Here is a 165,170-nt window from a genome sequence, read left to right as displayed (position 1 = left end):
GGCCGGGGTCGCGCCGGCCCGCCGGGGCCTGGGCGAGCTGCCCGCCTCCTGGGGCGAGGCGGCCGGCGCCGCCCGGGCCGCGCTGGCCGAACCCGGGCTCGGCCCGGTCGCCCAGTGGGCGGCGATCGGCCCGTACCGGCTGCTGACCGCGCTCCCCGACAGCGCGCCCCACGACGTGGCGGTCCGCGCCCTGCTCGACCCCTCGCACACGGAACTGGCCCGCACCGCCGAGGTGTTCCTCGACTGCGCGGGCCAGGCGGGCCGTACGGCGGCGGCGCTCGGCATCCACCGCCAGACCCTCTACTACCGGCTCTCCCGGGTCGAGCAGCTCACCGGGCTCGACCTCGACGCGGGCGAGGACCGGCTGCTGCTGCACATGGCCCTGAAGGCGTCACGCCTGTGAGGGCTCGCCCGGGCCGCCCTTGGGCCCGGTGGCCGCGATGAGCCGCCGCAGCCCCTCGGTGAGCTCGGCGCCGCTCGGCGCGGTGCCCGGGTCGAAGGTCCACTGGGCGATGAGCCCCATCATCAGCGTCATATAGAGCTTGCCGAGGGTGTCGACCTCGTCGTCCCCGACCTCGGCCTCGACCCCGCCCATGAACATGGGGATGATGCCGCGCGCGCCCTCGCGCTGGGCCTGCGCCAGATGGTCGCGCACTCCCGGCAGCTGGTCGCCCATGACGATGATCTCCATGCTGAGGTGCCACATCGAGCCGGGCTGCTCCATGGTGGCGATGATGTTCGACCAGACCTCCTGGAAGCGCTCCAGCGAGCCGGGCTCGGTGGCCGCCGCCGTCCCCCCGGGCGCGTCGAAGGCGTCGGAGACCCCTTCGACCATGGCGATGTACGCCTGCGCGAGCAGGGCGTCCTTGGAGCCGTAGTGGTAGCCGATGGACGCGAGATTGGTCCCCGACTCCTTGACGATGTCCCGCGCGGTCGTCCGCGCGAAGCCCTTCTCCAGCAGGCAGCGCTTGGCGCCGTCGAGTAGATCCTCACGGTGTCCCATGCGGGGAGCTTACCGGGTTTTATACGTACGTGTAATACGCGCGTATGGCGGGGTTGGCGCGCTGCACCGGGTGGTTTTTCGGCTGCGGACCGTGGTGGGCCGGTCGCGCAGTTCCCCGCGCCCCTAAGTACCCAGGGGCGCGGGGAACCGCGCGAGAAGCGGCCACCGGCCCGCAGACGAAGGCCGGGGAAAGGGTCAGACCAGGTTCACCGAGCGCGCAGACGTCGCGCCGATCGCGTCCGCGACCTCCGTCAGCACCGGCTGCGGCACGCTGTCGTCCACGGTCAGGACGGCCAGCGCCTCGCCACCCTCCTCCGCGCGAGCGACCTGCATGCCCGCGATGTTCAGACCCGCCTCGCCGAGGATCTGGCCGACCGTGCCGACCACGCCGGGGCGGTCCTCGTAGCGCAGGACGACCATGTGGTCGGCGAGCGCCAGGTCCACGTCGTAGTCGCCGATCGCCACGATCTTCTGGAGGTGCTTGGGGCCGGCCAGCGTGCCGGAGATGGCGACCTCCTCGCCGCCCGAGAGCGTGCCGCGCACGGTGACGACGTTGCGGTGGTCCGGGGACTCCGAGCTGGTGGTCAGCCGCACCTCGACGCCGCGCTCCTGCGCGAACAGGGGGGCGTTGACGTACGACACGGTCTCGTCGACCACGTCCTCGAACACGCCCTTGAGCGCGCTGAGTTCGAGCACCTTCACGTCGTGCTGGGTGATCTCGCCGTACACCTCGACGTCGAGGCGGACCGCCACCTCGCCCGCGAGGGCGGTGAAGATCCGGCCCAGCCGCTCGGCGAGCGGCAGTCCGGGCTTGACGTCCTCGGCGATGACACCGCCCTGGACGTTGACCGCGTCCGGTACCAGCTCGCCGGCGAGCGCCAGGCGCACCGAGCGGGCGACCGCGATGCCCGCCTTCTCCTGGGCCTCGTCGGTGGAGGCGCCCAGGTGCGGGGTGCAGACGACCTGGTCGAGCTCGAAGAGCGGGGAGTCCGTGCAGGGCTCCTTGGCGTACACGTCCAGGCCCGCGCCCGCGACGCGGCCCTCCTTGAGCGCCGAGTACAGCGCGGCCTCGTCGACGATGCCGCCGCGGGCCGCGTTCACGATGCGGACGTGCGGCTGGACCTTGTGGAGCGCCTCGTCGCCGATGAGGCCCAGGGTCTCGGGGGTCTTGGGCAGGTGCACGGTGATGAAGTCCGCGACCTGGAGCAGCTCGTCGAGGGTGAGGAGCTTGACGCCCATCTGCGCGGCGCGCGCGGGCTGCACATAGGGGTCGTACGCGACGATCTTCATCCCGAAGGCCGACATGCGCTGGGCGACCAGCACGCCGATGCGGCCGAGGCCGACGACGCCGAGGGTCTTCTCGCTCAGCTCGACGCCGGTGTACTTGTTCCGCTTCCACTCGCCGTTCTTCAGCGCGGTGTTGGCCTGCGGGATGTTGCGCGCGGTGGCCACCAGCAGGCCGCAGGCGAGCTCGGCGGCGGTGACGATGTTGGAGGTCGGGGCGTTGACGACCATCACGCCGGCCTTGGTGGCGGCGGAGACGTCCACGTTGTCCAGGCCCACGCCCGCGCGGGCGACGACCCTCAGCTTCCTGGCCGCGGCGATGGCCTCGGCGTCGACCTTGGTCGCGGAGCGAATGAGGATCGCGTCCACGTCGGCGATGGCGGGCAGCAGTTCGGCGCGGTCGGCTCCGTTGCAGTGCCGGATCTCGAAGTCCGGACCGAGCGCGTCGACGGTGGCGGGCGACAGCTCTTCAGCGATGAGTACGACAGGTTTCGAGCTCACGTGAGTCCTCACAGTTCCAGTGCTGCGGACTGCCGTCCCGACGGCCGCAGGCGGTGGAAGGGGTGCTTGCCGCGTGGAAGCGCACGACGCTGTGGGCCTGACGCGATGTGTTGAGCAGCAGTGTAGTGGTGCTCAAGTCGGGGTTTTCCGCCGTGGCGGAATGTCACCCGTGTGGGTGTGGACGGGATGGACAAGGGGCCGCGGCGCAGTGCCGCGGCCCCTCGAAGGCTTACGCCTCCTCGTCGTTCACCCAGCTCATGAGCTTGCGCAGCTCCTTGCCGGTGGTCTCCAGGAGGTGGTTCTCGTCCTGGGTCTTGTACTCGTTGTACTTCTTCAGACCGCCGTGGTACTCGTCCATCCAGTTCTTGGCGAAGGTGCCGTCCTGGATCTCGGTGAGGACCTTCTTCATCTCGGCCTTGGTGTCGGCGGTGATCATGCGGGGGCCGGTCACGTAGTCGCCCCACTCGGCGGTCTCGGAGACCGACCAGCGCATCTTCTCCAGGCCGCCCTCGTACATCAGGTCGACGATGAGCTTCAGCTCGTGGAGGCACTCGAAGTAGGCGATCTCCGGCTGGTAGCCCGCCTCGACGAGGGTCTCGAAGCCCGCCTTGACCAGCGCGGAGGTGCCGCCGCAGAGCACGGCCTGCTCACCGAACAGGTCGGTCTCGGTCTCCTCGGTGAAGGTGGTCTTGATGACGCCGGCCCGGGTGCCGCCGATGCCCTTGGCGTACGAGAGCGCCAGCGCGAAGCCGTTGCCGGTGGCGTCCTGCTCGACGGCCGCGATACACGGGACGCCGCGGCCCTCCTCGTACTGGCGGCGGACCAGGTGGCCCGGGCCCTTGGGGGCGACCATGCAGACGTCGACGCCCTCGGGGGCCTTGATGAAGCCGAAGCGCACGTTGAGGCCGTGGCCGAAGAACAGCGCGTCGCCGTCCTTCAGGTTGTCCTTGATGGACTCCTCGTAGACCTGGGCCTGGATCGGGTCCGGGACCAGGATCATGATGACGTCGGCCTCGGCGGCGGCCTCGGCGGGCGTGACCACGCGCAGACCCTGCTCCTCGGCCTTGGCCTTGGACTTGGAGCCCTCGTGCAGGCCGACGCGGACGTCGACACCGGAGTCACGGAGCGACAGCGCGTGGGCGTGGCCCTGGCTGCCGTAACCGATCACCGCGACCTTGCGGCCCTGGATGATGGACAGGTCGGCGTCGTCGTCGTAGAACAGCTCGGCCACTGGGATATCTCCTTGGTGTGCTGGTGTTGCGTCCCACCGTACGGCGGGGATGCCAGGTGAAGTTTTGAGTCTCGCGATACGAACACGCGAGGGGGCGGGTTCAGGCCGTGCGGTCCAGGGCCCGCAGGCTGCGGTCGGTGATGGACCGCGAGCCGCGCCCTATGGCGATCGTCCCGGACTGGACGAGCTCCTTGATACCGAACTGCTCCAGCATCTTGAGCATCGCCTCCAGCTTGTCGGCTCCGCCGGTGGCCTCGATGGTCACGGCCTCGGGCGAGACGTCGACGGTCTTGGCGCGGAACAGCTGGACGATCTCGACGATCTGGGAGCGCGTCTCGTTGTCGGCACGCACCTTCACCAGAACGAGTTCGCGCTGGATCGCAGCGCTGGGCTCGAGTTCGACGATCTTCAGGACGTTGACCAGCTTGTTGAGCTGTTTCGTCACCTGCTCCAGGGGCAGGTCCTCGACATTGACCACAATGGTGATGCGGGAGATGTCGGGGTGTTCGGTGACACCGACGGCGAGCGAGTCGATGTTGAAACCGCGGCGGGAGAACAGCGCGGCGATCCGGGCGAGGATACCGGGGGTGTTCTCGACCAGGACGGAGAGCGTGTGCTTGGTGGACATGGTGGCGGTCTCTCTCTGCTCTCTCAGTCGTCTTCGTTGTCGCCGAAGTCGGGACGGACGCCGCGGGCGGCCATGACCTCGTCGTTGGAGGTGCCGGCGGCGACCATCGGCCACACCTGGGCGTCCTCGTGGACGATGAAGTCGACGACGACCGGGCGGTCGTTGATCGAGTTGGCCTCTTCGATGGCCTTGTCCAGGTCCTCCGGGCGCTCACAGCGGATCGCGTAGCAGCCCATCGCCTCGGACAGCTTCACGAAGTCCGGGACGCGGGTGCCGGCGCTGGGCTCCTTGCCGGTGGCCTCCGGGCCGCTGTGCAGCACGGTGTTGGAGTAGCGCTGGTTGTAGAAGAGGGTCTGCCACTGGCGGACCATCCCGAGGGCGCCGTTGTTGATGATGGCGACCTTGATCGGGATGTTGTTGAGCGCACACGTGGTGAGCTCCTGGTTGGTCATCTGGAAGCAGCCGTCGCCGTCGATCGCCCAGACCGGGCGCTCGGGCATACCGGCCTTGGCGCCCATGGCGGCCGGGACCGCGTACCCCATCGTCCCGGCGCCGCCGGAGTTCAGCCAGGTGGCGGGGCGCTCGTAGTTGATGAAGTGGGCGGCCCACATCTGGTGCTGGCCGACGCCGGCCGCGTAGATGGTGTCGGCCGGGGCGAGCTCGCCGATGCGCTGGATGACCTGCTGGGGCGAGAGGCTGCCGTCGTCCGGCTGGTCGTAGCCGAGCGGGTAGGTCTCGCGCCACCGGTTCAGGTCGTTCCACCAGGCGGTGTAGTCGCCCGTGTGGCCCTCGGTGTGCTCGGCCTGGACGGCCTGCACCAGATCGGCGATGACCTCGCGGGCGTCGCCCACGATCGGCACGTCGACCTCGCGGTTCTTGCCGATCTCGGCGGGGTCGATGTCCGCGTGGATGATCTTCGCGTACGGGGCGAAGCTGTCCAGCTTGCCGGTGACCCGGTCGTCGAAGCGGGTGCCGAGCGCGATCAGCAGGTCGGACTTCTGGAGCGCGGTGACGGCGGTGACCGCACCGTGCATACCGGGCATCCCCACGTGCAGCGGGTGGCTGTCGGGGAAGGCGCCGAGCGCCATCAGGGTGGTGGTGACGGGCGCTCCGGTGAGCTCCGCGAGGACCTTCAGCTCGGCCGTGGCACCGGCCTTCAGGACGCCGCCGCCGACGTACAGGACCGGGCGCTTGGCCTGGACGATCAGCTTGGCGGCCTCGCGGATCTGCTTGGCGTGCGGCTTGGTGACCGGGCGGTAGCCCGGCAGGTCCATGTGCGGCGGCCAGGAGAAGGTGGTGCGCGCCTGGAGGGCGTCCTTGGCGATGTCGACCAGGACCGGGCCCGGGCGGCCGGTGGAGGCGATGTGGAAGGCCTCCGCGATCGTCTTGGGGATGTCCTCGGCCTTGGTGACCAGGAAGTTGTGCTTGGTGATCGGCATCGTGATGCCGACGATGTCCGCCTCCTGGAAGGCGTCGGTGCCGATCGCCTTGGAGGAGACCTGCCCGGTGATGGCGACCAGCGGGACGGAGTCCATATGGGCGTCCGCGATCGGCGTGACCAGGTTGGTGGCGCCGGGGCCCGAGGTCGCCATACAGACGCCGACCTTGCCGGTGGCCTGCGCGTAGCCGGTGGCGGCGTGGCCCGCGCCCTGCTCGTGGCGGACCAGCACGTGGCGCACCCGGGTGGAGTCCATCATCGGGTCGTACGCCGGGAGGATGGCGCCGCCCGGAATGCCGAAGACGGTCTCGGCCCCCACTTCCTCGAGAGAGCGGATGAGGGACTGCGCGCCCGTGACGTGCTCAACGGTGGCGGACTGGGATCCGCCGTTACGGGCCCGCGGCTGCGGGTGGTGGGCCCCGGTGGCCTGCTCGGTCATCGGCATTCTCTTCTCGAAGCTGAGGGTTTATGCGGGGGTTTGGTCGAGATCGCTGTCGTGCTTCAGGTGTGCCAGTGCAACAAAAAACCCCTCGTGCCGTGAGGCAAGCGAGGGGAGCGCGTCGGGTGTGGTCCACTGGGCCCGCGTGGGGGCCCGGCTTCAGCCGACGCGCTTTCCAAGTACGAGAATTCGGGTGCGCATGGCATTGACCCTCCCCCCGGCGCCCCGGACGTGTCAAGTGGGTGGGACGGGTGTCTCACTATTTGAGTGATTGACCCGGACGGAGGGCAGCGCCCGGCCGCTGAGCACGGGCAGCGCGGCCCCGCCCGGAACCGGGAACGTGCCCCGCACCAGGGCCCGGCGCAGCCGGTACTCGTCCAGCGGCCCGGAGAAGGCCATGCCCTGCCCGTGGGTGCACCCCATGGCCCGCAGCGCCAGCACCTGCTCCGGCACGTCCACGCCGTCGGCCACCGACTGCATCCCGAGGTCGCAGGCGATCCTCAGCAGCCCGCTGGTGATCTTGTGCAGCCGGGCGGACTCGACCACGCCCTCGACCAGTCCCCTGTCCAGTTTCAGTACGTCGATGGGGAGCCGGCGCAGGGCGTTGATCGCCGCGTACCCGCTGCCGAAGCCGTCCAGGGCGATCCGTACGCCGAGTCGGCGCAGGCTCACCAGACGGCGCTCCAGCTCGTCGAAGGAGATCCTGGGGTCGCTGTCGGCCAGCTCGATCACCAGCGCTCCGGACGGCAGCCCGTGCCTGGTCAGCAGGGCTTCCACGGATCCCAGCGGCATCGACTTGTCGAGCAGGCGGCGGGCCGGCAGCCGCACCGCGACCGGGGTGTCGTGTCCGGCCCGGCAGCGCTCGGCAGCTTGCTCGACGGCCTCTTCCAGAAGCCAGCGGCCCAGCTCCGCCGTGCGCTCGCTGTCGTCGGCGACCCGCAGGAATTCGGCCGGGGTGAAGAGGATCCCCTGGGCCGATCTCCAGCGCGCCTGCGCGGCCACGGCGGCGACCCGCCCGGTGGTCAGATTGACCACCGGCTGGTGCAGCAGCGCGAACTCGCCCTCGTGCAGCGCGGTGCGCAGCCGGGCGGCCAGCTCGGTCTTGCGCACCACCTCGGCCTGCATCTGCGGCGCGTACATCTCCACCCGGTTCTTGCCGCCGGACTTGGCCCGGTACATCGCGAGGTCGGCGTTGCGCATCAGCTCGCGGGCGCTGACGTCGCGCTCGGCGAAGGCCACCCCGATGGAGGCGGCGACCCGTACCTCGTTGCCGTCGATCTGGTACGGCTGGGAGAGGGTCAGCCGCAGCCGGTCGGCGATCTCGTACACCTGGCGCTGGCGGGCGGCCCGGTCGCGGCCGCCGTCACCGAGGATCAGGGCCGCGAACTCGTCGCCGCCGAGGCGGGCGGCCGTGTCGCCGGCCCGGACCGAGTCCTGGAGGCGGCGGGCCGCCTGGATCAGCAGCTCGTCGCCGGCCTGGTGGCCGATGGTGTCGTTGACCTGCTTGAAGCCGTCGAGGTCGATGAAGAGCACCGCCGTGCCCGGGTCGGAGGCGCGGCGGCCGCTCAGCGCCTGGCGCACCCGCTCGGTGAACAGGGCGCGGTTGGGCAGGTCGGTGAGCGGGTCGTGCTCGGCGTTGTGCTGCAACTGGGCCTGGAGGCGCACCCGTTCGGTCACGTCCCGGCTGTTGAGGATCAGGCCGCCCTGGTGGCGGTTGATGGTCGACTCCACGTTCAGCCACTCGCCGGTGCCGGACCTGAAGCGGCACTCGATCCGGCCGGCCGGCTCCTCGGCCGGGGGCGCGGCCAGGAAGCGCCGCACCTCGTGCACCACCCGGCCCAGGTCCTCCGGGTGGATCAGGGAGGCCAGCTCGGAGCCGACCAGGTCCTCCGCGTCCCGTCCGTAGACGCCCGCGGCGGCGGGGCTGACGTACCGCAGTATCCCGCTCGGCGCGGCGATCATGATGACGTCGCTGGAGCCCTGCACCAGGGAGCGGAAGTGGTTCTCCTTCTGGGCCAGTTCGTGGGTGAGCGCGATGTTGTCCACCAGCATGATTCCCTGGCGCACCACCAGCGCGAGCACCACCGTGCACCCGGTGAAGACGACCACGCGGTCGACCCGGCGGCCCTCGATCACGTTGTAGAGGATCCCCAGGGTGCACACGGCCGCCGCGAGGTACGGCGTGAGCGCTCCCAGCGAGCCCGCGATCGGCCTGCTGGCGGGGAGCGCGCCGGGCCGCCTCGGCGGCGGTGGCGGCGCGCAGGCCCGGCCGGGGGCGAGCCTGCGGGCTCCCCACGGCGCGTAGGCGAGCAGCAGCGAGGCGGCGAACCAGCCCGCGTCCAGGAGCTGGCCGGAGCGGTAGTGCACCCGCAGCAGCGGTGAGGTGTACAGCGCGTCGCACAGCACGGTCAGGGCGAGCGCGGCGATGGCCGTGTTGACCGCCGACCGGTTGGCGGAGGAGCGCCGGAAGTGCAGGGCGAGCACCATGCTCACGAGCACGATGTCGAGCAGGGGATACGCGAGGGCCAGCGCGGCGCCGGCGACGCTCTCGCCCTCGAAGTGCGCGGTGTGCGCGAGGGCCAGGCTCCAGGAGAGGGTCAGCAGCGAGCCGCCGATCAGCCAGGAGTCCAGCGCCAGGCAGACCCAGCCGGCCCGGGTGACCGGGCGCTTGGCCAGCACAAGCAGCCCGACGATCGCGGGCGGCGCGAAGAGCAGGAAGAACAGGTCGGCCAGGGAGGGCGAGGGGATGGCAGCGTGGTCGAGCACCACCTCGTACCACCCCCAGACTCCGTTGCCGCTCGCCGCCATGGCGGAGGAGAACGAGAACAGGAGCCACGCGGGCCGAAAGCGGCTCTCCGCCTCCCCGGCGCCTCCGCGCGCGTAGAGGAAGCAGGAGACCGAGGCCGCCATCGCCGCGGCGCTGAGCCCGAAGTCCCCCATCACATCGGCGACTTCCGGGGATCCCCAGCCGAGCGCCGCGCCCGTCGCGTACCCGGCGCAGACCACCGCCAGGACCAGCTGGGGCACCAGGCCCGTCCCGCCGTCGGGCAGCGGCCGGTGGGGCAGCACCGCGCCGGGGGCGCTCACCGGGCCCCTCCGGGTCCGGCCGCCGTACGGACGCGGGCTCCGGGACCGCTGGTGCGGCCCGGCGGGTGGGCCCTCGCGGACGCCGGGCGGGCGGTCGGCGAGGGCGGGCGGGCCGCCCTGGCCGGCGGCCGGGTCCGGGCCGGCATCCGGGTGCGGGCCCGGGCGCGGACCTGGGGCCGGGTGCGGCCCCTCAGGAGCCCCGGCCGTGCGCCTCGGGGTAGCCGTCGGCGGCTCCGCCGCGTCGGATCGTTGGTCCATTGGCCGTGCATCGCCCGTCGCCCCCCTCGCTGTGACATTCGCTCCCCCGCGCCGTCAGACACGCGGCGCAGCCCCCGGTCGGGACGATACACCAGTCTCGTCACTCAGGGACATAGTTCCTCTACGCTCCGTGACCACCAAGGGAGTTGCCGCCACGGACCGCACCCGGCCCGGTGCGCAGAGTCGCCGAGCGGGGGCGGGGCGGCCCTACGCGATCGTCAGGACCACGTTGTCCAGCTCCTCCCCGGCCGCGTACTTGGTCAGCTGGCGGGCGAGCAGCGCCTTGGCGCGCGGCAGGAACGCCGATGTGGAGCCCCCGACATGAGGGCTGATCAGAACGTTCGGCGCATGCCACAGCGGGTGTCCGGCGGGCAGCGGCTCGGGATCGGTGACGTCCAGGGCGGCCCGCAGACGGCCGCTCTCCAGCTCCGCGAGGAGCGCCTTGGTGTCCACGACCGGGCCCCGCGCCACGTTCACCAGCAGCGCCCCGTCCTTCATGCGGCCCAGGAACTCTGCGCCCGCCAGGCCCTTCGTCTGCTCGGTGAGGGGGGTGGAGAGGACCACCACGTCGGCCTCCGGGAGGAGTGCGGGCAGTTCGGTGAGGGGATGCACTGGGCCGCGCGCAGTCGTGCGCCAGGAGCGCGCCACGCGCGCCACCCGGGCGCACTCGAACGGCGCGAGCCGGTCCTCGATGGCCGCGCCGATCGATCCGTACCCCACGATCAGCACCGACCTGCCGGCGAGGGCCGGATAGAACCCCGACCGCCACTCCTCCTTCTCCTGCCCCGCGACGAAGGAGGGAATCCCCCGCAGCGAGGCGAGGATCAGCGCGAGGGTGAGCTCGGCGGTGGACGCCTCGTGCACACCGCGCGCGTTGCAGAGCCGCACGCCCCGGGGCAGCGAGTCGAGGCCCTGCTGTACGTGGTCGATGCCCGCCGACAGGGTCTGCACGACCCGTACGCCCGTCATCGCGGCGAGCGGGCGTACGGCGGTGGCCGCGCCCTTCATGTACGGGACCACGTAGAAGGCGCAGTCGGCGGGGTCGGCGGGGTAGTCCGGGCCGCCGTCCCACAGGCGGTAGGAGAGGCCGTCGGGAAGGCCCGGGATCTCGTCGGCACGGAAGGGGAGCCACACGTCTGCAGTCATGCCCGGAGGCTATGTCAGGACCCCCGGCGACCAGAGGTTAGTTTGGGGGTCACACCCAGGGCGGTACGGAGGGGTACGGGGAGTTGGAGCGCAGGACTATCGGTGCGGCGACCCTGGAGGTGGGCGCGATCGGCCTCGGCTGTATGCCGATGAGCTGGGGATACACCACGTCGCAGCAGCGCGGGGACCGCTCGCTGCGGGCCGTGCACGCCGCGCTCGACGCCGGGTCCTCCCTGCTCGACACCGCGGACATGTACGGCCCGTTCAAGAACGAGCTGCTGGTGGGCCGCGCCCTGAAGGAGCGCCGGGCCGACGCCTTCGTCGCCACCAAGTGCGGGCTGCTGGTGGGCGGCGACGCGCATGTGGTGGCCAATGGACGCCCCGGCTATGTGAAGCGCGCCTGCGACGCCTCGCTGCGGCGGCTCCAGACGGACGTCATCGACCTCTACCAGCTGCACCGGGCGGACCCCGAGGTGCCGGTCGAGGAGACCTGGGGTGCGATGGCGGAGCTGGTGACGGCGGGCAAGGTGCGGGCGCTGGGGGTGTGCGCGACGGATAACCCGACGGGCCGGAGGTCGGGCGCCCCCTATGAAGTGACGATACGTCAACTGGAGCGGGTGCAGCAGGTGTTCCCGGTCAGCGCGGTCCAGGCCGAGCTGTCGGTGTGGGCGCGCGACGCGCTGGACGCGCTGCTGCCGTGGTGTGCGGCGCGGGGTGTGGGCTTCCTCGCCGCGATGCCGCTCGGCAGCGGCTTCCTCAGCGGCACGCTCACCCCGGGCCAGGGCTTCGAGCCGGACGACGTACGGGCCCGGCACCCCCGTTTCACCGCCGAGATGATGGCGGCCAACCAGCCCGTGGTGGCGGGGCTGCGCCGGGTCGCGGCGCGCCACGGGGACGGGGTGACCCCGGCCCAGGTCGCCCTGGCCTGGCTGCTGGGCCGGGGCCCGCACGTGGTCCCGGTGCCGGGCACCAAACGCGAGGAGTGGGCCCGCGAGAACGCGGCGGCGGCGGGGCTCGTCCTGACGCCCCGGGACGAGGCGGAGATCGAACGGCTGCCGGCGGCCCGGGGGTCGTGGGACTGAGGATCCGAGGGACTGAGGGGGCTGTCGAAGAGGCCGGGAAGGTGGTCGGGAACCTGAGGGGCTCGGGCGGTGTAAGTACCGTAGAGACCGCAGCCGCTCGAAAGGAAGCGAACCGTGCAACGTCCTGCTCTGACGGCCCTGTTGGCCGCCGCCGCGCTGGTGCTCGCGGCCGGGTGCTCGTCCGGGACCGCGCCGCGCCCGGCCGGCGGCGCCCACTCGACGCCCGCGCCGAGCTCCCCGAGCGCCTCCTCCACCGCGTCCGCCGCGAAGCTCCCACCGGCGAAGGGCACGGTGAAGGTCGTCAGAACCGTGGCCCAGGGCCTCAAGTCGCCCTGGGGCGTGGCCCCGCTGCCCGACGGCGGCCTGCTCGTCGCCTCGCGCGACGAGGGCACGGTCAGCCGGGTCGACACGGCGGGCAAGGCGACGGTGATCGGCAGTGTCCCGGGGGTGAAGCCGGGCGGCGAGGGCGGTCTGCTCGGCCTCGCCCTCTCCCCCGCCTTCGCCTCGGACCACCAGGTGTACGCGTACTTCACCACCGAGTCCGACAACCGCATCGCCCGCATGATCTACGACGACAAGCGCCCGGCGGGCGAGCAGCTGGGCGCGCCCGACACCATCCTGCGGGGCATTCCCAAGGGCACCATCCACAACGGCGGCCGGATCGCCTTCGGCCCGGACAAGATGCTGTACGCGGGCACGGGCGAGACGGGCGACCGGGGTCTGGCCCAGGACAAGAAGTCGCTGGGCGGCAAGATCCTGCGGATGACCCCGGACGGCCTGCCGGTGCACGGCAACCCGGAGGCGGACTCGGTGGTGTATTCGTACGGCCACCGCAACGTCCAGGGCCTCGCCTGGGACGACGCGAAGCGGCTGTGGGCCTCCGAGTTCGGCCAGGACACCTGGGACGAGCTCAATCTGATCGGGCCGGGGGAGAACGACGGCTGGCCGCTGGTCGAGGGCAAGGGCGGCAAGCCCGGGTTCGTGGACCCGGTGGAGCAGTGGAAGACCTCGGAGGCCTCACCGAGCGGGGTGGCCTATGCGGCGGGCAGCATCTGGATGGCGTCGCTGCGCGGCCAGCGGCTCTGGCGCATCCCGCTGGACGGCACCAAGCCGCTGGCGCCGCCGCAGGCGTTCCTCTCGTCCTCGTACGGACGGCTGCGCACGGTGATGGCGACGGGGCCGCACACCCTGCTCCTGGTCACCAGCCAGACCGACGGCCGGGGCACCCCGAAGCCGGGCGACGACCGGATCCTGGAGCTGGAGGTGACATGACGAACCGGCTGCCCGGACCCCGGCTGCCCGGACCCCGGCGGTCGGCGCCCGCGCTCAGGCCGCGCTCTCCGTGAAGAGGTTGAGCCGGTGGGCCAGCGCGGCGGCCTCGCCCCGGCCCGAGACGCCCAGCTTGGCCAGGATGTTGGAGACGTGCACGCTGGCCGTCTTCGGGGAGATGTACAGCTCCTCGGCGATCTGGCGGTTGCTGTGTCCGGCGGCGACCAGGCGCAGGACGTCCTGCTCCCGGCTGGTCAGCCCGAGTGCCCCGGCCGGGTCGGCGGCCTCGTCGGGGACGGCGGGTTCCGGCGCGGTCAGCGCCAGCCGGGCCCGGCGGGCCAGCAGCTCCAGCTCCTCCACCAGCGGCCGGGCCCCGATGCGTACGGCGGCGGAGTGCGACTGGCGCAGCAGCGTGGCGACGGTGTCGCGGCGGTTGCCCTCGGCGAGCAGCGCGGCGGCCCAGCGGTGGCAGACCCGGGCGAGCTCGTAGGGGCGCTCCAACTGCTGGAGGGCGGTGGCGGCGGCCTCCCAGCGGGCCGCGTCGTCGCGACCCTCGGCGCGGGCCAGATCCGCCTCGACGCACAGGGCGTACGCCTTGGCGAGCGGGCTGGGGGTGGGCATCGTCCGAGCGGTGGAGCGGATCAGGGCCAGCGTCTCGGCCCGGCCCGGCTCAGCGGCGGGCAGCCCGCGCAGATCGGCCTCCACGCCGGCGGCGGTGATCAGCAGGGGCCAGCCGTACCGCTGGGTGCCGGGCGGGAAGCCGCCCGCGGCCGCGCGGGCGAGCACGGCGCGCGCGTCGGCGAAGCGGCCCTGCCCGGCCGCGACGGCGAGCTCGATCCGGGCGACGGGCAGCGCGTTCTGGGGCAGCGGGTCGCGGGCGCCGAAGTAGCCGACGGCGTCGGCGAGACGGGCGGCGGCGAGGTCCAGCTCGCCGCGGAGCACGGCGAGCTGGGCGAGACGAAGGGCGGAGTAGCCCCGGGGCTTGCCGCTCACACCGGAGCGCTGGATCCACTCGACGCGCTCGGCGGCCTCGTCCCAGCGGCCGAGGCCGACCAGGGCGTCGGACTCGTTGCCCGCAGCCCAGGCCTCGCTGTCGAGCAGGCCGTACTTGCGCGAGAGGCGGACGCCCTCGGCCGCGGTCCGCGCGGCCTCCTGGGAGCGGCCGACCGATTCGAGACTGGAGGAGAGGTTCACATGGCCGCGGCCCGCTTCACCGACCAAGCCGAGCTCCAGGGAGCGCTCGACGACCTCGCGCATCATGGCGAGGCCGCCCTCGACGTCACCCGCGTCGACCATCAGGCCGCCGAGGGTGAGCCGGGCGTTGAGCTCGGTCTCCTCGGCGTCGACGAGCTTGGCGTACTCGACGGCCCGCTCGGCGGCGGCGAGCGACTCGGGGCCGGGGCGGTGCAGCATGCCCCAGCCCGCGGCGGTGGCCAGGATCGCCGCGTGCACGGCGGACGGCGGAAGTCCCCGGACGAGCTCCTGGGCGGTGGCGATCTCGTCCCAGCCGTCGCCGCGGCCGAGGCTCTGCACCAGCTTGGAGAGCTCGGTCCAGAACCAGGCGGCCCGCAGCGGGTCGCCGTGCGGGGTGCCGGGCGGGGCGTCCGCCTCCTCGGCCTCGATGATCCGCAGCGCGCGCTTGGCGATCTTCACGGCCCGTTCGCGCTCCCCGCAGAAGCGGGCCGCGACGGCCGCCTCGGCGAGCAGGTCGAGATAGCCGAGGGGGGTGGTGTGGGGGTCGCAGGTGTAGCAGGAGGGGTAGGCGCCGGCGTAGTCCAGGGGGCGCAGGTCGGCGCGGCCTTCGGCGGGGACGGAGTCCCACAGCTCCATACCGCGCTCCAGCAGCCGCAGTTGCTCGGAGTAGGCGTGCCGCTTGCGGGCCTCGACGGCGGCGCGCAGCACCACGGGCAGCGCCTTGGCGGCGTCGTGCGCGGAGTACCAGTAGCTGGCCAGCCGGGTGGCCTGCTCGTCGGCGCGGACCAGCGAGGGGTCGGCCTCCAGGGCCTCGGCGTACCGGCGGTTGAGGCGGGAGCGCTCGCCGGGCAGCAGGTCGTCGCTGACGGCCTCGCGGACCAGGGAGTGGCGGAAGCGGTAGCCGTCGCCGTCCTCCGTGGGCAGCAGGATGTTGGCGCCGACGGCCGCGCGCAGCGCCGCGTCGAGGTCGTCCTCGGGGAGCCGGCAGACCGCGGCGAGCAGCGGGTGCTCCACGGTGGAGCCGCCCTCGGCGAGGATGCGGACGACGAGCTGGGCGTCCTCGGAGAGCGTCTCGACCCGTACGAGCAGCAGGTCGCGCAGGGACTCACTGAGGCCGCCGGTGGAGCAGCCCGACTCGTGGCAGACGCTGAGCTCCTCCACGAAGAAGGCATTGCCGTCGGAGCGCGCGAAGATCTCGTCCACCAGGGCCTGTTCGGGCTCGGCGGCGAGGATCCCGGTGAGCTGGCGCCGGACCTCGCCCCGGCTGAAGCGGGACAGCTCGATGCGCCGGACCGTGCGCAGCCGGTCGAGTTCGGCGAGCAGCGGGCGCAGCGGGTGGCGGCGGTGGATGTCGTCGGCGCGGTAGGTGGCGACGACGACGAGCCGGCCGCGCCGCAGGGTGCGCAGCAGATAGGCGAGCAGATGGCGGGTGGAGGCGTCCGCCCAGTGCAGGTCCTCCAGGACCAGGACGACCGTGCGCTCAGCGGCGGTCCGCTCCAGGAGCCGTACGGTGAGTTCGAAGAGGCGGGCGGTGCCGTCCTCGCCGCTCTCCCGGCTGGCCTCGCCCAGCTCCGGCAGCAGCCGGGCCAGTTCCTCCTCCTGGCCGTCGGCGGCCGCGGCGAACTCCTCGGGCAGTCGGCGGCGCAGGGTGCGCAGCGCGGTGGAGAACGGGGCGAACGGCAGGCCGTCGGCGCCGATCTCGACACAGCCGCCGACGGCGACGACCGCCTCGGCGTCACAGGCGCCGTCGGTGAACTCCTCGATGAGCCGGGTCTTGCCCACCCCGGCCTCACCGCCCACCAGCAACGCCTGCGGCTCGCCCGCGGTGGCGCGGGCGAGCGCTTCGTTCAGGACGGTCAGTTCACCGGCGCGGCCGACGAACACGGGGCTGAAGGACCTGGTCTCCACGTCGCCGAGCATCGCACAGCTGTCCGGTCCTACGGCACCCATGGGGACGATCAAGGTCATCGGGGTTCCCGCGCCCGCTCAGGCGGCGTGCGCGAAGCGGTCGCGCAGGTCGCGCAGCTGGCTCACCCGCCCCTCGCCTTCCTGGTCGGCGTCGCGCCGGTTGCGGCGGGCGGCGCGGGCCTGGCGGACCAGCCGCTGGGCGGCGGCCTCGCGGAGCAGCTCGGCCTGGTTCACCTTGTGCATCTGGTACTCGAACATCTCGGTCTCCCTGTCGCCCCTGGTGAGGGGCTCTTCCCGGTGGTTCCTCGCTCCTTGCGATGCCTCTACTTTCGTCCCCCAGGGGGCCCTGGGGCATCGGGAGAGTGCCGCATCCTCACGGGCCCGGGGCCTTAGATACGAGGGGGTCGAGCGGGCGGGGAACTCAGGCGTAAGGCAGGGGGCTTAGCCCGCCGGTGGGTGCCTTACGGGAGGGCCGGTGGAAGAGTGGACCACACCCGGCGACCGCGCCGAACCGGCCCGCACCCAGCGACCCGCACCCAGCCACCGCACCCCAGCGACCCCCAACCAGCCCCCCAGGGAGCCGAGATGACCCAGCCGTCCCCGCACCTGCCCTACGGCACCCCCGACGCCCCCCGGATCGCGGTCCGGGGCGAGGCCGTGCTCGATGTCGACCCGGAGATCGCCCGGCTCGGGGTGACCGTCACGGCCCGCGGCACCGACCGGCGTACCGCGCTCGAGGACCTCACCCGCCGCAACGCCGCCGTCCTCGACCTCGTGAAGTCCTACGGGGAGGCGGTCGAGCAGGTGGAGACCGGCTCGTTCTCGGTCAGCCCCGAACTGGGCCGGCACGGCCGGGGCGAGCGGGTGCGGGCGTACCACGGGCAGGTGCGGGTGGGGGTGGAGCTCGGGGACTTCACGGCGCTCGGCGAGCTGGTCTCACGGCTGGCCTCGCTGGAACTGACCCGTGTGGACGGCCCGTGGTGGGCGCTGCGCCCGGCCTCGCCCGCGTACGGGAAGGCCCGCCGCCGGGCCGTCGAGCAGGCGGTGGAGCGCGCCCGCGAGTACGCGACGGCGCTCGGCAGCGAGCTGGTGGCGCTGCTCGAACTGGCCGACGAGGGCGCCGAGGACGCGCGGCCGTACCCGGTGGCGGCGCCCGCGAGGATGCGCGCGGCGGGGTACGGCGGCGCGCCCGAGAGCGTCCCCGAGCTCGATCTGGAGCCGCAGCGCCAGACCGTGAACGCCTCCGTCCTGGCCCGCTTCACGATGGCGCCCCCGGCGCTCTGACAGCGCGGGGGCGGCCTGGGGACCGGACGTTCGGGAGCGGGCGTCAGGAGCCGGTGGAGGGGAGGGTTGCGAACAGGTCGAAGTACATCCCGACCGAGAGCAGCAGCCCGAGCGCGCCGAGGACGACGCCGCCGAGCGCGACCGCCCGCAGCCAGACGGGCTGCGGCGGCTGGGCCTCGGGGGCGCCGAACGCCGGGCGGGCCAGCACGAACGCGCCGACCAGCAGGGCGAGCAGCGCGAAGCCGCCGTTCACGGCGGCGGTGGTGTGCCAGGAGTCGCCGTAGATCTCGTGGATCTGCGCGGAGGCCGTGCCGCCCTGGGCGGTCTTGATCTGGCCGAGCAGGGTCTCGCGCTCGGAGAGGACCTTGCCGGTCCAGGTGCCGGTGAGGGAGGCGAGGCCGAGCGCCGCCGAGACCACGGCGGCGGCGCCGGCCCCGATCCCGGTACGGACGGGCTCGGCGGGCGGAACATCGCCGTCGAGCTCGTCGTCGTCCTCGGCCACAGCGCCGTCGGCCCTGTCGGCCACGTCAGCCCCGTCGGCCTCATCGGCCCTGTCGGTCAGGGCTTCCTCGGTGACGGCTTCCCCGGCGGCGCTCTTCTCGGCGGGAGCGTCGTCGGCAACCGCCGTCACCTCGGCGTCGGCTTCACGGTCGGTCGGGTCGGTCCTGGTCGCGTCGGTCTTGGTCGTGGAGGGGGTGGCAGTCATGCCGGGGACGGTAGGCGGCCTTTCTGAGAGGCGCCTTAACACCCTTCCCCCACCGCTTCCCTAGGAGGCCGCGCGGGCCCGCCATTCCGGGGCCAGCACCGACCAGACCTCGGTGTCCTGGCGTACGCCCCGGTAGGGGTAGTTCTCCCGCAGCACCCCGTCCCGCGTCATCCCGAGCCGCTTGGCCACGTTGATGCTGGCGGTGTTGCCGGAGGCGGCGAGCCACTCCACGCGGTGGATCCCGCGCTCCTCGACGGCCCAGTCGATCAGCACCCGGACCGCGCGGGTGACCAGCCCGCGCCCGACCGCCGCCGGCTCCAGCCAGCAGCCCACCTCGGCGGTGCCGAGCCGGGCGTCGAAGGTGCGGAAGAGGACGCCGCCGACGAGCGTGCCGTCGGACCAGATGCCGTAGAGGCGCCCCGTGTCGGCGGCCGTCTTCTCCGCGTACCCCTGGAGGAAGGCGCGGGCCGACTCCAGGTCCCGGCTCACCTCGGCGAGCAGGATGAACTGCCCGATGAAGTCACGCCCCCGGTCGATGTGCGCGACGTACTCCTCGGCGTGGTGCGGCTCCAGCGGCCGCAGCTCCGCGCCGTCGTCCCCCAGCGATATCGCGAACATCCCGTTCCTCCGGTCCTCTGTCTCCCCGTATGCCTACGGCTGGGCCACGAGCTCGTCGACCGGCTCGGTCGCGGGCCCCGGCAGCGAGATCGTCGCACGGCCGCACTCGGGCGGCTCGATGCTGATCCGCGGAAGCCGCCGGTCCAGCCAGCCGGGCAGCCACCAGTTGGCGCCGCCGAGCAGATGCATCAGGGCCGGTACGAGCAGGGTGCGCAGCACGAACGCGTCCAGGGCGACGGCCGCCGCCAGCGCGATGCCGAACATCGCGATCACCCGCTCGCCGCTGAGCACGAAGGCCAGGAAGACCGAAATCATGATCACGGCGGCCGAGTTGATCACCCGGCTGGTCTCGGCGAGGCCGACCCGGACCGCGCGCCGGTTGTCGCCTGTCTCCAGCCACTCCTCGTACATCCGGCTGACCAGGAACACCTGGTAGTCCATGGAGAGCCCGAAGAGCACCGAGACCATGATCACAGGGAGGAACGGCTCGATCGGGCCGGACCGGCCGAGCCCCAGGAGCTCGCTCCCCCACCCCCACTGGAAGACGGCGACGACGATCCCGAACGCGGAGGCCACCGCCGCCACGTTCATCGCGGCCGCCTTGAGCGGTATGCCGACCGAGCGGAAGGCGAGGAGCAGCAGGACGCAGCCGAGGGCGATCACCACGCCCACGAACAGCGGCAGCTTCCCGACGATCACACGCGCGAAGTCGTCATAGCCGGCGGTCACCCCGCCCACATGGACGTCGAGCGAGGTGCCCTTCCCGGCGGCCGGCAGCACCTGGTCGCGCAGCCGGTCGACCAGGGCGCTGGTGTCCTGGGACTGCGGCGCCGAGTCGGGCACCACGGTGAGGACGGCCGTGTCACCTCCGGCGTTGTACGTCACCGGGCTCACCGAGGCGACGCCCTCGGTGGAGCGCAGCAGGCCGGGCAGCCGGTCCATGGCGAGCCGGTCGTCCGCGCCGTCGAGCTTGGCGGCCAGGGTGAGCGGCCCGTTGACGCCGGGCCCGAAGCCGTCGGCGAGCAGGTCGTAGGCGGTGCGGGTGGTGGACTTCGCCGGGTTGTTGCCCTGGTCGGAGGTGCCCAGATGGAGCGAGAGCGTGGGCAGCGCGAGCAGCAGCATCACCGCGGCGGCGAGCGCGCCGAGCAGCTTGGGGCGGCGCTCGACGAACGCGGACCAGCGGGCCGCGAAGCCGGTCGGCAGCTCCGGCTGGGGCCCGTGCTCGGCGAGCCGGCGCCGCTCGCGGCGGCTGAGCGCCCGGTCCCCGATGAGGGAGAGCAGCGCGGGCAGCAGCGTCACGGACGCGGCGACGGTGAGCACGACGGTCAGCGAGGCGGCGACCGCGACTCCGTTGAGGAAGCCGAGGCGCAGGGTGAGCATGCCGAGCAGCGCGATGCAGACGGTCGCACCCGCGAAGACCACGGCCCGCCCGGTCGTCGCCACGGCCCGGGTCGCGGCCTCGTCGGCGCCGAGCCCCTGGCGCAGGCCCCGGCGGTGCCGGGTGACGATGAACAGCGCGTAGTCGATGCCGACGCCGAGGCCGATGAGCAGGCCGAGCATGGGCGCGAAGTCGGCGACGGCCATGGCGTGGCCGAGCAGCCCGATGCCCGCGTACGCGGTGCCGACCGAGACCACCGCGGTGAGGATGGGCAGGACGCTCGCGGCGAGCGAGCCGAAGGCGAGGAAGAGCACGACGGCCGCGACGGCCACCCCGACGATCTCGCTGAGGTGCGCGGAGCTGGTCTCGGTGAGCGCGGCGGCGCTGCCGCCGACCGCCACCTGGAGGCCGTCGGCGGCGGCCGCCCTGGCGGTGTCGACGACGGCCCGCGCCTGTGCCTCGGGGATCTCGTCGGCGGTCCGGTCGAAGGTGACGGAGGCGTACGCGGTGCGCCCGTCCGCGCTGATCTGCGCGGAGCCGTCGCGGCCGTACGGGCCGGTCACCGAGGCCACGCCGGGGAGCTCGGCGAGCGCGCCGAGGGCCTTGGACATGCGCTGCTGTACGCCGGGGGCGCGCACGGGGCCGGAGTCGGTGTGCCAGACGACCGTGTCGGTGTCACCGCCGCGGCCGCCGTGGAACCCGGCGTCGAGCAGGGCGGTGGCGCGGCCGGACTCGGTGCCGGGGACCTCGTAGTCGTTGGAGTACGCGGAGCCCGCGACAGCCGTGGCCGCGGTGGTGCCGCCGAACGCCAGGAGCCAGAGCAGGACGGCGACTAGGCGGTGCCTGATGCACCACCGTGCGATGGCTGCCAACGCATGTGCTCCCTGGATGGTTCGTGGAGCAGCAACTCTGACAGCGAATAGTGATCGTTTGCCCGTTTCGTGGTGTTACTCACAGGGGGCTGAGGGTGTGGAGGGCCCCGCGGTCACTTGCGGCGGACGCAGGTGACGAGCAGGTCCTCGGAGCCGTCGCCCCGGAACGCCAGCGACAGCACACCCTTGCTGTACCCGGCCTCGACGGCGGTGCCGATGGTCGACCAGCCGCCGGAGAGCGTGAAGAGCTCGGAGAACGACCGGGAGACCCGCTCCGGCATGCTCGTGAGCGTGAAGGCCTCCTGCGCCTCGGACTCCGCGTCCCCGGTGGGCGCGTCCGTACTCACCGACAGGACGGTGCCGTCAAGCATCCACTGACCGGACATTCCACCCCATTGGGTGACAGACCAGTGTCCATCGGGATTGACCGTGAGGACGCCCTGGTGGTTCTGGTTGGAGCGGTAGGCCCACTCCCCCTTCACGAACGCCTTCAGCGCCTGTTTGCGGGGCCCTTCCGCCGCCCCCGCGCCCGTGCAGGCCGACAGCGCGCTGGCCGCCGTACCCAGCGCCAGATACCGCAGCGCCGTACGCCGCCCGAGCACTCTCACCGCTTCTCGCCCGTCCACGCTCGGCACCCTATAGACGTTCCGGGACGGGGTCACCCGGCAGGAGGGTTTGATTCCCCGCCGCCCGTGGCACAGAACGCGGCCCCCGCATCCCAGGGATACGGGGGCCGGTCATACACGTACTACGTACGCGGGAGAGCGCGCTCGGGGACCAGGGGCCTCAGCCCTCGACGCCCAGCTTCTCCAGGATGAGCTCCTTGACGCGGGCCGCGTCCGCCTGGCCGCGCGTGGTCTTCATGACCGCGCCGACCAGCGCGCCGACGGCCTGCACCTTGCCGCCGCGGATCTTGTCCGCGATGGCCGCGTTGCCCGCGATGGCCTCGTCCACGGCCGCGCCCAGCGCGCCCTCGTCCGAGACGACCTTGAGGCCGCGCTTCTCGACGACCGCGTCCGGGTCGCCCTCGCCCGCCAGGACGCCCTCGATGACCTGGCGCGCCAGCTTGTCGTTGAGGTCGCCGGCGGCCACCAGGGCCGCGACCCGGGCGACCTGCGCCGGGGTCACGGGCAGCTCGTCCAGGGCGACGCCCTGCTCGTTGGCGTTACGGGCCAGCTCGCCCATCCACCACTTGCGCGCGGCGGCCGAGTCGGCACCCGCCTCGATCGTGGCGACGATGGAGTCCACCGCGCCCGCGTTGAGGATCGACTGCATGTCGTGCTCGGAGACGCCCCACTCCTCGCGGAGCCGGTTGCGGCGCACCCGCGGCAGCTCCGGCAGCCCCTTGCGCAGCTCCTCGACCCACTCGCGGGCCGGGGCGACGGGCACCAGGTCGGGCTCCGGGAAGTACCGGTAGTCCTCGGCGTTGTCCTTGATGCGGCCCGAGGTGGTGGAGCCGTCCTCCTCGTGGAAGTGACGGGTCTCCTGCACGATCGTGCCGCCGGAGGACAGCACCGCGGCGTGGCGCTGGATCTCGAAGCGGGCCGCGCGCTCGACCGACCGCAGCGAGTTGACGTTCTTCGTCTCGCTGCGGGTGCCGAACTTCTCGGTCCCGTGGGGCCGCAGCGACAGGTTCACGTCGCAGCGCATCTGCCCCTTGTCCATCCGGGCCTCGGAGACACCGAGCGCCTTGATGAGTTCGCGCAGCTCGGCGACGTACGCCTTGGCGACCTCGGGGGCCCGCTCGCCCGCGCCCTCGATCGGCTTGGTGACGATCTCGATGAGCGGGATGCCGGCCCGGTTGTAGTCGAGCAGCGAGTGCGAGGCGCCGTGGATGCGGCCGGTGGCACCGCCGACGTGCGTCGACTTGCCGGTGTCCTCCTCCATGTGGGCGCGCTCGATCTCCACGCGGAAGATCTCGCCGTCCTCCAGCTGGACGTCCAGATAGCCGTTGAAGGCGATCGGCTCGTCGTACTGCGAGGTCTGGAAGTTCTTCGGCATGTCCGGATAGAAGTAGTTCTTCCGGGCGAAGCGGCACCACTCGGCGATCTCGCAGTGCAGCGCGAGGCCGATCTTGACGGCCGACTCGACGCCGATCGCGTTGACGACCGGGAGCGAGCCGGGCAGGCCGAGGCAGGTGGGGCAGGTCTGCGAGTTGGGCTCGGCGCCCAGCTCGGTAGAACAGCCGCAGAACATCTTGGTCTTCGTACCGAGCTCGACATGGACCTCCAGGCCCATGACGGGGTCGTACGACGCGAGGGCGTCCTCGTACGAGACCAGATCAGTGACGGTCACGGTGAAACAATCCCTCTCAGCCCAGCAGGACGTCGTCGTCACCCATGCGCTTGAGCTCGCGCAGCAGGATGGCGACGCCGGTGGCGATGGCGGCGGCGGAGACGACGGCGTCGAGCAGCTGGAGCTTGTCCTGCTCGGTGCGGGCCTTCCTGGCCTGCTTGAGCACGCTGATCGCGCCGAAGGCGGTGGTGCCGATGGACAGGTACGTACCGGCCTTGGACTTCTTGAAACCCTTGGCCTTGGTCAGTGCACTCACAGCGACGGAGCCTCCTCGAGCAGCGGGTGGCCCCACTTTTCCACGAAGGCGGCCTCGACGGCGGCACCCACCTTGTACAGGCGGTCGTCCTTCAGGGCGGGGGCGATGATCTGCAGCCCGACCGGCAGGCCGTCCTCCGGCGCGAGGCCGCAGGGCAGCGACATGGCGGCGTTGCCCGCCATGTTGGTCGGGATGGTGCACAGGTCGGCGAGGTACATCGCCATCGGGTCGTCGGCGCGCTCGCCGATCGGGAAGGCGGTGGTGGGCGTGGTCGGCGAGACGATCACGTCGACCTGCTCGAAGGCCTTCTCGAAGTCGCGCGTGATGAGCGTGCGGACCTTCTGGGCGCTGCCGTAGTACGCGTCGTAGTAGCCGGAGCTCAGCGCGTACGTACCGAGGATGACCCGGCGCTTGACCTCGTCGCCGAAGCCGGCCTCGCGGGTGAGCGCGGTGACCTCCTCGGCCGACTTGGTGCCGTCGTCGCCGACCCGCAGGCCGTAGCGCATGGCGTCGAAGCGGGCCAGGTTGGACGAGCACTCGCTCGGGGCGATCAGGTAGTACGCGGAGAGCGCCAGGTCGAAGGACGGGCAGTCCAGCTCGACGATCTCGGCGCCGAGCGACTTCAGCAGCTCGACCGACTCGTTGAAGCGCTGGACGACACCGGCCTGGTAGCCCTCGCCGGAGAACTGCTTGACGACGCCGACGCGCATCCCGGCCACCGAGCCGTTGCGGGCGGCCTCGACGACCGGCGGGACCGGGGCGTCGATGGAGGTCGAGTCGAGCGGGTCGTGCCCGGCGATGACCTCGTGCAGCAGCGCCGCGTCCAGGACCGTACGGGCACAGGGGCCGCCCTGGTCCAGGGAGGACGAGAAGGCGACCATGCCGAAGCGGGAGACCGCGCCGTAGGTCGGCTTGACGCCGACGGTGCCGGTGACGGCGGCGGGCTGGCGGATCGATCCGCCGGTGTCCGTGCCGATGGCGAGCGGGGCCTCGTAGGAGGCGAGCGCGGCGGAGGAGCCGCCTCCGGAGCCGCCGGGGATCCGGGTGAGGTCCCAGGGGTTGCCGGTCGGGCCGTAGGCGCTGTTCTCGGTGGAGGACCCCATGGCGAACTCGTCCATGTTGGTCTTGCCGAGGATGACGACGTCGGCCGCCTTGAGGCGCTTGGTGAGCGTCGCGTCGTACGGCGGGATCCAGCCCTCGAGGATCTTCGAGCCGACGGTGGTGGGGATCCCCTCCGTCGTGAAGATGTCCTTCAGGGCGAGCGGCACACCGGCCAGCGGGCCGAGCTTCTCGCCCCGCGCGCGCTTCTCGTCGACGGCGCGGGCCTGCGCGAGCGCGCCCTCGCGGTCGACGTGCAGGAAGGCGTGCACCTTCTCGTCGACGGCCTCGATACGGGCCAGATGGGCCTCGGTGACCTCGACGGCGGTGAGCTCGCCGGACGCGATCTTCGACGCGATCGCGGCGGCGGTGAGCTTGATGATGTCCGTCATGTGATTAGTCCTCCCCCAGGATCTGCGGCACCTTGAAACGCTGCTGCTCCTGGGCCGGGGCGCCGGAGAGCGCCTGCTCGGGGGTGAGCGACGGACGGACCTCGTCCGCGCGCATGACGTTGGTCAGCGGCAGCGGGTGGGAGGTCGGGGGCACGTCTTGGTCGGCGACCTCGGAGACGCGGGCGACCGCGCCGATGATGTCGTCGAGCTGACCGGCGAAGTGGTCCAGCTCTTCGCTCTTCAGCTCCAGACGCGCCAGCCGGGCGAGGTGGGCGACCTCCTCGCGCGTAATGCCAGGCATGCAGCGATCCTCAGGGGTGAGTGTGTGTGGTTTGGGGCCAATCCTATGGGGCCCGGTGGCCACTCGACTAAACGGTTTGTGCCGGGGGGCCTGATCACGGCCGGGACGCGGCCTCCGGGGCCGCTCCCCCGACGGGTGAACCGTGGTGCCCCGGGCCCGGCCCGGGGTAAGGCTCCGCCACCCGGTCCCCAGCGATCAAGGAGCACCGCCATGTCCCTCGACGACGGCTTCCCGTCGTACCGGTTCAGCGTCAGCCTCGGCCGGTACGCGGTCGAGTCCGTCAGAAGCGTCTCCGGTCTCGGCGCCGCCCGGTGCGGCGATGTGGTCGTCGTCCGGGGCACGGACCGGTCCCGGGAGTTCACCGACTGGGTCGCGAGCGGCAACGCGGCGGCGGACGGCGGCGCGCTCCGGCAGAACGTGCGCATCACCGAGTACGACGCGCGCAGAAGGCCGGTCCACACCTACCACCTGTCCAACGCCTGGGCCCGCCAGTGGGACGCCCCCGCTCCCGACGCCGACGGCACGGACACGGCCGAGGAGACCGTCACCATCCGCTACGAGGACATGACGGTCGAATAGGTCGCACAGCCGGTCCGTACGCCACGGCGGCCGACGGGCGCCCCTTCCGGCAGCCGGTACGCACGCCACACCCGCCACCGGGCGCCACTTCCGGAACTGCCGTGTCCTGCACGGCCGTTGCGGCGTTACGGTGACGTCGGCGCGGGCACGCCGGGTCGCAACGCAGCGGGAGGTCACCGCCGGGATGTCACTGCACCGGGGTGCCGGACGGCTCCTCGGCCGTGGCGGCGAGCTTCGCCGCCGCCGCCAGGTCGGCGGGGCGCTGCCAGCCGTTGGAGCCGCGGGCGAGCAGCCAGGCGGTGGCCTCGGCGGGCGGCATCGCGGCGGCCACCAGCCAGCCCTGGACGGCGTCGCACCCCAGGTCCCGCAGCCGCTCCCAGGTCTCGTCGTCCTCGACGCCCTCGGCGACGACGAGCAGACCCAGCGAGTGGGCGAGGTCGAGGGTGCAGCGCACGATCTCGGCGTCCTCGTTGTCGACGGCCAGCCGGGCCACGAAGGAACGGTCGATCTTGAGCTCGCTGACCGGCAGCCGGCGCAGATGCACCAGCGAGGAGTACCCGGTGCCGAAGTCGTCCAGGGACATCTTCACGCCGTGGCCGGTCAGCCCCGCCAGGGTGTCGGCGGCCCGCTGCGGGTCCTCCAGCAGGACGTGCTCGGTTATCTCCAGCTGAAGGGCGCCGGCCGGGACGCCGTGCCGGGCCAGCCGGGCCGCGACCGCGCCCGCGAAGCCGGGGGTGTGGACGTCGCGGGGCGACACGTTCACGGCGACCGGGACCGTGAGGCCCTGCGCCCGCCACCGGGCCACCTGGGCGAGCGCCGTCTCCAGCACGTACTCGGTCAGGTGCGGCATCAGCCCCGAGGACTCGGCGATGGCGATGAACTCGTCGGGAGGGACCCGGCCGCGCTCCGGGTGCACCCAGCGCACCAGCGCCTCCAGGCCCGCCACCTGGCCGTCGAAGCGGACCTTCGGCTGGTAGTGGAGCTCCACGTCGCCCGCGTCGAGCGCCCGCCGCAGATCGCCCAACAGGCCCAGGCGGTCAGGGGTGTTGGAGTCCCGCTTCGACTCGTACACCTCCACGCCCGTGCGGTCCCGCTTGGCCTGGTACATCGCCACGTCCGCCCGGCGCAGCAGCCCCTCCGCGTCCAGCGCGTGGTCGGGGTAGACCGCGACGCCGGCGCTGGCCTCCAGGACCAGCGTGAGGCCGTCGAGGTCGAGTGGCGAGGAGAGCTCGGCGACCAGGCCGCGGGCTATGCGCATGGTGCTGGTCGCGGAGTCGGCCACTGGCAGCAGCACGGCGAACTCGTCGCCGCCGAGCCGGGCCGCCTCGGCGCCGCGCGGCAGGGCGAGGCGCAGCCGCTCGGCTATCTGGAGGAGCAGCCGGTCGCCCGCGAGATGCCCGAGGGTGTCGTTGACCGAGCGGAACCGGTCCATGTCGATCAGGACGAGGGCGGCCCGGTTGCCGGGGCCCTCGGCCTCCTCCAGGGCCGCCCAGGTGCGCTCCAGGAGCCACTGGCGGTTGGGCAGCCCGGTGAGCGGGTCGCGCAGCTGCTCCTCGGCGCGGGCGCGGGCGATCCACAGGGTGGAGTCGAGGGCGATCAGCGGCACCGCGAACAGGGGCAGCAGGACCGGCAGGGCCATCGCGACCACGCAGATCAGCGGGGCGATGCCGAGCAGGGCGACGGCGACCAGGCCCTGCCGCAGCAGGGCGGTGCGGGCGACCGTGGGCAGCCCGCCGCCGCGCGGGGCCAGCGCGTACCAGAGCAGTATCCGGGTGACCGCCAGGTATGTCGTGGCGGCGAGGACCACCACGGGGGCCGAGGAGACCGTCCAGTCGGTGGGCCACCAGGGTGAGCGGACGCTGGGGTGGTGGCCGAAGACGGCGAGCACCAGCGCGGCCGCGCCGATGCCTAGGACGTCGACCGCGCCGTGCAGCACGCCCTGGCGCCAGCGGTGCCGGCGGGCCGCTCCCACCAGCACCACGACGGCCATGGAGACCAGCCCGGCCGGCACCCAGCCGTACAGGAGCAGCACGGCCAGGGTGAGGGCGGCGCCGGAACCCGTGCCGCCCCACCAGCGGTCGCGGCCGAGCGCCACCAGATGGCCCACGATGATCCCGGTGAGCACGGCCAGCGCCCAGCCCCTGGTGGCGCCGGGGAAGAGGGCGTCGCCCGTGTCGAGGGCCCGGTAGATCCCCAGGGCCAGGGCGAGGGCGGCGGTCCCGAGGACGCCGGCGGTCAGCCTGGAGGAGAATCCCGCGAACCCGCGCAGCCGTACGGCCGGGGCGGCGCTCTCGGTCGGTTTCATTCCCGTCCCTCTCACAGCCGGCGATGCCGATGCCACGCGATGGCCCCTTTGTCATGCCACCACGACCGGAAGCTCCCCCAAGCTCCCGTTTCAGCCGTGCACGACTGGCGCTCATCCCAACAGTAGGCCGCGGAAGGCTCTGACGGGCAGCGGTCTACATCTCTTGCCCGAATGCGAACTGACCACCAAGAGCCGTCTGGTATGCGCCGAACGGGTGATGGCGGGTGGTCCGGGAGGAGCCCTCCACTCCTCTTATTCCCCCTCACCCGCGCTCGGCACAGCCGCTTCGCGAGCAGCCTCGGGACCCTGTTCCAGCAGGACAGCGAACCCGTCCTCGTCGAGAACCGGAACCTTCAGCTGCATCGCCTTGTCGTACTTCGAACCAGGGCTGTCGCCGACGACGACGAACGACGTCTTCTTCGAAACGGAACCGGTGACCTTGGCTCCACGGCTCTGGAGCGCTTCTTTCGCGCCATCTCTGGTGTGGTTGACCAGCGTTCCGGTCACCACCACCGTGAGCCCCTCCAGCGGACGGGGCCCCTCGTCCTCACCGGAGCGCTCGTCCTCCATACGGACGCCCGCGGCCTTCCACTTGCGCAGGATCTCGCGGTGCCAGTCCTCCTCGAACCACTGCTTGAGCGAGGCCGCGATGGTCGGGCCGACGCCCTCGACCGCCGCCAGCTCCGCCTCGGTGGCCTGTTCGATGCGCTCGATGGAGCGGAACTCGCGCGCGAGCGCCTCGGCGGCGACCGGGCCGACATGGCGGATCGACAGACCCGTCAGGATCCGGGCGAGCGGGCGCTCCTTGGCGGCCGCGATGTTCTCCAGCATCGACACCGCGTTCTTGCGCGGCTCGCCGTTCATGTTGGCGAAGACCAGGGCGACCTTCTCCTCGCCGGTCTTGGGGTCGCGCTTGGGCAGCCCGCTGTCCTGGTCCAGGACGTACGCCTTGATGGGCAGCAGCCGCTCCATCGTCAGGTCGAAGAGGTCGCCCTCGTCGAGCAGCGGCGGCTCGGCCGGCTCCAGCGGCTTGGTGAGGGCGGCGGCGGCCACATAGCCGAAGTTCTCGATGTCCAGGCTCTTGCGGCCGGCCAGATAGAACAGCCGCTCGCGCAACTGGGCGGGGCACGACCGCGCGTTGGGGCAGCGCAGGTCGATGTCGCCCTCCTTCATGGGCCGCAGCGCGGTGCCGCACTCGGGGCACTCGGCGGGCATCACGAACTCCCGCTCGGTGCCGTCCCGCAGGTCGGTGACGGGGCCCAGGATCTCCGGGATGACGTCACCGGCCTTGCGCAGCACCACCGTGTCCCCGATGAGGACGCCCTTGGCCCTGACCACGTCCTGGTTGTGCAGGGTGGCGAACTCGACCTCGGAGCCCGCCACGGTCACCGGCTCCACCTGCGCGTACGGAGTGACGCGGCCGGTGCGGCCGACGCCCACGCGGATGTTGAGCAGCTTGGTGTTGACCTCCTCCGGCGCGTACTTCCAGGCGATCGCCCAGCGCGGGGCGCGCGCGGTGGAGCCGAGGCGGCCCTGGAGGGGGATCTCGTCGAGCTTGACGACGACGCCGTCGATCTCGTGCTCCACCGAGTGGCGGTGCTCTCCGAAGTACGCGATGAAGTCCCGTACTTCGTCCAGGGAGTCGACCACCTTGTTGTGCTGGGCGGTCGGCAGGCCCCACTCGCGCAGCAGCTCGTACGCGTGCGAGAGGCAGTCGATGGTGAAGCCGTCGCGCGCGCCGATGCCGTGCACCACCATGTGGAGCGGGCGGGTCGCGGTGACCTTGGGGTCCTTCTGGCGCAGCGAACCGGCCGCCGCGTTGCGCGGGTTGGCGAACGGCTTGTCGCCCGCCTCCACCAGGCGCGCGTTGAGCCCCTCGAACGCCTCCATCGGGAAGTAGACCTCGCCCCGGATCTCGACGAGGTCCGGGACGCGGTCGCCTTTGAGCCGGTCGGGGATGTCCGCGATGGTGCGGACGTTGGGCGTGATGTCCTCGCCGGTGCGTCCGTCGCCCCGGGTGGCGGCGCGGGTCAGCCGCCCGTGCTCGTACGTCAGGTTGACCGCGAGGCCGTCGACCTTCAGCTCGCACAGGTAGTGGTAGGCGCTGGTGCCGACGTCCTTGGCGACTCGCTCGGCCCAGGCGGCCAGCTCCTCCTCGTCGAAGGCGTTGTCCAGCGAGAGCATCCGCTCGCGGTGCTCCACCGAGGCGAAGTCCGTCTCGTACGCCCCGGCGACCTTCTGGGTCGGGGAGTCGGGGGTGCGCAGCTCCGCGTACTCCTCCTCCAGGGCCTCCAGGCCGCGCAGCAGCTTGTCGAACTCGCCGTCGCTGATGACCGGCTGGTCCTTCACGTAGTACCGGAAGCGGTGCTCCTCGACCTGCTCGGCGAGGAGCGCGTGCTTCTCCCGTGCTTCCGCGGGCACCACGTCGTTCTGTTCGCCAGCCACTGTCATGTCCTCCCGTTTCCCGTCTTCCCCGTCACTCAGGGTTGTCCGCGAGCGATCTCGCCGCCCGGACGCAGTGGGCGAGGGCCGCGCGGGCATACGCCGGCGAGGCGCCCGCGAGCCCGCACGCCGGGGTGAGCACCACGGACTCCGCGAGGGTCCCCGGATGCAGCCCCAACCTGCGCCACAACGTCCTGACACCCATGACGCTACCGGCAGGGTCTGACAATGGGCCGTCGGTGGCGCCGACCACTCCGGCGAACAGCCGGGTGCCGCTCTCCACCGCCTCGCCGATCACCTCGTCGTCACGCTCGGTGAGCAGCGAGAAGTCGAACGAGACGGCGGCCGCACCGGCCCGGCGCAGCAGGGCGAACGGCACGTCGGGCGCGCAGGAGTGGACGACGACCGGGCCGTCGTGCACGGCGACGACGTCCCGCAGCGCCGACTCGACGACCTGCCGGTCGACGGCCCGGTGGGTGCGGTAGCCGCTGGCCGTCCTGATCTGCCCGCGCAGCACGGCGGTGAGGGACGGCTCGTCGAGCTGGAGCAGGATCCTGGCCCCCGGCACCCGGCGGCGCACGTCCGCGAGGTGGCCGCGCAGCCCCTCCGCGAGCGAGCCCGCCAGGTCGCGGCAGGCGCCGGGGTCGCCGAGGGCGGCCTCGCCGCCGCGCAGCTCCAGGGCGGCGGCGAGCGTCCACGGCCCGACCGCCTGGACCTTGAGCGGGCCCTCGTACCCCTGGGTGAACTCCTCCAGGGCGTCCAGGTCCTCGCCCAGCCAGGAGTGGGCCCGTCGGGTGTCGCGGCCGGGCCGGTCGCCGATCCGCCAGCCGCTGGGCTCCACGCGCGCGTACATCTCGACGAGCAGCCCGGCGGTGCGGCCGATCATGTCGGCGCCGGGGCCCCGCCCGGGCAGCTCGGGCAGGAACGGGAAGTCGCCGGCCGAGCCGTCGGCACCGATGAGGGAGCCGGTGACGGTCTTGGCGGCCTCGCGCGCGTCACCGCCGGGCATGGAGCCGACGCCGGTGGCGGCGCCCCAGGAGAAGTCGCTGACGGCGTCGTTCATCGGCCCGGCCGCACCGTCAGGTCGTTGACCTCGGCGTCGCGCGGCAGGTCGATCGCCATGAGGATCGTGGTCGCCACCGACTCGGCGTCGATGAACTTCGACGGGTCGTACTCCTTGCCCTCCTGCGAGTGCACCTTGGCCTGCATGGGGCTGGCGGTGCGGCCCGGGTAGACGGAGGTGACGCGCACGCCGTTCGGGTGCTCCTCGTGGCGCAGCGAGTCCGCCAGCGCCTTCAGGCCGTGCTTGGAGGCGGCGTACGCGCCCCACTCGGCGTGGGCGGTGAGCCCGGCGCCGGAGTTGACGAACAGGACGTGGCCGCGGGAGGCGCGCAGCTGGGGCAGGAAGAGCCGGGTGAGCTCGGCGGGCGAGATCAGGTTGGCGTTGAGCTGCTGGTGCCAGGTCCTGGGGCGCAGCTCGGCCACGGGGCCGAGGTCGACGACGCCCGCGATGTGCAGGAGGGAGTCGAGGTGGTCCGGCATCGGCTGCATGCCGAGCGACTTGGAGACGCGGTCCGGGTCGGCGAGGTCGGCGACGAGGGTGCGGGCGCCGGGGAAGCGCCCCGCGAGCTCCTTGGCGCGGCCCGCGTCGCGTGCCAGCAGGACGAGCTCGTCGCCCCGTTCGTGCAGCCGCCGCGCCACCGCCGCGCCGATGCCGGAGCCTGCCCCAGTGATCAGGTGTGTAGCCATACCCGACATGCTCGCACTACTGGACCCCTGCGGACTCCTCCAGGTAGGCGAGGGCGGCGACACCGTCCTCCGCGAAGAAGACCAGGTCAGTGAGGGGCAGCGGCAGGAAGCCCTCGGCGTCCATGCGGCGGAACTGCTCCTTGAGGCCGTCGTAGAACCCTGCGGTGTTCAGCAGCACCACCGGCTTGGTGTGCTTGCCGTGCTTCTTCAGCTCCAGGATCTCGGTGGCCTCGTCGAGGGTGCCGGTGCCACCGACCATGATCACAACGGCGTCGGCCTTCTCCAGCAGCAGCGCCTTGCGCTCGGCGAGGTCCCTGGCGAAGACCATCTCGTCGGCGTCCTGTCGGGCGGAGACGGCGAGGAAGTCGACGGAGACGCCGACGAGCCGCCCGCCCGCCTCCTGCACGCCGTCGGCCACGACCTTCATCAGCCCCCGGTCCGAGCCGCCCCACACCAGCGTGTGGCCGCCCTTGCCGAGCAGCTCGGCGAACTCGCGGGCGGGGCGGGTGTAGCGGTCGTCGAGGTCGGCGGCGGAGAGGAAGACGCAGATGTTCATGGCTCAACCGTACGCCGGGAGACCTCCGCCACTCGAACGGGTGAACAATTCTCAGAACGGCGGTTCGGGGGAACAAGCGCCGGGCGACGGGCCGTTGAGCGGGCATGACGACGACCCAGATGACGTACACGATCCTCGCCGAGCCCACCGGCGCCGCGACGCCCCCGCCCGGCCCGCCGCCGCCCTACGATCCGGAGCACCGCGTCTCGGCCGAGGCCGCCGGGGAGGACGCGCTCCGCGTGCGCGTGCTGTGGGAGGGGCAGGTGCTCGCCGACAGCACCCGCCCGCTGCTGGTGCACGAGGACGGCCTGCCGGTCCGCTATTACCTGCCGCCGGAGGACGTCCGGCTGGACCTGCTGAGCCCGTCGGACACCCGGACGACGTGCCCCTACAAGGGAGTTGCCGCGTACTGGTCGCTGCCGGAGGCGCCGGACATAGCCTGGGCGTACCACGAGCCGCTGGCGGCCGTGGCGTTGATAAAGGACCACCTGTGCTTCATCGGCCCGGCGGCCGACCCGGCGTGACGCTGCCCGGGCCGGCGCCGTCCGCTCTGTACGGCCTGCTCTAGGCCAGCGCCTCGGTGCGGCGCGTGGTGGTGGCGATCGTCGCCGAGCCCACCACCCGCGTGCCGTCGTAGAGCACGATCGCCTGGCCCGGCGCGACGCCGCGCACCGCCTCGGCGAAGTTCACCACGAGCTCGCCGTCGACCAACTCCGCCGTCACCGTCGTCTCACCGCCGTGGGCGCGCAGCTGGGCGGTGTAGATGCCGGAGCCGACCGGGGCGTCGCCGCACCAGCGGGGCTTGATGGCGGTCAGGCCGGTGACGTCCAGGGCCTCGACGGGGCCGACGGTGACCGTGTTGTTCACCGGGGAGATGTCCAGGACGTAGCGGGGCTTGCCGTCGGCGGCCGGGTGGCCGATGCGCAGACCCTTGCGCTGCCCGATGGTGAAGCCGTACGCGCCCTCGTGGCTGCCGACCTTGGTGCCGGACTCGTCGACGATGTCGCCCTCGGCCTTGCCCAGCCGCTTGGCCAGGAACCCCTGGGTGTCGCCGTCGGCGATGAAGCAGATGTCGTGGCTGTCCGGCTTCTTGGCGACGGCCAGGCCCCGGCGCTCAGCCTCGGCGCGGATCTCGTCCTTGGTGGTGAGGGTGTCACCGAGCGGGAACATCGCGTGGGCGAGCTGCTTCTCGTCCAGGACGCCGAGGACGTAGGACTGGTCCTTGGCCATGTCGCTGGCGCGGTGCAGCTCACGGCTGCCGTCCTCGTTGAGGACGACCGTGGCGTAGTGGCCGGTGCAGACGGCGTCGAAGCCGAGGGCGAGGGCCTTGTCGAGCAGCGCGGCGAACTTGATCTTCTCGTTGCAGCGCAGACACGGATTGGGGGTGCGGCCCGCCTCGTACTCGGCGACGAAGTCCTCGACGACGTCCTCGCGGAAGCGCTCCGCCAGGTCCCAGACATAGAAGGGGATGCCGATGACATCGGCGGCGCGGCGGGCGTCGCGGGAGTCCTCGATGGTGCAGCAGCCGCGGGCTCCGGTGCGGAAGGACTGCGGGTTCGCGGACAGGGCGAGGTGGACGCCGGTGACGTCGTGGCCCGCCTCGGCGGCGCGGGCGGCGGCGACGGCCGAGTCGACGCCACCGGACATCGCGGCGAGCACACGGAGGGGGCGCGGGGGTGTCTTCGTCATAGCACCCACCAGGGTACGTGCCGTGCGGGGTGGGTGGCTCGCGAGTATCCCGGGCCGGGGTGCGGGCCGGGGCCGCACCCCGCCGGGGGTGTCAGCTGAGCCCCGCTGTTCGTGCCCGCTCCACCGCCGGGCCGATCGCCGTCGCCACGGCCTGGACGTCGGCCTCGGTGGAGGTGTGGCCCAGGGAGAAGCGGAGGGTGCCTCTGGCCAGGTCGGGAGGGGTGCCGGTGGCGAGCAGGACGTGGCTGGGCTGGGCCACGCCCGCCGTGCAGGCGGAGCCCGTGGAGCACTCGATGCCCTGCGCGTCCAGGAGCAGCAGCAGCGAGTCGCCCTCGCAGCCGGGGAAGGTGAAGTGCGCGTTCGCGGGCAGGCGCCCGCCGGGGGCCGGGTCGCCGCCCAGGATGGCCTCCGGGACCGCCTCGCGGACCGCTTCGACCAGCTGGTCGCGCAGAGCGCCGACCTCGCGGGCGAAGTCGGCCCGGCGCTCGGCGGCCAGCCGGCCCGCCACCGCGAACGCGGCGATCGCGGGCACGTCCAGGGTGCCGGAGCGCACATGGCGCTCCTGGCCACCGCCGTGCAGCACGGGAACGGGGGTGTACTCACGGCCGAGCAGCAGGGCCCCGATGCCGTACGGGCCGCCGATCTTGTGGCCCGAGACGGTCATCGCGGCCAGGCCCGAGGCGGCGAAGTCGACGTCCAGCTGGCCCACGGCCTGGACCGCGTCGGCGTGCAGCGGGATGTCGAACTCCCGCGCCACGGCGGCGAGTTCCGCCACCGGCAGCACAGTGCCGATCTCGTTGTTGGCCCACATGACGGTGGCCAGGGCCACGTCCGAGGGGTCGCGCGCGATCGCCTCGCGCAGGGCTTCGGGGTGCACCCGCCCGTACCGGTCGACGGGGAGGTACTCGACGGTCGCGCCCTCGTGCTCGGCGAGCCAGTGGACCGCGTCGAGCACCGCGTGGTGCTCGACGGGGCTGGCCAGCACCCGGACGCGGCGCGGGTCGGCGTCGTGGCGGGCCCAGTACAGGCCCTTGACGGCGAGGTTGTCGGCCTCGGTGCCGCCGGCCGTGAAGACGACCTCGCTGGGCCGGGCGCCGAGCGCCTCGGCGAGCTCCTCGCGGGCCTCCTCGGCGGTGCGGCGGGCCCGGCGTCCGGCGGCGTGCAGCGAGGACGCGTTGCCGGTGGCGGTGAGCTGGGCGGTCATCGCCTGGACCGCCTCCGGAAGCATCGGGGTGGTCGCGGCGTGGTCGAGGTAAGCCATGGTGGGCCCGATTCTACGAGCCACCGGGACCGGCCTCAGGCGCCGATCCCCCAGGAGACCGTTCCGTCGGCCATGACCAGGGCCGCGAGCACCGCCAGGTCGGCGACGCCGAGGGCGAGTCCGAGCCAGGCGCGGCCGCGCCGGGTGGTGCGGTAGCGCAGGGCGAGGCCGGCGAGCACGATGGCCATCGGGCCGAGGACGACGTTCATGACCAGCAGGCCGAGCAGGCCGAGGATGAAGGCGGCGACGGCCATGCCGTCGGCGTCCTTGTCACGGACACGGCGGCGGTTCAGGACGAGTTCCATGGTCAGGCCCTCCGGTGCGACGAGACGCGTTCACGTATGGCGAAGACGATCAGCCAGAGCCCGATGGCGCCGGCGACGGCGAGGGTGACCGGGAGCGGAAGGTGCGCCGCTGAGCCCAGCACGACCCCCAGCAGGAGGAGGGCTGCGACGAGGAAAAGCATGAGTGCCTCTCAGATCCGTTCGACTCGATTTCGGAGTACGACTGTTCACTGACTACCCAGTCTAGCCTTTCCAAAATCAGCGAACAGCTGTTTACTGAGTGGTATGAGCCACACTCTCGGGATCCGGCAGGCCCAGAAGCAGAAGACGCGCCAGGCGCTCCTGGACGCGGCGCTCGGGCTGCTGGAGCACCAGAGCCTCAGCAGCCTGGGGCTTCGCGAGGTCACCCGGGCCGTGGGGGTGGCCCCCGCCGCGTTCTACCGGCACTTCAAGGACACGGCCGACCTCGGGGTGGCGCTGGTGGAGGAGGCGCTGGGGAGTCTGCACGAGACGATCCGGGCGGCGATCGTGACGACCGGCGGGAGCGAGGAGCGCATCGACCGGGCGGTGTCGCTGATCGCCGCACATGTGCGGGCACATCCGGCGCATGTGCGGTTCATCGCGCGCGAGCGGCACGGAGGCGTGGCCCCGGTCCGGGAGGCCATCGGCGTCCAGCTGCGCCGCTTCGCCGAGGAGGTCGCGGCGGCGCTGGGGGCGGATCCGGAGTCGGTGGGGTGGAGTGCGGAGGATCTGCTGATGCTGGCGGGGGTGTACGTGGATCACATGGTGATGACGGCGTCGGCCATCTTGGAGGCGGGCGCCTCCGGGGCCTCCGGGGCCGAGGAGGCGGTTGTCGCCACCGCGCGGCGGCAGTTGCGGCTGGTCACGCTTGGCCGCCGCCACTGGCTGGATTAGGCCCGGTTTTCGTCTGCGGCTGCGTCGTGGCTGGTCGCGCAGTTCCCCGCGCCCCTAAAAGCCTCTGGCTGAGCTGAGTACGCCGGCTGAGGCCAACCCCCTAGGGGCGCGGGGAACTGCGCGAGCAACCGACCACTCAGCCGCAGTCGAAGGCCGGGCGCGAAGCTATCGCAAGGCGCGGGCCAGTTGGCGGGACTGGGCTACCAGGCGGTCCGCGCTGTCCCAGATCTCCGCGTCCTCCTCCAGGAACCCACCCGCCAGGTTGCGCGTGGTGATGGAGACCCGCAGCGGACCGGGCGCCGGACGGCAGCGGATGTGGGCGGTCAGCTCGACCGTGGGGGTCCAGCCCGTCAGGCCCATCTCGAACGCGGTGGGCGGCAGCGCGTCGACCGCGAGCAGGAGTGAGTACGGATCGGCGTCGCGCCCGTCGGCCAGGCCGAACCAGCCGCGCATCTCCCCCTTGCCGGAGGGCGCGCCCACCGCCCAGCCCAGCGTGGTCGGATCGAGCTTCAGCATCAGCCGGTCGGTGATGGCCGAGCTGCCCGGGATCGGCGCGGGCGCGTCGGCCGGGCCGAGGCAGTGCTCGATCGGCGGGATCGCGGGCGGCTTGGCCGTGGTGCGGACGTCGTCCGGCAGCGCGTCCAGGTCGCCGTAGGAGGCGAGCACCCGGATGCGCTCGACCTCGGCGCCGTTCTCGTCGTACTGGAAGAGCGAGGCCTGGCCGGTGGAGAGCGTACGGCCGGTGCGCACCCGCTGGGTGCGGACCACGGCCGGGCCGGGGACGGAGGGCGTGAGGTAGTGGGCCGTCACGCTGAACGGGTCCGCGTGCGGGAGCGCCTGACCGAGTGTGCGGCCGAGGAGGGCGAGGAGGTATCCGCCGTTCACGGCCTGGATGATCGTCCATCCGGCCGAGAGATGGGCGTCGTAGACGCCGTCTTCGTCTGCGCGCGGGGTGACGGCGGTGTCCCGGTCGAACTCGCTGTCCCCGATCGTTGCCTGTGCCATGCGGCCAAGGTACACCCGTACGTTACTGAGCGGTAGCTTTTTTTCCCGGGACGACTCACTCCGCCCCGGACTACTCCTCCGCCGCCGCGCTCCTGCGGTTCCACGCCCTCGGCGCGCGCCAGTGGTAGTGCATCGCCGCCAGGCGCAGCAGGAACGCGGCCACCACGGCGAATCCGCTGGTCGCGGCGTTCAGGATGTCGAAGCGGATGCACAGCGCCACGATCGTGGCGCCGACGATGGCCGGGACCGCGTACAGGTCGCGGTCCCAGCGCAGCAGCGACGGGACCTCGTTGGCCAGCACGTCGCGCAGGACTCCGCCGCCGACCGCCGTGGCCAGGCCCAGGGCGGCGGAGGAGGTGAGGCCGAGCCCGTAGTCGTACGCCTTCGTCGTGCCGGTGACGCAGAAGAGGCCGAGCCCCGCCGCGTCGAAGACGTTGACCGCCCGCTGGGTGCGCTCGACCTCGGGGTGGAGGAAGAAGACCAGCACGGCGGCGAGCAGCGGGGTGATGAAGTAGCCGAGATCGCTGAACGCGGCGGGCGGCACCGCGCCGATGATCAGATCCCGGAACAGCCCTCCGCCCAGCGCGGTGACCTCGGCCAGGACCGCGATGCCGAACACGTCGAAGTTCTTGCGTACGGCGAGCAGCGCGCCGGAGATCGCGAAGACGAAGATCCCGACGAGGTCCAGCGAATGCTGGACGGAGGGGGTGAACAGTTCGTGGAGCACCCGACATTTTTACCCCGACGCGTGTTCAGGCCTCGAACATGCCGGGCGCTCCCGCTCCCTGCCGGACCCGCTCCTACCAGGCCGGCTTGCCCGTGGTGAAGATCCACTTCTGGAAGAGGTCGTCGAGCCGCTGCCCCGAGATCCGCTCGGCGAGCCTGATGAAGTCGGCGGTGTCGGCGTTGCCGTACCGGTGGAGCCGGGTCCAGGTGGGGAGCAGCTTGAAGAACGCGCCGTCGCCGATGCGCTCGCGCAGCGCCTGGAGGGTCAGCGCCCCGCGCCGGTAGACGGCCCCGTCGAACATCGTGTCGCGCTGGGGGTCGGCGACCTCGCGCTGCCAGAACGCGTCCGTGGCGGGCACCCGGTTGTAGAAGGCGCGGGCCAGGTCGTGTGCGGTCCCCCGCCCCTTGTGCTCCTCCCACAGCCACTGCGCGTAGCTGGCGAAGCCCTCGTTGAGCCAGATGTCCTTCCACTGCGCCACCGAGACCGAGTCCCCGAACCACTGGTGGGCGAGCTCGTGGACGATGGTGGTCTCGTTGCGGACCGCCGAGTACGCGGGCTTGGACTGCACTTCGAGCGAGAAGCCCGCCTGCGGCATGTCGTCGACGATGGCGCCCGTCTCCTCGAACGGGTACGGGCCGAAGACCTGGGACCAGTAGTCGGTCGCCTCGGCGGTGACCGCGTAGACGTCGACCTGGTTCTGCCCCTTGAGCACCGGGTCGACGGCCACGTAGATCGGCGTCCCGGCCGGGGTCTTCCCGGTCCTCACATCGAACTTGCCGATGGTCGCGGTGGCCAGATAGGTCGCCATCGGCCGGTTCTCGCGCCAGTGGAAGTACGAGCGCTCCCCCCGGTCGTAGGAGGACAGGAGGCGGCCGTTGGAGACGCCGGTCAGGCCCTTGGGGGCGTCGATGCGGATGTCGTAGGTGGCCTTGTCCGCGGGGTGGTCGCTGGAGGGGAACCAGGTGGAGGCGGCGTTGGGCTCACAGGCCACGAAGACGCCGTCCTTGGTCTTCATCCAGCCGTAGTCGGAGCCGAAGACGATGGGGCCGTTGAGGGCCACGGGCACGCCGCCGTAGACGACGGACACTTCGAACTCCTGGCCCTTGCGCAACTTATGACGAGGCGTCACCACGATCTCGTCGCCGTCGCGGGTGAAGTCGGCCGGTCTGCCGTTCACCCGTATCGCGTCGACGGTGAGCTTCTGGAGGTCGAGGTCGAAGCGGGTGAGGGTCTGGGTGGCGCGGGCGGTGATGGTCGTACGCCCGTCGAGCCGCCCCGAGTCCGGGTGGTAGGAGACACCGAGGTCGTAGTGGAGGGCGTCGAAGCCGCCGTTGCCGAGGTCGGGGAAGTAGGGGTCGCCGATCCCGGCCGCGCCGGGCGAGCCGCCACCGGGTGCGGCGGCGATGGTGAAGGCCGAGGCCGCCGCGGTGGCGAGGGCGAGCAGCCGGGAGGTACGACGTGCCGAACGGGAGAGTGCCATGGGTCTGCCCTTCGAACGCGTTTCCGTGCGTACGGACAGGCAGACTCTGCACTCTCCCGTTTCGGCGTGAACATGACTTTGCCGAACCGTCATGCGTTACTTGTCGGTTGACTCCTGGACGGGGGAGTCCGGTCCGGCTGCCTCAGGAGTCCGCGCCGCCTCGGCCGCCTCGACCGCGGCCCCGGCGGTCTCGGCGCGGGCCGCGGCCCCGGTCGCCGCTTCGGCCTGAGCCGCGGCTTCGGCCTCCGCGCCGGTCCCCGCCTCCGCCGGCGCCCCGGCTACCGGTGCCTCGATGTCCGACGCGTCGGCGTCCGGAGCCTCGGTCTCCGCCGCCTCCGCGGCCGCCGGCTCGCCGGCCGAGACCAGCTCGACCGACTGGCGTGCCTGCGGCAGCACCGCCTCGCCCGGTGCCTGGTCCGGCGCGTTCTCCGGGTGGTGGCAGGCGACCTGGTGGCCGGTCTTCAGCGCGGCCAGCGGCGGCTCCTGCGTCTTGCAGATCTCCGTCGCCTTCCAGCACCGGGTGTGGAAGCGGCAGCCGCTCGGCGGCGAGATGGGCGACGGCACATCGCCCTTGAGCAGGATCCGCTCGCTCTTGACGCCCTTGCGCTTGGGGTCCGGCACCGGCACCGCGGAGAGCAGCGCCTTGGTGTACGGGTGCATGGGCGAGGAGTAGAGCGACTTGCGGTCGGCGATCTCCACGATCTTGCCGAGGTACATCACCGCGATCCGGTCCGAGACGTGCCGGATGACCGACAGGTCGTGGGCGATGATCACGTAGGTGAGGCCCAGCTCGCTCTGGAGGTCGTCGAGGAGGTTGACCACCTGGGCCTGGATCGACACGTCGAGCGCCGAGACCGGCTCGTCCGCCACGACCAGCTTCGGGTTGAGCGCGAGCGCCCGGGCGATGCCGATGCGCTGGCGCTGGCCGCCGGAGAACTCGTGCGGATAGCGGTTGTAGTGCTCGGGGTTGAGGCCCACCAGCTCCATCAGCCGCTGGACCTCCTTCTTCACCCCGCCCTCGGGCGTGACGCCCTGGAGCCGGAACGGGGTGGAGACGATCCCGCCGATGGTGTGGCGCGGGTTCAGCGAGCCGTACGGGTCCTGGAAGATCATCTGCATGTCGCGGCGCAGCGGACGCATCTTCCCGGCCGACATGTGCGTGATGTCGTGGCCCTCGAACTCGACCTTGCCGCCGGTCGGCTCCAGCAGCCGGGTGACCAGCCGGCCCATCGTCGACTTGCCGCAGCCGGACTCGCCCACCACGCCGAGGGTCTCACCCGCACGGACGTCGAAGGAGATGCCGTCGACGGCCTTGACCGCGCCGGTCTGCCGGCCGAAAAGACCCGACTTGATGGGGAAGTGCTTGGTGAGCCCCTCCACCTTGAGGATCGGCTCGGGCGAGGAGGCCGACTGCTCCGGGATCGCCCTCTCGGTGCCCTCGGTGCCCGGGGCGGGCTTCTTCTCGCTCTCGCTCACAGCTTCGGCGCAATCTCTTCGGTCCAGATACGGGTCCGCTCCTCCTGCGACATATGGCAGGCCGAGAAGTGCCCTTCGGCGTCGTCCCACTGCTTGAGCTCGGGACGCACGGTGCGCGTGACGTTGTCCTTGGGCAGGTCCGCGTACGGGCAGCGCGGGTTGAAGGCGCAGCCGGACGGCACGTTGATCAGCGACGGCGGCGAGCCCTTGACGGGGATCAGCCGGTCGGTCTCCTCGCGGTCGATGCGCGGCATCGACCCCAGCAGGCCCCAGGTGTAGGGGTGCTGCGGCTCGTAGAAGACCTTCTCGGCGGGGCCACGCTCGACGCAGCGGCCGCCGTACATCACCAGCAGGTCGTCCGCCATCTCGGCGACCACGCCCAGATCGTGCGTGATCATGATGACCGCGGAGCCGAACTCCTTCTGGAGGTCCCGGATGAGGTCCAGGATCTGCGCCTGGACGGTGACGTCCAGGGCGGTGGTCGGCTCGTCCGCGATGAGCAGCTCGGGGTTGTTGACCAGCGCCATCGCGATCATCGCGCGCTGGCGCATACCGCCGGAGAACTCATGCGGATAGGAGTCCACGCGCTTGCCGGGCTCGGGGATGCCGACCCGGTCGAGCATCTCGATCGCGCGGGTCCTGGCGGCCTTCTTGGAGACCTCGTTGTGGACCCGGTAGGCCTCCACGATCTGCGCGCCCACCGAGTAGTAGGGGTGCATCGCGGAGAGCGGGTCCTGGAAGATCATCGCCATCTTGCGGCCGCGCAGGCGCCGTACGTGGTCGGGGTCGGCGCCGATCAGCTCCTCGCCGTCCAGCCACACCTCGCCGGAGATCTTGGCGTTGGCGCTGCGGTGCAGCCCCATCAGCCCGAGCGAGGTCACCGACTTGCCGGAGCCGGACTCGCCCACGATGCCCAGCGTCCGGCCCGGCTTGATGTCGAAGCTGACCCCGTCGACGGACTTGACCAGGCCGTCGTCGGTGTTGAAGTGGATGCGCAGGTCCCGTACGGAGAGGAAGGCCTCCCCGGCGTCCGCGGGGCGCTCGGCCACCGGCTCGCCGACGGCCGCGCCGGTCTTGTTCAGGTCGCTCACGAGAGCCTCACCCTGGGGTCGATCGCGGCGTACACCAGGTCCACCAGCAGATTGCAGAGAACGATGAAGAAGGCGGCGACCAGGGTCACGCCCATGACGACCGGGAGGTCGTTGTTGCGGACGCCGTCCACCGCGTAGAAGCCGAGCCCCTGGAAGGAGAAGACCTGCTCGGTGATGACCGCGCCGCCGACGAGCAGACCGAAGTCCATGCCGAAGATGGTGACGATCGGGGTGAGCGCGGCGCGCAGGCCGTGCTTGCCGATGACGGTCCGCTCCCGCAGGCCCTTGGCGCGGGCGGTGCGGATGTAGTCCTCACCCATCGTCTCCAGCATTCCGGCCCGGGTGAGCCGGGCGTAGAGCGCGGAGTAGAGGAAGGCGAGGCTGCACCAGGGGATCAGCAGGTTCCAGGCCCAGTCGGCCGGGTTGTCCGTGAACGCCACGTAGTTGACGCCGGACCACACGGGCCACTGGACCGTGAACAGCCCGAGGAACAGCATGCCGGTGAAGAAGATCGGGAGGGAGACGCCGGCGAGGGCGACGCCCATGAAGAAGCGGTCCAGGAAGGAACCCCGCTTGAGGGCGGAGACCACACCCACCGCGACACCGGAGATCAGCCAGATGACGGCCGCGCCGATGGCGAGCGAGAAGGTGACCGGGATGCGGTCGGTCAGCTGCGGCCAGACCTCGACGTGGTTCTTGAACGAGTAGCCGAAGCAGGGGGCGTGGCAGACCGTGGCGTCGGGACCGAACTTGTAGGTCGCGCCGACGAAGATCTGCTTGAGGAAGTGCCAGTACTGCTCATAGAGCGGTTGATCGAACCCGAGGTTCTTCTTCACCGCGGCGATCGCACTGGCATTGGCGTCCTTGCCCACGTACTGGGCGGCCAGCTGGTCCATCGTCTGGCCGGCGAGCCGGGGCACCAGGAAGTAAATCGCGAAGGTGACCGCGCTGACGATCAGCAGCAGGAGCACCGCGCCGAAAACGCGTCGGATGATGTACGCAGCCACAGCTGTCCGGCAACCGGCGCCCGCCAGGCCGGGGGGCTCCCGACCCGGCGGGCACCGGTGCCTTCACCTGCCTTTCAAAAGAACTCGGGGGTTCAACCGCTACTTACTTGGAGGAACCCATCAGCAGGTAGTCGTACATACCGAGGTACGCCTGGGTGACGGTGACGTTGGTGGCCGACGCCGGGCGGAACAGCAGGTTCTTGCGGTAGATCAGCGGAACGGCGGAGGCGTTCTCGGCGACCATCTTGTCGATGTCGCCCCAGGCCTTCTCACGGGCGGTCTTGTCCGTGTTGGCGATGGCGTCGTTCAGCGCCTTGTTGATCGCCGGGTCGTTCAGCTCCTGGACGTTGTTGCCACCGGACGGCTTGATGGCCGAGCCGTTGATGATCTGGTCCAGGAAGCCGAAGCCGGTCGGCCAGTCGGCGCCCCACGCGGTCATGATCATGCCGAGCTTGTGGTCGTGCACGTACTGCGGGTTGCCCGCGAAGTTCTGGAAGTACTTGCCCGCCGGGAAGGACTTGATCTCGGCGTTGATGTTGAGCTTCTTCAGCGACGCCTGGACCGCGGTGGCCATGGCCATCTCGGACGGGCGGTCGGAGCGGGCCGTCAGGCTGGTGGAGAAGCCGTTCGGCTGGTTGCACTGCTTGAGCTCGTCCTTGGCCTTGGCCTCGTCGCCCTTGTCACCCGGGGTCTCGTACAGGTTGAACTTGGCGTAGCCGTTGACGGTCGGCGGCAGCAGCGTCGAGGCGACGTCACCCTTGGGCGCGCCACCCGCGGCGGCCTGGATCGACGCCTTGTCGATGCCCCACTGGACGGCCTTGCGGCAGTGGATGTTGTCGAACGGCGCGACGTTGACGTTCAGACCGATGTACGAGGTGGCACCGGCGTACGAACCGTCGGTCTGCGACTTGTACTTGGGGCTGGTCAGGACCTTCGGCTGGGTCTGCGGGGAGACACCGGTGCCGGCCGCGTCGGCCGTCAGGTTGTCCGCGAGCAGCTCGTTGTCGACGGTGACCGCGTTGACCTTGAACCGGATGCTGATCTTGTCCGGCAGGGCCGGGCGGTTCGGGTCGGTCTTCGGGTCCCACTGCGGGTTGCGGACGAGGGTCGCGCCCTTGCCCTCCTCGTACGACTGGAACTTGTACGGGCCCGAGGAGACGATGTGCTGGACGTACGTCGCCCCGCCGTCCTTGGCCTGCGGCACCGGGGCCGTCTGCGAGAAGGTCGCCAGGTAGTCGAAGTCCGCGAAGGCGTCCTTCAGCTTGAAGACGATGGTGGTGTCGTCCGGGGTCTCGATGGACGCGATGCCCTTGGGGTCCTTGTCCTTGTACGGACCCTGGTACTTGTCGCCACCCTCCAGGTGGGACTTGAAGTACGTCGGGCCGTTGGACAGCGCCTCGGGGGCGAAGTTCGAGCGCTCGACGGCGTACTTGATGTCCTTCGAGGTGATCGGCGTGCCGTCCTCGAACTTCAGCCCCTTCTTCAGGGTGTACGTCCAGGTCTTGGCGTCGGGGCTGGCCTTGCCCAGCGACTCCGCGAGGTCCGGGACCACCGTCAGGCCGTCCTTGCCGGCGGCCGGCTTGAACGTGGTGAGCGTACGGCCGTACAGGCGGGAGAAGTTCTGCACCCAGCCGTAGTACGTGTTGCCCGGGTCCAGCGAGTCCGGGACGTCCGACATCGCGTAGGTGGCGGTGCCACCCTTCTTGTCGGACTTGTTCACGATCTGGGTCAGGCCGGCGTCGGTGACGGACTTACCGCCGCCGCCCTTCTTGCCGTCGTCGTCCTTGGAGTCGTTGCACGCGGTGGCCCCCAGCGTCAGCGCCACGGCGGTAGCGATCAGAACGGTCGCTTTTCTCGTCTTCACCTGAGGAATGCCCCCTCTATGGATGGTTGCGGCAGATGTGTCGTTGTGTGGCAGGTGCCGCGTGCTTACTTGCCTCGCGGGTCGAGGGCGTCTCGCAGCCCGTCGCCCAGCAGGTTGAACGCCAGGACCGTGATGAAGATCGCCAGGCCCGGCACGATCATGTACTGCGGGTCCGCCTCGTAGAGGTCGGTCGCGGTGGTGAGCATTCCGCCCCACGACGCCTGCGGCGGCGAGATACCGACGCCGAGGAAGCTGAGTCCGGCCTCGAACAGGATGTTCGTGGGGATCAGGAGCGTCGAGTAGACCAGGATCGGCGCCACCAGGTTCGGCAGCAGCTCCCGGATCAGGATGAACGGACCGCGGGCGCCGAGGCTCTTGGCGGCCTCGACGAACTCGCGTTCGCGCAGGCTGAGCGTCTGAGCGCGGACGATACGGCCCATGTACGGCCAGCTGAAGAAGCCGATCACGAAGATCAGCACGCTGATCCTCAGTGGCAGCCCGGACATTCCGAACGCCCCGTCCTGGAGGGACGCGGAGATCGAGATGGCGAAGAGCAGCAGCGGGAACGCCAGGAAGACGTCCATCGCGCGGCTGATCAGGGTGTCCGCCCAGCCGCCGTAGAAGCCTGCGGTGACGCCCATGATCACGCCGATGACGACCGAGAGCAGCGTGGCGCCGCCCGCGACGAGCAGCGACACCCAGGAGCCCTCGATGATCCGGGACAGGATGTCGCGCCCGTACTGCGGGTCGACACCCAGCGGGTGCTCCCAACTCATCCCGCCCCAGGCGCCCTTGGGCGCCAGCAGGGCCGGGTCGATCAGGTCCTGGTGGAACTCGTTCGGGTCGAGCCCGAACGCCCACTGGATGGGCTTGGAGAGAACGGCCAGCAGGATGAGCAGGACGACGACGACGCCACCGGCGACCGCGAGTTTGTCGCGCTTGAAGCGCGTCCAGGCGATCTGTCCGAGTGAACGGCCCTCGATCTGGCTCTGCTTGGCCCCCGTGAGTACTGCCTCCGGCGGCACCTCGGCAGCCGATCCGGTGGTCTCGAGCGGTGCGGTCACAGTGCCTCTGACCCCTCCCGGCCGGCGGATGGCCGGCCCGTACCAGCCGCTGTGGCGGCTTGTTCCATCAGGTGGTGCGGTGATCTGCGACGGGCCAACCGGCCCTTGTTAGCCGGGAGTCTTCAACGCGTTCGCGATCACCCGCCAGACCTGACGGTGAATGGTTGCCTAAACGTGATGCGGTCAGACGGCTTCCGTTATGCGGACGTCGTGATCGTCTGAGCGGACCAGTCGTGCACTAACCGACCAGATCGGTCATGTCACCCAACTGCCTTTATGAGGCGTGGAATTGGGTGGACCAGTCGGGGCAACCAGGACAGCGGCGACGGGCGCGGGCCGGTGCGGCGCCCGTAATGGGTGGGAGGTATGCCTCTGCGTTGCTTGTGCGGATTGCTTGACGTCAGTAGGCGCGCGGGGCGGCCGGCGGATAGCCGTATCCGCCCGCCGGGGACGCCGGGGCGGCGTGCGCCTCGCGGTCGTAGAAGGGGCGCCCGTTGGCGCGCAGCCACATCCCGACCGGGTCGTACTCGTCGGAGAGCGCGACCGTGGAGACCGGCAGCCCGTCCGGGACGGCGGCGACCGACTGCTGCATCATCGCCCGCACCGCGTCGACCGACTGCGGCCCGGTGTCGTAGAGGTCGAGGCCGATGGCCAGATACGGCGTGCCGAGCGCGGGCTGCACCCAGGCGCGGCGCAGCGCCCGGACAGCCGGGGTGCGGTGCGCGTGCTGGGTGAGCAGGGCGTAGAACTGCGGGATCTCCACGGCCGGCTCGGTGATCCGCAGCGGCCCGGCGGGCATTCGGTCCAGGCCGGTGGCGATCCGTCGCAGATCCGGCCAGGGGATGCCGACCCCGCCGCCGGGGGCGTGCGGGTTGAGCCAGATCCCGTACCGGTCGGGGTAGAGGGCGCGGGCGATGTCACGGCCGGTGACCACCTCGTGCGCCCGGTTCCAGCCACTGGCGGCGAGCTCCTGGGCGGAGGTCACACAGGGTGCGTACGCCACCCCGTCGACCTCCATGTTCCCGTACTGCGCGTCGGGGGCGCCGGGGCCGCCGTGCCAGAGCAGCATCCACAGCCGTCCGGAGGAGGGGTCGGCGAGGGCGTGCAGCAGCGCCTCGTACGCGTCGTAGCGTCCGGGGGCCACCTGGCGCAGCATGTGCTCGACCTGCCCGGCCGCCGCGGTGCCTGACGCACTCACCCTGGGTCCCGCCCCTCTTCGGTCCCCCGCGCCGCCGGTGCACAGGCGTGCGGCCGTGGGGGGTCTACGGATTATGGAACCAGCTTATGCGGGAGTGCTGACGGACGGCCCGCGCGTGGGAGGACGGAGCGGCGCTAGAGGGTGGCGCGCGTGTAGAAGGGGCGCACGCGCTCGCGCATCCAGTCGCCCACCGGGTCCTGGGCCACGTCGAGCAGCACCAGGTTCACCGGCCAGCCGACCGGGACCCGGCCCAGCGCCCGGCCCAGCGCCTCCATGGGGGCGTTGCGCCCGGCCCCGTCCCAGGTGGAGAACTCCACCCCGATGAAGAGGGTCGGCTCGTCGCCCTCGATGGAGGCCAGCGCGCGGCGGGCGGTGAGCACCACGCCGATGGCCTCGAACTCGGCGGCCGCGGCGGCCAGGAAGTCCACCGGGTCCTCCTGCCAGTCGGGCTCGAAGAGCCGCACCCGGGCGCCGGAGGCCGGGCCGTCCAGGGCGGTGCGGCCGGTGCGGCACAGCTCGGCGACGGCGGGTGGCGGCAGCGGTACGCCGACCGCGCCCTCCGGGTTCAGCGCGATGCCCAGCTGCGGCGGCAGACCGCGGGCGAACTCCACGGCGGGCGCGATCGCGAAGGACATGTGCGCGCCGACGCACTGGAGGAATTGCTGCTCGGAGCTGTAGACGGGGACGTACGGCGCGCCGTCGATCTCCATGGTGGGCAGATCGAGGTCCCGGCTGTCCTGGCTGCCGCCGTTGGGGAGCGGGACCCAGACCGGGTTGCGTCCCAGGACCTCTATCAGACGGGGGCCCGCGCCCGGGACGCCGAGCGAGGCCGCCAGCGCCTCCTCCAGCTCGTTGCCCGGCCAGCCGCCACCGCCGTGTGGTTGGAGCAGGTCCATCTGCCGTCCTTCGTCTGCGGGCCGATTGTGGCTGGTCGCGCAGTTGCCCGCGCCCCTGGGAGGTACGGCCGGCCGTGCCCGAATGGCACAGCCCCGCGCCCCCGGAAAGCAGGGGTCGCGTCGTCCCCGTGCTCAAACTTTAGCCCCGCCCGGGGCTCTCCTCGAAAGCGATCCGGGCCACCGCCTGGGCCGCCTCCCTGTCCAGCAGGACCGCCGACGCCACCCCCCGGGGCAGGCGGCCCTGCGCCACCGCCGCTATCAGCCGCGGCACCGCCCGGCAGTGGCGGGCGAAGGCGTACGAGGAGACCTTGCGGCCGCGTGCCAGCTGGCCCTCCAGGGCCGTGCGGGGAGAGACGTCGAGCAGCACCAGATGCAGTGAGCGGCCGCCACGCGCCGCCCCCCGCGCCAGTGACCAGCGCACCCAGGCGTGGGTGCCGCAGTCGTGGACGGCCAGGCCGCCGCCCGAGCGCAGCGCCCGGTGCATCCGCAGGAAGTGGGCGACCCGGACGACCGGGCGGTACAGCGCGTACGGCACCGCGCCCATCCGGGCCTCCCAGGCCTTGCGGGTGTCCTGCGAGTCGATCCCGACGCCGGTGACGGCCCGCCGCAGCAGGGTCGTCTTGCCGCTGCCGGGCAGGCCGGAGACCACCACCACGTCCCCCTCGGCGAACCGGAGCGTGCGCGGTGAGCGGCCGCCCCGGCCGCGCAGGTCCCGGACCACCGGAACCGGCGCGTCCGGCTGTGCCTCGGCCGTTGTGTGAACCGTCATCGTGCTCCCCCTGCCGGGTCGTACGACCCTTTCCCCATGCGCGTAAAAGGATGGTAATGAGACTCGGGTGATGTGGTCCCCGTGGGCGGCGTGCAATGATGTGCGCGCCAAACTGCATACCGGCCGCTTGAATCCACGCGGGAGAGTCCCCGGCAGTTCCCCCAAGGCCCCAGCGGGCCGGGTGGATCCCGGGGCGCCGAAGGAGCAAGTCCCTCCCTTGAATCTCTCAGGCCCCGTACCGCGTGGATGAGGCAGATCTGAAAAGCGGGTCGCGCGTTCCCGGACGGCGCGGCCCCACCCAAGGTGCAAGCCGGGTCTCCCGGCGAACCTCTCAGGTTCCGATGACAGATGGGGAGGATCGTCCTCGCCGTCATGCCCTTGGGAGCCACACCCTCATGAGCAACCCCCGTCTCACCGCCCTCGACGCACTCCACCGTTCGCTGGGCGCGACCATGACCGACTTCGCCGGCTGGGACATGCCGCTGCGCTACGGCAGCGAGCGCGACGAGCACAACGCCGTGCGCACCCGGGCCGGCCTCTTCGACCTCTCCCACATGGGCGAGATCACCGTCACCGGCCCGGACGCCGTCAAGGCGCTCGACTACGCGCTGGTCGGCAACATGAGCACCATCGGCGTGGGCCGCGCCCGCTACACGATGATCTGCCAGGAGGACGGCGGCATCGTCGACGACCTGATCGTCTACCGCCTCGGCGAGAGCGAGTACATGGTCGTCGCCAACGCCGGGAACGCCCAAGTCGTCCTGGACGCGATCACCGAGCGTGCGGCCGCCTTCGACGCCGAGGTCCGCGACGACCGCGACGCGTACGCACTGCTCGCCGTCCAGGGCCCGGAGTCCCCCGGCATCCTCCAGTCGCTCACCGACGCCGACCTGGACGGCCTGAAGTACTACGCGGGCCTGCCCGGCACGGTGGCCGGCGTCCCGGCGCTGATCGCCCGTACGGGCTACACCGGCGAGGACGGCTTCGAGCTCTTCGTGGCCCCGGCCGACGCCGAGAAGCTGTGGCAGGCGCTCACCGAGGCGGGCCGGGACGCGGGCCTGGTGCCGTGCGGTCTGTCCTGCCGCGACACCCTGCGCCTGGAGGCGGGCATGCCGCTGTACGGGCACGAGCTGACCACCTCGCTGACCCCGTTCGACGCGGGGCTCGGCCGGGTCGTGAAGTTCGAGAAGGAGGGCGACTTCGTGGGGCGCGCGGCCCTGGAGGCCGCCGCCGAGCGGGCCGCCGCCAAGGCGCCGCGCAAGCTGGTCGGCCTGGTGGCCGAGGGCCGCCGGGTGCCGCGCGCCGGGTTCTCCGTGGTGGCGGACGGCCAGGTCGTCGGCGAGGTCACCTCGGGCGCCCCGTCCCCGACCCTGGGCAAGCCGATCGCGATGGCGTACGTGGACGCCGAGCACGCCGCACCGGGCACCTCCGGCGTCGGCGTGGACATTCGCGGTACGCATGAGCCGTACGAGGTCGTGGCGCTGCCGTTCTACAAGCGCCAGAAGTGACCCCTCGCACACGCACCGCATGACTTTTCCGTTCACCACCACTCCCCCTCGTACAGGAGAATTCAGCTCATGAGCAACCCCCAGCAGCTGCGTTACAGCAAGGAGCACGAGTGGCTGTCGGCCACCGAGGACGGTGTCGCGACGGTCGGCATCACGGAGTTCGCGGCCAACGCGCTCGGTGACGTCGTCTACGCCGACCTGCCCTCGGTCGGTGACACGGTCACCGCGGGTGAGACCTGCGGCGAGCTGGAGTCGACCAAGTCGGTCAGCGACCTGTACTCCCCGGTCTCCGGCGAGGTCGTCGAGGCCAACCAGGACGTCGTCGACGACCCGTCGCTGGTGAACTCCGCCCCGTTCGAGGGCGGCTGGCTGTTCAAGGTGCGCGTCGCCGAGGAGCCGGGCGACCTGCTCTCCGCCGACGAGTACACCGCGTTCGCAGGCAGCTGACCACGGCGTAAGGACTGATCTTCCGATGTCGCTTCTGAACACCTCCCTCCATGAGCTGGATCCGGACGTCGCCGCCGCCGTCGACGCCGAGCTCCACCGCCAGCAGTCCACCCTCGAGATGATCGCCTCGGAGAACTTCGCTCCGGTCGCGGTCATGGAGGCCCAGGGCACGGTCCTCACCAACAAGTACGCCGAGGGCTACCCGGGACGCCGCTACTACGGCGGCTGCGAGCACGTGGACGTGACCGAGCAGATCGCGATCGACCGGGTCAAGGACCTGTTCGGCGCGGAGTACGCCAACGTCCAGCCGCACTCCGGCGCCTCCGCCAACCAGGCCGCGCTGTTCGCGATCGCCCAGCCCGGCGACACGATCCTCGGCCTGGACCTGGCGCACGGCGGCCACCTCACCCACGGCATGCGCCTGAACTTCTCCGGCAAGCAGTTCAACGTGGTCCCGTACCACGTGGACGAGGCCGGTCTGGTCGACATGGCCGAGGTCGAGCGCCTCGCCAAGGAGCACCGCCCCAAGGTGATCATCGCGGGCTGGTCGGCGTACCCGCGCCAGCTGGACTTCGCCGAGTTCCGCCGGATCGCGGACGAGGTCGAGGCCCTGCTGTGGGTCGACATGGCGCACTTCGCCGGGCTCGTCGCGGCCGGGCTGCACCCGAACCCGGTGCCGTTCGCGGACGTGGTCACCTCCACCACGCACAAGACCCTCGGCGGCCCGCGCGGCGGCATCATCCTGGCCCGGAACAAGGACTTCGCGAAGAAGCTGAACTCCGCGGTCTTCCCGGGCTTCCAGGGCGGCCCGCTGGAGCACGTGATCGCGGCCAAGGCGGTCTCCTTCAAGGTCGCCGCCTCCGAGGAGTTCAAGGAGCGCCAGCAGCGCACCCTGGACGGCGCCCGCATCCTGGCCGAGCGCCTGGTCCAGGACGACGTCACCGCGCACGGTGTCTCGGTCCTGTCCGGCGGCACGGACGTGCACCTGGTCCTGGTGGACCTGCGCAACTCCGAGCTGGACGGCCAGCAGGCCGAGGACCGCCTCCACGAGGTCGGCATCACGGTCAACCGCAACGCGATCCCGAACGACCCGCGTCCCCCGATGGTCACCTCGGGCCTGCGGATCGGCACCCCGGCGCTGGCCACCCGCGGTTTCGGCGCGGACGACTTCCGTGAGGTCGCCGACATCATCGCCGAGACGCTGAAGCCGGACTTCGACAAGGAGGCGCTGGCCGCGCGGGTCTCCGCGCTGGCCGCCAAGCACCCCCTGTACCCCGGCCTGAAGTAGTTTCGTACCCTTTTGTTCGTACGAACCTTCGGGGCACCGCGCACACTGGACGCACACTGGACAGTGAGCGCGGTGCCCCGAGCCCTTGCACCGCCCGTTCCACCTGCTCGTTCTGCACCGCCCCGGCAGACAACGGCGTCTACCTCCCAAGGAGTCCTCTCGTGGCCATCTCGGTCTTCGACCTGTTCTCGATCGGCATCGGCCCGTCCAGCTCCCACACGGTCGGCCCGATGCGCGCCGCGCGCATGTTCGCGCGCCGGCTGAAGAACGAGGGCCTGCTGGCCCACACCGCCTCGATACGGGCCGAGCTGTACGGCTCGCTGGGCGCCACCGGCCACGGCCACGGCACCCCCAAGGCCGTGCTGCTGGGCCTGGAGGGGAACTCGCCGCGCACGGTCGACGTGGAGAGCGCCGACGAGCAGGTCGAGCGGATCAAGGCGGACGGGCGGATCAGTCTGCTCGGCGCCCACGAGATCCCCTTCGACTTCGACGCGGACCTGGTTCTGCACCGCCGCAAGGCGCTGCCGTACCACGCCAACGGCATGACGATCTTCGCGTACGACAGCGAGGGCGCCCTGGTCCTGGAGAAGACGTACTACTCGGTCGGCGGCGGGTTCGTGGTGGACGAGGACGCGGTGGCGGGCGAGAACCCGATCGTGCCGGACGACACGGTCCTGAAGCACCCCTTCCGCACCGGCGACGAGCTGCTGCGGCTGGCGTCCGAGACCGGCCTGTCGATCTCCGCGCTGATGCTGGAGAACGAGAAGGCCTGGCGCACCGAGGACGAGATCCGCGCCGGTCTGCTGGAGATCTGGCGGGTGATGCAGGCGTGCGTCTCGCGCGGCATGTCCCGCGAGGGCATCCTGCCGGGCGGCCTCAAGGTCCGCCGCCGCGCCGCCACCACCGCCCGCCAGCTGCGCGCCGAGGGCAACCCGGACGCGCACGCGATGGAGTGGTCGACGCTGTACGCGATGGCGGTGAACGAGGAGAACGCGGCGGGCGGCCGGGTGGTCACCGCGCCCACCAACGGCGCCGCGGGCATCATCCCGGCCGTGCTGCACTACTACATGAACTTCGTGCCCGGCGCCGACGACGAGGGCGTGGTCCGCTTCCTGCTGGCCGCGGGCGCCATCGGCATGCTCTTCAAGGAGAACGCCTCGATCTCCGGCGCCGAGGTCGGCTGCCAGGGCGAGGTCGGCTCGGCCTGCTCGATGGCCGCGGGCGCGCTGGCCGAGGTCCTCGGCGGCACCCCCGAGCAGGTGGAGAACGCCGCGGAGATCGGCATGGAGCACAACCTGGGCCTGACCTGCGATCCGGTCGGCGGTCTGGTCCAGATCCCGTGCATCGAGCGCAACGGCATGGCGGCGGTCAAGGCCGTCACGGCCGCGAAGATGGCGATGCGCGGCGACGGCAGCCACAAGGTCTCCCTGGACAAGGTCATCAAGACCATGAAGGAGACGGGCGCCGACATGTCCGTGAAGTACAAGGAGACCGCGCGGGGCGGCCTGGCGGTCAACATCATCGAGTGCTGACGGCCGCGAGGCTTCGCGAGGCGGCGGCGAGGACCCCAGCGGTCCTCGCCGCCGCCTTTTGCCATGAAGGAACGCATTCCGCTTTCCCGAACGAAAGCGCGAGTTTGGCCAATTACCCTACTCCGCTTGCACGTTACGGACGACTACAGTACGTTATCGCCGTCTTTCCGGCGTTCATCCGAGGACTCACCTGCTCCACAAGTCGAGGAGTGGAACATGCCGCGCGGGAACGAGTGCGCCGGATCCGACCTCTGCCAAGAACTTGCCGGAGCCCGGGACACGACGTTTTCGATGGTGTACGAAGGCGAGCCACCGAGCCGGCTCATCCATAGGACGGAAAACTTCCGTCTACTGGCCGATCTGTCCCCCATGACACTGGGCCATCTTCTCCTGCTCCCCGTTGATCACTATTTCAGCTTCGCGCAGCTGATCGACGATCTGGAGGAGGAACTCCGCGGGTTCCTGGGCAAGGTCGAACCGGCGTACCGGGAGACCTTCGGCAGGTACACCGTGCTCGAACACGGATCCTGCCCCGGCATGGAGTCGAGCGCCTGTATATCCCACGCGCACTGGCACATCCTGCCGGTCGACGGCCGACGCGTGAACGAGCTCATCCTCGCCGACGGGCTCACCCCCACCCCCCTCGCCGGCCTGGACCACCTGACCCGCTTCGACGACGCCCCCTACTTCATGTGCCTGCACGAAGACGGGATGAGCGTCTACCGGCCACGGCGCCCCATGCCCCGCCAGTACCTCCGCTCGATCGTCGCGAAGATCGTCGGCATCGCGGACCCGCTGTGGGACTACGCCCTGGTCACCCGCAAGGACCTCTTCCGTGAGACGGTCGCGCTCACCTCGGCCTGGCGCGTCGGCACGGACCCGCAGCCGACCTGACCGCAGCCCGGAGGAACCGTATGTCCGGTGTCACCCTCTCCATCGACGGCCCGACCGCCAGCGGCAAGACCACGCTCGCCACCGGCCTCGCGGAAGAACTGGGCCTCGCCTTCCTCGACACCGGTGTCACCTTTCGGAGTCTGGCCTATGCCCTGGAGCACGAACCCGTCGAAAAGCTGCGGACAGAGCTGGGATCCCTTCTCGTCCACCAGCCCGAGATCCATCACCGGCGGCGGGGCGGCGGAATCCGCCAGCCCCATTCGGTCCTCTTCAAAGGAGAGGACATCACCCAGAAGATCTGGCATTCCTCACTGGACGGAAATCTGAAGTCGATTTCCCAGGACCAGGCCTGCCGCCGGGAAATCCTGCTGCTGCACCAGAGGATCGTGGAGAAATACGAGAACATCGTCGCGGTCGGACGCGATGTCGCCGTCACCCTGCTCCCCCGAGCCTCGCTGCACATCTATCTGACAGCGGACCAGGCCATTCGCAGAGAGCGCCGTCGGGCCCAGTACCGCGATTTCGGGGACCGCTCCCTCGCCGTCGGCCCGGCGACCGCGCGCGACCTGGAGAACCGGGACGCCATCCGGGCCATGCCGAACGCCCTGGAGATCGACTCGACCTACAGCCCCGCCCCGGTCGTCCTCACGGCCGCGCTGCGCGGGCTGCGGCGGTACGCCGCATGAGCCCCCGGGAAGAACAGGACACCGTGCACCCTCACCAGCCGGCCTACTCCGACGAACCGACCCGGGTGCGGCAGCTCGTCAGCGAGTTCCTCACCGATCAGTCGGGGACGAGCCTGGGCGGCGACGGCCTCGAGGTCCGGCTGACGGCGGGGGCGGACGCGCGGGACGACTGCGCCGTCTACGACCTGAGCTCCCCGATGAGTCTGGTGGTCGGCTCCGACTACGTCCGCGGGCCCAAGTTCGTCCTGTACGAGCTGGGGCTGCTCTCGGGGTTCGACATCGGCTACTACCTGGCCGTCGCCAACATCAGCGACATCGCCGCCATGGGCGCCACCCCGATCGGTCTGCTGAGCGTGGTCCGCTATCCCCACGAGGTGGACGACGCGGAGTTCCGCGAAGTGATGGCGGGCATCCACCAGGGCTGCACGGACTGCGGGACGCTGAACGTCGGCGGGGACATCGGGAACGCCGAACGGATCATCCTCTCGGCCACCGCGTTCGGCGTCTGCAAACCGGGCAGCGCGCTGATGCGCAGCGGCGCCCGCCCGGGCGACCTGCTCTGCGTGACGGGCCCTTGCGGGCTGCTGGGCGCGGCCGTCGCCTACTTCCCCCGGCGGGACACCTTCGCCAAGGCCCTTCCCGAAGAGGTCGAGCGACGGCTCCTGGACGGCTGGAAACGCCCCCGGGCGCGCGTCGCCGAGGGAAGGGTCCTCGGTACGAAGTCGTACGCCACGGCCTGCCAGGACACTTCGGACGGTCTCAAGGCGACCGTCGAGCAGATCATGCAGGCGAGCGGGGTGGGGTTTCGCGTGTACGAGGACGACGTGCCGGTCGACCCGGCCGTCGCCATGGTCGCCGATCTGATGGGCGCCGAGCCGCTGGCGCTGGCGATGAGCGCGTCCTCCGACTTCCAGCTCGCCTTCACCATCGACGCGGGCGACCTCGAGAAATGCCGGGCCGAGTTCGATCTCGCCGGACTGGACTTCTTTGTCGTCGGCGAGGCGACGAATACCGGAAGAGCGGAGTCCGTAAACGGCCTTGGTGCCGTGCGCCCGCTTCCCGGGGTCGCCTGGAAGCATCAGAAGTCCGATATCAGTCTGCTCGTCACCGACCCCGTGGAGGACTAGCGCAGGAGCGGCGAAGAAGTGCGGTACCGATCGGTTCCGGCACCGGGCCGCGCCCCTACACTACAGAAATGAGGTCCTTGACGGCCAAACTCCTGGATCGCCTGATCCTGCTCGCCGCCAGCGTCTCCATGGTGGCCCGTCAGTACGATGTCCCCGACCGGAAGTTCTGGACCGGCATATCGAGCGGCCGCCCCTACCTCATAGTGACCCTGATCTGCGTCATCGGGGTATTCGGAGCCTTCACCCCGTTCCAGGCGCTGTCCGAGCGGAAAAGGGTGGAGCGCCGCTCGGCCATTCGCCAGGAGATCCTCACGCATTACGGGAGAATGGTGGGGCTCGCCATCCGCGCGCGGCCGCCGGTCGAGTTACAGGACCTGGGACTGCACGTCTGGCGCATCCGCAGATCACTCCGCCATCCCCTGCACGGATACCTCCAGCGCGTCGCCACCTACCGGCTCGGCAGCACCCCGACCACCCGGACCTTCGCGCCGCCCCGAGGCGTGGGCGTGGTCGGCCTGTGCTGGGAGCGCAACACGGAGGTGTCGGTCGACGTCGGGAAACTGGCAGCGAGCCTGACCGACCGCGAGGCGTTCGAGGCGTATCGGGCCTCGCACGGAGCGGCGGCCGTGATGGGGCTCAGCTGGACGGAGTTCCAGCGCGTACGGCACCGGGGTGCGGTCTTCGCCAGCCCCGTGCGCGGGGCGACCGGCGGCTTTCGCGGGTGCGTCAGTGTGGACGCGAGCCACGGGCACGACTCCTTGGACGTGCCGGACCTGTGGCACGAGATCAACTCCCTGTGCTCACGGCTCGGGCACGGGGGCCTCGACGACATCTAGACGACATCTAGTGGCGGCGCCCGGTGGCTCCGGCCGGCTCCGGTCCCGCACCCCGAACGCGGCCGCGCCGGGTTCCCCTAGCGCGGCGAGGCCGCCCAGGCGTCCGGTTCGCAGTTGGGCACCGCACGCCGGATTCCGCCCCGTGGGTCGTCCACGTCCCCGTAGTGCCGGGGGATCAGATGGATATGCAGATGGTCGACGGTCCGGCCGGCGGCCCGGCCCTCGTTGATCCCGATGGTGTATCCGTCGGGATGATGCCGGTCGTCGAGGTTCTCCTGGGCGGACCGGATCAGGGAATAGGCGTCCTTGAGCTCCCTGGCCGTCAGCTCGAAAAACGATTCCACATGGCGCTTGGGCACGATTTCGACATGCCCCTCGGCCGCCGGGAAATTGTCGTAACGGACGAAGAACGTCTTGTTCTCCCGCATGATCCGGTTCAGCTCCGGCTGCTCCCGCCGGCAGAAGAGGCATTCCTCCGCTTCCGGATTCCGGCGATCGGCCGACCGCCCGGCCCTGTCGCTGCCGTGTCCGGCCCAGCAGAAAAGAAGAGGCATGATCCGGCGCCACCCGCGCGCCGGCCCGAGTGATAATGAGAAAGGCACGGTCGACCCCTTTTCATCTTTTTCACTTCATCCCACCGAGCCGATTTCCCTGGCCGACTGGCGAGTAACGTGCCAGAACGGTAGCGAACTCCCCAGTCAAAAGCTAGCCAGTGAGGCCCTCGCGAGCTTGTGAAATCGAGAAACGCGACCATCTCGGGGAGAGTTCTGCCACGATCGGCCTGAGTCATTTCGCATAATGACGCCTGAAGGACTCTTGTTGGTCCGACCGTGCGATCGATCTTGATGAAATCGCGGAATCACCTGGTCCGCCCGGCGGTTCACCGCGACGGGGGACGACGCCGTCGGCACTCACGCGGACGGGCGGGATCACCGGGGCGGGACGGGCGGCGCATCGCCTGCGGCACAGCCGCGTGCCCGGTGCGGAACGCCGTCCGCCGGCCCCCTCGGAGCGGGCCGGCGGACGGGATTCGGGGTCACTTGTCCAGGGACGCCCAGAACTCCTCGAAGGAGAGCTTGCCGTCGCCGTTGGCGTCCTTGGCCCTGATGATGGCCTGGGCCACGGTCTCGGTGACGTGGAAGTCGCCCAGCTGGGCCATGACCTGCTTGTACTCGGTCGCCGTCACCTCGCCGTCACCGTTGACGTCGAGTCGCGCGAACGCCTTGCGGGCCTCTTCGATGTCCGCCACTGGGTCCACCCCTATCTTGGTGCGTTTTTGACGGGGGTCAGACTAACCGGCGCCGCGCCGGGCCCGTACGGCGGTCGACCCCGAAGCCGTACGCCCGGCGCCCCGTGGCCAAACATCGGCCACGGCATGTCGAGGGGGCGAAATCCCGCCAAAAGTCCGGGACCCTCTTCCCTACGCTCCGCCACCGGGCGATAACTTCGTGCTGTCGCCGCCACACCGGGAGCACAGGGCTCCCAGGGACTCGCGGCGCTGGGGCGATTCAGGAGTGACTGCCACCACTGAAGCAACCACCACCTTCACCTTCCAGCCGTTCACCCCGAGCTGCCGGCTCATCTGGGACGAGGGCGACCACGTCCTCATCGGGGTGAGTCCGGGCAACAGCTACTTCAGCGCCGACCGGATCGCCGGTCTCGTCCGCTGGGCCTCGGCCCGCTTCGACCGGGTCGACCTCGTCTACGCCGACCGCCATGTGGACCGGATGTTCGCGACGCTCGGATACGACGACGAGCACGCGCGCAGGCGCGCCGCCAAGGAGCTCAAAGCGGTCCGCAGAAGGATCCTGCGCGGCGTCGAGGAGGCCGGGCGGCCCGGGCTCCCGGTCCTGGTGCACGCGCTCTCGGAGTTCGAGGGGAACCCGGTCTACGACCTGCTGCACCGCCGGGTGCGGCACTTCCTCGCGACCGACCGCGAGTTCCGCACCGGCTGCGAGGACATGGCCGCCGCGTTCCTGGCCACCAAGGCCGGCGGCGGACCGGTGAGCCAGGCGCAGACCGCCGCCTGCCTCGACTACATCGCCGCCGAGCTGCCCTTCTTCCTCGACACCCCGGGCATCCTCCAGGTCCCGTCCTCGGTCTCCTGCTACCACGCGCTGATCCCGCTCACCGAGCTGCTCTACGCCAGGGGCGGCGGCCTGCGCGCCTCCCGCAACCAGGCGTACGCGGTCGTGCGCCCGCAGGCCGTCCGCCCGGAGGGAGTCGCCGCATGAGCCACGTCAGGACTACGGACACGGACACCAGGACCCCGCTGCTCGACTTCCCCCTCGGGCGGCGCGGCGACGTGCTGCCCGAGGAGTGCGCCGTCCTGCGCACCAGGGAGCCGGTGGCCCGGGTGCGCACCATGACCGGTGACACCGCCTGGCTGGTGAGCAGCCACGGGCTGGCCAAGCGCGTCCTGGAGGACGAACGCTTCAGCCTCAAGGAGACCGCGTCCCCGGGCGCCCCGCGCCAGTACGCGCTGACGATCCCCCCGGAGGTCGTCAACAACATGGGGAACATCAACAGCGCGGGGCTGCGCGGCGCCGTGATGAAGGCGCTCAACCCGCGCACCGACGGCCTGCGGGAGTGGCTGCGCGAGCGGGCGGACGAGTTCGTCGACGCGCTGCTCGCCGAGGGACCGCCGGCGGACTTCCGGGCGGGGTTCGCCGACCCCTTCTCGGCGGCCCTGCACTGCAAGGTGGTCGGGGTGCCGTTCGCGGACTGGCGGCGGCTGATGAGCGGTCTGGACATCGCGTTCATGACCAGCCCGCACGCCTTCGAGGGCTCCCGGCTGAACTGGTACAAGGACCTCGGCTACATGGTCGACCGGCTCAACGCGCCCGAGGACCGGCGGGCGGGCCTGCTCGGCCGCCTCGCCGAGCTGCGTACGGAGGAGGAGTCCGCGCACCTCACCGACGAGATGCTGGCGACGGTCGCGGTCTCGCTCTTCGGCGCGGGCGCCGTCTCCACCTCCGCGTTCCTGGTGCTCGCGGTGCTCGCGCTGCTCCAGCACCCGGAGCTGATCGAGTATCTGAGGGGCCGTCCGGAGCGGATGGGCCGGGCGGTGGACGAGCTGCTGCGCTGGAACCTGTCCATCGGGGACGGCCTGCCGAGGCTGGCCACCGAGGACGTCCGGGTCGGTGACGTGCTGGTCAGGAAGGGCGAGTTGGTGCTGGTCCTGGTCGAGGCCGCCAACTTCGACCCGGCGGTCTTCAGCGACCCCGAACGGCTCGACCTGGACCGCGAGGTCAACCCGCACCTCTCCTTCGGCGCGGGCCGCCACTTCTGCCCGGCCACGGGCCTGGGTCGGGCGCACGCGGAGATCGCGCTGGGCGTGCTGGTGGAGCGGCTGCCGGGGCTGCGCCTCGCGGTCCCGCCCGAACAGCTGGTGTGGCGCACCGGCTTCATCAAACGGCTGCCGGAGCGGCTGCCGGTGCTCTGGTGAGAGGCGGCCGCCCCCGGGATCTCCTCCCGGGGGCGGCCGTTTCCGTACGGAGTGCGCGGGCTCAGCGGAAGATGCCGGTGTGGCCCAGCGAGTAGCGGCCCGGCTGCGGGTAGACCGCGAGGCCGTGCGGGCCCGAGCCGACCGGGATCCTGGCGAGCTCCTGCCCGGTGGTGGTGTCGATCGCGTACACCTCGGCGTCGTAACGCCCGGACAGCCACAGCACCTTGCCGTCGGCCGAGACGCCTCCCATGTCGGGGCTGCCGCCGCCCGGCAGGTGCCACTTCTTGGTCAGCTTGTTCTGGGCGAAGTCGAAGATGGAGATGGTGCCCTCGCCCCGGTTGGAGATGTACATCTCCTTGGAGTCGCGGCTGACGTAGAGGCCGTGGCAGCCCTTGCCGGTGGGCAGCAGCGTCGGCGTGCTGAACCGGTCGCCGTCCATGACCCACATGCCGTGCGCCATCATGTCGGCGATGTAGAAGGTCCTGCCGTCCGGGGACATCTTCACGTCCTGCGGCATCGCCCCCTCGAACGGCAGCTTCTGGTGCGCGATGACCTGCATCTTCGCCGTGTCGACCTTGAGCAGTTCGCCGGAGAACTCGCAGGAGACGATGAAGTAGCGGCCGTCCATGGAGAAGTCCGCGTGGTTGACGCCCGCGCAGTGCACCGGGACGGTCTTGACCCGGTTCATGTGGACGGGCTCGCGGAACACCAGCTCGCGGTCCATCGACGCCATCACGACCGCGTACTTGCCGTCGGGCGTGAAGTAGAGGTTGTACGGGTCGGAGACCTGGACGGTGCGGCCGGTCCTGCCGGTCGCCGGGTCGATGGCGGTGAGGCTGTCCCCCAGGTCGTTGTTGACCCACAGCGTCTTCATGTCCCAGGAGGGCACCACGTGCTGCGGCTGGTGCCCGACCGGGATGGTCTCGATCACCTTGTACGTCTTGGGGTCGATCACCGAGACCGTGTTGGAGTTGGTGTTGGGGACGTAGACGCGTTCGAGGAAGTTCTTCACGGCCGGCTGGAGGGCGTTCGGGCGGTCCGCGGCGTAGGCGTCCTTGGGGTCCAGGACCGGCGGCATCCCGGGCAGGCCCTGCGGCACGGCCTGCTTCGGCACGGGCTGAGCGGCGCCCTTGGTGCCCAGGGCCTCGTTCCCGCCCTTGTCCGCGGACGAGCCGCAGCCGGCGAGCGCGGCGAGCAGGAGGCCGCAGAGCAGCGCGGCGGTCCTCTTGGTGGGGGTCGGCATCAGGTCAGCAACTCCGTGGTGGTCACCGCGCGCAGTCCGCGGCGGTCGAGGTCGGCGAGGAGGGCCGGCAGCGCGGCGACCGTGTCCGCGTAGCCGAAGTGCAGACTCACCACGGATCCGTTGCGGATCCGCCCGGTGACGTTGCGGGTCACGGCCGGGGCGCCGGGCGAGGTGAAGTCGAGCGAGTCGACGTCGTACGAGAGCACGTGCGGGTACCCGGCCCGCCGGGCCAGTCTCTGGACGAGCGGCGTGGCGTACTGGGTACGGGAGGGCCGGAACCAGGTCCCGATGGAGCCGGTGATCCGGCGCAGCCGGTCCGCGCAGCCGGTGATCTCGGCGTACGCCTCCCGCTCCGCGAGCGCGGAGATGTCGATGTGGCGCTGGGTGTGGTTGCCGAGGTCGTGGCCGCCGTCGAGGATGCGGCGGGCCATCCGGGGGTGCTCGTCGAGCCAGCTGCCGACGGCGAGCACGGTGACCCTGGCACCGGCCCGCTCGGCCTCCTCCAACAGGGCGGTGGCCTCCTTGGGGTCGCCCTGGCCGTGGAAGGTGAGCGCGACCTTCGGCCGGTCGCGCGGGCCGTGCGCGATCTGGTCGGGCTGGGCCGGGAAGGCGCGCGGGGCCGGGGCGGCGCGGGTGGTGCCGGGGCGGGCGGAGGCGGGGGAGCCGGTGGGTGTCGCGGCGGCGGGCGGCGGCCCGGCGCCGCCCTCGTCCTGCGTGCAGCCGGCCGCGAAGGCCCCCAGGACGGCCGCCCCCGCCCCGGCACGCAGTGCGCTGCGGCGGTCGACCCCACGGGGAGATGGATTGAGCACATGGACATTTAAGTGCGGCAACGGGCGGAAGGTAATGATTGACCCATTTCAGGACCTATGCGGGTCGCCGGGACGCGCCATCCCGACATGGCGGGCGACTCGATGAATCACTCATCGATACCCATACTTATTCAGCATTTAGAAGGTGCGTGCTCTAGCTCACCTACGATTCACAGCTAAACTGTCACGCTATGGGGAAGTTTGTCCGAGTAAGGACTTTTGGCGTGAAGGCCCCCCGTCTGCCATAGTCGAAGACACGACCGCTCATTGACCCGAGCTCGGTCGTCCTCAGTCGCCGTGGATCACACCCCCTCCGGTCCACGGCGGCGTTCCGCAGAAGCCCCCGCAGGCAGGCCGCACCCGGCAGGCACGGGGGCTTCGGTGTATCCCGGGGCGGCCACCCGCGAGGACTCAGCGGTCGGCGACCCGCATCTCGAACCAGGTGGTCTTGCCGCGCGGCAGCAGATCCACCCCCCAGCGGTCGGAGAGCTTGTCGACGAGGAAGAGGCCGCGCCCGCTGGTGTCCAGCTCATGGACCGGCATCAGACAGGGCAGCCCGCGCGAGGGGTCGCGCACCTCGATCCTGATCCAGCCGCGCCGCCGCATCATCCGCAGCCCGAAGGCCCGGGCACCGGTGTGCCGTACCGCGTTGCCGACCAGCTCGGAGACGAGCAGGATCGCCTGCTCCGCGAGCGCCGGGGAGAGCGCCCACTGACGCAGTATCACGCACTGGGTGAGCCGGCGCGCGGTCGCCGCCGACTCGGGCCGGGACGGCAGCCGTACCTCTTCGTCCGTCGGGTTGCCGAACAACTCCAGTGCCTTGAGCGCCCGTTCGTCCTCGACGGCAGGCGACCACCGAGCCGCGGTCGCGCTGCCGCGCTGCCGCGGTTGTTCCACACCCTCCAGCCCCGCCATGCCCCCATCATGGCCGCCCCGAGCCGTCTCCGGGGCCGTTCCTGGGGAAAACGGCCCCCGGAACCAGAGGTTCCGGGGAACCCGTTCAGCATATGCCGACGGCAGTGGATCACCCCCGCACCGCCCACGAGCTGCGATGACGGGCCGCGATCAGCTGATCACCAGGCGTTCGCGGCCAGTCGTACTTAAGGCTCCGTTAAGGCCACGCTAATCCACCCGCAGGGTGAACGGCAGGGACGCCAACCCGGCGAAGGTCAGCGGAACTTGGCCTTCCCGGGGCCCTCCTCGACGAAGCTGCGCATCCCGCGCTCGCGGTCCTCGGTCGCGAACAGCCCCGCGAACCAGTTCCGTTCGATGGCCAGCCCGGTCTCGATGTCCGTCTCCAGACCCGAGTCGACCGACTCCTTGGCGGCGCGCAGCGCGAGCGCCGGGCCCTGGGCGAGCTTCGCCGCCCAGGCGTGCGCCTCCTCGTACACCTTGTCCGCCGCCACCACGCGGTCCACGAGCCCGATCGCCAGCGCCTCCTCCGCCTTGACCATCCGGCCGGTGAAGATGAGGTCCTTGGCGCGGGAGGGACCGATGAGGCGGGAGAGGCGCTGGGTGCCGCCCGCGCCCGGGATCAGTCCGAGCAGGATCTCGGGCTGGCCCAGCTTGGCGTTGTCGGCGGCGATACGGATGTCGGCGCAGAGCGCGAGCTCGCAGCCACCGCCCAGCGCGTACCCGGTGACGGCGGCGACGACCGGCTTGGGGATGCGCGCGACGGCGGTGAAGGACTCCTGGAGCGCGCGGGAGCGGACCACCATCGCGGCGTGGTCCATCGCCTGCATCTCCTTGATGTCCGCGCCCGCCGCGAACACCTTCTCGCCGCCGTAGATCACCACGGCGCGTACGTCGTCACGGCGGCCCGCCTCCTCGGCGAGCTCGCGCAGCCGGTCCTGGATCGCGATGTCCAGGGCGTTCATCGGGGGGCGGTCCAGGCGGAGGGTGCCGACGCCTTCGGAGACTTCGAGGGTCACAGTCATGGCAGCAGGTTAGTGGGCGTTAACGACGGCGGACCCGGTGCCGTTGGTCACAGCACCGGGTCCGTCCGCCGCGCGGATCGCAGGGGGGGTGTTACTTGGTCCACTCCGCCCAGGACATGTTCCAGCCGTTGAGGCCGTTGTCCGGCTGGATCTGCTTGTCCTTGGAGTTCTTCACGATGACCACGTCACCGATGAGCGAGCGGTCGTAGAACCAGGCCGCCGGGGTCGAGGGGTCGCCCGCGCCGCGCGCGTCGCGCAGGCCCACGCAGCCGTGGCTGGTGTTGGTGTTGCCGAACACCGACGGGTCGCCCCAGTAGTTGCCGTGCAGGAAGGTGCCCGAGCTGGAGAGGCGCATCGCGTGCGGCACGTCCTTGATGTCGTACTCGCCGCCGAAGCCCACGGTGGCGCCGTTCATCCGGGTCACCTGGTACTTCTCGCTGATCACCATCTGGCCGTTGTACGTGGTGTTCGCCGGGGCGCCCGCGCTGATCGGGATGGTGCGCAGGGTCTTGCCGTCACGCACGACCGTCATGGTGTGGGCGGCCGCGTCGACCGTGGAGACCTGCGAGCGGCCGACGGTGAACTTCACCGTACGGGTCTGCTTGCCGTAGACGCCGGGCCGGCCCTCGACGCCGTCGAGGTTGAACTTGACGGTCACCTTGGTGCCCGGCGCCCAGTACTTCTCGGGGCGGAAGTCCAGGCGGTCGTTGCCGAACCAGTGGCCCTCGACCGGCACCGACGGCTCGGCCGTCACCTTGATGGCCTTCTCGACGGCCTGCGGGTTGGTGATGCCGCGGCTGAAGTTGATCGACACCGGCATGCCGACGCCGACGGTGTCGCCGTCCTCGGGGGCGTAGGTGCCGATGAAGGTGTTCTTGGGGACCAGCGTGGTGAACGTGGTGTCCTTGGCGGACTCGCGGCCGTCGGTGTCCTTGGCGACCGCGTGCACCTTGTACTTGGTGGCGGAGGCGAGGTGCTGGTCCGGGGTCCAGGCGCTGCCGTCGGCGGAGATCTTGCCGGCCACCGCGTTGCCCTTGGTGTCCGCGACCGCGACGGCGGTGAGCTTGCCCTGGGCCGCGGAGACCTTCAGCGCGCCGCTGGTGGCCACGGAGTCGGCGCCGTCCTTGGGCGCCACGGTCACCACCGCGGCCGAGGCCTTGGTGTCCTCGCCCGCCTTGCCGGCGGCGCCCTTGCCCTTGCCGTCCCCGCCCCCGGCGGAGTCGTCGCCCCCGCACGCCGAGACCAGCAGAAGCAGCGCCCCCAGCAGCAGAGCCAGCAGACCGGGCGTGCCGCGCCGCCGTCCCGCCGCTCTCTTCGGAGCCCCCGATATGTGCTGCCCGTTCACGACAGTTCTCTCCCCTCGCACGGCCTGGAACACGCCACGGCCCGTACTGAAAAACACCCCCGCGCGCGTCCTCGCGCGCACACGATTGCCTAGGTAATCACACCGGACACACACTCAACGCCACGCGAATGTCACCGTTCAGTCCCAATGGTCCTGTGCGTTCGCTGTGGCGACATCGCGTCGTCACCGGGGGCGTGTACGGGCCGGGCGGGCCGGCGAGTGGGGGTCAGAGGGCCGAGCCCGCCCTCCACTTCGCCCAGCTCAGGTTCCAGCCACCGAGGCCGTTGTCCGCCGCGACCGTTTTGTCCCGGGAGTTGACCACCTCCACCACGTCCCCGATGAGCGTGCGGTCGAAGAACCAGCCCGCCGGGGTGTCCGGGCTGCCGCCCTTCACATCGCGCAGGCCCACACAGCCGTGGCTGGTGTTGCTGGAGCCGAAGGTGGTGGAGGAGGCCCAGTAGTTGCCGTGCAGGAAGGTGCCGGAGGCGGTCAGCCGGATGGCGTGCGGCACGTCCGGGATGTCGTACTCCCCGCCGAAGCCGACGGTGCGGCTGTTCATCCGGGTCACGTCGAACATCTCGGTGACCACCATCTTGCCGTTGTACGTGGTGTTCTTCGGCGACCCGGCCGAGATCGGGACCGTACTGACCAGGTCGCCGCCGCGGCGCACCTCCATCGTGTGCGCCTCGGCGTCCACCAGGGACTGCTGGTCGCGCCCGATGGTGAAGCCGACCCGCTTCTCCTGGATGCCGTAGACGTCGGGGGCGCCGGGCACATCGCGCAGCCGCATGTCCACGGTGACCTTGGTGCCCGGCCTCCAGTACTGTCTGGGCCGGAAGTCCAGGCGCTCCTTGCCGAACCAGTGGCCCACCACCACGACCGGCGGCTTCGAGGTGACCTTGATGGCGCGCTCCACGGCCGCCCGGTTCTCGATCGGCTGGTTGAAGTTGAACGAGACGATCATGCCGACGCCGACCGTGGAGCGGTTCTCCGGCTTGAAGTAGCCGATGAACCGGTGCTCGGGCACCAGCGTGGTGAAGCTGGTGTGGCGGGCCTGGCGGTGGCCGTGGCCGTCGAGCGCCACCGCGTCCACCGTGTACTTGGCGGCGAGTTCCAGCCGGGCCGCGGCGCCCCGGTCCGGCTGCCAGGAGAGCCCGTCCTCGCTGAGGTGGCCCGGCACCTCCTCGGGCTGGGCGTCCTCGGCCTTCATCACCCTGACCCGCTCCAGGCGCCCGCTGGGCACCCGCACCTCGATCCTCCCGTTTGCCCTGACGCCCTTGGCCCCGTCGTCGGGGGTCACCAGGATCACGTCCCGGGGCGAGGGGCCCTTGCCCGCGACGACGTCCTTGACCCCGTCGACCCCGCCGATGTCCAGATGGTCACCGCTGCACCCGGCCGCCCCGGCCACCAGCGCCGCCGTCAGTCCCACCCATGCCAGGGCGGCCGCGGTGCTCGCCCCTGCCCGCTTCAGTACGAATCTCACGACCGGTCAACGACCGCGCCCCGCCCAGGGAAACGTGAGTACGAGCCGGGTAACGGGAAGAAAACCTGCGAGGACACGCGTGGGGAGCCGCGGCCGGGACGCCGCGCCCCTCCAGGCGCCGAGCCGCGGGAGGCCGAGGGGTGTCGAGCGCAGCCGAGCAGGAGGCGGAGCGGGGGCTGGGGCGCCCGGCTCCGCAGGAGGAGGGGCACCGGGAGCTGAACGGGCACCGGCGCGGCCCCGGCGGGCCGCGGCCGCGGGTCTGGCCGGGGGCGCCGACACCGCTGGGGGCCCGGTTCCGGGTGGGGCCGGACGGGGTGGCGGGCACCAACTTCGCGCTGTGGGCGGGCGGGGCGGAGTCGGTGGAGCTGTGTCTGTTCGACGCGGTGGGCGCCGAGACCCGGCTCGCCCTGGTCGAGCTCACCCATGAGATCTGGCACGGCTTCGTGCCGGGGGTGCGGCCGGGGCAGCGGTTCGGCTACCGGGTGCACGGCCGCTGGGACCCCTGGACGGGGGCCCGCTGGAACCCGTCGAAGCTGCTGCTCGACCCGTACGCGCGCGCGGTCGACGGGGACTTCGCGCTGCCGCCGCAGGTGTACGGGCATGTGCGGGACTGGCCGCAGCAGCAGGTGGCCGACACGGTCCGCGACGACCGGGACTCGGCGCCGTACGTGCCCAAGGGGGTCGTCGTCCACGATGACGACGACTGGGCCGACGACCGCCGGCCCAAGACGCCGTGGGCCGACTCGGTCATCTACGAGCTCCATGTGCGCGGCTTCACCAAGCGGCACCCGGGGATCCCCGAGGAGCTGCGCGGCACGTACGCGGGTCTCGCGCACCCGGCCGCGCTCGACCACCTGGTCAGCCTCGGGGTGACGGCGGTCGAGCTGCTGCCGGTGCACCAGTTCGCCCACGAGGACCATCTGCTGCGCCGGGGCCTGCGCAACTACTGGGGCTACAACTCGATCGGCTACTTCGCCCCCCACGCGGCCTACTCGGCGTCCGGCACGGCGGGCCAGCAGGTCGGCGAGTTCAAGCGGATGGTGCGGGCGCTGCACGCGGCGGGCATCGAGGTCATCCTCGACGTCGTCTACAACCACACGGCCGAGGCGGGCGAGCGCGGCCCGACGCTGTCGCTGCGCGGCATCGACAACAAGGGCTACTACCGGCTCCAGTCGGACGCCCGCCGGTACGCGGACTACACGGGCTGCGGCAACACCCTGCACGTGGTGCGGCCCCAGGTGCTGCGGCTGATCACGGACTCGCTGCGGTACTGGGTGACGGAGATGGGGGTGGACGGGTTCCGCTTCGACCTGGCGGCGGCGCTGGCCCGCTCGATGCACGACGTCGACATGCTCTCCCCGTTCCTGGCGGTGATCGCCCAGGACCCGGTGCTGCGCCGGGTGAAGCTGATCGCGGAGCCCTGGGACGTGGGGCGCGGCGGCTACCAGGTCGGGGCCTTCCCCCCGCTGTGGACGGAGTGGAACGACCGCTACCGGGACGCGGTGCGGGACTTCTGGCGGGGCGCGCTGCCCGATGTACGCGATCTGGGCTACCGCCTGTCGGGCTCCAGCGACCTGTACGCCTGGGGCGGCCGCCGCCCGTACGCCTCGATCAACTTCGTCACGGCGCACGACGGCTTCACCCTGCGCGACCTGGTCTCGTACGAGCGCAAGCACAACGACGCGAACGGGGAGGGCAACCGGGACGGCACCGACGACAACCGGTCGTGGAACTGCGGCGTGGAGGGCGAGACGGACGACCCGCGCGTCAACGCCCTGCGCCGCCGCCAGCTGCGCAACCTGCTGACCACCCTGCTGGTCTCCACCGGGGTGCCGATGCTGGTGGCCGGGGACGAGATGGGGCGCACCCAGGGGGGCAACAACAACGCGTACTGCCAGGACGGCGAGGTGGGGTGGGTCGACTGGTCGCTGCTGGACGAGCCGGGGCCGCGCGGGCTGCTCCAGCTGGCGCGCCGCCTGGTCGCCCTGCGCCACCGCCACCCGGTGCTGCGCCGCCGCGCGTTCTTCTCCGGCCGGGCGCAGCGGGCGGACGGGCTGCGCGACCTCGCCTGGTTCACCGCGCGCGGCGCGGAGATGACGGAGCGGGACTGGTACGCGCCGACGGCCACGCTCGGGCTGTATCTGTCGGGCCGCGACATCCCCGGGCGCGACGCGCGGGGCGCGCCCGTGGTGGACGACAGCTTCCTGATCGTGCTGCACGCGGGCAGCCGCCCGACGCGGTTCGTGCTGCCCGGGCCGCCGTGGGGCGAGGGGTACGAGGTCGTGGTGGACACCTCGACGGAGGACCAGTCGCAGGTGCCGGGGCGCGAGCACCGGGGCGGCGTGGAGATGGGGGTGGGGGCGCGTTCGGTGCAGGTGCTGCGTGTGACGAGCTGATGGCGCGTCAGTCTTCGCCGGGCCGCGCCCCGGACCCCGCGCCGGGCCAAAAAGGGCTGTGGCGTTGTCCGTGGTGCCGCTTAGGCTCGATGGTTGATGTCAGACACACATGCGCCCACGGATGCGCCTCCCGCCGCTCCCCCAGCCGCTCCGACCCCGGACCCGTCGACCGTCCGTACGCTGCTGAGGCTATGGCCGTACGTACGCCCCGTGCGGGCCCGGCTGTTCTGCGCCGCGTTCGTCGCGGTCGTCGCGTCCTGTCTCGGGCTGGTGATCCCCCTCGTCTTGAAGTGGATCGTCGACGGCCCGGTGGGCGACGGTGACCCCGGCGGGGTCTGGTTCGGGGCGCTCGTCCTGCTGCTCCTCGGCGTCGCGGAGGCGCTCCTGTTCGGCCTGCGGCGGTGGCTGGTGGCGCGGCCGCTGGCGGGGGTGGAGGCGGCGATGCGGGCGGATCTGTACCGGCATGTGCAGCGGCTGCCGGTGTCCTTCCACGACCGCTGGCCCTCGGGGCAGTTGCTGTCGCGCGGGACGACGGATCTGAGCCTGGTACGGATGTTCCTGGCCTTCCCGTTGACGTTCTTGCTGGTCAACGGGGTGACCATCCTGGTGGGGTTCATCATTTTGCTGTCGCAGGAGTGGACGCTGGGGCTGGTGCTGATCCTTCCCGTGGTGCCGCTGGTGGCGCTGTGCTCGCTCTTCGAGACGCGGTACTCGCTGGCGGCGCGGCGGGCGCAGGACCAGGTGGGCGATCTGACCACGCTGGTCGAGGAGAGCGTGCTCGGTATCCGGATCATCAAGGGCTTCGGCCGGCACCGGGCCCAGGCGCGGGCGTTCGGGGAGCTGGCGCGCGGGCTGCGGGGCACCGAGCTGCACAAGGCGCGGCTGCTGGCGGCGCTGTGGGGCGTCATCACGGCGGTCCCCGAGCTCGCGATCGGGGCGGCGCTGGTGCTGGGTACGGTGCGGGTGGCGGACGGTCAGCTGTCGGCCGGGACGCTGGTGGCGTTCCTGTCCACGGCGTTGGCGCTGCGGTGGCCGGTGGACTCGATCGGGTTCCTGCTGGCGATGAGCCAGGAGGCGGGGACGGCGACGCAGCGGTACTTCGAGGTCCTGGATGAGCCAGTCCCTCCGGTGAGCAAGGCCGCCCTCCCGGGGGCTACGCCCCCGGACCCCGAGCGGGGGCTCCGCCCCCTGCACCCCGCTGCGCGTCCGGCTGCGGCCCGGTGGGTGGCTGGTCGCGCAGTTCCCCGCGTCCCTGAGGGAACGGGGCCTGCGGCCCCAGTTCCCAGCACTGTGCACCCGGGGGGAGCCGGGCTGCCCCAGGGGCGCGAGGAACTGCGCGACCAGCCCCCACCGGCCCGCAGTGAAGACACCGGGCCGCCCGCCCAGGGCTTTCGGGAAGGGGCGGGGCGGGGAGGTGAAGAGCGGCCACCAGGCCGCAGACGACGGCCGGGCCCGGACCTCGGCATCAGGTTCCACCACGTCGCCTTCCGCTACCCCGACGCGCCCCCGGACTCCCCGCCCCTCCTCTCCGGGATCGACCTGCACATCCGCAGTGGCGAGACCATGGCCGTCGTCGGCGGGACGGGGTCGGGGAAGACCACCCTCACCGCCCTCGTGCCGAGGCTGTACGAGGCGACCGGCGGGCGGATCACCCTCGACGGCGTCGACATCGCCGAGATGCCGCGCGACGAACTCCGCGCACTCGTCGCCGTCGCCTTCGAGGAGCCCACCCTCTTCTCCGCCTCCGTGGGCGAGAACGTCCTGATGGGCGGCGGCGGCACCCAGGACCTGGACCGCGCACTCGACGTCGCGCAGGCCGGCTTCGTACGGGAGTTGCCGCACGGCGTCGACACCCAGGTCGGCGAGCAGGGGCTCAGCCTCTCCGGCGGCCAGCGCCAGCGCCTCGCGCTGGCCCGGGCGGTCGTCGGGCGGCCCAGGTTCCTGGTGCTCGACGACCCGCTCTCCGCGCTCGACGTGCACACCGAGGCCCTCGTCGAGGCGGCCCTGCGCGACGTCCTGCGGGAGACCACCGCGCTGGTCGTCGCGCACCGGCCGTCGACGGTGATGCTCGCCGACCGGGTCGCGCTGCTCTCCGGCGGCCGCGTCGCCGCCGTCGGCACGCACCAGGAACTGCTGCGCGACAACGCCGAGTACGCCTGGCTGATGTCCGGTGCGGGGGACGAGGGGGAGAAGCGATGACCACCACCATCGGGGCCGAGCGGCAGGCCGAGCCGGAGGAGCCGGAGGGGTCGCAGGGGCCGGGGCGACCCGGCAGCGCCCCGGTCCCGGGCGATCCCTTCGACCGCGACGAGCTCCCCTCCCCCGCCGGCGCCACCCGCGCCCTGCTGTTCGACCTGCTGCGCCCCATGCGCCGCCGCGTCGTCGTCACCGCGCTGCTGATCCTGTTGCAGCAGGCCGCCGTGCAGGCGGGGCCGCTGCTCGTCGCGTACGCCATCGACCGGGGCGTGCCCGCCTTCCGGCGCCACGACTACGGGCCGCTGATCGCCGTCGGCTCCGGCTACCTCGTCTGCGCCCTGGGGTCCGGGCTCCTCCAGTACGCGTTCATCAGCGCCTCCACCCGCGTCGGCCAGGACGTGCTGCTCGATCTGCGCGGGCGGATCTTCCGGCACGCGCAGGCGCTGAGCGTGGACTTCCACGAGCGCTACACCTCGGGCCGGCTCATCTCCCGCTCCACCTCCGACGTGGAGTCGCTGCGCGAGCTCTTCAACGAGGGGCTCCAGGAGCTCATCGGCGTGGTGCTCTCCGCGGTCTACATCTGCGCGATGCTGCTCTGGCTGGACTGGGGCACCGGCGCGCTCGCGGTCGCCTCGTACGCGCCGCTGCACCTGCTGATCCGCCGCTACCGGCGGCGCGCCTCGCGCGCCTTCGACGCCCGCTCCACCGCGATCGCCGCCGTGATCGTCAAGTTCGCGGAGACCCTCAACGGCATCCGCCCGGTCCAGGCGTTCCGCCGCGAGGACACCAACGACGCGGAGTTCCGCGAGCTCAACCACCGCCACGAGCGCACCAACGGGGACGCGATCCTGGAGATGGCCCAGTACGTGGTGGGCTCCCGGCTGGTGGCCAACACGGCCGTCGCCGCGATGGTGCTGTGGGGTGCCTACCGGGTCGCCGAGGGCACCCTCGCGCTCGGGGTGCTGGCCGCCGCCGTGCTGTATCTGCGGCGGCTCTACGACCCGATCGACCGGCTCGGGATGTTCCTCAACTCCTACGAGGCCGCCGTCTCCTCGCTGGGTAAGATCGCCGGGCTGCTCGCCCAGAAGCCGACCGTGCCCGAACCCGAGCGTCCCGTCCCGCTACCGGAACGCTCCGGCGAACTGCCGGGCCGGGAGGTCGTGTTCGAGGGCGTGGGCTTCTCGTACCGTACGGGCGGGGAGGTGCTGCCCCGCTTCGACCTGACGATCCCGGCCGGGCAGACCGTCGCCGTCGTCGGCTCGACCGGCGCGGGGAAGTCCACCCTCGCCAAGCTGCTGGCCCGCTTCTACGACCCCTCCACAGGGCGGGTCCTGCTCGACGGCGTCGACCTGCGCGAGCTCGCCGTGCCCGAGCTGCGGCGCGGGGTCGTGATGGTGACCCAGGAGGCGTTCCTGTTCTCCGGGACGGTCGCCGACAACATCGCCATCGGCCGCCCCGAGGCGACCCGGGAGGAGATCGAGCGGGCCGCGAAGGCGATCGGCGCGCACGACTTCATCACCCGGCTGCCGGACGGCTACGACACCGATGTGCGCAAGCGCGGCGGACGCATCTCGGCGGGCCAGCGCCAGCTGGTCGCCTTCGCCCGGGCGCTGCTCGCGGACCCGGCGGTGCTGATCCTCGACGAGGCGACCTCGTCCCTGGACATCCCGGGCGAGCGGGCGGTGCAGCGCGCGATGCACACGGTGCTGCACGGCCGTACCGCCGTCGTCATCGCCCACCGGCTGTCGACCGTGGAGATCGCGGACCGGGTGCTGGTGATGGACCGGGGCCGGATCGTCGAGGACGGCTCGCCCGCCGAACTCATCGCGAACACCGGCCGGTTCGCGGATCTGCACCGGGCCTGGCGGGAGAGCCTGGCGTAGGCGCCGTCGTTCGGATCCATGCCTTGCCCTGGGGCCGAAAGGGCGCGGCGGCGGGAACCGCTCCGCCGCCGCGTCCGTCACACCTCATCGCCGTGCGCGTCGCACCGTCCGCCAGGCGGACGGTCGGCTGGGGTCCGGGCGGCAAGTGCTCAGTCGCATTGCGGCCATTGTCGAAGGCGGCTTCCGGAGGCCCTCTGGACAGCTTTCGCGCTGGTCGGACTGGGTGCGTATCCGGACACTCCCGTCGATCGCGACGCACCCGACTGCACACTGGACACACGGTGTTGACAAAGGAAACGTCCGCTTAACGAACGCCATCTTTCGTACAACGAACGATTTCCAGCCATCTTCTTGACGCGCTCCTGACAGCGACAGGTCACTCCTGGCACTCTCTCCCCGATCCAAGAACCACCGCTCCGCATGCACTGCCCGGCCGGCCCCACCCAGCCGCCGGTACCCCCCTCGCAGAAGGAGTTCGCGTGAGATCCACGCACCGTCGTCGTGCCACCGCCACCGCCGCACTGCTCTCCGCAGCCGCCATGCTCACCGTCGGAGTCCAGGCCGGTAGCGCCAGCGCACGCCCCGACGACTCCGCGTCCGCCAACGCCCTCAAGGCGCAGGCCGTACGCAACCCGGGCGCTCTGCCCGCCAAGCTCTCGCCCTCGCAGCGGGCCGAGCTCATACGCCAGGCCGGCGACAAGACGGCGGAGACCGCCAAGAGCCTCGGCCTCGGCGCGCAGGAGAAGCTCGTCGTCCGCGATGTGACCAAGGACCAGAACGGCACCACCCACACGCGGTACGAGCGCACCTACGCCGGTCTGCCGGTCCTCGGCGGCGACCTCGTCGTCGACACGGCCACCAGCGGCCGGACCCAGGCCGTCCTCAAGGCCAACCGCGCCGAGCTGAAGAACATCGCCACCACCGCCAAGCAGGGCCCGGCCGGCGCGCAGAAGCAGGCCCTCGCGGCCGCCGCCGACAAGGGCGCCAAGAAGGCGACCGCCGACCGCGCCCCGCGCAAGGTCGTCTGGATGGCCAAGGGCACGCCGACCCTCGCGTACGAGACGGTCGTCGGCGGTCTTCAGGACGACGGCACCCCGAACCAGCTGCACGTCATCACGGACGCGGCGACCGGCGCCAAGCTGTACCAGTGGCAGGGCATCGAGACCGGTGTCGGCAACACCCACTACAGCGGCCAGGTCACCCTCGGCACCACGCAGTCGGGCTCGAACTACACGCTGACCGACGGCGGGCGCGGCGGCCACAAGACGTACAACCTGAACCACGGCTCGTCCGGCACCGGCAGCCTGTTCACCCAGACCAATGACACCTGGGGCGACGGCACCAACTCCAACGCCGCCACCGCGGGCGCCGACGCCGCCTACGGCGCCGGGCAGACCTGGGACTTCTACAAGAACGTCTTCGGCCGCAGCGGCATCAAGGGCGACGGCGTCGGCGCGTACTCCCGCGTCCACTACGGCAACGCGTACGTCAACGCGTTCTGGGACGACAGCTGCTTCTGCATGACGTACGGCGACGGCTCGGGCAACAACGACCCGCTGACCTCGCTGGACGTGGCCGGCCACGAGATGACGCACGGCGTCACCTCCAACACGGCGGGCCTGGAGTACAGCGGCGAGTCCGGCGGCCTCAACGAGGCGACCTCGGACATCTTCGGCACCGCGGTGGAGTTCTACGCCAACAACGCGTCCGACCCCGGTGACTACCTCATCGGCGAGAAGATCAACATCAACGGCGACGGCACCCCGCTGCGCTACATGGACAAGCCGAGCAAGGACGGCGGCTCCAAGGACAGCTGGTACTCCGGCATCGGCAACCTGGACGTCCACTACTCCTCGGGCCCGGCGAACCACTGGTTCTACCTGGCCTCCGAGGGCAGCGGCACCAAGGTCATCAACGGCGTGACCTACAACTCGCCGACCTCAGACGGCCTGCCGGTCACCGGCATCGGCCGCGACAAGGCCCAGCTGATCTGGTACAAGGCGCTCACCACCAAGTTCAACTCGTCCACCGACTACAAGGGCGCCCGCGACGGCACGATCGCCGCGGCGACCGAGCTGTACGGGGCCGGCAGCGCCGAGGTCAACAACATCACCGACGCGTGGGCGGCCATCGCGGTCGGCGCCCGCCACGGCGGCACCGACCCGGGCGGCAAGGTCTTCGAGAACGGCACCAACGTCAACATCCCGGACTCCCCCGGAGCGGCGGTCACCTCGTCGGTCACCGTCTCCGGCGTCACGGGCAACGCGCCCAGCACCCTCAAGGTCGGCGTCAAGATCGTCCACACCTACATCGGCGACCTCCAGATCGACCTGGTGGCACCCGACGGCTCGGTGTACCCGCTGAAGAGCACCGGCACCGGCGGCTCGACGGCCAACCTCGACACCACGTACACCGTGAACGCCTCCTCGGAGGTCGCCAACGGCACGTGGAAGCTGAAGGTCCAGGACAAGGCGCGGTACGACACGGGCTACATCGACAACTTCAAGCTCACGTTCTGAACGGTCAGGCGGCTGACTAGGACGTGAAAAAAGGTGCCCGGACCCCCACAAGGGGTCCGGGCACCACTCGTTTCACGCCCGGCCCCGCCGCTGGGCGGGGCCGGACCCGATCACCAGGGCTCGCCGGTGGGGACCGGGGCCGCGACGAACGCCCGGCCCTCGACGACCGAGCCGTCCGCCCGCCGCGGGTCGACGAGCACCCGGTCGGCGCCCGCCCGGCGCAGCAGCCCCGCCACGTACTCCCCGTCGCCGCCCCAGACACAGACGAAGGCGGGGTTCTCGAAGTACGTCCGGTCCGCGTCGTCCATGCCCGGCAGGTGCACAGAGTCGCCGACGGCGACCCGTACCCCGGCCGGTGCGGTGGCGCCCGCCCGTACATAGGCGTCCTTGACCGCGTCGTCGACGACCAGCACGTAGTCGGCCGTCGCCTCCTCGGACAGGGCGCGCGTGACGGCGTGCGCGTACTCCTGGGCGATCTCCTGCGAGAGCGCCGCCATCGACGCGTACTCCGCCTCGTCGCCGAGCCGGGCCGCGCGCAGCCACAGCTGCTCCTCGCGCGAGCGGAACCAACCGGGCTCCCGGGTGGGGATCCTGCTGCGGCCCAGCTGCCAGTCGACGTGACCGGCGTAGCGGTCGACCTCCTCCCGCAGCCGGGCGAGGAACTTGCCGCCCGGGTTGCCCCCGAGACCCCAGGCGCAGTGGCTCAGGATCGCGGCCGCCTGGTACGGGTAGTACGCCTCCCCGGTCGGGGTCTCGTCCACCGTGTCCAGCGCCTCGTCGACGAGGCTCTCCAGCGCGGCGACGTCCCGGGGGGACGGCGGGGTGGCCGCCCACCCCTGGGCCGCCCCGACGGCCGGGCGGTACCCCGAGGGCACCGCCCGGTTCCACCAGGCGGAGACGTCCAACAGGGCGAGTGGGGCGAACCGGGCGACGGCCAGCCGGGCCACCTGGTCGGATTCGCCGTCACTCAGCGAGTTGAGAACCTCAGCCACACCCACAGTCACTCCTGAACGAGAAGCCCCGGTGTCCGTACGGATACCGCTGCCGGACGGCGCCGTCCAGCATGAACACCACGCGCTGTCGCCACAGCGTGGGACCGCCCACATGACCGTCGGCACTGCGGATGGCGTTCTCGCAGAACGGGCAGACGTTCCGGCTCACACCGCCGTCCACCTTAGTCCAGCCGTTCTTGTCGATGTGTTCCATGGCGTTGGTCTCGGCGTGGAGGTTCGGGTTGTTGACCGCGGCCTCCTCGCCGTCGCGCAGCATGTTGCGCTGCGCCTGCGACAGACCGTCGCCGTTGGCGGCGACCACGTCCACGTAGTCGGGCTTCTCCGCGGTACCGCGGTTCGCCCGGATGATCGCGACCGTGCCGTTCTTGACCGCCCGCTTGCCCGCCTTGGTGCCGTCGTCGAGGGCCTTGTTGATCTCGATCGCGCGGTCCCGCAGCTCGGGGTTGCAGTTGTGGACCAGGAGCTCGGCGTCACCGGCGACCACGTAGTACGTGTGCAGCCCGTCGACCGTGAGGTCGTAGGTGACCTGGTGGTCGCTGTAGCCACGGGCCTGGGTGACCCGCGCGTCCGAGCCGTCGGCCGTCTGGACCCGGTCTCCCGCCTTGAGGTCCTGCGCCCGCGTCCACTCGCCGGTGGTGGCGTTGTAGATCTGGTGCAGGGCGGTGGTGTGGAGGGTCTTGGAGCCTTCCTTCGTCGCGATGGTCACCGCGACGAAGTCGCGGTCGTGGGTGGTGACATGGAGCTCGGTGACGCGGTGCGCCTCCTGCCCCTTCTTGCCGGTCTTGCCGGGCTCGGCGGTCAGGACGTAGTCCCCGACCTTCACCTGGCTGATGGCCTTGGTCGCGCCGCCGGCCAGCACCACGGACGTGGCACCGGTGAAGCTGTGGCAGGCGCCCTTGCTCATCTTGCCCGCCGCGGCACCGAAGATCCCGCCGGTGGCCGCGCCGATCGCGGTGGCCTTGGCCACGCCGCTGACGCTGCAGCCCTCCTCGCTCACGCCGCAGGTGACGCCGTAGCTGGCGGCGCCTTCGGCCATGCCGCCGACCGCGCCCTGGATGCCGCCGCGGATCGCGTTGCTGGCGATACCGCCGAGCAGCCGGCTCGCGGCGCCGGCCGCGAGACCGCCCGCCGCACCACCGATGACACCGGTGACCGCGCCGAGCGCCGCGGCTCCCAGGAACCCGTTCAGGGTCTTGGGCCCGTCACTCATGGCATAGCCGACGGCGTTGGCCGCCGCTCCGGCGAGAGCGGCGCACCCGATGGCTCCGGCGCCCGCCGTCAGTGCCGTGCATCCGGCGAACACCGCGATGCCGGTGGCCACGGAGGCGATCGTCGAGGCGTGTTGCTTGACGAAGTTGGCTGTCGCCTTGGCCGCCTTCTTGACGGCTCTGCCGACCTTCTTCGCCGCCCTGACGACCTTGTGCGCCACGTGCTTGACGGCCTTGGCGACCGCCTTGACGGCCCGCTTGACGTGCCGGACGACCTTGTGGACGTACTTCTTGACGCGCTTGTAGGTCCTCTTGACGTATCTCTTGACCCTCTTGACGGCGTCATGGACGTAGTGGACCGCCTTGCGGACCGCGTGCTTGATCTTGTGGACCGCCTTCTTGACGGCCTTCTTGATCTTCTTCGCGGCCTTCTTGACGGCCTTGGCGACGTGCTTGACGGCCTTCTTGGTCTTGTGCCAAGCGGACTTGGCGACGTGCTTGACCTTCTTCTTGAACTTCTTCCAGGCGCCGCCGAAGCTCCAGTGACCGGTCGGGTCGGTCATGGTCATCGGGTTCTGGTCGCCGTAGGCGAACTTGTTGGCGCCGACCGAGTCCGGCAGCGCGTCCAGGTTCACCGTGTCGCGGCTGTTGAACTGGCCGGTCTGCGGCGAGTACCAGCGGGCCGCCATGTTGACCTTGGCGGTCTCCGGGTCGGTCCAGCCGGACTGGTAGCCCAGCCGGCCCAGCATCGTCGAGGTCTGCAGCACCTCACCGAAGGGCGAGTACGTCGTCGAGCCGGTCAGCGCCTCCCCGGACGCCGTGAACTGGGCGATGACGTCGCTGTGCAGATCGGTCATGGCCAGCGCCGACTGCGTGCCGCTCCTGACCCCGAGCAGCGAGCCGTCGGCGTCGCGGCTGTAGGTGGACGAGCCGTCCGAGGCGACGTCGTTGCCGGCGCCGCTGTACTGGAAGCTGAACACCGGTCCCGTGCCGGGGTCGCTCGCGCTGAGCACCCGGTCCAGACCGTCGTACGTGTAGGTGCGGTCCCCCTCACTGATCACCCGGTTGAAGGCGTCGGCCTTCACGTCGGTCTGCTTGCCGGCCTCGTCCGTGGTCGTGCTCATCGTGCCGCGGGCCGAGTAGGTGTACGTGTTGTGCCCGTCGGAGGTGAGCTCGTTGCGGGCGTCGTAGGTGTAGGTGTCACCGCCCACGCGCGTCCGGTTGCCGGAGGCGTCGTAGCCGTAGCTCTCCGTCGTCGTCCCGTTGTTCCAGGACGACAGGCGGTTCGCCCAGTCGTAGGTGTACGTGTTGGCGGAGGCGCCCGCGACCCCGGTCGTCGTCTTCGACGTCTCGTTGCCGTTCTCGTCGTACCCGTAGCTCACCGAGGCAAGGGTCTTGCCGGTCGGGGAGGTCAGGGTGTCCGACTTGAGCTGCTCCAGGGCGTCGTAGCCGAAGGCCCGCTTGGCCTTGCCGGTGCCGTAGTCGATCGACTTGACGTTGCTGTTGACGTCGTAGCCGTAGGTCAGCGTCGACCCGGTGACCGCGTCGTTGACCGTGGAGAGCCGACCCGCGCTGTCATAGCCGTAGGTGGACGTGCCCGAGGCGTCGGTGCGCGAGGTCAGTCCGCCGTCGCCGTTGTAGGCGAAGGAGGAACTGCCCGAGGGGCCCGTGGTCGACAGCAGCTGGCCGCGGTCGTCGTAGCCGAAGGTGTCCTTTCCGGTGTCCGAGTCGGTCCCGGTCACCGCCACCAGCCGGTCGTCCGCGTCATAGCTGTAGCTGTGATCGACGGTCGCGGCCTCGGCGCCGGTGCCGGTCTGCCGGGTGAGCCGGCTCTTGGCGTCGTACTCGTTGGTGACGTTGACGCCGCCGGGCGAGCGCTGCTCCTTCACCCGGCCGTTGGCGTCGTACACCGTGGTGAAGGTGCGGTCGGCCGCCGCCGGGTGGGCCGGGGTCGACGGCTCGATCTGCGCCTCGGGCAGACCCCACGAGTTGTAGGTCTTGATGAAGGCGTTGCCGCGGCCGTCGGTGAACCGGGTCGCGTTGCCCGCGGCGTCGTATCCGAAGGACGTGGTGATGGACTCGGTCGCGGAGACCGGCTGCACCGCCTGGGTGACCAGACCCGTCGGGTCCACCGTGAACGTGGTGGTGTGCCCGCGGAAGTCCTTCGTGGTGAGCGGATTGCCCATCCGGTCGTAGGTGGAGCTGGAGGTGCGCAGCACGGCGCCGGTGGCGTCCAGGTCACTGATCGCGGTGAGCCTGCCGAACCCGTCGTACGTGTTCTTGGTGCTCGTCCCGTCCGGATCCGTGGACGTCAGCATCTGACCGTCCTGATCGTACGTGAACCGCGTCGTGTTGTTCGCCCCGTCCGTGGTGGACGTGACCTCGCCGAGCGCGTTGTACCCGTAGGACTGGCTCACCCCGGTGGGGCTGACCACCTTGGACAGCTGCTGGCCCGGCGCGTCGTAGTAGTTGATCGCCGTGAACGCCCGCTGGGTGGGCTGGCGGACGATGTCCGTGTTGGTGAGCTCGCGGCCCAGGTAGTCGAAGGTCGCCTCCTGGCGTGCGCCGTTGGGACGCGTCGCCGAGAGCTGGTCGCCGTTGGTGTCGTAGGTGTACTTGGTGGTGTCGCCGCCCGGCTCCTTCACCGACGCCAGGTCGCCCAGCTGGGTGTAGGTGTACTCGGTGCGGTTGCCCAGCGGGTCGACCTCCGCGGAGACCTGGCCGAGGTGGTTGTACTCGTTCCAGGACACCGACTTGATCGGCGCCGTGGCGCCCGGCGGGGTGTAGTCGGGAAGCGTGGTGGACGCCTCCTGGCCCTCCCCGTCGTAGGCGGTCACCGTGACGTTGCCGAGCGGGTCCGAGGTCTCGGTCTGCTCGCCGAAGGTGTTGTAGCCGGTGAGCGTGACCGGGCGGACCGACGACGGGGTGCCGCCGTTCTGCTCGGCGTTGACCGCCGGCTCGGTGACGCTGGTCTGCTGGCCCGACTCGTCGTAGCCGTAGTCGGTGGTGACACCGTTGGCGTCGGTCGTCGAGAGCGGCATGCCGCGCTGGTCGAGCTTCCAGCTGGTGGTGCGGACCGAGCTGCCCGTGGCGGGCAGCGTCTTGCCGTACACGCCGGAGACCTGCGTGGCGGTCAGCGCCTCGCCGTAGACCTGGACGTCGGCGAGGGAGCCCTTGTGGTACTCGCCCTGCGTGCCCGCGGACATACGGCGGCCGATCTGGAGCGGGCCGGTGGCTTCCCAGGAGCCGCTGTAGGGGGTGGTCGCCTTCAGCGCGCCGTTGACGTACAGCCGGATCTCCCCGGCCGTGGCGTCGTAGACACCCGTCAGATGCGTCCAGGTGTTGGCCGTGACCGCCGCCGTACCGGAGGTGGCGCGGGCCAGCGTGGGGCTCGCGACATCGCCGGAGGTGCGGTTGAAGGACCAGCCGTACGCCGTCGAGTAGTACAGCTGGAAGCCGTGGTCGGCCTTGCCGTCCTGCGAGACGAACGTGTGGTTGGCGGTGGTGTCGGCCAGCTTCACCCAGGTCGAGACGGAGAAGCTGCCGTTGGTGTTGACGGCCGGTCCTGTGCCCTGGCCGTACGCGTTCGCGGTGCCGTCGAAGACCGCGCTGCCGCCCTGCTCGGTGGAGCGGGTGACGCCGGAGCCGAAGGTGACCTTGTTGTTGCCGCCCGAGGAGTCCGCCGCGTTGGTGCCGCTGGTCTCGTTCAGCTTCCAGCGGCCCACCGGCGCGGTGGTGCCGTCGTGGACGACCGTGCCGGTGACGTTGCCGAGCGCGTCGTAGCGCGTGTCGGTGGTGCTGGTGTCGCCGGTCGGGTCGTAGTCCGTCTCGGACACGACGTTGTCGTCCGGGTCGTAGCTGACCTTGTTGGTCCGGGCCAGGCCGCCCGGGTCCATCGTCGTCGACGTCGTACGGTCGGCCGCGTCCACCATGAACGAGGTGGTCGTGGTGCCGTCGTTGGTGACCTGCTTGGTGAGGTTGCCCGCGGCGTCGTAGGTGTTGGCCTGCTCGGTGAACGACTTGTTGTTCTGCGGGTCCCTGCGGACCACGGTCGCCGAGAGGCCGTCGTCGGTGTAGGTGTACTCGGTCACCCAGCCCATCGCGTCGGTGATCGACGCGAGACGTCCGGCCGGGTCGTAGGCCCGCGACTCCTGCACCAGCTTGGTGGGAGCGGAGGGGCTGTTGGGGTCACCGGTGTAGTTGAGCAGGCTGGTGGTGAGCGGCCTGCCCTCGGCGTCGAAGGTGTACTCGTTGACGTTCCCGACCGGGTCCGTCTCCTTGACCTTGTTGCCGTAGACGTCGTACTCGAACGCCGTGACGTCGCCGCCCGGGTCCGTCCGGGTCGCGACCCGGTTGTAGGCGTCGTACGTCATCGAGGTGACCCGCGAGGCGTCACCGCCGGTGGCGTCCGCGACCGTCTGGGACTGGACGTTGCCGTCCGGGTCGTAGACGGTCGTCGACTTGGCCTGGTGCACCGCGCCGGTGACCCGGTTGGTGACCTTCGGGCTGATCTCCGAGATGACCTGGTCGTCCTTGTCGTACGCCAGCGTGGTCGTCAGACCCGCCGGGTAGGAGTCGGAGATCTCGGTCTTGGTGATCTGGCGGCCCAGGTTGTCGTACGTGTACTTCACCGAGGCGCCGTTGGCGTCGGTGATCTGCGCCAGGTCGCCGTTCTTGAAGTAGCTGTACGAGGTGGTGCGCCCGCCGGGCGTGCGCACCGAGGCCACCAGACCGGCCGGGGTGTAGTTGGTGCCGCCCTCGGCCGCCACCGTGGTCGCCGTGGTGTAGGTGGTGGACGCGGTACGGCCCGCGGGCGAACCCGGCACCGGCGGGGTGGTCACCGAGGTGATGTTCCCGGCCGTGTCATAGCTGTAGCTGGTGAGGTAGGTGTTGTCGGTGGGTCCGGAGGAACGGCCGTCGCGCTCGGTGAGCATCAGGTCGTTGCGCGCGTCCATCGTCGGGAAGAGCGTGGTCGCGTCCGGGTAGTACGTGTAGTACTCGGTGGCGCAGGTGTTGGCCGCCGTGTTCTGGCAGCTGGTCGTGGAGACCGTGTTGCCGCGCACGTCGTGGCCGGTCACCGAGCGGTTTCCGTTGGCGTCCGTCACCGTGTGCAGGAAGCCCGAGGTGTCGTAGCCGTAGGTGGTGCGCTGCCCGTTGGTGTCGACCGCCGCGAGCAGGCGGTTGCCGAGCTCCGCGTCGTACACGTAGGTCAGCTTCTTGTCGGTCGGGTCGGTCAGCTTGACCGTGCGGACCGGGGCGGTGCCCGTCGACGACTTGGCGGCCGAGTAGTGGCGGCCGACCTCGTCCTCGGTCAGCGGCGCGTCGTAGAACGCGACCTCGGCGAGCGAGCCGTCGAAGTAGCTGACGTCGGAGGGCGAGCTGATCCAGCCCTTGGTGAAGCCCGCGCCCAGGAAGGTGCGGGTGGTCGTCTGGTCGGCGGCGGCGCCGGTGTAGTCGGCCTGCTTCTCACCGTCCAGGTAGAGCGTCTGGGTGGTGCCGGACGCCGAGAGGACCGCGTGGTGCCAGGCGTTGTCGGTGACCGTCGCCTTGGAGCCGAAGTCGGTCGTGCCGCTGCCGCTGGCGCTCCACCAGTGGCCGCGCAGCTTGCCGTCCGCGCCCACGTACATCAGCGGTGAGTAGGCCGCGCCCGCGCCCGCCGGGTCGTTGGGGACCCGGGCCTGGTCGGCCGCGATCACACCGGGCTTGGCGGTGCGGAACCACAGCTCGATCGCCCGGTTGCCGGAGCGGTGCAGCGGGGCGTAGGGCAGCTCGGCGAACGAGGTGGAGCCGTCGAAGTCCACCGCCGTCGCGTCGTCGGGCCCGAACGGACCCTCCGCGCCCTGGGTGACCGTGTTGTACGTGCCGAGCCCGGTGTGCACCTCGTTGGCGGCCTGGGCCGCGCCCTGGACGTCACCGAGACGCCAGTACCCGGAGGGGGCGGCGCCCATCACCGAGGAGCGGTAGACCTGCGAGGAGCCGGTGACGGTGGCCGGGTTGAGCTTCCAGGTGCCGCCGTCGCCGTCCACGGCCTGGGTGACGGTGTCGTCGGCGGTGGAGTAGGTGACGGAGCTCTGGGTCTTGCCGTTCGGCGTGGTGATCTTGTTGAGCAGTCCGGCCGGCCGGGTCGCCGCCTGGTACTGCGCGGTGATGACGTCCTGGCTCAGCGGCTCGGAGTAGATCGCCGCCTCGGCGAGCTGGCCACTGAAGTGGCCGAGCGGGTCGGCCGCGTTCATGTTCGGCCAGCCGTCGGTGTTCACACCGGCGCCCAGCGTCAGATAGGGCTGCGCCCAGTCGTTGATGGTGCCGGACTTGGTGCCCTGGGCGACGCCGTCGAGGTAGAGCGACATGGTGGTGGCGGCGCCGGTGAGGACGGCCTGGTGCCACTTGTTGTCATTGACGGCGGCGGCGGAGACGATCGTGGTGTTGCAGCCGGGCGACGAGGCGAAGCAGCCGTGCAGCTTGCCGTCGGTGCCGACGTAGACCGCCGGGGTGTTGTGGGTCGTGGTGCCCACCGGGTCGGGGTCGCTCAGCGGCTTGTCGCCGTAGTAGAAGAGGACACCGCCCGCCTGGGAGGTCTTGAACCAGAGCGAGACCGAGGCGTACGAGGGGGTCGCGCCCGGGGCGCTGGGTATCTCCACATAGCTGCTGGTGCCGTTGAACGACGCCGTGGGCTGGGTGGACCCGGCGAGCACGCCCGTGCCGCCGGTGGTCACGTTGTGGTAGATGCCGTTGTACTTGCCCTGGTTGAGGTCGACCGCGTCCTTGGCCACCCCGTCACCGGCCGCCTCGCCGAGGCGCCAGTACGCGAACGGGTCCTCGTCCAGGACCGTGGTGCGGTAGTGGTTGCCGGTGGCGTAGCCGTAGGTGATGCACTTGGTCCAGTCCGCGGGCGGGCAGACCGAGGTGAGCTGGTCACCGGTGTAGCCGTACTTCCAGGTCTGCGCGGTGTTGGCGTCGCTGGGGTCGGACGGGTCGGTGGCGACCGTGGCGACGTGCGCGGCGGTGGCGCCCGCGGGGGTCTGCCAGCTGAGGCTCAGCGAACGGTTGGACGTGGTGTTCGTGATCTTGGTCAGCTGGTTGCCGGTGTAGAAAAACGTTTCGCCACGGTTTGCGAAGTCCGTGATGGACTTGATCGCGTACACCCCGGCCCGGGCCGTGGCCTGGGTGAAGGAGTAGGTGGTGAAGTCCTTGTCGACCAGCGTGTAGCCGCCACCGGTGACGGTCTGGAAGCGGGCGTAGCGGCCCAGCGGGGGCACGAAGGTGCCGTCGCTGTTGCGGCCGAAGGCGACCTGCTCACCGCCGGGGTAGGTGATCACCACGCTGGTGATGGCGCCGGAGCCGTCCTTGACCTCGGCGGCCTTCATGTCCGCGATGGTCGCCCAGCCCGCGCCGAACGCGCTGTCCTGGCGCGGGTCGAGGCTGTTGTAGGAGCGCTCGATCGACAGGGACGGCCCGGTGACCTCGACGTCCGCGTCGGTGTCGTCGGTGGTGTAGTTGCCGTCGCTCGGGTCGAACTCATGGCCGTCGGTGTTCTGGGACAGGCCCGAGGTCACCGGCGGCTGCGGCACGGCGGTGGTGAACCGGCTGTCGTAGGTGACCGAGTTGGTGCCGTCGCTCACCGTGGCGAACCACAGGTAGTTCTTGCTCCACTGGAGCTTGCCGGCCGGGATCGCCCAGGCGCCCTTGGTCAGGGTGCCGGAGCTGACCACGGCGGTCTGGCTGGCGGAGTCCGCGTCGAAGACGTCGAAGGAGTACGACAGCGGGCTCGGGCCCTTGTCCGCGTCGGTCGCGTAGACCGTGAGCTCCGGGCGGAGCGTGTTGGCCTGGTAGTTGGCCGGCGGGAACTGGGCGTTGACCTGCGGGGCGACGTTCGCCGTGTAGGTCAGGTCCAGCGCCGGGCGGAAGCCCGCGGTGGTGGAGTTGTCCGAGTGGAACTTCTTCCAGTGCAGCATGTCACTGGTGATCGCGGTCATCGCGAGGCCGTAGTTGGCACCGCCGCCCGCGACCGTGTTGAACCAGCTGGTGTTGAGCGGCACGGGCATCTTCACGCCCACGCTCGTGGAACTGGAGGAGTTGGAGCAGGACGCGCCGGGCGCCACGGTCGCCGAGCCGATGGCCGCGCCATAGGTCGGGCCGGGGTAGCTGGTGACCGTGGACGGCGTCCAGGCCTGGGTGACCGGGTGGACGTTGAACGGCTCGGCGGTGCAGGTCGAGGACCAGATCGCGTACACGTTCAGGGTCGCGGCGGTGACCTTCTGGCCGGCCAGCGTGGTGCCCAGCGAGGAGAACTGGAGGAAGGAGTTCGCCTTGTTGGTGCCCGAGTCGTAGGACCCCACCTTGATCATGTTCTCGGTGGAGTGGTCCCCGCCGATGGTGTTCTGGGTGTAGGTCGAGTTGCTGGCCGTCACCGTCGGGTCGACGGTGACCGGGAAGACCCGCTTCGGATCGTTCAGCCAGGTGCGGTCGGCGGTCATCCGCAGCGCGGGCTTGCCGTCCAGGGTGGTGAGCTCATAGCTGACCGCGCGGGACTGGGCGGCGTCGCCCGAGCGCGGGTCGATCTTCGAGTCCTCCATGAAGGCGTGCGGCACGGTCGCCGTCACCTTGCCGTCGGCGTCGGTGAACACCACGTCGCCGTTCTCGGCGACCTTCGGGGTGAGCCCCTCGGTCCTCAGCGGGAAGACCCAGGAGGTCGGCGCGTCCTTCGACCGCAGGACGATCCGCTCCTTGAACCCCTCGGTCAGCGGCGAGAGCTTGAGGTCGGTGTCCTTGAGGACGTTCTTGTACGTGGCGGTGGAGTCGCCGTCGACCACCGGCTCGCTCTTGGCGGCGCCGTGCAGTCCGTACGCCAGCGAGCGCCCGGAGCCGAAGCCCACCGAGGCGAGCTCGGGGGCGGCGGCGTCCGGCGCGAAGGCGACGCCGAGCGAGTTGGCGTTCTCGACCAGCCGGCCGCCCTTCTCCTCGCGCAGCTTGGTGTCGATCTGCTTCCAGCTGCCGTCGGCGCCCTTGAAGTTGGAGCGGCCGGTGTAGTGGCGCACCGTGGTGGAACCGTCGGCGTTGGTGAAGAAGTCCGAGGTCGCCGTCGACTTCTTGGCGTCGCGCCTGCTGGTGCGCGCGTCGAAGCTCTTGGCGCCGCCGGCCGCCTTGCCGGTCCTGGTCAGCTCGGCCTTGTCCTCGGGTCTGCGGTACTCGTCGAGCTCGCCCTTGCCCTTGCCGGGTCTGTGGCCGTTGCCGCCCTTGGCCCGGGTCTGCTTGGCGGCGGCGGTGTGGCTCTTGCCCTTGGCCGTACCGCTCTGCTGGTCCGGGGTGTCCAGCGGGGACTTGTTCGCCCACTCCCACAGACCGGACAGGGACCACCTGGGCATCGACAGCCGGGGCAGCGTCGCCCCCGTGGCCTCCGCCGTCTCCGTGGTGAGCATGAAGGAGAAAGCCAACAGGACCAGGAGAGCGACTCTCCTGGTCCTGCGGCGCCCGGGACTACCGGGTGGGAACAACAGACGGGATGTTCGAGCCCATCGAGCACGCATTGAGGCAGCCTTTACTTACGCGAGGCTTACAGAAGACAAAGCCTCGTGATCGTGCCTCACGTTTTTGGAAGGGTTGCTTCCACCCCTTGATCCTTTAGCATTTCTTTGCCATGTCCATGCGGCGCGGAACACCAAATTCCGGGCTATCCGGGTGTATTGACGCCCTGCTTCACCGCGCGGGCGACATCCTCACGCACTCCGTCCCCCTGCTTCACGGCCGTCACATTGCCCGCCGCGGCCTGCCCGCCGACCACCACGAAGCGGACCTTGGGGTGCGCCTTGGCCGCCGCCTCGGCCGCGGCCACCGGGGCCTTGCCGACCGCCACGACGACGTCGCAGGAGCGCTGGATGAGGCTGTTGACGAACGGGGTGGCGTTGGCGGCGGTCTGCTCGCCCGTCACCGGGACGAAGTTGACCCGGGCGTGGGTGGTCTGCGAGGCGTCCTGGAGGCCCGCCCAGACCGGCGCGCCCTCGGTGCCCTCGGTGACGCCCTTGTCCCCGGTGAGCAGACAGGCGTCCACGTTCTTGTACTGCCGGGCCCGCGGGTCCGGCGGCCCCGGCTTGTCGTCCTTGTCCAGCAGCGGGACCAGGACCGCGGCGAGCACGAGCGCCGCCGCCACGCCCACGGCGATCCAGACCTCGCGCCGGTGGGCCCGCGCGAACGCGGTGAGCCGGGCGAACCTCAGCCGGTACCGCGCGTATCTGCCCTGCTTGTCCTGCTCCTCCCGGGCGGCCTTCGCCGCCTGGGCCTGACGTACCTGCTTGACCTGCTTCACGCGCTCTTGCCGTTCTCGTCGTTCGGGGACTGCCGGGCCGTCGGCCACGCCTTCCAGGCGTGCGCGGCCGCTCCGGCCGTGGACAGCCCGAGGAGCAGCACATCGGCCGCGAACCGCATGCCATGGGTGGTGTCCGGGGTGGTCGCCAGCTGGATCACCCAGGACACCCACACCGCGCTGAAGACCGCGAAGGCGACCCAGTCGGCGCTCCGGTGCCGCCGCACGGCGATGACCAGCGACGGCACCGGGCACAGCAGCCCGAGGGAGGCGAAGGGCAGCAGGGCGAGGCCCGCGCGCGCCGCCCAGGTCCCATACGGACGTAGGGGACGAGCAGCGACATTCTCGGCAGGATTCACAATCGGACCTCGCAGTTCCGTACGGGGCGCATGGCAGCGGCCGACGTACGGTACAACCCCTTCGTCCTCAGCGCATCAGCACCCCCGCCCCCTCCCCCGTCGCCTCGGTCGGGAGCGCGACCAGTCCGAGATCGGCGCCGTCGGCGAGGAGGCGGTGGGCCGGGAGCACCCGGACCGTGTAGCCGTAGGGGCCGGTGCGGTCCAGGGCGAGCGGGCCCTCGTACACCCAGCGGCCCTCCAGGTCGGGGCCGCCCGCGGGCTTCAGGGCGACCGTGCGGGCCTCCGCGAGGGTGTCGGCGGCGTCCACCCGCCCGGCGACCGCCTGCACCTCCACATCGTCCGGCTGGAGCCCGCCGAGCCCGGCCCGCACCCGCAGGGCGAGCGTGGAGCCGAGCTCCGCGTGGCCGTTCACGGCCGTCGCGGAGACCGCCTCCACATGGTCGACGGCCACCTGCGGCCAGGCCGCCCGCACCCGGACCTTCCAGGCCGCCAGCTCCCGGGCCACCTCCGGCTCCAGCTCGCGGTGGGCCCGGGCGGCCGGCGCGTACAGCCGCTCCACGTACTCGCGCACCATCCGCCCCGCCAGCACCTTGGGGCCGAGCGAGGAGAGGGTCTCGCGGACCATCTCGATCCAGCGGCCGGGCAGCCCGTCCGCGCCCCGGTCGTAGAAGCGCGGCGCCACCCGGTCCTCGATCAGGTCGTACAGCGCGGTCGCCTCCAGCTGGTCCCTGCGGTCCTCGTCGGTGGCGGAGCCGTCGGCGGTGGGGATGGCCCAGCCGAAGTCCGGCTCGAACCACTCGTCCCACCAGCCGTCCAGGACGGAGAGGTTCAGACACCCGTTGAGGGCGGCCTTCATCCCGCTGGTCCCGCACGCCTCCAGGGGACGCAGCGGGTTGTTCAGCCACACGTCGCAGCCCGGGTAGAGCTTCTTGGCCATCGCCATCCCGTAGTCGGGCAGGAAGACGATGCGGTGGCGCACCCGGGGGTCGTCGGCGAACCGCACCAGCTCCTGGACCAGCCGCTTGCCGCTGTCGTCGGCGGGGTGCGCCTTGCCCGCCACCACGATCTGCACCGGCCGGGTCGGATGCAGCAGCAGCTCCATCAGCCGGTCGCGGTCGCGCAGCATCAGGGTGAGCCGCTTGTACGAGGGCACGCGGCGGGCGAAGCCGATGGTCAGGACGTCGGGGTCGAGCACCCCGTCCACCCAGCCGAGCTCGGCCGTACCGGCCCCCCGGGTGCGCCACGAGGCGTACAGCCGCTCGCGCACCTCCAGCACCAGCTGCTCGCGCAGTTCGCGCCTCAGCTCCCAGATCTCGTTGTCGGGGATGTCGGCGACCGCGTCCCAGCGCGGCGAGCCGCCCACGGTCAGCGCGTCCTCGGCGCGCCCGGCGCCGATCTGCCGGGCGCCCAGCCGGAACACCTCGGGCGCCACCCAGGTCGGCGCGTGCACCCCGTTGGTGACGGAGGTGATCGGCACCTCGGAGGGGTCGAAGCCCGGCCAGAGCCCGGCGAACATCTCCCGGCTGACCTCGCCGTGCAGGGTGGAGACGCCGTTGGCGCGCTGGGCCAGGCGCAGTCCCATCACGGCCATGTTGAAGAGGTTGGGCTCACCGCCCGGGTAGGTCTCCATGCCGAGCTGGAGGATCCGGGAGACGTCGACGCCGGGCAGTTCGCCGTCGTCGCCGAGGTGGTGGGCGACCAGCTCGCGGTCGAAGCGGTCGATTCCGGCCGGGACCGGGGTGTGGGTGGTGAAGACGGTCCCGGCCCGTACCGACTCCAGGGCCGCGTCGAACTCCAGCCCCTCCCCGGCGAGTTCACGGATCCGCTCCAGGCCGAGGAAACCCGCGTGACCCTCGTTGGTGTGGAAGACCTCGGGGGCCGGATGCCCGGTGATCCGGCAGTACGCGCGCACCGCCCGCACCCCGCCGATGCCCAGCAGCATCTCCTGGAGCAGCCGGTGCTCGCTGCCGCCCCCGTACAGCCGGTCGGTGACGTCGCGCTCGCCCGGCCCGTTCTCCTCCACGTCGGAGTCGAGCATCAGGAGCGGCACCCGGCCGACCTGGGCGACCCACACGACCGCGTGCAGCGCACGGCCGCCGGGCAGGTGCAGCGCGATCCGGGCGGGTTCGCCGTCGGCCTCGCGCAGCAGCGCCAGCGGCAGTTCGTTGGGGTCGAGGACGGGATAGTGCTCCTGCTGCCAGCCGTCGCGCGAGAGCGACTGGCGGAAGTAGCCGTGCCGGTAGAGGAGGCCGACCCCGATCAGCGGCACGCCGAGGTCGCTCGCGGACTTCAGATGGTCGCCCGCCAGGATGCCGAGCCCGCCCGAGTACTGCGGCAGGGCGGCGGTGATCCCGAACTCCGGCGAGAAGTAGCCGACCGCGCGCGGCAGCCCCTCGGGCTGCTCCTGGTACCACCGCCGCCCGCCCAGATAGTCGGCGAGGTCGTCGGCGCAGGCGGTCAGGGCGCGGACGAAGCGGCGGTCCTCGGCCAGCGCGGCGAGCCGCGCGGCGGAGACCGACCCCAGCAGGCGCACGGGGTCCTCCTGGGCCGCCCGCCATCCCTCGGGGTCGACGGACCGGAACAGTTCTCTGGTCTCGGGATGCCAGGACCAGCGCAGATTGCGGGCCAGCTCGCTCAGCGGCCGCAGGGGCTCGGGGAGGACGGGGCGCACGGTGAACCGACGGATTGCCTTCACGTGTTCCACCTTCGCAGGGGATGTGGGCAACAGGAGGGACGTACAGCTCTGTTCGACTGTCCTTCACTCTCGAAGGTAGTGGGCGGGCGCCCCGCGCCACCACGGCGCGCGGAGGCGAGCGCCCCCGGCGAGTGCCCCCCGGCCGCGTCGCGGTGACGGATGCGCACGAACGTACGTACGGACGCACGGGTGGCCCCTGGGCCACCTCCCGCCCCAACTGAACTTGTGGGTAGGCAAATTCTGGCCCGCGCCGCCGAAAGACCGGGCCGATTCCTTGTCTGAACCGTTACGCGCAGGTAGTTAACAAACTGCCGGAATGCCCACTCGTAGCCTGTGGAAGGCTCCACCGGTAGGACGTCCGTCTGTGCAACCGCTGACCGCCACCCGAGTGAACGCGGACAGGAGCGGCGATGCCCGCAGCCCGTCAAACGTCAACGGAGCAGTTACAAAGAGCAGACCCCGCCACGCCCCGTACCCACCAGCCACCAGGTGAGCCCGTGAATCTGCCGATCGGCCGTATCCCCGTCCTGGACGTCCGCCCCGCCGTCGACTGCGGCCGAAGGCCGGCGAAGGCGGTGGCGGGCGAGACCTTCTGGGTCACCGCCACCGTCTTCCGAGAAGGCCATGACGCGGTCGCCGCCAATGTGGTGCTGCGCGACCCGCGCGGGCGGCCGGGGCCGTGGACGCCGATGCGCGAGCTGGCGCCCGGCAGCGACCGCTGGGGCGCCGAGGTCACCCCGACGGCCGAAGGGCACTGGTCGTATACGGTCGAGGCGTGGAGCGACCCGGTGGCCACCTGGCGCCGGCACGCGGGGATCAAGATCCCGGCGGGTCAGGACACCGAGCTGGTCCTGGCGGAGGGCGCGGCGCTGTACGAGCGGGCCGCGCGCGGGGTGCCGAAGACCAAGGGGCGCGAGGCGGTGCTGGCCGCCGTGGACGCGCTGCGCGACACCTCCCGCCCGGCGGCGGCCCGGCTCGCCGCGGCGCTGACCCCCGAGGCGCGGGCGGCCCTGGACCGCTCTCCGCTGCGCGAACTGGTCAGCTCCAGTGAGCCGTTGCCGCTGCTGGTCGAGCGCGAGCGGGCGCTCTACGGGTCGTGGTACGAGCTGTTCCCGCGCTCCGAGGGGGCGGTGGTCGAGCCCGGGCAGCCGCCGGTCAGCGGCACCTTCCGGACCGCCGCCGAGCGGCTGCCCGCGGTCGCCGCGATGGGCTTCGACGTCGTCTATCTGCCGCCCGTGCACCCCATCGGCACCACCTTCCGCAAGGGCCCCAACAACAGCCTCTCGGCCGCGCCCGGCGACGTGGGCGTGCCCTGGGCGATCGGCTCGCCGGACGGCGGGCACGACGCGGTCCACCCGGACCTGGGCACCCTCGAGGACTTCGACCACTTCGTGCGCACGGCCCGCGACCTGCGCATGGAGGTCGCCCTGGACTTCGCGCTCCAGTGCTCGCCGGACCACCCCTGGGTGGACAAGCACCCCGAGTGGTTCCACCACCGGGCCGACGGCACCATCGCGTACGCCGAGAACCCGCCCAAGAAGTACCAGGACATCTATCCGGTCGCCTTCGACGCGGACATGCCGGGCCTGGTCGCGGAGACCGTGCGGATCCTGCGGTTCTGGATGGACCACGGGGTGCGGATCTTCCGGGTGGACAACCCGCACACCAAGCCGGTGGTGTTCTGGGAGCAGGTGCTCGCCGAGGTCAACGGCAGCGACCCGGACGTGGTGTTCCTGGCCGAGGCGTTCACCCGTCCCGCGATGATGCACACCCTGGCCCGGATCGGCTTCCAGCAGTCGTACACGTACTTCACCTGGCGCAACACCAAGCAGGAGCTGACCGACTACCTCACCGAGCTGACGGGCGACGCGGCCGCGTACATGCGCCCCAACTTCTTCGTGAACACACCGGACATCCTGCACGCCTACCTCCAGCACGGCGGCCGGCCCGCCTTCGAGGTGCGCGCGGTGCTCGCCGCGACGCTCTCGCCCAGCTGGGGTGTGTACGCGGGCTACGAGCTCTGTGAGAACACGGCGCTGCACGACGGCAGCGAGGAGTACCTGAACTCGGAGAAGTACGAGCTGCGGCCCCGCGACTGGGAGGCGGCCGAGCGCTCGGGCCGCTCCCTGGCCCCCCTGCTGACCTCGCTCAACCGGATCCGCCGGCGCCACCCGGCGCTGCGGCAGCTGCGCTCGCTGCACTTCCACCACACCGACAACGACGCGGTGCTGGCGTACAGCAAGCGCTCGGGTTCGAACACCGTTGTGGTGGTCGCCAACCTCGACCCCCACCACACCCAGGAGGCCACGGTCTCGTTGGACATGCCGGAACTCGGCCTCTCGTGGCACGAGTCCGTCCCGGTGCGCGACGAGCTCACCGGTGAGACCTACCACTGGGGCAGGGCCAACTACGTGCGTCTGGAGCCGGGCCGCGCTCCCGCGCACATCCTGGTCCTGCGACCGTCCCCGCCGATCGGAGGGTCACCCACACCATGATCGTCAACGAGCCCGTCCACGACACCTTCGAGGACACTCCCGCCAAGGACCGCGATCCCGAGTGGTTCAAGCGGGCCGTCTTCTACGAGGTGCTCGTGCGGTCCTTCCAGGACAGCAACGGCGACGGCGTAGGGGATCTCAAGGGCATCACCGCCAAGCTCGACTACCTGCAGTGGCTGGGGGTGGACTGCCTCTGGCTGCCACCCTTCTTCAAGTCCCCGCTGCGGGACGGCGGTTACGACGTCTCGGACTACACCGCGGTGCTCCCGGAGTTCGGCGACCTCGCCGACTTCGTGGAGTTCGTGGACGCCGCCCACCAGCGCGGCATGCGCGTGATCATCGACTTCGTGATGAACCACACCAGCGACCAGCACCCGTGGTTCCAGGAGTCGCGCAAGGACCCCGCCGGTCAGTACGGCGACTACTACGTCTGGGCCGACAACGACAAGCAGTTCCAGGACGCCCGGATCATCTTCGTCGACACCGAGACCTCCAACTGGACCTTCGACCCCGTCCGCAAGCAGTACTACTGGCACCGCTTCTTCTCCCACCAGCCGGACCTCAACTACGAGAACCCGGCCGTCCAGGACGAGATCCTGGCCGCGCTGCGGTTCTGGCTGGACCTGGGCATCGACGGCTTCCGCCTCGACGCCGTCCCGTACCTGTACCAGGAGGAGGGCACCAACTGCGAGAACCTGCCCGCGACCCACGACTTCCTCAAGCGGGTCCGGGCCGAGATCGACGCGAGCTACCCGGACACCGTGCTGCTCGCCGAGGCCAACCAGTGGCCGGAGGACGTCGTCGACTACTTCGGCGACTACGCGGCGGGCGGCGACGAGTGCCACATGGCGTTCCACTTCCCCGTGATGCCGCGCATCTTCATGGCCGTGCGCCGCGAGAGCCGCTACCCGGTCTCCGAGGTGCTCGCCAAGACCCCGGCCATCCCCAAGACCTGCCAGTGGGGCATCTTCCTGCGCAACCACGACGAGCTGACCCTCGAAATGGTCACGGACGAAGAGCGCGACTACATGTACGCGGAGTACGCCAAGGACCCCCGGATGCGCGCCAACATCGGCATCCGGCGCCGCCTCGCCTCCCTGCTCGACAACGACCGCAACCAGATCGAGCTGTTCACGGCCCTGCTGCTGTCGCTGCCCGGCTCGCCGATCCTCTACTACGGGGACGAGATCGGCATGGGCGACAACATCTGGCTGGGTGACCGGGACGCCGTACGGACCCCCATGCAGTGGACGCCCGACCGCAACGCGGGCTTCTCGTCCTGCGATCCAGGACGCCTCTTCCTTCCCACGATCATGGACCCGGTCTACGGCTACCAGGTGACCAACGTCGAGGCCGCGATGGCCTCGCCGTCGTCCCTGCTGCACTGGACCCGCCGGATGATCGAGATCCGCAAGCAGAACCCCGCTTTCGGTCTCGGCTCGTACACCGAGCTCCCCTCCTCCAACCCGGCGGTCCTGGCGTTCCTGCGGGAGCACAACGACGACCTCGTGCTCTGCGTGAACAACTTCTCGCGGTTCGCCCAGCCCACCGAGCTGGATCTGCGGGCCTTCGCCGGGGCCCATCCGGTGGAGCTGATCGGCGGGGTGCGCTTCCCGGCCATCGGCCAGTGGCCGTATCTGCTCACCCTCGCGGGGCACGGCTTCTACTGGTTCCGGCTGCGCAAGGACTGCATCGTGATCGGCTGAACCCACCCGGTCCGGGGGCGCTTTCGAGCCGCCCCCGGGCCTGCCCGGACGGGCCGGTTTCCTCCGGCCCGCCCGGGGCACTCTCCTCAGCGACGCTCCGGACCGCTCCCAGTGGCCTACCGGACGCTCCGCGCGCCGCCGGACAGCCAATGCCGCAATCCGGGACACTCTGCGCACACCTGCTGTGAGCCCGGGGAAAGGACGCGCTGCCATGCCCAAGGCCGCACCCACCCTGACTCCTGTCGCGCTGCTGCCCTCGCTGGCGCCGCTGCTGCACGAATGGCTCCCCAGACAGCGCTGGTTCGCGGGCAAGGGCCGCCCGGTCACCGGCTTCTCGCTGGTCTCGGTCACCGAGCTGCTCCCCGGCACCCTGCACCTGCTGGTGCGGGCCGAGCAGAACGGCGCCGCCCCCGAGGCCGGCCCGGGCGATGTGTACCAGCTGCTCCTTGGCGTACGGAAGGTGCTGCCGCCGCCGCTCGCCCCCGCGCTCGTCGGCCACGCCACCGACGGACCGCTGATGGGGCAGACCGTCTACGACGCCCTCCAGGACCCGCAGGTGGCCGCGCTGCTCCTGGAGCGGCTGCGCACCCCGGGCCGGCTCGGGCCGCTGCGGTTCGGCTGCGACGCGGACATTCCCGTCCCGGGCGGGCTCGCGCCGCGTCTGCTCGCCGCCGAGCAGTCCAACTCCTCGCTGGTGTACGGCGATACGTTCATCCTCAAGGTATTCCGCCGGATCCACTTCGGGGTCAACCCCGACCTGGAGCTTCCGCTGGTCCTGGCCCGGCACGGGTGCGCCCGGGTGCCCGCGCCCGCCGCCTGGATCCGGACCGACCGGCCCCAGGACGCCACGCTCGCCGTGCTCCAGCCGTATCTGCGCGACTCCGAGGACGGCTGGCAGCTGGCGCTGCGCGCGCTCGCCGACCGGCGCGGCTTCACCCGGGAGGCGCACGCGCTGGGCCGGGCCACCGCCGAGGTGCACACCGCGCTCGCCGACGCGCTGCCGGTGGTCACCCTCGGCCGCGCCCAGACCGAGCTGCTGGCGGCCGCGATGCACGAGCGCCTGGAGGCCGCCGCGCAGGCGGTGCCGACGCTGCTGCCGTATGTGCCCGGGCTGCGCGCCGCGTTCGACGCGGTGACCCGGGTGGCCGCGTCCCGGCCCGCCCAGCGCGTCCACGGCGATCTGCACCTGGGCCAGACCCTGCGGACCGGCGGCGGCGACTGGGCGGTCATCGACTTCGAGGGCGAGCCCGCCCGGCCGCTGGCCGAGCGCCGCCGCCCGCAGCCGCCGGTGCGCGACGTCGCCGGGATGCTGCGCTCCTTCGACTACGCGGCCCGCACCCAGCTGCCCTGGCGCCCCGAGTGGGCCGAGTCCTGCCGGGACGCCTACTGCTCGGGCTACGCCGAGGCCGCGGGCACCGACCCGCGCGACGAACCCGAGCTGCTGCGCGCCTACGAGACCGACAAGGCGGTGTACGAGGTGCTCTACGAGGCCCGGCACCGCCCCGACTGGCTCGCCGTCCCGATGGCGGCGGTCCGCCGACTGGCCCAGGACTGACCCCGACCCCGCACCACCCCGAGGAGGCCGTACCCGTGACCGCCCGCCCGCCCACCGGCGACCGCCCGCAGCACCCCGCCCCTTCCCGGTCCGGCCGGCCGAAGCCGTCGCCGACGACGGACGCGCCGCCGAAGCCGTCGAAGCCGAAGCGCGGCGGGAGCGGCGGCGTGCGGGCCGCGCGGCCGCTCGCCGCCGAGGACCGCGCCCGGCTGCTCGCCGGGGCCCACCACGACCCGCACGCCCTGCTTGGCGCCCACCCGGTCCGCGGCGGCGTCGCCTTCCGGGTGCTGCGCCCGTACGCGCGGGCCGTCACCGTCGTCACCGACGGGCTGCGCACCGAGCTGCGCGACGAGGGCGACGGCCTGTTCTCCGGGGTGCTGGCGCTGACCGAGGTCCCCGCGTACTCGCTGCTCGTCACCTATGACGACACCGAGCTGGAGGCCGAGGACCCGTACCGCTTCCTGCCGGCGCTCGGCGACCTCGATCTGCATCTGATCGGCGAGGGCCGCCACGAGGAGCTGTGGACCGCGCTCGGCGCGCGCCCGATGACCCACCAGGGCGTGGCCGGCACCCGGTTCACCGTCTGGGCCCCCAACGCCCTCGGCGTCCGGGTCACCGGCGACTTCTGCTACTGGGACGGCACCGCCTACCCGATGCGCTCGCTCGGCTCCACCGGCGTGTGGGAGCTGTTCCTGCCGGGCGTCGGCGACGGGACGCTCTACAAGTTCGACATCACCCGCCCCGACGGCTCGCACACCCTGCGGGCCGACCCGATGGCCCGGCGCACCGAGGTGCCGCCCATGACCGCGTCGATCGTCACCGAGTCGCGCCATGTGTGGGGCGACGATCAGTGGATGGCGGCGCGCGGCGACCGGCCCGTCCACGAGTCGCCGTTCTCGGTGTACGAGGTGCACCTGGCCTCCTGGCGCCCGCGTCTGACGTACCGCCAGCTCGCCGAGCAGCTCCCGGCGTACGTACGCGACCTGGGCTTCACCCATGTCGAGTTCCTGCCGGTGGCCGAGCACCCCTTCGGCGGCTCCTGGGGCTACCAGGTGACCGGCTTCTACGCCCCCACCGCCCGGATGGGCACCCCGGACGACTTCCGCTTCCTGGTGGACGCGCTGCACCGGGCCGGGATCGGGGTGATCGTCGACTGGGTGCCCGCGCACTTCCCCAAGGACGACTGGGCGCTGGCCCGCTTCGACGGGCGGCCGCTGTACGAGCACGAGGACCCGGCGCGCGCCGAGCACCCCGACTGGGGCACGCTGGAGTTCGACTACGGCCGCAAGGAGGTCCGCAACTTCCTGGTCGCCAACGCCACGTACTGGTGCGAGGAGTTCCACATCGACGGGCTGCGGGTGGACGCGGTCGCCTCGATGCTCTACCTCGACTACTCGCGCGAGGACGGCGAGTGGTCGCCCAACGAGCACGGCGGCCGGGAGAACCTGGACGCGGTGGCCTTCCTCCAGGAGATGAACGCCACCGTCTACCGCCGCTGCCCGGCCGTGATCACCATCGCCGAGGAGTCCACCGCGTGGGACGGCGTGACGCGCGCGACCCACCACGTCGGCCCCGGCGGCTTCGGCGGCCTCGGCTTCGGCCTGAAGTGGAACATGGGCTGGATGCACGACTCGCTGGGCTACGCGGCCAAGGAGCCGGTGCACCGCAAGTACCACCACCACGAGATGACCTTCTCGATGGTGTACGCGTACAGCGAGAACTACGTCCTGCCGATCTCCCACGACGAGGTCGTCCACGGCAAGCGCGCGCTGGTCTCCAAGATGCCCGGCGACTGGTGGCAGCGGCGCGCCACCCACCGCGCCTACCTCGGCTTCATGTGGGCGCACCCCGGCAAGCAGCTCCTCTTCATGGGGCAGGAGTTCGCCCAGGGCGCGGAGTGGTCGGAGACCACCGGACCCGACTGGTGGCTGCTCGACCCGTCGTACTCGGCCGAGCCCGACCACCGGGGCGTCCGGGACCTGGTCCGCGACCTGAACACCGTCTACCGCGACACCCCGCCGCTGTGGCAGCGCGACACCGACCCGGCCGGCTTCGCGTGGGTGGCGGGCGACGCGGCGGAGGACAACGTCTTCGCCTTCCTGCGCCACGACGCCTCGGGCGCCCCGCTGCTCGCCGTCTCCCACTTCTCCCCGGTGGTCCGCCACGACTACCGCCTGGGCGTCCCCGAGACCGTCTCCGCCTGGACGGAGGTCCTCAACACGGACGCCGCGCGCTACGGCGGCGGCGACATCCGCAACGAGGACGCCCTCAAGCCCGAGACCGTCCCCAGCCACGGGCGGCCCGTCAGTCTGACCCTGACGCTGCCGCCGCTGGCCACGGTGTGGCTGCGGCCGGCGTGAGCGCCTGCGCCAGCGCGTCGGGCAGCGGCGCCGAGTGCAGCACGCCGAGCCGCTGGGTGGCGCGGGTCAGCGCCACGTACAGATCGCTCACCCCGTACTCGGCGGGCTCCACCACCAGGACCGTGTCGAACTCCAGGCCCTTGGCCTGACGCGGGTCGAGCAGGACCACCGGGCGGGTCAGATCGGGCTCGCCCGGCGGGACGTCCGGGAGCGCGGCGTGCAGCGCCGGGTGCCAGGTGCGCGGCGCGATCACCGCGAGGCGCCCCGCCTCGGGCGTCTCCTGCTTCACCGCCTCCGCGACCGCCTGCGCCAGCGCGTGCGGCGCCGCCTCGCGCGCCCAGGGCCGCACCCCCGTGGCCCGCACCGAGCTGGGCGGCTCGAACGACGGGTCCACCGCCCGGCAGACCCGCGCCGCCACCTCCATGATCTCGGCGGGCGTACGGTAGTTGACCCCCAGGCGTACGTGCTCCCAGCGGTCCTCCACGTACGGCTGGAGGATCCGCTGCCAGGAGCCGACGCCCGCCGCCTCGGCGGTCTGGGCGGGGTCGCCGACCAGGGTGAGCGAGCGGGTCGGGCAGCGGCGCATCAGCAGCCGCCAGGCCATCGCGGACAGCTCCTGCGCCTCGTCCACGACGATGTGGCCGAACGCCCAGGTGCGGTCGGCGGCGGCGCGCTCGGCGGCGCTGCGGTGGTCGGCCTCCTCGTGGCGCTCGGCGAACCGCTCGGCGTCGATGATGTCGTGCGCCGCGAGCACCTCGGACTCCTCGTCCTCGAACTCGAAGCTCTCCGATCCGGCGGAGAGGTCGAGGACGCCCTGCGCGTACGCGATCCGGTCCTGGCGCTCGGCCTCGGCGGCGGCGCGGGCGGCCGAGTCGTCCTCGCCGAGGAGCTCGGCGGCCTCGTCGAGCAGCGGCACGTCGGCGGGCGTCCAGCCGCCACCCTCGCGGCGGATCAGCTCGGCGTCGGCCTCGTCCAGATGGACGGGCTCGGCCAGGAAGTCGGCGACGAACCCCTGCGGCGTCAGCGTGGGCCAGAACTCCTCGATGGCGGCGTGCACCTCCCGACTGGTGGCGATCTCCTTGCCGAGCTGGGCGAGGTCGTCGGGGCCCAGCAGGTTCTCGCCGCCGAAGGGGTCGGCGCCGATGCGCTCGGCGAGCTGCGCGGTGAGCGCGTCGATGACGTGGAAGGCGAAGTGCGGCCGGGCCAGGTTGTGCGGCAGCCCGCTCTCCCGGGCCCGCCAGCGGGCGTCCTCGGCCATGGCCCGGTCGAGGCTGAGCGTGCCGTAGCCCTCGTGCTCGATCTCGAAGGCGGTGTGCGGGACGGTCTGCCGGTCGCGTACGGCCTTGGCGAGCACCTCGGCCATCTCGGCCCGGCCCTTGACCTCGGCGGCGGCCGGGGTGTCGGTCCCCTCGGCGCGTACGCCCGGGAAGAGCTCGCCCATGGTGGCGAGCAGCACGCCGGTCTCGCCGAGCGCGGGCAGCACCTCGCCGATGTACCCGAGGAAGGCCGGGTTGGGGCCGACGATCAGCACGGCGCGCCGGGCCAGCTGCTCGCGGTACGCGTACAGCAGATACGCCGCCCGGTGCAGCGCGACCGCCGTCTTGCCGGTGCCGGGCCCGCCCTCGACGACGAGCACACCGCGCTGCGGAGCCCGGATGATCCGGTCCTGCTCGGCCTGGATGGTCTGCACGATGTCGTGCATCCGCCCGGTGCGGGCCGCGTCCAGGGCCGCGAGCAGCACGGCGTCGGCGTCCGCGCCCTCGTGCCCGGTGCGGGCCGCGTCGGTGAGGTCGAGGATCTCGTCGTGCAGCGCGGTGACCGTACGCGCCTGGGTGGTGAGGTGCCGCCTGCGCCGCAGACCCATCGGGGTGTACCCGGTGGCGAGATAGAACGGCCGCGCCACATCGGCCCGCCAGTCGACGACAAGGGGCGTGCGTTCCGCGTCCGCACGCCGGATGCCGATGCGGCCGATGTGGTGGGAGCGGCCGTCGGAGAAGTCGAGCCGGCCGAAACACAGTCCGTTCTCGCCGCCGTCGAGCGCGCTGAGCAGCCCGGACTGCTCGGCCACCAGCACATCGCGCTCGAGCCGCGCCTGAAGACCGGTCCCGACCTGCGCCAGGGCGCTCCGCACCGAGGCCTCGGCCTGGCCGCGCAGGTCTTCGAGGCGCGCGTAGAGGCCGTCGACGAATTGCTGTTCTTTCCGAATTTCCTCGGTTGACAATTCCGCTCCTGACGCGATACAGTGCTTTCTGTAAGGGCTTATCGGTGTGTTCTTTTCAGCGCACACACGAAGAACCCAATATACGCAGAGAAAAACCCCGGCCGCAATATCGGACCGGGGCTTTTGGTTTGTCTGGCGCTTATCGCTTCCTACAGGACGTCTTCCAGCTCCTGCATCAGCCGGCGCTTGGGCCGCGCCCCCACCATGGACTTCACGGGCTCGCCGGCCCGGAAGACCATGAGCGTGGGCATCGACAGCACCCCGTACGTGAGGGTGGTCTGCGGGTCCTTGTCCACGTCCAGCTGCACCACCTTGAGCCGGTCGCCCTCCTCGAAGGCGATCTGGCTCAGCACCGGCGCGAGCTGCCGGCACGACCCGCACCACTCGGCGGTGAACTCCACGAGCACGGGCAGATTCGCGTCCAGCACCTCCGCCGCGAAGGTCGCGTCCGTCACCACATCCACACCCACTGCCTGAACACTCATCCCAACCCCTCCGTCATCCGTCATCCGTCATTCCGCCGTTCCGCCACCGGTCATTCCGGTCAGCTCGCACCCGGGAGCCCCGGGCACCAGCGAACCGGCCTCCAGCTCGGCGCGCGCAGTCTCCGCCCGGGCCAACTGCGCGCCGACCTGGTCGCGTACGGACTGGAGCTGCCCGATGAGCCCGTCGAGCTCGGCCAGCTTGCGCCGGTACACGGCGAGCGAGGCGGGACAGGTGTCCCCCGCCTCGTGGCCGGCCCGCAGACACTCCACGAACGGCCGCGTCTCCTCCAGCTCGAACCCGAAGTCCTGAAGGGTCCGTATCTGCTGAAGCAGCCGCAGGTCGTCCTCGTCGTACGCCCGGTACCCGTTCCCCGCCCGCCGCGCGGTCAGCAGCCCGCGGGACTCGTAGTAACGCAGCGCACGGGTGGTGGTCCCGGCCCGTGCGGCCAACTCGCCGATTCGCATGGGTCGACGGTAATCATTGACGCGGACGTCAAGGCAAGCGTTTTGCTGGCGACCGCGTTCGAGGGGAGCGCGCTGTCGGGTGGCCGCGACCTGGCTACCGTCACCGCAAGCCGTACAAGGCGATGAGGCGGGGCCTGCGGGCAAGGAGCGTTTCCAAGTGGCTCTCGGGCCAGAGCTCCACGAAAGGGGCGGTTCCAGTTTCGTTGTGCCTCTCCGCCCAGGCGATGGCATCAGCCGAGAATCGCCCACTCGTCGCGATAATCAAGGTGCGCACCACGGGTGGCTCCCACACCTTCGTCGCTGCCACCGTCGCCGCGATGTCCGGCAGGCCGACGGACTTGGCACTCCAGTGCTTGGCCTGCACGATGACTCGTTCGGTCCGGGTACGGCCGGTACTGAGTGGAATCACGCGGTCCATCGAAAGGTCACGACCCCGGTCCGCCGCCCGCGTGTGTGACAGCCACTGCACGTTGTGATGCTCCGGGAAGCTGCGAAGCAGGTCGAACAGAAGCCGTTCAAAACCATCGGCGTCCAGTCGGCTCCAGGCCAGTGGTGTGGCCACGGATTCCATGCGCCCTTCCGGTTCCGGAGTGATCCGGCGCCTTCTCAGGCTGGCGGAGGCGACTCGTACACGGGTCGGGGCAAAGTTTGCGGCGTCACTTGGCTGGGACCTCGCGAGCGAGGTCTGCGCCTCCGGCTGCGACTGGTGGCCGGGTGCGGTGGTGGCATCCGCCCCCTTGGGTGGCCATGACGCGGGCTCGCGTTCAGGAAAGTGGCGCCGTCTCCGGATGAGCAACCGAAGGAACGCGGGACCCGCACCGAAGAGCACGGCAAACGTGATCGACGCCAGTAGCGCGTCCAGCCATCGGGGCATCGGGGCGGCTGTCGACTGGTTGCTCGTGCCGATCGCAAGAGCCGTCACGCAGGCGAAACCGACCGTCGTCCAAAACGCCCAGTCCCGATGTAGCGGCTGGTCATAGATCCGCAACGCTGCGTTACGTCTCTTGCTTTCTGGCGGAGGCGATAGGCCTGCGGCCCTGTCCATGTATCCACTGTGCCTCCATCCGACCCACCGAGCCGGTATTCGCCCCTGTTGCTCGTTAGATGCTCCAAGGACGACGGACAAGTCCTGCGAACCGGATCCGATCACGCAGCTTTGCCCGGCGAGCCGACCGGCTGTGTCGGACCGCCACAGCGTCCACGGGCCTGCCCCTCTAGCCCAGATATGGCGTCGGCCGGTTCGCCAGGAAGTGCTGGAGCCGGAGCCGCTGGGTGTGGTGTATCGCCAGGGAGTCCAGCTCGGCCGGGGCCACGAAGCGAAGGTCCGTGCTCTCGTCGGAGACGGCCAGCGTCCCTCCGGTGATGCGTGCCGTGAAGCACACGTTGAACTGCCGGCGCACTTCCCCGTCGCTGTACGCGATGACGTGGCGCGGATCGGTGTACGTCCCGACAAGCCCGGTGATCTCGACGTCCAGCCCGGTCTCCTCCTTGACCTCCCGCACAGCCGCACCGGGCAGCGAGTCACCCATCTCCATCCCGCCGCCCGGCAACGCCCATAGTCCGTTGTCCCGCCGCCGCTGGAGCAGGATGCAGCCTTGATCGTCCGTAACAACGGCCGAGGCTGCCACGACCAGGCTGTTGGGCTCCGGAGCACCGGGGTCGTCGTAGAACTCGGTTCGGGCCATGGGCTCACTCTTCCACGGGTTCGGCAGTGGCCCACACGGCACTGAAACTGTCGGCGTACGTGTCGAACATGCCACCTGAGCCGTGACGCCGCAGATGCCACACAGGTGCCCGGTATGCATTGACGCCCCACATGTGCGCGTTGACCAATACTTGATCGTCAGCGCGGTACAGGCTGTTGTAAAGCGTCGTCCCGTGGGTACGCACCTCGATGCCCTGCACCGCCGTCAGCGGCCGGAAGTGCATGAGGGCGAGGCGGCAGCGGGTCTCGATCCCGTGGCCGAACTCCTCTTCCATGCCGCGCTGTCGCACGTTGACGCTGTCTGCGTCACCCACCGCGATACGGACCGTGCACCCTGCGGCCGCCCGCTCCCGCAGGAGATCGTTGAGCTTCGGATACGCCTCGTGCAGGAACACCGCAGCGTAGACAAGGACGTCGACACGCTCCCGCGCCGACGCCAGGAGATCCACGAACAGGGATACGGGCAGGTCTGCCCGCTGGTCGTACACAGCGACCAGTTCGGGACTGACCTTCTGGGCCGCCCGCGACTGCCGGAGCGCAGGCCAGAGTGCGTGCACGTCCTCTCCCAACACCTCGGCGGCCTTCAGTGCCGTTGCCCGTCGCGGAACGCGTCCCAGGTTCACCCACCGCTCAACGCTCTTGGGATCGACTCCCGTCACGCGGCCCAGGTCTGCGTGCGTCCATCCACCTGACGTCATGACGGCTCGCAGTCGCTCGTTCGGCATGGCCGCCCTCTCCCAAGTTGCGGTAACTCAGGGGACGTTCTACCCGCTGTGGGACGTCCCGAAGTGGGAAACGTACGGGGTTCCCCCGTCCGGTTGACCAGCGGGAGGCTCACCGGACCGAAGCGCGTGAAGGGACGGTGTGCTGGTGTCTGACAGGGAGATGTCGCAGTGGAGAGGTGGATGGGACCGGGCCACAGCGGCCGCCGAAATGTTGAAGGGTGCGCTCGGGGCCATCGGGGCGCCGGAAAACACCAGGGAGCGGCTACGGCCCGTCGTGAGCGGCCGGGGAACGCCATGGGTTGAGGTAGGCATGATTCCCGCCGGGCTGGCGGAGAGGGTCGCGGAAGTTCTGAGGGCCGGGTCCGGACAAGCGGTCTCATCGGCGGGGGAACGGGACCCGGCGTAGCCGTCGGCAGGCTCTCCGCCCCAATGCGGGGGGGAGCCGGGAAATTCACCCCGGCACCCCTCGCGTAGGCCTTGCCCCGCGTCCCTCAAGGACAGGGCCCGCGGCCCCTGTTGCCCGCGTCTTTGGTCGCTGCGGCGGCCGTACCCCCTAGGGGCGCGGGGAACTGCGCGACCAGCCACCCACGGTCTGCGGACGAAATGCCCGGCCGCCCGCCAGAGGGCTTCAGGGAAGGGGCGGGGTGGGGGAATCAAGCGGTGCGGACCTCGTCCACCGTCCTCGACCAGTCGTCACCCCCGTACCCCTTCCCCACCGACCGCCCCGCGATCGTCCGGACCGCCTCCAGGACCGTCACGTCCAGGCCCCGGCGGCGCGCCGTGTGCAGGATGTGGTCGATCCCCGCCGTCTCCATCGCCAGGTTCCCGAGCGTCCCGGGGTGTGAGCCCGCGTCGACATGCCCCGCCATCGCCCCCGCCAGCGGCGGCAGGATCGAGGAGATCGTGTCCAGGAACGGGGCGAGTTCCACAGCCTTCACCCCGTCCGCCCCCGCCAGGGCGAACGCGTGGACCAGCCCCGACATCGCCGTGTAGAAGAAGTCGAGCATCGCCAGGTCGTACACCGCCGCCAGCCCCGCGTCCTCCCCCAGGAACTCCGCCCGGCCGCCGAGCGCCCGCAGCACGTCCTCGTACTCCGCGAACACCGCTCGGTCACCGCTGTACAGCACCAGCGCCTCGGCGGTCCCGACCACCGGCGTCGGGACCAGCACCGAACCGTCGAGGTAGGGAATGCCGTGCTCGGCCGCCCACACCGCCGCCGACCGCGACCGCTCCGGGGTGTCCGAGGTCAGGTTCACCAGCACCCGCCCGCCCCCGAACGCCCCCGCCTGCGCGAGCGGCCCGAGCACCGCCTCCGCCGCGTCGTAGTCCACCAGCGACACCACAGTCAGCGCGCTCGCCCGCACCGCCTCCGCCGCGCTCGGCGCATGCACGGCGCCCCGGGCCACCAGTTCGTCGCCGCGTCCGGCCGTACGGTTCCAGATCGTCGTCGCATACCCGGCCGCCAGGAACGCGCCCGCCAGCGCGCGCCCCATATTGCCCAGGCCAATCACACTTACCGTTTCGGTCTTCTTGGAAGGCAAAGTCGTCATGGGGCGATCCTTCGTCCGCCACCAACTCCCCACAAGTACCGACTTAATTGTCAGATACGCACCACCCGGTAAGCATCCAGCTCAGCCGCCCGCCCCTACCCCGGCGGCAGCAACGGCTTCCCGCCCACCGGCGACGACAGCACGATCGACGTCGTCGTCCGGCCCAGCGCCGACACCTCCCCCAGCACCTCCTCCAGGTGCGCCGTGTCCACCACCGCCACCTTGATGATCCAGCAGTCCTCCCCCACCACGTGGTGGACCTCCCGGACCTCCTCGCGCTCCATCAGCTCCAGTGTCCTGGGGTGCTTCAGGGTGTAGCCGCCGTGCGGGTTGACCCGGATGAACGCCTGGATGCCATAGCCGAGGCGCGCCGCGTCGACCCTCGCCCCGTACCCCGTGATCGCCCCGCCCGCCTCCAGCCGCCGCAGGCGTTCCGTGACCGCCGCCGGGCTCAGCCGCACCCTGCGGCCCAGCTCGCTCAGCTTGATCCGGCCCTCCGACTGGACCAGTTCCAGCAGCTGCCGATCCACCTGATCGAAGGCCGCTGAGGAATCGTGGGTCAGCGCCCTTGAACTCCGTGGTTCCTTCGGTACCGCCGCCAGTTCTCCCATGTTTCCCCCTTCAGGATGCCGCCCGCCAACGTAACACTGTGTGCATGACATTCGACAGGACAGCGAACTCCCGAAACGTGCTGGTCATCGGCGGGAACCGCTACTTCGGCAAGCGGCTGATCTCCCGACTCGTCACCGCCGGTGACCACGTCACCGTACTGAACCGGGGGTCCGCGCCACCCCCGCCCGGCGTGGAACACCTCGTCGCCGACCGCGACGACGAGGCCGCCCTCGAAGCCGCCCTCGGCGAGCGGACGTTCGACGTCGTCTTCGACCAGGTCTGCTACACCCCGCGCCAGGCCGCCACCGCCCGCCGCGTCTTCGCCCACCGCACCCGCCGCTATGTGATGACCTCGACGGTCGAGGTGTACGAGTACGAGGACTCGGCCGCCCCCGTGGGCGAGAGCGCCGTCGAGCCGTCCACCGTCGCGGTCGACGAGGAAATCCCCTGGCACGAGCCGGAGTTCCTCGACGCCCACTACGGCGACGGCAAGCGCCAGGCCGAGGCCGTGTTCGCCGCCGCGCCCGCTTTCCCGTACGTCTCCGTCCGCGTCGCCCACGTCCTCGGCGGCGCCGACGACTTCACCGGACGCATCGCCCACTACGCCGACCGGCTGCGCGCCGGCGAGCCCATCGCCGTGCCCGCCCCCAACCACCCCGCCACCTACATCAACGTCGACGAGATCGCCGACTTCCTGTTCTGGGCGGGCGGGCAGGACTTCACCGGGCCCGTGAACGCCGCCTCGCACGGCCCGCTCACCACCGAGGACATCGTGGCCGCGATCGGCGGCGGGCCTGCCCGCTATCGGACCGTCGAGGTCGGGGAGGTCTCCCCGTTCTCCTTCCGGCGCTCGTACGGCATGGACAACACCCGCGCCGAGCGGCTCGGCTTCACCTTCTCGCACACCAAGGACTGGCTCACCGACGCCGTGGCACAGACGCTCTCGGCCGGCAAGGCCGACAAGGGGGGCAACTGATATGCGATATCGCGCTCTTGGCGACCTCAAGGTCAGCGCCATCGGTTACGGCGCCATGCCCCTGTCCATCGAAGGGCGGCCCGACGAGGCCCGCGCCCTCGCCACCGTCCACGCCGCGCTCGACGCGGGCGTGACCCTGCTCGACACCGCCGACTCGTACTACGCCCCCGGCGGCGAGCCCGGCCACAACGAGCTGCTGCTCGCCCGCGCCCTCGTCTCGTACGGCCGCCCCACCGACCACGTCCTCGTCGCCACCAAGGGCGGGCGCGGGCGCACCGACGACGGGGACTGGAGCGTGGACGGGCGGCCGGAGCATCTCAAGCGCGCCGCGAAGGCGTCGCTGCGGCGGCTCGGCACCGATGCCATCGGGCTGTACCAGCTGCACAAGCCCGACCCCGCCGTCCCGTACGCGGACTCGCTCGGCGCGCTGCGCGAGCTGACCGACGAGGGCACGGTCCGGCTCGTCGGGATCTCCAACGCCGACACGGAGCAGATCCTGCTGGCCCGGGACATCCTCGGGGAGCGGCTGGTGTCCGTGCAGAACCGGTACTCCCCCGCCGTCCGCGACGCCGAGCCCGAGCTGCGGCTCACCGCCGAGCTGGGGCTCGCGTTCCTGCCGTGGAGCCCGCTCGGCGGTATCTCGCGCAGTTCGCTGGACGGCGCCTCGGCCGTCGCCGCCGACCCCGCGCACCAGGCCTTCCACACGGTCGCCCGCGAACGCGGTGTCAGCCCGCAGCGGATCGCGCTGGCCTGGCTGCTGGCCCGCTCCCCGAACGTGGTCCCCATTCCGGGCGGCAGCCGCCCCGAGTCCGTACGGGACTCGGCGGCGGCCGCCGATCTGGTCCTCAGCGACGAGGAACGGGCTCTGCTGCCCTGAGACGCACGTGGCTCAGGCGCGGCGCCGGCGGACCCTGCGGACGATCAGCCAGATCACCAGGACCACGAACGCCACGAAGAGCAGGAAGATCACCAGCAGGAAGATGCCCAGCTTCTTGAGGAAGCCCTTCTTCTTTTTCTTCTTCTTGGGCTTGGCGAGGGTCACATGGTCGGCGTGCCCGGACGTCTGGTGCGCCGCAGGCGCCGCCGGCGCGGCGGCGGGCGCGAGCGCGCCGGACGCGGGCTGCGCGGACACCGTGCGCACCACCGCCTGCGGCGCCGCCTCGGCCGCCGCCGGGGCCACCAGGGCCGTGCCCAGGAGCAGGGCGATCACCACGGCGAACTTCTTGCTCGTATTGCTCATTCGGCTTCCTTTCACGTCGTCCGCACCGCGAGGCCGGCCGTCGCCTCGACCTCCATCAGCGACGCGCTGTGCCTCTCCGCCTCAAAGGCTGCCCGCCCTCCGCGCAGGCCGAACAGGCGCTTGGAGAGCAGGATGTAGAGCACGGCGAGGATGTTGAGCCCCAGCGTGACGATCTTGAGGTAGCTGATCTTCTCGGTGAGCTCGTAGATCTCCAGCGGCAGGAACGCCGCCGTGGCCACCACGGTCAGGTACTCCGCCCAGCGCTCGGCCCGCCACAGCCCGACGGCCTCGACGATCTCGATCAGCGCGTACACGAGGAGCGCCGCCGCCACCGCCACCAGCGTGGAGTGCTTGTAGCCGAAGGACTTCTGGATGGTGCCCACCACGGGCGAGTGGTCGAGGTCGTAGTGGAAGTGCTGGAACACCGGGCGGAAGACGTCCAGGTTCTCGTCGAAGAGCCGGCGCACCGCGTCCTGGCTGTTGCTGAACTTCCACACCGCGGCCGCCACCAGGACGATGAACACACCCCGGACCAGCCGCTCCACGGCCAGGAACCGCAGGATGAACAGATCCCGCAGCACCTTGCCGCGCGGCACCAGCGGCGCGTCGGCGGCGGGCCCCGCGCCGTGCGGGGCGCCCAGCGCGAAGTCGCCGCAGCGCAGACAGCGCCAGGCCTCGCCCAGCCCGGTGTGGGCGCGCAGCCGCTCGCGCAGCTCCGCCTCGCTCGGCTCGTACGTCACATGGCCCTTGCGCGCGCAGGTGCGCCGGTCCCAGTCGATCTTCATTACGCTCGCTCTCCCCGTCACCCGCTTCCGGACGGACGCCCCGCACCGTAGTGGACACCTGTCCGGACGCCGTCAGCGGGTGGCGGGTTCCCGTGCCTCGGGAACGTCCGGGGCGGTGGCGTCCTTGGCAAGGGTGACCTGCGGCTCCCGGGCCGCCGCGTGCGGGTCGCTCGCCGCGAACGCCAGCTCGTCGAACGGGGCCCGTCCGGCCAGCACCTCCTCGACCCGCGCCGTGTCGATCTCCTTGGTCCAGGTGCCCACCAGGACGGTGGCGACCGCGTTGCCCGCGAAGTTGGTCAGCGCCCTCGCCTCGCTCATGAAGCGGTCGATGCCGACGATCAGGCCGACGCCGTCGACGAGTTCGGGGCGGTGCGACTGGAGGCCGCCGGCCAGGGTCGCCAGGCCCGCGCCGGTGACCCCGGCCGCGCCCTTGGAGGCGACGATCATGAACAGGAGGAGCGAGATCTGCTGTCCGGCGCTCAGCGGGTCGCCCATGGCGTTGGCGATGAAGAGCGAGGACATCGTGAGGTAGATCGCGGTGCCGTCCAGGTTGAAGGAGTAGCCGGTGGGCACCGTGATGCCCGCCACCGACCGGCTCACGCCCAGGTGCTCCATCTTGGCGATCAGCCGGGGCAGCGCCGTCTCGGAGGAGGAGGTGGAGAGGATCAGCAGGAACTCGCGGCCCAGGTACTTCAGCAGCCGGAAGATGTTCACCCCGGCCAGCAGCCGCAGCAGCGTGCCGAGGACCACGAAGACGAAGAGCGCACAGGTGATGTAGAAGCCGACCATGATGACGGCCAGCGACTTCAGGGCGTCCGTGCCGGTCTCGCCGACCACCGCCGCGATGGCGCCGAACGCGCCGACCGGCGCCGCCCACATCACCATCGACAGGATCTTGAAGACCAGCTTCTGGATGTGCCCGACGCCGCGCAGGACCGGCTCGCCCGCCGAGCCCATCGCCTGGAGCGCGAAGCCGACGAGCAGCGCTATCAGCAGGGTCTGCAGGACCTGGCCCTCGGTGAAGGCGGAGACCATCGTCTTGGGGATGATCCCGAGCAGGAAGTCGGCCGTCGACTCGCTGGCGCCCGCCGCCTGCTTGGCGCCCGCGTGCCGGGTCGCCTCGGTCAGATGCAGTCCGGAGCCGGGCTCCAGGATGTTGCCGACGACCAGGCCGATGGCGAGCGCCACGGTCGACATCACCATGAAGTAGCCGAGCGCGAGTCCGCCGACCGCGCCGACCTTGGCGGCCTTGCGGACCGATCCGACGCCGAGCACGATCGTGCAGAAGATGATCGGCGAGATCATCATCTTGATCAGGTTCACGAAGCCGGTGCCGATCGGCTTGAGCTCGACGGCCACCCCGGGGGCGGCGAAGCCCACGGTGATGCCGATCAGCACCGCGCCGATGACGGCGAGATAGAGATAGTGCGTCCGGTCGCGCCTGGCGGCTGCTGCGGTCACGGGGGTGCCTCCTCCTGCGTCCGTACGCGTCCCACGTACGGGCGGCTGTGTCCCGATGGCTCGATGGATCCCCGCGACTATCGCCCAGGCTGTGACGCCGGTCACGCTTGCGTACATTTCGTTCACGCCGCTTGTCCGAACGGTGACCCGCGCGGGTGCACACTGTCCGGCATGCGCATACCCCGTCCCCGCAGCCTCGCGGGCCAGCTCTTCGCCATGCAGGTGGTGCTGGTCGCGGCGATCGTGGCGGGCTGCGCGCTCTACTCGTACGTCCAGGACCGCGCCCAGGCGGAGGAGACCGCCCGGCGCCAGACCACCGCGATCGCGACCGCCGTCGCCACCTCGCCGGCGGTGGTGGAGGCGGTCCGCTCCCCGGACCCGACGGCGGTCCTCCAGCCGTACGCGGAGACCCTGCGGCACACCTCCGGCGTGGACTTCGTGGTGGTGCTCGCGCCGGACGGGACCCGCTGGACGCACCCGGTGCCCGGCGAGATCGGCCGCAAGTACCTCGGCGACATCCGGCCCGCGCTGCGCGGCGACACGTTCAGCGAGACGCACATGGGCGTGCTCGGCCCTTCCGTACGGGCCGTCTCGCCGGTGCGCGACCACGGCCGGATCACCGCCCTGGTCAGCGCGGGCATCACCATCGACAGGATCAGCGAGCAGGTGCGCCGGCAGGTGGCGGCGCTGCTCGCGGTCGCCTCGGGGGTGCTGGCCTTCGGCGGCCTCGGCACGTATGTGATCAACGCACGGCTGCGGCGGCACACCCACGGCATGAACGCGGCCGAGCTGAGCCGGATGCACGACTACCACCAGGCCGCGCTGCACGCGGTGCGCGAGGGGCTCCTGATGCTGGACGGGCAGCGCAGGATCGCGCTCATCAACGACGGCGGCCGGGAGCTGCTGGGGCTCGGCGAGGACGCGGTGGGCCGGTCGGTGGCCGAGCTCGGGCTGCCCGCGCCGCTCGCCGGGGCGCTCCTGGCGAGCGAGCCGAGGGCGGACGAGGTCCATATGACGGCCGACCGGATCGTGGTGGTCAACACCCGCCCGGTCTCCAGCGGCGGCCGCCGGGGCACCGTGGTGACCCTGCGCGACCACACCGAGCTCCAGGCCCTGTCGGGCGAGCTGGACTCCGAGCGCGGCTTCACCCAGGCGCTGCGGGCGCAGGCGCACGAGGCGGCGAACCGGCTGCACACGGTGGTCTCGCTGATCGAGCTGGGCCGGGTCGAGGAGGCCGTGGAGTTCGCCACCGCCGAGCTGGAGCTCGCCCAGGCCCTCACCGACCAGGTCGTCACCGCCGTCGGCGAGCCGGTGCTCGCCGCGCTGCTGCTCGGCAAGGCGGCCCAGGCCAACGAGCACGGCGTCGAGCTGAGCCTGACCGAGGGCAGCGCCATCGAGGACGGGCTGCTGCCGCCCGCCCTCGCCCCGCGCGACCTGGTCACGGTCCTGGGCAACCTGGTGGACAACGCGGTCGACGCGGCCCAGGGCAGTGCGGGCGCCCGGGTCGCGGTCACCCTCACCACCGAGGCCGAGGAGCTGGTCCTGCGGGTCGCTGACAGCGGGCGCGGAGTCGATCCGGCCGCCGTGGACGCCGTCTTCGAGCGCGGCTGGTCCACCAAGAGCCCGGGGCGCGGCATCGGCCTGGCGCTGGTGCGGATGACGGTCGCGCGGCACGGGGGAAGCGTGGCGCTGGCCCAGGGGCCGTACGGGGGCGCCGAGTTCACCGTACGGCTGCCGCTGAGCGGTGGGGCGGTGCGGGTATGACCGGCGACGCGGGGCCCATCAGAGTGCTGGTCGTCGAGGACGACCCGGTCGCCGCCGACGCGCACCGGCTCTACGTGGGCCGGGTGTCCGGCTTCACGGTGACCGGGACCGCCCACTCGCGGGCCGAGGCGCTGCGGGTGCTGGAGCGCGTCGAGGTCGACCTGCTGCTGCTCGACCTCTATCTGCCGGACGGGCACGGCCTCCAGCTGGTGCGCTCGCTGCGGGCGGCCGGGCACGGCGCCGACGTCATCGCGGTGACCTCGGCGCGCGATCTGACGATGGTGCGCGAGGGCGTCTCGCTGGGCGTGGTGCAGTACGTCCTGAAACCCTTCACCTTCGCCACCCTGCGCGACCGGCTGGTGCGGTACGCCGAGTTCCGCGCGACCGCCGGGGAGGCCAGCGGGCAGGAGGAGGTCGACCGGGCGCTGTCCACCCTGCGCGCCCCGCAGCCCACGGCCCTGCCGAAGGGGCTCAGCGCGCCCACGCTCCAGGCGGTGACCCGCACCCTGCGCTCCTCGGCGACCGGTCTCACCGCTTCGGAGGCCGCCGAGGAGGTCGGCATCTCCCGCATCACCGCACGCCGCTATCTGGAGCATCTGGTCACCACGGGACGCGCCGAGCGGACCCCGCAGTACGGCCAGATCGGCCGCCCGGAGCTCCAGTACCGCTGGGTCGACTCCCGTCGCTGACAGGCGACTTGACGGTACATCAGCTGATCTTCGGGCGCGACGGGCCCCATTGACCATGCCCCGGGGCGGCTTTACGTTCACCGGGCAGCCATTCGTGGCCCGAGGAGGTCGTGCCGTGCGCCCCACCGCCGTTGCCCCGCTGGTCCTCGCCACCGCGCTCACCGCCGGTTCGCTCGCCGCGTGCGGCGGCGGCTCCGGCGGTGACTCCGACACCGTCAAGGTCGCCTACAACCGCTCCACCGACAACAAGGTCCGCTTCAAGGACGACTTCCTGGAGTCGGTGAAGCAGCAGTACGAGAGGGACCACCCCGGCAAGAAGGTCAAGCTCGTCCCCATCCAGGCCCCGGACAACGACTACGCCACCAAGGCCCAGCAGATGATGCGCTCGGGCAAGACCGCGCCGGACCTGGTCTACGAGGACACCTTCCGTATCAACTCGGACATCAAGGCCGGCTACTTGAGACCGCTGGACGACCAGCTGGCCACCTGGGACGCCTGGAGCCGCTTCGTGCCCACCGCGAAGACGGCGGCCAAGGCGGAGGACGGCAGGACCTACGGCGTCCCCGACGGCACCGACACCCGGGGCCTGTGGTTCAACAAGCGGATCCTCGCCAGGGCGGGCCTGCCCACCGACTGGCAGCCGAGGAACTGGGCGGACATCCTCGACGCCGCCCGCACCATCAGGAAGAAGGTCCCCGGGGTCATCCCGCTCAACGTCCTGACCGGCAAGGCGGTCGGCGAGGCGGCGGTGATGCAGGGCTTCGAGATGCTGCTGTACGGGACCGGCGAGAACCCGCTGTACGACCCCGCCGCCAAGAAGTGGGTCACCGGTTCGCAGGGCTTCAAGGACGCGCTCGACTTCGTACGGACGGTGTACGCGGAGAAGCTCGGCCCCGATGTCTCCGACGCGCTCGACCCCAACGTCAACACCCGGGTCGGCACCGAATGGCTGCCCGAGGGCAAGCTGGCGATCGCGCTGGACGGCTCGTGGCTGGGCCAGTTCTGGAGCGGCAGGGGCACCAAGGACTGGCCGCAGTGGTCGAGCGTGCTGGGACAGGCCGCGATGCCGACCAAGGACGGCCAGGCACCCGGCCGGGTCTCCATGTCCGGCGGCTGGACCTGGGCGATCCCCAAGAAGGCCAAGAACCCCTCGCTGGCCTGGGAGTTCGTCAAGCTGATGCAGACGCCGGCCAACGCGGTGAAGTGGAGCGTGGCGGACGCGCAGATCGCGGTGCGCGACGACGTGGCGAAGGACCCGGCGTATCTGCGCTCGACCCCGGGCATCGACTTCTTCACCGGCCTGGTCAAGTACACCCACTACCGCCCGGCGCTGCCGGTCTACCCGCAGGTCTCCACGGCGATCGGCGAGGCGATGGAGGCGGTGACGACGGGTGACTCCTCGGCGGCCGAGGCGGCCAGGGCGTACGACAAGCAGCTGGGCACGATCACCGGGGGCGCGGTGACGTCACGGTGAGGGACGCGGCACGTACGCACCCGGGCCGGGCGGGCGGCGCGGTCGGAACGGGCAGGAAAGGCGGACCGGGTGCCCGGCGGCGCACACTCCTGCGCTGGCTCCCCCTCACCCCCGCCACCCTCCTCCTGCTGCTCTTCCTCGCCGGGCCGATCGGCTACTGCGTCTACATCGCCTTCACCGACATGCAGCTGACCGGCTCCTCCGGCACCAGCTTCGTCGGGTTCGACAACTTCCGGCGGGCGTTCGCCGACCCGGGCTTCCGCAACGCCGTATGGCTCACGCTGGTGTTCACCGTGCTCTCCTCGATCGTCGGGCAGAACACCCTGGGCCTCGCGCTGGCCGCGCTGATGCGGCGCGCCTCGCGGCCGGTGCGCACGCTCACGGGGACGCTGGTCATCGCGGCCTGGGTGCTGCCGGAGATCGTCGCCGCGTTCCTGCTGTACGCGTTCTTCCGCCGTGAGGGCACCCTCAACGCCCTCCTCGCATGGCTCCATCTGCCCACCCAGGACTGGCTCTTCGGCCTGCCGGTCCTGGCGGTCTCGTTCGCCAACGTCTGGCGCGGCACCGCCTTCTCCATGCTGATCTACTCGGCCGCGCTCGCCGAGATCCCCCAGGAGATCACCGAGGCGGCGGAGGTGGACGGCGCGAGCGGGCTGCGCCGGCTGTGGCACGTCACGCTGCCGATGATCCGCCGCTCCATCGGCACCAACCTGATGCTCAACACCCTCCAGACGCTCTCCGTGTTCGGGCTGATCTGGGCGATGACCCGGGGCGGCCCGGGCCGGCGCAGCCAGACGCTGCCGGTGTTCATGTACGACCAGGCGTTCGTGAAGAGCCTCATCGGGTACGGGACGGCGGTGGCGCTGCTGCTGCTTGTGGTGGGGGCGCTGTTCTCGGTGGTCTATCTGCGGCTGATGAGGGTGGAGGTGTGAGGGTGCGCCGACGTCCGACGCGCCGCCGGACCCGGGAGCGGCTGGCCGCCGACGCGGCGCTGCTGGCGGTCGCGGCCGCGTTCGCGCTGCCGCTGCTGTGGCTGCTGTTCTCCTCGCTGGACGCGGACGCGGATCTGCGCGTACGGGTGCCGGGTTCCCCCACCCTGGACAACTTCTCCGCCGTGTGGACCGACGAGGTCACCTTCACCCCGATGCTCAACAGCCTGGTGCTGTGCGGCGGCGCGACGGCCCTGACGGTGGTGTGCGCGGTCCTCGCCGCCTACCCCCTCTCCCGCTACCGCTCCCGGCTGACCCGCCCGTACCTGCTGACCGTCCTGTTCACCACCTGTCTGCCGATCACGGCGGTGATGGTCCCGGTGTACGGGCTGTTCGTGCAGGTCGACCTGATCGACACGGTCTACGGCACGGCCCTGTTCCTGGCCGCCGCCCAGCTCCCGTTCGCCATCTGGCTGATGAAGAACTTCATGGACGGGGTGCCCCGGGTCCTGGAGGAGGCGGCGTGGACCGACGGGGCGTCGATGCCGCAGACGCTGTGGCGCGTGGTGCTGCCGCTGATGGGGCCGGGCGTCCTGGTGGTGACGATCTACACCTTCATCATGCTGTGGGGGAACTTCTTCGTCCCCTTCATGCTCCTGCTCTCCCCGGACCGCCTGCCCGCCTCGGTCTCGATCTTCACCTTCTTCGGCAACTACGGCTCGGTGGTGTACGGGGAGCTGGCCGCCTTCTCGATCCTCTACTCGACGCCGGTGCTCCTGTTGTACGTGGCCATCGCGGGCCGTCTGGGCGGCGGGTTCGCGCTGGGCGGGGCGGTCAAGGGCTGAGGTCAAGGGGTCCGGGGCCGGTCGTGACCCACCCGATAAATGGAGCCGTACCTTCCTACGGACTGACAGGTTTGGGCGAACACACCGTGGTCAGCCGTCACCCTGTGCACCTACGGTGTGCGCGTGCACCCCACCCCGCCGTTCAACGCCCCCGCGATGCGCCGTCTGCGCGAGGCGCTGGGCATGGCGCCCGGCCATGTCGCCTACGGCCTGTACGCCCAGTACGGGCTGCGGGTCTCGCCCGAGACCGTCTCCTCCTGGGAGCGGGGCCTGGGCACGCCCGACTCCCGTGAGCTGACCGCGCTGGCGGGAGTGCTGTGGTGCTCCCCGGGCGATCTGATGGCGGCGGCGGCCACGCTCCGCGAACACCGGATGGCGGGCGGCCTCAGCGCGGAGGACCTGGCCCGGCGCGTCGGCCTCGACGTGTCCGCCTACCTCCGGATGGAGGAGTCCGGGCGCTGGCGGGGCAACGAGCGGCAGTCGCAGGCGCTGGCGGAGGCGCTGCACCTGTCGCTGCGGGACTACATCACGGCGACGGGCCAGCACGAGGATCTGGCCGAGCTCCTGCGCAGCGCGGTGACCACCCGCTGGCAGGCCTACGTCCGCCCCGCCGCCAAACTCCTCCCCCTCCCGCGCCACCACCTCCAGGACGTCCTGGAGCAGCTCCACACGGACTACCAGGGCCGCATGGTCTCCACGATGAGCTGGGGCACGACGGGTTCGTCGGCGGAGCCGACGGCGGGGGACGCGGGCCGCGACTTCCTGGACCACATAGTGGACCACTTCTGGGCCCTGGCCCAGGTGTAGCTGCCCGGCCTTTGTCTGCGGCTGAGTGGCGGGCTGGTCGCGCAGTTCCCCGCGCCCCTAGGGGGTCGGCCGCAGCCGGAAAACCCAGCTCAGCCACAGGCTTTCAGGGGCGCGGGGAACTGCGCGAGAAGCGGCCACGGCCCGCAGACGAAAGCGGGTTTAGGGGCGCGGGGAACTGCGCGGGAAGCGGCCACCGGTCCGCAGACAAACGCCCAGCGGGAGCCGCAGGCCGTCGCAGCGGGCCGCAGGCCGTCGCGGGGGTCATGGGGGCAGAGCCCTCAGAAGACCGACTCGGCCTCGAACATGCGCCCCGCCGGCACCGTCTTCAGCTCCGTCACCGCCGAAGCCAACGGCGCCATCACCACATCCGTCCCCCGCAACGCGGTCATGTTCCCAAAGTCCCCCCGGTGCACGGCCTCCACCGCGTGCCACCCGAACCGGGTCGCGAGGACCCGGTCGTACGCGGTCGGCACGCCGCCGCGCTGGACGTGGCCGAGGATGACCGGCCGGGCCTCCTTGCCCAGGCGCCGCTCCAGCTCGATGGCCAGCCGGTTCCCGATGCCCGCGAACCGCTCGTGACCGTACTGGTCGATCGCGCCCTTCTCGTACGGCATCGCGCCCTCCGCGGGGTGCGCCCCCTCGGCGACGCAGATCACCGCGAACTTCTTGCCGCGCGCGAACCGCTCCTCGACCATCTTGACCAGGTCGTCGACCTCGAAGGGCCGCTCGGGCAGGCAGATGCCGTGCGCGCCGCCCGCCATGCCGGACTCCAGCGCGATCCAGCCCGCATGCCGCCCCATGACCTCGACGACCATCACGCGCTGGTGCGACTCGGCGGTGGTCTTCAGCCGGTCGATGGCTTCCGTCGCGACCATGACGGCCGTGTCGAAGCCGAAGGTGCGGTCGGTCGCGGAGATGTCGTTGTCGATGGTCTTCGGCACGCCGACCACCGGCATCCCGGCGTCGGAGAGCATCCGGGCCGCCGTCAGCGTGCCCTCGCCGCCGATCGGGATGAGCGCGTCGATGCCGTAACGGCGGGCCAGCTCGGCGCAGTTCTCGGCGGCCTCGCGCAGCCGGGCGCGCTCCAGGCGGGCCGAGCCGAGGATGGTGCCGCCGCGCGCGAGGATGCCGGAGACGGAGTCCAGGTCGAGCGGGCGGAAGTGGCCGTCGAGCAGGCCCTTGAAGCCGTCCTCGAAGCCGATCACCTCGTCGCCGTGGCCGGTCAGGGCCCGGTGCACGACCGACCGGATCACTGCGTTCAGGCCCGGGCAGTCGCCGCCCGCGGTGAGGACTCCGATGCGCATCGTGACTCTGTCTCCTGCTCTGTCGTGCCGTGCCCGCCGACCGCGAGGAACCGGGCCGACGACCCGATTGTCACACGCACCTCAGGGCACCCGCCCTCCCAGCGCCACCCCACTGCTCCGCCCGAAGGCCTTTCGCCCCCGGGGTCCGGGCCCTTCTGCCCGCAGGGTCCGGACCCGTCCGTCCACTGCATCCGGGACCTTGGTCCCCACCTCCGCCCGGCGGGCGCTTTAACCACCCGCAGAGGTATTGTCAAGAGGGCGAGGCTGCCCCGCCGCGATTTTTTTCGCGCCCGAACAGCCCGCCCGACCAGCCCGCCAGGACGATGTTCCGTACGACCGGCCCAGCACGACGAAGACCGAGACGAAGACAGAACGGGAGAGCACGCGTGACGCGCAGCGTGTACGTGACCGGGATCGACCGGGGGGACGGCCGCCAGGTCGTCGAGCTGGGAGTCATGGAGCTCCTGACCCGCCAAGTGGACCGGGTCGGCGTCTTCCGTCCCCTGGTGCACGACGGCCCGGACCGCCTCTTCGACCTGCTCCGCGCCCGCTACCGGCTGTCCCAGGACGCCGCGACGGTGTACGGGATGGACTACCACGAGGCCTCCGCGCTCCAGGCCGAGCGCGGCACCGACGAGCTGGTCTCCCAGCTCGTCGAGCGCTTCCACAAGGTCGCCCGCGACTACGAGGTGGTGCTCGTCCTCGGCACCGACTTCGCCGCCACCCAGCTCCCGGACGAGCTGTCGCTCAACGCCCGCCTCGCCAACGAGTTCGGCGCGTCGGTGATCGCGGTGGTCGGCGGCAAGGGCCAGCCCGCCGAGTCGGTGCGCGCCGAGGCCCGCAACGCCCACCGCGCCTACCAGGCGCTGGGCTGCGACGTGCTCACGATGGTCGTCAACCGGGTGAACCCGCAGGACCGCGAGGGCATCGCGGAGCATCTGAGGGCCCAGCTGCCGGTGCCCTGCTACGTACTGCCCGACGAGCCCGCGCTGGCCGCGCCGACCGTCGCCCAGATCACCTCGGCGCTCGGCGGCACGGTCCTGCTCGGCGACGACGCCGGGCTCGCCCGGGACGCGCTGGACTTCGTCTTCGGCGGCGCGATGCTGCCGAACTTCCTCAACGCCCTGACGCCGGGCTGCCTGGTGGTGACCCCGGGCGACCGCGCCGACCTGGTGGTGGGCTCGCTGGCCGCGCACAGCGCCGGGACGCCTCCGATAGCCGGCGTCCTGCTGACCCTGGACGAGCGGCCCGGCGAGGCCATCCTCAAGCTCGCCGACCGCCTCGCGCCCGGCACCCCGGTGGTCGCGGTGAGCGGCGGTTCCTTCCCGACGGCCGGCGAGCTCTTCGCCCTCGAGGGCAAGTTGAACGCCTCCACCCCGCGCAAGGCGGAGACCGCGCTCGGCCTCTTCGAGCGGCACACCGACACCGCCGACCTGCTGGCCCGGATGTCGGTGGCCCGCAGCGGCCGGGTCACCCCGATGATGTTCGAGCACGAGCTCCTCGAGCAGGCCCGGGCCGACCGCCGCCGGGTGGTGCTCCCCGAGGGCGCCGAGGAGCGGGTGCTGCGCGCCGCCGACGTCCTGCTGCGCCGCGACGTCTGCGACCTGACGCTGCTCGGCGAGGTGGAGGCCATCCGCAAGAAGGCCGCCGACCTCGGCATCGACGTCAGCCGGTGCGAGATCGTGGACCCGCACACCTCACCGCTGCGCCAGCGCTTCGCCGAGCGGTACGCCGAGCTGCGCGCGCACAAGGGCGTGACGGTGGAGCTCGCGTACGACGTCGTCGCGGACGTCAACTACTTCGGCACCCTGATGGTCCAGGAGGGCCGGGCCGACGGCATGGTGTCCGGCTCGGTGCACTCCACCGCCGCCACCATCCGCCCCGCCTTCGAGATCATCAAGACCAAGCCGGACGCCTCGATCGTGTCGTCCGTCTTCTTCATGTGCCTCGCCGACAAGGTGCTGGTGTACGGCGACTGCGCGGTCAACCCGGACCCGAACGCCGAGCAGCTGGCCGACATCGCGGTCCAGGCGGCCGCGACGGCGGCCCGGTTCGGCGTGGACCCGCGGATCGCGATGCTCTCGTACTCGACCGGCACCTCCGGCTCGGGCGCCGACGTCGACAAGGTCCGCGAGGCCACCAAGCTGGTCCGCGAGGCGCGCCCGGACCTCAGGATCGAGGGGCCGATCCAGTACGACGCGGCCGTGGAGCCCTCGGTGGCCGCGACCAAGCTGCCGGACTCGGAGGTGGCCGGGCAGGCCACCGTCCTGATCTTCCCGGACCTCAACACCGGCAACAACACCTACAAGGCCGTGCAGCGCTCGGCCGGCGCCGTGGCCGTGGGCCCGGTGCTCCAGGGTCTGCGCAAGCCGGTCAACGACCTCTCGCGCGGCGCCCTCGTCCAGGACATCGTCAACACCGTCGCCATCACGGCCATCCAGGCCCAGGCGCAGGCACAGGAGAGCTCCGCATGACCAGCACCGACCCGACCCCGTCGCGCGTCCTCGTACTCAACTCCGGCTCCTCGTCGGTGAAGTACCAGCTGCTCGACATGGCGGGCTCCACGCGTCTCGCGTCGGGCCTGGTCGAGCGGATCGGCGAGGAGACCTCCCGCCTGGTGCACACCCCGCTGACCGGCGGTGACAAGCGCGAGCTGACCGGCCCGATCGCGGACCACGGGGCCGCCCTCAAGGCGGTCTCCGAGGAGCTCGCCAAGGACGGCCTGGGCCTGGACTCGCCGGAACTCGCCGCGATCGGCCACCGGGTGGTGCACGGCGGGCTGAAGTTCAGCGCCCCGACCGTCATCACCGAGGAGGTCATGGCGGAGATCGAGCGGCTGGTCCCGGTCGCCCCGCTGCACAACCCGGCGAACATCACCGGCATCCGCACCGCGCAGGCGCTGCGCCCGGACCTGCCGCAGGTGGCCGTCTTCGACACCGCCTTCCACACCACGATGCCGGAGCACGCGGCCCGGTACGCGATCGACGTGGAGACCGCCGACGCGCACCGCATCCGCCGCTACGGCTTCCACGGAACCTCGCACGCCTATGTCTCGCGCGAGACGGCGAAGCTGCTCGGCAAGGACCCCTCCGAGGTCAACGTCATCGTGCTGCACCTGGGCAACGGCGCCTCGGCGTCGGCGGTGCGCGGCGGGGTGTGCGTGGACACCTCGATGGGGCTCACTCCGCTCGAAGGCCTGGTCATGGGCACCCGCTCGGGTGACATCGACCCGGCGGTGACCTTCCATCTGGAGCGGGTCGCCGGGATGTCCACGGACGAGATCGACGTTCTGCTCAACAAGAAGAGCGGTCTGGTCGGGCTCTGCGGCGACAACGACATGCGTGAGATCCGCCGCCGGATCGACGCGGGCGACCAGCGCGCGGCCCTCGCCTTCGACATCTACATCCACCGGCTGAAGAAGTACATCGGGGCCTACTACGCGGTGCTGGGCAAGGTGGACGCGGTCGCCTTCACCGCCGGGGTGGGCGAGAACGCGGCGCCGGTGCGCGAGGCCGCCGTGCTGGGTCTGGAGGAGCTGGGGCTCGCGGTCGACGGCGAGCTCAACGCCGTACGGTCCGACGCGCCGCGGCTGATCTCGCCGGAATACGCGCGGGTGGCCGTGGCAGTGGTACCCACGGACGAGGAGCTGGAGATCGCGACGCAGACGTACGCGCTGGTCCGGTCCGGAACCTGACAGCGACCGGTCCGGAGGCCACGCCTGAGCGCACCTCCGCCCATTTGTACATTCCACCAGACGGAATATTCCGGAGCGAAACAAACCGATAGGATCGCCTCATGCGCCGTTCCAAAATCGTCTGCACACTGGGCCCCGCCGTCGACTCCTACGAGCAGCTGACTGCTCTGATCGAGGCCGGTATGAACGTGGCCCGCTTCAACTTCAGCCACGGGTCCCAGGCAGAGCACCAGGAACGGTACGACCGTGTCCGCAAGGCCGCCGCGGACACCGGTCGCGCGGTGGGCGTGCTCGCCGACCTCCAGGGACCGAAGATCCGCCTGGAGACCTTCGCCGAGGGCCCCGTCGAGCTGGTGCGCGGTGACGAGTTCGTCATCACCACCGAGGACGTCCCGGGCGACAAGTCGATCTGCGGCACCACCTACAAGGGCCTGCCGGGCGACGTCTCCAAGGGCGACCCGATCCTGATCAACGACGGCAACGTCGAGCTCAAGGTGACCTCGGTCGAGGGCCCCCGGGTCAAGACCATCGTCATCGAGGGCGGTGTCATCTCCGACCACAAGGGCATCAACCTGCCCGGCGCGGCGGTGAACGTCCCGGCCCTGTCCGAGAAGGACGTCGAGGACCTGCGGTTCGCCCTGAGGATGGGCTGCGACCTGGTCGCCCTCTCCTTCGTCCGCGACGCCGACGACGTCAAGGACGTCCACAAGGTCATGGACGAGGTCGGCCGCCGGGTGCCGGTCATCGCCAAGGTGGAGAAGCCGCAGGCCGTCGAGCACATGGAGGGCGTCGTCATGGCGTTCGACGGTGTGATGGTGGCCCGTGGCGACCTCGCCGTCGAGTACCCGCTGGAGCGGGTCCCGATGGTGCAGAAGCGCCTCATCGAGCTGTGCCGCCGCAACGCCAAGCCGGTGATCGTGGCGACCCAGATGATGGAGTCGATGATCACCAACTCGCGCCCGACCCGCGCCGAGGCCTCCGACGTGGCCAACGCCATCCTGGACGGCGCGGACGCGGTCATGCTCTCCGCCGAGTCCTCGGTCGGCGCGTACCCGATCGAGACGGTCAAGACGATGTCCCGCATCGTCGAGGCGGCCGAGGAGGAGCTCCTCTCCAAGGGCCTCCAGCCGCTGGTCCCCGGCAAGAAGCCGCGCACCCAGGGCGGCTCGGTGGCCCGCGCGGCCTGCGAGATCGCGGACTTCCTGGACGGGAAGGCGCTGGTGGCGTTCACCCAGTCGGGTGACACCGCCCGCCGGCTGTGCCGCTATCGCACCGCGCAGCCGATCCTGGCCTTCACCACGGACGCCGGCACCCGCAACCAGCTGGCGCTGAGCTGGGGCGTCGAGTCGTTCGTCGTCCCGCACGTGGACAACACCGACGCGATGGTGGACCTCGTCGACGCGGAACTGCTCAAGCTCAAGCGGTACAACGAAGGCGACACCATGGTCATCACGGCGGGCTCGCCCCCCGGCGTCCCCGGCACCACCAACATGGTCCGCGTCCACCACCTGGGCAGCGGCCGACAGGGCTGATTCGTCCCGGCTTCGCGGGTACGAGGCGCGGGGCGGCACCACGGAACGGTCCGGGGCGCCGCCCTCGCGCGTACCCGGGCGGGGGCGCACGCGTGCGTACGCGCGTGCGCGGTACCCGCGTACGGGTCACCGCCTCCGGTCCGTTGCCCAGTCGCGGAGTGCCCGCAACAGGATCTACATATTCCGTGGGGTACGTTCGCGTTCATGCGTGCCCCGATAACTGTGCAGTTCAGCCGCCCGCTGGCCATCGCGGCCCTCACCGCGGCGGCGGTGGTCTCCGGTGTCGCCCCGGCGGCGGCCCACCCGGTGAAGCCGGGCACGCCCTCGCCCGGGAAGCCGAGCCCCGGGGTGCCGCGCGCCGGAGCCCCCAAGGTGCCGCCGCCGGTCATGTCCGCGTTCGGCGGCGAGCAGTTGGGCCGCCCCGGCCCCCAGACGGGCGAGGGCGCCCCCGCGCTGCCCCGTGACCTGTCCGCCCTGTCCTGGATGGTCTCGGACGCGGACACCGGCCAGGTGCTCGCCGCCAACAACGCCCACTGGCCGCTGCCGCCGGCCTCCACGCTCAAGATGCTCTTCGCGGACACAGTCCTGCCGGCGGTCCCGGGCACGGCGAGCCACAAGGTGGAACCGGCGGAGCTCACGGGCATGGGCGACGGCAGCAGCGCGGTCGGCGTCGTCCCGGGCCAGACGTATCTGGGGGCCGACCTCTGGCGCGGCGTCTTCCTGCGCTCGGGCAACGACGCGGTGCACGTGCTCGCGGCGATGAACGGCGGCGTCTCCAAGACGGTGACGGACATGCAGGCCAAGGCGGAGTCCCTCGGCGCCAAGGACACCCACGTCCGCAGCCCCGACGGCTACGACGCCGAGGGCCAGGTGTCCTCCGCGTACGACCTGACGCTGTTCCTGCGCTCGGGCCTGCGCAACAAGGACTTCAAGGAGTACTGCGCGACGGCGGACGCGAAGTTCCCCGGCGGCCCGAACACCAAGGGCAAGCCGTTCGGCATCTCCAACACCAACCGCATGCTCTCCGGCATCGGCGGCGTGCCCAAGTACCCCGGCCTGATCGGCGGCAAGAACGGCTACACGACCCACGCCGGCAACACCCTCGCGGAGGCCGCGACCCGCGACGGCCACACGGTCCTGGTGACGGTGATGAACCCCCAGGAGAACAAGCACGACAAGGTCTACACGGAGACCCGCGCCCTGCTGGACTGGGGCTTCGCGGCGATCGGCAAGGCCAAACCGATCGGCACCCTGGACCCGGCGAAGCCCTCCCCCGCCACCAGGCCGAAACCCGCCGCGGCGACGACGACGGACTCCTCGGGCCTGGGCGTCCTGGGCTGGACGGGCCTGGGCGCGGGGGCGGCGGTGGCCGCGGGGGTGGCGTACGTGGTGCTCAAGCGGCGACCGGAGAAGAGGCGACGGGTCTGAGGGCCGCCGGGCACGCGCCGTGGCCCGCACCGGATTCGGTGCGGGCCACGGCTCACTGCGGCTCCCGGACGGGTCTGGGTGGGACGGCTACTCGGGGTTGCCGTCCGTGATGTAGTTCTGCAGGCCCGGGATGGTGAGCGTGCCGCCGAACTGGCCGGCCTGGCGGACCGTCACATTGGTGAAGAACGCGGCCGGGACGTTCAGCGGGGGCGGGGTCTGCGGGGTGAACGTGATCGGGATGAGGCCGAAGAGGTTGCCCTTCAGCTCCTCCGTGTACATCGTCACCGTGCCGTTGCGGATCGTCGACTTGGAGCCCGCGCGCGCCTTGACGTGGGCGGTGGTCGGCTTGCCGTTCAGCTCCGGGCCGTAGACCAGCTGGTGCAGGTTGTCGATGTCCACCGTCTTCGCGGTGAACTTCAGGACCTTCTTGACCTTGCCGCTGCCCGTCTTGACCTCGACGATGCCCTCGTAGTCGAGGCCGCCCAGGGCGAGCATGGAGGTCTTGAGGATCCACGGCTGGTCCGGCAGCAGCGGCACGTCCGAGTCCAGCTTGGCGTTGGCCAGGGCCTTCGGGTCGGGGGTCGGGCACGGGAAGGGCTGCTTGGCCCCGTCGGGGATGGCGGTGTCCTTCTTCGGCTCCAGGCCCTTGGCGCTGTCCGCCAGGTCCTCGACCTTCTGGCCCGCCTGCTTCGCCGCGTCCCGGATCGCCTCGGCCGTCTTGTCCACGGTCTTGGTCACCGGCTTGGTGGCCGGCTTCGTCGCGGGCTTGCTCGGCGTGGTCCTGGGCGCCGGAGCCTTGGTGGTGGGCGTGGACGACGGGGTCGACGACGGCTTCGGGGTCCCCGGCGCCGCCGACTTGCTCGGGTGTACGCCCAGGATGTCGCCCAGCACGTCCCCGAGACCCAACGGGTCCAGCGGGTTGGTGGACTTGGTGGGCGCGGGCGTCGTGGAGGGCTTGGCCGTGGGTGCCTGGGTGGGCTTGGACCCGGAGGTGCCGGTGCCGGGCTGCTTGGCCGGGTCCGCCGACGGGGTGGTCGTCGGGGCCGGCTCCTTCGCCTTGTCGTCGGTCTTGTCCGAGGAAGAGGAGGACGACGGGCTCGGCGTGCTCGACTTGCTGGACGACGGGCTGGGCGACTTCGACGGGCTCGCCGACGCGCTCGGCTCGTCGGAGCGCGTCACACAGGGGCCCGGCGCGAACGGGATGTCCGTCTTGTCGTCCGCCATCGCCAGCTTGGGCGTGAGGCTCATCCCGACGAACATGGCCGTCGGCATGGCGGCCAGCGCCATCGCCTTGCCCGCGGGCATGTGCAGCTTGGTCAGCAGCGACTTCCTCGGGGCCGCGTGGCGCGGCCCGCCTCTCTCGCGGGATTTGTCGCCGCCTCCGGTCGAGTCCAGCTGCGTCTCGTCACCCCGCACTGTTCCTCCCGCCATTGGCGTCGACTGTCGTTTCGGTGCCGGCCTCGGCGGACCCCTCCTCGCGCGGGCCAGGGACGGTCCCACCGTCCGGCTCGTCGCCCGAGGGAGCGCCCGCGTCGGCACGCAGATCACGCCGCCGCGGCTTCGAGGGCACCCACGACAGCGCCAGCGCGCCGCCGAAGAGGGCGAGCAGGAAGCCCATCAGGAAGCCGCCGATGTTGGCGACGGGCAGGGAGATCAGCGCGAGCAGGATCGCCGCGACGCCCGCGAAGACCCGGACCTGCTGGTGGTACCAGATGGTCAGGCCGAGCGTCATCAGCAGGACGCCGATGATCAGCGAACCGGCGCCGGCCGTGGTGGACATGGCCAGCGTGATGTTCCCGAGGTGGAGATTGGCGTACGGGAAGTACGCGATGGGCACGCCACCGGCCATGGTGTACAGGCCCGCCCAGAACGGGCGGCTGCCCCGCCAGGCCCGGAAACGAAGCCGCCAGTAGGTGAAACCGCGGGAACCTGTGGTCTCGGCGCTCATGGAAAACAGCTCCCTGGTACCGCTGTTGCTGTGAAAGTGAAGAGGTCCCGGTGGCCGTGAGGGCCGTACTCTCAGCGGCCACCGGGGGAAGTGCCTAGTGCTTCAGCTGGCACTCGTTGGCGCCCGTGGACAGCCGCAGCTTGAGGCCACTGAGCTTGAAGCTGCCGGCCGTGGTCGCCCACGCGCGCTGCTCCACGTTCTTCAGGGTGGCGTGCTCGGCGCGCTGCGCGAAGCCGTAGGGGTTCGACTTGGGGGTCGCGTTCCCCTGCATCTTCGTCTTGCCGTTGGCCGAGCCCTCGCCGGCGGCGACGCCGATGTCGATGTTCTTGAACTCGGCGTCGGTGTCGAGCTGGGACACATCCAGGTAGATGTTGTCCGCCTTGACCGGGTCACCGCCGCCACCCGCGTTCAGCGTCATCGTGATGTTGCCGAAGAACGGGACCTTCGGGGTCACGACGGACTGACACATGTTGTAGATCTCGGCGTGGCTGAAGCCCGACACCACGACGGGGTGCGCGGCCTTGTTGCCCTCGAGGTCCGTACCGGTGGCGATCGACCCGTACTGGAGGAGGTCGTCACCTTCCAGCCGGTCCGCCGTGACCTTGAAGTCGACCCCGGACACACTGAACGACGCCGCCAGCGCACCCTGGGCGAGGCCGATGCCTATCGCCGCCGTGGCGGCCACGCTGGGCACCATGACCAGCGCGAACCGCTTCCATCTGGTCCCGCCACGAACTTGGGACTCCATGACTTTCCTCCTTCTCGGACGTACATCTCCGGGACGGACCCTCACGGGCTGTCCAGGGATGGGAGAAGTGCTACGTCCTCGGGAAGGAGCGCCCGAGTCTTCAGGCGCTTACCGCGTCCGAATCACCGGCGATCACCCCCGAGCGACAACCACTGGTCGCGCCTGACGCATCACGCACAACCTGCTGGACAGGCCCCGCCGGTGAGCGGAGACCCCCCTGTCCACGGTCGGCTCCACTGGGGCCGGCCGGCTCGGTGGGGACCCAGGAAACGCCCAGCCCCGAGTGGCTGTCGGGCTGGTGCGTTATTGGACCGAGCGTGGCCGATCGTGGTCCATTCGGGAGAGGGGCGCAAGGGGGTTCGTTACTTGCCAGTAACGGAGGGATAACCGTGGCGCGACAGCCCGGCATCGGGCCGCCACACTTCGTACCCCCAAGTCACCGGACAGAAGGGGAAATAGACGTCTCAATACGGACGTAAGAAGCAGTTCAATTTACTGCCAGTAACAGCGACCGCGTTTACCAAGTTTTGGTAAAGCGCGGTCGCCGCTTGTCTCCGTGTCGCCAAATCGTCAGCGGTGCGGACGCACGCGTGGACAGCTCAGCGGCCCTGGAGCGGCCCGAAACCCGGGCCCCCGGTTCAGTAAAGAACTCGTGCCAGCGCGCTCCGCGCCTTGGTCACCCGCGGGTCCTCCGGACCGACCACTTCGAAGAGTTCGAGCAGTCGCACCCGCGCCGCGTTGCGGTCCTCGCCCACGGTGACCCGGGCGGTCTCGACGAGCCGGCCGAAGGCGTCCTCGACGTGTCCGCCCACCAGGTCCAGATCCGCCGCGGCGATCTGGGCGGTGACGTCCGCCGGCTTCTCGGCCGCGTCCTTGCGCACCTGGGCGGGGTCCATGTCCTGGACCCGGCGCAGGAGTTCGGCCTGGGCGAGGCCGAGCTTGGCCTCGGGGTGGCCGGGGGCCTCGGCGAGGACGTTCTTGTACGCCTGGACCGCGCCGGCCAGATCGCCGGAGTCCAGGGCGACGACGGCCGCTTCGAGCAGGGCGTCGTAGGGGCCGGCCACCGGGGCGGCGGGCCGCGCGTCGGCCGCGTCCGCGTCGACGGCGATACCGGTGAGGCCGAAGCGCTCCTCGGCCACCTGGATCAGCTGGTCGAGCGTCTCGCGGATCTGCTGCTCGGGGGCCGCGCCCTGGAAGAGGGGCAGCGCCTGGCCCGCGACCACCGCGAAGACCGCCGGGATCCCCTGGATCCCGAACTGCTGCATCAGCATCTGGTTGGCGTCGACATCGATCTTGGCCAGCAGGAAGCGGCCGTTGTACTCCGCGGCCAGCCGCTCCAGGAGCGGGCCGAGCTGCTTGCAGGGCTCGCACCACTCGGCCCAGAAGTCGATGACGACCGGCACCTCGGCCGAGCGCTGGAGGATGTCGCGCTCGAACCCGGCCTCGTCGACATCGATCACGAGGGCGGACGGCGGTACGGCCGCGCTTCCGCCCTGGCGGGCGGCCTCGGCCCGGGCCTGCTCCGCCTTGGCCTTGGCCTCACCGGCCGCCTTCACCGCGGCGAGGTCGACGACGCCGCTCATGGACATGTTCCTAGGCTGCATGCGTACATCCTCCCCCTTCCGCGCGCGTGCGTGGTCACCCGGTGGCAGGATCCTGGCGCACCTGGGTCCCCACCCGGCGCCTTCGGTCCTGCGTGTGCTCTTCGGTACTGCTGATGCGTCGTCTGCTCTGTGGTCGTCGCTCAAAGACCGCTGGAGTCTTTCGCTACGAGTCGTAGCGTAACTGGAGCGGGTGCGCGAGGCCCTCCATCGGGCCGTGATCTCCCCCACAGCGCGTCCCCCGGCAGTTTCCTTACTGGCCGGTATGGTCGTACGTCATGTGTTCCGAACCCAGCCCCGGCAGAACCGCCCGCCCCGGCCGCCCCCGCAGCGCCGAGGCGGACGCGGCGATCCTGCTGGCGACCCGGCAGGCGCTGGTGGAGCTGGGCTGGTCGAAGTTGACGATGGGGGACGTGGCGACCCGCGCGGGCGTCGCCAAGACCACGCTGTACCGGCGCTGGGCGGGCAAGAACGAGCTGGTCGTGGACGCGGTGGCGGTCCTCTTCGACGAGCTGGAACTCCCCGACCTCGGCAGCCTCGCGGCGGACGTGGAGGGCGTGGTGCTCCAGTTCGCCTCCATCCTGCAACGGCCCGAGACGAAGACGGCGCTGATGGCGGTGGTCGCGGAGTCCACCCGCGACGACGCCCTGCGCGGCCGCATCCGCTCGGCGATCGTGGACCGCCAGAAACGTCTTGTACTGATCGGCCGGGAGCGGGCGCAGGTGCGGGGGGAGATCCCGTACGAGGCGGACGCGGCCCTCTCCGCGCGCCACGCGGACCTCATCTTCGACGTGGTCGCGGGGGCGGTGGTGCATCGCGCTCTGGTGAGCGCGGAGCCGGTGGACCGGGAGTGGGCGCGGGACTTCACGGCCCTGATCTGCACGGGCCTCCAGACGACCACCTGATCCTCCCCTCGATGGCTCAGCCCCCGAACCCCCTTTTCGTCTGCGGCTGAGTGGCCGCTTCTCGCGCAGTTCCCCGCGCCCCTAAACCCGCCTTCGTCAGCAGGCCGTGGTCGGCTGGTCGCGCAGTTCCCCGCGCCCCTAGGGGGTTGGGGGTGGTCGGGGAGCTCAGGGCGGCCAGCTGTCCTTCGGGGCACGGGGGCCAGCCTGAGAACCCGGCTCAGCCACAGGCTTTTAGGGGCACGGGGGCCAGCCTGAGAACCCGGCTCAGCCACAGGCTTTTAGGGGCACGGGGCCGGCCTGAGAACGCGGCTCAGCCACGGGCTTTTAGGGGCGCGGGGAACTGCGCGAGCAAGCGGCCACGGTCCGCAGGCGAAAGAGGGGTGCAGGGGGCGCAGCCCCCGCCACGGGGCCCGGGGGCCCGGCCCCACCCACCCCCGGAGGGTTTAGGGAAGGGGCGGGGTGGGGGCTAGACCGCGTAACGCGTGCTCAGGCCGCGCGACTCCACCCACTCCGACGTCCGCTTCAGCCCCTCCCCCAGAGAAACAACCGGCTCCCACCCCGCCCACTCCCGCGCCCGCGAGTTGTCGGACAGCAACCGCTCCACCTCGCTCCCGGACGGCCGCAGCCGAGCCGGGTCGGTCACGATCCGCGCGGACCGCCCCGAGGCGGCGATCAGCGCCGCGGCGAGGTCGCCGATCGAGATCTCCCGCCCGGACCCGAGGTTCACCACGGCCCCCACCGCCCGCTCGCACTCGGCCACCGCGAGGAACCCCCGCGCCGTGTCCGTCACATAGGTGAAGTCACGCGTAGGAGTGAGCGAGCCGAGCCGGATCTCGCGTACACCCGCGTGGAGTTGGGCCAGGATCGTCGGGATCACCGCCCGCCCCGACTGCCGCGGCCCGTACGTGTTGAACGGCCGCACCACCGTCACCGGCAGCTCGAACGCGTGCCAGTGCGACAGCGCCAGCATGTCCGCGCCGATCTTCGAGGCGGAGTACGGCGACTGCGGCTGGAGCGGGTGGTCCTCCGAGATCGGCACGGTCCGCGCCGTCCCGTACACCTCACTCGTCGAGGTGTGCACCAGACGCCGCACCGCGTGCCGGCGGCACGCCTCCGCGACGTTCTCGGTGCCGACGACGTTCGTCGCCACGTACGCGCCTGGCGAGTCGTAGCTGTACGGAATGCCGATCAGCGCGGCGAGGTGGAAGACGGTGTCGCACCCGGCGACCGCGTCCGACACCCGCCCGGCGTCGCGCACGTCCCCCGCGATCATCTCGACCGCCGGGTGGTCGAGCAGATGCGCCAGATGCCCCTTTTCGGCGTACGGCTTGTAGTGCACCATCGCCCGCACCCGCGCGCCCTGTTCGACCAAGAGGTCCACCAGGGTCGAGCCGATGAAGCCCTCGGCCCCGGTGACCAGGACGGTTCGGTTCCGCCAGTTGCTCATGCTGCGTGCTCCTCGTCGTACGGAAGGGAAGGGGTGGGGTGTGCGGCGAGTTCCAGGACCCGCCGGGCCAGCAGGTCCGCCGCCCGCGCGTGCGGGCCGGGGTCCGCCGCCCCCGCCATGGAGGCGAGCCGCGCCGGGTCGGCCAGCAGCGGCTCGACCAGGGCGGCCAGCCGCTCGGCGGTGGTCTCGGCGTCCGGGAGCAGCAGACCCGCCCCGGCCTCGACGAGCACCCGCGCGTTGTGCGTCTGGTGGTCGCCCGGCGCGTGCGGATACGGCACCAGGACCGCCGGGAGACCCGTGCTGGCCAGCTCCGCGACCGTCGCCGAACCGGCCCGGCACACCACCAGGTCGGCGGCCGCGTAGGCGAGGTCCATCCGGTCGAGGTAGGGCACGGCCCGTGCGCCCCACAGCCCGGTCAGCCGCCGCCGGGTCTCCTCCAGCGCGGCCGGACCGGTCTTGACCAGCAGATGGACGTCGTCGCGCCCGTGCCAGCGCCGGGCGAGGCCGACCGCCGCCTCGGTGAGCCGGGCCGCGCCCAGGCTGCCGCCGTTGACGAGCACCAGCCGCGCCCCGGGCGGCACGTCGAGGGCCCGCCGGGCCTCGGCCCGCAGCGACGGCCGGTCGAGCCGGGCCACCGCGGCGGCGATCGGCATCCCGGTCGTGACGGCGTCGGCGCCGCCCGCCAGATGCGCCCGGCTGCGGTCGAAGGCGACCGCGATGTTCCTGGTGAGCCGGGCCGCAAACTGGTTGGCCCGCCCCGGCACCGCGTTGGACTCGTGGATCAGGCTGGGCAGTCCGGCGAGTCTCGCGCCGACGATCACGGGCGCGCTGGGATAGCCGCCCATCCCCACGGCGACCTGCGCGCCCTGGGCCCGCAGGATCGCCCGGCACTGGGCGCCGGACCGCAGCAGCGCGGCGGGGAGCAGATAGCGGCGGGCGCCGAGCGCCGGGTCGAAGGGGATCATGTCGACGGTGTGCAGCCGGTATCCGGCGGCCGGGATCAGCTCGCCCTCCAGGCCCCGCTCCGTACCGACGAACGAGATCACCGCGTCCGGGACGGCCCGGCGCAGCGCCTCGGCGAGCGCGAGCCCGGGGTAGATATGGCCGCCGGTGCCGCCCGCACCGATCACGACTGAGAGTGGTGTGCGCATGCCCCGAACGTTCGCGGGGTGGCTTAAGAGGCTTCTAAGAGCGGTGTTTGGCACTCTTTGCCCATGAGCAGCAGCACACACGCCCGGCCCGCGGCCCGCATCCTCGTCGTCGACGACGAGCCGGAGGTGCGGGCCGCCGTCGAGGACGGTCTGGCCGTGGAGGGGTACGAGGTGCGGGGCGCCCCGGACGGTCTCGCGGCGCTCGCGGAGATCGCCACCTGGCAGCCGGACGCGGTGGTCCTCGACGTGATGATGCCGGTCCTGGACGGCCTCGCCGTCTGCCGCCAGCTGCGGGCGCTGGGCGACCGCACCCCGGTCCTGGTGCTGACCGCGCTCGACTCGGTGAGCGAGCGCGTCGACGGCCTCGAGGCGGGCGCCGACGACTACCTGGTCAAGCCGTTCGCACTGGACGAACTCGTCGCACGCGTACGGGCGTTGCTGCGGCGGGCCGCGCCCGAGGAGCCGGCCCCGGAGCGGCTGGTCTTCGCGGACCTGGCCCTCGACCCGGCCACCCGGACGGGCCACCGCGCCGGGCGCCCCCTGGAGTTCAGCCGCACCGAGTCCGCCCTGCTGGAACTGCTGATGCGCCACCCCGGCCAGGTCCTGCCGCGCGAGATGATCCTGGAGCTGGTCTGGGGCCGCGACTTCGGGCCGGACTCCAACTCGCTGGCGGTGTACGTGGGTTATCTGCGCCGCAAGCTGGAGGCGGACGGCGAGCCCCGGCTCGTGCACACCGTCCACGGCGTCGGCTACCGGCTGGACACCGCGTGAACGCGCGCCACCGCCTCGGCGCCCGCTGGCGGCGCCACCGCCCGCTGCGCACCCGGCTGGCGCTGGCCGCCTCGGCGGCGGTGGCGCTGGTCGCGCTCGGCGTCTGCACGGCCGCGTTCTTCGTGATCCGGTACGAGCTGTTCCACCAGCTCGATCTGAACCTCACCCAGTCCGCCACGCTCGCCGCCCAGCAGAACCGGGGCGAGGCCCCCGGCGTGCTCGCCGGTGAGTGCCGCTTCCTCGCCGCCCCGGCCTGCGCCCAGATCGTCCCCCGCAGCCCGGCGGACGATCCGGCCAGGCCGTATCTGCTGCCCGTGCCGCCGCAGGCGCGTGAGGTCGCGGCCGGGCAGCGCCGCCCGTACTTCACCAACATCACGCTCGCCGGCCACCCGGCCCGGATGCTCACCACCACGCTGCCGCACGGCCGGGCGATCCAGGTCGCCCTGCGCGCCGACACGGTGGAGCAGGGCGTACGGCAGGCGGCCCAGTGGCTGATCGGCGTCGGCGCGGCCGGGGTGCTGCTCGCCGCCGGGCTCGGCTACTGGGTCTCGCGCACCGGTCTCGCCCCGGTCGCCCGGCTCACCGCGACCGCCGAGCACATCGCGGCCACCCGGGACCCCGGCCACCGCATCGAGCTGCCGCCGGGCCCCGCCTACAAGGAGGACGAGGTGACCCGGCTCGCCGCGTCCTTCAACACCATGCTGGGCGAGCTGGAGCAGTCCGTCACGGCCCAGCGCCGCCTCGTCGCGGACGCCTCCCACGAGCTGCGCACCCCGCTGACCGCGCTGCGCACCAACGCCGAGCTCCTCGCCCGCGCCGACCGGCTGACCGAGGCCCAGCGCAGCCGGGCGTCCTCGGCGCTGGGGCGGCAGATCCGGGAGGTCACGGTCATGGTGAACGACCTGATCGACCTGGCCAGGGACGAGGAGCCGGCGCCGCTCCTGGAGGAGGTGCGGCTGGCGCCGCTGGTCGCGCATACCGTGGACACGGCCCGTGCGCACTGGCCCGCGACCCCGTTCCGGCTGGATCTCGCGGACGCGTCCGCCACGCTCCCCGGCGTCCCGGCCCGCCTCGCCCGGCTGCTGTCCAACCTCCTGGACAACGCGGCGAAGTTCAGTCCGCCGGGGGCGGAGGTGGAGGTGACGCTGACGGGCGGGGCGTTGACGGTACGGGACCACGGGCCCGGGATCGCGCCGGAGGATCTGCCGTACGTCTTCGACCGCTTCTACCGGGCCGACCGGGCCCGGGCGCTGCCCGGGTCCGGCCTCGGCCTGGCGATGGCGCGCCAGATCGCGCGGGCGCACGGGGCGGACCTGTCTGTTCGGAACGCGCCGGGCGGCGGCGCGGAATTCCAGGTGACGTGGCGGACGTAACCCCCTGTGCGGGGGTTGCCTTCGTCTGCGGACCGTGGCGGGCTGGTCGCGCAGTTCCCCGCGCCCCTGAGGTAGTCCGCCGCAGCCGGAGAACTCAGCTCAGCCACCAGGCTTTTAGGGGCGCGGGGAACTGCGCGACCAGCCCACCACCCAGCCGCAGACGAAGGCCGGGCCGAACAGGGGCGCGGGGAACTGCGCGAGCAACCGCCCACTCAGCCGCAGACGAAGGCCGGGCCCGGCTAAAAGCCGGCCGGCTCCACGTAGATGCCCCACTCCTCGCGGAGCACCCCGCAGATCTCCCCCAGCGTCGCCTCCGCCCGCACCGCGTCCAGCATCGGCGCGATCATGTTGGACCCGTCGCGCGCGGCGGCGAGCATCGCGTCCAGGGCGGCCTTCACCCGGGCCGAGTCACGCGCGCCCTTGCGGTCCGCCAGGACGCGGACCTGCTCGCGCTCCACCTCGTGGCTGACCCGCAGGATCTCCAGGTCACCGGTGACCGACCCGTGGTGCACGTTCACCCCCACGACCCGCTTGTCGCCCTTCTCCAACGCCTGCTGGTACTGGAACGCCGACTCCGCGATCTCCCCGGTGAACCAGCCGTCCTCGATCCCGCGCAGGATGCCCGAGGTGATCGGCCCGATGGGGTGCTGCCCGTCCGGGTGCGCCCGGCGCCCGCGCTCCTTGATCTGGTCGAAGATCTTCTCCGCGTCCGCCTCGATGCGGTCGGTGAGCTGCTCCACGTACCAGGCGCCGCCCAGCGGGTCGGCCACGTTGGCCACACCCGTCTCCTCCATGATCACCTGCTGCGTCCGCAGGGCGATCTCGGCGGCCTGCTCGCTCGGCAGGGCGAGCGTCTCGTCCAGCGCGTTGGTGTGCAGCGAGTTGGTGCCGCCGAGGATCGCGGAGAGCGCCTCCACCGCCGTCCGTACGACGTTGTTGTACGGCTGCTGCGCGGTCAGCGAGACACCGGCCGTCTGGGTGTGGAAGCGCAGCCACTGCGCCTTGTCGGACTTCGCCCCGTACACCTCCTTCATCCAGCGCGCCCAGATCCGGCGCGCGGCGCGGAACTTGGCGATCTCCTCGAAGAAGTCGAGGTGCGCGTCGAAGAAGAAGGAGAGGCCGGGGGCGAAGACGTCCACGTCCAGGCCGCGGCTGAGGCCGAGCTCGACGTACCCGAAGCCGTCCGCCAGGGTGTACGCCAGCTCCTGCGCGGCCGTCGCCCCGGCCTCGCGGATGTGGTAGCCGGAGACCGAGAGCGGCTTGTACGCGGGGATGCCCGCCGCGCAGTGCTCCATCAGGTCGCCGATCAGACGCAGATGCGGCTCGGGCTGGAAGAGCCACTCCTTCTGGGCGATGTACTCCTTGAAGATGTCGGTCTGGAGCGTGCCGTTCAGGATGCCCGGGTCCACGCCCTGCCGCTCGGCCGCGACCAGGTACATGCAGAAGACGGGCACGGCCGGACCGCTGATCGTCATCGAGGTCGTGACGTCACCGAGCGGGATGTCCTTGAACAGGACCTCCATGTCGGCGGCCGAGTCGATGGCGACACCGCAGTGGCCGACCTCGCCCAGCGAGCGCGGGTCGTCGGAGTCGCGGCCCATCAGCGTCGGCATGTCGAAGGCGACCGAGAGGCCGCCGCCGCCCGCCTTGAGGATCATCTTGTAGCGCTCGTTGGTCTGCTCGGCGTTGCCGAACCCGGCGAACTGCCGGATCGTCCAGGTGCGCCCCCGGTAGCCGGTGGCGTGCAGCCCGCGCGTGTACGGGTACTCGCCGGGCCAGCCGATCCGCTCGAAGCCCTCGTAGGTGTCGCCGGGGCGGGGGCCGTAGACCGGGTCGACCTCGTCCCCGGAGAGCGTGGTGAAGTCCGCGTCCCGCTTGCGGGCCTTGTCGTAACGGGCCTGCCAGCGTCGGCGGCCCTCCTCGATGGCGTCAGCGTCCATACCTTCGAATTTACTAGGACGTCCTAGTAAATGTCGATGGCCGACCGCCCGCGGGTTCTCCGCGGGCGGTGGGGTTACGCCTGGGCCGCGGCCGGCGCGGGGTCCGTGACCAGGGCCTCGACCTCGCGGGAGACCTTGCGCTCGACGAAGAAGGCGGCGGTGGGAATCGTGCCCGCGAGGAGCACCCACAGCTGCTTGCCGACCGGCCACTTCGCCTTGGAGCCGAGGTCGAAGGCGAAGACGAGGTACAGGACGTACAGCCAGCCGTGCGCGATGCCCACGACCTTGGTGAAGTCCGCGGCCCCGTCCATGTCCAGCAGGTACTTGGCGATGACGCCGAGGGTCAGCAGGACGAGGAGGACGCCGGTGACGTAGGCCATGACGCGGTAGCGGGTCAGCACGCTCTTTTTCATGCCTACGAGCGTAACGGCCACGCAACCACGATCTTGCGGCGCCCACTCACCCGGGCCCGCACCGGGTTGCTCGCGCAGTTCCCCGCGCCACTGAAACCATCCTTCGTCTGCGGACCGCGGCGGGCTGGTCGCGCAGTTCCCCGCGCCCCTGGGTAGTTCGTCGTGCGCGGGCCGGTGGCCGCTTCTCGCGCAGTTCCCCGCGCCCCTAGGAGGGCCCTGCGGGCCCATCTGAGGGGCGCGGGGAACTGCGCGCTCAGCCTACGACTGCCCGCGCCCGGCGACGGGGAGGCACCCCCACCCACCTCACCCGTCCTCGGAAAAGTCGCGCGCCGCGACGCGAAGCGGCCGCAGCAGCGCGAAGATCTCGCCGCACTCCTCCGCGTCGTAGACGCCCAGCCCGAAGTCCATCTCCATGAGATCGCGCGTCGCGTTCTCCACGACCTCGCGCCCCTTGTCCGTGATGGACGCCAGCGTGCCCCGCCCGTCGTTCGGGTTGGGACGCTTGTCCACCAGACCCGACCGCACCAGCCGGTCCACCGTGTTGGTGACCGACGTCGGATGGACCATGAGCCGCTCGCCGATCTTGGACATCGGCAGCTCGCCGGCCTTGGAGAAGGTGAGCAGCACCAGCGCCTCGTACCGCGCGAAGGTCAGCCCGTACGGCTTGACGACCGCGTCGACCTCGGCGAGCAGGATCTGGTGCGCGCGCATGATCGAGGTGATCGCCGCCATGGAAGGGACCGGCCCCCAGCGCCGCTGCCAGAGTTCGTCGGCGCGGGCGATGGGGTCGAACGGGAGGCTGAGGGGCTTCGGCACGCACCGACCTTACCGACTGGTCATATGCCGGTCAGCCCCGTCTCACGGTTCGGCCTGTGGCGCTCCCTCGCGGAGAGTGACCGATATGTCACGATTGCTGATGTCCTGTGTATGCCTGTGACCCCAGGGAGCCGCATGTCCCGGCACGGAATGGCCCGGCACCGCACCCTCCTCGCCGCCGTCCTGCTCACCGCGGTGGCCGGCTGCTCGGGCTCCCCCGACCCGGGCCCCGCCACCGGCTCGGCCCAGCACCACTCCACGGGCGAGGGCGCCGAACCGGCGCCCGGCGGGCCCTTCTGGGTGGACCCGGACAGCAACGCCGCCAAGCAGGTCAAGGTCTGGGCGGCGCAGGGCCGTACCGCCGACGCCGAGGCGCTGCGCCGGATCGCGGACCGGCCGATGGCCGACTGGCCCGCCTGGGACAACCCGGGGCCCGGGATCCGCCGGGCGGTGGACGGCGCCGCCAAGGACCGGCGCACGGTGCTGCTGGTGGCGTACAACATCCCGCACCGCGACTGCGGCGGGCTCTCGGCGGGCGGCGCCCCGGACGTGGCCGCCTACCGCAGCTGGTACGGGATGTTCGGCGAGGCGATCGGGGACGCCAAGGCGATCGTGGTCCTGGAGCCGGACGCGGTGGCCCACATGGTCGACGGCTGCACCACGCCCGAGCACTGGGACGAGCGCTACCAGCTGCTCAACGAGGCGATCGACCACTTCAAGAAGCTGCCGAACACCAAGGTCTACCTGGACGCGGGCAACCCGGCGTGGATCCCCGACCCGGCCAAGCTGGTGGAACCGCTGACCCGGGCCGGGGTCGCCCGGGCGGACGGGTTCGCGCTGAACGTCTCCAACTTCCAGACCGACGACGCCGTACGCGCGTACGGCGCCAAGGTCTCCCAGGGGCTCGGCGGCAAGCACTTCGTGGTGGACACCAGCCGCAACGGCGCCGGGCCGCTGCTCGACGACCGCGACCAGGCCTGGTGCAACCCGCCCGGCCGGGCGCTCGGCACCCCGCCGACCACCAGCACCGGGGACCCGCTGCTCGACGCGTACCTGTGGATCAAGCGGCCCGGCGACTCGGACGGGACCTGCCGGGGAGGCCCGGCGGCGGGCGCCTGGTGGCCGGAGTACGCGCTGGGCCTGGCCCGCCGCTCCAAGGCCTGAGTCACCGGGCGACGGCGTCGAAGAGCGGCGCTCAGTCGATCAGCAGCCACTTCGCCTCGGACGGCGTGCCCTCGGCGTCGGTGACGAAGAGCATGTACCAGCCGGGCGGGACGAGCGCCTTGTCGGTGGGCACCTCGACCGTCACCGAGTTCCCGTCCTTGGTCAGCCGGACGTCGATGGAGCGCTGTTCGACGTCCGTGGTGTGGGTGACCGCGCTCGGCCGCATCAGCCGGGCCCTGGCGATCCGCTCGGGGTGGGCGGTGGGGAAGGTGGCACGGCGGTCCTGGCCGACCGCCTGCGGGCCGTCGCCGAGGACCGGGCGCTTGTCCTTGTCGCGGTAGAGGTAGGGCGGGGTGTAGATCTCCATGCGCTGCTCGAACTTGCCGAGCTTGGTGTTGTCCTTGTCGCCGAAGAGCGAGTCGGAGCCGAAGGTGGCGACCCGGCCGTCGGGCAGCAGCAGCGCCTCGGAGTGGTAGTTGCGGCCGACCGTGGGGTCGGCGGCCTCGCGGAAGGCGTTGGCGGCGGGATCGTAGAACTGGGCCTTGAGGATGTTGCTGCCGCCGCGGCCCCGGTAGTCCTCGGATCCGCCGCTGGTGAAGACGGAGTCGTCGGGCAGGATCACGCTGTTGAGGTAGCGGGTGCCCTGCGGGAGCGCGGGCCCGGCCTGGAAGGCGGGGCTGTTCCGGTTGAGGTCCACCAGGGCGGTGCGGGGCGTGGACTTCTTGGACTCGCCGACCCCGCCGCCGCCGAGCAGCATGAACCGCTGGGCCTGGGCCGGCGGCAGCAGCAGTGAGCTGGCCGTCTCCAGCTGGTCGCCGTCGCCGAGCCCGTCGATCTTCTGGAAGGTGTTGGTGGTGAGGTCCCACAGGCCCGGCTCCCGGCCCTTGTCGGCGGGGCCGTAGCCCGCGTTGGCGCCGGAGTAGAAGAGCTTGCCGCTCTTGGTGAGGAAGAGCGAGGGGTAGGTCGGGAAGTACCGGAACGGCCCCTTGGTCCACTTCTTGGTCTTCGGGTCGTAGATCTCGTTGTCGCCGGCGAGGATCGTGCCCACGTCGTCGAGCCCGGAGACGGCGAGGACCCGGCCGTCCTTGAGGGTGGTGAGCGTCGGGTACCAGCGGGCGTCCCGCATCGGGGCCACCGGGATGTACTTCTCCGCCCTGGGGTCGAACTCGTACGCCGACCGGATCCCCTGGAAGTCCTGCTTGTCCATGGTGATCTTCTCGGCGAGGCCGTACGTGTTGTCGGCGTCGGCTCCGGTCAGGCCCTCTATCTCGTACTGGGCCTGCTCGGTGGTCACCGCCTTGGGGCCGTCGGCGGCGGCCTCCACGAAGACCCGGGCCTCGGCCGCGGTGACCTTGGTCTTCCAGGGCTTCATCTGGCCGGTGGCGTAGTAGCTGACCTCGAACTCGCGCTTGGCGCGGGGCACGGTGACGTCGACCTTGGAGATGTACTCGACGCCCGACGGGGAGCGGAACTTGGTCCCCTTCTTGATGGTGACGGCCTTGTCCGGGTTCTCGTTCTTGATGCGCATCCCGCCGCCGGCCCGCTTCACCTGGTCGTCCAGGACCTCGTAGCGGGCGGTGCCGCCGGCCACCAGGAGGCGGCCGTCGGGGAGCTGGGCGTGGCCGGAGCAGAAGAAGTCCTCGGGGGTGGGGACCTTCTTGAAGGTGTTGTCCTTCGGGTTCCACAGCACGGTGTCGAAGGAACCCGCGTCGAACTTCTCCTGCTTGTTGCCGGACCCGGCGATGATCAGGACCTTGCCGGTGTGCAGCAGGGCCGCGTGGATGGCGTTGGTGCGGTACTTCGCGGGGATGTCGACGGTGTCCCAGGCGCCGTACTTGCGCATGTAGTCGGGGCGGCGGATCTGGTACGCGTGGTACTGCTCCTCGGCGAAGGAGAGCGCGGCCGGGGCGTTGAGCCCGGCGAGCAGCAGCACGGCGCCGCCGCCCAGCAGGGTCTTCTTGGTGCGCGGGGAGGGCCGGTAGTCCATGGGTCAGTTCCCTCCGGTCGTCGTGGCGGCCGGTGCGGTGGCGGGCTCGGCGGACGGCGCCAGGGCGTGGCGCCGGGCGGCCGCGCGCTCGCGCCGGGCGGTGAGGGACCAGACGACGACGGGAGCCAGCGCGATGGCGAGGGCGAGGACCGCCCAGGTCCGCATCGCCGCGTGGGTGTGGCCGTAGTGCACCGAGGCGGCGAGCGAGGCGATGAGCACCGAGGCCCAGAAGAGGTGGATGCGGAAGGTCCACAGCCGGTCGGGGCTGGCCGCGCCGCCCTTGGGGGTGACGACGAACCGGCCGCGGGTGCGCAGCACCGCCGACAGGAGCGACTTGAGGTAGATGGGCGCGCAGAGCGCGGACATCCCCATCCCGGCGAGCCCGCCGGAGCCCTGCGGCTCGTGGGGCGAGACGTTGTGGCGGCGGTTCCAGAGGTAGAGGCCGATCTGGAGGGCGGCCGCGTCGCTGTAGAGCATCAGCCAGACGGAGGCGGAGACCTGGGTGCCGGAGGCGCCGAACCAGAGGAACAGCACGCAGCTGACGATGCCGAGCAGCCAGTTGACGGCGGTCATCGGGTAGTAGACGAGCATCAGGCTGTACGAGAGGAGCCGCCCGGGCGGGACCCGGAAGAGCGCCTTCCAGTACTGCTTGAGCAGCGTCTCGTAGGTGCCGCGCGACCAGCGGGTCTGCTGGGTGAAGAAGTCGGTCCAGGACTCCGGGCCCTCGCCGACGGCGAGCACGTCCGGGGTGTAGACGGACCTCCAGAAGTGGCCCGTCCTGGGGTTCTTGCGGCGGTGCAGCTCGAAGCCGGTGGCCATGTCCTCGGTGATCGAGTCGTAGAGCCCGCCGACCTGGCGCAGTGCGCTGATCCTGACGATGTTGTTGGTGCCGACGAACATCGGGGCGCGGTAGCGGTTGCCGGCCCGCTGGATCAGCGCGTGGAAGAGGAACTGCTGGGACTCGGCGGCCTTGGTGACGGGCGAGTCGTAGTTGCCGTAGACCTGGGGGCCGACCACGAACGCGACGTCGGGGTCGCGGAAGTAGCCCATCATCCGCTCCAGGAAGTCGGGGAGCGGCACGTGGTCGGTGTCGACGGAGGCGAAGAAGTCGTACTCGGCGCCGTGCATGGCGAGCCAGGCGTTGTAGTTGCCGTGTTTGGTACGGGCCTTGTGCGGGCCCTTCCTGCGGTTCCACTCGGGGACGCCGTTGCGGGTGAAGTGGCGCACCCCCAGCTCCTCGCAGAGCGCCCTGGCCCGTTCGTCGTCGCCCTCGTCCAGCAGCCAGACGTCGAGGGGGCCCACGTGGTGCACCCGGACCGCGCCCTCCAGGGTGGCCCTGACCATGGCCATGGGCTCCTTGCCGGGCACCCAGGTGGTGAGGAAGGCGACCCGGGTGCCGGGCTCGGGGAAGACGGGTATCGGGTCCCTGGCGACCATCGTGGCGTGGGCGATCGAGACCACGTTGACGACCATGAAGAGCTCGATGAGACCGATCGCGACGAGCATCGCGATGTCCAGGCCGACCAGCCACTCGTCGCCGCCCTCGCGCTCCACCCAGTGGGTGGGCCAGACGAGGTAGACGAGGAGGACCGCGGTGAGCACCGGCGCCAGCGTCATCAGGAGCACGGCGCGTATTCGGTGGGGTTCGCCGGAGAGGAGACTTCGGTACCGCACCCGGTAGGCCGCCGGGTCCGGCTCGGTGAGCGGTCCGGCGAGCCGGCTGTGGGCCTCGTAGTCGTAACGCTCCGACGGACTCTCCGACCGCACTGTGCCCTCCAGCTGATCGAGCCAGGTAGATATCCCCACAAAAGTGGAGAATCCTCGGCGTGTCGACTGGAGTACTCCGAGTGAGCGGTTCTCGTTCGAACGGTTTGCCGGGCGCTGCGGCATGGAAAGGCCCCCGGTGCCGCGCGGGGCGGCCGGGGGCCGGCGGTAGAGGGGGGACTCAGGCCGCGCGGGCGGCGGTCACGCTCCGACCACGCCCTCCTTGCGGGCCCTGGCGGCGATCAGGGCGTCCTCGGCCTGGCGCTTGAGCCGGCGCTCGGCCACGAAGCCGCCGAAGGGCAGCACGGACAGCACGAAGTACAGGGCGGCGGTCTTCACCGGCCACTTCGCCTTGTTCCAGGCGTCCGCCCAGAAGATCACGTACAGGATGAAGAGGATGCCGTGGATCGCGCCCATCACCGGGACGGCGTTGACGTCGGTCGTCCGCTTCAGCACCGAGCACACGAGCAGCAGCAGGAAGGAGACGGCCTCCGGGGCCGAGACCAGCCGGAGACGGTGGAGAGCGGATGCGGTCTTGATGTCCACGGGGGCACCTTCGGTGGGAGGGGCGGAAGGGTGTTGCTTGTGAACGCAAGCACAAACGTTCTCCATTGTGACACCGGCGGCGCCGGGATCTCGGCGGGGGTCCCCGAGGGCAGCCGGGCGGTCCGGGGCCGGGGCCGCCGGGCCCTGGTGGGGCGGGGGTCCGGCCGCTAACGTCAGCCCGTGGCAACGTTCCGACTCCAGGGCAGCAAAGTGCTTGCCGTCGACATGACCGGCGACGCCGTCAAGGCGAAGAACGGCTCGATGGTCGCCTACGACGGCCAGATGGCCTTCAAGAAGATGTCCGGCGGCGGTGAGGGCATCCGCGGCATGGTGACCCGCCGCCTGACCGGCGAGTCCATGGCCGTGATGGAGGTGAAGGGCAACGGCACCTGCTACTTCGCCGACCGGGCCTCCGAGATCAACCTCGTCTCGCTCCAGGGCGACAAGCTCTGGGTGGAGGCGAGCAACCTGCTCGCCACCGACGCGGGCCTGCGCACCGGCACGACCTTCACCGGGCTGCGCGGGGCGACCCAGGGCAACGGCCTGTTCACGACCACCGTCGAGGGCCACGGCCAGGCGGCGATCATGTCGGACGGGCCCGCGGTGGTGCTGCGGGTCTCCGCGCAGTACCCGCTCTCGGTCGACCCCGGCGCCTACATCGCCCACCAGGGCAACCTCCAGCAGCACTTCCAGTCCGGGGTGACCTTCCGCACCCTGCTCGGCGAGGGCTCGGGCGAGGCGTTCCAGATCCGCTTCGAGGGCGAGGGACTGGTGTACGTACAGCCCAGCGAGCGCAACACGGTCGGAGGGGACGTCTGATGCCCTTCCGCGAGATCAACTCCAAGATGGTCGAGGCCACGGTGGCTCCCGGCCAGAAGATGTTCAGTCAGCGCGGCGCGATGCTCGCGTACAAGGGCGAGGTGTCCTTCACGCCCAACATGCAGGGCGGCCAGGGTGGGCTGATGTCGATGATCGGCCGTCGGGTGGCCAACGAGGCGACCCCGCTGATGACGGTCGAGGGCAGCGGCACGGTGATGTTCGGCCACGGCGGCCACCACATTCAGGTGATCAACCTCGCCGGGGACACGCTCTACGTGGAGGCGGACCGCCTCCTCGCCTTCGACGGCACCCTCCAGCAGGGCACCATGTTCATGGGCTCGCAGGGCGGGGTCATGGGCATGGTCCGGGGCCAGGTGACCGGCCAGGGCCTGTTCACCACCACGCTCAAGGGCCATGGCGCGGTCGCGGTGATGGCGCACGGCGGAGTGGTCGAGCTGCCGATCACCCCGCAGCGGCCGGTCCACGTCGACCCGCAGGCGTACGTGGCGCACCACGGCGACGTACGCAACAAGCTGTCCACGGCGCTGGGCTGGCGGGACATGGTGGGCCGGGGCTCGGGAGAGGCCTTCCAGCTCGAACTGTCCGGCAGCGGCGCGGTGTACGTCCAGGCCTCGGAGGAGAAGCTGTGACCGGCCCGGTGATCTTCGACCCGTTGTCCCTCCCGGCAGACGACAACGTCAACAAGTACACCTTCTGCGTGGAGCTCAAATCGAGCCAGTGGTTCCTCCAGAAGGGCAAGATGATCGCCTACTACGGGCGGATCGACTTCAACGGCATCGGCCACGGCCGGCTCGACCGGCTGCTGCGCACCAGCTTCCACTCGCCGCTGCACGCCAGCGACTGGGTGGTGGCGGAGGGCTCCGGCAAGATGCTGCTGGCGGACCGGGCGTTCGATGTGAACTCGTACGACCTGGACGAGGGCAATCTGACGATCCGGGCCGGCAATCTGCTGGCCTACCAGCCGACGCTGGCCCTGAAGCAGTCGATCGTCCCGGGTTTCCTGACGCTGATCGGAACCGGGAAGTTCGTGGCGGCGTCCAATGGACCGGTGGTGTTCATGGAGCCGCCGATCCGGGTGGACCCGCAGGCGCTGGTCGGCTGGGCCGACTGTCCGTCGCCCTGCCACCACTACGATCACGGCTACATGACGGGCGTACTGGGCGGAATCCGGTCACTGACGGGGCTCGGCGGTACGTCCGGCGAGGAGCACCAGTTCGAGTTCGTGGGCGCGGGCACGGTGCTGCTCCAGTCCACCGAAGTGCTGATGGCGGAGCAGACGACCGGGCAGGTGCCCGCAGAGCCGGGCGTTCCGGGCGGCGGGGTGCCGGCCGGGGGGCACGGGCCGGCGGGTTCGGCACCGCGTCTTCCCGGCCAGCTCGGAGACCTCCAGCGTCGCTTCGGCCTGTGAGCGGTAGTCTGCGGAGTGTGACGTCGAACGCGTGCACCCTTGCCGGGCGCTGACCACGACCCTTGTGCCGGTGCGTGCGGGGCGTCACACTCCCAGGCTTCGTTCAGAATTCAACTTCTTAGGTAGAATCCACATATGGAGACCGAGACGGCCACCAACTGGCTGACCGATAGCGAGCAGTGCGCCTGGCGTACCTATCTGGACGTCAACAGGATGCTGACGCACCAGATGGAAAAGGACCTGCAGCCGTTCGGCCTGACCAACAACGACTACGAGATCCTGGTCAACCTCTCGGAGGCCGAGGGGCAGCGGCTGCGTATGAGCGACCTCGCCGCCGCGACCCTTCAGTCCAAGAGCCGCCTCTCGCACCAGATCACGCGGATGGAGAACGCGGGGCTGGTGCGGCGGGAGAACTGCGAGTCCGACCGGCGGGGGCTGTACGCGGTGTTGACCGACGCGGGGGTGGAGACGATGGAGAAGGTGGCGCCGCACCATGTGGCGTCGGTGCGCAAGCACTTCATCGACTTGCTGTCGGGGGAGGCGCTGTCGGATCTGCGGGCGTCGCTGACGCCGGTGGCGGAGCATCTACGGGGCCACCGGGGCAAGCTCTGAGTTTGCGCCCGGCCTTTGTCTGCGGGTGTGTGGGTGGTTGCTCGCGCAGTTCCCCGCGCCCCCAAACCCTCTTTCGTCTGCGGGCCGTGGCCTCTTCTCGCGCAGTTCCCCGCGCCCCTAAACCCGCTCTCGTCTGCGGCCCGTGGCCGCTTCTCGCGCAGTTCCCCGCGCCCCTAGGGGGTCGGGGCAGCCGGAGAACCCAGCTCAGCCACAGGCCTTTAGGGGCGCGGGGAACTGCGCGAGCAACCGGCCACCGGCCCGCAGACAAAACAAGCACCCGATCGCCCCGCAGGGGCGCCTTCAGGGGCGCGGGGAACTGCGCGAGCAACCCACCACCGGGCCGCAGACAAAGGCCGGGCACAAACAGGGGCGCGGGCGGCCCACCACTCACCCGCAGACGAAGGCCGGGCTCCGGGCGGGCCTACGCCTCCGTCAGGCCCTGGACCAGTTCGTCCGCCGCCGCGTACGGGTCCAGCTCCCCGCCCACGATCCGCGCCGCCAGCGCGGACAGCCGGCGGTCCCCCCGCAGGTCCCCGATCCGCTCCCGCAGGGCCGTGACCGCGATCGTCTCCACCTCACGGGACGCCCGCGAGAGCCGCCGCTCCGCCAGCACCCCGCACTCCTCCATCCACGCCCGGTGCTTCTCCAGCGCCTCGACCAGCTCCTCGATGCCCTCGGAGCGGGCCGCCACCGTCTTGACGATCGGCGGGCGCCAGTCGCCGGGGCCGCGCGCCTCGCCGAGGCCCAGCATGTGGTTGAGCTCACGGGCCGTGGCGTCGGCCCCGTCCCGGTCCGCCTTGTTGACCACGTACACGTCGCCGATCTCCAGGATCCCGGCCTTGGCCGCCTGGATCCCGTCGCCCATTCCGGGCGCCAGCAGCACCACCGACGTGTCCGCCTGGGACGCGATCTCGACCTCGGACTGGCCGACGCCCACCGTCTCCACCAGGATCACGTCGCAGCCCGCCGCGTCCAGCACCCGGATCGCCTGCGGGGCCGACCAGGCCAGGCCGCCCAGATGCCCCCGGGTGGCCATCGAGCGGATGTACACCCCGGGGTCGGAGGCGTGGTCCGACATCCGCACCCGGTCGCCGAGCAGCGCGCCCCCGGAGAACGGCGAGGAGGGGTCCACGGCGAGGACCCCGACCCGCTTCCCGGCCCGCCGGTACGCCGTCACCAGCGCCGACGTCGAGGTCGACTTGCCGACACCCGGCGAACCCGTCAGCCCCACCACGTACGCCCCGCCCGTCAGCGGAGCCAACTGCGCCATCACCTCGCGCAGTTGCGGGGACGCCCCCTCGACCAGCGAGATCAGCCGGGCCACCGCACGCGGCCGGCCCTCCCTCGCCTGTGCCACCAGCTCGGGGACGTCCACCATTGCCGCTCCGTTCGGTTCGGGTTCGTTGCGTACGTACAGCGGGAGGCGCGGCTACTTGTTGCCGGGGACCTTGATGATCAGGGCGTCGCCCTGGCCGCCGCCGCCGCACAGCGCCGCAGCCCCCGTACCGCCGCCGCGGCGCTTGAGCTCGAGCGCGAGGTGGAGCACCACGCGCGCGCCCGACATGCCGATGGGGTGGCCCAGGGCGATCGCGCCACCGTTGACGTTCACCTTTTCCGGGGAGACGCCGAGGTCCTTCATTGACTGGACCGCGACCGCGGCGAAGGCCTCGTTGATCTCGATGAGGTCGAGGTCCTCGACGCCGATGCCCTCCTTGGACAGGGCGTGCTTGATGGCGTTGGACGGCTGCGACTGGAGCGAGTTGTCCGGTCCCGCCACGTTGCCGTGCGCGCCGATCTCCGCGATCCACTCCAGGCCCAGCTCCTCGGCCTTGGCCTTGGACATGACGACGACCGCGGCCGCGCCGTCCGAGATCTGCGAGGAGGTGCCCGCCGTGATCGTGCCGTCCTTGGCGAAGGCCGGGCGCAGCTTGCCCAGCGACTCGGCGGTCGTCTCGGCGCGGATGCCCTCGTCCTTGGCGAAGATCACCGGCTCGCCCTTGCGCTGCGGGATCTCGACCGGGGTGATCTCGGCCTCGAACAGCCCGTTCTTCTGGGCGGCGGCGGCGCGCTGGTGGGAGGCGGCGGCGAACTCGTCCTGCGGGGCGCGCTCGATGCCCAGGCGGGTGTTGTGCTTCTCGGTGGACTCGCCCATGGCGATGTTCTCGAAGGCGTCGGTCAGACCGTCGTACGCCATCGCGTCGAGCATCTCGACCGCGCCGTACTTGTAGCCCTCGCGGGACTTGGGCAGCAGGTGCGGCGCGTTGGTCATCGACTCCTGGCCGCCCGCGACCACCACGTCGAACTCACCGGCGCGGATCAACTGGTCGGCGAGCGCGATGGCGTCCAGGCCCGAGAGACAGACCTTGTTGATGGTGAGCGCCGGCACGTTCATCGGGATGCCGGCCTTCACGGCGGCCTGGCGGGCCGGGATCTGGCCCGCGCCGGCCTGGAGCACCTGGCCCATGATCACGTACTGCACCTGATCGCCGCCGATGCCGGCCCGGTCGAGCGCCGCCTTGATGGCGACGCCGCCGAGGTCGGCGCCCGAGAAGGACTTGAGGGAGCCGAGCAGTCGGCCCATGGGCGTGCGGGCGCCCGCGACGATCACTGAAGTGGTACCGGTCGTTCCAGACATGAGGCACAGCCCCTTGGGAGGTGAGGAGTGAACGAGGGTTTACTGGAAATGTACTGAGCGGTACCGGCGGCGTCACCGGCCAGCCGGTGTGATCGCGCGCACGTTGCGTAACCACCTCCCGGGGCGCTGCACTGGTCCCATGCTGACGCGCATCGACCACATCGGGATCGCCTGTTTCGACCTCGACAAGACCGTCGAGTTCTATCGTGCTACGTACGGATTCGAGGTGTTCCACTCCGAGATCAACGAGGAGCAGGGCGTACGGGAGGCCATGCTCAAGATCAACGATACGTCGGACGGGGGCGCCTCCTACCTCCAGCTCCTGGAGCCCACCAGGGAGGACTCCGCGGTCGGCAAGTGGCTGGCCAAGAACGGCGAGGGCGTGCACCACATCGCCTTCGGCACGGCCGACGTCGACGGGGACGCCGAGGCCACCCGGAACAAGGGCGTCCGGGTCCTCTACGACGAGCCGCGGACCGGCTCGATGGGCTCCCGCATCACGTTCCTGCACCCCAAGGACTGCCACGGCGTACTGACCGAACTGGTCACCTCGGCAGCGGAGCACTGACCCCGGGATTCCGGGGCCGGTACAGTGGGCCCTTCCGGGCCGGGGTCGGGTCGGGGCCTGGGACCCACGCCCCCTTGTCGATCTGACACCATTCACCGGGGGCCCGTCCGTCGTCGGACGGTGCTCGTACGGGCAGTGTTCGCGACCAGGGGACGGATGGGACCGCGCAGTGCGGGGCTACGAACGCCAGGACAGCCACCGGCCTGACGACCACCTCTCGCGGTTCGAGGCCGAGATGGACCGGCTGAAGACCGAGCGGGAGAAGGCCGTCCAGCACGCCGAGGACCTCGGCTACCAGGTCGAGGTGCTGCGCGCCAAGCTGCACGAGGCGCGCCGCAACCTCGCGACGCGCCCTGCCTACGACGCCGCGGACATCGGCTACCAGGCCGAACAGCTGCTGCGCAACGCGCAGATGCAGGCCGAGCAGCTGCGCAACGACGCCGAGCGCGAGCTGCGCGACGCCCGGGCGCAGACCCAGCGCATCCTCCAGGAGCACGCCGAGCACCAGGCCAGGCTCCAGGCCGAGCTGCACGCGGAGGCGGTCAACCGCCGCCAGCGGCTCGACCAGGAGCTGGCCGAGCGGCGCGCGACCGTGGAGTCGCACGTCAACGAGAACGTGGCCTGGGCCGAGCAGCTGCGGGCGCGCACCGAGGCGCAGGCCCGCCGACTGCTCGACGAGTCGCGCGCCGAGAGCGAGGCGGCGCTCGCCGCCGCCCGCGCGGAGGCCGCCCGGCTCGCCGAGGAGACCCGTCAACGGCTCGGCTCCGAGGCCGAGTCGGCCCGTACGGAAGCCGAAGCGATCCTGCTGCGCGCCCGCAAGGACGCCGAGCGGCTGCTCAACGCCGCTTCCACGCAGGCCCAGGAGGCCACCTCCCACGCCGAGCAGCTGCGCTCGTCCACCACCGCCGAGTCCGACCAGGCGCGCGCCCAGGCGGCCGAGCTGAGCCGGGCCGCCGAGCAGCGGATGCAGGAGGCCGAGTCGGCGCTGCGCGAGGCGCGGGCCGAGGCCGAGAAGGTGCTGGCCGAGGCGAAGGAGTCGGCGGCCAGGCAGCTCGCGGGCGCCGAGTCCGCCAACGAGCAGCGCACCCGTACCGCCAGGACCGAGATCGCCCGGCTGGTCGGCGAGGCGACCAAGGAGTCCGAGGCGCTCAAGGCGGAGGCCGAGCAGGCGCTCGCCGACGCGCGCGCCGAGGCCGAGCGGCTGGTCGCCGAGGCCGCCGAGAAGGCCCGTACCAGCGCGGCCGAGGACACCGCGGCCCAGCTCGCCAAGGCCGCCCGGGCCGCCGAGGAGGTGCTCTCCAAGGCGTCGGCCGATGCCCAGGAGACCACCCGCAAGGCGTCCGAGGAGGCCGAGCGGATCCGCCGCGAGGCCGACGCCGAGGCGGAGCGGCTGCGCCTGCAGGCCGAGGAGCGGGCCGACGAGCTCAAGGGCGCGGCCAAGGACGACACCAAGGAGTACCGCGCCAAGACGGTCGAGCTCCAGGAGGAGGCGCGCCGGCTGCGCGGCGAGGCCGAGCAGCTGCGGGCCGAGGCGGTCGCCGAGGGCGAGCGCATCCGGGGCGAGGCGCGCCGCGAGGGCGTGCAGCAGATCGAGGAGGCGGCGAGCACCGCCGAGCAGCTGCTGACCAAGGCGAAGGCCGACGCGGAGGAGCTGCGCACCTCGGCCGGGGCCGATTCGGAGCGGATCCGCTCCGAGGCCATGGAGCGCGCCACGACCCTGCGCAAGCAGGCCGAGGAGACCCTGGAGCGCACCCGCGCCGAGGCCGAGCGGATGCGCGCGGAGGCCGAGGAGCAGGCGGAGGCGGTCCGCACGGCCGCCGAGCAGGCCGCCACCACGCTGCGCGAGGAGACCGAGCGGGCCGTCGCGGCCCGCCAGGCCGACGCCGCCGAGGAGTTGGCCCGGCTGCACACCGAGGCCGAGCAGCGGCACGCCTCCGCCGAGCAGGCGCTGACCGAGGCGCGCGGCGAGAGCGAGCGGATCCGGCGCGAGGCCGCCGAGGAGACCGAGCGGCTGCGCACCGAGGCCGCCGAGCGGGTCCGTACGCTCCAGGCGCAGGCCGAGCAGGAGGCCGAGCGGCTGCGCACCGAGGCCGCCGCCGACGCCTCGACCGCCCGCGCCGAGGCGGAGGGCGCGGCCGTACGGCTGCGGTCCGAGGCGGCCGCGGAGGCCGAGCGCCTCAGGTCCGAGGCGCAGGAGACCGCCGACCGGATGCGCGCGGAGGCCGCGGCCGCCGCCGAGCGGGTCGGCGCGCAGGCCGCCGAGGCGCTCGCCGCCGCCCAGGAGGAGGCCGCGCGCCGGCGCCGTGAGGCGGAGGAGACGCTGGCCTCGGCGCGGGCCGAGGCGGGTTCGGAGCGGGCCCAGGCCCGCGAGCAGAGCGAGGAGCTGCTGGCCTCCGCCCGCAAGCGGGTGGAGGAGGCGCAGGCCGAGGCGCAGCGGCTCGGCGAGGAGGCCGACCGGCGCGCCACCGAGCTGGTGGCGGCCGCCGAGCAGACCGCCCAGCAGGTGCGGGACTCGGTGGCCGGGCTGCGCGAGGAGGCCGAGCAGGAGATCGCCGGGCTGCGCTCCACGGCCGAGCACGTGGCGGAGCGTACGAAGACGGAGGCGCAGGAGGAGGCGGACCGGGTCCGCGCCGACGCGCACGCCGAGCGCGAGCGCGCCGCCGAGGACGCCCAGCGGGTGCGCGCCCGGGCTCAGGAGGAGGCCGAGGCCGCCAAGGAGCTCGCCGAGCGGACCGTCGCGGACGCCATCGCCGAGGCGGAGAAGGCGCGTTCGGACGCCTCCGAGTACGCGCAGCGGATGCGCACCGAGGCCTCCGACGCGCTGGCCTCCTCCGAGCAGGACGCCTCGCGCACCCGGGCGGACGCCCGGGAGGACGCCAACCGCATCCGTAACGACGCCGCGAGCCAGGCCGACCGCCTGGTCACCGAGGCGACGGCGGAGGCCGAGCGGCTGGCCGCCGAATCGACGGCGACGGCCGAGCGGCTGGTGGCCGAGGCCCAGCAGCTGCGCGACGAGGGCCAGTCGGAGCACGACCGGCTGCTCGCGGAGGCCACCGCGCACGCCGAGCGCACCACGTCCGAGGCCGACACCTACGCCGAGCTCGTCACCACCGAGGCGCGCGCGGACGCGAGTTCGGTCCTGACCGCCGCGGCCGCCGAGGCCGAGCAGACGGTCGCCGACGCCCGCGAGCAGGGCGAGCAGATCCTCGCCGAGGCGCGTACGGAGTCGGAGCGGCTGCTCGACGAGGCCCGCAAGGCCGCCGACAAGCGGCGCGCGGACGCGGCCGCCCAGGCCGACCAGCTCGTCGCGGAGGCGAGCAGCGAGGCCGAGCGGGTGCTCACCGAGGCGAACGGGGAGGCGGAGCGGCTGCGTGCCGAGGCCGCCGAGACCGTCGGCTCGGCCCAGCAGGCCGCCGAGCGGATCCGCGCGGAGGCCGAGAAGAGCCGCGCCCGGACCGAGGAGGCGGCGGAGAAGATCCGTAGCGAGGCCCGCGAGGAGGCCGACCGGCTGCTGGACGAGGCCCGTACGGCCGCGGCCAAGCGCCGGGCGGACGCGGCCGAGCAGGCGGACCAGCTCATGGCCAAGGCGCAGGAGGAGGCGCTGCTCGCGGCCACGCTGGCCGAGGAGCAGGCCGACACGATGGTGGGCGCTGCCCGCAAGGAGGCGGAGCGGATCGTCGCCGAGGCGACCGTGGAGGGCAACTCCCTGGTGGAGAAGTCCCGTACGGACGCGGACGAGCTGCTCGCCGGGGCGCGCGCGGACGCGACGGCCATAAGGGAGCGCACCGAGGAGGTGCGCGCGCGGACCGAGGCGGAGATCGAGGAACTGCACGAGCGGGCCCGGCGGGAGAGCGCCGAGCAGATGAAGACGGCGGGCGAGCGCGTCGACAAGCTGGTCAAGGCCGCCACCGAGCAGACGGAGGAGGCCGAGGCGAAGGCGAAGGAGCTGCTGTCGGACGCCAACTCCGAGGCGAGCAAGGTGCGGATCGCGGCGGTGAAGAAGGCCGAGGCGCTGCTCAAGGAGGCCGAGACCAAGAAGGCCGAGCTGATCCGCGAGGCGACCAAGCTGCGCGACGACGCGGCGGCGGAGGCCCGGCGCACGGTCGACGAGGGCAAGCGCGAGCTGGATGTGCTGGTCAGGCGCCGTGCGGACATCAATGCGGAGATCTCCCGTGTCCAGGACGTCCTTGAGGCGTTGGGGTCTTTGGAGGCCCCGTCCACTGGCGGCAAGGAGGCGGCCAAGGCGGGAGCCGCCGCCGGAGGAACACGTTCGAGTGGCAAGTCCTCGGAGGGGTAGCCACTCAAAAGGCTGGACATTCTCCAGATCAAACGGGCATACGCTCGATGACACGCCGCCTGGGCCCCTAGGATTCCCCTATCACCTCACCGGTCTCATTCGACAGGAACCCCATGAGCGACACTTCCTCCCCCTTCGGCTTCGAGCTCGTGCGGCGTGGTTACGACCGCGGTCAGGTGGACGACCGCATTACCAAGCTCGTCGCCGACCGTGACAGCGCTCTGGCACGGATCACTTCTCTGGAAAAGCGCATCGAGGAACTGCACCTCGAAACGCAGAACGCCCAGGCCCAGGTGAACGACGCGGAGCCGTCGTACGCGGGCCTCGGCGCGCGGGTCGAGAAGATCCTGCGTCTCGCCGAGGAAGAGGCGAAGGACCTGCGCGAGGAGGCCCGCCGGGCCGCCGAACAGCACCGTGAGCTCGCCGAGTCGGCGGCCCAGCAGGTGCGCAACGACGCCGAGTCGTTCGCCGCCGAGCGCAAGGCCAAGGCGGAGGACGAGGGCGTCCGGATCGTCGAGAAGGCGAAGGGTGACGCCTCCACGCTGCGTTCCGAGGCGCAGAAGGACGCGCAGTCCAAGCGCGAGGAGGCGGACGCCCTCTTCGAGGAGACCCGCGCCAAGGCCGCGCAGGCGGCGGCCGACTTCGAGACGAACCTCGCCAAGCGCCGCGAGCAGTCCGAGCGCGATCTGGCCTCGCGTCAGGCGAAGGCGGAGAAGCGTCTCGCCGAGATCGAGCACCGCGCCGAGCAGCTCCGCCTGGAGGCCGAGAAGCTGCGTACGGACGCGGAGCGCCGGGCCCGTCAGACGGTCGAGACGGCCCAGCGCCAGGCCGAGGACATCGTGGCGGACGCCAACGCCAAGGCCGACCGCATCCGTTCGGAATCCGAGCGCGAGCTGGCGGCGCTCACCAACCGCCGCGACTCGATCAACGCGCAGCTGACCAACGTCCGCGAGATGCTGGCGACCCTGACGGGCGCGGCGGTCGCGGCGGCCGGCTCCCCGGTCGACGACGAGCCCGTCTCGCGCGGCGTCCCGGCGCAGCAGTCCCGCTAGTCGTCGGTGCCGCAGCCTCTCCCCCGTAGGCTGCGTTCCTGACGCCGAGAGCCCCTCGCCACTCCGGTGGCGGGGGGCTTTGTCGGCCCTTAGCGTGGCGGCATGATCGAGCTAGCCGGTCTCACCAAGCGCTTCGGTTCCAAGACCGCGGTCGACGACCTGTCGTTCCAGGTCAGACCGGGTGTGGTGACCGGGTTCCTGGGCCCCAACGGCGCCGGCAAGTCCACCACCATGCGGATGATGCTCGACCTCGACAACCCGACCAGCGGCACCGTGCGCATCGACGGCCGGCACTACCGCGACCTCGACGAGCCGCTGAAGTACATCGGCGCGCTGCTCGACGCCAAGTCGATGCACGGCGGCCGCAGCGCGTACAACAACCTGCTCTGCCTGGCGCAGTCGAACCGGATCCCCGAGCGCCGGGTCGCGGAGGTCCTGGACACCGTCGGTCTGACGGCCGTGGCGAAGAAGAAGTCGAAGGGGTTCTCCCTCGGGATGGGCCAGCGGCTGGGAATCGCCTCCGCGCTGCTCGGCGACCCCGAGATCCTGATGTTCGACGAACCCGTCAATGGTCTGGACCCCGAGGGAATTCACTGGATCCGCAATCTCATGAAAGCCCTCGCGGCCGAGGGCAGAACGATCTTCGTCTCGTCTCATCTGATGAGCGAAATGGCGCTGACGGCGGATCATTTGATCGTCATCGGCCAGGGCCGACTGCTCGCCGATACATCGATGGCGGATTTCATTCGGCAGAATTCCCGAAGTTTCGTACGGCTGCGCTCACCCCAATGGGAACACCTGCTCGACGTGCTGGCGCAGGCCGGGGTTCCGGTCACCCAGACCGCCGACGGCGCCCTCGAAGTCGACAACGGCCGGATCGAGCGGCTCGGCGAGCTGGCCGCGCAGCACCAGATCGTGCTGCACGAGCTCTCCGGCCAGCAGGCCTCGCTGGAGGAGGCGTTCATGCAGATGACGGCGGGTTCGGTGGAGTACCACGCCCACTCCGACACCCCGCACGGGCCGCCCGAGGCCCCCGCGCCGGACTGGGGCGCGAGCTACCGGGCCAGGGCCACGGGCGGCGCCCCGGGCCAGGACGAGGGGGTCTGAGCCATGGCCTCGGTACCCGCCGTCCTCCGGTCCGAGTGGACCAAGATCCGTACGGTCTCCTCCACCTCCTGGACGCTCATCAGCGCCTTCGTGGTCACGGTCGCGGTGGGCGCGGCCCTGTGCGCGCTGATGAAGTCGCAGTTCGACGACCTCAAGCCGGCCGAGCGGCTCACCTTCGACCCGACCTTCATCAGCTTCTCCGGGATGGTGCTCGGCCAGCTGGCGATGGTGGTCTTCGGCGTCCTGGTGGTCGGCACCGAGTACAGCTCGGGCATGATCCGCACCTCGCTGGCCGCGGTGCCGCAGCGGGCCACCTTCCTCTTCGCCAAGCTGGCGGTCGCGACCGCGCTCGCGCTGGTCGTGGGCATGGCGACCAGCTTCCTCTCCTTCTTCCTCGGCCAGGCGCTGCTGGGCCCGCACCGCACCACCATCGGCGAGCCCAACGTGCTGCGGGCGGTCTTCGGGGCGGGCCTCTACATGGCGCTCATCGCGCTCTTCTCCATGGGCGTGGCCACGATGCTGCGCAGCTCCATGCTCTCGCTCGGCATCCTGATGCCGTTCTTCTTCCTGATCTCGCAGATCCTGTCGGCGGTGCCGGGCGCCAAGAAGGTGGCCCGCTACTTCCCCGACCAGGCGGGCTCCAAGATCATGCAGGTGGTGCCGGGCGCGATGAACAGCGATCCGCCGCCGTACGGGCCGTGGGCCGGGCTCGGGATCATGGCGCTGTGGGTGGTGGCGGCGCTGGCGGGCGGCTACCTCGTCCTCAAGAGCCGCGACGCCTGAGCGCCCTCACCCCGCCGACCTGCGCAAAGTCAGGAACGTAACGGACAAACAGCAACGTAACCCAACTCTCCTCGCTTCGGCGGAACCGTAAAGTCCTGGATAAGCTCCTCACTCATACGGGGGCACCCTGGCGATCGGCCACCGCCCCGACGACCCACACCGTCGATGGGGCTGGAGAATGATCGAGGCAGTCGGCCTGACGAAGCGCTACGGCGCCAAGACAGCCGTGTACAACCTTTCCTTCCAGGTGAGGCCGGGCGCCGTCACCGGCTTCCTGGGGCCCAACGGCTCCGGCAAGTCGACGACCATGCGCATGATCCTCGGCCTGGACCAGCCCACTTCCGGCCATGTCACCATCGGCGGCCACCCCTTCCGTACGCTCCCCAACGCGCCCCGCCAGGTCGGCGCGCTGCTCGACGCCAAGGCCGTGCACGGCGGCCGCAGCGCCCGCAACCACCTGCTCTCGCTCGCCCAGCTCTCCGGCATCCCGGCCCGCCGGGTCGACGAGGTGCTCGGGGTCGTCGGCCTCCAGGAGGTGGCCGGCAAGCGCTCCAAGGGGTTCTCGCTCGGCATGGGCCAGCGGCTCGGCATCGCCGCCGCCCTGCTCGGCGACCCGCAGGTGCTGCTCTTCGACGAGCCGGTCAACGGCCTCGACCCCGAGGGCATCCTGTGGGTGCGCAACCTCATGAAGCAGCTCGCCGGCGAGGGCCGTACCGTCTTCGTCTCCTCGCACCTGATGAGCGAGATGGCGCTGACCGCCGACCACCTCATCGTGATCGGCCGCGGCCAGCTGCTCGCCGACATGAGCGTCAAGGACTTCATCTCGCACAACTCCGCCGACTTCGCGCGCGTCCGCACCCCCGAGCCCACCGGCCGGGAGAAGCTGACCGCCGCGCTGACCGAGGCGGGCGGCCAGGTCCTGCCGGAGCCGGACGGCGCCCTGCGGGTGACCGGCCTCGCGCTGCCGCGCATCAGCGACCTCGCGCACGACGCCGACGTACGCCTGTGGGAGCTCTCGCCGCACCAGGCCTCGCTGGAGGAGGCGTACATGCGGATGACGCAGGGCGCGGTGGACTACCGCTCCACGGCCGACCAGAAGGCCGGTCTGATGCAGCCCCTGCCGCCCGGCCACCAGCCGCCGCCGGTGATCCCGGAGGTGCCGACGCAGGGCTGGTACGCCCCGCCGCCGCCCGGACAGAACCCGTACGCGGCCCCGGCCCCGCACGCCCCCGCGCAGGCGCCGCAGGCCCCGGCGGCCCCGGCGCAGGCACCCGTGCCGCAGGCGCCCGCCTCGCCCCCGCAGCAGCCCGCTCCGGCCGCCCCCGCGACCGCCCCCTCCCTGACCAAGCCCGAGGACGCCCGATGACCACCCCCTACCAGCAGCAGGCACCGGGTGCGCCCCTGGGGACGTACACCTCGCCGATCCCGGTGCGGCCCGCCTCCTTCGGTGACGCGCTCGCCTCCGAGTGGACGAAGATCCGCTCGGTGCGCTCCACGATGTGGACGCTGGGCGTACTGATCGTGCTCGTGCTCGGCATCGGCATGCTCGCGGCGGTCGCGGTCAACGCCTCCGACTCGAACATGGGCGACACCCCGCTGCTCGCCCTCGGCTTCTACGGTGTGCTGCTCGGCTCGATCTGTGTGATCACGCTCGGCGTGCTGACCATCGCCTCCGAGTACGGCACCGGCATGATCCGCACGACGCTGACCGCGTGCCCCAGCCGGGCCCGGATCCTCGCCGCCAAGGCGGTCGTCTTCTTCCTGCTGTCCTTCGTCATCCTGGCGCTGTGCACCGGCCTGGTGGCGATGCTCCAGATGGGAATGGTGGACGCGGCCGAGCAGCCGACCGGCTCCGAGCTGTTCAAGGCCACCGTCGGGGTGAGCCTGTTCGTCTCGACGCTCGGCCTGCTCTCGCTCGCGGTCGGCGCGCTGGTGCGGCACTCGGCCGGCGCGATCACCGTCATGATCGGCGTGGTGCTGCTGCCGCTGGTGCTGGGGCTGTTCATGTTCGCCCCGTCGCTGGAGTCGGTGCGCGACGCCCTGTTCGAGTATTCGATCCCGAGCCAACTGGCCGTGTTCTACGGCTCGTCGGTGAGCGACTCCGGCCCGACCGGCTGGAGCCCGCTGTTGATCCTCGGAGCCGTGACGGCCGCCGCGCTCGGCGGCGCGTTCGCGGTGCTGAACAGCCGGGACGTGTGAACCGGCGGCAGTACCTAGTACCTGGGCGCGTTCCTGGACCGCTGCACCCTGCTGGTGCGGCGGTCCTTCGCGTTCCAGCAGGCCTTGTGCCAGTGCCGGCGGTCGTCCACGCCGCCGTACTCCGGCCAGGCCACCACGTGCGGCACGCCGGAGGGGATCTCCTGGTCGCAGCCCGGGCAGCGGTAGCGCTTGCCCTGCGCGCTCGCGCCGCTCACGTGCCGGACGGACCACTCCTCACCCTGGTACGTCTCGGAGCGCTGGAGGCCGAAGCGGTCCCCCGCCCCGCCGGTCGGTTCGGTCGGCTGGTCGCCGCCCTTGGGGCGGTTGCGGCGCGGGGACACGGAAACACCTCACGGGGCCGGGCGGACTGACCTCTCCAGCGTAGAGGTACTTGCCCCGGGTACCCGAGCCCGCACAGGGGTGGCACGGTAACTCGTACGGGGGACACTTACCGGACTATCGCAAGAAGTTCGCGCCGGGCCGTGCCCTTGGCACTTGTCAGACGTTGTTGCCGGTAAGAGGGGGAGCCGCGTCGGCCGCGAGGAGGCATGAAGGCGATGCGTGTCGGAACTTTTGTACTGGCGGCCCAATTCCCGGGCCAGGGCCAGGGGGAGGCGCTGCACCGGGCGGTGCGGTCCGCCGAGGTGGCCGAGGAGGCGGGCCTGGACTCGGTGTGGCTGGCCGAACACCACTTCGTTCCGTACGGGGTGTGTCCGTCGGCCGTGACCCTGGCGGCGCTGCTGCTGGGGCGCACCCGCCGGATCCGCGTCGGGACGGCGGTCAGCGTGCTGCCGAGCGCGCACCCGGTGGCGCTGGGCGAACAGGCGGCGCTGCTGCACCTGACATCCGGCGGCCGGTTCTCGCTGGGAGTGGGCCGCGGCGGCCCCTGGGTCGACCTGGAGGTCTTCGGCGCGGGTCTTCGGGCGTACGAGGAGGGCTTCCCGGAGTCGCTCGACCTGCTGCTGCGCTGGCTGACCGAACCCCGGGTGACCTCTGTGGGCGAACGTTTCGCCTTCCGGGAGGTCCCGGTGGTGCCCAGGCCCCAGGAGCTGCTCTCGGACGGCCCGGCGGGCCCCGAGGTCATCGTGGCGTGCACCTCGCCCAAGAGCGTGCGGCTGGCGGCCGAGCGCGGGCTGCCGATGCTGCTCGGGATGCACTGCGGTGACGAGGAGAAGGCGGAGATGGTCGCGCTGTGGCGCTCCCACGCGCTGGCGTCCGGCGTCGCGCCCGAGGCGGTGGCGGCCGCGCCGCACGTCTCGGCCGGGGTGGCGCAGATCGAGGACGACGGCGCCCAGGCCGCCGAGACGCTGCTGAAGGCGATGCCCGGCTGGCTGAAGCAGGGGCTCGACGCGCATGTGACGGTCGACGGCCGCCACCGGGCCATGCGCGACCCGGTGATGTACACGGAACTGCTGTGCCGCATCCACCCGGTCGGCACCCCGCGCCTGGCCGCCGACCGTATCGCGGCGACCGCACAGAAGACGGGCATCACGCGCTTCGCCTTCCTGGTGGAGGGATCGGGAGACCTGGCCGCGACGGAGGAGAACGTCCGGCGGCTGGGGACGGAAGTGCTGCCGCTGCTGGGGTGAGGGGCCCGAGGGGGACGGCGCCCGTGGGGGGCGCGGGGTCTCGGGGCCCCGCACCACGCCCCCGCTCCGCATCAGTTGCACCTCCCGCGATGCGGAGCGGCGGCAAGACCTCAGCAGTCCCGCAGTTCCGGCGACTGGTTGAGCAGTTGTCCCCGGACCGAGGTGAAGCGGGCGAGCCGCTCGTCGGCCGACGGGTCCAGGGGGAACACCGCTACGCGGTGGCAGTTCTGGAACGCCAGGCGGACACCGAAGTGCCGCTGCAGCGCACCGCGTATGGCGTCACTCGCGAGCGCACGAAGAAGCTGGCCGCGCGCCTGCTCGTCCGGCGGAGGCGTCTGGTTGTCGGCGAACTCTCCACCGTCCACCTTCAGCTGGGCCACCAGAGAACTGATCATCTCCCATGCGTACGGCAGGGAGGTCCGGACGCAGTCGACGAAATCGGCTTCGTCGACCTCGCCTCGCTCGGCCTGTTCGAGTAGGGCCGGTGAGACGTCGAGCGACATGGTTTCTCCTCTCGCGACCCCGGGGAAGGGGTCTTACGGCCAGGGAAAGGCAGGAAGTCGGCCACGCAGCGTGCCTGACCGACAACCTCCCGCTTACACGGTAGGCGCGGCATGGTGGCTGCGACAGCTACTTGGCACGTAACCGGCCAATAACGAACAGTGCTTTGCCGGACGAATCGCGTTCGGCGGGGGGATTCGAGTAGCGTTGCCGACCATGCGTCTCGTCATCGCCCGCTGCTCCGTCGACTACGCGGGCCGCCTCACCGCCCATCTGCCCTCCGCCACCCGGCTGATCCTGGTGAAGGCGGACAACAGCGTCTCCATTCACGCGGACGACCGGGCGTACAAGCCCCTCAACTGGATGTCTCCGCCCTGCACCCTCAAGGAGGGCACGGGGGACGACGCGGGCGTCTGGACCGTGGTCAACAAGGCGGGCGAGAAGCTCATCATCACGATGGAGGAGATCCTCCACGACTCCTCCCACGAGCTGGGCGTCGACCCGGGCCTCATCAAGGACGGCGTGGAAGCGCACCTCCAGGAGCTGCTCGCGGACCGGATCGAGACGCTGGGCGAGGGGTACACCCTGATCCGCCGCGAGTACCCGACGGCCATCGGTCCCGTGGACATCCTGTGCCGGGACGCGTCCGGCGGGACGGTGGCGGTCGAGATCAAGCGGCGCGGTGAGATCGACGGGGTCGAGCAGCTCACCCGGTACCTGGACCTGCTGAACCGGGATCCGCACCTGGCCCCCGTGCGCGGGGTGTTCGCGGCGCAGGAGATCAAGCCGCAGGCGCGGGTGCTGGCGACGGACCGGGAGATCGGGTGCGTGGTCCTGGACTACGACGCGCTCCGCGGCATCGAGGACGACAAACTCCGCCTGTTCTGACCCCCGGGTCCGGTTCCCCCACCCCGCCCCTTCCCTAAACCCTCCGGGGGATGGGAGGGGGCGGAGGTGTGTTTCCCGGGGGCTGGGCCCCTGCACCCCCGTGCCTTGTCCGCGGACCGTATGTGGCTGGTCGCGC

The 165,170-nt window shown here is 71.3% G+C and carries 132 protein-coding genes and 1 riboswitch; of the genes, 54 read left to right on the top strand and 78 right to left on the bottom strand.

Features of this window, described 5'->3' with window-relative positions; translation table 11 throughout:
• The coding region (locus ABD236_RS03890) for a PucR family transcriptional regulator (protein ID WP_344070095.1) at positions 1-403 on the top strand (403 nt) is incomplete at its 5' end.
• Here ABD236_RS03890 and ABD236_RS03885 read toward each other — a convergent pair.
• The 7 genes from ABD236_RS03885 to ABD236_RS03855 all read right to left on the bottom strand — a co-directional run bounded on the left by ABD236_RS03885 (position 392) and on the right by ABD236_RS03855 (position 11,015).
• Positions 392-1,003, bottom strand: a complete 612-nt coding sequence (locus tag ABD236_RS03885) for a TetR/AcrR family transcriptional regulator (RefSeq protein WP_344070093.1) — start codon at positions 1,001-1,003, stop codon at positions 392-394. The two genes, ABD236_RS03890 and ABD236_RS03885, sit on opposite strands and share 12 nt — an antisense overlap.
• Positions 1,004-1,198: 195 nt before the next feature.
• Positions 1,199-2,788: a phosphoglycerate dehydrogenase gene (gene serA, locus ABD236_RS03880; RefSeq protein ID WP_344070091.1), complete on the bottom strand. Its 1,590-nt coding sequence runs from the start codon at positions 2,786-2,788 to the stop codon at positions 1,199-1,201.
• Positions 2,789-3,017: 229 nt separating this feature from the next.
• A complete protein-coding gene (ilvC, locus tag ABD236_RS03875) occupies positions 3,018-4,019 on the bottom strand; it encodes a ketol-acid reductoisomerase (RefSeq protein ID WP_344070089.1) in 1,002 nt (333 codons plus the stop codon).
• 100 nt (positions 4,020-4,119) lie between these two features.
• Positions 4,120-4,647: an acetolactate synthase small subunit gene (gene ilvN, locus ABD236_RS03870; protein WP_067164603.1), complete on the bottom strand. Its 528-nt coding sequence runs from the start codon at positions 4,645-4,647 to the stop codon at positions 4,120-4,122.
• Between the two features lie 23 nt (positions 4,648-4,670).
• Positions 4,671-6,530, bottom strand: a complete 1,860-nt coding sequence (locus tag ABD236_RS03865; RefSeq protein WP_344070086.1) for an acetolactate synthase large subunit — start codon at positions 6,528-6,530, stop codon at positions 4,671-4,673.
• Between the two features lie 228 nt (positions 6,531-6,758).
• Positions 6,759-9,611 carry a putative bifunctional diguanylate cyclase/phosphodiesterase gene (locus tag ABD236_RS03860; protein WP_344070084.1) on the bottom strand — a complete coding sequence of 951 codons (2,853 nt, stop codon included), beginning with the start codon at positions 9,609-9,611 and terminating at the stop codon, positions 6,759-6,761.
• Between the two features lie 465 nt (positions 9,612-10,076).
• Complete coding sequence (locus ABD236_RS03855) at positions 10,077-11,015, bottom strand: 2-hydroxyacid dehydrogenase (protein ID WP_344070082.1); 939 nt, start codon at positions 11,013-11,015, stop codon at positions 10,077-10,079.
• Between the two features lie 83 nt (positions 11,016-11,098).
• Between ABD236_RS03855 and ABD236_RS03850 the strand changes: the two genes are divergently transcribed.
• Together ABD236_RS03850 and ABD236_RS03845 are read left to right on the top strand one after the other, a co-directional pair.
• Positions 11,099-12,097: an aldo/keto reductase gene (locus ABD236_RS03850; protein ID WP_344070080.1), complete on the top strand. Its 999-nt coding sequence runs from the start codon at positions 11,099-11,101 to the stop codon at positions 12,095-12,097.
• A gap of 114 nt (positions 12,098-12,211) precedes the next feature.
• Complete coding sequence (locus ABD236_RS03845; RefSeq protein ID WP_344070078.1) at positions 12,212-13,369, top strand: PQQ-dependent sugar dehydrogenase; 1,158 nt, start codon at positions 12,212-12,214, stop codon at positions 13,367-13,369.
• A gap of 54 nt (positions 13,370-13,423) precedes the next feature.
• Here ABD236_RS03845 and ABD236_RS03840 read toward each other — a convergent pair whose 3' ends face one another.
• The gene (locus tag ABD236_RS03840) at positions 13,424-16,528 is read right to left on the bottom strand and encodes a helix-turn-helix transcriptional regulator (RefSeq protein ID WP_344070076.1); all 3,105 of its coding nucleotides are present in this window, start codon (positions 16,526-16,528) and stop codon (positions 13,424-13,426) included.
• An 18-nt stretch (positions 16,529-16,546) separates the two neighbouring features.
• Entirely contained in the window at positions 16,547-16,726 is a 180-nt protein-coding gene (locus tag ABD236_RS03835; protein ID WP_344070074.1) for a hypothetical protein, read from the bottom strand.
• A 327-nt stretch (positions 16,727-17,053) separates the two neighbouring features.
• Between ABD236_RS03835 and ABD236_RS03830 the strand changes: the two genes are divergently transcribed.
• A complete protein-coding gene (locus ABD236_RS03830) occupies positions 17,054-17,752 on the top strand; it encodes an SIMPL domain-containing protein (RefSeq protein WP_344070072.1) in 699 nt (232 codons plus the stop codon).
• Between the two features lie 43 nt (positions 17,753-17,795).
• Here ABD236_RS03830 and ABD236_RS03825 read toward each other — a convergent pair whose 3' ends face one another.
• From ABD236_RS03825 to gatC, 8 genes are all read right to left on the bottom strand, one after another.
• Positions 17,796-18,458 (bottom strand): hypothetical protein, encoded by a 663-nt coding sequence (locus ABD236_RS03825; protein ID WP_344070070.1) that lies wholly within the window; start codon positions 18,456-18,458, stop codon positions 17,796-17,798.
• 60 nt (positions 18,459-18,518) lie between these two features.
• Positions 18,519-19,076, bottom strand: a complete 558-nt coding sequence (locus ABD236_RS03820) for a GNAT family N-acetyltransferase (protein WP_344070068.1) — start codon at positions 19,074-19,076, stop codon at positions 18,519-18,521.
• 33 nt (positions 19,077-19,109) lie between these two features.
• Positions 19,110-21,326 (bottom strand): MMPL family transporter, encoded by a 2,217-nt coding sequence (locus ABD236_RS03815; protein ID WP_344070066.1) that lies wholly within the window; start codon positions 21,324-21,326, stop codon positions 19,110-19,112.
• Positions 21,327-21,439: 113 nt separating this feature from the next.
• Positions 21,440-21,952, bottom strand: a complete 513-nt coding sequence (locus ABD236_RS03810) for a hypothetical protein (protein WP_344070064.1) — start codon at positions 21,950-21,952, stop codon at positions 21,440-21,442.
• A 160-nt stretch (positions 21,953-22,112) separates the two neighbouring features.
• Positions 22,113-23,621 (bottom strand): Asp-tRNA(Asn)/Glu-tRNA(Gln) amidotransferase subunit GatB, encoded by a 1,509-nt coding sequence (gene gatB, locus ABD236_RS03805; RefSeq protein ID WP_344070062.1) that lies wholly within the window; start codon positions 23,619-23,621, stop codon positions 22,113-22,115.
• A 16-nt stretch (positions 23,622-23,637) separates the two neighbouring features.
• Positions 23,638-23,877: a hypothetical protein gene (locus ABD236_RS03800; protein ID WP_344070060.1), complete on the bottom strand. Its 240-nt coding sequence runs from the start codon at positions 23,875-23,877 to the stop codon at positions 23,638-23,640.
• A complete protein-coding gene (gene gatA, locus ABD236_RS03795; protein ID WP_344070058.1) occupies positions 23,874-25,367 on the bottom strand; it encodes an Asp-tRNA(Asn)/Glu-tRNA(Gln) amidotransferase subunit GatA in 1,494 nt (497 codons plus the stop codon). Before gatA ends, ABD236_RS03800 begins: the two co-directional genes overlap by 4 nt.
• A 4-nt stretch (positions 25,368-25,371) precedes the next feature.
• Complete coding sequence (gene gatC / locus ABD236_RS03790; RefSeq protein ID WP_007266718.1) at positions 25,372-25,668, bottom strand: Asp-tRNA(Asn)/Glu-tRNA(Gln) amidotransferase subunit GatC; 297 nt, start codon at positions 25,666-25,668, stop codon at positions 25,372-25,374.
• A gap of 210 nt (positions 25,669-25,878) precedes the next feature.
• On the opposite strand from gatC, the gene ABD236_RS03785 reads away from it, so the two are divergent.
• Entirely contained in the window at positions 25,879-26,247 is a 369-nt protein-coding gene (locus tag ABD236_RS03785) for a phage tail protein (RefSeq protein WP_344070055.1), read from the top strand.
• A 187-nt stretch (positions 26,248-26,434) separates the two neighbouring features.
• Here ABD236_RS03785 and ABD236_RS03780 read toward each other — a convergent pair whose 3' ends face one another.
• The 5 genes from ABD236_RS03780 to ABD236_RS03760 all read right to left on the bottom strand — a co-directional run bounded on the left by ABD236_RS03780 (position 26,435) and on the right by ABD236_RS03760 (position 33,299).
• On the bottom strand, positions 26,435-28,552 hold the full coding sequence (locus tag ABD236_RS03780) for a putative bifunctional diguanylate cyclase/phosphodiesterase (RefSeq protein WP_344070053.1): 2,118 nt from the start codon (positions 28,550-28,552) through the stop codon (positions 26,435-26,437).
• A gap of 252 nt (positions 28,553-28,804) precedes the next feature.
• The gene (gene ligA / locus ABD236_RS03775; RefSeq protein WP_425543812.1) at positions 28,805-31,003 is read right to left on the bottom strand and encodes an NAD-dependent DNA ligase LigA; all 2,199 of its coding nucleotides are present in this window, start codon (positions 31,001-31,003) and stop codon (positions 28,805-28,807) included.
• Positions 31,004-31,028: 25 nt separating this feature from the next.
• Entirely contained in the window at positions 31,029-32,057 is a 1,029-nt protein-coding gene (locus tag ABD236_RS03770) for a methionine synthase (RefSeq protein WP_344070049.1), read from the bottom strand.
• Positions 32,054-32,743, bottom strand: a complete 690-nt coding sequence (locus ABD236_RS03765; protein WP_344070047.1) for an SDR family oxidoreductase — start codon at positions 32,741-32,743, stop codon at positions 32,054-32,056. Before ABD236_RS03765 ends, ABD236_RS03770 begins: the two co-directional genes overlap by 4 nt.
• A gap of 16 nt (positions 32,744-32,759) precedes the next feature.
• The gene (locus ABD236_RS03760; protein ID WP_344070045.1) at positions 32,760-33,299 is read right to left on the bottom strand and encodes an LOG family protein; all 540 of its coding nucleotides are present in this window, start codon (positions 33,297-33,299) and stop codon (positions 32,760-32,762) included.
• Between the two features lie 104 nt (positions 33,300-33,403).
• Between ABD236_RS03760 and ABD236_RS03755 the strand changes: the two genes are divergently transcribed.
• Complete coding sequence (locus ABD236_RS03755; RefSeq protein WP_344070043.1) at positions 33,404-33,823, top strand: DUF427 domain-containing protein; 420 nt, start codon at positions 33,404-33,406, stop codon at positions 33,821-33,823.
• A 40-nt stretch (positions 33,824-33,863) separates the two neighbouring features.
• Here ABD236_RS03755 and mnmA read toward each other — a convergent pair whose 3' ends face one another.
• From mnmA to ABD236_RS03735, 4 genes are all read right to left on the bottom strand, one after another.
• The gene (gene mnmA, locus ABD236_RS03750; protein WP_344070041.1) at positions 33,864-34,988 is read right to left on the bottom strand and encodes a tRNA 2-thiouridine(34) synthase MnmA; all 1,125 of its coding nucleotides are present in this window, start codon (positions 34,986-34,988) and stop codon (positions 33,864-33,866) included.
• Between the two features lie 91 nt (positions 34,989-35,079).
• Positions 35,080-36,249 (bottom strand): cysteine desulfurase family protein, encoded by a 1,170-nt coding sequence (locus ABD236_RS03745; RefSeq protein ID WP_344070039.1) that lies wholly within the window; start codon positions 36,247-36,249, stop codon positions 35,080-35,082.
• Between the two features lie 35 nt (positions 36,250-36,284).
• On the bottom strand, positions 36,285-36,554 hold the full coding sequence (locus ABD236_RS03740; protein ID WP_344070037.1) for a DUF4190 domain-containing protein: 270 nt from the start codon (positions 36,552-36,554) through the stop codon (positions 36,285-36,287).
• Positions 36,555-36,556: 2 nt separating this feature from the next.
• On the bottom strand, positions 36,557-36,715 hold the full coding sequence (locus ABD236_RS03735; protein WP_344070035.1) for a hypothetical protein: 159 nt from the start codon (positions 36,713-36,715) through the stop codon (positions 36,557-36,559).
• Positions 36,716-36,818: 103 nt separating this feature from the next.
• Between ABD236_RS03735 and ABD236_RS03730 the strand changes: the two genes are divergently transcribed.
• Positions 36,819-37,448 (top strand): TetR family transcriptional regulator, encoded by a 630-nt coding sequence (locus tag ABD236_RS03730; RefSeq protein ID WP_344070033.1) that lies wholly within the window; start codon positions 36,819-36,821, stop codon positions 37,446-37,448.
• A 165-nt stretch (positions 37,449-37,613) separates the two neighbouring features.
• Here ABD236_RS03730 and ABD236_RS03725 read toward each other — a convergent pair whose 3' ends face one another.
• The 11 genes from ABD236_RS03725 to ABD236_RS03675 all read right to left on the bottom strand — a co-directional run bounded on the left by ABD236_RS03725 (position 37,614) and on the right by ABD236_RS03675 (position 50,025).
• The gene (locus ABD236_RS03725; protein ID WP_344070031.1) at positions 37,614-38,453 is read right to left on the bottom strand and encodes a thioesterase family protein; all 840 of its coding nucleotides are present in this window, start codon (positions 38,451-38,453) and stop codon (positions 37,614-37,616) included.
• 70 nt (positions 38,454-38,523) lie between these two features.
• Positions 38,524-39,180, bottom strand: a complete 657-nt coding sequence (locus tag ABD236_RS03720) for a trimeric intracellular cation channel family protein (RefSeq protein ID WP_344070029.1) — start codon at positions 39,178-39,180, stop codon at positions 38,524-38,526.
• Between the two features lie 73 nt (positions 39,181-39,253).
• Positions 39,254-40,660, bottom strand: coding sequence for a M1 family metallopeptidase (locus ABD236_RS03715; protein WP_344070027.1), 1,407 nt, complete (start codon positions 40,658-40,660; stop codon positions 39,254-39,256).
• A 96-nt stretch (positions 40,661-40,756) separates the two neighbouring features.
• On the bottom strand, positions 40,757-42,136 hold the full coding sequence (locus tag ABD236_RS03710) for an ABC transporter ATP-binding protein (RefSeq protein WP_425543811.1): 1,380 nt from the start codon (positions 42,134-42,136) through the stop codon (positions 40,757-40,759).
• Positions 42,133-43,227, bottom strand: a complete 1,095-nt coding sequence (locus tag ABD236_RS03705) for an ABC transporter ATP-binding protein (protein ID WP_344070025.1) — start codon at positions 43,225-43,227, stop codon at positions 42,133-42,135. The genes ABD236_RS03710 and ABD236_RS03705 overlap by 4 nt, the downstream gene beginning before the upstream one ends.
• Positions 43,224-44,234 carry an ABC transporter permease gene (locus tag ABD236_RS03700; protein ID WP_344070023.1) on the bottom strand — a complete coding sequence of 337 codons (1,011 nt, stop codon included), beginning with the start codon at positions 44,232-44,234 and terminating at the stop codon, positions 43,224-43,226. Before ABD236_RS03700 ends, ABD236_RS03705 begins: the two co-directional genes overlap by 4 nt.
• 103 nt (positions 44,235-44,337) lie before the next feature.
• A complete protein-coding gene (locus ABD236_RS03695) occupies positions 44,338-46,098 on the bottom strand; it encodes an ABC transporter substrate-binding protein (RefSeq protein WP_344070021.1) in 1,761 nt (586 codons plus the stop codon).
• A gap of 65 nt (positions 46,099-46,163) precedes the next feature.
• Positions 46,164-47,162, bottom strand: a complete 999-nt coding sequence (locus ABD236_RS03690; protein WP_344070019.1) for an ABC transporter permease — start codon at positions 47,160-47,162, stop codon at positions 46,164-46,166.
• 400 nt (positions 47,163-47,562) lie between these two features.
• A complete protein-coding gene (locus tag ABD236_RS03685; protein WP_344070017.1) occupies positions 47,563-48,360 on the bottom strand; it encodes an enhanced serine sensitivity protein SseB C-terminal domain-containing protein in 798 nt (265 codons plus the stop codon).
• 134 nt (positions 48,361-48,494) lie between these two features.
• On the bottom strand, positions 48,495-49,256 hold the full coding sequence (locus ABD236_RS03680) for an enhanced serine sensitivity protein SseB (RefSeq protein WP_344070015.1): 762 nt from the start codon (positions 49,254-49,256) through the stop codon (positions 48,495-48,497).
• 139 nt (positions 49,257-49,395) lie between these two features.
• Complete coding sequence (locus ABD236_RS03675) at positions 49,396-50,025, bottom strand: AAA family ATPase (RefSeq protein ID WP_344070013.1); 630 nt, start codon at positions 50,023-50,025, stop codon at positions 49,396-49,398.
• 128 nt (positions 50,026-50,153) lie between these two features.
• A riboswitch (glycine riboswitch) is annotated at positions 50,154-50,276 on the top strand.
• A 144-nt stretch (positions 50,277-50,420) separates the two neighbouring features.
• Here ABD236_RS03675 and gcvT point away from each other — a divergent pair.
• From gcvT to ABD236_RS03635, 8 genes are all read left to right on the top strand, one after another.
• Positions 50,421-51,533: a glycine cleavage system aminomethyltransferase GcvT gene (gene gcvT / locus ABD236_RS03670; RefSeq protein WP_344070011.1), complete on the top strand. Its 1,113-nt coding sequence runs from the start codon at positions 50,421-50,423 to the stop codon at positions 51,531-51,533.
• 69 nt (positions 51,534-51,602) lie between these two features.
• Complete coding sequence (gene gcvH / locus ABD236_RS03665; RefSeq protein WP_344070009.1) at positions 51,603-51,980, top strand: glycine cleavage system protein GcvH; 378 nt, start codon at positions 51,603-51,605, stop codon at positions 51,978-51,980.
• A gap of 25 nt (positions 51,981-52,005) precedes the next feature.
• Positions 52,006-53,268 (top strand): serine hydroxymethyltransferase, encoded by a 1,263-nt coding sequence (gene glyA, locus ABD236_RS03660; protein ID WP_344070007.1) that lies wholly within the window; start codon positions 52,006-52,008, stop codon positions 53,266-53,268.
• A gap of 161 nt (positions 53,269-53,429) precedes the next feature.
• On the top strand, positions 53,430-54,800 hold the full coding sequence (locus ABD236_RS03655) for an L-serine ammonia-lyase (RefSeq protein WP_344070005.1): 1,371 nt from the start codon (positions 53,430-53,432) through the stop codon (positions 54,798-54,800).
• A 63-nt stretch (positions 54,801-54,863) separates the two neighbouring features.
• Positions 54,864-55,694 (top strand): HIT family protein, encoded by an 831-nt coding sequence (locus ABD236_RS03650; protein ID WP_344070003.1) that lies wholly within the window; start codon positions 54,864-54,866, stop codon positions 55,692-55,694.
• A gap of 20 nt (positions 55,695-55,714) precedes the next feature.
• A complete protein-coding gene (locus ABD236_RS03645) occupies positions 55,715-56,380 on the top strand; it encodes a (d)CMP kinase (RefSeq protein WP_344070001.1) in 666 nt (221 codons plus the stop codon).
• Complete coding sequence (gene thiL / locus ABD236_RS03640; RefSeq protein ID WP_344069999.1) at positions 56,377-57,507, top strand: thiamine-phosphate kinase; 1,131 nt, start codon at positions 56,377-56,379, stop codon at positions 57,505-57,507. Before ABD236_RS03645 ends, thiL begins: the two co-directional genes overlap by 4 nt.
• Before the next feature lie 68 nt (positions 57,508-57,575).
• Entirely contained in the window at positions 57,576-58,343 is a 768-nt protein-coding gene (locus ABD236_RS03635) for a hypothetical protein (protein WP_344069997.1), read from the top strand.
• Positions 58,344-58,420: 77 nt separating this feature from the next.
• On the opposite strand, the gene ABD236_RS03630 is transcribed toward ABD236_RS03635, so the two are convergent.
• Both ABD236_RS03630 and ABD236_RS03625 read right to left on the bottom strand, forming a co-directional pair.
• On the bottom strand, positions 58,421-58,897 hold the full coding sequence (locus tag ABD236_RS03630; RefSeq protein WP_344069995.1) for an HIT family protein: 477 nt from the start codon (positions 58,895-58,897) through the stop codon (positions 58,421-58,423).
• 482 nt (positions 58,898-59,379) lie between these two features.
• On the bottom strand, positions 59,380-59,592 hold the full coding sequence (locus ABD236_RS03625) for an EF-hand domain-containing protein (protein ID WP_344069993.1): 213 nt from the start codon (positions 59,590-59,592) through the stop codon (positions 59,380-59,382).
• Between the two features lie 265 nt (positions 59,593-59,857).
• On the opposite strand from ABD236_RS03625, the gene ABD236_RS03620 reads away from it, so the two are divergent.
• Both ABD236_RS03620 and ABD236_RS03615 read left to right on the top strand, forming a co-directional pair.
• Positions 59,858-60,577, top strand: a complete 720-nt coding sequence (locus tag ABD236_RS03620) for a tRNA-dependent cyclodipeptide synthase (RefSeq protein ID WP_344069991.1) — start codon at positions 59,858-59,860, stop codon at positions 60,575-60,577.
• Positions 60,574-61,791 (top strand): cytochrome P450, encoded by a 1,218-nt coding sequence (locus tag ABD236_RS03615; RefSeq protein WP_344069989.1) that lies wholly within the window; start codon positions 60,574-60,576, stop codon positions 61,789-61,791. Before ABD236_RS03620 ends, ABD236_RS03615 begins: the two co-directional genes overlap by 4 nt.
• A gap of 61 nt (positions 61,792-61,852) precedes the next feature.
• On the opposite strand, the gene ABD236_RS03610 is transcribed toward ABD236_RS03615, so the two are convergent.
• The 6 genes from ABD236_RS03610 to ABD236_RS03585 all read right to left on the bottom strand — a co-directional run bounded on the left by ABD236_RS03610 (position 61,853) and on the right by ABD236_RS03585 (position 68,608).
• Positions 61,853-63,034 (bottom strand): YncE family protein, encoded by a 1,182-nt coding sequence (locus tag ABD236_RS03610; protein WP_344069987.1) that lies wholly within the window; start codon positions 63,032-63,034, stop codon positions 61,853-61,855.
• The gene (locus tag ABD236_RS03605) at positions 63,034-63,843 is read right to left on the bottom strand and encodes a polysaccharide deacetylase family protein (RefSeq protein WP_344069985.1); all 810 of its coding nucleotides are present in this window, start codon (positions 63,841-63,843) and stop codon (positions 63,034-63,036) included. Before ABD236_RS03605 ends, ABD236_RS03610 begins: the two co-directional genes overlap by 1 nt.
• A 411-nt stretch (positions 63,844-64,254) precedes the next feature.
• Positions 64,255-64,863 (bottom strand): ATP-binding protein, encoded by a 609-nt coding sequence (locus ABD236_RS03600; RefSeq protein ID WP_344070117.1) that lies wholly within the window; start codon positions 64,861-64,863, stop codon positions 64,255-64,257.
• Positions 64,864-65,012: 149 nt separating this feature from the next.
• Positions 65,013-65,780 (bottom strand): enoyl-CoA hydratase/isomerase family protein, encoded by a 768-nt coding sequence (locus ABD236_RS03595; RefSeq protein ID WP_344069983.1) that lies wholly within the window; start codon positions 65,778-65,780, stop codon positions 65,013-65,015.
• A 91-nt stretch (positions 65,781-65,871) separates the two neighbouring features.
• On the bottom strand, positions 65,872-67,125 hold the full coding sequence (locus ABD236_RS03590) for a L,D-transpeptidase (protein ID WP_344069981.1): 1,254 nt from the start codon (positions 67,123-67,125) through the stop codon (positions 65,872-65,874).
• Between the two features lie 226 nt (positions 67,126-67,351).
• Positions 67,352-68,608 carry a L,D-transpeptidase gene (locus ABD236_RS03585; protein ID WP_344069979.1) on the bottom strand — a complete coding sequence of 419 codons (1,257 nt, stop codon included), beginning with the start codon at positions 68,606-68,608 and terminating at the stop codon, positions 67,352-67,354.
• Between the two features lie 140 nt (positions 68,609-68,748).
• On the opposite strand from ABD236_RS03585, the gene glgX reads away from it, so the two are divergent.
• The 4 genes from glgX (at position 68,749) to ABD236_RS03565 (ending at position 77,602) form a co-directional block, all read left to right on the top strand.
• Positions 68,749-71,004, top strand: coding sequence for a glycogen debranching protein GlgX (gene glgX / locus ABD236_RS03580; RefSeq protein ID WP_425543810.1), 2,256 nt, complete (start codon positions 68,749-68,751; stop codon positions 71,002-71,004).
• A 96-nt stretch (positions 71,005-71,100) separates the two neighbouring features.
• Positions 71,101-73,203, top strand: a complete 2,103-nt coding sequence (locus tag ABD236_RS03575) for an ABC transporter ATP-binding protein (protein ID WP_344069977.1) — start codon at positions 71,101-71,103, stop codon at positions 73,201-73,203.
• Entirely contained in the window at positions 73,200-75,083 is a 1,884-nt protein-coding gene (locus tag ABD236_RS03570; RefSeq protein ID WP_344069975.1) for an ABC transporter ATP-binding protein, read from the top strand. The genes ABD236_RS03575 and ABD236_RS03570 overlap by 4 nt, the downstream gene beginning before the upstream one ends.
• Positions 75,084-75,562: 479 nt before the next feature.
• A complete protein-coding gene (locus tag ABD236_RS03565; protein ID WP_344069973.1) occupies positions 75,563-77,602 on the top strand; it encodes a M4 family metallopeptidase in 2,040 nt (679 codons plus the stop codon).
• A 110-nt stretch (positions 77,603-77,712) separates the two neighbouring features.
• Here ABD236_RS03565 and ABD236_RS03560 read toward each other — a convergent pair whose 3' ends face one another.
• The 5 genes from ABD236_RS03560 to glgP all read right to left on the bottom strand — a co-directional run bounded on the left by ABD236_RS03560 (position 77,713) and on the right by glgP (position 93,174).
• Complete coding sequence (locus ABD236_RS03560) at positions 77,713-78,594, bottom strand: hypothetical protein (protein WP_344069971.1); 882 nt, start codon at positions 78,592-78,594, stop codon at positions 77,713-77,715.
• Positions 78,587-89,254 carry a LamG-like jellyroll fold domain-containing protein gene (locus tag ABD236_RS03555; protein WP_344069969.1) on the bottom strand — a complete coding sequence of 3,556 codons (10,668 nt, stop codon included), beginning with the start codon at positions 89,252-89,254 and terminating at the stop codon, positions 78,587-78,589. Before ABD236_RS03555 ends, ABD236_RS03560 begins: the two co-directional genes overlap by 8 nt.
• A 236-nt stretch (positions 89,255-89,490) precedes the next feature.
• Positions 89,491-90,123 carry a type 1 periplasmic-binding domain-containing protein gene (locus ABD236_RS03550; protein WP_344069967.1) on the bottom strand — a complete coding sequence of 211 codons (633 nt, stop codon included), beginning with the start codon at positions 90,121-90,123 and terminating at the stop codon, positions 89,491-89,493.
• Entirely contained in the window at positions 90,120-90,479 is a 360-nt protein-coding gene (locus tag ABD236_RS03545; protein ID WP_344069965.1) for a hypothetical protein, read from the bottom strand. Before ABD236_RS03545 ends, ABD236_RS03550 begins: the two co-directional genes overlap by 4 nt.
• Before the next feature lie 67 nt (positions 90,480-90,546).
• Complete coding sequence (gene glgP / locus ABD236_RS03540) at positions 90,547-93,174, bottom strand: alpha-glucan family phosphorylase (protein ID WP_344069963.1); 2,628 nt, start codon at positions 93,172-93,174, stop codon at positions 90,547-90,549.
• Positions 93,175-93,584: 410 nt separating this feature from the next.
• Here glgP and ABD236_RS03535 point away from each other — a divergent pair, with 410 nt between their 5' ends.
• The 4 genes from ABD236_RS03535 (at position 93,585) to glgB (ending at position 101,290) form a co-directional block, all read left to right on the top strand.
• Positions 93,585-95,669 (top strand): alpha-1,4-glucan--maltose-1-phosphate maltosyltransferase, encoded by a 2,085-nt coding sequence (locus ABD236_RS03535; protein ID WP_344069961.1) that lies wholly within the window; start codon positions 93,585-93,587, stop codon positions 95,667-95,669.
• The gene (treS, locus tag ABD236_RS03530; RefSeq protein ID WP_344069959.1) at positions 95,666-97,375 is read left to right on the top strand and encodes a maltose alpha-D-glucosyltransferase; all 1,710 of its coding nucleotides are present in this window, start codon (positions 95,666-95,668) and stop codon (positions 97,373-97,375) included. The genes ABD236_RS03535 and treS overlap by 4 nt, the downstream gene beginning before the upstream one ends.
• A 211-nt stretch (positions 97,376-97,586) precedes the next feature.
• Complete coding sequence (locus tag ABD236_RS03525; protein WP_344069957.1) at positions 97,587-98,930, top strand: maltokinase N-terminal cap-like domain-containing protein; 1,344 nt, start codon at positions 97,587-97,589, stop codon at positions 98,928-98,930.
• A 35-nt stretch (positions 98,931-98,965) separates the two neighbouring features.
• Entirely contained in the window at positions 98,966-101,290 is a 2,325-nt protein-coding gene (gene glgB / locus ABD236_RS03520; RefSeq protein WP_425543809.1) for a 1,4-alpha-glucan branching enzyme, read from the top strand.
• On the opposite strand, the gene ABD236_RS03515 is transcribed toward glgB, so the two are convergent.
• The 8 genes from ABD236_RS03515 to ABD236_RS03480 form a co-directional block, all read right to left on the bottom strand.
• The gene (locus ABD236_RS03515; RefSeq protein WP_344069955.1) at positions 101,235-103,511 is read right to left on the bottom strand and encodes a HelD family protein; all 2,277 of its coding nucleotides are present in this window, start codon (positions 103,509-103,511) and stop codon (positions 101,235-101,237) included. The two genes, glgB and ABD236_RS03515, sit on opposite strands and share 56 nt — an antisense overlap.
• A 149-nt stretch (positions 103,512-103,660) precedes the next feature.
• Positions 103,661-103,996 carry a thioredoxin gene (trxA, locus tag ABD236_RS03510; protein ID WP_344069953.1) on the bottom strand — a complete coding sequence of 112 codons (336 nt, stop codon included), beginning with the start codon at positions 103,994-103,996 and terminating at the stop codon, positions 103,661-103,663.
• Positions 103,997-104,023: 27 nt separating this feature from the next.
• A complete protein-coding gene (locus ABD236_RS03505) occupies positions 104,024-104,461 on the bottom strand; it encodes a MerR family transcriptional regulator (RefSeq protein WP_344069951.1) in 438 nt (145 codons plus the stop codon).
• 100 nt (positions 104,462-104,561) lie between these two features.
• The gene (locus ABD236_RS03500; protein ID WP_344069949.1) at positions 104,562-105,032 is read right to left on the bottom strand and encodes a restriction endonuclease; all 471 of its coding nucleotides are present in this window, start codon (positions 105,030-105,032) and stop codon (positions 104,562-104,564) included.
• Positions 105,033-105,675: 643 nt separating this feature from the next.
• Positions 105,676-106,146, bottom strand: a complete 471-nt coding sequence (locus ABD236_RS03495; protein WP_344069947.1) for an NUDIX domain-containing protein — start codon at positions 106,144-106,146, stop codon at positions 105,676-105,678.
• Positions 106,147-106,150: 4 nt separating this feature from the next.
• A complete protein-coding gene (locus tag ABD236_RS03490; RefSeq protein WP_344069945.1) occupies positions 106,151-106,891 on the bottom strand; it encodes a helix-turn-helix domain-containing protein in 741 nt (246 codons plus the stop codon).
• Positions 106,892-107,544: 653 nt separating this feature from the next.
• Positions 107,545-108,441, bottom strand: coding sequence for an NAD(P)-dependent oxidoreductase (locus ABD236_RS03485; RefSeq protein WP_344069943.1), 897 nt, complete (start codon positions 108,439-108,441; stop codon positions 107,545-107,547).
• Between the two features lie 95 nt (positions 108,442-108,536).
• Entirely contained in the window at positions 108,537-109,052 is a 516-nt protein-coding gene (locus ABD236_RS03480) for an Lrp/AsnC family transcriptional regulator (protein ID WP_344069941.1), read from the bottom strand.
• A 44-nt stretch (positions 109,053-109,096) separates the two neighbouring features.
• On the opposite strand from ABD236_RS03480, the gene ABD236_RS03475 reads away from it, so the two are divergent.
• Positions 109,097-110,029, top strand: coding sequence for an NAD-dependent epimerase/dehydratase family protein (locus ABD236_RS03475; protein WP_344069938.1), 933 nt, complete (start codon positions 109,097-109,099; stop codon positions 110,027-110,029).
• 1 nt (position 110,030) lies between these two features.
• Positions 110,031-110,906 (top strand): aldo/keto reductase, encoded by an 876-nt coding sequence (locus tag ABD236_RS03470; protein WP_344069936.1) that lies wholly within the window; start codon positions 110,031-110,033, stop codon positions 110,904-110,906.
• A gap of 12 nt (positions 110,907-110,918) precedes the next feature.
• Here ABD236_RS03470 and ABD236_RS03465 read toward each other — a convergent pair whose 3' ends face one another.
• The 3 genes from ABD236_RS03465 to ABD236_RS03455 all read right to left on the bottom strand — a co-directional run bounded on the left by ABD236_RS03465 (position 110,919) and on the right by ABD236_RS03455 (position 113,515).
• Positions 110,919-111,269 carry a hypothetical protein gene (locus ABD236_RS03465; protein ID WP_344069934.1) on the bottom strand — a complete coding sequence of 117 codons (351 nt, stop codon included), beginning with the start codon at positions 111,267-111,269 and terminating at the stop codon, positions 110,919-110,921.
• An 11-nt stretch (positions 111,270-111,280) separates the two neighbouring features.
• Positions 111,281-112,054 (bottom strand): DUF2127 domain-containing protein, encoded by a 774-nt coding sequence (locus ABD236_RS03460; protein WP_344069932.1) that lies wholly within the window; start codon positions 112,052-112,054, stop codon positions 111,281-111,283.
• 72 nt (positions 112,055-112,126) lie between these two features.
• On the bottom strand, positions 112,127-113,515 hold the full coding sequence (locus ABD236_RS03455) for a cation:dicarboxylate symporter family transporter (protein ID WP_344069930.1): 1,389 nt from the start codon (positions 113,513-113,515) through the stop codon (positions 112,127-112,129).
• A 171-nt stretch (positions 113,516-113,686) separates the two neighbouring features.
• Here ABD236_RS03455 and ABD236_RS03450 point away from each other — a divergent pair, with 171 nt between their 5' ends.
• From ABD236_RS03450 to ABD236_RS03425, 6 genes are all read left to right on the top strand, one after another.
• Entirely contained in the window at positions 113,687-115,279 is a 1,593-nt protein-coding gene (locus ABD236_RS03450; RefSeq protein WP_344069928.1) for a sensor histidine kinase, read from the top strand.
• Positions 115,276-115,968, top strand: a complete 693-nt coding sequence (locus ABD236_RS03445; protein ID WP_344069926.1) for a response regulator — start codon at positions 115,276-115,278, stop codon at positions 115,966-115,968. Before ABD236_RS03450 ends, ABD236_RS03445 begins: the two co-directional genes overlap by 4 nt.
• Positions 115,969-116,083: 115 nt before the next feature.
• On the top strand, positions 116,084-117,442 hold the full coding sequence (locus tag ABD236_RS03440; RefSeq protein WP_344069924.1) for an extracellular solute-binding protein: 1,359 nt from the start codon (positions 116,084-116,086) through the stop codon (positions 117,440-117,442).
• Positions 117,443-117,531: 89 nt separating this feature from the next.
• Positions 117,532-118,374 (top strand): carbohydrate ABC transporter permease, encoded by an 843-nt coding sequence (locus ABD236_RS03435; protein WP_344070111.1) that lies wholly within the window; start codon positions 117,532-117,534, stop codon positions 118,372-118,374.
• The gene (locus ABD236_RS03430; protein WP_425543808.1) at positions 118,371-119,216 is read left to right on the top strand and encodes a carbohydrate ABC transporter permease; all 846 of its coding nucleotides are present in this window, start codon (positions 118,371-118,373) and stop codon (positions 119,214-119,216) included. The genes ABD236_RS03435 and ABD236_RS03430 overlap by 4 nt, the downstream gene beginning before the upstream one ends.
• 156 nt (positions 119,217-119,372) lie before the next feature.
• Positions 119,373-120,023 carry a helix-turn-helix domain-containing protein gene (locus tag ABD236_RS03425; RefSeq protein WP_344070109.1) on the top strand — a complete coding sequence of 217 codons (651 nt, stop codon included), beginning with the start codon at positions 119,373-119,375 and terminating at the stop codon, positions 120,021-120,023.
• A 278-nt stretch (positions 120,024-120,301) separates the two neighbouring features.
• On the opposite strand, the gene ABD236_RS03420 is transcribed toward ABD236_RS03425, so the two are convergent.
• Positions 120,302-121,327, bottom strand: coding sequence for an ATP-dependent 6-phosphofructokinase (locus ABD236_RS03420; RefSeq protein WP_266983967.1), 1,026 nt, complete (start codon positions 121,325-121,327; stop codon positions 120,302-120,304).
• Positions 121,328-121,713: 386 nt separating this feature from the next.
• On the opposite strand from ABD236_RS03420, the gene pta reads away from it, so the two are divergent.
• The 4 genes from pta to ABD236_RS03400 all read left to right on the top strand — a co-directional run bounded on the left by pta (position 121,714) and on the right by ABD236_RS03400 (position 127,981).
• Positions 121,714-123,801, top strand: coding sequence for a phosphate acetyltransferase (gene pta, locus ABD236_RS03415; RefSeq protein WP_344069917.1), 2,088 nt, complete (start codon positions 121,714-121,716; stop codon positions 123,799-123,801).
• On the top strand, positions 123,798-125,021 hold the full coding sequence (locus ABD236_RS03410) for an acetate kinase (RefSeq protein ID WP_344069915.1): 1,224 nt from the start codon (positions 123,798-123,800) through the stop codon (positions 125,019-125,021). The genes pta and ABD236_RS03410 overlap by 4 nt, the downstream gene beginning before the upstream one ends.
• A gap of 101 nt (positions 125,022-125,122) precedes the next feature.
• The gene (gene pyk / locus ABD236_RS03405) at positions 125,123-126,553 is read left to right on the top strand and encodes a pyruvate kinase (protein ID WP_344069913.1); all 1,431 of its coding nucleotides are present in this window, start codon (positions 125,123-125,125) and stop codon (positions 126,551-126,553) included.
• A gap of 204 nt (positions 126,554-126,757) precedes the next feature.
• Positions 126,758-127,981 carry a D-alanyl-D-alanine carboxypeptidase family protein gene (locus ABD236_RS03400; protein WP_344069911.1) on the top strand — a complete coding sequence of 408 codons (1,224 nt, stop codon included), beginning with the start codon at positions 126,758-126,760 and terminating at the stop codon, positions 127,979-127,981.
• A gap of 87 nt (positions 127,982-128,068) precedes the next feature.
• Here ABD236_RS03400 and ABD236_RS03395 read toward each other — a convergent pair whose 3' ends face one another.
• The 4 genes from ABD236_RS03395 to ABD236_RS03380 form a co-directional block, all read right to left on the bottom strand.
• A complete protein-coding gene (locus ABD236_RS03395) occupies positions 128,069-129,397 on the bottom strand; it encodes a hypothetical protein (protein WP_344070107.1) in 1,329 nt (442 codons plus the stop codon).
• Entirely contained in the window at positions 129,387-129,929 is a 543-nt protein-coding gene (locus ABD236_RS03390; RefSeq protein WP_344069909.1) for a DUF6114 domain-containing protein, read from the bottom strand. The genes ABD236_RS03395 and ABD236_RS03390 overlap by 11 nt, the downstream gene beginning before the upstream one ends.
• Before the next feature lie 94 nt (positions 129,930-130,023).
• Positions 130,024-130,677 (bottom strand): DUF6230 family protein, encoded by a 654-nt coding sequence (locus ABD236_RS03385; RefSeq protein ID WP_344069907.1) that lies wholly within the window; start codon positions 130,675-130,677, stop codon positions 130,024-130,026.
• A gap of 638 nt (positions 130,678-131,315) precedes the next feature.
• On the bottom strand, positions 131,316-132,281 hold the full coding sequence (locus tag ABD236_RS03380) for a tetratricopeptide repeat protein (RefSeq protein ID WP_344069905.1): 966 nt from the start codon (positions 132,279-132,281) through the stop codon (positions 131,316-131,318).
• 275 nt (positions 132,282-132,556) lie between these two features.
• Between ABD236_RS03380 and ABD236_RS03375 the strand changes: the two genes are divergently transcribed.
• A complete protein-coding gene (locus tag ABD236_RS03375; protein WP_344069903.1) occupies positions 132,557-133,183 on the top strand; it encodes a TetR/AcrR family transcriptional regulator in 627 nt (208 codons plus the stop codon).
• 466 nt (positions 133,184-133,649) lie between these two features.
• On the opposite strand, the gene ABD236_RS03370 is transcribed toward ABD236_RS03375, so the two are convergent.
• Both ABD236_RS03370 and ABD236_RS03365 read right to left on the bottom strand, forming a co-directional pair.
• On the bottom strand, positions 133,650-134,630 hold the full coding sequence (locus ABD236_RS03370) for a GDP-mannose 4,6-dehydratase (protein ID WP_344069901.1): 981 nt from the start codon (positions 134,628-134,630) through the stop codon (positions 133,650-133,652).
• The gene (locus ABD236_RS03365; protein ID WP_344069899.1) at positions 134,627-135,781 is read right to left on the bottom strand and encodes a UDP-N-acetylglucosamine--N-acetylmuramyl-(pentapeptide) pyrophosphoryl-undecaprenol N-acetylglucosamine transferase; all 1,155 of its coding nucleotides are present in this window, start codon (positions 135,779-135,781) and stop codon (positions 134,627-134,629) included. The genes ABD236_RS03370 and ABD236_RS03365 overlap by 4 nt, the downstream gene beginning before the upstream one ends.
• Before the next feature lie 63 nt (positions 135,782-135,844).
• Between ABD236_RS03365 and ABD236_RS03360 the strand changes: the two genes are divergently transcribed.
• Positions 135,845-136,552: a response regulator transcription factor gene (locus ABD236_RS03360; protein ID WP_344069897.1), complete on the top strand. Its 708-nt coding sequence runs from the start codon at positions 135,845-135,847 to the stop codon at positions 136,550-136,552.
• Positions 136,549-137,925: a sensor histidine kinase gene (locus ABD236_RS03355; protein ID WP_344069895.1), complete on the top strand. Its 1,377-nt coding sequence runs from the start codon at positions 136,549-136,551 to the stop codon at positions 137,923-137,925. Before ABD236_RS03360 ends, ABD236_RS03355 begins: the two co-directional genes overlap by 4 nt.
• A 239-nt stretch (positions 137,926-138,164) precedes the next feature.
• Here the strand turns inward: ABD236_RS03355 and icmA are convergent, their stop codons facing one another.
• From icmA to ABD236_RS03340, 3 genes are all read right to left on the bottom strand, one after another.
• On the bottom strand, positions 138,165-139,865 hold the full coding sequence (gene icmA / locus ABD236_RS03350) for a coenzyme B12-dependent isobutyryl-CoA mutase large subunit (protein WP_344069893.1): 1,701 nt from the start codon (positions 139,863-139,865) through the stop codon (positions 138,165-138,167).
• 74 nt (positions 139,866-139,939) lie between these two features.
• Positions 139,940-140,278, bottom strand: a complete 339-nt coding sequence (locus tag ABD236_RS03345) for a DUF3817 domain-containing protein (RefSeq protein WP_344069891.1) — start codon at positions 140,276-140,278, stop codon at positions 139,940-139,942.
• Positions 140,279-140,581: 303 nt separating this feature from the next.
• Complete coding sequence (locus ABD236_RS03340) at positions 140,582-141,094, bottom strand: MarR family winged helix-turn-helix transcriptional regulator (RefSeq protein WP_344069889.1); 513 nt, start codon at positions 141,092-141,094, stop codon at positions 140,582-140,584.
• A gap of 135 nt (positions 141,095-141,229) precedes the next feature.
• Here ABD236_RS03340 and ABD236_RS03335 point away from each other — a divergent pair, with 135 nt between their 5' ends.
• Positions 141,230-142,258 (top strand): glycoside hydrolase family 6 protein, encoded by a 1,029-nt coding sequence (locus tag ABD236_RS03335; RefSeq protein ID WP_344069887.1) that lies wholly within the window; start codon positions 141,230-141,232, stop codon positions 142,256-142,258.
• Between the two features lie 31 nt (positions 142,259-142,289).
• Here the strand turns inward: ABD236_RS03335 and glxA are convergent, their stop codons facing one another.
• The 3 genes from glxA to ABD236_RS03320 all read right to left on the bottom strand — a co-directional run bounded on the left by glxA (position 142,290) and on the right by ABD236_RS03320 (position 146,555).
• Entirely contained in the window at positions 142,290-144,245 is a 1,956-nt protein-coding gene (gene glxA, locus ABD236_RS03330; protein ID WP_344069886.1) for a radical copper oxidase GlxA, read from the bottom strand.
• A 3-nt stretch (positions 144,246-144,248) separates the two neighbouring features.
• Complete coding sequence (locus ABD236_RS03325) at positions 144,249-146,051, bottom strand: glycosyltransferase family 2 protein (protein ID WP_344069884.1); 1,803 nt, start codon at positions 146,049-146,051, stop codon at positions 144,249-144,251.
• Positions 146,052-146,210: 159 nt separating this feature from the next.
• Complete coding sequence (locus ABD236_RS03320; protein ID WP_344069882.1) at positions 146,211-146,555, bottom strand: DUF3817 domain-containing protein; 345 nt, start codon at positions 146,553-146,555, stop codon at positions 146,211-146,213.
• A gap of 180 nt (positions 146,556-146,735) precedes the next feature.
• Here ABD236_RS03320 and ABD236_RS03315 point away from each other — a divergent pair, with 180 nt between their 5' ends.
• The 4 genes from ABD236_RS03315 to ABD236_RS03300 all read left to right on the top strand — a co-directional run bounded on the left by ABD236_RS03315 (position 146,736) and on the right by ABD236_RS03300 (position 149,415).
• On the top strand, positions 146,736-147,374 hold the full coding sequence (locus ABD236_RS03315; RefSeq protein WP_344069880.1) for an AIM24 family protein: 639 nt from the start codon (positions 146,736-146,738) through the stop codon (positions 147,372-147,374).
• The gene (locus tag ABD236_RS03310) at positions 147,374-148,024 is read left to right on the top strand and encodes an AIM24 family protein (protein WP_344069878.1); all 651 of its coding nucleotides are present in this window, start codon (positions 147,374-147,376) and stop codon (positions 148,022-148,024) included. The genes ABD236_RS03315 and ABD236_RS03310 overlap by 1 nt, the downstream gene beginning before the upstream one ends.
• The gene (locus ABD236_RS03305) at positions 148,021-148,803 is read left to right on the top strand and encodes an AIM24 family protein (RefSeq protein WP_344069876.1); all 783 of its coding nucleotides are present in this window, start codon (positions 148,021-148,023) and stop codon (positions 148,801-148,803) included. Before ABD236_RS03310 ends, ABD236_RS03305 begins: the two co-directional genes overlap by 4 nt.
• 135 nt (positions 148,804-148,938) lie before the next feature.
• Positions 148,939-149,415, top strand: a complete 477-nt coding sequence (locus ABD236_RS03300; RefSeq protein WP_344069874.1) for a MarR family winged helix-turn-helix transcriptional regulator — start codon at positions 148,939-148,941, stop codon at positions 149,413-149,415.
• A 421-nt stretch (positions 149,416-149,836) separates the two neighbouring features.
• Here ABD236_RS03300 and meaB read toward each other — a convergent pair whose 3' ends face one another.
• Both meaB and ABD236_RS03290 read right to left on the bottom strand, forming a co-directional pair.
• Entirely contained in the window at positions 149,837-150,793 is a 957-nt protein-coding gene (meaB, locus tag ABD236_RS03295) for a methylmalonyl Co-A mutase-associated GTPase MeaB (RefSeq protein ID WP_344069872.1), read from the bottom strand.
• Positions 150,794-150,844: 51 nt separating this feature from the next.
• Entirely contained in the window at positions 150,845-152,050 is a 1,206-nt protein-coding gene (locus ABD236_RS03290) for an acetyl-CoA C-acetyltransferase (protein WP_344069870.1), read from the bottom strand.
• A 139-nt stretch (positions 152,051-152,189) separates the two neighbouring features.
• On the opposite strand from ABD236_RS03290, the gene mce reads away from it, so the two are divergent.
• The 7 genes from mce (at position 152,190) to ABD236_RS03255 (ending at position 162,056) form a co-directional block, all read left to right on the top strand.
• A complete protein-coding gene (gene mce / locus ABD236_RS03285; protein WP_344069868.1) occupies positions 152,190-152,618 on the top strand; it encodes a methylmalonyl-CoA epimerase in 429 nt (142 codons plus the stop codon).
• 169 nt (positions 152,619-152,787) lie between these two features.
• A complete protein-coding gene (gene scy, locus ABD236_RS03280; protein WP_344069866.1) occupies positions 152,788-156,915 on the top strand; it encodes a polarized growth protein Scy in 4,128 nt (1,375 codons plus the stop codon).
• A 113-nt stretch (positions 156,916-157,028) separates the two neighbouring features.
• Positions 157,029-157,967 (top strand): coiled-coil domain-containing protein, encoded by a 939-nt coding sequence (locus ABD236_RS03275; RefSeq protein WP_101390172.1) that lies wholly within the window; start codon positions 157,029-157,031, stop codon positions 157,965-157,967.
• A 102-nt stretch (positions 157,968-158,069) separates the two neighbouring features.
• Positions 158,070-159,074, top strand: coding sequence for an ABC transporter ATP-binding protein (locus ABD236_RS03270; RefSeq protein WP_344069863.1), 1,005 nt, complete (start codon positions 158,070-158,072; stop codon positions 159,072-159,074).
• A 3-nt stretch (positions 159,075-159,077) separates the two neighbouring features.
• The gene (locus ABD236_RS03265) at positions 159,078-159,857 is read left to right on the top strand and encodes an ABC transporter permease (protein WP_344069862.1); all 780 of its coding nucleotides are present in this window, start codon (positions 159,078-159,080) and stop codon (positions 159,855-159,857) included.
• A 178-nt stretch (positions 159,858-160,035) separates the two neighbouring features.
• The gene (locus tag ABD236_RS03260; protein ID WP_344069861.1) at positions 160,036-161,223 is read left to right on the top strand and encodes an ABC transporter ATP-binding protein; all 1,188 of its coding nucleotides are present in this window, start codon (positions 160,036-160,038) and stop codon (positions 161,221-161,223) included.
• Entirely contained in the window at positions 161,220-162,056 is an 837-nt protein-coding gene (locus ABD236_RS03255) for an ABC transporter permease (RefSeq protein WP_344069860.1), read from the top strand. The genes ABD236_RS03260 and ABD236_RS03255 overlap by 4 nt, the downstream gene beginning before the upstream one ends.
• A gap of 14 nt (positions 162,057-162,070) precedes the next feature.
• Here ABD236_RS03255 and ABD236_RS03250 read toward each other — a convergent pair whose 3' ends face one another.
• Positions 162,071-162,397 carry an ATP/GTP-binding protein gene (locus tag ABD236_RS03250; RefSeq protein WP_283141526.1) on the bottom strand — a complete coding sequence of 109 codons (327 nt, stop codon included), beginning with the start codon at positions 162,395-162,397 and terminating at the stop codon, positions 162,071-162,073.
• Positions 162,398-162,613: 216 nt separating this feature from the next.
• On the opposite strand from ABD236_RS03250, the gene ABD236_RS03245 reads away from it, so the two are divergent.
• Complete coding sequence (locus tag ABD236_RS03245) at positions 162,614-163,645, top strand: LLM class flavin-dependent oxidoreductase (RefSeq protein ID WP_344069857.1); 1,032 nt, start codon at positions 162,614-162,616, stop codon at positions 163,643-163,645.
• A 110-nt stretch (positions 163,646-163,755) separates the two neighbouring features.
• Here ABD236_RS03245 and ABD236_RS03240 read toward each other — a convergent pair whose 3' ends face one another.
• Entirely contained in the window at positions 163,756-164,148 is a 393-nt protein-coding gene (locus ABD236_RS03240; RefSeq protein WP_067163969.1) for an SCO5389 family protein, read from the bottom strand.
• A gap of 214 nt (positions 164,149-164,362) precedes the next feature.
• Between ABD236_RS03240 and nucS the strand changes: the two genes are divergently transcribed.
• Positions 164,363-165,034, top strand: a complete 672-nt coding sequence (gene nucS / locus ABD236_RS03235) for an endonuclease NucS (protein ID WP_344069854.1) — start codon at positions 164,363-164,365, stop codon at positions 165,032-165,034.
• Positions 165,035-165,170: the final 136 nt, after the last annotated feature.

It is taken from the genome of Streptomyces crystallinus (assembly GCF_039521265.1).
Taxonomy (GTDB): domain Bacteria; phylum Actinomycetota; class Actinomycetes; order Streptomycetales; family Streptomycetaceae; genus Streptomyces; species Streptomyces crystallinus.
The sequence above is the reverse complement of the archived record's forward strand: the minus strand, read 5'-3'. Positions and strand labels throughout refer to the sequence as shown.

What these genes read in the sequence shown, in the direction of transcription:
- ABD236_RS03760 (WP_344070045.1), bottom strand. Translation starts at nt 33,299, where the DNA reads ATGAACATCTGCGTCTTCCTCTCCGCCGCCGACCTCGACGACCGCTAC.
- ABD236_RS03450 (WP_344069928.1), top strand. Translation starts at nt 113,687, where the DNA reads ATGCGCATACCCCGTCCCCGCAGCCTCGCGGGCCAGCTCTTCGCCATG.
- ABD236_RS03310 (WP_344069878.1), top strand. Translation starts at nt 147,374, where the DNA reads ATGCCCTTCCGCGAGATCAACTCCAAGATGGTCGAGGCCACGGTGGCT.
- ABD236_RS03490 (WP_344069945.1), bottom strand. Translation starts at nt 106,891, where the DNA reads ATGCCGAACGAGCGACTGCGAGCCGTCATGACGTCAGGTGGATGGACG.
- ABD236_RS03630 (WP_344069995.1), bottom strand. Translation starts at nt 58,897, where the DNA reads ATGCCTCTTCTTTTCTGCTGGGCCGGACACGGCAGCGACAGGGCCGGG.
- ABD236_RS03345 (WP_344069891.1), bottom strand. Translation starts at nt 140,278, where the DNA reads ATGAAAAAGAGCGTGCTGACCCGCTACCGCGTCATGGCCTACGTCACC.
- ABD236_RS03265 (WP_344069862.1), top strand. Translation starts at nt 159,078, where the DNA reads ATGGCCTCGGTACCCGCCGTCCTCCGGTCCGAGTGGACCAAGATCCGT.
- ABD236_RS03505 (WP_344069951.1), bottom strand. Translation starts at nt 104,461, where the DNA reads ATGCGAATCGGCGAGTTGGCCGCACGGGCCGGGACCACCACCCGTGCG.
- ABD236_RS03290 (WP_344069870.1), bottom strand. Translation starts at nt 152,050, where the DNA reads ATGTCTGGAACGACCGGTACCACTTCAGTGATCGTCGCGGGCGCCCGC.
- ABD236_RS03595 (WP_344069983.1), bottom strand. Translation starts at nt 65,780, where the DNA reads ATGACTGTGACCCTCGAAGTCTCCGAAGGCGTCGGCACCCTCCGCCTG.
- glxA (WP_344069886.1), bottom strand. Translation starts at nt 144,245, where the DNA reads ATGGACTACCGGCCCTCCCCGCGCACCAAGAAGACCCTGCTGGGCGGC.
- ABD236_RS03400 (WP_344069911.1), top strand. Translation starts at nt 126,758, where the DNA reads ATGCGTGCCCCGATAACTGTGCAGTTCAGCCGCCCGCTGGCCATCGCG.
- ABD236_RS03635 (WP_344069997.1), top strand. Translation starts at nt 57,576, where the DNA reads ATGAGGTCCTTGACGGCCAAACTCCTGGATCGCCTGATCCTGCTCGCC.
- ABD236_RS03410 (WP_344069915.1), top strand. Translation starts at nt 123,798, where the DNA reads ATGACCAGCACCGACCCGACCCCGTCGCGCGTCCTCGTACTCAACTCC.
- ABD236_RS03360 (WP_344069897.1), top strand. Translation starts at nt 135,845, where the DNA reads ATGAGCAGCAGCACACACGCCCGGCCCGCGGCCCGCATCCTCGTCGTC.
- ABD236_RS03785 (WP_344070055.1), top strand. Translation starts at nt 25,879, where the DNA reads ATGTCCCTCGACGACGGCTTCCCGTCGTACCGGTTCAGCGTCAGCCTC.
- ABD236_RS03420 (WP_266983967.1), bottom strand. Translation starts at nt 121,327, where the DNA reads ATGCGCATCGGAGTCCTCACCGCGGGCGGCGACTGCCCGGGCCTGAAC.
- ABD236_RS03390 (WP_344069909.1), bottom strand. Translation starts at nt 129,929, where the DNA reads ATGAGCGCCGAGACCACAGGTTCCCGCGGTTTCACCTACTGGCGGCTT.
- ABD236_RS03680 (WP_344070015.1), bottom strand. Translation starts at nt 49,256, where the DNA reads ATGGACCTGCTCCAACCACACGGCGGTGGCGGCTGGCCGGGCAACGAG.
- ABD236_RS03725 (WP_344070031.1), bottom strand. Translation starts at nt 38,453, where the DNA reads ATGGCACAGGCAACGATCGGGGACAGCGAGTTCGACCGGGACACCGCC.
- ABD236_RS03335 (WP_344069887.1), top strand. Translation starts at nt 141,230, where the DNA reads ATGTCCCGGCACGGAATGGCCCGGCACCGCACCCTCCTCGCCGCCGTC.
- ABD236_RS03835 (WP_344070074.1), bottom strand. Translation starts at nt 16,726, where the DNA reads ATGTTCGAGTACCAGATGCACAAGGTGAACCAGGCCGAGCTGCTCCGC.
- gcvT (WP_344070011.1), top strand. Translation starts at nt 50,421, where the DNA reads ATGAGCAACCCCCGTCTCACCGCCCTCGACGCACTCCACCGTTCGCTG.
- ABD236_RS03765 (WP_344070047.1), bottom strand. Translation starts at nt 32,743, where the DNA reads ATGGCTACACACCTGATCACTGGGGCAGGCTCCGGCATCGGCGCGGCG.
- glyA (WP_344070007.1), top strand. Translation starts at nt 52,006, where the DNA reads ATGTCGCTTCTGAACACCTCCCTCCATGAGCTGGATCCGGACGTCGCC.
- ABD236_RS03425 (WP_344070109.1), top strand. Translation starts at nt 119,373, where the DNA reads ATGCGCCGTCTGCGCGAGGCGCTGGGCATGGCGCCCGGCCATGTCGCC.
- ABD236_RS03500 (WP_344069949.1), bottom strand. Translation starts at nt 105,032, where the DNA reads ATGGAATCCGTGGCCACACCACTGGCCTGGAGCCGACTGGACGCCGAT.
- ABD236_RS03675 (WP_344070013.1), bottom strand. Translation starts at nt 50,025, where the DNA reads ATGACGGTTCACACAACGGCCGAGGCACAGCCGGACGCGCCGGTTCCG.
- mce (WP_344069868.1), top strand. Translation starts at nt 152,190, where the DNA reads ATGCTGACGCGCATCGACCACATCGGGATCGCCTGTTTCGACCTCGAC.
- ABD236_RS03575 (WP_344069977.1), top strand. Translation starts at nt 71,101, where the DNA reads ATGTCAGACACACATGCGCCCACGGATGCGCCTCCCGCCGCTCCCCCA.
- ABD236_RS03370 (WP_344069901.1), bottom strand. Translation starts at nt 134,630, where the DNA reads ATGAGCAACTGGCGGAACCGAACCGTCCTGGTCACCGGGGCCGAGGGC.
- ABD236_RS03830 (WP_344070072.1), top strand. Translation starts at nt 17,054, where the DNA reads ATGACCCAGCCGTCCCCGCACCTGCCCTACGGCACCCCCGACGCCCCC.
- ABD236_RS03300 (WP_344069874.1), top strand. Translation starts at nt 148,939, where the DNA reads ATGGAGACCGAGACGGCCACCAACTGGCTGACCGATAGCGAGCAGTGC.
- ABD236_RS03820 (WP_344070068.1), bottom strand. Translation starts at nt 19,076, where the DNA reads ATGTTCGCGATATCGCTGGGGGACGACGGCGCGGAGCTGCGGCCGCTG.
- ABD236_RS03470 (WP_344069936.1), top strand. Translation starts at nt 110,031, where the DNA reads ATGCGATATCGCGCTCTTGGCGACCTCAAGGTCAGCGCCATCGGTTAC.
- ilvN (WP_067164603.1), bottom strand. Translation starts at nt 4,647, where the DNA reads ATGTCCACCAAGCACACGCTCTCCGTCCTGGTCGAGAACACCCCCGGT.
- ABD236_RS03570 (WP_344069975.1), top strand. Translation starts at nt 73,200, where the DNA reads ATGACCACCACCATCGGGGCCGAGCGGCAGGCCGAGCCGGAGGAGCCG.
- ABD236_RS03615 (WP_344069989.1), top strand. Translation starts at nt 60,574, where the DNA reads ATGAGCCACGTCAGGACTACGGACACGGACACCAGGACCCCGCTGCTC.
- ABD236_RS03885 (WP_344070093.1), bottom strand. Translation starts at nt 1,003, where the DNA reads ATGGGACACCGTGAGGATCTACTCGACGGCGCCAAGCGCTGCCTGCTG.
- mnmA (WP_344070041.1), bottom strand. Translation starts at nt 34,988, where the DNA reads ATGACGAAGACACCCCCGCGCCCCCTCCGTGTGCTCGCCGCGATGTCC.
- ABD236_RS03740 (WP_344070037.1), bottom strand. Translation starts at nt 36,554, where the DNA reads ATGGAACTCGTCCTGAACCGCCGCCGTGTCCGTGACAAGGACGCCGAC.
- ABD236_RS03535 (WP_344069961.1), top strand. Translation starts at nt 93,585, where the DNA reads ATGCCCGCAGCCCGTCAAACGTCAACGGAGCAGTTACAAAGAGCAGAC.
- ABD236_RS03865 (WP_344070086.1), bottom strand. Translation starts at nt 6,530, where the DNA reads ATGCCGATGACCGAGCAGGCCACCGGGGCCCACCACCCGCAGCCGCGG.
- ligA (WP_425543812.1), bottom strand. Translation starts at nt 31,003, where the DNA reads ATGACAGTGGCTGGCGAACAGAACGACGTGGTGCCCGCGGAAGCACGG.
- ABD236_RS03245 (WP_344069857.1), top strand. Translation starts at nt 162,614, where the DNA reads ATGCGTGTCGGAACTTTTGTACTGGCGGCCCAATTCCCGGGCCAGGGC.
- ABD236_RS03840 (WP_344070076.1), bottom strand. Translation starts at nt 16,528, where the DNA reads ATGACCTTGATCGTCCCCATGGGTGCCGTAGGACCGGACAGCTGTGCG.
- ABD236_RS03495 (WP_344069947.1), bottom strand. Translation starts at nt 106,146, where the DNA reads ATGGCCCGAACCGAGTTCTACGACGACCCCGGTGCTCCGGAGCCCAAC.
- ABD236_RS03475 (WP_344069938.1), top strand. Translation starts at nt 109,097, where the DNA reads ATGACATTCGACAGGACAGCGAACTCCCGAAACGTGCTGGTCATCGGC.
- ABD236_RS03730 (WP_344070033.1), top strand. Translation starts at nt 36,819, where the DNA reads ATGAGCCACACTCTCGGGATCCGGCAGGCCCAGAAGCAGAAGACGCGC.
- ABD236_RS03485 (WP_344069943.1), bottom strand. Translation starts at nt 108,441, where the DNA reads ATGACGACTTTGCCTTCCAAGAAGACCGAAACGGTAAGTGTGATTGGC.
- gcvH (WP_344070009.1), top strand. Translation starts at nt 51,603, where the DNA reads ATGAGCAACCCCCAGCAGCTGCGTTACAGCAAGGAGCACGAGTGGCTG.
- icmA (WP_344069893.1), bottom strand. Translation starts at nt 139,865, where the DNA reads ATGGACGCTGACGCCATCGAGGAGGGCCGCCGACGCTGGCAGGCCCGT.
- ABD236_RS03385 (WP_344069907.1), bottom strand. Translation starts at nt 130,677, where the DNA reads ATGGAGTCCCAAGTTCGTGGCGGGACCAGATGGAAGCGGTTCGCGCTG.
- ABD236_RS03645 (WP_344070001.1), top strand. Translation starts at nt 55,715, where the DNA reads ATGTCCGGTGTCACCCTCTCCATCGACGGCCCGACCGCCAGCGGCAAG.
- ABD236_RS03275 (WP_101390172.1), top strand. Translation starts at nt 157,029, where the DNA reads ATGAGCGACACTTCCTCCCCCTTCGGCTTCGAGCTCGTGCGGCGTGGT.
- ABD236_RS03460 (WP_344069932.1), bottom strand. Translation starts at nt 112,054, where the DNA reads ATGAAGATCGACTGGGACCGGCGCACCTGCGCGCGCAAGGGCCATGTG.
- ABD236_RS03610 (WP_344069987.1), bottom strand. Translation starts at nt 63,034, where the DNA reads ATGCCGACCCCCACCAAGAGGACCGCCGCGCTGCTCTGCGGCCTCCTG.
- ABD236_RS03260 (WP_344069861.1), top strand. Translation starts at nt 160,036, where the DNA reads ATGATCGAGGCAGTCGGCCTGACGAAGCGCTACGGCGCCAAGACAGCC.
- ABD236_RS03255 (WP_344069860.1), top strand. Translation starts at nt 161,220, where the DNA reads ATGACCACCCCCTACCAGCAGCAGGCACCGGGTGCGCCCCTGGGGACG.
- ABD236_RS03525 (WP_344069957.1), top strand. Translation starts at nt 97,587, where the DNA reads ATGCCCAAGGCCGCACCCACCCTGACTCCTGTCGCGCTGCTGCCCTCG.
- pyk (WP_344069913.1), top strand. Translation starts at nt 125,123, where the DNA reads ATGCGCCGTTCCAAAATCGTCTGCACACTGGGCCCCGCCGTCGACTCC.
- trxA (WP_344069953.1), bottom strand. Translation starts at nt 103,996, where the DNA reads ATGAGTGTTCAGGCAGTGGGTGTGGATGTGGTGACGGACGCGACCTTC.
- meaB (WP_344069872.1), bottom strand. Translation starts at nt 150,793, where the DNA reads ATGGTGGACGTCCCCGAGCTGGTGGCACAGGCGAGGGAGGGCCGGCCG.
- thiL (WP_344069999.1), top strand. Translation starts at nt 56,377, where the DNA reads ATGAGCCCCCGGGAAGAACAGGACACCGTGCACCCTCACCAGCCGGCC.
- ABD236_RS03770 (WP_344070049.1), bottom strand. Translation starts at nt 32,057, where the DNA reads ATGAACGACGCCGTCAGCGACTTCTCCTGGGGCGCCGCCACCGGCGTC.
- ABD236_RS03650 (WP_344070003.1), top strand. Translation starts at nt 54,864, where the DNA reads ATGAAGGAACGCATTCCGCTTTCCCGAACGAAAGCGCGAGTTTGGCCA.
- ABD236_RS03240 (WP_067163969.1), bottom strand. Translation starts at nt 164,148, where the DNA reads ATGTCGCTCGACGTCTCACCGGCCCTACTCGAACAGGCCGAGCGAGGC.
- ABD236_RS03735 (WP_344070035.1), bottom strand. Translation starts at nt 36,715, where the DNA reads ATGCTTTTCCTCGTCGCAGCCCTCCTCCTGCTGGGGGTCGTGCTGGGC.
- ABD236_RS03365 (WP_344069899.1), bottom strand. Translation starts at nt 135,781, where the DNA reads ATGCGCACACCACTCTCAGTCGTGATCGGTGCGGGCGGCACCGGCGGC.
- ABD236_RS03375 (WP_344069903.1), top strand. Translation starts at nt 132,557, where the DNA reads ATGTGTTCCGAACCCAGCCCCGGCAGAACCGCCCGCCCCGGCCGCCCC.
- ABD236_RS03445 (WP_344069926.1), top strand. Translation starts at nt 115,276, where the DNA reads ATGACCGGCGACGCGGGGCCCATCAGAGTGCTGGTCGTCGAGGACGAC.
- ABD236_RS03755 (WP_344070043.1), top strand. Translation starts at nt 33,404, where the DNA reads ATGACGACGACCCAGATGACGTACACGATCCTCGCCGAGCCCACCGGC.
- ABD236_RS03465 (WP_344069934.1), bottom strand. Translation starts at nt 111,269, where the DNA reads ATGAGCAATACGAGCAAGAAGTTCGCCGTGGTGATCGCCCTGCTCCTG.
- gatA (WP_344070058.1), bottom strand. Translation starts at nt 25,367, where the DNA reads ATGACGGACATCATCAAGCTCACCGCCGCCGCGATCGCGTCGAAGATC.
- ABD236_RS03270 (WP_344069863.1), top strand. Translation starts at nt 158,070, where the DNA reads ATGATCGAGCTAGCCGGTCTCACCAAGCGCTTCGGTTCCAAGACCGCG.
- ABD236_RS03825 (WP_344070070.1), bottom strand. Translation starts at nt 18,458, where the DNA reads ATGACTGCCACCCCCTCCACGACCAAGACCGACGCGACCAGGACCGAC.
- nucS (WP_344069854.1), top strand. Translation starts at nt 164,363, where the DNA reads ATGCGTCTCGTCATCGCCCGCTGCTCCGTCGACTACGCGGGCCGCCTC.
- ABD236_RS03745 (WP_344070039.1), bottom strand. Translation starts at nt 36,249, where the DNA reads ATGGCTTACCTCGACCACGCCGCGACCACCCCGATGCTTCCGGAGGCG.
- ABD236_RS03480 (WP_344069941.1), bottom strand. Translation starts at nt 109,052, where the DNA reads ATGGGAGAACTGGCGGCGGTACCGAAGGAACCACGGAGTTCAAGGGCG.
- gatC (WP_007266718.1), bottom strand. Translation starts at nt 25,668, where the DNA reads ATGCCTGGCATTACGCGCGAGGAGGTCGCCCACCTCGCCCGGCTGGCG.
- ABD236_RS03855 (WP_344070082.1), bottom strand. Translation starts at nt 11,015, where the DNA reads ATGACTGCAGACGTGTGGCTCCCCTTCCGTGCCGACGAGATCCCGGGC.
- ABD236_RS03780 (WP_344070053.1), bottom strand. Translation starts at nt 28,552, where the DNA reads ATGAAACCGACCGAGAGCGCCGCCCCGGCCGTACGGCTGCGCGGGTTC.
- ABD236_RS03380 (WP_344069905.1), bottom strand. Translation starts at nt 132,281, where the DNA reads ATGCAGCCTAGGAACATGTCCATGAGCGGCGTCGTCGACCTCGCCGCG.
- ABD236_RS03715 (WP_344070027.1), bottom strand. Translation starts at nt 40,660, where the DNA reads ATGGCACTCTCCCGTTCGGCACGTCGTACCTCCCGGCTGCTCGCCCTC.
- treS (WP_344069959.1), top strand. Translation starts at nt 95,666, where the DNA reads ATGATCGTCAACGAGCCCGTCCACGACACCTTCGAGGACACTCCCGCC.